Below are 224,398 nucleotides of genomic sequence, written 5' to 3'. Positions count from 1 at the left end.
CCCATCGGCAGCGCGGTCTTGGTCGAGATCAGCACGGCATCGCGGCGGCCTTTTATCGCTTCGCCAAGCACCTCTTCCGAGGCGCCGTTCGAATAGACGTCGGCAGTATCGAACAGATTGACGCCGGCCTCCAGGCAGATGTCGATCAGCCGCCGCGCTTCCCTGGCGTCGCTGTTGCCCCAGGCGCCGAACAGCGGGCCGGAACCGCCAAAGGTTCCCGCGCCAAATGAGAGTGCGGGCACTTTCAGGCCCGATGCACCGAGACGTCGGTAGTCCATCTTTTTGCTCCTGTGGAATGAAGGGTGTGGAAAGCGGGTTTGCAGAGGACGGTCACGACCGGATGGAGGCAGGCTCGCCGAGCGTGGCGGTGCGATCGAGACGCAGCGCCAGCCCCGCCACACCGAGTGCCGCGAGCGGCAGCAGGGCGGCGACCCAGGTGAGTGAGCCCAGGCCAAGGCCATGGGCAATCACCGCACCACCAAGCCAGGCACCTGCCGCATTGCCGAGATTGAAGGCGGCGATGTTGAAGGACGAGGCGAGGCTCTGGCCGGCACCTTGTGCCTTTTCCAGCACCCACATTTGCAGCGGCGCCACGGTGGCGAAGGCGGCGGCCCCGAGCAGACCGACATAGATGACGGCCATCACCTGGCTGTGGATGGCGAAGGTCATGGTGGCGAGCACCAGGGCCAGCACCACGAGACTGCCCAGCACGGCCGGCACCAGCCAGCGGTCGGCGACCTTGCCGCCAAGCAAGTTGCCGGCAATGAGGCCGCCACCGAAGACGAGCAGGATCGGCGACACGGCCGCTTCCTTGAAGCCGCTGATCTCGGTCAGCAGCGGCGCGATATAGGTGAAGACGGCGAAGACACCGGCATAGCCGAGCACGGTGGTGGCAAGACCGAGCAGGACAGGCGTGCGGCGCAAAACGGCGAGATCGGCGCGCAGATCGCTCTTTTCGGGCGCTGTTCGGCTGCGCGGCACCAGAGCCAGGATGACGGCGAAGGCCGCCAGACCGACCAGTGTCACCGCCCAGAAGGTCGCCCGCCAGCCGAAGGCCTGGCCGAGCCAGGTGCCGAAGGGTACGCCGAGGATGTTGGCGATGGTGAGCCCAGTGAACATCAGCGCGATCGCCGAGGCTTGTCTGTTGGGCGCGACCAGCCCGGTGGCGACGACAGAGCCGACGCCGAAGAAGGTGCCATGGGCGAAGGCGGTGATGATGCGGGCGCCCATCAGCGTCCAGTAGTCGGGCGCCAGTGCACAGGCGAGATTGCCAAGCGTGAAGATCGCCATCAGCGCCAGAAGCACGGTCTTGCGTGGCCAGTTGCCGGTGGCGATGGTCAGCAGGGGCGCGCCGATGACGACGCCGAGCGCATAGCCCGAAATGAGCTGGCCGGCGGCCGTGATCGAAACGCCGAGATCCTTGCTGACATCGAGCAGCAGACCCATGATGACAAATTCGGTGACGCCGATGCCGAAGGCACCGGCGGCAAGGGCGTAAAGAGCAAGAGGCATGGCGATTTCCACTTCGATGAGGAAGAGCGCCGTCCCGCGCCCCGACCCGTGAGATCGTGCTGCGACGCATTGTGAACCAGACTTGCCTTGGGCACATTTTCTGTGAAATAGATTCACAAATGGCCAGACCCGACATCAATCGCTCCGGTGAGATCGAAGTGTTCGTGCGCGTTGTCGAGGAAGGCAGTTTTTCCTCTGCCGCACGCGCCTTGCGCATGACGCCATCGGCGGTGAGCAAGCTGATCGCGCGGCTGGAGGCCCGGCTTGGCGCGCGGCTGGTCAGCCGTTCGACGCGAAAGCTGCAACTGACGCCGGAAGGCACAGCCTTCTACGACAGCGGCCTGCGCATCCTCGCCGACATGGCGGCGGCCGAGCAGGAGGCAGCGGCGGGTGCTTCACCGCGCGGACGTTTGCGCGTCAACAGCTACGTGCCCTTCGGAGTGCACCGGCTGATCCCGCTTCTGCCTCGGTTCCTCGAACGCTACCCCGAAATCTCAGTCGATCTGGTGCTGACCGACAGCGTCATCGACCTGATGGCGGAACGGGCCGATGTCGCCATCCGTGCCGGGCCGCTGAGTGAGTCACGGCTGGTGGCGCGCAAGCTCGGGCAAAGCCCGGTGGTCGTCGTTGCAGCACCTTCCTATCTGGAGGCGCACGGCACGCCGCTGACGCCAGCGGATCTCGACAGGCACAACCGCATGGGCTTCGGGTTCGTCAGGCATATCGATGGCTGGCCGTTCCTCGACGCGGACGGCCGCGCCATCATGGTTCCCATCACCGGCAACACGCTGGTCAGCGATGGCGAGGCGATGCGGCTGATGGCGCTGGCGGGCGCGGGCGTCGCCCGGCTGGCCCACTGGCATGTGGCGGCCGATATCGCCGCCGGTCGGCTGGTGTCGCTGCTGGAGGCATTCAATCCCGGTGACGAGGAGCCCACCCACGCCGTCTATGTCGGCCAGGGCCGGCATCTGCCGGCGCGGGTGCGTGCCTTTCTCGATTTTCTGGGTGAGAGCGTCCGGCTGACCTGACATCCCGGGAGCCACGGCTCCCGGGATGTCAGCGTGGGCTGTATTTATGCTTTCGGCGTGAACGGCGCCGGGCGGCGGCCCGCTGCCTGGCGCTCCAGCATCCAGCCGGGATATTCGGACGGCAGGGCGCTGACCTCGTCGAGACGAAACAGATCGTCGCTGTCGAGCTTCACTTCCGTCGCGGCAAGGTTCTGCTCCAGCTGCTCCATGCGGCTGGCGCCGATGATGACGCTCATCACGAAGGGCTTGGCCAGGACATAGCCGAGCGCCACCGTGGCGACGCTGACATCATGCTTTTTGGCGATTTCGCGCATGACGGTAACGGTCGCCCAGGCACGGTCCTCATTGACCGGCGGGAAGTTGAAGGACGCGCGGCGGCCTTCGCCATTGCCGGGCGCGCCGGGGCCGTACTTGCCGGAGAGCAGGCCACCGGCCATCGGCGACCACACCATCAGGCCGAGCTTCTCCTCGTTGAGCAGCGGCACGATCTCGCGCTCGAGGTCGCGGCCGGCGATCGAATAGTAGGACTGCACGGTCTCGAAACGGGCAAAGCCCTTGCGCTCGGCGATGCCGAGCGCCTTGGCGATGCGCCATGCCGCCCAGTTGGAGACGCCGACATAGCGAACCTTGCCGCTGGCAACGAGATCGTCGAGCGCCCGCAGCGTTTCGTCGATCGGCGTCACGGTGTCGGTGCCGTGCAGCTGGTAAAGATCGATATGGTCGAGTTGCAGCCGCTTCAGGCTGGCATCGACCGAATCCATGATGTGGCCGCGTGAAGAGCCGCGCTGGTTCGGACCGTCGCCCATGGCGCCGTGGGCTTTGGTGGCGATGACCACATTCTGCCTGTTCACGCCGAGATCCCTGAGCGACTGGCCGAGCAGCCGTTCGGATTCGCCAAAGGAGTAGACGTCGGCCGTATCGAAGAAATTGACGCCGGCGGCGAGCGAATGGGCAACGATCTCGTTGACGCCCCTCTGGTCGAGACTGGCGATCAGGCCCCATTGGGCATTTTCACCGGCAGCACCGAAGGTCATGGTGCCGAGGCAGATTTCGGAGACGAACATCCCCGTATTTCCAAGCTGATTGTAACGCATGGTGGCGGCTCCAGAGAGTTTATGATGACGCAAAGCAAATAGGAACGGTACGTTTCGTTTCCAATTGCTGGCTCAACGAGCCCGCCGAGTTGGCCTATAACCCCTCACCGCATCTAATGCCGCCATCAGAAAGCGCCCGCTGCATTCACCGAACGAGGTTCGCATGAGTATGCGGATTATAAGTCTATAACTCGGATCTTCGTCTTCGGGCGGCGATTGACCTCCTCGACGAAGTCGTCATCCCACACGGGACCTGAGAGAAGATATTCCGCAAGCGAAGGTGTTGCGCCGACCAGTCGGTCGTAGTTCTCGGGGGAGAGTACGACAGCAGTTGGCTTTCCGCGCACCGTGATGGTTTGTGGCCCTTGTTCCCGCGCCTGCCGTACGAATTTCGACAGATTGTTCTTCGCGTCCTTAAGATGCCAGTTCAAGGGCACTACTCGCTAGATGGCTTCGCTAGTCATATACCAGATGCCGTTGAAGCATGGCAGGGTTTCCGCTCGAACAGATGTGTTGCTAGTCCCTCGACATGGGTTGGAAGCTATTGGCAGCGAGAATCTATAAGCCTCTTTCGGCGGCAGATCGCAAACCTCGGGATAAACATCTCTCTCGTCGTCATCCACGGGCGGAGCAAGGAGCGCAGCGACGCAGCGCAGACCCGAGGATCCATCCCGCGACATCTGCCGAAGAATGCAGCGGAACAGAATTCTGCACCGCTGCATTTTCCTTGTCGTCACGGCATGGATCCTAGGGTCTGCGCTCCGCTTCGCGTCGCTCCGCCCTAGGATGACGAAGGTGTGGTGGCCTGCAGCCAATCGAATATGTTGGAATTTAGCGACTAGAGACCGGTCTGTGCATCGGAACTATCGGCTGCCGAAGATCGCCGAACCGACGCGGACGCTGGTGGCGCCGAAGGCGATCGCCGTCTCGTAGTCGCCAGACATGCCCATCGAGAGTTTGGCGACGCCGGCTTCCTTGCCGAGCTTTTCCAACAGCGCGAAGTGCGGGCCGGGGTTCTCATCGGCCGGCGGGATGCACATCAGGCCCTCGATGGCGAGGCCATGCACGTCGCGGCAGCGGGCGACAAAGGCCACGGCGTCGCGGGGCTCGATGCCTGCCTTCTGCGGCTCGGAGCCGGTGTTGACCTGGACGTAGAGCTTCGGTGCGCGGCCCTGCCTGGCGATCTCCTTGGCCAGTTCGGCGGCGATCTTCTCGCGATCGATCGTCTCGATGACGTCGAACAGCGCCACAGCCTCCTTGGCCTTGTTGGATTGCAGCGGGCCGATCAGATGCAGTTCGATGTCGGGAAATGCGTCCTTCAGATCAGGCCATTTGCCTTGCGCCTCCTGCACGCGGTTCTCGCCGAAGACGCGCTGGCCGGCCTCGATGACCGGGCCGATGTCGGCAGCGTCGAAGGTCTTTGAGACCGCGACCAGCGTCACGACGCCGGCTTCGCGGCCGGCCTCGCGCTCGGCGGCGGCGATCTTCGCCTTGACCGCGAAAAATTGCTGAACGGCGTCACCCATATGCAAATCCTGCTGTTTTGACCGGCGTTTTTGTCAGACGCGATACCCATATGGTTGACGGGTTTGCCAAACCATGGTGAACACCCGGACCACATTCCCTGAACTGCCGAGCCATCGCCCGCAGTTCGCGCCTGCTTTTAAGTGAAAAACGTCCCATGGCAACCGAACGATACAATCCGCGCGCGTCAGAGCCCAAATGGCAGAAGGCCTGGGACGCCAAGAAGCTGTTCGAAGCGCACAATGACGATCCGCGCCCGAAATACTATGTGCTGGAGATGTTCCCCTATCCGTCGGGGCGCATCCATATCGGTCATACCCGCAATTACACGATGGGCGACGTGGTGGCGCGCTACAAACGGGCCAAGGGCTTCAACGTGCTGCATCCGATGGGCTGGGACGCCTTCGGCATGCCGGCCGAAAACGCGGCGATGCAGAACAAGGTCCATCCCAAGGAGTGGACCTACCAGAACATCGCCACCATGCGCGAGCAGCTCAAGGTCATGGGCCTGTCGCTGGACTGGGCGCGCGAATTCGCCACCTGTGACGTCGACTATTACCACCGCCAGCAGATGCTGTTCCTCGATTTTGTCGAGAAGGGGCTGGTGACGCGCAAATCCTCCAAGGTCAACTGGGATCCGGAGGACATGACCGTGCTCGCCAACGAGCAGGTCATCGATGGACGCGGCTGGCGCTCGGGCGCGCTGGTCGAACAGCGCGAACTGACGCAGTGGTTCTTCAAGATCACCGACTTCGCCCAGGATCTGCTGGATTCGCTCGACGGCCTCGACGAATGGCCGGAAAAAGTGAAGCTGATGCAGCAGAACTGGATCGGCCGCTCGGAAGGCCTGCTGATCCGCTGGCCTCTGGCCGACGCCTCTGATGGCGAGCATGAGCTGGAAGTCTATACGACAAGGCCCGACACCATCTTCGGCGCTTCCTTCATGGCTGTCGCCGCCGATCATCCGTTGGCCAGGAAGGCCGCTGCGCACAATCCGGCGCTGGCGAAGTTCATCGAGGATATCGGCCATATGGGCACCTCGGTGGCGGCGCTGGAGACAGCTGAGAAGAAGGGTTTCGACACCGGCATCCGCGTCGTCCATCCGTTTGACGACAACTGGATGCTGCCTGTCTATGTCGCCAATTTCGTGCTGATGGAATACGGCACCGGCGCCATTTTCGGCTGTCCGTCCGGCGACCAGCGCGACCTCGACTTCGCCAACAAATACGGCCTGCCGGTGATTCCGGTGGTGATGCCGGAAGGCGAGAATCCGGCGACGTTCCAGATCATCGATGAAGCCTATGTCGATGACGGCGTGATGATCAATTCGCGCTTTCTCGACGGCATGAAGCCGGATCAGGCTTTCGACGAGGTCGCCAAACTGCTGGAGCAGAAGACGATCGGCAACCGGCCGATGGCCGAGCGCAAGGTGAATTTCCGCCTGCGTGACTGGGGCATTTCGCGCCAGCGCTACTGGGGATGCCCGATCCCGATGATTCATTGCGAGGCTTGCGGCGTGGTGCCGGTGCCGAAGGCGGACCTGCCGGTGAAGCTGCCCGACGATGTCGATTTCGATCGCCCGGGCAATCCGCTCGACCGGCATCCGACATGGCGCCATGTGAAATGTCCGCAATGCGGCAGGGATGCGCGGCGCGAAACCGACACGATGGACACGTTCGTCGATTCGTCGTGGTACTTCGCCCGCTTCACCGCGCCGTGGGCGCATGAACCGACCGATCCCAGGGCGGCCAACGAATGGCTGCCGGTCGACCAGTATATTGGCGGGATCGAGCACGCGATCCTGCATCTGCTCTATTCGCGCTTCTTCACCCGCGCCATGCGCGAGGCCGGCCAGGTCGATCTGGCCGAGCCGTTCAAGGGCCTGTTCACGCAAGGCATGGTGGTGCACGAAACCTATCGCGTCGGCTCGGCATCGAATGGCCGCTGGCTGGCGCCCACCGAAGTTCGGTTGGAGGATGTCGACGGCAAGCGCAGCGCCATCGACATCGCCACCGGCGAGGCCGTCACCATCGGTCCGCTGGAAAAGATGTCGAAATCGAAGAAGAACACGGTGAGCCCGGAAGACATCACCGATGGCTACGGCGCCGATACGGCGCGCTGGTTCATGCTGTCGGATTCTCCTCCCGAGCGCGATGTCGAGTGGACCGACGATGGCGCTGCCGGTGCGCATCGCTTCATCCAGCGCATCTGGCGACTGGTGTCGACGGCGGCCGAAACACTGGCCGGCATCAAGCCCGTGGCGGCCAGCAGCGGTGAGGCCGCGGTGGTTTCCAAGGCCGCGCACAAGATACTGAAGGCGGTCGGAGAGGATATCGAGAAGCTCGCCTTCAACCGCGCTATCGCCCGCATCTACGAACTGGCCAACGCGCTGACCACGCCGCTCAACGAGGTGGCCGAAGGCAAGGCCGATGCAGCGCTGAAAGGCGCCTGCCGGCAGGCGGTGGAGATTCTCGTGCATCTGATAGCGCCGGTCATGCCGCATCTGGCCGAGGAGTGCTGGGCAGCGCTTGGCGGCACCGATCTCGTTGCCGAACGGCCTTGGCCGGTCTTCGATCCGGCGCTGGTCGTCGACAACGAAGTCACCTATCCGGTACAGGTCAACGGCAAGAAGCGGGGGGATTTGACAATTGCCCGCGACGCGGACCAAGGTGCGGTCGAAAAAGCGGTATTGGCTCTCGACTTCGTGCAGAAAGCACTCGAAGGGAAGGCTCCGCGCAAGGTGATCATCGTGCCGCAGAGGATCGTCAATGTCGTTGCCTGATCGGGAAAAGACAGAGTTGAGCCATTTGCTGCGCCGCATAGCGCTTGCCGGCCTGATAGGTTCGCTCGCGCTTGTCTCGGCCTGCACGGTGCGGCCGCTCTATTCGAGCGCGCCACTGTCGGGTTCGCAGGCCAGTGCCAGTGCCGAACTGGCGTTGATCGGCATCAAGCCGGTCAATACGCGTTACGGCCAACAGGTGCGCAACAATCTGATTTTCGGGTTTGGACGAGGCGCCGGCGAGCCGGCCTCGCCGGCATATTCGCTCAATCTCGGCGTGACCGAAGCGGTCGAGTCCGCGGCACTCGTGCAGGTCGGAACGGATGAAGACGAACCGACCGCTGGTTCCGTGACGCTGACTGGCAGCTATACGCTGGCCGATGCGAAGACCGGCGTGGTGATCGCATCCGGCAAACGTTCGATCACCTCGTCCTTCGACAGGCCGCGTCAGGAATTCGCCGCATACCGGGCGCAGATCGACGCCGAGAATCGCGCTGCGCGAGAGTTGGCGGAAGCGCTGCAGCTGTCCATTGCCCAGGACCTTGTCCGGCACGGCAAGACCGGCTAGCGCACCTCATCGCTTCACGGAAACGGTCTGGCTCCAGGCACGATGGGGTGATCGTGGGATCATGACCAGATTCTCGAACAGAGATTGTCCGAAGACCCATCGAGCTGCTGCGGCACGGCGAGTAGATCGCGCCACCAGCGTGGATGCGGCGAGACGACGATCGTGCCGTGTCGCTCGCAGACCACCACGAAGATTTTGGTGCCCAGGATGGTCGGCGATCCATCCGGGAAGCAACTGTTAACCAATCGCTCCCTATTGCTCGGCAGACATTTCAAAGTGAGTCTTGAGAATGGAAGCCAAGCGTTTTTCCCGGGTCAATTTATCGACGGCTGCATTGCCTGATGGCCCCGAGGGGAAGCGCTTGGAGAGCATCGGCGACAGGGGTGGTCAGCGAAGTTCTTCCGCGGCAGGCGACCTTGATCGTCCGGCTCGCAAGGAGCCGGACGGCCGGCAGCCCACCACACGCCGGGCCGGCTATTCCGCACCGGTGGTCGATCTCGGCGGCAACAAGCGGCCCTATATGGAGCCGCGGGGTGGCTCGGACGATACGCCTTCGAAAATCGGCGATATCGAGAGCCCTGCCTGGCAGGAATATTTCTTCCTTGCACCCAACGTGCGTTTTACACGCACGCCGGACTATGAGGCCAGGAAGCATCGTCCGCCGCACGAGCGTGTTGTCGAACACGCCGCGACGCGCCCAGCAGAGCAAGCCGTTGCTCAATCCATGATCAACGGGGCGTCTTCCGCGCCTTCGCTACTGGCATTGCCGGCTTCGGTGAAAAGCCCTGCTTCCCAGCCGCTGGCCGGCCACGCCTCGCAAGGGTCATCACCGCCGGCTGCTGCTTTTGTTGCCCCGGGGCGCGCCAGGGAGAAGGTGCCAGCCGTTGCGCCGGTGCCGCCGAGGTCGGTCGCTACGGCACGGGCATCCGCGCGTGCGTCCGTTGCTCCGGGCGCCAAAACGACCACTTCCGAAAGGCTGCGCTGGCCATATCTTTCGGATCATGCCTTCTTCGAGGCCATGGCACCCTATCTGGTCGACGTTTCGTCGCCGGCCCGGCAGACCGGTCCAGCGTCGCCTGCACCGGTCGCCGTGGCGCCAGTGACCACTATGCCGATCGACATTCGCCCGACGACAGGGACCGATGCCACCGCATTGTTTCGTGTCATCGACTGCCTTCCGGGCCAGGTCTTGAAGCCGTTGCCGGATGTTTGGCCGGCCAATTCGAACCGGACCGTCGCCCAACCTGGCGTGCCGGCGAGCAATGCGCCGTCGCCGGTCCAGGCTGTCGCAATCCCAGCAGCCAAAAGCGATGCCGTTTCCGTGTCGGCCGCGCCAAGTGTGAACGTCCCTGCCAGGGCCGTTGGCGCCCGCTCCGCGCGCTTGCCTGGGGCTGGAAAGGTCGTGCTGTCAACCGCAGGCGATCCCTATGAGCTTCCCTCGGAAGAGCTGTTGCAGCAGCCACCGGAGGGACAAGGCTTCTACATGTCGCAGGAGCGGCTCGAGCAGAACGCCGATCTGCTGGAAAGCGTGCTCGAGGACTTCGGCGTGCGTGGCGAGATCATTCATGTTCGCCCAGGCCCGGTCGTCACGCTCTATGAGTTCGAGCCGGCGCCGGGCGTCAAATCTTCTCGCGTCATCGGGCTTGCAGACGATATCGCCCGCTCCATGTCGGCGATTTCGGCGCGCGTCGCCGTCGTGCCTGGCCGCAACGTCATCGGCATCGAGCTCCCGAACGAAACGCGCGAAACCGTCTATTTCCGGGAGTTGATCGAATCGGAAGGCTTTCGCAAGACCAGCTGCAAGCTGGCGCTTTGTCTCGGCAAGACGATCGGCGGCGAGCCGGTCATCGCCGAGCTGGCGAAGATGCCGCATTTGCTGGTGGCCGGAACCACCGGCTCCGGCAAGTCGGTTGCCATCAACACCATGATCCTGTCATTGCTCTACCGGCTGAAGCCGGAAGAATGCCGGCTGATCATGGTCGATCCCAAGATGCTTGAACTCTCCGTCTATGACGGCATCCCGCATCTGCTGACGCCCGTCGTCACGGATCCCAAGAAAGCCGTGACGGCGCTCAAATGGGCGGTGCGCGAGATGGAGGACCGGTATCGCAAGATGGCGCGGCTCGGTGTGCGCAACATCGACGGCTACAACGAGCGTGCCGCCGCTGCCCGCGACAAGGGCGAGACGGTCGTCATGACCGTGCAGACCGGCTTCGAAAAGGGCACCGGCGAACCGCTTTTCGAACAGCAGGAAATCGACCTTGCGCCGATGCCCTACATTGTCGTCATCGTCGACGAGATGGCCGACCTGATGATGGTCGCCGGCAAGGAGATCGAAGGCGCGATCCAGCGACTGGCGCAGATGGCGCGCGCTGCCGGCATTCACCTGATCATGGCAACGCAGCGCCCCTCGGTCGATGTCATCACGGGCACGATCAAGGCCAACTTTCCAACCCGGATTTCCTTCCAGGTGACATCGAAGATCGACAGCCGCACAATCCTGGGCGAGCAAGGCGCCGAACAATTGCTTGGCCAGGGCGACATGCTGCACATGATGGGCGGCGGGCGCATTTCCCGCGTGCATGGGCCGTTTGTTTCCGACGCGGAGGTCGAGCATGTCGTCGCGCATCTCAAGGCGCAAGGGCGCCCTGAATATCTGGAAACCGTGACGGCCGATGAGGACGAGGAAGAAATCGAAGACGATCAGGGCACGGTCTTCGACAAGGGATCCGTTGCAGCCGAAGACAGCGACGCGATCTACGACGAGGCGGTGAAGGTGGTGGTGCGCGACAAGAAATGCTCGACGTCCTACATCCAGCGGCGCCTCGGCATCGGCTACAACCGCGCTGCGTCCCTGGTCGAGCGTATGGAAAAGGAAGGCCTGGTCGGCACACCCAACCATGTCGGCAAGCGCGAAATCATCATGGGCCGGCGCCAGCCGGCGAGCGCGCCCGAGGGTGACGGCGCGGATTGAGCGGCAGTCTGCTTGGAGCGCACATGAAAAAGGCCGGTTGCCCGGCCTTTTCATCACAAGCGAATTGGCTTTAGCCGATCGCCATTCTCAGCCGATCTTCTGGCCGGTTTTTGCCCAGTCGGCAAGGAACTGTTCCAGGCCCTTGTCGGTCAGCGGGTGCTTGACCAGTGCCTTCAGGGTCGCCGGCGGCGCGGTCACGACATCGGCGCCGATGAGTGCCGCCTGCTTGACATGGTTCACGGTGCGCACCGAAGCGACCAGGATCTCGGTCTGGAAATCGTAATTGTCGTAGATCTGCCTGATCTCCTGGATCAGCTCCATGCCGTCGATGCCGATGTCGTCGACGCGGCCGACGAAGGGCGAGATGAACGAGGCACCGGCCTTGGCCGCCAGCAGCGCCTGGTTGGCCGAAAAGCACAGCGTGACGTTGACCAGGCGGTTCATCTCGGTGCGGATCGTCTTGCAGGCCTTGAGCCCGTCCAGCGTCAGCGGCACCTTGATGCAGACATTGTCGGCGATCTTGGCCAGAACCTTGGCCTGCTGCATCATCTCGGAATATTCGGTGGCGGTGACTTCAGCCGAGACCGGACCCTTGACGATGTCGCAAATCTCTTTGGTGACCTCGGCGATCTTGCCGCCGGATTTGAGGATCAGCGACGGATTGGTGGTGACGCCGTCGAGCAGCCCCAGATCGTTCAGCTCACGGATATCCTTGACGTCGGCGGTGTCGACAAAAAATTTCATGGCGGGTCTCCTGAAGATTTTCATGTGCATGTCATGCACATTCGGGGTCGGCCTTTGATCTAGACCAAAGTCAGGGCAAGGTCACGCCTCATGATCGAAGATTCGCCCTTTGTCGCAGCCGCACCGGTGCTGGTGCCGATGCCCGCCGAACGCCCCTACACCTATGCCGTGCCGGCCGGCATGCGCGTGGTGCCGGGCTCGATCGTGCGCGTGCCGCTCGGTCCGCGCCAGGTCGCCGGCATCGTCTGGGATGGCGCGGTCGAGAAGGTCGACGCGAAAAAGCTGCGCCCCATCGAACAGGTTTTCGACTGCCCGCCGATCGACCGCGCGATGCGCCGCTTCGTCGACTGGGTGGCGCAGTACACGCTGTCGCCGCCGGGCATGGTGGCGCGCATGCTGCTCAGGGCGCCGGAGGCTTTCGACCCCGAACCGTGGATCGAGGGATTGCAGCGCACGCTTCTCGCACCCGACCGGATGACGAGCGCCAGGCAGCGCGTGCTGGAGACGGCCGAAGGCGGCCTTGCCTGGACGCGCTCCGGCCTCGCTCACGCCGCCGGCGTGTCGTCGACGGTGATCGACGGCCTGAGGGCGCAAGGCGTGTTCGAGACCGTGATGATCCCGCCGCGCCCGGTGGTGGCCGCGCCCGATCCCGCCTACGCCACACCGGAACTGATGCCGGACCAGAGCGCCGCGGCGCAGATGCTGCGCGCCAATGTCGCAGCCGGCGTGTTCAACGTCGCGCTGCTCGACGGCGTCACCGGATCAGGTAAGACGGAGGTTTATTTCGAAGCGGTGGCGGCTGCGCTCGACCAGGGCAGGCAGGTGCTGATCCTGCTGCCGGAAATCGCGCTGACGCATGCCTTTCTCGAGCGCTTCCAGCAGCGCTTCGGCGCCAAGCCGGGTGAATGGCATTCCGACCTGCCGCCGCGGATGCGCGAGCGGGTTTGGCGGCAAGTGGCGGAAGGCGGCGTGCGGGTCGTCGCCGGTGCGCGTTCGGCGCTGTTCCTGCCGTTCAAGGAGCTTGGCCTGATCGTCGTCGACGAGGAGCACGACCCTGCCTACAAGCAGGAGGACCGCGTCTTCTACAATGCGCGCGATATGGCGGTGGTGCGCGGCCATATCGGCAGCTTTCCGGTCGTGCTGGCGTCGGCGACGCCATCGGTTGAAAGCCGGGTCAATGCCAGCCAAGGTAAATACAACAGAGCGGTGCTTTCCGCTCGCTTCGCCGAGGCGGCGCTTCCGCATCTGAAGGCGGTCGACATGCGGCGCGCGCCGCCGGCGCGTGGCGGTTTCCTGTCGCCGGTGCTGCTCGACCAGATGCGCCAGACGCTGGAGAGGCAGGAGCAGTCGCTGCTGTTCCTCAACCGGCGCGGCTATGCGCCGTTGACGCTGTGCCGGGTCTGCGGGCATCGCTTCGGCTGCCCGGTCTGCTCGGCCTGGCTGGTCGAGCATCGTTTTCGCGGCCAGCTGGTCTGCCATCATTGCGGGCACAATGAGCGCCGCCCCGAAGCCTGCCCGGAATGCGGCACGCTCGATCATCTGGTCGCCTGCGGGCCAGGTGTCGAGCGGATTGCCGAAGAGGTCGTTACGCATTTTCCCGACGCGCGCACCATCGTCTTGTCGTCGGACCTGATGGGCGGCGTAAGGCGTCTGCGGCTGGAGCTGGAGGCAATCGCCGATGGCGAGGCCGACATCGTCATCGGCACGCAGCTCGTCGCCAAGGGCCACAACTTTCCCAACATGACCCTGGTCGGCGTCGTCGATGCCGATCTTGGCCTTGCCAATGGCGATCCGCGCGCCGCCGAGCGCACATTTCAGCTGCTCAGCCAGGTCACCGGCCGCGCCGGCCGCACCGGCAAGAAGAGCCTTGGCCTGCTGCAGACTTTTCAGCCCGACCACCCGGTGATGCGGGCGATCGTCTCGGGCGACGCCGAGGCGTTTTACGAACGTGAGATCGCCGAGCGCGAACGGGCCGCACTGCCGCCCTTCGGCCGGCTCGCAGGCGTCATCGTTAGTGCGGTGACGCGGGCTGAAGCCGAAGGCCATGCACGTGGCCTGCGCCGCGCCGCGCCCGAGGCGACAGATTTGTTCGTGCTGGGACCGGCGGAGGCGCCGCTGTCCCTGCTCGGCGGCCGCCACCGCTTCCGCCTGCTGATCCAGGGCGAACGGCGCGCCGACATACAAGGTTTTATCAGGGCCATGCTGGCTAGCGGACCGAAGCAACGCGGTTCGGTTCGGGTGCAGGTCGACATCGACCCGCAGAGCTTTTTGTAAGGTCGCGCTTTCAGCGATAGGTTGCCGTAAGCCAGCGAGATGTGGAAACTCATATGAAAACCCTCGGCCTTCTGGGCGGCATGAGCTGGGAATCCACCGCCATCTACTATCGCCTGCTCAACGAGATCGTGCGCGAGCGGCTGGGTGGGCTGCATTCAGCGAAACTGCTTCTGTGGTCGTTCGACTTCGCCGAGATCGCCGAGCGGCAGCATCATGGCGACTGGGACGGCGCCGGCGTGCTTCTCGTCGAAGCGGCGCGCAAGCTCGAGGCCGGCGGCGCGGATGGCCTGTTGTTGTGCACCAACACCATGCACAAACTTGCCGGCCAGGTGCAGGCGTCGGTGTCGATTCCGCTGATCCACATCGCCGATGCCACCGCGGTGGCGGTCAAGCGCGCCGGCATGCAGCGCCCGGCGCTGCTGGCAACGCGCTTCACCATGGAGCAGGATTTCTACAAGGGCCGGCTTGCCGACAAATTTGGCTTGAGCCCTGTCGTGCCCGATGTCGCCGGGCGCGAGATGGTCCATCGCGTCATCTACGAGGAATTGTGCCGGGGCATCGTCACGGAAATCTCCAAGGCGGCTTATATAGCCGAGACAGAACGCCTGCGCCGCGAAGAGGCGGCCGACAGCGTCATCATGGGCTGCACCGAGATCACCATGCTCATCGGCCAGCAGGATTTCGACATCCCGGTCTTCGACACAACGCGCATTCATGCCGAGGCGGCGGTCGAATTCGCGCTGGGTTGATGCGTTTGTCCTAAACTGCCTGATGCCATCTGGCGCGGCGTTTTTCCTCCGCTAGAATGCCCGGAATTTCAAAACAGGCATTTCGAGGGGACAAGATGGATTTTGCGCTTCCATGGCCGACGAGCCAGGGCGAATGGCTGGCCTGGTCGAGCGCCGTCGTCACCGTGCTGCTCGGCCTTTTGTTTTTTCTGGCGCCTGGCCTCGCCTTCCGTGCCCTGCGCTTGCAGGTCAAGCCAGAGAAGGCTGCGGCGATCGCCGAGGGGCGCGGCAGGATGTCGGGCTTCTATCTCGGCGTCGGACTGTGCTGCATCCTGCTGGCGCAGCCGCTGATCTACATGGCGCTCGGCTTTTCCTGGTTGTTCACCGCCTTTGGCCGGCTGCTGTCGATGATGTCGGATGGCGCCAACACGCCTTTCAATTGGGTTTCCATTGTGGTGGAATTGATCCTGGCGGCGTTACCGCTCGCCTTTGCCTTCGGCTTTCTGCCTTGAATCGTTGGGTATTCCGCGATGGAAGACGGGTGACTTTCGCCGGATGCGACAATAGTGCCTGAAAACCATGCGGAACGACGCATTGCGGTCTTAAAATGCCTGTGCTAGACGGCAATCGACTTTCGGCCGGGGATAGCGGAAGCCGCGCCTCCGTGCTCGAAAAAATGCAGTAAGGTCAAAGATTTAGCCAGAGTTTTTGCTCGCGCCAACAATCTACGGCCTGTCAGACAAGAGAAAAGACGGTCCGTGGCTCAATCGTCATCGCCAATCTCAGGTGTCGCAGAACGCTATGCGGGTTCGCTGTTCGAACTCGCCCTGCAGGCAAATTCCGTGGCCAAGGTCGAAGCCGACCTCAACAGCTTCGAAGTCATGCTCGCGGGCAGCGCCGACCTTACCCGGCTGATCAACAGCCCGGTGTTCTCCAGCGAGGACCAGGCGAAGGCCATCGCGGCAATCGCCGACAAGGCCGGGATTGCCGGCCTCACTGGCAATTTCCTGCGCGTCGTCGCCCGCAACCGCCGGCTGTTCGCCATTCCCGGCATGATCAGGGCGTTCCGTCAGATATCAGCTGAACATCGTGGTGAGACCGCTGCTGAAGTCACGTCAGCGCATGAGCTGACGGCGGCCCAGCAGACCGAACTCAAGGTGGCGCTGAAGAGCGTTGCCGGCAAGGACGTGGCCATCTCCGTCACCGTCGATCCGTCGCTGCTCGGCGGGCTGGTGGTCAAGATGGGCTCGCGCCAGATCGATACGTCGCTCAAAACCAAACTCAATTCGCTCAAGCTTGCACTGAAAGAGGTCGGCTGATGGACATCCGCGCCGCGGAAATTTCCGCAATTCTGAAAGACCAGATCAAGAATTTCGGCAAGGAGGCCGAGGTCTCCGAAGTTGGACAGGTGCTGTCCGTCGGTGACGGTATCGCCCGCGTCTACGGCCTCGACAATGTCCAGGCCGGCGAAATGGTCGAGTTTCCCGGCGGCATCCGCGGCATGGCGCTCAACCTCGAAGCCGACAATGTCGGCGTCGTCATCTTCGGCGCTGACCGCGACATCAAGGAAGGCGACATCGTCAAGCGCACCGGCGCCATCGTCGACGTTCCCGTCGGCCCCGGCCTGCTCGGCCGCGTCGTCGACGCGCTCGGCAATCCGATCGACGGCAAGGGTCCGATCAAGGCAGTCGAGCGCAAGCGCGTCGACGTCAAGGCGCCCGGCATCATTCCGCGCAAATCGGTGAACGAGCCGATGTCGACGGGCCTCAAGGCCATCGATGCGCTGATCCCGGTTGGCCGCGGCCAGCGCGAGCTGGTCATCGGCGATCGCCAGACCGGCAAGACCGCCATCATCCTCGACACGATGCTCAACCAGAAATCGGTGCACGACAACGGCCCCGAGAAGGAAAAGCTCTACTGCGTCTACGTCGCCGTCGGCCAGAAGCGCTCGACCGTCGCGCAGTTCGTCAAGGTGCTGGAAGAGCGCGGCGCGCTCGAATACTCGATCATCGTCGCCGCCACCGCTTCCGATCCGGCACCGATGCAGTTCCTGGCGCCGTTCGCCGGCGCCACCATGGGCGAATACTTCCGCGACAATGGCATGCACGCGCTGATCAGCTATGACGATCTGTCGAAGCAGGCCGTCGCCTATCGCCAGATGTCGCTGCTGCTGCGCCGCCCGCCGGGCCGCGAAGCCTATCCGGGCGACGTCTTCTACCTGCACTCGCGCCTGCTCGAGCGCGCCGCCAAACTCAACGACGATCTGGGCGGTGGGTCGCTGACCGCGCTGCCGATCATCGAGACGCAGGCCAACGACGTGTCGGCCTACATCCCGACCAACGTGATCTCGATCACCGACGGCCAGATATTCCTCGAAACCAACCTGTTCTTCCAGGGCATCCGTCCTGCGGTGAACGTCGGCCTGTCGGTCAGCCGCGTCGGCTCGGCCGCGCAGATCAAGGCGATGAAGCAGGTTGCCGGCTCGATCAAGGGCGAGCTCGCGCAGTACCGCGAAATGGCGGCCTTCGCGCAGTTCGGCTCCGATCTCGACGCCGCCACGCAGCGCCTGCTCAACCGCGGATCGCGCCTGACCGAACTCCTGAAGCAGCCGCAGTTCTCGCCGCTGAAGACGGAAGAGCAGGTCGCGGTGATCTTCGCCGGCGTCAACGGCTATCTCGACAAGCTGCCGGTCAACCAGGTCGGCAAGTTCGAGCATGGCCTGCTCAGCCACATGCGTTCGGCAGGCAAGGACGTCCTCGATGCCATCCGCAAGGAAAAGGCGCTGTCGGACGATCTGCGCGCCAAGCTGAAGGCCGAGATCGACGCTTTCGCCAAGACCTTCGCCTGAGCGAATTGCAAGACGGGATCAGGTTTGAAGCATGCCTTCATTAAAAGACCTTCGTAACCGTATCGCCTCGGTCAAGGCGACGCAGAAGATCACCAAGGCGATGCAGATGGTCGCCGCGGCGAAGCTGCGCCGTGCGCAAGAGGCTGCGGAAGCGGCGCGCCCCTATTCGGAGCGCATGGGTTCCGTGCTGGCCAACATCACCCAGGCCATCGGCGGCGGCGGCGATGCCCCGGCGCTGATGACCGGCACCGGCAAGGATGACGTGCATCTGCTCGTCGTCTGCACCGCCGAGCGCGGCCTGTGCGGCGGCTTCAATTCGCAGATCGCCCGCCTTGCCCGCGACCATATCCGCAAGCTTTTGGCGGACGGCAAGCAGGTCAAGATCATCTGCGTCGGCAAGAAGGGTTTCGACATCCTGCGCCGCGACTATGCGTCGATGATCATCGACCGCGTCGATCTGCGCGAGGTCAAGACACTCGGCTTCGTCAATGCCGATGCGATCGCCAAGAAGGTCATCCACCTCTTCAATGAGGGCGGCTTCGACATCTGCACGCTGTTCTATTCGCAGTTCAAGTCGGTGATCAGCCAAATCCCGACCGCGCAGCAGATCATTCCGGCCGGCGTTGCTTCGGCTCCTGCCGAGGCGACGGATGGCGGCAACGCCGTCTACGAATATGAACCGGAGCCGGGCGAAATCCTCTCCGACCTCATTCCGCGCAACATCTCCGTGCAGGTTTTCCGGGCGCTGCTCGAAAATGTGGCCGGCGAAATGGGCGCCAAGATGAGCGCCATGGACAATGCGACGCGCAACGCCGGCGACATGATCAACAAGCTGTCGATCACCTATAACCGCCAGCGGCAGGCGCAGATCACCAAGGAACTGATCGAAATCATTTCGGGCGCCGAGGCGCTCTAGGCGCGGTTCGCGGGTCATCGACCCGCGATCGGACCGCGTGAGAAACAAAGGACGAAAAAGGGTAAAGACGATGGCGAAAGCAGCGACCCCCCAGAAGGCGACATCCAAGACGGCAGCCCCCAAGGCCGCAGCCGCGAAAACCGCAGCCCCCGTGAAGGCGGCAAAGGCTCCAGCAGCAGCCGCGAAGGCTGCCCCGGCCAAGGCAGCAGCGCCGGCGAAGGCGGCCGCTGCCAAGACATCGGCAGTGGCCAGCAAGGCAACCGGCGTTGCCGGCAAGGTCCGCCAGGTCATCGGCGCCGTTGTCGACGTGCAGTTCGGCGATCACCTGCCGGCGATCCTGAACGCGCTCGAGACGACCAATGTCGGTAACCGACTGGTGCTCGAAGTCGCCCAGCACCTGGGTGAAAACACCGTGCGCTGCATCGCCATGGACTCGACCGAAGGTCTGGTTCGCGGCCAGGAAGTGCGTGACACCGGCGCGCCGATCACCGTGCCGGTCGGCCCGGGCATGCTCGGCCGCATCATCAACGTCATCGGCGAGCCGGTCGACGAAGAAGGCCCGGTCGACGCGACCGAAATGCGCTCCATCCACCAGCCGGCTCCGACCTATGTCGAGCAGTCGACGGAAGCGCAGATCCTGATCACCGGCATTAAGGTGCTCGACCTGCTGGCGCCCTACGCCAAGGGCGGCAAGATCGGCCTGTTCGGCGGCGCCGGCGTCGGCAAGACCGTGCTGATCCAGGAACTGATCAACAACATCGCCAAGGCGCATGGCGGTTACTCGGTGTTCGCTGGCGTCGGCGAGCGCACCCGCGAAGGCAACGATCTCTATCACGAGTTCATCGAATCCGGCGTCAACAAGAAGGGCGGCGGCGAAGGCTCCAAGGCGGCACTCGTCTACGGCCAGATGAACGAGCCGCCGGGCGCGCGCGCCCGCGTCGGCCTGACCGGCCTGACGGTTGCGGAATATTTCCGCGACCAGGGCCAGGACGTGCTGTTCTTCGTCGACAACATCTTCCGCTTCACCCAGGCTGGCTCGGAAGTGTCGGCTCTGCTTGGCCGTATTCCTTCGGCCGTGGGCTATCAGCCGACGCTCGCCACCGACATGGGCGCGCTGCAGGAACGCATCACCACCACCACCAAGGGCTCGATCACGTCCGTGCAGGCCATCTACGTGCCCGCCGACGACTTGACCGATCCGGCGCCGGCGACCTCGTTCGCCCACCTTGACGCGACGACGACGCTCAACCGCGCCATCGCCGAAAAGGGCATCTATCCGGCCGTCGATCCGCTGGATTCGACCTCGCGCATGCTCGACCCGCTGGTCGTCGGCGACGAGCATTATGGCGTCGCGCGCCAGGTGCAGTCGATCCTCCAGCGCTACAAGTCGCTGCAGGACATCATCGCCATCCTGGGCATGGACGAGCTGTCGGAAGAGGACAAGCAAACCGTGGCCCGCGCCCGCAAGATCGAGCGCTTCCTGTCGCAGCCGTTCTTCGTCGCCGAAGTGTTCACCGGCGCGCCGGGCAAGCTGGTCGACCTCGCCGACACCATCAAGGGCTTCAAGGGCCTCTGCAACGGCGACTACGATCACCTTCCGGAAGCTGCCTTCTACATGGTCGGCGGCATCGAGGAAGCGGTCGAGAAGGCACAGCGCCTCGCGGCTGAAGCGGCTTAATTTAGGGAATAGGGAGTAGTCAGTAGTGAGTGGGGAATAGCAGCTGCGTAATGTGGACCGGTTAGGGCCACTTACTACTGCCTAGTTCCTATTCCCTACTCACTAAATTGATCATGGCTGAAGCTTTCAAGTTCGAACTGGTCTCGCCGGAGCGTCTGCTCGTTTCCGAGCAGGTCGAATCCGTCGTCATTCCCGGCGCCGAAGGCGAGATGACCGTCATGGCGCATCACGCTCCGGTCATGACCACGATCAAGCCGGGCGTCGTCACGGTGAAGACCGCGGCGGGCGGCGAAGAGCGCTATGTGGTGTTCGGCGGCTTCGCCGACATCGTTCCGGCCGGCTGCACGCTGCTGGCGGAATCGGCTGTCGCGGTGAAGGATGTCGACCGCGCCGATCTCGCGCGCCGCATCCAGGAAGCCAAGGAAGACGCCACTGATGCCAAGGACGACGAGGCTCGCAGCAAGGCGGAACAGTTCCTTAGCCAGCTCACCACGCTGGAAGGCGCCATCCTGCCGGCGTAAGGCCTGAGCGCAGACTCTGGAATTCATGCCATTGGTAGCGCGCAGGACGGGCGTTCTGTCGCGATCCTTCGCGCCTAGGGGCGCTGTCCCGCCGACATCATAACCGCGAGGCCGTAGCTCAGGTCTGCTCGCTCTGTATGCCCAAGGCGGCGAAGGCCAGAACCGGACCATCGCGCCGCAGGTGGACGAGATGTACGGCCACCAGTTCGATCAGCGTCTGCCGCTCGGCATGGTCCCCAGCGAAGCCGGCCAGGTCGAACACCGCGGTCACGGTTTCGTTGGCCGGCAGCTGCTCGCTCAAAAGTGCCGTCAGCGCCGCGTCGAGCGGATCGGTGAAATGCCCCGCCGGCAAGGTTTTTCCTCGCGCGGCGCAAGCGGCGATCCAGGCAGCCACCACCAGGGTTAGATGGACCAATTCAGTACCGGCTTCGAGGCATTCGATGGCGGAGGCGACGATGCGCTGCGGCAGTTTCTGGCTGCCGTCATTGGCGATCTGCGCCGTGCGATGGGCAAGTGCAGTGTTGGAAAAACGCTCCGCGAGCTCCGCAGTATAGGCGCTCGTGTCCAATCCGGCATCCTCGGGCAGGGTCGGGATGGCTTCGGCCCACAATGCATCAACGAATTGCCGGATCGCCGGGTCGGCGAAGGCGCGGTCGACGGTGGCATGACCGCTGAGCAGGCCAAGATAGGCGATGGCCGAATGCGAGCCGTTGAGCAGCCTGAGCTTCATGTCCTCGAACGGGCCGACATCGCGAACCATGGTGACGCCGAATTGTTCCCACGCGGGCCGGCCAGTCGGGAACTTATCTTCGACCACCCACTGACAAAACGGCTCGGTCATCACGGGCCAGGCATCCTCGACGCCGAGTTCTTCAGCGATCCGCACCCGATCGGCGTCAGTGGTTGCGGGCACGATGCGATCGACCATGCTGGAGGGAAACGCGACTTGTTGTGCGATGTGGTCGGCAATTCCGACATCGCTCGATTGCGCGAGCCCGGCATCTCGCAACTGGGCGAATTCGACCAACAGCCGGTGCAGCGTGGCGCCGTTGGCCGGCAAATTGTCGCAACACAGGACAGTGAAGGGCGGCGTGCCGGCGGCGCGTCGCCGGGCAAGCGCCTCGGTCAGAAAACCATGCGCTGTCTTCGGCATCCGGGGATTGGCCAGATCATGGGCGATATCGGGATGAGCGGTGTCCAGCCCGCCGCCTGCCGCCCTCAGATAGGCCTTTTCAGTGATCGTCAGCGTGACGATGCGGGTGCGCGGATCGGTCAGCGCGACTAGCACCGCCCTGGGATCCTCCGGCGCCACCAGCATCACACCGATCGAACCGATGACCTGAAGCCTTTCGGTTCCACTGCTTCTGATCGCCAGCGTGTAGAGCCCGTCCTGCGGCGTGAGAGCGTCGCGCGTGTCGGTGCTGCGCAGCGAAACGCCTGTTATGCCCCAATCCGCGTCGCCTGCCGCCAGGCAATCGTCGACATAGGCTGCCTGATGGGCGCGGTGGAAGGCGCCGACACCAAGGTGCACGATGCCCGGGACGACGCGGCTGCGATCATACGCAGGTGTCGCGATCGAAGCCGGCAACGCGCGCACCGTCTTCGTGGAAAGGCGTTCGGTCGTCGTGGTGCGACTGGTCTGGTCGGATGACATGAGTGGCCTCGGCAGGGATCGGCAAAGCGGCGTAACATTCGATTTCCTGCCACACAATGGGTCGAAAAGTCATCATACAACAATCGGATTTTTGTATGTTGACATTATTTCTTGCCGCCCCTACCGATAGTGGCCTTGGGAGGATGACCGTGACACTGACCCATGCGGATCTGCTGTTTCCCGCCGAGGCGCATTCGCGCGCGATTGCCCGTGATCTCTATGCCGGGATCAAGGACCTGCCCCTTGTCAGCCCGCATGGCCACACCGATCCGCGCTGGTATGCGCTGAACGAGCCATTCCCGGATCCGGCGCAACTGCTCATCGTCCCGGATCACTACATCTTCCGCATGCTGTTCAGCCAGGGCGTCCGCCTCGAGGATCTCGGCGTCGCGACGCTGGACGGCGCGCCTGTCGAAACCGACGGCCGGACGATCTGGCGGCGCTTTGCCGAGCACTATTATCTGTTTCGGGGCACACCGACCCGGCTGTGGTTCGACCAGGTACTTGCCGATCTGTTCGGCATCGACGAACCGCTGACCGCCGCGACGGCCGACCGCCACTACGACACGATTGCAACGCTGCTGCAGTGGGAGAATTTTCGCCCGCGCGCGCTGTTCGAGCGTTTCAACATCGAGGTCATCGCGACCACGGAAGGCGCGCTCGACGATCTCAAATGGCACCAGATGATCCGCGACAGCGGCTGGCAGGGCCGTGTGGTCACCGCCTACCGGCCGGATGCCGTCGTCGATCCTGATTTCGAGGGGTTTTCACCCAATCTCGATCGGCTCGGCGAGATCACCGGCTGCGACACCGGCAGCTGGGCCGGATATCTCGACGCGCATCGCCAGCGGCGCGCCTTCTTCAAAAGCTTCGGCGCGACTTCGTCAGATCATGGCCATCCGACGGCCGAGACCGCCAATCTTTCGGATGCGGCGGCGCAAGAGCTGTTCAATCGGGTTCGCCGTGGTTCCGACGATGAGCGCGAGCGAAAACTGTTCCGCGCCCAGATGCTGACCGAGATGGCCAAGATGAGCCTCGACGATGGGCTGGTCCTGCAGATCCATCCCGGCTCCTGGCGCAACCATTCGCCCGCAATCTTCCAAAAATTCGGCCGCGACAAGGGCTTCGATATCCCGACCCGGACCGACTATGTGACGGCGCTGAAGCCGCTGCTCGACTGCGTCGGGCTGGAGCGCGACCTCACCGTCATTCTCTTTACGCTCGACGAAACCAGCTATGCGCGCGAGCTGGCTCCGCTGGCCGGTGTCTACCCGGCGCTGAAGCTCGGGCCGGCCTGGTGGTTCCACGACAGCCCGGAAGGCATGCAGCGGTTCCGCGAGATGACCACCGAGACGGCCGGCTTCTACAACACCGTCGGCTTCAATGACGATACCCGCGCCTTTCCATCGATCCCGGCACGTCACGATGTGGCGCGGCGGGTCGACTGCGCGTTCCTGGCGCGTCTCGTCGCCGAGCACAGGCTGCGCGAGGACGAGGCGCATGAGCTGGCGCGGGAACTGACCTATACGCTGGCGAAAAAGGCGTATCGGCTCTGAAGGGGCAACTCGCCCGCAATGCAAAGGGAGGAAACCATGTTGCATTTTTCAAGACTGACGGGAGCTGCGCTGCTCGCCGCCGCACTGATGGCCGGAATGGCAAGCGCCCAGACGGTTCTGCGCTCGTCCGACACCCACCCGGACGGCTATCCGACGGTCGAGGCAGTCAAATATTTCGGCGAGCTTGTAAAGGAGCGTACGGCCGGCCGCTATGCGGTCGAGCTCTATCATTCCGCGCAGCTAGGCGAAGAAAAGGACACGATCGAGCAGGTTCGCACCGGCGTGATCGACCTCAACCGCATCTCGATGGCGCCGTTCAACGGGCTCATTCCCGAAACCACTGTGCCCTCGCTGCCCTACATCTTCCGCTCGGAAGACCATATGCACAAGGTCATGGACGGGGCGGTCGGCGACCAGATCGCGGCGGCGTTCGAACAGGTCGGGCTGGTGCTGCTCGCCTTTTATGACAGTGGCGCGCGCTCCTTCTACAATTCGAAGAAACCGATCAACTCATTAGCCGATCTGGCCGGCATGAAGTTCCGCGTCATTCAGTCCGACATCTTCGTCGACATGGTGGCGGCACTCGGCGCCAACGCGACGCCGATGCCGTATGGCGAGGTGTATTCGGCGATCGAGACCGGGGTCATTGACGGCGCGGAAAACAATTTTCCGAGCTACGACACCGCCAAGCATGCGGAAGTCGCCAAGTTCTATTCGCTCGACGAGCACACTATGGTGCCGGAAGCCTTCGTCATGGCGAAGTCGAGCTGGGACAAGCTGACGCCGGAGGATCAGGCGATCTTCAAGGCGGCCGCCAAGGAGAGCGCCGTCAGGCAGCGCGAGCTGTGGACCGCCAAGGTCAAGGAATCGCGCGCCAAAGTCGAAGCGGCCGGTTCGCAGATCACGACGCCGGACAAGCAGCCCTTCATCGACGCCATGGGTCCGGTCTACGAGAAGCACGTCAAGGACGACAAGCTGAAGGCCATGGTCGAAGCCATCAAGGCCGTGCAGTGATCAAGCGGCGGCGCGGGCATTCCGCGCCGCCATCCCCCTTGCGGAGAGAACCGGTGACCTCCAGCCCAGCACACAGACCGCCCCTGTCCGGCGTCGCCCGCATGATGTCGCGCGTCAGCACAGCGGCGCTATGGGTCGCAGGCATCGGGCTGGTGCTGATGACCGCCTTCGTCGCCTGGCAGGTGTTCGGTCGTTATGTCCTGAACCGCTCGCCAAGCTGGACCGAGCAGGGCTCGGTGATGCTGATGAGCTGGTTCATTTTCCTCGGCGCTGCCGTCGGGGTGCGCGAGAACTATCACCTCGGCTTCGACGTCCTGCTCTACGTGCTGCCCAAAGGCGGCAAGCGTTGGCTGCGGATGATCTCGGACCTCGTCGCGCTCGCCTTCGGCATCGGTATGATCTGGTATGGCAGCCAACTGGTCGCATTGACCTGGGGCGCTACCTTGCCGTCGCTCGGCATATCGGGGGGCTGGGACTACGTCCCGCTGGTCGCGGGAGGCGTGCTCGTCGCGCTCTTCACGCTGGAGCGCATCGTGCTTCGTCTCTCCGGTGCGCCGATCGACGATGTGCTCGATGAACTGCCGCCGGCGGAAGTCGCAACCGAACTCGACACGGCGAACGTGAAGGTCTGACGGCATGGAACTCTGGATACTCTTCGGCGTCTTCACCCTTCTGATGCTTATCGGCACGCCGATCGCTTTCTGCCTCGGCGTCGCAAGCTTTGCCACCGTCCTCTACATGGGCCTGCCGCCGCTCATCGTGTTCCAGCGCCTGAATTCCGGCATGAGCGTCTTTTCGCTGCTGGCCATTCCCTTCTTCATCTATGCCGGCGACTTGATGGTGCGCGGCGGCATCGCCAGCAAGATCGTTGCCTTCGCCGGCTCGCTCGTTGGCCATTTGCGCGGCGGCCTCGGGCAGGTCAACATTGCGACCGCTACACTGTTCGGCGGCATTTCGGGCTCCGCCGTGGCCGAGGCAGCGGCGGTCGGCGGCTTGATGATCCCGCAGATGAAGGCGCGTGGATATGGAGCGGATTACGCCGTCAACGTCACGTCGATGGCGGCGCTGATCGCGCTGCTCCTGCCGCCGTCGCACAACATGATCATCTACTCGATCTCGGCAGGTGGAAAGATCTCCATCGCCGACCTGTTCACGGCCGGCATCATTCCGGGCCTGCTGTTGGCCCTGTCGCTGATGATCACCGCCTATTTCGTGGCGCGCTCCCGCGGCTATCCGACCGAGCCGTTTCCGGGCTTAACCGCCGTCGCGCATCTCTTCGCTGTCGCGGTGCCCGGCCTGCTGCTGATCGCGATCATCTTCGGTGGCGTACGATCGGGCGTTTTCACGGCGACCGAGAGTTCCTGCGTCGCGGTCATCTATGCGTTGCTCGTTACTGTCTTCGTTTACCGGCAGATGACTTGGGAAGGTTTCGTTCATGCCACCCATGGTGCCGTGCGCACCACGGCCATGGTGCTGCTCATTATCGGCATGGCGGCGGCGTTCTCGTGGTTGATGGCCTTCCTGAAAGTGCCGGCAGCGCTCATAGCCTCCATGAACGCGATCTCGGACGATCCGCTGATCGTGCTTCTCCTGCTCAACGTCTTGATGCTGTTCCTCGGCACCTTCATGGACATGGGCCCGACGATCATCATCTGCACGCCGATCTTCCTGCCCGTGGCGCAAGCCTACGGCGTCGACCCGGTGCATTTTGGCGTTATCATGATCCTCAACTTCGGCATCGGGCTGAATACGCCGCCGGTGGGCGCTGTGCAGTTCGTGGCGTGCGCAGTGGGCAAGATATCCGTCTGGGAAGCGATGCGCTCGATCTGGCCGTTCTATGGGGCCGGGCTCGTGGTACTGGGGCTCGTCACTTACATTCCGGCCATTTCGCTCTGGCTACCGAGCGTCTTCAAATAGGGGCGACATGGCATCGGACACCGCAACCGACCTCAGGGTCGAGAGAAAACCCAAACTGTCGGAGACCGTGGTCGCGACGATCCGCAAGCAGTTGCAGGCGGGTGAGATCCTGCCCGGCCATAAATTACCGACCGAAGGCCAACTGACCGAAACCTTCGGCGTCAGCCGCACCGTCATCCGCGAGGCGCTGGCCAAGCTTGCCGCCGACGGGCTGGTCGAACCGCGCCAGGGCGCCGGCGTCTTCGTCACAGAGCACATCTCGACAATGTTCGGCGCGCTGGCCGCCGACATGGGCAGCAAGGATTCGATCGCACTCAACGTGCTCGAGGTGCGGCTGGCGATCGAGATCGAATCGGCCGGGCTCGCCGCCATCCGTCGCAACGCCGCGCAGGAGGCGGCGATCCAGGAAGCCTTCTTCGAATTCGAGCGGCTGCTGCTTGCCAGCGAGCCGACCGGTCCGGCCGACCTCGCCTTCCATCGCGCCATCGCCAGCGCAACCAGCAACCCCTTCTATGTCGAGATGCTCGACGTGCTCGGCCGGCGCGCCATCCCGTGCGACGTGACTTCGCCCTGGTCGACCGAACTGGCGCAATCCGACAGCTATCAGCGCGGGCTCCAGCGCGAGCATCTGGTGATCCTCAACGCCATTACCTCTGGCGATGCCGAGGCCGCGCGCGAGGCGATGCGCGCGCACCTCACCGCCAGCCAGCAGCGTTACCGCGAGCGGCTGCATGCACGTCAGGCTTTTTATTCCAGTTCGGTCAAGGCCGCCGCTGCCGGCGAATAATCATCTCAAGTCAAGACAACCCCATCTCAAGTCAGGATTGAAATGAGCCAGAGCCATATCGACTGTACATCACGCTTTGCCATCGACCCGGTCGCCGCCGCGGCGATGGGAACCGATGAGCTGCGTCACAATTTCCACATTGACGGCCTGTTCCAGCGCGGCCGCATCAGCCTGACCTACACCCATTACGACCGCATGATCGTTGGTGGCGCCGTGCCGACTGGCGCACCGCTGCCGCTGGAAGCGATCAAGCCGACCGGCACGAAGAACTTTCTCGACCGTCGCGAGCTGATCGCCGTCAACATCGGCGGCGCGGGCGTCATCACGGCCGGCGGCCAGTCCTTCGAATTGCAGGCGCGCGACATGCTCTATCTCGGCATGGGCACCACCGACGTGTCCTTCGCCTCGGTGGACAAGACCGCGCCGGCTAAATTCTATCTGCTCAGCGCGCCTGCGCATCAGGCCTGGCCCAGCCGGCTGATCCGCATCGGCGACGCCAAGCGCCTCGATCTCGGCAGCAAGGACACCTGCAACGAGCGTTCGATCTTCCAGTTCATCCATGCCGAGGGCGTGAAGACCTGCCAGCTGGTGGTCGGCATGACTCAGTTGGCTCCAGGATCGGTGTGGAACACCATGCCATGCCATGTGCATGACCGGCGCATGGAGGCCTATCTCTATTTCGACCTGGCCGAGACGGCGCGCGTCTTCCATTTCATGGGCGAGCCTGACGAGACGCGCCATATCGTCATGAGCAATGAGGAGGCGGTGCTGTCGCCGGGATGGTCGATCCACTCCGGTGCCGGCACCTCCAACTACGCTTTCATCTGGGCGATGGCCGGCGACAATGTCGACTATACCGATGTCGACGCGGTGGCGTTGGACGAATTGCGGTGAGCGATCTCTCCGCCTTCAGCCTGGCCGGAAAACGCATTCTCGTCACCGGCGCCAACACCGGCATCGGCCAGGGCATCACGGTGTCGATCGCACGCGCCGGGGGCGCGGTGATCGGCGTCGGCCGCTCGTCGATGGACGATACGGCAGGCAAGGTCGCCGCAATGGGCGGGCAATTCGAGGCGGTGAGCGCCGACCTTGCCGATACGGCTGCCGCCGGCCCGATGCTCGACCGGATCTGGGGCGAAAGCGGTCCGCTCGATGGGCTGGTCAACAATGCCGGCATCATCCGGCGCGCCGATGCCGTCGATCTCAGCGAGGCCGATTGGGACGACGTCATGGACATCAACCTGAAGACGGCTTTTTTGCTCTGCCAGTCCTTTGCCAGACGTGTCCTGGCCGGCGGGCGCCGGGGCAAGATCGTCAACATCGCCTCGGTACTGAGTTTCCAGGGCGGCATCCGCGTCGCGTCCTACACCGCATCGAAGCACGGCGTGCTCGGCATCACCCGGTTGCTCGCCTGCGAATGGGCGCAAAAGGGCATCAACGTCAACGCCATCGCGCCGGGCTATATCGAAACCAACAACACTGAAGCACTGAGGGCCGATCCCGATCGCAGCGCCGCCATTCTGGCGCGCATCCCGGCCGGCCGCTGGGGCGAAGCGGCAGACATTGGCGATGCCGCCGTGTTCCTGCTGGCGCCGGCGTCGAACTACATGCATGGAGCGGTGGTGCCGGTGGATGGCGGCTGGCTTGCGCGATGAGGAGACGACGATGACCACAAAGATTTTCGCGCATGCCGGCGAGGGCGCCTGGACGCCGACCCCGGACGGCAACAGGCGACGCGTTCTCCTGCATACCGACGAGTTGATGCTGGTCGAATTCGGCTTCGACAAGGGTGGCGTCGGCGCCCTGCATTCGCACCCACACGTCCAGGCTAGCTATGTCGCCGAGGGCCGCTTCGAGGTGACCATCGACGGTAGGACCGAAACCATCGAGACCGGCGGCAGCTTCATTGTGCCGTCCGGTCTGGTGCACGGCGTCAAGGCGCTGGAAGCAGGGCGGCTGGTCGACAGCTTCACGCCGCACCGGGCCGATTTCCTCGGCTAGCCAGGGAAGACCCGCACCTCAAAAGAGGCGCGGGTTGTTGCCTGGGCGCTTGTGGCGCCGCGGTACTCAAGACATGACCGCAGGATGCGAACCTGCCGCATGATGGTGAACATAGGCTTAACGCGCCGGGTGTTCGTGATGGCGGTGACTGCGTCGGTCAGGTGATATGCCGGAGCAGGCTGAAGAGCCGCTCGAACGTCTTGCCGTAGGGCGGGCGCAACAAGGCTCCCGCGCTCAGCCGGGACTGCAGGAAAACCGGCTTCTCCTTGCTGAAGGTGCGAAAGCCCCATTCGCCGTGATAGGCGCCCACGCCGCTGGCGCCGACGCCGCCGAAAGGCTGGTTCTCCTGCACCAGATGCAGCATGCAGTCGTTGATGGTGACGCCGCCGGCGACGGTCTCATGCAGGATGCGTTGACGGTTGCCGCTGTCGCGCCCGAACCAGTAGAGCGCCAGCGGCCGGTCCGCCCCGTTCACATGGGCTATCGCCTCGTCGATCCCGGCATATTCGACGATGGGCAGTACCGGCCCAAAAATCTCCTCGCGCATCAGCCGCAGGTTTGCGCCGGCGTTGCGGACCAGGGTCGGCGGCAATTTCCGGTTTGTCGCGCCGAATGCCTCGCCGGCCGGGTTGATTTCGGTGACATCGGCGCCGGCATTACGCGCCTCGGTGATCATGTCGCGCAGGCGCTGGTGGTGCCGCTCGCTGATGATGGCGGTATAATCGGGGTTGTCGCGCAGGGTTGGGTAGAGCTTCGTGATCGCCGTTGCGAGCTTGGCAGCGACCGTGCCTGCCTGTCCCTTCGGCACCAGCAGATAATCCGGCGCGATGCAGGTCTGCCCGGCATTCAACAGCTTGCCATAGGCAATGCTGGATACCGCCGCGTCGAGATCGCATGACGGATCGAAGATTGCCGGCGACTTGCCGCCGAGTTCGAGCGTGACCGGGGTCAGGTTGGCGGCCGCGGCGATCGCGACCTGGCGTCCGACCGCGGTCGAGCCGGTGAACAGCAAATGATCGAAAGGCATCGACACGAAGGCCTTTCCCATCTCCGCGTCGCCGCTGATGACGCTGAGCTCATCGGGTGCGAAATGCTCGGCAACGAGTTTGGCCAGCAGCGCTGAAAATGCCGGCGTCAATTCGGAAGGTTTTATAAGCACGCGATTGCCGGCCGCGAGTGCCGCCGTGACCGGCGCGACGGCGAGCTGGAAAGGATAATTCCAGGGCGACACGATGCCGACGACGCCGAGCGGCTGCGGGACGAGGCGATTTCGGCCGGGCAGGAACGGCATGGTGGTGACAACGCGGCGTTCGCGCATCCAGCCCCTGAGGTGCGACAGCGCGTGGCGGATACCGGCGCGCACGACGAACAGTTCCGCAAGACGCGTCTCATGCGCGGAACGGCCGCCAAAGTCGGTGTCGATGGCGGTGCAGATGTCGGCTTCATGCCGCTCGGTCAACGCCAACAGGCGTTTCAGGCGATCCTTGCGGATGCCAAAGTTGGGGAAAGGCTGCGCCTCGAAGGCAGCACGCTGCAACCGAAACCGCTCGCCGAGAGCATCCTGAATGGCCTGCAGCATCGCGCCCTCCCTGACTTGTCGGGCCGAGCTTACATCGTGGTGCGTGGCGGAATCCAGCGGGGGTGCAGGTCTCGCAAGGGAAGGTGCTGCGGCGAGCCTTGGATCAATCGGTCAGCTTCCGCGTTCGCGCCGCAGGCTTTCCTTGTGCCGGCTTGTTCTGGTTGTGGTCCGGTGTCAGCTGCGCTAAGGCAAGGTGCCCATGCGGAGAGTCGTTTTGACCGGTTTCCACATCCTCTCCAATCCACGAAATTGCAGCCCGGTGTCTGCCTGATGCAGGCATCGGCGATGAGTATCTTGGCCGTGGCCCGCAGGCGGCGCGTTTCGTCCCGGGTGGCCCTGATGCAAGATCGGGTTGCCGCATTGCGCCAGCGGAATTGCGGATGAAGGGCGCGCGCAGGCTTGAGGCTGCGTTTGGAGCGGCCGCGCGAAGGGTTATGCGGGAGTTTCTGCGATTCGTGCCGCTGTCTCTGAAACAGCGCATGCAAAGACGCACATACGCACGCGCAACGCCCGCCAACAGAATTTTCATTTCGGGCTGCGCGCGCAGCGGGACGACGCTGACACAGCGGCTGATGAGGTGTTTCGGGGATATTTTCGTCCATCCGCCCGAAGCGCGATACACAATGCTGGACATGCTGGATCGGCCGGAATCGAACCTCGTCGTCAAGCGCGATGCGCGCGGTTTTGCGCATCTGGCGAAGCTACCTCCCTCCATCGGCTTGATCTATTGTGTGCGCCATCCATTCGACACGCTGACAAGTTCGCATCCGCAAACACGCCACGAGCGTCGGTTCCACGTCACGCCGCATCGCTGGCTGGCCGAATACGACGCGCTGACCCGGCTGAAGAAGGCACAACCGCACCGGCAGATACTCTTTGTCCGCTACGAAGACATGATCGGCGCGCCCGATGCGCAGCAGGACAGAATCGCGCAGTCGTTCGGACTGACACCGCGCATTCGTTTCAGCGAGGATCCGGACAATCCGATCCGGGTGGCTTCGTTGAGAAAATGGGAACGGAATGAAGAATTCAGGACCTATCTCGACGGTCTGCCCCCGGCATTTCTCGTCGGCGTCCGGCGTTTCTGCGCCGAGTTCGGCTATGACATGCCAATAAGCACGCCGACCGTGGACGCGCGGTGATGCAGGCACCGGCGGCCGTCGCGACAGAAGAGCGAGATCCCAAGCGGCGCGTGCTGAAAGACGTGTTCGGCTTCGATGATTTTCGCCCCGGCCAGGCCGATGTCATGGACGCGCTGCTGGCTGGGCGTCATGTGCTGGCCGTCATGCCGACAGGTGCGGGCAAATCGCTCTGCTACCAAGTGCCGGCACTGGTCCTGGGTGGGCTCACCATTGTCGTTTCGCCGCTGGTGGCGCTGATGCAGGATCAGGTCGCCGCCTTGCGGCTTGCCGGCGTGGCGGCCGACACGATCAATTCCTCGATCGACCGCGATGCCAATATCGCCGCATGGCGTCGCGTCGCCTCAGGCCAGACGCGCCTGCTCTATCTCGCGCCGGAGCGGCTGATGACCGAGCGGATGCTCGAGGCGCTGGCCAGGCTCGATGTCAGCCTGATCGCCGTCGACGAGGCGCATTGCATTTCGCAATGGGGGCCGGCGTTCCGGCGCGAATACGAGGACCTGTCGCGTCTGCGCGGCATCTTTCCCAACGTGCCGATCATCGCGCTGACGGCAACGGCAGACGAAGGCACGCGCACCGACATCGAATCCCGGCTATTTGCCGAGCGCGTCGAGACCCTGGTGCTGGGCTTCGACCGGCCGAACATCAAGCTTGCCATCGAGGCCAAGCAGGACAGCAAGCGGCAATTGCTGCGCTTCGTCGCGCGCCATCCCGGCCGCAGCGGCATCGTCTACTGCCTGTCGCGCAAGAAGACGGAGGAGATGGCGGCCTTCCTCGAGAAGAACGGCGTGACCGCGCTCGCCTATCATGCCGGCATGAGCAAGGAGGCGCGAGACGCCAACCAGAACAGCTTCATGACCCTTTCAGGCGTCGTCATGGTGGCGACCATCGCTTTCGGCATGGGCATCGACAAGCCTGATGTCGCCTATGTCTTCCACACCGACATGCCGGGCAGCCTGGAGGCCTACTACCAGGAGATCGGCCGCGCCGGCCGCGATGGGCGGGACGCCGAGGCGCATATGCTGTTCGGCCTTGGCGATATCCGCATGCGCCGGATGTTCATCGACGACGAGGATGCGCCGCCCGAGCACAAGAGGCGCTCGCATGGCCGGCTCGACACGCTGATCGGCTATTGCGAGACGGCGCAGTGCCGCCGCCAGGTGCTGCTCGGCTATTTCGGCGAAGAAGCGCAGCCTTGCGGCAATTGCGACACCTGCCTCGACCAGGCGCCGCGCGCCGATGGCGGAGCGGAGGCGCGGATCATCCTGGCAGCCATCGCCCAGAGTGGCGAACGCTTCGGTGCCGGCCATGTCATCGACATTCTGCTCGGCCATGAAACCGAGAAGGTGCTGGCCAGGAACCACCAGAGGCTCGCCAGCTTCGGCAGCGGACTGGCGCACAAGAAGGACTCTTGGCTGTCGCTAATCCGGCAGCTCGTCGCCGGCGGGTTCCTGATGCCGGATCCGGCCGGCCATGGCGGGCTCGCCATCGCCGAAAAAGGCCATGCGCTTGGCCGTGGCGAGGTGCCGTTCCATTATCGCGTCGAGGTGCGCAGCCGCGCCTTGCGCGGCAAGACGCGCTCCGGGCAGGATTTCGGGCAATCGGATGTGGACACCGGGCTGCTGGCCGCGCTGAAGACCTTGCGACTGCGGCTCGCCAAGGAGCGCCAGGTGCCGGCCTATGTGGTGTTTTCCGATCGCACCCTGATCGACATGGCAGAGCGCCGCCCAAACGACCTCGACGCCTTCGCTGAAGTGAATGGGGTTGGGGCGGCAAAGCTGAAGGAGTTCGGCCAGGTTTTTCTGAGTACGATTGCCGAGCACCAATCCGATGGCTCGGCCTGAGGTCAGATCAGCGACTGGTCACGCGTCCTGAAGCATAGCGATCTTCGGAGAGGGCATCCGTTCCGAGACCTCCTGTTCCGTCGCCGCCCATTCCTCCACCGCCCATGCCCCCGCCGAGACCGATCAGTTCAATGTTCTCTGGCCGGCCCGCCGACAGATCAGGCCCAGACTGAGGCGTTCATCGACTTCATGGCTGAGCATCTTCAACCGCAATAGGTGCCGCTGTCCGCCTATCCACCGCAGCGTCGACCCGCGGGGCGTCAGTCGCGCGATATGGACAGTCCCGTGAAAAGCGGAGCGTAGGCGGCGAGCCTGCGGGATACGAACTCCGTGAAGAGCCGCACGCGCTTCGTCTTGCGTGTCTCCCCCTGTGTGAGAAGCCAGAGCGTTCCGTACATGTGCAGGTCGGTGCCCGGCACCCTCACCAGCAGGGGGTCGGCATCTCCGACGAAGCACGGCAGTGTCGTGATCCCGAGACCTTGCCGTACGGCAACGATCTGCGCCTCGGCGTCCGTGGTCCTGAATGGAACCCCCGCGGTGCGAACCTCACCCGCGCCGGCCCACTCTGGAATTCCATGAACGCTTATGACGATCCACCGGATGGGATCAGGCGCGCCCGCACGCCACGCGGCCAGGCGATCGCGGGACATGTAGACGCCGCCGAACACCTCCGGTCCCTTCAGGCCGTGAAGATTGAGCGGCAGGGTTTTGCGGTCGTAGACGACGCGGATCGCGACGTCGGCCTCTCGGCTGGTCAGATTTGCCAGCTCGCCGGACGACAGGATTTCCATCTCGATGTCCGGGTGCAGACGCGCGAAATCGGCGAAGTCCGGCATGAGCAGGTGTGTCGCGAGGGGAGGTGCCAGCGTCACCCGCAGAAGCCCGCGCACACCCTGGTCGCGCCCGAAGACGCGCGTCTCCAGCTGGTGCGACGACGCTTCCATCTGGTTCGCGAGATCGAGGACCTCCTCGCCCGCAGCCGTCAGGCGGTAGCCCGAAGGCAGCTTTTCGAACATGTGCGCTCCGAGGCGTTCCTCGAGCTGGGCGACGCGTCGCAGCACGGTCGAGTGATTCACCCCGAGCTGCGCGCCGGCAGCCCGCACCGAGCCTCCGCGCGCGACGGCAAGAAAGTAGCGAATGTCATCCCAGTCGATCATGGTGCAATCCGGCACCGCGCGGTGCGCCTTCCAAAGCCCGTATCTAACGCATGCTACAGCAGTACGGGCGGGACATCATAGCTTATGTCGACAGGGGCGGCGCAATTCCGAATGGCGGACACGGATCGTCACGGCTGGCGTCAGTTCCTGAAAGCGGATCGATTTTGCACCACCGATGTGCGCGCTTCCGCACTCACGGCGTGACTCTGACGGGCCCATCTAGAGGTTCTCGGGGCTTACCCGAACGACCAAAGACAGAGCCTGGAAGGATTGAGTTATGGGAAAACTAGACGGTAAGGTTGCGGTTATTACGGGTGGCGCCACCGGCATCGGCCGCGCCGCAGCGAAGCGCTTCATCGAGGAGGGCGCCTTCGTCTTCATCTTCGGCCGCCGGCAGGAAGCGCTAGATGCCGCCGTGGCCGACCTCGGGCCTAATGCCCGCGCGGTGAAAGGCTCGGTTTCCAACGAGGCCGACCTCGACCGGCTCTACGCAGCGGTGAAGGCCGAGCGCGGAACCCTCGACATCGTCTTCGCCAATGCCGGGGCGGGAGGCCTGCTTCCGCTCGGCGAGATCACCGCCGAGCACATTGACGAAACCTTCGACACCAATGTGAAGGGTACGATCTTCACGGTCCAGAAGGCGCTGCCGCTGATGGGCGAGGGCGGTTCGATCATCCTGACCGGATCGAGCGCCGGCACCACGGGCGCCCCCGCATTCAGCGTCTACAGCGCGAGCAAGGCGGCCGTGCGCAATCTTGCGCGGAGCTGGGCGGAGGACCTGAAGGGCACCGGCATCCGGGTAAACGTGCTGTCGCCCGGGCCGACAGCGACCGAACTCGCGAAGGCAGCGATAGGGGAGGAGGGCTTGAAGGCCTTTGCCTCGATGAACCCGCTCCAGCGCATGGCCGATCCGGCTGAGATTGGAGCGGCGGCTGCCTTTCTCGCGTCATCGGACAGCAGCTTCATGACCGCCAGTGAGGTAGCCGTCGACGGCGGCTTGGCGCAAATCTGACGCCCTGCGCCCGGCCGGTCACTCCATTCGATATTTTGAGCCCGCAGGGCGTGGTAAACTGAAGGAGAATATACATGAGCTATGCAATTATTGGCTTCGGCAAGATCGGCCACGCTCTTGCCAAGGCGTTTGCCCGCAACGGCATCGAAGTGTCCGTGGCAACCACGCGCGACCCGGAAAGCTTTGCAGCCGATGCGGCCGCGATCGGACCCACGATTATCCCGAAAACGCTGGCGGAAGCGATCAAGGCGGACATCGTCTTTCTGGCGGTTCGTTTCGAGTCGCACCCAGATGTTGCGAAGGCTCTGTCAAGCTGGGAAGGCAAGACGATCATCGACGCGACGAACGTGTTTCCAGTCCCTGAAGAGCTGGACGGTCTGCCGTCCTCCGCTTTCGTCGCAAAGGCGTTCACCGGCGCCAAGTTGGTTAAAGGCTTCAATCACCTGATCGCGGCGACTTTGGCTGCCGATCCGATCGTGGAGGGCGGGCACCGGGTCGTCTTCCTGTCGAGCGACGACGAGGACGCGATCGCTCCCGTGGCGGCCTTAGCCAAACAACTCGGGTTCGCACCGGTCAAGCTGGGGAAGCTCAACGAGGGTGGCGCACTGGTGCACGCACGCGGCCGCACTTGGGGCCAGCTGATCTTCCAGGACCTGTTCAAGAAGGAGCAGTAACGGATTTATCGTGCACCGACAGAGTGGCCGGTGTTGGACGCCGGCCACATCGTCAGCAACGAGCCGAGCCGCAAAGTGACATGCTTGAAAGCGGCTTACATTTGCCTGGGATCCTTCGGCCGACATGTGCCGGCCACCCATGAATCGTAATTGCAATAGCTGACGTCCCAGCCGGCATCGCGTCTTTTGGAAGTTACCTCACGACCGCCCGGGCGGATGGGTCCGAAGCCACCCCAACTGCCATCCGAGCCTTTGCAATTTCCCATGACGCGATAATTGCAGTTGTTTACGACGAAGTTGCCGTCCATCGACACGCATGCCGATGCGACAGTGGAAAGACTGAAGAAGGCCGTGCCGACGACTGTGACGGCGAGAGAGGCTTTGCGCATAGTGGTCTCCTAACTGGCTGGGCGAACCAACCATTACGAGATCTTGGGCCGGCCACTTCCCCCATTTGGGCCAAACCGGCTGGCAAATTCACAGCGACATGGCTGCGCTTGCGGACAGAAAACCATGTGCGGAGAGCCGAATGGGCCTGCCCATCGCCGAAGCTTTACGCCTCCGCAAAGGCCAGAGTGTCCCGGCTCGGGCGGCTTTGTCCTGTTGGCTGCGCGATATGCGCGCGATATGCGGCAGGCGGCTAGCAGCCCAGGAGATGTCAGGTTCTTGGGCTAAATGGCGGAGAGGGAGGGATTCGAACCCCCGATGGGCTTGCACCCATGCCGCATTTCGAGTGCGGTGCATTCGACCACTCTGCCACCTCTCCGCGGTCATGGTCGGCCGTTGCCGGCGCGGCGCACTAGATAACGGCTGAACGGGCAGGTTACAAGGCCAATCCGTCAGTTATTTGGCTTGCTTGGCAAGCGGCGGATTCACGGCTGGTGGGGTACAGCGAGACCCGAGGCAGATTGCCGACCAGTCACCCATCCTCAGCCCAGGCGGGGCAACGCCGTGGGCATGTCGGCACAGCCGGTCCGTGCCCGCCAATGACAATCTCGGAAACGGCGCGGCTGGTTTGCCTTGACTCGCCCCCAACCTTCGGTTAGGGACAGCGCGCAATCGGCGTGGAGGGTTCTTCCGCGCCGCTTGTTTTTTGAACCCGCAGACTGACAAAAAGACGGCTGAACTGCCAGAGGCGGTTCATCAAGGCCGACCGAACAGCGAAAGGCAAAAAATGTTCGCAGTCATTAAAACGGGTGGCAAGCAGTATCGCGTTGCCGCCAACGATCTCCTGAAGATCGAAAAAGTTGAAGCCAATGTCGGCGATATGGTCGAAATCGGCCACGTTCTGGCGCATGGCGAAGGCGAGAATGTCACGTTTGGCGCGCCGTTCGTCGACGGCGCGGTGGTCACCGCCGAAGTCGTCGAACAGGGCAAGAACCGCACCGTCATCGCCTTCAAGAAGCGCCGCCGGCAGAATTCGCGCCGCAAGATCGGCCATCGCCAGCTTTTGACCACCGTGCGGATCTCCGAGATCCTGCTGGGTGGCGCCAAGCCGACCAAGACGGCAGCGGCCAAGGCGCCGAAGAAGGTGAAGGCCGAGGCCGCCACCGAGGTGCAGGCGGAAGCCGCGCCGAAGAAGGAGCCCAAGGCCAAGGCAGCCGAGACAAAGGCAGCCGAGACCGCCGCAGCGCCACTGTTCAAGGCACCGAAGGGTGAGCCGGACGATCTGACCGTGATCAAGGGCATCGGCCCGGTCGCAGCCAAGGATCTTAACGAGCAGGGCATCATCACCTTCGCCCAGCTTGCCAAGCTGACCGAGAAGGATGTCGCCAAGATCGACGAGCACATGCCCTTCAGCGCCGACCAGATCAAGGACTGGCGCGAGCAGGCCAAGGAATTGGCTGCGAAGTAATTTTCTGGCGATTGGGTCGCCGGATCGGACTTGAAACGGAACGCGAACGCGTTCATAAGGCCTTTTAGGCGCCTTGCGGCGCAACGGAGTTAGTTAGATGGCACACAAGAAAGCTGGCGGCTCGTCGCGCAACGGTCGCGACTCGCATTCCAAGCGTCTGGGCGTGAAGAAGTTCGGCGGCGAAGCCGTCATCCCGGGCAACATCATCATTCGTCAACGCGGCACCACGTGGCATCCCGGCGTCAATGTCGGCATGGGCACGGATCATACGCTTTTTGCGCTCGAGACCGGCGCCGTGACGTTCAACAAAAAAGCCAACGGCCGAACCTACGTATCGGTCAACCCGATTGCCAAAGCCGCGGAGTAGCCGGTTCCGCACTAGAACACCGGCGCCCATCTCGGGAACCGGTGTCTGGCAAAGCCAGGAAAAGGATCAGGGGAGATGGGTTTCCATCTCCCCTTTTTCTTGTGCCTGGAGGACTTTCAAATGGTTGCCGAAGCGGAAGACTCAGAAGACGGAAGTTACGCGATAGACTGCCCGGTGCTGGTCACCGAGCGGCTGGTGATGCGGGCGCCCCATGAAGGCGATGTCGCGCAACTGGTCGAACTTGCCGACAACCGTCATGTCGCCGAAATGCTGGCACGCATGCCGCACCCCTATGGCGAGGCCGAGGCGCGCTCCTTCCTCGCCATGACCAGGTCGCGCCGGGCCGGCATCGCCTATGCCCTGACGCTGGCCGGAACCGACACGTTCGTCGGCTGTGCCGGTCTCAACACCACCGAACGCGGGCTGGAACTCGGCTACTGGATCGGCGAGCCTTACTGGAAGAAGGGCTATGCGACGGAAGCAGCCCATGCGCTGGTCGATCTCGCCTTCCAGAGGACGTCGATCCAGGTGCTGCAGGCCTCGACGCGGGTCATCAATCCGGCCTCGCGCCGCGTCATCCACAAATGCGGGTTCCAATATGCCGGCCAGGGCATGCTGAATTCGATCGTCGCCGGCCAGGTTCCCGTCGAGCGCTACCGGCTCGATCGCAAGACCTGGACCAGCCTGCGGAACTGGGTACATTTTTGATGTGTGACGACGGTCAAGCCAATGGTCGACAGCAGCGATATTGAAACGGTCGCGATCGCGCCGATGACGCCCGGGGATATCGAAAGCTTTCATCGCGCGCTCGATGTCGTAGCGCGTGAGCGAAAGTACCTGTCCTTCCTAGAGGCGCCACCGCTGGATCAAGTCAGAAGTTTCGCAATGGACCGTATCGGGAGAGGCGATCCGGGGTTCGTGGCCGTTGTTCGTGGCGAGGTCGTCGGCTGGTGCGACATCTCACGTCACGATCGGCTCATCCATGCGCATCGCGGCTCCCTCGGAATGGGGATCATTCCTTCCTATCGGGGGCGTGGCCTCGGACTGCGGCTCATCAATGCGACCTTGGCACAGGCGCGCAAGACCGGCTTTATCCGCGTCGAGCTTTCCGTGCATTCCGACAATGCTCGCGCCATCTCTCTTTACGACAAGGTCGGGTTTGTCAGGGAGGGCGTGCAGCGCGACGCCGTCCATATCGACGGGGAATACCGCGATACGATCATGATGGCGATCGTCGAACGTGAAAACACTGCCGGATGAAGGCCATCAGCCCAGTTCGACCCACACCGGCAGGTGGTCCGAACCGTCAGCTTTCCGGTCGACCCACAGGCGCTTCAGGGATTTGGCAAGCGAAGCGCTTGTGAAGATATAGTCGATGCGCTTGTGGCGGCTGGGGTCGGTGGGTTGTTTCGGGTCGACCCAGCTGATGAGATCGTCGCCGGTGGCGTTCAGGCGCAAGGCGGCATCGACGGCGAAGTCGGCGGTCAGCGGCATGCCGAATTCATGGTCCGGCCGGCCGGCGAGTTCGACATATTCGGGTGAACCGGCCAGCATGTTGAAATCGCCCATGCCGACAAAGGCTTCGGGATGCGGCAGTTCCGGCAGGCCGATCTCGGCGACGCCGGACAGCGCGCCGCCTTCGAGCGCGTAGTTCAGCATGCGTTGGCGCAAGAACTGGATCTGGCTGGCGCGTTCGACGGGGCTGCGGTGATCGAGATGGATGGAATAGAAGCGGATGAAACCAAGCGGCGTCTCGATCAGCGCTTCCAGCGCGCCACGCTGGAAGTTCATCATCTCGAAGCTGCGGCTGCGCGGCAAAAGCAGGTTGCGCGACAGATGAATAGGCGTTTTCGACAGCACCATGTTGCCGAGCTGGAAGGTTTTCGTGATGGCGCGGCCATTGTCGATGTGCGAACCGATATTGGCCTCGAAATTGCTGCCATAGACGGCGAAGTAGTCGGGCAGCGCCTCGCCGATCTCGGCGACCATGTCGCGGCCGCTATTCCTGGGATTGTTGCGGGTCACCTCCTGCAAAGCGATCACGTCGGCGCCGCGCACGGCATCAGCGATGCGCCCGACATCGTATTGCCCGTCGAGGCCGATGCCGTACTGGATGTTGTAAGTTACAAGCTTCATTCCGGCATCTCTCCGGCCGATCCCACGCGGCCATTGTCACAAAACGGCCTCGCCCTTCGCCGCGCCTTGGTTTAGAGCAAGGGCCAAGGTTTAGAGCAATGCCGCAAGGCCACTAGTAGAAACTGTACAATCCCATGAAATTTCTCGATCAAGCCAAGGTCTACATCCGCTCCGGCGACGGTGGCGCCGGTTCGGTGTCGTTCCGGCGCGAAAAGTTCATCGAGTTCGGCGGGCCGGATGGCGGTGATGGCGGCCGTGGCGGCGATGTCTGGCTGGAGGCGGTCGACGGGTTGAACACGCTCATAGACTACCGCTACCAGCAGCATTTCAAGGCCAAGACCGGCGTCCACGGCATGGGCCGCAACATGACCGGTGCCAAGGGCGCCGATGTCACGCTGAAGGTGCCGGCGGGAACGCAGGTGTTCGAAGAGGACAACGAGACGCTGATCTGCGATCTGACCGTGGTCGGCCAGCGCTTTCTGCTGGCCAAGGGCGGAAATGGCGGTTTCGGCAACCAACATTTCAAGACCTCGACCAACCAGGCGCCGCGCCGCGCCAATCCCGGCCTGCCGGGGCAGGAGCTCAACATCTGGCTGCGGCTGAAGCTGATCGCCGATGCCGGGCTGGTCGGGCTGCCCAATGCCGGCAAGTCGACATTCCTGGCGGCGGTCACCGCGGCCAAGCCGAAGATCGCCGACTATCCGTTCACGACGCTGCATCCCGGCCTCGGCGTCGCCCGGATCGACGCGCGCGAGTTCGTCATCGCCGACATTCCGGGTCTCATCGAAGGCGCGCATGAGGGCGTCGGCATTGGCGATCGCTTTCTTGGCCATGTCGAGCGCACGCGCGTGCTGCTGCATCTGGTTTCGGCGCAGGAGGAAAATCCGGGCAAAGCCTACAAGACCGTGCGCGCGGAACTTGAGGCCTATGGCAACGGCCTGACCGACAAGGTCGAGATTGTGGCACTTTCCCAGGTCGACACGCTCGACGCCGATGCGCGCAAGAAGAAAGTCGCCTCGCTGAAGCGTGCCGCCGGCCGAGCACCGATGCTGTTGTCGGCGGTCACCGGCGAAGGCGTCGAGGCGGTGCTGCGGGCGCTGATGTCGGTGGTGGGCGAGGCGCGTGCGCGGACGGCTACCCCGGTCGAGACGCGCTGGGACAAGTAGGCCATGCAGTCGCTGAAAAAATATCGGCGCATCACCGTCAAGATCGGCTCGGCGCTGCTCGTCGACCGAACGTCAGGCCTGAAGCGCGACTGGCTGGCCTCGCTTGCCGACGATATTGCGGTGCTTGCGCAGGGCGGCGCTGAAATCCTCGTCGTCTCCTCCGGCGCCATCGCGCTTGGCCGCACCATCCTTGGCCTCGGCAAGCGAGCCCTGAAACTGGAGGAGAGCCAGGCGGCGGCAGCCGTGGGACAGATCGCATTGGCCGGCGCCTGGTCGGACGCGCTCGGCAAGGGCAGCCTGAAATCGGGCCAGATCCTGCTGACGCTCGGCGACACCGAGGAGCGCCGCCGTTATCTCAATGCGCGGGCGACGATCTCGACACTCTTGAAGATGAAGGCAGTGCCGGTCATCAACGAGAACGACACGGTGGCGACTTCCGAAATCCGCTACGGCGACAATGACCGGCTGGCGGCTCGCGTCGCCACCATGATGGGCGCCGACCTCCTGGTGCTGCTCTCAGACATCGACGGGCTCTATACGGCGCCGCCGGCGCGTGACCCCCATGCCAAATTCATTCCGGTGGTCGACCGGATCACGCCCGATATCGAGGCGATGGCGGGTGCGGCCGCTTCCGAACTGTCGCGCGGCGGCATGCGCACGAAGCTCGATGCCGGCAAGATCGCCACCGCCGCCGGCACCGCGATGATCATCACGTCGGGCACGCGGCTGTCGCCGCTGATGGCGATCGAACGCGGCGAACGCGCCACCTTCTTCCGGCCGAGTTCCAATCCGGTCAAGGGTTACAAGACCTGGATCGCCGGCCAACTCGAACCGGCCGGCCGGCTGACAGTCGATGCCGGCGCCATCGGCGCGCTGCTGTCGGGCAAGTCGCTGCTGCCGGCCGGCGTCAAGCTGGTCAGCGGCAATTTCTCGCGCGGCGACACGGTGGCGATCCTGTCGCCCGAGGGCCGCGAGATCGCGCGCGGGCTGGTTGCCTACGATGCAGCCGATGCCGTAAGGATCGCGGGCCTGAAGACGGCCGAGATCGAAACCGTGCTCGGCTACGAGGCGCGTTCGGCGATGATCCACCGCGACGACCTTGTGGTGAGTCATTCTGGTGCCCAAGTAGGGGCTAGCGACCAAGTACTGGCCGGTGGCGCCATAAGCGGAGGATGAGCATGCTGAAGCAGCATGAAAAATCCGGAGAAGACACAGTGGCGCTGATGGCCGATATCGGCCGCCGCGCCCGCGCTGCCGCCCGACCGTTGGCCATTGCCACCACCGCCGCCAAGAATGCTGCACTTGCCGCCATGGCCGAGGCGATCGTCGCCAGGCAGCAAGACATTCTCGACGCCAACGCCATCGATGTCTCGAACGGCCAGGAATCCGGGCTTTCCGCCTCCTTCATGGACCGGCTGAAGCTCGATCCGGCGCGCATTCGCGCCATGGCCGACGGCATCAGGGAGATCGCCGAATTGCGCGACCCGGTTGGCGACGTGATCGCACAATGGGATCGGCCGAACGGTCTGCATATCGAGCGCGTGCGCACGCCGCTCGGCGTCGTCGGCGTCATCTATGAGAGCCGCCCGAACGTCACCGCCGATGCCGGCGCGCTGTGCCTCAAGGCCGGCAATCCGGTAATCCTGCGCGGCGGCTCGGATTCGCTCAATTCCTCGGCCGCCATCCACGCCTGCCTGGTCGAAGGGCTGAAGGAAGCCGGCCTGCCGGAGGACGCCATCCAACTGGTGCCGATCACCGACCGCGCCGCCGTCGGCGAGATGCTGAAAGGCTTGGGCGGTATGCTCGACGTCATCATTCCGCGCGGTGGCAAAAGCCTCGTCGGGCGGGTGCAGGCCGAGGCACGGGTGCCGGTCTTCGCGCATCTCGAAGGCATCTGCCATCTCTACATCGACCGTTCGGCCGAGCTCCAAATGGCGGTGCGGATCGCCGTTAACGCCAAGATGCGGCGCACCGGCGTCTGCGGTGCCGCAGAGACGCTGCTGGTCGACCGCGCGGTCGCCTCCACGCATCTGGTGCCGATCCTCAACGCACTGCGCGCGGCCGGCTGCGAGATCCATGCCGATGCCGAGGTGCTGAAAGTGTTTTTCGACGCCAGGCCGGCGACCGATGCCGACTGGGTGACTGAATATCTCGATGCCATCATCGCGGTGAAGCTGGTCGACGGTATCAAGGGTGCGATCGATCACATCGAGACGTTTTCCTCGCATCACACCGAGGCGATCGTCGCCGAGGATGCGCAAGCGGTCGAAAAATTCTTCAACGAGATCGATTCGGCGATCCTGCTGCACAACGCATCGACGCAGTTCGCCGACGGCGGCGAGTTCGGCATGGGCGCCGAGATCGGCATCGCCACCGGCAAGATGCATGCGCGCGGACCGGTGGGCGTCGAGCAACTGACGTCGTTCAAATACCGCGTGCGCGGGTCTGGACAGGTGAGGCCTTGACGTATTTCGCCCAAAGGGCCTGAAGCTTGCGCCCAGCCACCCCCCTCTGTCCTGCCGGACATCTCCCCCGCAAGGGGGGAGATTGGCTGGCATTTCGGGTTTCGCCGATCTCCAACGCGGCAAGATTTACGCCTTCGCCGAAACTGCTGATCTCCCCCCTTGCGGGGGAGATGGCCGGCAGGGCAGAGGGGGGTGCCTAGCGCGATGCTATCCCCTTCCCACCCCCCCGTTCCCTCCCATTATCTCAAAATGCCGCATGCCGAGAAAGGCCTCGCCGTCGGCCTGTTCGGCGGCTCGTTCAATCCGCCGCATGCCGGCCACGCGCTGGTCGCCGAGATTGCACTGCGGCGCCTGGCGCTCGACCAGCTGTGGTGGATGGTGACGCCGGGCAATCCGCTGAAGAACACCAGGGAGTTGGCGCCGCTGGGCGAGCGGCTGCAGCTGTCCGAGCAGATCGCCAAGAACCCGAAGATCAAGGTCACCGCCTTCGAGGCGGCGCATCACGTCCGCTACACCGCCGACACGCTGGCGCTGGTCAAGGCGCGCAATCCCGGTGTCGACTTCGTCTGGATCATGGGTGCGGATAGTTTGCGCGATTTTCACCGCTGGCAGCGCTGGCGCGAGATCGTCATGACCTTCCCGATCGCCGTCATCGACCGCCCTGGCGCGACGCTGTCGTTCCTGTCCTCGGTCGTCGCCAAGACCTTCGACTATGCCCGCATCGACGAGGGCGATGCGCCGCGGCTTGCCCGCATGAAGGCACCGGCCTGGACCTTCATCCACGGCCCGCGCTCGTCGCTGTCATCGAGCGCGATCCGCAAGCTGGCGAAGGGGTGAGCCCGACCGCCCGGCCATGTCGCTTTTATCGCTCCCTTTGCCCGTTTCATGGGCAATCCTGAGCAGGCATGTCGATTCCCAGGAAAACCCGCAGCGAAGCCGAGCAGGGCGCCGAGCCCACGCCGCTGATCGCGATTGCCAGCGTCATCGTGTCGATGGCACTGATTGCCGTCGGCAACGGGCTGATGTTTGCCTATATCCCGGTTCGGCTCGGCGCCGAGGGTTTCGATCCGACCTGGGCCGGGCTGATCATCACCGGACTTTCGGCCGGCGGGCTGGCGGGCTGCATCCTGACCGGACCGCTGGTGCGAAGGGTCGGCCATGCCCGTGCCTTCATGGTGTTGTCGGCGCTGATTGCGCTGGCCAACGCCGCGGTCGGCGCCGGGGTCCATCCGCTGCTGTGGATAGCCGCCCGCGCGCTCTACGGCTTTGCCATCTGCGGCCTGTTCATCGTCGCGCAGAGCTGGCTCAACGATGCCGTTGCCAACGCCATCCGCGGCCGGGTGATGGCTTTCTTCTACGTTGCCTATGTCGCCGGGCTCGGCGTCGGCTACGCGACGCTGGCGCTGGTCGATATCAGGACAGCGGATGCGCCGCTGATCGGCATCGTCTTCACCGCGCTATCGATCCTCCCTGTCGGGATGACCAAACTTGCCCAGCCGCCGGCACCGCAGGCGGCCTCGGTGGCGCTGCGCCGTGCCTGGCGGGTTTCACCGGTCGGCGTCGCCGGCATGCTTGCGGTCGGCGGCCTGTCGATGTCGATTGCGGGCTTCGCGCCGATCCACGCCACGGCCAAGGGCTACAGCCAGGCCGAGTGGCGCTGCTGCTTTCGGCCATGCCTCTCGGCACGCTGATCCTGCAGATCCCGCTTGGCTGGATTTCCGACCGAACCGACCGCCGCTATGTGCTGATCGCCGCATCCGCGCTCGCCATGGTTGCCGGCCTGTTTGCGCTCGGGTTCGATGGCGGCGCGTTGGCCGCGTTGGTTGTGATCTATATCGTGTGGGACGGCGCCTCGGAATCGATCTATTCGCTGGCCAGCGCACATGCCGCCGACCGCGCCGGCAAGGACGACATGGTGGCGCTGTCCAGTTCGCTTTTGTTTGCCTGGTCGCTGTCGGGTTTCGTCGTGCCCGGCATCGTGACGGCGCTTTCAGCCGTCTTCGGAACGCAGGCTTTCATCTATGTGGCTGTTCTCATCGCCGCAGCCTTCTGCCTGTTCGTGCTTTTGCGCGTGTTCACGACGCGTGCGGTCCCGGTCGGTGAAACCGGCAGCTTCGCACCGATGACGGCGCAGGCGCCGTTGCCGGTCGAACTTGCCTTCGCACCGGACGATGAGGGCCGGCACTGAGCCAACCGACTATTGTCGACGGGCTTCCGGTTGGGGCGCTTCCGGCGGCGGCAGCGGGATCGATATGCCTTCGCTATCGAACTCCTGTTTGGCGCGCTTGGTGAGATCGGTCTGGGTGGCGAAGAAGTCCGCCGACGATGTCCAATAGCGCAGGGCAATCGAAACAGTGCTGTCGCCCAATGTCGAGACGAAAGCGATCGGTGCCGGCTCACGTTTCACTCGCCGTTCGGCCGCGGCAATGGCAAGCAAGGCTTTCTGCGCCCTGTCGATGTCGTTCCAGGAGCCGATGCTGAGTATGATGTCGCTGCGGCGTACGCCGTTGCGCGAAAAGTTGCGCACCGGCTGGTTCCACAGCGTCGAGTTCGGCGCCAATATGTAGACCCCGTCGGCCGTCCTGAGCTTGGTCGCGAACAGGCCGATCTCCTCGATCGTACCGGCGATCGAACCGACCTCGACGGATTCGCCGATGCGGAACGGCCGCAGCGCCAGAAGCATGATGCCGGCGGCGATGTTTTGCAGCGTGCCCTGCAACGCCAGGCCGATGGCGAGGCCAATGGCACCGATCGCGGCAATGATCGAGGCCGTCTGCACGCCGAACTGGCCGAGCACCATGATGGTGACGAGGATCAGGATGGCGTAGCGGACGATCTTCGAGAAGAAATGCCGCAACGTCGCGTCGAAACCATGGATATGGCCGAGACCAGCGAAGATCGAACGTTCGGCAAGACCGGCGACGATGTAGCCGACAATCAAGAGGATGACGGCACCGATGGCCGAGAAGGAGTACGAAACAATCAGCGTGCTCAGTTGGGCGAGGCCAGCCTGGACGCTGAGAAAAGCGTTTTGCGGGTCGATCGGCATGGGGGAAATCCGGTTGGTCGGTGAGCCGATAACCCATGCGGGCGGTGAGGGTTCCGATCTTTTCCGGCGTGCGGCGGAACCACAAGAGCGACAATACGTTCGTGCGAGGCAGGGTCCCGTCTTGAAACTGTCAGGGAACTCTGCCTATCTAAGTGGTGTCACCTGCTTCAAGGGGTGATTTGGTTGTTCTTGCTGCGAAAGGAAATACACTGAGAACAGCACTGCGGAAGAAGGCCGATATCATGCCTTCGCCGGCCAGGATCAGCGTAGACGACGCCGTGTCCCGCGCCATCAAGACAGTCCTTGCCAGTCTGGAAGACTCCAAGGCCGAAAACATTGTCTCCATCGACATCCAGGGGAAATCGAGCCTCGGCGACTACATGGTCGTCGCTTCGGGCCGATCGCACCGTCATGTCGCGGCTGTCGCCGATCATCTTCTCAAAGCGATCAAGGATGCCGGTCTCGGCACCGCGCGCGTCGAGGGGCTATCCGGCGCCGACTGGGTCCTGATCGATTCTGGCGACATCATCGTCCATGTCTTCCGCCCCGAAGTCCGCGAATTCTACAATCTCGAAAAGATGTGGCAGGCGCCGGACCTCGAGGAAGAAACGCTCCACTAAGTCGTTCGCGCGGCTTACAAGGCGAGGATGAAGATATCAGTTCATGCCGTGGGCCGGATGAAAGCCGGCCCCGAAAAGCTGCTGGCCGACCGCTATTTCGAGCGTTTCGCCAAGAGCGGCCCGGTAGTGGGGCTTGAATTTGGCGGCATTGCCGAGATTGCCGAGGGGCGCGGCCAGACCGCCAACGAGCGGCGGCGTGAGGAAGGCCAGAAACTGCAGACGCAGTTGCAGCCCGGAACCGCTTTGATCCTCCTTGACGAACGCGGCAAAAGCTTTTCCTCGGAAGATTTCGCCGGGCGCCTCGGCCTGTTGCGTGACGGTGGCCGCAAGGCGTTGGTCATCGCCATCGGCGGCGCCGACGGCCACGATCAGTCGCTGCGCGACCAGGCCGAACTAGTGATGTCGTTCGGATTGCTGACATGGCCGCATCAACTGGTGCGCGTGATGCTGGGAGAGCAGCTTTATCGTGTGGCCACCATCCTTTCGGGACATCCCTACCATCGCTCGTAAACCGGTGAATTGGTGCGACACACCCGGATTTCCGCCCCAATGCCGAGGCAAGATTGCATCGAGTGGGCGGTTTCGAACATGGTTGATTGTTCGTTAACGACGCCACGCATAGAGTCGGGCTTCAATGTCTGAAGACAGCAAATCAAGAACGGGCTCCTGGCGCGCGCGCTGCGGCATCGCGGCGGCGGTACTTGTGCTGTCGCTGCATGCGGGGCGGGCGGAAAACACGCTCGACATGGCTCCCGATCCGGATCAGAGCCGGGCCGAATATGAACGGGTCTCGAAGGAGATCACGCTGTCGTCGGAACGATTGGCCAAACTCTCCGCCGATATCGCGACGATCAAGAGGGATCACGCCTCGATCACCGCCGCATTGATCCAGTCGGCGATGACCGAGCAGAAGCTCGGCCAGGACATCGAGGACATCGGCGCCCGGCTGGAAGGATTGAAGGGCCAGGAACAGAAGATCCGCGCCTCGCTGATGGCGCGGCGCGACGTTTTGGCCGAAGTGCTGGGCGCGTTGCAGCGCATGGGCCTCAACCCGCCGCCGGCGATCCTGGTTAAGCCTGAGGACGCGCTGTCGTCGGTGCGCAGCGCCATCCTCCTCGGCGCGGTGGTGCCCGAACTGCGCCAACAGACCGATAGCCTGCTTGCCGATCTCAAGGAACAAACCAGGATTACGGCGTCGATCGAGGCCGAACGGGCGCGGCTGACGGCGGCGGTCGGCGACCAGACGGCGGAAAAGAAGCGGCTCGGCATGCTGCTGGAGGCCAAGCAGAAGCTCGAAGCCGACACGCAAACGCAAATGGCCGCGGAAAAGCAGCGATCCGAAGCGCTGGCGGCCAAGGCCGGCAGCCTGAAAGAGTTGATCGCCTCGCTCGAAGCGCAGGCCGACAAGAGCCGCAAGGCCGCCGATTCGGCCAAGGCCGCCGAGCAGAAGACGGCGGATGGCGACAACGCATCTGCGCCGGCGGAATTGGCGTCGCTGCCGGTGCCGGAAGGCAACCAACTTGCCGCCGCGGCACCCTTTTCAGCCTTGCAAGGACAGATCGCGCTGCCGGTGACCGGCCGCATCAAACGGCGATACGGCGCCGATGACGGTAACGGCGCGGTGATGCTTGGCGACATGGTTGCGACACAATCGGGAGCCATCGTCACCGCGCCGGCGGATGGAAATGTGCTTTATGCGGGGCCGTTTCGGTCTTATGGTCAACTCTTGATCCTGAACGCAGGCGACGGCTATCATGTCGTTTTGGCGGGGATGAGCAGAATCAGCGTCGCGACCGGTCAATCAGTGCTTGCAGGAGAGCCGATCGGTGCGATGGGAGAGGCCCGGGTGGCGAGCACCTCGGTTTCGAAGAATGGAAATGCCACGCCGGAACTCTATGTCGAGTTCCGCAAGGATGGAAAACCCGTCGATCCGGCCCCATGGTGGGCGGACCGTTTTTCTGGAAGGACGTGAATAATGCGGAAACTGTCGCTTCTGTTTGCCGGTGCGCTGATGGGCGCGTCCGCCATGAGCCTGGTCTATGGCGCACCCGGCTCGGCGGCGAACGCTGCAGGGTCGGAGACCTACAAGCAACTGGCGATCTTCGGCGATATCTTCGAGCGGGTGCGGGCACAGTATGTGACACCGCCCGACGACAAGTCGCTGGTCGAGAACGCCATCAACGGCATGCTGGCCTCGCTTGACCCGCACTCCTCCTACATGAATGCCGAGCAGGCGCAGGATATGCGCGTCCAGACCAAGGGCGAGTTTGGCGGCCTCGGCATCGAAGTCACCATGGAGAATGATCTGGTCAAGGTGATCACGCCGATCGACGACACGCCGGCCGCCAAGGCAGGCGTGCTGGCCGGCGACTACATTGCCAAGATCGATGGCGAAGAGGTTCGCGGCCTGACCCTCAACGATGCGGTCGACAAGATGCGCGGCCTGGTCAACACGCCGATCAAGCTTACCATCCTGCGCCAGGGCGCCGACAAGCCGATTGAACTGACGGTCGTACGCGACATCATCAAGGTCAAGGCGGTCAAGTTCCGGGTCGAGAACGACATCGGCTACATGAAGATCACCTCCTTCACCGAAAAGACCTATGACGACCTCGAGAACGCCATCGACACCATCAAGAAGCAGATTCCCGACGACAAGCTGAAGGGCTACGTTCTGGATCTCCGCCTCAATCCGGGTGGCCTGCTCGACCAGGCGGTGAGCGTGTCCGATGCCTTCCTCAACCGCGGCGAGATCGTTTCGACGCGTGGCCGCGACCCCAAGGACGTCACCCGCTTCGACGCCAAGCCCAAGCAGGTCGACGACATCAACGGCAAGCCGATGATCGTCCTGGTCAATGGCGGTTCGGCCAGTGCATCGGAAATCGTCGCCGGCGCGCTGCAGGATCTGCGCCGCGTCACGGTGGTCGGCACGCAGTCCTTCGGCAAGGGTTCGGTGCAGACCATCATTCCGCTCGGCGAGAATGGTGCGCTCAGGCTGACGACAGCGCTCTATTACACGCCGTCCGGCAAGTCGATCCAGGGCAAGGGCATCACGCCCGACATCAAGGTCGACCAGCCGCTGCCGCCGGAACTGCAGGGCAGGGACCTGACGCGCGGCGAATCCGACCTCAAGGGCCATATCAAGGGCGCCGATGAGAGCACGACCGGTTCGGGCTCGGCAGCTTATGTGCCGCCGGATCCGAAAGACGATCTGCAGCTCATCTATGCCGAGCAGCTGCTGCGCGGCCAGAAGACCGATCCGGCCTTCCCGCCCAATCCGCAAAAGGCGGTTCTCAACCAGTAAGGATCTGGAGCGGCCACGCGCCGCTCCATCTTTCTGTTTGAGCCTGATGGAAGCAATGCGATGCTGCCGGGACCGAAAGGTTCCGGCAGTTTGATTCGGGGGGGCGAGGCAATGCTCCCGAGACACGGCGCGGGGTGCGCCGGGATTGATGAATTCGCGCATGTCTTTTCGAAGCGGCTTCGCCTTCGGAGCCATGCGCCCGGGGATTAGGCTTGGCTGACATCGGCAAGGACATCGAACGCCCGCTCGGACAGGCAGTCCGGCCGCCGCGCGCCGCCCGCAAGCTCAGCGGCGGTGCGATCATGGCGACCGTGGCCGTGCTGGCGGTGGCAGGCGTCTCCGGCGCGATCGCGCTCAGGGAAAAGCCGTTTCGAAAGCCGCAAGAGGTTGCAGTTTCAACGCCGAAAGTGACCGCGGCGGCCGAACCTGCCCCTGCGCCGCCTGCATTGGCCCCGGCGGCACCGAAGCCGGAGGCGCCGGTCAAATCAGGCGGGCCGCAGATCATCCATGTGCAGACGGAGGAGGGCGATGGGCCGCCCAAGGCAGCGATCGTCATTCGCGATCCGTCGACCATCGGCCAGAACCTGAAGATCGCGCATATTCCCGACAAGGCGCTGATCGAGACCAGCGAGACTGGGCCGTTGCCGGTGCGCGCCACCGATGGCAGACGGCCGTTCGACGTCTATGCGCGGCCCTGGTCGGGCGGGCGCGGCGCACGGGTGGCGATCGTCATCGGCGGGCTTTCGGTTTCGCAGACCGGCACCCAGGCGGCCATCGCCAAGCTGCCGGCGGAAGTGACGCTGGCCTTCGCGCCGCAAGGCAACAGCATCGGCCGGTGGATGCAGGCAGCCAGGCAGAGCGGCCACGAGATCGTCATGCAGGTGCCGCTCGAACCGTTCGACTATCCGAAGGTAAATCCGGGCCGCAACACGCTGACGGTGGCGGCGAGCGCGGATGAGAACCTGAAAAGCCTGCACTGGGCACTGTCGCGGACGACCAACTATACCGGCGTCATGAACTATATGGGCGCCCGTTTTTCCGCCGACGCGGCGGCGATGGAGCCGTTCATCGCCGAGCTCGGCAAACGCGGCCTTGCCTATATCGATGACGGCTCGTCGGCGCGCAGCCTGGCGCCGGACCTGGCGCTGAAGGACGGCGTGCCCTTCGTCGCCGGCGACATGGCGATCGATGCCGTGCAGGATCGCGGCGAAATCCTGAAGAAGCTCGACAGTCTGGAGGCGACCGCGCGGGCCAAAGGCACCGCCGTCGGCATCGGTTCGGCCTTCGACCTGACGGTCGATACGGTGTCGTCCTGGGTGGTCGAGGCCAAGAAGCGCGGCATCGAGATCGTGCCGATTTCAGCGGTGGCCATTGACCCGCAAAAAGGCTAACAGCCGTCTTGATAATTCTACTCCGGCGGGCATCTGTCGACGTTTTCTGCGCTTCCGGTGCTCACGTACTTTAGGTACGCTCCGCTCCGGTTCTCGAAAACGCTCGCCACCTGCCTCACCGGAGCGAATTCTCAAAACGGCTGGACCCCATCACGCATGGCTAAAAAGATTGATCGCGAAACGCTGCCTTATCGTCCCTGTGTCGGGCTGATGATCCTCAATGCCGAGGGCCTTGTCTGGGTCGGGCACCGGATTGCCGAACCGGACAGCGAATTTGCCGGCACGACGCAGCTCTGGCAGATGCCGCAAGGCGGTATCGACAAGGGCGAGGAGCCGCTGCAGGCGGCCGAGCGCGAACTCTATGAGGAGACCGGCATGCGAGGCGTCTCGCTGCTGGCCGAGGCGCCGGACTGGATCAACTATGATTTGCCGGACCATCTCGTCGGCATCGCCTTCAAGGGCCGGTATCGCGGCCAGACGCAGAAATGGTTCGCCTTTCGCTTCCACGGCGACACCAGCGAGATCCAGATCAACCCGCCGCCGGGCGGCCACACCGCAGAGTTCGACGAATGGGCATGGCGGCCTATGCAGGATTTGCCCGACCTGATCGTGCCGTTCAAGCGCCATGTCTATGAGGATGTGGTGGCGGCGTTCCGGCATCTGGTGCAATAGCCGCTATACAACAACCGCGGTTGCCGCGCCGGCCCGGCGGTCCTATTGATGTATCCACTCCACGCGAAGGGTCGCCATGAACGACGCCCCCCAAAAGCCGCCGCCAGAAGAGGTCACCGCCACAAGCGAAGTGGCGGCTGGGGCCATCCTCACCATCGATCTCGGTGCAATCCGTGAAAACTACCGGCGGCTGAAAGCGCGGTTGGGCGATGTTGCCTGCGCTGGTGTGCTCAAGGCGGACGGCTACGGCGTTGGCGCCGGCCAGGTCGGGGCGGCGCTGCTGCGCGAAGGCTGCGATGTCTTCTTCGTTGCGCTTCTGGGCGAAGGCGTCGCCCTGCGCCGCTCGCTTGGTCCGGGCCCTGCCATTTTCGTGTTGAACGGCGTTCCGTCCGGTGCCGAGACGGACGCCGTGGCAGCGGACGTTTGCGCTGTCATTAACAGCCCCGAGCAACTGGTGGCCTGGCGTGTGGCGGCTCGCCGCGCCGGCCGAAAACTGCCGGCCGCGATCCAGGTCGACAGCGGCATGTCGCGGCTCGGCATGGCGCCCCGGGATGTGGAGCGCGTTGCCGCCGATCCGCAGGCCTTCGACGGCATCGACATCCGGTTCGTGATGAGTCATCTGGCTTGCGCCGACGAGCCGGAGCATCCGGCCAATGAACGGCAGCGGCTGGCGTTCGAGCGGCTGCGCGCAATGCTGCCGGCGACGCCAGCCTCGCTCGCCAATTCGTCCGGCATCTTTCTCGGGCCATCCTTTCACTACGATCTCGCCCGCCCCGGTGCCGCCCTCTACGGCATCAATCCGACGCCGGCAAAGCCCAATCCGATGCTGCCGGTGGTGCGGCTGCAGGCAAAGGTGGCACAGACGCGCAGCGTCGAAAAGGGCGCGGGCGTCGGCTATGGCCATACCTATCAAGCGCAAGGCCCGCTCAGGCTGGCGACGATTTCGTTCGGCTACGCGGATGGCTGGCAGCGCCGCGCCGCGTCCGCCGCCTGGTTCGAGGGCGTGCGCCTGCCTTTCCTCGGGCGAGTGTCGATGGACTCGATCATTCTCGACATTTCCGCCCTGCCGGCCGGCAGGCTGCGCGAGGGTGATCTCGTCGAACTGCTCGGTCCCTCGCAAAGTGTCGACGACGCTGCCGGCCATGCCGGCACCATCGGCTACGAGATTCTGACCAGCCTCGGCTCGCGCTTCCATCGGCGCTATGTCGGCGGTTGAGCGGTTTGGCCACGCTTGACAAGCGGACGCCTGTCGGCAAGGCTCCTTGCATGAGCAACCCAGCTTATATCAGAACCTTGTTCAGGGTCTGCCCGATCGCGGGATCGTAGCCCCGGCGCGGCCGCCTTTTGGCGTCCGTCCGAACCGGGGCATTTCTACCTGATCATCATTCCCGAGCCAGACAGCTTCGCGGCTGCCGGCTTTTCATCAAGCCACCGTTTGTGCGGCGGCAGGCGCGCGTCTGTTCGATGCGCCAACTCATCGAGGTTTGCCATGCAACATGCAACAGGATTGCGTCCACCGAGCCGGCCTCTGGTCAGCGATGCCGACCACCACAGGCTGACCGGCCTGGCGCGGGCGTCGCTCGACCGCGTGCCCGAGACGGCCGAAGAACTGCTTTCGGAAATGGACCGCGCCATCGTCACGGCAGCGGCTTCCATGCCGGCCAACGTGGTGCGGATGGGTTCGACGGTGACAATCCGCAACGATGGCGGGGAGCGCATCACACTGGTCTATCCCGGCGATGCCGACATCAGTGAAAACAGGATCTCGGTGCTGACGCCGTTGGGGACGGCGCTCATCGGCGCCACCATCGGGCAGACAGTGCGCTGGAGCAGTCGTGGCGGCCGGGAACTGTCGGCGACCATCGAAGTGGTCGATGCGCCGGCCTGCGGGCGGGAAGGGTCCTGATCATGGAGACGGCGATGACAGGCGCGAATTTCCGGCTGACGACAAAGGACTTCGCCGTCCTCGAGATCATGTTGGAGCGTCGGCGGGCTTTCGCGGATCCGATTGTTCCAATGCTTGAAGACAAGCTTTCCAAAGCCGAGGTCGTCGCGATCGATTCGGTCGGATCCGATATCGTGACGCTGAACAGCAGGCTGGTGTTTCGTGTCGATGCCGGCCCTGCCCAGACCCGGACCCTGGTGCAGAACGAGGTGCGCGGTCCGGTCGGCTCCAGCCTGTCGATCATGACAAGGCGGGGGCTTTGCATGCTCGGCATGGCAGAGGGTCAGACTGCATGGATCGAACAGGCCGACGGCAGGCGGGAGTCGGTCCTGATCGCGACCGTGCTCTACCAGCCGGAGGCCGCGCGGCGTGCCGTCAGGGAGAAATCCCAGGCCGAGGCGCGACGGCCGCATGGGCTCACCCTCGTCTACAGCGCCGCAGCCGATTGGCGGCCCCTTGGCGAAAGGGCCGGAATGCGGCAGACAGGGGATGACGACCCCGGTCCCACGGCGGCGTGAACAGGCAACACTGCACGATCCCGAAAGTCAGCATCGATTTTCGCCGGGGATCGTGCGCAAATCGGAAATGCGGCCGCGTCCAGGCGTCCCCAAGGACGTGCTGCGCGCCGCAAGGAGTGAACGATGAAGATCATGGTGCTGGGCGGCGGCGTCATCGGAGTGACCACGGCGTACTTCCTTGCCGAGGCCGGCCACGAGGTGACGGTTCTCGACCGCCAGAAAGGCCCGGCGCTGGAAACCAGCTTCGCCAATGCCGGCGAGATTTCGCCCGGCTACGCCTCGCCCTGGGCCGGACCCGGCATTCCGCTGAAGGCGATCAAATGGCTGCTGATGAAGCATGGCCCGCTGGTGGTGCGGCCGGCCTTCGACCCGCATATGTGGACATGGCTGATCAAGATGCTGCGCAACTGCACGGCCGAGCGCTATGCGATCAACAAGGCGCGCATGGTGCCGCTCGCCGAATACAGCCGCGACACGCTGAAGGCGCTGCGCGAAGCGACCGGCATCGCCTATGACGAGCGTACCCAGGGCACGCTGCAGCTGTTCCGTACGCAAAAGCAGCTCGACGGCACCGGCGGCGATGTCGAGGTGCTGAAGAAGTATGGCGTGCCTTACGAGATCCTCGACCAGGACGGCTGCATCGCGGCTGAGCCTGGCCTTGCCGGGGTGCGCGAAAAGTTCGTCGGCGGCCTCAGGCTGCCGCACGACGAGACCGGCGACTGCAAGATGTTCACCGACAGGCTGGCCGAGCTTTGTGTGGCCCGCGGCGTCAAGTTCGAATACGACGTGACGATCTGGCGCGTCATCCGCAGCCGCAACCGCATCGCCAATCTCAGCACCAGCAAAGGCTGGAAGACCGCCGACGCCTATGTGATGGCGCTGGGCAGTTATTCGGCAGGTTTCATGCGCCGGGTGAAGCGGCCGATCCCGGTCTATCCGGTCAAGGGCTATTCGATCACCGTGCCGATCAAGGATGCCGCCGCGGCACCAGTGTCGACGGTGATGGACGAGACCTACAAGGTGGCGATCACCCGGCTCGGCGACCGCATCCGGGTTGGCGGTACGGCCGAGATTTCCGGCTTCGACCTCAGGCTGCACGAATCGCGGCGGCGCACGCTGGAACACTCGGTCGGCGATCTCTTTCCGGGCGCCGGCGCGATGCGGGACGCGACGTTCTGGTGCGGGCTGCGGCCGATGACGCCGGACGGTCCGCCGCTGATCGGCCGCACCGAGCTCTCCAATCTCTATCTCAACACCGGCCACGGCACGCTCGGCTGGACCATGGCTTGCGGCTCGGGCAAGGTTCTGGCCGACATCATCTCCAGCCGGGTGCCGGACATCGATGTCCGCGACCTCGCTCAGGAGCGCTATCTGCGGTAGAAGGTCAGAACGCCTGCCGGACCCAGTCCTCGTCGAAAAGCAGCCGGTAGGCCCACGGTATCGTCACATTGGTGGCGACCGGGTTCGAGTGGGCGACATAGTCGTCATAGATCGGCTTCATCCTGGTGTAGAAGGCCGGATCGAGCACCATCATGCCGTTCTCCGAGTCGTGAAAGAAGCTGCGGTTGTTGAGATTGACCGACGAGATGGCGACCAGCCTTTCGTCGATCATCATGATCTTGGAATGCAGCACCACGTCAGGCGACTTGAACTCGCGGATGTTGATGCGGTCGCCATATTTCTCGACGAACAGCTTGTTGAGCGCGGTGAGAAACTTGCCGCCGATATCGCCCTTGAGATCGATGCGGCCGACAATGTCGATCCTGACGCCGCGGGCGAGCGCCCGGTCAACAGCCTGGGCAAGCTTGGGCGTCAGGTTGAGGTAGGGGTTGACGATCTGGATATGGTGCCGGGCGGCGTCGACCAGCTCGACGAAATAGTCCTCCAGCGCATGACCATCCTCGTAAGGCACCGAAATGAAGTGTCGTGCCGTGCCTGACGGGCGGGCGCCGTCGGACCGGACCGGAATGGAGAAGGGGCGCGCCAGATTGGTGTCGGCGTCGCGCAGCCACATTGTCGAAAGATGCGCAGCCAGCGTTTCGATCGTGGCCGGATCGGCGAACTCGATGTCGAAGTCGCTCCAGTTCGAATAGTAGTTCAGCGAAAACCCGTCGGTCTTGTCGTATTGCTCAAGGTCTGGATAGCGCGACAGATCGATCGGCTGGTGGAACAGGAAGCCGTCATGGATGTTGCGGCCACCGATGATGGCGCGTGAGCGCCCGGGATCGTCGGCAAGCGTTGCCAGCATCTTGACGTGATGGACCTTGTGCAGTTGTGAGGTCTGCTCGTCGATCGGCGCGCCATGGTCCGCCCGCCAGCGATATTCCTGCAATTCGACATTGGGGAATTCGGCGGCCAGCCGGTGCAGCAGGGCGTCGTCCTTGTCGCGCTCCAGAACGTCGGTGACGATGATGCGGACCTTGGTGCCTAGTGCTGCATGATGGCGGATCAACCGCTCGATGATGCGACCGGAGAAGTCGGCCTTGAACTCCAGCGACGACAGATAGATCAGCTTCAGCCTTGGCGCCCTGGAGAAATCGAGCGGCAGTTCCGGATCGCCCTTGTCGATGGCGCTGTCGGACAGTGGTGCTCCCATCAGCGCCTCGACCTTGGCGTTGAAGCCGTCGCGCGATTTGCGCAGCAGGCGCGGCTTTCCGATCGGCAAGGCACAGGTCTGCGAGAGCCAGCGGCTGGCATAGAAGGCGCGGCTGAGCGGATCGAGGCCGGTTGGGTCTGGCGTCGGGCAACGCTCGTAGCGGCTGTCGAAGGCGGCGAGAGCCGGATCGGCGGTCTCTTCGCGCTGGATGGTGAGCGGCGCGCCGGCCGGGGCAAGGCTGGAGCGGATCCTTGCCGTGCAGCGGTTCAGGCCGTCACTCGGGAACAGGCTGACCGTGTCGTCCTCGCCGGACAGGCGAAAGCGGAATGCGGTGCCCGTGGCGATTGTGCGTGAACCGCCGCCGGCACGGATCGCCAGCGAGCCGTCGCAGGTGCCCTCGATGTCGGCCGGTTGCTTTCCAGCCTGGCGCAGCACGATCTCGACGCTGCGCGCCTGCAGACCGGAGAAATCGAAGATCCTGGGCGTCGAAGGCTGCGCTGCCGCATCGATGTAGAGCGTCTGCCGCGACACCCGCCAGCGTCCGTCGAAATGGCCGTCGCCGCTGCTGCCGCTGGCCGGCGGCAGATGCGTTTCGGCAACCGGCCCGGCCAGTTGCTGCAGTGTCCGGTAAGTCGCCTGGAAATCGCCATTGCGGATCTCATAGCGGTCGTGACCGAAAGGGCCGGTGCCGTTGGCGCGGTCCATCGCGCCGAGCTGGTGGTGGGCGAGCAGCGCCAGGAACCGCTTTTCGTAGTCGCTTGTGCTGGCGTCGCCGAAAAACTGCGCGGCGGCGATCTGCGGCCCGGGTGTCCTGGCCGATAGCGAGGGTCGAGCGCAGGCCGTCTGGCCTTGCAGGAGATCGCAGGCACTGCGACCAGCGCCGCCGGCACAGCCGCCAAGGGCGGCCAGCCCGAATAGAACGAGGGCGACAGATGCGCGGCCCTTCACCCGGCCGCTCCGGCATTCAGGACGCTCAGTTGCGCCGGGTCACGCGGCGGCATGAAGCCCTGCGGGAAGACCTTGCAGACGGGGATGGCGAAGGTGGCGATCAGCAGTTCGGCCTCGCCGCGCATTTTGCGTGGCGTTGTCTTGTCGTCGCGGATCGCTTTCGCCGAGGCGACCAGGGTGCCGTCGCAGTCGCAATGGTTGTGGCGGGCGATGTAGCAGGCATCATGCGCCTGGCAGGCCGCATCGAGCCGGCCGGCCGGCCGGACCGATAGATCGCCGGTGCGGGTGCCGGGGCCGCAATAATTGCCGAAGACGAAAGGCGAAGGCCGCGCCATGGCGTTGCGGATCGGTTTGGGCAGTTCGGCCTCCGGGACCTTCGTCCACGGATTGGCGCAAGCGGAAACGAAAAGCAGCGGCAGGATGGCAAGAACGGCTCGCATGTCTATCCGCGCCAGCTTTCTGAAAGATGTCCCTACGCGGCGACCGCGCGCCTGATGCCACACTCGCCGGTTTTGTGGCAAGGAAAAGGCGCACGGCTAAAGCGCAGCGCGTTTGAAAGGATTCATGCGATGCGCTTTAGCGTCTTTGTTTATGCATGTCGTTCTCCCAAAACCGAGATCACTTTTGGGCGACATGCATCAGACAAACAGGTTTCGCTCCCGCTCCACTGCCTTGGTGATGAAGCTGGCAACGATCTGGACGCGGCGCAGCGGCCTGACCGATTCGTGATAGACCAGCCAGTAGGCACGGCGGATGGGCGCGACAGCATCGACGGACACAAGTTCCGGCATCGAGCGGGCGACGAATGTGTGCAGGATGCCGATGCCGGCGCCCGAGCGCACCGCTTCGGCCTGGCCGAGCGCCGAGGAGATGGCGAAGCTGGTGCGCCAGTCGGCGCTGAATTCGGCCGCGTAGTCGAGCGAGGGACTGACGATGAGGTCCGGCACATAGCCGATCAATGTGTGCTGGCCAAGCTCGGCGGCGGTTTGGGGCAAACCATGCACGTCAGCATAGGCGCGGGAGGCAAACAGGCCGAGCGAGTAGTCGACCAGCTTTCCCGCCACCAGCCGACCCTCCGTCGGCCGCTCGACGGTGATGGCGATGTCGGCCTCGCGCCGCGACAGAGAGAAGGAGCGCGGCACCGGCACCAACTGGATCGTCAGCTCGCGGTGCAGGGCGGTCAGTTCGCCGAGGCGCTTGGCCAGGAAGGCGACACCAAACCCGTCCGGCGCGCCGATGCGCACCGTGCCGGAGACATCGTCGCCTTCGCCGGCAACGGTCGAACGTGCGGCGATCATGTCGCCTTCCATGCGCTCGGCAATGTCGAGAAAGCGCTCGCCGGCAGGCGTCAGCTCGCTGCCGGTGGTCAACCGGCGAAACAGCTTTGTCCGCAGCGCATCCTCGAGTGCGGCGATGCGGCGCGAGACAGTGGCGTGGTTGAGCTCCAGCCGTTTGGCCGCGCCAAGGATCTGGCCGGCGCGCGCCACGGCGAGGAAGATGCGGACGTCATCCCAGTTCATGGGCATGGTCCGATCTAATGACGAGCGTCGCGTTCCCGCCCACCCCCCTCTGTCCTGCCGGACATCTCCCCCGCAAGGGGGGAGATTGGCAGCTCCGCTGACAGAGCCTCTTTTGCGGAGCTGAAGATTTGCGAAAGCGACCGCTGCATCCGATCTCCCCCCTTGCGGGGGAGATGTCCGGCAGGACAGAGGGGGGTGTGACGAAGCTCAACCTTGAGAAATCCTGTAAAGACGGGCGCACCCTATCATTTGCGGCAATTGATGCACAGGTGCCTCTCGCTATCTACTTTTCGCACAACGGTTGCGTTCTCCGTCGCGTTGCCATCCGCCGGCCAAAGGCGGACAATACAGCATCACGAACAAGGGAGAGAAATCATGATCGATTATGGTCATTTCATCGGCGGCAAGCATGTCGCCGGGACCAGCGGCCGCAAGCAGGATGTCATGCAGCCGATGGACGGCTCCGTGCGCGGCACGGTGGCGCTGGCCTCGCAGCCGGAACTGCGCGCGGCGGTCGAGAATGCCAAGGCAGCGCAGCCGAAATGGGCCGCGACCAACCCGCAGCGCCGCGTGCGCGTGCTGATGAAGTTTCTCGAACTGGTCGCCCGCGACTATGACGAACTGGCCGACATCCTGGCGCGTGAGCATGGCAAGACGATCGCCGACGCCAAGGGCGACATCCAGCGCGGCCTCGAAGTGGTCGAAGTGTGCATCGGCGCGCCGCATATGATGAAGGGCGAATTCACCGACGGCGCCGGCCCCGGCATCGACGTCTATTCGATGCGCCAGCCGCTCGGCGTCGTCGCCGGCATCACGCCGTTCAACTTCCCGGCAATGATCCCGCTGTGGAAGATCGCGCCGGCCATCGCCTGCGGCAACGCCTTCATCCTGAAGCCTTCGGAGCGCGATCCCGGCGTGCCGATGCGTATCGCCGAACTTTTCCTCGAAGCCGGCCTGCCGGCAGGCATCCTCAACGTCGTCAACGGCGACAAGGACGTGGTCGACGCCATCCTCGACGATCCCGACATCAAGGCCATCGGCTTTGTCGGCTCGACGCCGATCGCCCATTACATCTATTCGCGCGGCACGGCCGCCGGCAAGCGCGTGCAGTGCTTCGGCGGCGCCAAGAACCACATGATCATCATGCCCGATGCCGACATGGACCAGACCGTCGATGCGTTGATCGGCGCCGGCTACGGCTCGGCCGGCGAGCGGTGCATGGCGATCTCGGTCGCCGTCCCGGTCGGCAACGATACCGCCAACCGGCTGATGGAAAAACTGATCCCGCGCGTTGAAAGCCTGAAGGTCGGTCCTTCGACGGACTCTTCCGCCGATTTCGGCCCGCTGGTGACGGCGCAGGCATTGGAACGCGTTAAGGGCTATGTCGACACCGGCGTCAAGGAAGGCGCCAAGCTGGTCGTCGACGGCCGCGGCTTCTCCATGCAGGGTTATGAAGACGGCTACTATATGGGTGGCTGCCTGTTCGACAACGTGACCGCCGATATGCGCATCTACAAGGAAGAGATCTTTGGGCCGGTGCTCTCTGTTGTGCGCGCGCCGACCTATGAGAGCGCGATCAAGCTCGCCAACGATCACGAGATGGGCAATGGCGTCGCCATCTTCACCCGTGACGGCGATGCCGCGCGCGACTTTGCAAGCCGTGTCCAGGTCGGCATGGTCGGCATCAACGTGCCGATCCCGGTGCCGATCGCCTACTACACCTTCGGCGGCTGGAAGGCATCTTCCTTCGGCGATCTCAACCAGCACGGCCCGGACGCGTTCCGCTTCTACACCAAGACCAAGACGGTGACCTCGCGCTGGCCGTCCGGCATCAAGGACGGTGCCGAATTCGTCATCCCGACGATGAACTGAGCCGGACGACTTCTTGGTTGCGCGTCCTCGCCTTCGGCTGCGGTCGCGCGGGCGGGCATCAAGGACGGTGCTGAATTCGTCATCCCGACGATGAACTGACCGGACAACAAATTGGTTTGGATTCAAGACCTGGGCGCTCGCGCCCGGGCGTTTTTTTGCAATCCGGTGGCGACCCTATCCGCTTGAACGCTAATGTGATGGAACCAAGTAGGCATCTGCCGTCTTGGTTTGCAGTGCTGCCGCAAGGAGGCACGGCAGATCAAGCAACGGCGCTGGCGACAGCTTCGGGGACATCGTCTGGCGCAAGGAGGTGTCAGATGACCCGTCTTGTGGCAACGCTATTTTTCGCGGCGGTTTCCGCGTTTCCGGCCGCCCCGGCGATGGCAGAGCAATGCGCGGCCCGTGCGGATATGATCAAAGCGCTCGGGGAAAAATTCCACGAAAGCGAAGCGGCGCGGGGCTTGGTCAACCCGAGCCTGATTCTTGAGATATTCGTCTCCGACCAGGGCACCTGGACAATTCTTGCCACCGACACGCATGGTCAGAGCTGCGTCATCACGGCAGGCGAAGGCTGGGACGGTCCGTTGATGGCGGCGGCTGCCTTGCCCGGGACTTAACCCGAGCTTCGAGGAAGCGCCAACGACGAGAGCGCACCGGATATAAAAGGACGTTCAGCGCGTGGCGGCCGTCTCGGCGTGGCCGCGCAACAGCGCCATCAGGCGTTTGGCGTCCTTGGCCGCAGCCTCTTCGTCGCCCGCAAGGATCGAGCGGATCAGCGCTACATGGTGCTCGGCGGATTCGGCAAGACCGGTTTCGGCCTTGTAGCGGAACCAGAAGCGGCGGCTGTGGGTCTGCAAGGGGGCGGCCAAACGGGCGGCGAAGGGATTGTCGGCAGCCAGCGCCAGCGCTTCGTCGAGAGCCTTGTCGGCCTGGATGAAGGCAAGCACATTGCCCGAGATCACCGCTTTCTGCATGGCGAGCGCTGCTTCGTGAAACAAGTCGGCGGCTTCGCGGGTGACGAAGCGGGCGGCCGAGCGGGCGAGCACCACCTCGACGCCGCGACGTGCATCGAGGACGCGCAGCCAGTCGCCGGCATGGAGCGGGGCGATGGCGATCCCGGCGCGCGGCCTGATGTCAAGCAGCCCTTCCCAGGCCAACCGCTGGATCGCCTCGCGCACCGGTGTCCTGCCAAGCCCGAGCCTGTCGATCAGAGCGCCCTCGGTGACGAAGCTTGCCGGGGCCAGTTCGAGCGTGACGATCATGTGCTCGAGCACATGGTAGGCCCTGGTCGCGGCTGGCTCCGTCGCGGTGCTTGCTGCCGTGGATATCAAATGCGCTCTCCTGATATATCTTCAATATATCATAACGGAATCCGCATTGACAGCGGGTTTGTTTATAGATATACCACTGATATATCAGATGGAGAGATGATCATGTGGACCGGAGTTTTTCCTGCCGTCACGACCAAATTCACCGCGGATGATCGTCTCGATCATGCCGAGATGGAGCGCTGCTTCAGCCTGCAGATGGAGGCCGGCTGCGACGGCATCATCGTCTGCGGATCGCTCGGCGAAGGGCCGATGCTGTCGCCCGACGAGAAGATCGAGGTGCTGAAGACCGCACAGAAGGTCGCCGGCAAGAAGCCGGTGCTGCTGACCGTCAACGAGGCCGGCACACGCGAGGCGGCCAGCATCGCCAAGCGCGCGAGCCGGGAAGGCGCCAATGGCCTCATGGTCGTGCCGAGCCCGATCTACCACACCAATGCGGAAGAGACCGTCGGGGCGCTGCGCGCGGTCGCGCAGGCGGGCGACCTGCCGGTCATGATCTACTCCAATCGGCTTGCCTACCGCGTCGACGTCACCGTCGACCAGATGGAGGAGCTGGCGTCGGACAAGCGCTTTGTCGCGATCAAGGAATCCTCCGACGACATCCGTCGTTCGACCGAGATCATCAATCGCCTGGGCACTCGCTACGACCTGTTCACTGGCGTCGACAATCTGGCCTTCGAGGCGCTGTCGGTCGGCGCCATCGGCTGGGTCGCGGGACTGGTCACAGCCTTCCCGCGCGAGACCGTCGCCATATTCCAGCTGATGAAGCAGGGCCGCCGCGAGGAGGCGCTCGCCATCTACCGCTGGTTCCGGCCGCTGCTCGATCTCGATGTCTCGACTTACCTGGTCCAAAACATCAAGCTTGCCGAAGTGTTCGCGATCAACACAAATGACCGCGTTCGCATGCCGCGCCAGCCGCTGTCTGGAGAGCGCCGCAAGGCTGTCGAGAAGATCGTCAAGGATGCGCTCGCCGTGCGGCCGACACTGCCGCAGTTCTGAGCTGGTATGAAGCGAGCGGGGCGGAGACTGGGACATGCATGCAGGGGTGACGTACAAAGATGAATAGCGATGTTCCAATCGACATCGCCATCATCGGTGGCGGCATCATCGGCATCTGTGCCGCTGCGTCTCTCGCCGAGGCCGGACGCAGGGCCACCGTCTTCGACCGCACCGGCATTTGCGAGGAGACGAGCTCCGGCAATGCCGCCGCCTTCGCCTTCTCCGACGTGCTGCCGCTGGCCCACAAGGGCATGATCCGGCAGCTGCCGAAATGGCTGGCCGATCCGCTTGGCCCGCTCAGCATTCCGCCCGCCCATCTGCCGAGGCTTCTGCCCTGGCTAATCCGCTTCTGGCGCGCCGGGGCGCCCGGGAAATACGAGGCGAGCCTTGCCGCTCAGGCGGGCATGATGAAGCTCGCCGAAGCGGAGTGGATGGGCCTGCTCGATCGCTCCGGCACGCGGTCGATGCTGCGCGAAGATGGCTCGCTCGAGCTCTATGAAAGCGAAGCCGAATTTCAGGCCGGGCTGCCCGGCTGGGCGGCGCGTGAGCGTTTCGGCATCGGTTTCCGCCATGTCGAGGGCGAGGAACTGGCCGCCTTGCAGCCGGGGCTGTCGCCGCGCTTCATCAAAGGCACGTTCGTGCCGGGATGGAAGACGGTCGCCGACCCGAAACTGCTGGGCAAGGCGGTGTGGGCCTATGCGCAGGCCAAGGGCGCCCGCTTTGAGCTGGCCCGAATCAGCCAAGTCGCGGTGGATCAGGATGGTGCGACGCTGACGTTGGCAGACGGCACCACAAGGCAGGCGCGACACCTCGTCGTCGCCGCCGGCGCATGGTCGCATCTGCTGGCGCGGCAGCTCGGCGATCGCATTCCGCTGGAGACCGAGCGCGGCTACAACACCACGTTGCCGACGAGTGCCTTCGACGTGACGCGGATGCTGATCTTCTCCGGCCATGGTTTCGTCGTCACGCCGCTCGAAACGGGCCTGCGTGTCGGTGGCGCCGTTGAACTCGGCGGCATCGAGCGGCCGCCCAATTATGCCAGGTCGAAAGCGCTGCTGCGGAAGGCACAGAAATTCTTGCCGGGGCTCGATCCCTCGGGTGGGCGCGAATGGATGGGGTTCCGCCCCTCGCTGCCGGATTCAGTGCCAGTCATCGGCGGCGCGCCGGGAAAGCGGTCGGTGGTCTATGCCTTCGGCCATGGCCATCTCGGCCTGACCCAGGCGGCGGCCACCGGACGGTTGATCAGGGATCTTGTCCTGGGGCAGACTCCACCGATCGATCTGGCCCCCTTCAGTCCGCAACGATTTTGATATTTTCGGGTTTTGATTTTCGAGGAGCGTCATGGCCAAGAAATCCTTCTTCTGCATAGACGGCCACACCTGCGGCAATCCGGTGCGGCTGGTCGCTGGCGGCGGCCCGCTGCTGCAGGGCGCGACGATGATGGAGCGGCGTGCGCATTTTCTGGCCGAGTATGACTGGATACGCACCGGGCTGATGTTCGAGCCGCGCGGCCATGACGTGATGTCCGGTTCGATTCTCTATCCGCCGACGCGCGAGGATTGCGACATCGCCATCCTGTTCATTGAAACCTCCGGCTGCCTGCCGATGTGCGGTCATGGCACCATCGGTACGGTGACGATGGCCATCGAGCACGGACTGATCAAGCCGAAGACGCCGGGCGTGCTTCGGCTCGACACGCCGGCCGGCCTTGTCATCGCCGAATACAAACAGGTCGGCGACTATGTCGAGGAGGTGCGCATCACCAATGTGCCGTCCTTCCTCCATGCCGAGGGGCTGACGGTCGAATGCCCTGGGCTCGGCGAAATCACCGTCGATGTCGCCTATGGCGGCAACTTCTACGCCATCGTCGAACCACAGAAGAACTATCGCGACACGGCCGATTATTCGGCGGGCGACTTCATCGCCTGGAGCCCGGTGGTGCGCCAGCGGCTCAACGAGAAATATTCCTTCGTCCATCCCGAGAGCCCTGGCATCAACCGGCTGTCGCACATGCTGTGGACCGGTGCGCCGACGGTGGATGGCGCGGATGCCCGCAATGCCGTGTTCTACGGCGACAAGGCGATCGACCGCTCGCCCTGCGGCACCGGCACCTCGGCGCGCATGGCGCAGCTTCATGCCAAGGGCAAACTCAAGGCCGGCGACAGCTTCGTCCATGAATCGATCATCGGTTCGCTGTTCAAGGGCAAGGTCGAAAAGGATGTCAGCGTGGCCGGCAAGCCGGCCATCATTCCCTCGATCGGCGGCTGGGCGCGGATGACCGGACTGAACACCATCTTCATCGACGACCGCGACCCTTTCGCGCACGGATTTGTTGTCAAGTGATGGGACTCCTGACCTTGCGGAAAGCAACGGCCTGAAAAATGGATCGTGCCAAAAACGCAAGGATTCCTTTCATCACCTAATTTTGACGGCGATTTCTTCGAAACGGAGCGCATGATGCGGTCGAATCGTCAAAGACATTGCGTTATGCCAATGGTAGGGTCCGCGATAGTCCAGGGGCTGGATGATGGAAAACGGGCAATCGGACAGCGTGCTTCGAAAACACGCATGACGATTGAAAAATGACGTTGCAATCCGGGCTCGAAACTTTACGACTAGGGGAAATACGAAAAGGAATGCGTCTGCATGGGCGACATTTCAGGGGAGCCATGTACACATGCAGTATTTTGTCCAGCAGCTTATCAACGGGCTGACGCTGGGATCGATCTATGGGCTGATCGCGATCGGCTACACGATGGTCTACGGCATCATCGGCATGATCAATTTCGCCCATGGCGACATCTTCATGGTGGGTGCCTTCACGGCACTGATCGTCTTCCTCGCCCTTGGCGCGCTGTTCTATTCGGTGCCGGTTGTGCTGGCGCTGCTGATCATGATGATCGTGGCGATGCTGCTCACCAGCCTCTATAACTGGACGATCGAAAAGGTCGCCTACCGGCCGTTGCGCGGTTCGTTCCGACTGGCCCCGCTGATCACTGCCATCGGCATGTCGATCGCGCTGTCGAACTTCGTCCAGGTGACGCAGGGTCCACGCAACAAGCCGATCCCGCCGATGGTCAGCCAGGTTTACAACATCAACGGCATCAGCGTGTCGCTGAAGCAGATCATCATCGTCGTCGTCACGGCGCTGCTGCTGGCGCTGTTCTGGTATCTGGTCAACAAGACCTCGCTCGGGCGAGCGCAACGGGCCTGTGAGCAGGACCGCAAGATGGCGGCGCTGCTCGGCATCGATGTCGACCGTACCATCTCGATCACCTTCATCATGGGTGCGGCCCTTGCCGCGGTCGCCGGCACTTTGTTCCTGATGTATTACGGCGTCATTGCCTTCTCGGATGGCTTCACGCCGGGCGTGAAGGCCTTCACGGCGGCGGTGCTGGGCGGCATTGGTTCGCTGCCTGGGGCGGTGGTCGGCGGGCTGATGATCGGCTTCATCGAGAGCATGTGGTCGGCCTATTTCTCGATCGACTACAAGGACGTCGCGGCGTTCTCGATCCTGGCCATCGTGCTGATCTTCCTGCCTTCCGGCATATTGGGCCGGCCAGAAGTCGAAAAGGTCTGAGACTATGGCCGTCACCGTATCTCCGGAGCGCGACACCGTCGCCACCCCCATGCAGCGCGCGTTGCGCGAGGCACTTTATGCCGCTGCCATATCGTTCGGCCTGTTCGTGCTGTTCATCGGCCTGAAGACCGGCCAGAACATTTCCAATGAACTGGTCCTGACGACACGCTGGGGCCTGCTTGCCGCCGTGGTGATCGCCACGGCTGTCGGGCGCTTCCTCTATGTCGCTTATGGCCAGCCCTTCCTCGCCAACCAGAAGATCACCGACGTCGCCACCGGCCTGCTGCCGGCCACCGTGGCGTCACGCTTCTTCCAGTTGCCGGCCTTCATCGTGGCCTTGGTCGCGGCGGTGGTGTTGTTTGCGGTCAACAGCTCTCTCGTCGGATGGGTGGGAGCCGAGCCGGCGGGCTATCTGCAGTTCCTGCGCGCCCTGGCAGTCATCTATGTGCTGGCCTGCGTGATCTATTATTTCCGGGGCTTCATTCATGCCAATTTCACCAAACTCGGCATTGCCGCGCTGATCCTCTATCCGATCCTGGTGGTGGCGATCCTGTCGCTGATGTCCTGGTCGTTCGTCGGCGGGCTGCAAGGCTCGCTGAAATGGGTCGACAATTTCGGCATCCAGATCCTGATCTATGTGATGCTGGCCTGGGGCCTGAACATCGTCGTCGGCCTCGCCGGCCTGCTCGATCTCGGTTATGTCGCCTTCTACGCAGTCGGCGCCTATGCCTATGCGCTGCTCGGCACGCAATACGGCCTGTCGTTCTGGATCCTTTTGCCGGCCGCCGGCGCCATGGCCGCCTTCTGGGGCGTGCTGCTCGGTTTTCCGGTGCTGCGCCTGCGCGGCGACTATCTGGCGATCGTCACCTTGGCTTTCGGTGAGATCATCCGCCTGGTGCTGATCAACTGGCGCGAGGTCACCAACGGTTCGGCCGGTATTTCCGGCATTCCGAAGGTCACCTTCTTCGGCTTGATGACCTTCAACGTGTCCGACCCCAATTACATCGCCAAGGTGCTGCACCTCGCCACCTCGAGCGCCTACTACAAGATCTTCCTTTATTACCTGATCCTGGCGCTGGCGCTGCTGACAGCCTTCGTCACTATCCGGCTGCGGCGCATGCCGGTCGGCCGTGCCTGGGAAGCGTTGCGGGAGGACGAGATCGCCTGCCGCTCGCTCGGCATCAACACCACCACCACGAAGCTTACAGCCTTCGCCACGGGTGCGATGTTCGGCGGCTTCGCCGGCGCGTTCTTCGCCGCACGGCAGGGCTTCGTCAGCCCGGAATCCTTCGTCTTCCTGGAATCGGCCATCATCCTGGCCATCGTCGTTCTCGGTGGCATGGGCTCGCTGGTGGGCATCGCGGTCGCCGCAATGGTGATGATCGGCGGCACCGAGGCGTTGCGCGAACTCGACTTCCTCAAGCAGGTCTTCGGACCGGACTTCACACCGGAACTCTACCGCATGCTTCTGTTCGGCATGGCCATGGTCATCGTCATGCTGTGGAAGCCGCGCGGCTTCGTCGGCAGTCGTGAACCAACCGCCTTCCTCAAGGAGCGAAAGGCTGTCTCAAGCTCCTTCACCAAGGAAGGACACGGCTGATGAATGCGAACCCTGTTCAGAAGGCCAATTCCGGCGTGAACGACGCTATCCTGCAGGTCGATCATCTGTCGATGAAGTTCGGCGGCCTGGTGGCCATCGGCGATCTGTCTTTCGCCGCCAAGCGCGGCGAGATCACCGCGCTGATCGGCCCCAACGGCGCCGGCAAAACCACGGTGTTCAACTGCATCACCGGCTTTTACAAGCCCTCGGAAGGCATGATCACGCTCAACCGGAACGATGGTTCGACCTTCCTGCTCGAGCGGCTGCCCAACCATGAGATCCCGGCGCGCGCCAAGGTGGCGCGCACCTTCCAGAACATCCGCCTGTTCTCCGGCATGACCCTGCTGGAGAACCTGCTGGTCGCCCAGCACAACAAACTGATGAAGGCATCGGGCTACACGGTCCTCGGCCTGTTCGGCTTCAGCGGCTATCGCAAGGCCTCGGCCGAGTCGGTGGAGCTCGCCAAGCATTGGCTGGAAAAGGCCGATCTTGTCGACCGTGCCGACGACCCGGCCGGCGACCTGCCCTATGGCGCGCAGCGCCGTCTCGAAATCGCTCGCGCCATGTGCACGGGACCCGAGCTTCTGTGCCTCGATGAGCCGGCGGCCGGCCTCAATCCGAAGGAATCGGCGGCGCTCAACGAGCTGCTGATCGACATCAAGAACACCTCCGGCACCTCGATCCTGTTGATCGAGCACGACATGTCGGTGGTCATGCAGATATCCGACCATGTCGTGGTTCTGGAGTATGGCCGGAAGATTTCCGACGGCAGTCCGCAGTCTGTGCGCACCGATCCGCGCGTCATCGCCGCCTATCTCGGCGTCGACGACGAAGAAGTCGAAGCCGTCCTTACCGAAGTCGGCGACGAAGATGTCATCGAACAGCTCGATACAGGGCCGGATGCCGCGCATGGTCCGGGAACATCGTCGTCCTATCTCGCCGGGCCGGTGACCGACACGGTCGGCCACAGTTCGGGCGAGCGGGTTACGGTGGCCAAGGGAGCGTCAAAGGCCGGTCAGGTCGACGCCAGGTCGCTCGCCGCGGCAAACAAGGCAGCCTCGCTGGCAGCCGTACCGGCGGCGAAGGCAAAGCCTACTCCGAAAGCGGCTTCAAAGGCGGCAACCGGCACGGCGGCGAAGTCGACCGCGTCGGCCAAGCCGGCAGTCAAGGCCACGGCGAAGGCTGGAGAGATCTCCAATCGGCTGGCGGCGCCTCGCGGCGGCAAGGCCGATAATTTGACCCGCATCAAGGGCATCGGTACGGTCAACGAGAAGAAGCTCAACGATCACGGCATCTTCCACTTCGACCAGATCGGCGCCTGGAAAAAGGCCGACGTCGAGGCCGCCGAAGCCTATCTCGCCTTTGACGGACGTATCGCGCGCGAGGAATGGGTCAAACAGGCCAGGCTGCTCGGCCAGGGCAAGGACACGGAATTCTCGCGCCGCGTCGACGCGGGCAAGGTGGCGACAAGCCATGCTTCCGCAAAGACTGCAAAGGCAGCCTCCGGAAAGACCGCGAGCAAGACCGCGGCGGGCAAGCGTGGAGGGGGCAAGTGATGGCCGCGACAACGCTGCTCGATATCAAGGGCGTGCAGACTTACTACGGCAACATCCGAGCCTTGAACGGCGTCGATGTCACTGTGAAGGAAGGTGAGATCGTGGCGCTGATCGGTGCCAATGGCGCCGGCAAGTCGACGCTGATGATGACCATTTTCGGCGCGCCGCGGGCTCGCGCCGGCACCATCACCTTTGCCGGCACCGACATAACCCAGATGCCGACGCACGAGATCGCGCGCATGCGCATTGCCCAGTCGCCCGAGGGCCGGCGGATCTTTCCGCGCATGACGGTGATGGAAAACCTGCAGATGGGCGCCAGCCTCGACAACCTCAAGCATTATGACGAGGACGTCGAGAAGGTGTTCACGCTGTTCCCGCGTTTGAAAGAGCGCATCACCCAGCGCGGCGGCACGCTGTCGGGCGGTGAGCAGCAGATGCTGTCGATCGGACGCGCGCTGATGGCACGACCGAAGCTGCTTTTGCTCGACGAGCCGTCGCTGGGTCTCGCGCCGCTGATCGTCAAGCAGATCTTCGACGCCATCCGCGAACTGAACCGCACCCAGGGGCTGACCGTGTTCCTGGTCGAGCAGAACGCCTTCGGCGCGCTCAAGCTCGCCACGCGCGGCTACGTCATGGTCAACGGCAATGTGACGATGAGCGGCACCGGCAAGGAGCTGCTCGCCAATCCGGAAGTGCGCGCCGCCTATCTCGAAGGCGGACACCACTGAGTTCGGAGCGGAATGCGTGCATTCGCCATTCCGCTCCAGATTGTTTGTTTGTCGCATGATCTTGTCCGGAAAGTCCGCAACTTTTCGGGATCATGCTAAGGAGACTTCACCATGCAGGGCATTCTTTACGAGGAACCCTCGATCTGGCAGTTCTTCTTCGTCACCTGTCTGCTCGGCGGCTGGGCGGCGTGGATGACGGGCAAGGCCAGTGCTCAGACGTGGCGCAGCTTCATCCAGCTGTTCGCCTATATGCTGGGCCTCGGCATCGCGATCCGCTTCATCCATCACGCGCTGTTCGGCGGCACCATGTTCTCGCTGCACTATTATGTCGTCGACACCATCGTGCTGATGATCCTCGGCTTCGTCGGCTATCAATACACGCGCACCAACCAGATGGTGACACAGTATAATTGGCTCTACGAAAGAGCTTCACTCTTGAGCTGGAAACCGAAAGGTTGACGTTCATCATTAACGCCGCCTCGAAATTGAATCGGCGTGACAAGTGCCTGAAAATCGGCAAACTATGCTTTCTGCGATAAGGGTGGGCATCGCATGAAAGCTTCATCCACGCCCACTCCGTTAATGGGAGCGTTTTAAATGAAAAAGTCACTTTTGTCCGCCGTCGCCCTGACCGCGCTGGTCGCGTTCGGCGGCAACGCGTGGGCTGACGTCATGTTCGGCGTCGCAGGTCCGATCACCGGTCCGAACGCCGCCTTCGGCGCGCAGCTTCAGAAGGGCGCGGAAGCGGCCGTCGCCGACATCAATGCCAAGGGCGGCATCAATGGCGAGCAGATCAAGCTTGAGGTCGGCGACGACGTTTCCGATCCGAAGCAGGGTATCTCGGTCGCCAACAAGTTCGTCGGCGACGGTGTCAAGTTCGTGGTCGGCCACTTCAACTCGGGCGTCTCGATCCCGGCATCGGAAGTCTATGCGGAAAACGGCATCGTCGAAGTGACGCCGGCCGCTACCAACCCGCAGTTTACCGAGCGCGGTCTGTGGAACGTGTTCCGCACCTGCGGACGCGATGACCAGCAGGGCAGCATTGCCGGCGCTTATCTCGCCGCGAACTTCAAGGACGCCAAGATCGCCGTCGTGCACGACAAGACCACCTACGGCCAGGGCCTTGCCGACGAAACCAAGAAGGCAATGAATGCCAAGGGCCTGACGGAAGTCATGTATGAAGGCATCAATGTCGGCGACAAGGACTTCTCGGCGCTGATCGCCAAGATGAAGGAAGCCGGCGTTTCGATCATCTATTGGGGCGGCCTGCACACCGAAGCCGGCCTGATCATCCGCCAGGCGGCCGACCAGGGCCTCAAGGCGACGCTGGTCTCCGGCGACGGCATCGTGTCGAACGAACTGGCTTCGATCGCGGGTGACGCGGTTGCGGGCACGCTCAACACGTTCGGCCCGGATCCGCGCCTGATCCCCGCCAACAAGGAACTCGTCGAGAAGTTCCGCGCGCAGGGTTTCGAACCTGAAGCCTACACGCTCTACTCCTACGCCGCCGTGCAGGCTATCGCCGAGGCAGCGACCGCTGCCAAGTCGAACGATCCGCAGGCAGTTGCCAAGGCGCTGCATGAAAACGGCCCGTTCAAGACCGTGCTCGGCGATCTGTCCTATGACGCCAAGGGCGACCCCACGCTGCCCGGCTACGTGATGTACGAATGGAAGAAGGGCGACGACGGCAAGTACACCTACATCCAGAAGATGTAAGACTCGTCAGTCTCCAGACCGTTTACGGATGCCCGGCGCCTCGCGCCGGGCATTTTCTTTTTGTCATCAGGGGCGGCCGATGGAGCCGGGTCCCTTAGCCGGGAATGATCGCGCGTCACGGCAGAGCCGGCGCTTTTTCTGGCTGTTTGGATGAATGCGAAGGCCTCTGGTGCAATGATTCCATTTCAATCGGTTTAAATGCGCGTCAAATTTGTTTGCACTGCAGCATTTTCACGCTAATCATTGCGCCGATTTCTCTTCCTTCCGTTGCTGGAGCCCAGTCCTTGGCCATCACGAAGATCCTCGTCGCCAACCGGTCCGAAATCGCCATTCGCGTCTTTCGCGCGGCCAACGAACTCGGCCTCAAAACCGTGGCGATCTGGGCCGAAGAAGACAAATACTCCCTGCATCGCTTCAAGGCCGACGAGAGCTACCAGGTCGGGCGCGGACCGCATCTGACCCGGGACATGGGGCCGATCGAAAGCTATCTGTCGATCGAGGAGGTGATCCGCGTCGCCAGGCTGTCGGGTGCCGATGCTATCCATCCCGGCTACGGATTGTTGTCGGAAAGTCCCGAATTCGCCGACGCCTGTGCCGAAGCCGGCATTACCTTCATCGGGCCGAAGCCGGACACAATGCGGCGGCTCGGCAACAAGGTCGCGGCGCGCAATCTCGCCATCGAGGTCGGGGTGCCGGTGATCCCCGCCACCGATCCGTTGCCGGATGACATGGAGGCGGTCAAGAAACTGGCCAAGGGAATCGGCTACCCCGTGATGCTGAAGGCATCATGGGGTGGCGGCGGCCGCGGCATGCGCGCCATCCGCGCCGAAGCCGACCTTGCTCGTGAAGTCACCGAAGGCAAGCGTGAGGCGAAAGCCGCCTTCGGCAAGGACGAGGTCTATCTCGAAAAGCTGATCGAACGCGCGCGCCATGTCGAGGTGCAGGTGCTGGGCGACACCCATGGCAATGCGGTGCACCTGTTCGAGCGCGACTGTTCGATCCAGCGCCGCAACCAGAAGGTCGTCGAGCGGGCGCCGGCGCCCTATCTCGAAATGTCGCAGCGCGAGGAGCTTTGCGGCCATGCGCTGAAGATCGCCCGCGAGACCAGTTATATCGGCGCCGGCACGGTCGAGTTCCTGCAGGATGCCGACACCGGCAAATTCTATTTCATCGAGGTCAACCCGCGCATCCAGGTCGAGCACACCGTCACCGAGCAGGTGACCGGCATCGATATCGTCAAGGCGCAGATCCATATCCTCGACGGCTTTGCCATCGGCACACCGGAATCAGGCGTGCCGGCGCAGAAGGACATAAGGCTGAACGGCCACGCGCTGCAGTGCCGCATCACCACGGAAGACCCCGAGCACAATTTCATCCCCGACTACGGACGCATCACCGCCTATCGCGGCGCAACAGGCTTCGGCATCCGCCTCGATGGCGGCACCGCCTATTCGGGCGCTGTCATCACCCGCTTCTACGATCCGCTGCTGGAGAAGGTGACGGCGTGGGCGCCGACGCCGGCCGAGACGATCGCCCGCATGAACCGGGCGCTGCGCGAGTTCCGCATCCGCGGCGTCGCCACCAATCTGACCTTCCTCGAAGCGATCATCAACCACCCGAGCTTCGCCGACAATTCCTACACGACCAAGTTCATCGACACGACGCCGGAACTGTTCCAGCAGGTCAAGCGTCAGGACCGCGCCACCAAGCTCATCAACTATCTCGCCGACGTCAGCGTCAACGGCCATCCCGAGACGCGCGGCCGGCCGCAGCCGAAGGCCGATGCGGCCGCACCCGTGGTGCCTTACCTCAACGGCAATGTGCCCGGCGGCAGCAAGCAGAAGCTGGATGTGCTCGGGCCGGAGAAGTTCGCCGCCTGGATGCGCGATCAGAGGCAAGTGCTGGTCACCGACACGACGATGCGCGATGGCCACCAGTCGTTGCTCGCCACCCGTGTGCGAACGCATGACATTGCCGGCATCGCCGGTACTTATGCGCGTGCCTTGCCGCAGCTTCTATCGCTGGAATGCTGGGGCGGCGCCACCTTCGATGTCGCCATGCGCTTCCTCACCGAGGATCCGTGGGAGCGGCTGTCGCTGGTGCGCGAGGCGGCGCCCAATCTGCTGTTGCAGATGCTGCTGCGCGGCGCCAATGGCGTCGGCTACACCAACTATCCCGACAATGTCGTGCAGCATTTCGTCAAGCAGGCAGCAAGCGGTGGCATCGACCTGTTCCGGGTCTTCGATTGCCTGAACTGGGTCGACAATATGCGCGTCGCCATGGATGCGGTCGGTGCCGAGGGTAAGCTGATCGAAGCGGCGATCTGCTACACCGGCGACATCCTCGATCCGGCGCGGGCGAAATACGACCTCAAATACTATGTCGGCCTGGCCAGGGAATTGCAGGCGGCCGGCGCCCACATCATTGCCGTCAAGGACATGGCCGGACTGCTAAAGCCGGCGGCGGCACGCGTGCTGTTCAAGGCGCTGCGCGAGGCGACCGACCTGCCGATCCATTTCCACACCCACGACACGTCGGGCCTGTCGGCGGCGACGGTGCTGGCGGCGGTGGAAAGCGGCGTCGACGCCATAGACGCGGCGATGGATGCTTTCTCCGGCAACACCTCGCAGCCATGCCTTGGCTCGCTCGTCGAGGCGCTGAAGGGCACCGAACGCGACCCCGGTCTCGACCCGCAATGGATCAGGAAAATCTCGTTCTACTGGGAAGCGGTGCGCAACCAGTACGCCGCCTTTGAAAGCGACCTCAAGGGGCCGGCTTCGGAAGTCTATCTGCACGAGATGCCGGGCGGGCAGTTCACCAATTTGAAGGAACAGGCGCGCTCGCTCGGACTGGAGACGCGCTGGCACGAGGTGGCGCAGACCTATCACGACGTCAATCTGATGTTCGGCGACATCGTCAAGGTGACGCCGTCCTCCAAGGTCGTCGGCGACATGGCATTGATGATGGTCAGCCAGGATCTCACCGTTGCCGATGTCGAAAACCCGGACAAGGATATCGCATTCCCGGATTCGGTGGTCTCGATGCTGCGCGGCGACCTTGGCCAGTCGCCAGGCGGGTGGCCGGCGGCGCTGCAGGGGAAGGCGCTGAAGGGCGACAAGCCGATCACGGTGCGGCCCGGCTCACTGCTCAAGCCAGCCGACCTAAAGGCCAACCGCAAGGAAATCGAGGAGAAGCTCGAGCGCAAGCTGTCGGAGTTCGAATTCGCCTCGTGGCTGATGTATCCAAAGGTGTTTACGGATTTCGCCGGAGCGCAGGAAACCTATGGGCCGGTCAGCGTCCTGCCGACGCCGACCTATTTCTACGGCATGAAGCCGGAAGACGAGATCTTCGTCGACATCGAGAAAGGCAAGACGCTGGTGGTCCGATGCCTTGCCATCGGCGATGTCGACGAAAAGGGCATGGTCACCGTGTTCTTCGAGCTCAACGGCCAGCCGCGTCGTGTCAAGGTGCCCGACCGGGCGCATGGCGCGTCCGCCGCCAAGGCCCGCCGCAAGGCCGAACCCGGCAACGAGGCGCATGTCGGCGCACCGATGCCGGGCGTCGTCTCGGCGCTTTCGGTGGCTGCCGGCCAAGCTGTGAAGGCCGGTGACGTGCTGCTTTCCATCGAAGCGATGAAGATGGAGACGGCGCTGCATGCCGAGCGCGACGGTACGGTCGCCGAGGTGCTGGTCAAGGCAGGCGACCAGATCGATGCCAAGGATCTGCTGATCGCTTTCAATTAGAGTTCGCAAAACGGACTGGTTGTCGGCTTCTGGCGGCAGCCCGCGTGGCTTGGTCGATAACGGCTTGACCCGTCGCCGCCGGTCGGGCATCGAACCGGCTCAAATTTTGCCGCAGTCGTCCGCGAGTCGCGGAGCCGATGCTTTTGGAGAAAAATATGGCCGACGATATCACCGATACCAGCCAGACTGTTGCCGCCGGCCAGCTGCGTGCCTTCATCGAGCGCATAGAGCGGCTCGAGGAAGAGAAGAAAACCATTTCCGACGATATCAAGGAAGTGTTCGCCGAGGCCAAGGGCACTGGGTTCGACACTAAGGCGATGCGCACGATCATCCGGCTGCGCAAGAAGGACCAGGCCGAGCGGCAGGAAGAGGAAACCATCCTCGATCTGTACAAGGCCGCGCTCGGCATGGTGTAAGATCAGCCGGCCCCGGCACCGACACGGTTGCCGGAGATACGGTTTAAGCCATGAGCGAATTCGACTTCGGCGCCCGCCGCGCCTCTGAATTCCGCCAGCGCGGCTTCTGGACGCTGTTCGCTGAGCGGCATCCGGAAGAAAGGGCTCTGATGGCGCGGCGCGGACCCTGGTTCTGGCAGCGCGGGCTGCCCGACTTCGCCTTGGTCCTTTCCATGTATGTCGCGCCGGCGCAGAACCAGGTCGGCGTCTTCTTCGGTCGCAACGAGAAGTTCGGCGCCACGCAAGCCTGGTCGCGGCTGAAGCCGTTTCAGCGTGAAATCGAAGACAGGCTGAAGCTCAGGCCGGAACAGAGTTGCGAGGGCCTCGGCATCAATTCGATGTGGCGGGTGAACTGCTATGCCGAGGACAACTGGCCAGCCATGGCCGACTGGCTGGTGACCGAATGTTCGCGCTTCGAGCGTGCGGTAACCGAAGTCCTGGGGCAGGGATAGATATCCGGTGTTGCCAGAAGGTATCGGCTCCTTTTTCCGCTCACGCTGGCAAGGCCAGGTGCCGCTCGACCGGCTGTTCTGGCGCGACCTTGTCCTCGTCGGCACCGCGGTCAGCATCGTCGCATCGGTGCTGGCGCTCGTCTTGCTCGGATTGAAGTTGCCGCTCGGGCTTGTGCTGGCAGTGCATTTCGCGTCGGTGCCCTACAGCCTGTTCCTGACCTTGGCGGTGTGGCGGACCACCGAAAAGATTCCCGGGGCCAAGGCCTGGATGATGACGCTGGGCGCCACGCTGTGGCTGGTGGCGATGATCGTGGTCTGATCGTCTGCCCAGAGGGGGGCGACGGATATTTAAACGAAAAGGGCGACAGATGCCGCCCTTTCATAGTGTCGAACCCGGATGGCTCAGGCCGAGGGCTCGAATTTCAGCGCCACGCCGTTGATGCAATAGCGCAGGCCGGTCGGCGGCGGGCCGTCCTCGAAGACATGGCCGAGATGGCTGCCGCAGCGGGCGCAATGGCATTCGGTGCGAACCATGCCGTAGCTGCGGTCGACGGTGTTTTCGACCGAGCCCGGCACCGGGTCGTTGAAGCTCGGCCAGCCGGTGCCGCTCTCGAACTTCAGCTTGGATTCGAACAAAGGCTGGTCGCAGCCGGCGCAGGAAAAGGTGCCGGCGCGCTTCTCGTAGAGCAAAGCGCAGCTTCCCGGCCGCTCGGTGCCGTGACCGCGCATGACGGCATACTGCTCCGGCGTCAGCCGGGCGCGCCATTCGGCGTCGGTGCGGGTTACAGGGTAGGTGTGGGTGTCCATGTGATCTCCTCAGCCTTGCCGGCTCGCTCCTACAGCGCCGCGCGTCCATCGGACGCGCAAGGGACGCTGTAGCACTTTGGTTTTGCGCATGATCCTTTCCGAACCGGAGGTTCGGGGTCATGCGCGGATTGCAACCTCATATTCGCACCAAGATAGGCATTTGTTACGGCATTTTCCCGCATTTTCGATTGGGTTCTCATGCGATCGCCGCCAGATAGCGATTGACCGAGCCAGCCAACGCCGCTTTTGCGCCCCCGATGATGTTCTGGTTCCACCACGCGCCGTAGATATGGTCGAACGCGAATGGCTCCAGCGCCGCCGCGATGCGGCGCACGGCCGCTGCATTGAGCGGAATGTAGTTCGGATAACTGTACATGAAGCTGACATGGCGGCGCGTCGGCGTCACCTGCAGGATATCGCCGGCCAGCAAGACGTCGCCGCCATCGCGTTTCCAGTGCAGCACCTGACCGCCGGCAAAGTGGCCACCGCAGCGGATGAGCGTCAGCGAAGGGTTTATGGCCAGCGTCTCGCCTTCCCAGCTGACGATCGCCTTGTGCGGCCGCATGATCCACTGGCGGTCATCGGCGTGGAGATAGATCGGCACGCCGCCAAACGCCTCGCTCCAACAGACCATCACCGAATAATAATGGCAGTGCGAGATGGCGATCGCCGCCAGGCCGCCGCGGCGGTTGATCTCGGCCACCGCCTCGTCGCTGACCATCGAAACGCAGTCCCACAGCACGTTGCCGTGTGGCGTCTGTGCCAGCAGCGCCCGCTGGCCGATGGCGAAGCGCGGCTCGATGCCGAAGGCGAGAACGCCGGCATCATCCTTCATCACAAGCCGATGCCCTTCAGCAAGTTCCTCCGGCGTGATCCACGCCTGCCCTTCCCAGCGCACATATTGGCGCTCGTCCTCGCAGATCGGGCAATGTCTTGGCGGCGTCTCTGTCGCCGCGAACTGGACGCCGCATTGCAGGCAGAGGAAGCAGATCATCGGATCTCCTGTCGGTCTTTCAGTGCTTTCTTGAAAGCTGCCTGGTCGCGCCTTCAAGCCCGGCCAAAGTCAGCGGGAACATGCGGCCGCCGAAGATGTCGCGGATCATCGCAATCGAATGGGTGTAGCCCCAGTTCTTGGGGTCTTCGGGGTTCAGCCATACCGCGTTCGGCCATTGCTGCAGCAGACGGCCGAGCCAGACGCTGCCTGCCTCCGGATTCCAGTGCTCGACCGAACCGCCGGGGTGAGCGATCTCGTAAGGGCTCATCGAGGCGTCACCGACGACGATCACCTTGTAGTCCGGGCCATATTTGTGGAGGAGGTCGAAGGTCGGAATCACCTCGGCATGCCTGCGGCGATTATCCTTCCACACACCCTCATAGAGGCAGTTGTGGAAGTAAAAATATTCGAGCTGGCGGAATTCGGCGCGGGCGGCCGAGAACAGCTCCTCGACGCTCTTGATGTGGTCGTCCATCGAGCCGCCGACATCGAAGAACATCAAAAGCTTCACCGCGTTGCGGCGTTCGGGCCGCGTCTGCACGTCGAGATAGCCATGTTCGGCGGTGGCGTGGATGGTGCCGGGCAGGTCGAATTCCTCCTCGGCGCCTTCGCGCACCCAGCGACGCAGCCGCTTCAGCGCGATCTTGATGTTGCGGGTGCCGAGTTCGACGGCATCATCGAAATTCCTGAACTCACGTCTGTCCCACACCTTCACCGCGCGGCGGTTGCGGCTTTCATGCTGGCCGATACGCACACCTTCGGGATTGTAGCCATAGGCACCGAAGGGCGAGGTGCCGCCGGTGCCGATCCATTTCGAGCCGCCCTGGTGGCGGCCTTTTTGCTCGTCCAGCCGCTGCTTCAAGGTCTCCATCAATTTCTCGAAACCGCCCAGCGCCTCGACCAGTTTTTTCTCTTCGTCGGTCAGGTGCTTTTCGGCGATGCGGCGCAACCATTCCTCGGGAATGTCAGCGACATCGACGGCATCCGGCCCGCCCAGCGCTTCGATGCCCTTGAAGACATGCGCAAACACCTGGTCGAAGCGGTCGATATGGCGCTCGTCCTTCACCAGCACCGCACGGGCGAGGTAATAAAAACCTTCGACGTCGTAGTCGACCAGCCCGGCTTCCAGTCCCTCCAGCAGCGACAGATATTCCCTGAGCGAAACGGGAACACGCGCGGCCTTCAGTTCGAGGAAGAAGGGGATGAACATTGTCTATCTACAGCAGATCATACTCGATGAAGCCGGTGCGGCGCGCGACATGGTCGTAGAGTTTGCGCGCGGTGGTGTTGGTTTCGTGCGTCATCCAGTAAACGTTCTTGACGCCGATTTTCGCGGCTTCTTGTCTTACTGCCTCGATTAGCGCCGCGCCTATGCCCTTGCCGCGCATGTCAGGGTCGGCGAACAGGTCCTGCAGATAGCAGTTGTTTTTTTCCGACCAGCCTGAGCGGTGGTAGAGATAGTGGGTGAGCCCTACCGCCTTGCCGTCCAGCGTGGCGATGAAGCCTTTCGGCTCGAACTCACCCTCGGTGAACAGCCGCTTCCAGGTGATGGCGTAGACCTCTTCCGGCAGCTTCGTCTCATAGAAGGTGAGGTAGTCGGTCCACAGCCGCCGCCAATCGGCGCGGTCGGACTGCGCGAGCGGGCGGACGATAATCTCAGACATGTCATCTCCTCTGAAGGTTTGGCCGAGGCTGCCTGCCTGTTCGGCTGCGGGCAACGGTCCACAGAAGGGAAAGCGCTGCTGCTGACCTATCGCTGCCTTCGTGCCATGAACGCCAGCCGCTCGAACAAATGCACGTCCTGCTCGTTCTTCAGCAATGCGCCATGCAACTTGGGCAGGGCGTTCTTCGGATCGGCGCGCAGATCTTCCGGCGCGATATCGTCGGCGACCAGCAGCCTTATCCAGTCGAGCGCTTCGGAGGTCGACGGCTTCTTCTTCAAGCCGGGCACGTCGCGGATTTCGTAGAACTGGGTCAGCGCCGCGCGCACCAGGTTCTGCTTGATGCCGGGATAGTGGACATCGACGATTCTGTGCAGCGTATCGACGTCGGGAAAGCGGATGTAGTGGAAGAAGCAGCGGCGCAGGAACGCGTCCGGCAACTCCTTCTCGTTGTTGGAGGTGATGATGACGATCGGCCTGACGGCGGCGCGGATGGTTTCGCCGGTCTCGTAGACGAAGAACTCCATCCGATCGAGTTCCTGCAGGAGGTCGTTGGGGAATTCGATGTCGGCCTTGTCGATCTCGTCGATCAAAAGCACGACCTTCCTGCCGGCGGCGAACGCCTCCCAGAGCTTGCCGCGCTTGATGTAGTTCCTGATGTCGTTGAAGCGCTCGTCACCAAGCTGGCTGTCGCGCAGGCGCGAGACGGCGTCATATTCGTAAAGGCCCTGCTGCGCCCTGGTGGTCGACTTGACGTGCCATTCGATGAGGTCGAGGCCAAGTGCTGACGCCACCTGGCGGGCCAGCTCCGTCTTGCCGGTGCCTGGCTCGCCCTTGACCAGCAAGGGCCGCTCCAGCGCGATCGCCGCGTTGACGGCCACCATCAGATCCTTGTCGGCGACATAGGCCGCCGTGCCTTCGAAACGCATTCTTGCTCCTCGGTTGATCATGGCAACCGTAAGGACGCGGCTCACCCTGTGCAAGGGTGCGCCGGCCGCGACGAATGGGCTTGAACCCTGATGGAAACATATGCCCGTCTCACTGGCGCTTAGCCGGCCGGCAGCCTATATTGGGCGGGACGGTCTGTGCTTCCCGGCAGGAGAACATTTTCCCCGGGGCCTTAACGATCCTTAGGGAGCTGTCCCTGGGAAGACCCGTGGGTTTTCTCACACGGCGCCCACCTACTTTGTAGGTTCCCGGGATCGCTCTCTCCACCGGTTGTGTGGATCGTCACTTATTGCCACGCGTCCCGCATTTCGGTGGATGATTGCGGTGGAAAACGTCGCTCCCAAAACTCCATCCAGATCTGACCTTTTCTAGCCTGGCTGAATGACCTCTCTCAAAGACCTGAAAAAGCAGCTTCGCCGTGAGGCCCTCGGACGCCGCGATGCGCTCGATGAATTCTGGCGGGTGGAGGTCGCGCTTGAAATGGCCGAGACGGCACGCGATCTCCTCCACGTCGAGCCGGGCCAGATCGTTTCCGGCTTCTGGCCGATGCGTTCCGAAGTCGACGTTCGGCCGTTGATGTTTGCCTTGCGTGAAAAGGGCGCGCGGCTTTGCCTGCCGGCCATTCTCGACAAGACCACCATCGTCTTTCGCGAACTGGTGCGCGGCGCGCCGATGGTCGAGATGGGTTTCGGCACGGTCGGCCCTCACGAGGAAGCCGAGGTGCTCGACCCCTCTGTGATGCTGGTGCCGCTCGCCGCTTTCGATGCGCGCGGCCATCGCATCGGCTATGGTGCCGGCTATTACGACCGCGCCATCGCCAAGCTGATCGACAAGGGACAGCCGCCGCGGCTGGTCGGCATCGCCTTCGACTGCCAGGAGGTGGCAATGGTGCCGGATGAGGAACATGACGTCGTCATTCCGGAAATACTGACCGAGAGCGGGTTGCGCCGCTTCGCGCCAAAATTGTAGATAAGTACAAGGGACGCATGATCTTCACTGGCGTCATGCAGCTTTCGCTGACCTTCGGTGCGGGATCATATGAGACTTCTCTTCCTCGGTGACATGGTTGGAAAGACAGGACGGACGGCGGTGTGGGAACAACTGCCCGGCCTGATCTCCGACTTCAAACTCGATTTCGTCATCGTCAATGGCGAGAACGCCGCGGGCGGCTTCGGCATCACCGAAGATATCTTTCGCGAGACGATCGCCGCTGGTGCTGATGTCGTCACCACCGGCAACCATGTCTGGGACCAACGCGACGCGCTCGCCTTCGCGCCGCGCGAAGAGCGCTTCCTGCGTCCCTCCAACTTTCCCAAGGGCACGCCCGGGCGCGGCTCCGGTGTCTATATCGCCAGGAGCGGCGCGCGCGTGCTGGTCGCCAACATCATGGGCCGGGTGTTCATGCATCCCGAGCTCGACGATCCGTTCCAGGCCGGCGAACGCGAGCTTGCCGCCTGTCCGCTCGGCGAGCAGGCGGATGCCGTGATTATCGACTTCCACGCCGAGGCGACCTCGGAAAAGATGTGCTTCGCGCATTTCGTCGACGGCCGCGCCAGCCTCGTCGTCGGCACCCACACCCACCAGCCGACCGGCGATCACCAGGTCCTCAACGGCGGCACCGGTTATATGTCCGACGCCGGCATGTGCGGGGACTACGATTCCTCGCTCGGCATGGACAAGGAGGAGCCGCTCAACCGGTTCCTGTCGAAGGTGCCGAAAGGCCGCTTCGAGGCGGCGACCGGACCGGCGACCTTGTGCGGCGTTGGCGTCGATATTTCCGACCGCACAGGGCTGACCGAGCGGATCGCGCCGTTTCGTCGCGGGCCACGGCTGGAAGAAACCGCACCGTCCTTCTGGTCCTGACATTGATATAGGCACGCTTAGTACCTAACTGCCGGCGACACTGCTCTAGATCGTTAAAAGAGGGGACGACCTCCATGCAGCTCATCGAATTCCTGGCGCCGCATTTCCAATTCGTGTCCGACCCGACCGCCTGGGTCGCGCTGCTGACGCTGATTGTGCTCGAGGTCGTGCTCGGCATCGACAACCTGATCTTCATCTCGATCCTGACCAACAAGCTGCCGGAAGCACAACGGGCCCGTGCCCGCCGGCTCGGCATCTCGGCGGCGCTGATCATGCGGCTGGTGCTGCTGGCCACCATTTCGATCATCGTCCAGCTGACCACGCCGGTGTTCACGGCCTTCGGCCACGGTTTTTCCTGGCGCGACCTGATCCTGATTGCCGGCGGCCTGTTCCTGGTCTGGAAGGCGACCAAGGAGATCCATCACACGGTCGATCCCGACGACCACAAGGATACGATGATGGGCGAGACGCTGCAGATCAGCCTTGCCGGCGCGATCTTCCAGATCCTGCTGCTCGACCTGGTCTTCTCGATCGATTCGATCATCACCGCCGTCGGCATGACCGACGAGATCGCCATCATGTACATCGCCGTGATCGTGGCGGTGAGCGTGATGATGCTGGCGGCCGGGCCGCTGGCCAACTTCATCGCCAAGAACCCGAGCATTGTCATGCTGGCGCTGGGCTTCCTTCTGATGATCGGCATGACACTGATCGCAGACGGCATGGGCTACCATGTGCCCAAGGGCTACATCTATGCGGCGATGGGCTTTTCGGCATTGGTCGAGGGACTCAACATGCTGGCGCGGCGACGTAGGAAGGCGAAATCGGGTGGCGGGCACTGAGCTTGGGCTTGGGCGCATGCCGCGTTTGGATTGACTTTTACGGATTTGTACATACAATACTGTAGTCGATGGTGCTACTTTGCAGTTTGAATGGGATCCTGAAAAAGCGAGGCGCAATCTTGCCAAGCACGGCATCGCCTTTGATCTTGCACGAAAGGTGTTCGATGATCCGCTCCATCTCATCGTGCCTGACCGGTTTGAAGATGGTGAGCAACGATGGCACGCGATCGGGATGATTGAGGCTGTCGCGGTATTGCTGGTTGTGCATACCTACCCCGGTCGCGAAGATGAAGAACGGGTTCGGATCGTTGGTGCTCGGAAAGCGACAACGCATGAAAGGAAGCGCTATGAACAGGAAGGACCTTAGCCAGGATCTGCGCAATCAACTTGCCAAGCTGGCCGATTTGCCCGACAGCGAGATTGATACCTCGGACATTCCAGAAGCTCCGGCCGAGAACTGGATTCATGCTCGCCGTGGACATCTTTACCGACCACTCAAGCAGCCGGTCACCATTAGGCTCGATGCCGATGTGCTATCCTGGTTTAAGGAACATGTCGGAGGCGGTGGCTATCAAACCGAAATCAATCGCGTACTTCGCCATCATGTGACCGAACAGGAAAAGCGGCGAGGTTGATCCGATTTAGTTAGCCGGCACGCCCTTCGGGTGGCGGTCGCCGATCAGGCCGAGCGTCAGGCCCTGCTCAAGCCAGACCTTGGCGCCGGCCAGCACGAGCGTGAAGCCGCCGGTTGAGTCGATGGCTTCTTTTACCTGCTCGTCGCCATTGCCGGCAAAGCCGAAGTTGCGAACCTCGAGAAAGGTCGTACCGCCTGGCATTTCGGTGAAGCTCCAGACCACGGTGGTTGGCGGATCGCTCCATTGCATGACGATCTTTTCATTCGCGACGATCTCGCTGACGTCGATGGTCGTCGAGACACCGTACATGCGCCACTCCCAGAGGACTTGCTTGCCGCTGTCCAGCCGGCCGCTGCCATGGGTGAACCAGAATTTCGTGGTTGTGGCCGGATCGACGATGGCCTCGAATACATCGGCGACAGGCCGCCGGATCAGCATGCCGGCCGCGGCGGTTGGCTTTTCGCGGATGTCCATCGGATGCTCCTTTCGAGGCTTGGCGTTCACCAGGCGTCCGGTTCGCGCAGCATGTGGATGATGTTGGCGGGGTTGGTGATCCAGCCGCCGCGGAAGCCCTCGCCCAGTGGCTCGATGGCATCGCAACGCACAACGCCAGCCTTGGCTAAATGATCCGCAGCCATGGGGAAATCCTTGGTGAACAGCTCCAGCCACACTTCGGCGTGGCTCATCATCGGCGCCTTATCGATCCACAGGCGGTTGGGGCCAAGCTCGAAGCCGATGGCCGGTGCCTTGTCTGTAAAGGGCTTCAGGCCGACGACGTCGCGGTAGAAGGCGATCGTCGCCTCATACTGGTGCGGCGGCACCTTCATGGCGATGTTGATGCCGCCGGTGATTGTCGCGGTCATTGCTGGCTCCCTTGTCGTGTTCAGCTGTTGTTGGTCGCCCTTGCCCAGGCTGGTTATGCGAGATTGACCTGCCAGGAGACCCCGAACCTGTCGTTGAGCCATGCGAAACGGAAGCTGAAGCCGTAATTTTCGGGCGGCATCAGAAATCCACCGTCCTTGGCCAGTGTCTCGACAATCCGGTCCAGTTCGTCCTCGGCGGAACAGTCCACATACAGCGAGACCGACGGCGTGAAGGTGAAAGCGTGGTTGACGGGGGTATTGAAGATCATGACTTCCAGGCCGGCGATCGACACGCGCGCAAGCTTGACCGTGCCGTCCGGGCCGTCTTCGCCGGGGCCGTAGCGTGTGACGTCAAGGACGCTGCTGCCGGGAATGGTCTCGCAATAGAGGGTCATTGCCTCTTCGGCCTTGCCCTCGAACATCAGGAATGGCGTTACTTTCTTCATCGTTGACCTCCGTCTTGCTCCCTGGCGCTCAGATATGGGGGCCGCTCAGATATTGGTCTCGTTGGCGGGTTCGCCCTTCATCTCGCTGCGGTAGTAGCCGTCGCGCAAATTGATGCCGTACTCGACATAGGCCTTCATGCAGGCCAGCATCTGCGACCAGCCCTCGCAATTGAGGTAGGACTTCTTCAGGCCGACCGCGCCTTCCTGCCAACCGCTCTCGGCGATGGTGACGAAGGTGCCGCCATCGTCCAGCGGCTCGAAATTCATCTCGATGCGGGTCTTGTAGGCGGGTTTGCCGTCGGCGTCGGTGGCATCCCAGCGCAGCACGATGCGGCGGTCCTTGACCACTTCGTCGACCTCGACCGGCACCTTACCCCACCAGACAACGCCGGCGCCTGCCACCAGAGGCGCACTGGCGCCGCCGATCATGGTGAAATAGCCGCTCAGTTTCTTCGGATTGACGACCGCGTCGAATACGTCGGCGACCGGTTTGCCGATGCGTCCGGAAACACTGAATCCAAGTGACATATCCACAACTCCTTCCCTTGATCGGTTCGACAATATGTTATATAAACATAACATGTCAAGCCGATCGCAAGACGACAATGTTTTCAAGGCGCTGGCGCACCCGCGCCGGCGTGAAATACTGGACCAGCTGAAGGACGCGCCGAAGACGACCGGCATGCTGTGCGAGGCCTTTCCCGATATAGATCGCTGCACCGTCATGCTGCATCTCAAGGTGCTGGAGGAGGCCGACCTGATCGTTGCGCGGCGCGACGGCCGCGAGCGCTGGAACCATCTCAACGCGCTGCCGATCAAGCAGATCCACGACCGCTGGATCAGCCAGTATGCCGGGCATGCCCTCAGCATCATCGAGCGGCTGAAATCCGATCTGGAGGCGTGAACGCTTGCAGCAGCCCATGTCGCGCGTCCTGTGCACGGTGCGGCTGGACGAATTGTGCCGATTTATCTATAAGCCGGCCATTCCGACAGAGAACGCCGTGCTTCCACGGGGTGCACCTGGGACGCTCTGAAATTTTGAATTCGGGCATTGCGCAAGACGAGGTGAGATCACTTCGCTTCGGGATGCTCTAGCCGAGAAGACGACACCATGGCTGGCCATTCACAGTTCAAGAACATCATGCACCGCAAGGGCCGCCAGGATGCGGTGCGGTCTAAAATGTTTTCCAAGCTGGCGCGCGAAATCACCGTCGCCGCCAAAAGCGGGACGCCCGATCCGTCGATGAACCCGCGCTTGCGGCTGGCGATCCAGAACGCCAAGGCGGTGTCGATGCCGAAGGACAACATCCAACGCGCCGTCAACAAGGCCTCGATGGGCGATGCCGAGAACTACGAAGCCGTGCGCTATGAGGGCTATGGCCCGGGCGGCGTCGCCGTCATTGTCGAGGCGCTGACCGACAACCGCAACCGTTCGGCGTCCAATGTGCGCGCCGCCTTCACCAAGGCCGGCGGCGCGATGGGCGAAACGGGCTCGGTTTCCTTCATGTGGGATCGTGCCGGCGAGATCTATTATCCGGCATCGGCCGGCAGCGCCGACAAGATCATGGATGCGGCGATCGAAGCCGGTGCCGACGATGTCGAGTCCGACGAGGAAGGCCACACCATCTATTGCGGCTTCGAGAACATGGGCGAAGTGTCGAAGGCGCTGGAAGGCGCGCTCGGCGAGGCTGAATCGGTGAAGCCGATCTGGCGGCCGCAAAACAACGTTCCGGTCGACGAGGAGCGGGCACAGTCGCTGATGAAGCTGGTCGCCACGCTTGAGGACGACGACGACGTGCAGAGCGTCTACGCCAACTTCGAAGTCGACGACGAGACCATGGCCAAGCTCAGCGCGGCATGAGACTGCAAGGTGGTGGCCAACGGCGCTACAGGCGGGTAGCATGGCCTCGCTGCTTGAGACTTCCGCCAAAGGTGTAGCGCAGTCAGTTGTCGGCGAGAGGGAAGATGACTGACGAAGGCGTTGAACTTGCAGTGACCTGGCCTCGTCCAGGCGGCCTTTGGCGACGGCTTTTCGCTTCGCTTATCGACTACCTTGTCATCTTCGTCGCTCTTTATGCACTGGTTGCGGCCTTGTTTCTGATGACCAACGGCGGAGTGAAGGGCAGCTTCTGGCTGAACTGGAAAACCTGCCAGTCCGCCAGTCTGAAAGGAACAGACGATCCTATACTTTCCCGCTACGATTGGCAGGTTTGTGCAACATCCTTCTTCGGTTTTCCGGTGGCCAGATGGGCAGCCGGTACGAGCACGGACGCTCAATCGAAGGCAGTATCGACCCTTTCGATAGACCTAGATTCAAACGGAAATTTTCGAACTGCGGCACTGGATCTAGGCTTCCTCCAGGTGCTGGTCCTGGCGACCTATCTTCTTGTGATGGAGGGGGCCTTCAGCCGGTCGCTTGGCAAAGGGGTCTTGGCCCTCTTCGTCCATGACGAGCTGAATTGGCATAGGGAAGGCCTCGCTTTGCAAAAAACTGTTTGTCGGCAGGTGGTAAAATTCCTGGGCTATCTGCCCGCCACGCTGGTCGGAGCTTTCTTTGCTTTCCAGACCTGGAAAACCGTTCCGGCGCCCGTGCTGAACTATTCCCGACTGGAAATCGTAATCGCCTTTACGGCGTCTGCCCTAGCTTTTCTCTGGCCATGTTGGATCGCGCTGACCGTCGCACTCGGCAACGAGCCAATACATGACCGAGTTGCAGGCACGACCGTGCGCGTTCTGGAGGCGGACCAATGAACGCGTCAGGGAAGCATTGCGTCGTCATCACCTACTGCACGCAGTGCCAGTGGCTGCTGCGTGCCGGCTGGATGGCGCAGGAACTGCTGTCGACCTTCGGCACCGATCTGGGCGAGGTGACGCTGGTGCCCGGCACCGGCGGCATCTTCACCATTTCCTGCAATGATGTGCTTGTCTGGGATCGCAAGCGCGACGGCGGTTTTCCAGACGCGGCCAAACTGAAGCAACTCGTCCGTGATGTCATCGACCCGGACCGCGATCTCGGCCATTCCGATCGGAAGACAAAGGCGTAGAGGCCGCCGGCGCTGCCGTCACTTGCGTCGCCACGCTCCGAAGGCGGCGCCAATCGCAATACCCACGGCGACGCCCATCGGAAGGTCATCCAGAGCGGTGCCGATCGCGGCACCGACACCAACTCCGATGGCCATGCCGAAGGCCATATTTGCGTATTGATCCTTCATCGGTCGCTCCATCCATCGTCGTCAACGCGTGGCGAACCAGAAGGATGCCAGCGCGGCTATGCCGCTGATGGTGCGGACATGGTTCCACATCACCCATTCATGGAGGTAGCGTGGCCACAGGCCTGCGCCATTGCTGCTGGCCAGATCGACGGCGGCGAGCGCATCGTTGAGCGGGACGTTGAAGATCATCGTGACCACCACGATGCCGATGAGATAGAGCAGGCTGCCGGCAATCAGCCAGAGCGAACCCGGCTGGCTCCAGCCAATCACCGCACCGATGGCGACAAGGACGCAGACGAGCGCCGTGCCGAACAGCGCTGTCATGAACAGCGGGGTCACAGCTGTGACATTGATCGAATTCATCGCGGCAATGCCGCTTGTGGCTGGCATGCGGGCGAGGCCCGGCATGACGAAGCTGGAGAAAGCAAAGAAGACGCCGCCGACGACGCCTGAGCCGAGTGCGGCAATGAAGATGAGGGTGGGAAGAAGTTTCGCGATCATGTCATTTGCTCCATATGCCCGTTGTGTTTTCCTTTGCGTCAAAATATGAACAATCCTCACATTTGCAAAACGTGATAAACCCTCGTATTTTGCGAGTCAAGCGATTTTGATTGCATTTGGAGTCAGTCATTGGAAGACACGGCAGCCCCCGTTTCCGCACAGGAGCAGGTTGCTTCACCGCGCCGGGCGCCGAGCCAGCAGCGTAGCCGCGAGCGGGTCGAGCGCATGCTGGCCGCTGCCTCGGCGCTGATCGCCGAGCAAGGCAGCGATGCCATGCGCATGGGAGAAGTGGCGGAACGGGCCGGTGTGTCGATCGGCTCGCTCTACCAGTTCTTTCCCGACAAGCGGGCGATCGTCTGGGCGCTGGCCGAGCGCTACACCGCCGAAAGCCAAGCCTGCATCTCGGCGGCACTCGCCGGCGTCAGCGACGCCGAAGGCCTGCAGTCCGCGTTTTCAGAGTTAGTCGACATCTATTACCGGCTGTTCCTGGCCGAGCCGGTGATGCGCGACATCTGGTCGGGCACGCAGGCCGACAAGGCGCTGCGCCAACTCGAACTCGCCGACAGCCGCGCCAACGCCGAATTCCTCACCGCGGTGCTGAAACGGCTGCGGCCGGCGGTCGATCCGGCGACACTGGAAACCACGGCGTTTCTGGTCTGGCAGATGGGCGAGGCCGCCATGCGGCTGGCGATCTCGGTTGAGCGCCAGGAGGGCGACAGGCTGGTCGCCGCCTACAAGCGCATGGCGCTAAGGGAATTGCTGGCCGAGTAGCGCCGCGCCGCAACAAAAAACCCGCCACGGAGGCGGGTTTTTTGTTCCGTGAAAGCTCGTTGAGCTTAGATGCCGAAACCTTCGAAACGCTTCTTGAACTTCGACAGGCGGCCGCCGCGGTCGAGCAGGGTCTGCTGGCCGCCGGTCCAGGCCGGGTGGGTGGTCGGGTCGATATCGAGGTTCATCGTATCGCCTTCCTTGCCCCAGGTCGAACGGGTCGTGTATTCGGTGCCATCGGTCATGACGACCTTGATGGTGTGGTAGTCGGGATGAATAGCGCTCTTCATGGCTCGGTTCCTGGCTTGCCGGCGCTGCCGACGGGCATAAGCCTGCGTCGATGCGCCTCTTTTTAAAACTCGAAGCCGCAGCTATTGAGGAGCCACGGCTTCTAAAACGGTCGGCGAGCCTATACATCAGCCGGAATTGAATCACAAGGCCGCGGCAAGCGCATATTGAGGCGTAGACCCCAAGGGCGGCTGGAGGAAACATCGGGATGGCGCAAATCACCAGCGCAGACGAGCGCCGGCGTTCGCTCAAGCCGCTCCGGCGCCTGTTCCCGTACATCACGCACTATCGCACACTGGTCGTCGGCGCCATTATCTCGCTGGTCATCGCGGCGGCAACCACGCTGGCGCTGCCGCTGGCGGTGCGACGCATGATCGATCATGGCTTCTCGTCGGCCAGCACCACCTTCATCGCCGAATATTTCGCCGCTCTGGTGGCGATGGCCGCCGTGTTGGCGGCAGCATCGGCCGGCCGCTACTATTTCGTCATCACGCTGGGCGAGCGCGTCGTCGCCGATATCCGGCGCGATGTGTTTGCCCATGTGACGACGCTGTCGCCTGCCTTCTTCGACACCGCCCAGTCGGGCGAGATCGTGTCGCGGCTTGCCGCCGACACGACGCAGGTCAAGTCGGCGGTCGGAGCGACGGCCTCGGTGGCGCTGCGCAACGTAATCCTCGGTCTTGGCGCGGTGGGGATGATGGTCATCACCAGTCCGAAACTATCAGGCCTCGTCATATCAGCCATTCCTGTCATCGTGCTGCCGCTGGTCGCTTTCGGCCGTTCGGTGCGGCGCAAATCACGCCAGGCGCAAGATACGCTTGCCGATGCCACCGCCTATGCCAGCGAACAGATCGGCGCGGTGCGCACGCTGCAGGCCTTCACCAATGAAAAGCTGGTCACCGGGCATTTCTCGGCCGCGGTGGAAGCTGCTTTCGAGGCGGCACGCTCCTCGATCTTCGCGCGCTCCTTCCTTACCTTCTTCGCCATTTTCACCATCTTCTCGTCCGTCGTGGCGGTGCTGTGGTTCGGCTCGCGCGACGTGCTCGAAGGCTCGATATCGCCGGGTACGCTCGGTCAGTTCCTGCTCTATTCGGTGTTCGCCGCCGGCGCGCTGGGCGCGTTGTCGGAAGTCTGGGGCGAGCTTGCGCAAGCGGCGGGTGCCGCCGAACGGCTGACCGAGATCCTGGCCGAGAAGCCGGCGATCCAGGCTCCCGCCGATCCGAAGCCGCTGCCGGCCGTCGCCAAGGGCGCGATCGCCTTCGACAATGTCTCCTTCTCCTACCCGGCAAGGCCCGACCGCGCCGCCGTGCACGGCTTGAGCTTTCAGGTCATGCCGGGCGAGACGGTGGCGATCGTCGGGCCGTCAGGGGCCGGCAAGAGCACGGTGTTTTCACTGATCCTGCGCTTCTACGATCCCGAAACAGGCAAGATCCTGATCGACGGTGTCGACGTGCGCGAGGCCGATCCCGTTTCGGTCCGCCAGCGCATCGCAATCGTGCCGCAGGACGTCACCATTTTCGCGGCAAGCGCGCGTGACAATATCGGTTTCGGCCGGCCGGGAGCCAGCAAGGCCGAAATCGAGACGGCGGCGAAGGATGCACTTGCCGATGAATTCATCCTCAAGCTGGAAAAAGGCTATGACAGCCAGGTCGGTGAGCGCGGCGTGACGCTGTCAGGCGGCCAGCGCCAGCGGGTTGCGATCGCCCGCGCCATCCTGCGTGACGCCCCGATCCTGCTGCTCGACGAGGCCACCTCCGCCCTCGACGCCGAAAGCGAGACGCTGGTGCAGACGGCGCTGGAACGGCTGATGCAGGGCCGCACCACGATCGTCATCGCCCACCGCTTGGCAACGGTGCTGAAGGCCGACAGGATCCTGGTCATGGATGGCGGCTCGATCGTCGAGGAAGGCACGCATCAAAGCCTTGTCGCCAAGGGCGGCATCTATGCGCGGCTGGCCAAGCTGCAGTTCGAAACCGGCGCCAGTGCTTTCAGGGGCGCGGCGGAGTAGGCAGAACCAACTACGTTCCTGATGTGCCGCTCTACGCGGTTCCGTAGCGCTGCTTCAGATGGTTCACGAAATAGGTGGCGTTGAGCTTTTCGCCGGTGGCGCGTTCGAGCAGATCCGGCGTCGACCAGCGTGATCCCTGCGACCAGATTTTTTTGCGGCGCCACTCGTTGATCGCCTCGAAATTGCCTTTGGCGAGATCGTCATCGGCGGCAGGATGATCCCGCGTCAGCGCCGCCCATTGCTGCGCCGCCATCATCGCGCCCAGCGTATAGGAGGGGAAATAGCCGAAGGCGGCCCCTGGCCAATGCACGTCCTGCATCGGTCCGTCGGCCGGATTGTCGATGGTGGAAAGACCGAGGTAATCGCGCATCTTGGCGTCCCAGGCTTCGGGCAGGTCGGCGACCTCCAGCCGGCCCGCGACGAGCTCCTGCTCCAGTTCGTAGCGCAGGATGACATGCAGGGGGTAGGTCACCTCGTCGGCATCGACACGGATCAGGCCGCGCTCGACGCGATGCACATGCGGCAGGATATCGTCGAGCGACCAGGCTTCGCCGAGATGCTTTTCGACCACCGGCAGGGCCCAGCGCCAGAAGGCCGGGTTGCGGCCTAACTGCTTCTCGACGAACAGGCTCTGGCTTTCATGCACGGCCATGCCGCGCGCTTTGCCGAGCGGCCAGTGCGACCATGCCTTGGGCAGGTTCTGTTCGTAGAGCGCATGGCCGGTCTCGTGCAGCACGCCCATCAGCGCCGACAGGAAGTCGGACGTCTTGTAGCGGGTGGTAATGCGCACGTCGCTCGGCACGCCGCCGCAGAAAGGATGGTGCGACACCGACAGCGACCCGTGCGTCAGGTCGAAGCCGACCGCCGCCATCATCGCAAGGCCGAGCTCGCGCTGCCGGTCGATCGCATAGGTGCCTGAGAGCGGCTTCAGCGGGCGCTTGCGCAGCCGCGCGTCCTGGACCGCCAGCGCCTCCGGCACGAAGCTTTTCAGGAAAGCCTTCAGGTCGGTGAAGACTGGCGTGATGTCGGCGGTGCGGTTGCCGGGGTCGTATTGCTCCATCAGCGCGTCATAGGGGGCTAGGTCGAGCACATCGGCACGCAGCGCCGCTTCCTCGCGCACCAGCGCCACGACGCCCTCCAGCGCCGGCTGGAAGCCCGCCCAGTCGTTCTTGGCGCGCAGGCCGCGCCACAGCTGCTCGCAACGCATGCGCGCGGTCGTCTGGCGTTCGACGAAATCGACCGGCAGGCAGGTCAGGTTGGTGTATTGCCGCCGCAGTTCCGCGACAGCAGCCCGCTGCTCTTCACCAAGCGCCTCGCCTTCGGCCGCGGCGATCCAGTCCGCTATCTCCGGCGCTGTTGCCCTGGTGTGATACATGCCGGCCAGTGCCGCCATCGCCTCGGCACGCTTCTCGCCGCCGCCGACGGCCATGTGGGTGGCTTCGTCGGCACCGAGGATGGCCAGCGCATGCTCGAGCGCTTCGAGCTTGTGACCGAGGTCATCGAGTTTCTGAAAGGACATGGCGGCTTCCGTGATTGGGGACGGCGCGAAAAGACACCAACGCAAATGCGTTGGCAACCCTCAGGCACCGCGCAACGGACGCATCTTGCGTGGGGGCGGTCATGCGTGAAATGCTGCCGGCAACAATTGGGGGAAACAACATGATCGGCAACATCCTGGTCGGGCTGGTGGCCTTGATCCATGCCTACATCGTCTATCTGGAGATGGTGTTGTGGGACACGCCGCGTGGGCACAAGGTATTCAATCTGACGCCCGAATTCGCCAGTGCCTCGAAGGTGCTCGCCGCCAATCAGGGGCTCTACAACGGGTTCCTCGCCGCCGGCCTGATCTGGGGGCTTTACCTCGGTGCGGCCGGTTTTCAGGTCAAATTGTTCTTCCTGTCGTGCGTGGCCATTGCCGGCCTCTATGGCGCGGCAACGGTTGGCCGCAAGATCCTGTTCATCCAGACCGTGCCGGCGGCGGTTGCCCTGATTGCGGTGTGGCTCGGCTGGTAAAAAGGACGCCCGCGGGAGCCCCCCGAAGGCGTCAGGCGGTCCCTTCCTCTTGGACCGTTTCAGCCGTCCTCTTGGACCGTTTAGCCGTTCGGGTAATTGCCGCCGTCGGCGCCGTCGCCTATCAAAAAACCACTGCCGGTATCGACCATCAACCGCTGGTCGATATTGTCGAGACGACGCAACAGGTCATGGTATTGCGCGGCCGGTATCCTGCCATGATAGGACGCGGCGACTTTCTCGGCCGTTTGACCGATGTAGGCCGTGCGCATTTCCAGGCGTTCCGCCACGGCTGGGGTGATGTTGTTGGCCTGTCTCGCGTCCACGATGCCCTGATGCACGCCCTGCACCTGTTGGATGAGCGCCTCGACACGCGGGCCAGTCATGTCGGTCGGATCGGTCGCGTCGAGAGCGCCTTTGTGATGGCCCGCGGCATAGGCGCCGGCAAGCGGAACGGCGATGAGGAACGCCGTGAGTGTCGCAGTTCTAAGCGAGGTCTTGAAAGAGCGCATCACGCGTCTCCTCTTGTAGAGGAAAGCGGCGGTTGTCCGCCCGCCTTCCGGCCTTGGGCCCTCCGGTTCCGTCGCGTCGCGATGAGCGGGGATTCATCGCCGGCGGTTCTCGGCCCAGGCGGCAAGCTAGGACCGCCCCGCGACAATGTGTAATTAAAAAAAGATAATCTTTTCAGGCCTTGCCGGCCTCGATATGCGCCCTAGAGTTGAGCCGACGAACAAGTTCGCGTGAGTTCGCGTGATGATGGATCAACGTTCGGTGAGCTTCAGTTCAATACGGCGGTTCTTGTTGCGCGCCTCTTCGGTGTCGGCGGGATCGAGCGGCTGGAACTCACCGAAACCGGCGGCGACGAGCCGGTTGGCAGGCACGCCGTTTTCGATCAGGAATTTCACCACCGAGGTCGAACGGGCCGTCGACAGTTCCCAATTGTCACGGTAGCGGCCGGCGCCGGAGAGCGGCTTGTTGTCGGTGTGGCCGTCGACGCGCAGCACCCAGTTGATCTCGGGCGGGATTTCCTTCTGCAACTCGATGATGGCGTCGGCGAGCTTCTTCATCTCGACCTTGCCGGCATCGTTGATCACCTCGGAGCCGGTCGGGAACAGCACTTCCGACTGGAAGACGAAGCGGTCGCCGACGATGCGGATGTTCTCGCGGTCGGCGAGGATTTCGCGCAAGCGGCCGAAGAAGTCGGAGCGGTAGCGGTTCAATTCCTGCACGCGCTGCGCCAGTGCGACGTTGAGGCGACGGCCGAGGTCGGCGATCTTGGTGTTTGAATCGCGGTCGCGGATTTCGGAGACGTTGAGCGCATCCTCGAGCGCGCCGATCTGCTTGCGCAGTGCCGCGATCTGCTGGTTGAGGATCTCGACCTGGCTCAGTGCCTGCTGGCTGATCTGGCGCTGGCTGTCGAGTTCGCCGCCGAGCGCCGCGGCGCGCTGGTTGGCGGCGTCGCCGGCGCCCGCACCTTGCGCCAGCAATTGCTGGAGCCGGCTCCTTTCCGCTTCCGCCGCCGACAGCGATGCCTGCAGATTGGCCAGCGAGTCATCCTTGTCCTGCGCCGTCGAGCGCTCCAGCGCCAGCAGCTGCGTCAGTTCGTTGATCTGGGAGTTGAGGCGCGAGAGTGCCGTATCCTTGCCGGAGATTTCGCGTCCCAGCAGGAACTGCGCCAGCACGAAGACCGTGAGCAGGAACATGATGGCCAGCAGCAGCGTCGACAGCGCGTCGACGAAGCCCGGCCAGTAGTCGATGCGGCGATCGGTGCGCCGGCCCCTGGCGAGTGCCACTTCAGTGCACTCCGGGCTTCTTCAGGGCATCGGCGATCTTTTCCAGCGTGTTGCGCATCGCCTTCTGCTCGTCGGACTGGGCCTCGACCCAGTCGCGCATGATCTGCTGTTCCGAGCGCATGTTCTTGACCAGGCCGGAAATGCCGTCGGCGAGATTGGCCATGGCGGTGGCGACGCGCGGGTTGGAGCCGCCGCCATTCTCCTGCATGCTGCGCAGCCGTTCCGACAGCACCCGGATCTCGTCGGAGGATTCGGTCTTGGCTGGGTCGGCGACGACGATGTCCGACGACAGGTCGGTCACCGAGGAAAGCCAGTTTTCCAGTTCGGTGTAGAAGCGCGTCTGGGCGCGGCCGGCCTGTAGGTCGAGGAAGCCGAGCACCAGCGAGCCGGAGAGGCCGAACAGCGAGGACGAGAAGGCCGTGCCCATGCCGGCCAGCGGCGCGGAAAGCCCCTGCTTCAGGGAATCGAGCACCGCGGCGGCGTCACCGGTGCCGGGATCGAGCGATTCGATGGTCTCGCGGATCGAGCCGATGGTGTTCAACAGGCCCCAGAAGGTGCCGAGCAGGCCGAGGAACACCAGCAGGCCGACGAGATAGCGCGAGGTGTCGCGGCTTTCGTCGAGGCGGGTGGCGATGGAATCGAGCATGGTGCGCATCGAACTGGTCGAGAAGGCCATCGCCGAGGAACGGCCGATCATCGCCTTCATCGGCGCCAGCAGCACCGGTTCGGTCGTCTCCGAGCCGGCACGGAAGGAGTTGACCCAGCGCACTTCGCGAAACAGTCGTCCGACCTGGGCGAAGGCCAAAAGGATGCCGACCACCAGCACGCCGACGATCAGGCCATTGAGGCCGGGATTGCTGCCAAAGGCGGTCGAGATTTGTCGGGTCAGAATGGCGGCGATGAAGGCGACGATGACCAGGAAGATCACCATGGTCAGCAAAAAGACCTGCGGGCTCGATAGTTTATGCGGGTCGTAGATCAGGACATCAGAACGTCTGCCCATGCCGAAGGATCTGAGAAAAGCCATCCGTGCCCCGTTTCCGATGCCGCCGCCGATCACGTAAACCGCGACTCTAAACGGAATTGTGACTAAATTGAATGGCGCTTGGCAATATTGCCGCGTCGATAGTGTCAGAGGCGATTGATGACCAGACAGTCGACCATGGCGGCCAGATGCAGGCCGGCGCCGGTGATGACGAAACCGTGCCACAGCGCGTTGTGGAAGCGCAGCCCCTTCCAGGCGAAGAAGATGACGCCGCAGGAATAGACAATGCCGCCGGCGACGATCAGCGCTATCGATGTCGTCGGCAGCGTCTGGACAAGCGGCTTGACCAGGATGATGCCGCTCCAGCCGATGGCAAGATAGAAGCCGATCGCCAGCCGGTCGAAACGGCCGGGAAAGAACACCTTGATGGCAATGCCCAGCACTGCCGCGGTCCAGACCAGCACGATCATCCAGCGCGCCAGCGGCGAGCCTTCGAGCTGCGCCAGAAAAGGCGTATAGGTCGCGGCGATCAGCAGATAGATCGCGGCGTGGTCGAAACGCCGCAACACCCATTTTGCCGGAGACGACACCGGCCACAGATTGTAGGTCATCGACACCGAGAGCACGGTGAGCAGCGAAACCACGTAGAAGGCGGCGGCGATATATTCGCCCGGTCCGACACGAAACGCCGCCAGCGCCAGCAGTGCCGAACCGGCCGATATCGCCAGCACGATGCCGACCGCGTGGACGATACCGTCTGCGATCATCTCGGCACGCGAATAGTGCCAGCGTCCGATGAACGGGATATCGGGGTAGGGTTCGTTGTCTCTCACTAAGCCGGGTTCCTGCACCGCGCCCTCCAATTTGGGCGCATGCCGGTCAGTATTTCAAGCTTTCGTTGCGGTTTTGCGACTGCGGCGCATCAGCGCGGCGTGCCTGTCAGCGGGAGGAGAGCGGCTTCTTGACGACCTTCAGCAAAGCGCGCTGGATGACCTCGTTGCCGGCGACGACCGAACCGTTGTCGAGCATGTCCTGGCCGCCGTCCATGTCGGAGACGAAGCCGCCTGCCTCGCGGATCAAAAGCAGCCCGGCGGCGATGTCCCAGGCCGACAGGCCGGTTTCCCAGAAGCCATCCATGCGGCCGGCGGCGACATAGGCGAGATCGAGCGAGGCGGAGCCGAGGCGGCGGACGCCGGAAACCTCGGCCATGACGTTGCGCAGTTCGACCAGGAAATTGCCGTGGTGGCCGCGGCCGAGATGCGGCATGCCGCAGCCGATCACGGTGTCGACCAGCTTGATGCGGCCAGCGACGCGCAAGCGGCGGTCGTTCATGAAGGCGCCGCCGCCGCGTTCGCAGGTGTAGAGTTCGTCCATCGCCGGATTGTAGATGACGCCGGCGACGATCTGGCCCTGGCGCTCCAGCGCGATCGAAACGGCAAAGAGCGGAATGCCGTGCAGGAAATTGGTGGTGCCGTCGAGCGGGTCGACGATCCAGCGATGCTGGCCGTCGTCGCCTTCGACCACGCCGCGCTCTTCCATCAGGAAGGAATAGCCGGGCCGAGCCTTGGACAGTTCGGCAAAGACGATGTCCTCTGCCTTGCGGTCGGCCTGGCTGACATAGTCGCCGGGGCCTTTCATCGAGACCTGCAGGTTCTGCACCTCGCCGAAGTCGCGCGACAGCGAGCGGCCGGCCTTCATTGCGGCCTGGACCATGACGTTGAGAAGGGCTGAGCGTGCCATAGTGCTTTTTCCCGGTGCTGCGCTTTAAACTCCGCCTCGATGCATGTCGGTGACCCAGAACCGAGGCCACTTTTGGGCGACATGCGTCAGTCGGCGCGGCGCACGTAAGTGATTTCGTTGGTGTCGACGATGATGCGCTCGCCGGCGCCGATGAAGGGCGGCACCAGGACGCGGATGCCGTTCTCCAGGATCGCCGGCTTGTAGGACGATGCCGCCGTCTGGCCCTTCACCACCGGGTCGGCCTCGGTGATGGTCAGCGTCACATAGTCGGGCAGCGAAATGCCGATCGGCCGCTCTTCGTAAAGCTGGACCGTCACCATCATGCCGTCCTGCAGGAAGGCGGCGCGATCGCCGACGAAGTCCTTGTTCAATTCGAGCTGCTCGTAGCTCTGGGTGTCCATGAACACCAGTGCGTCTTCCTGCGCGTAGAGGAAGGAAAAATCCTTCAGGTCGAGCCGGATCTGTTCGACGGTCTCGGCCGAGCGGAAGCGCTCGTTGAGCTTGGTGCCGTTGATGAGGTTCTTCAGTTCGACCTGATTGTAGGCGCCGCCCTTGCCGGGCTTGACGGTGTTGGTCCTGACCGCCACCCAAAGGCCGCCATCATGCTCGATGACATAGCCGGGACGGATTTCGTTGCCATTGATCTTGGCCATGATGAGATGATCCGGAATGATGCCAACGGCCACGCCGTTGGTATGGGATGTTCGCTGGGAAAGCGATTTCGGGCTCCCAAGACCACAAATCGCCAGAAGAGGCAAGGGAGCGGGCAGGTCGGTGCCAGGCGAGGGGAGCCGAGGTTACACTTGCAATGACCGCGAGAACCGCCGTCAAGGCAGCCGGTTGGCCTTCTGCAGCGCCTGCTTGGTCTGGTCGTCGTCCAGCCCCTGCAGGAAGTCGTCCATCTGGGGGTCGATGAGGCCGGCACGACGGGCGACGACGTACCAGGCGCCGGCAAGCACAAGGTCCGGATCGGTGCCGATGCCTTGCATGTAGAGCTTGGCCAAGCGGTTCTGGGCGGCGACATTGCCGCCTTCCGCCGCCTGCTTCATCCAGCCGAAGGCGGATTTCAGGTCGCGCGCACCGCCGCGGCCTTCGATCATCCAGGCGGCGAGATCGATCTGCGCGGTGTCGTAGTTCTGCCTGGCTGCCTGCGCCAGCAGGCGCCTTGCCTGGGCGTCGTCGCGTGGCTTGCCGCCGACGCCATTGGCGTAGATCTGCGACATCGCATATTGCGCGTCCGCGAGGCCGGTCGCGGCGGCGCGCTCATAGTAGGAGACCGCCTTGGCCATGCCGGCATCGCCGGGGTCCTGCTGGACCAGCATCTGCGCGAAATTGAATTGCGCCAGCCGGTTGCCGGCTTCGGCGGCGGCCTGCATCAGGGCATAGGCTTCTTTTCCATCCTTTTTGACATAGCGGCCGTCGAGCAGCATCAGCGCATACTGGAACTGCGATTCCGGCACACCCTGTTCGGCGGCCAGCGCGTACCATTTCGCCGCCTGCGCCGAATTGACCGGTACACCGAGCCCCCGCGACAGGATCTCGGCCACCAAGGTCTGCGCCGCCGGATCGCCGTTTTGCGCCCGGACCAATGCCAGATTGTAAGCTGTCTTGTAGAGACCGCGCTGGAAAGCGCCATAGGCCGCGTCGGCGGGTTTTGCACCGAAGCGGTCGGGATTGACCGTGTCGGCCGACGGCAGCGGCGCCGGTTCTGCCGTGGTGGCGGGCTGCAGCAGCGGCTTGTCGATCGGCTTGTCGGTGTGCACGCCGATTTCCGGCTTGGGCTGCGGCAGCGGGATGGTCTCCGCGGCCGCTGCCTGGACCATCAGCATCGCAAGCAGGGCCTGGAGGGGAAGCCTCGCCGAGGGCACGTCAGTCCTCGAAGCGTGGCGCGGTTTCGTCGAGCAGCGCGTTGGCGCTGGCGACCGCTGTCCTAGGATCGGTGCCGTCGGCGAACACGGCGCTCGACAGCGCCACGAATTCGGCACCGGTGGCGCCCACGGCTTCGACCGAGGCGATGTCGGATCCGGCCATGACGATGCACGGGATTTGGATCATATCCGCCCACCATCTGCCGAGCGACAGGTTGCGCGGGTGTGGTTCGGGCTTGTTGTCGTAGCCGAAGCGGCCGAAGAAGATGTAGTCGGGCCGTGTCTCGCCAAGCTCGAGCGCGTCGTCACGCGTCTTGGCGCCGCCGGTGCCGACCATCATCTTTGCCTGGAAGTGTTCGATCGTCTCGGCCAGCTCGGCCTTGGAGACCTCGACATGGATGCCGTCGGCCTGGACGCGGCCGGCTATGCGGGTGTCGCCGGCGATAATAACGGCCGCACCGGCGGCTTGCGCTGCCGGCACGATCTGTTCGGCGAAAGCCTGGAAGGAGGCCTCATCCATGCCGTTCTCGGGCAGGATCAGCGAAGCGACGTCGCCGCCTTCGAATGCCGCGGCGATTCGGGCCGCCGGCACGCCGGGCGGCGCGATCAGCACAATGCGACAGCGGTTGGGGGGCGTTGCGTCATTCATGGTTCTTCGGGTCCCGCGTTTCGCCTATGCCGGGCGAAGATGGTTGGATTGCGGCATAGAGCAAAGTGCCCGCTTTGAACAGGCGGGCAGCCGGGATCGCGATGTTGGCCCGCCAGACGCCGGCGGACCGCTTTACTTGATCGGGTGCGGGCTTGCGATGGGCGGTTTGCCCTTCCACAGCGTCCAGCCGAGATTCATGCCGGCGGCGGCGATCAGGATGGCGGTGGCGCCGACGATCTGGCTCAGATGCAGCCGATGGCCGAACGCGACGACATCGACCAGGACGGCGACGACGGGGTAGATGAAGGACAGCGACCCCTGCAGATGCGTCGGCAGCTTCTGGATGGCGCCGTACATCAATATGTACATGAGGCCGGTGTGGACGATGCCGAGCGTCGCCAGCATGGTCCAGCTCCACGCATCGGCCGGAAGCTGGGAAAAATTGGCGAACGGCGCCAGCATGACCACGCCGACGCAGACCTGGATCAGCGCGATCAGGTGCGGCGGCGTGCCCTTGAGCTTCTTGGTGACGATAGCGGCGACGGCCCAGAAGAAAGCCGCGCCTAATGCCATGACGATGCCGGTAAAGTAATCCGTCCCGACATCACCGGCGTCGGGAGCGGCCTCAACGATCAGCACCATGCCGGCGAAGGCGATGGCCAGCCAGGTCAGCTTGGTCAAGGTCAGCCGCTCGGCGAAGAAGAGCGCGCCGAAGCCGACCAGCATGAAGGGCTGCGTGTTGTAGACGGCGGTGGCGATCGAGATCGACGCGCGGGAGAAGGCGCTGAACAGCAAAAGCCAGTTGACGACGATGGCGACGCCACCGAGCGCGGCGATGCCGATGATGCGCAACGACAGTCGGTTGCGCAGCAGCCCCAGGGCGGTGCCGATGATGAGCAGCGTCAGCGCGCCGAACGCGCAGCGCCAGAACACCACATCCATGATCGGCTGGCCGGACAGGACGACGAACCATCCGATCGTTCCCAGGATCGCCATTGCGGCGGACATTTCGACCGTGCCACGCACTGTATCGTTCACAACAAACCTCCGTATCAGTTGAACCGTCATAATCTCATGCGGAAACGCGGCTTTCCATCCGATCAGAAAGGATGTATGAATAAGTTACCTAATTATATTAGGCGGTGGTTCCAAATCAGCGAGAAATGTAAAATGCTTGATGATCTCGACCGAAATCTCCTTGAAATCCTGGTCAAGGATGCGCGGACCTCGCTGAAGGAGCTGGCCAGCCAGGTCGGGCTGTCGTCGCCAAGCGTTTCGGAGCGGCTTCGACGGCTCGAGGAGCGCGGCGTCATCCGGGCGTTCACTGTCGAGATCGATCCGCTGGCGCTCGGCTATACCTTGCAGGCGATCGTGCGCATCCGGCCTCTGCCGGGCAAGCTGCACATCGTCCAGAAGCTGATCGAGGAAATCCCCGAATTCGGCGAATGCGACAAGGTGACGGGCGATGACTGTTTCGTCGCCCGGCTGTTCGTGCGCTCGATCGGTGATCTCGACGGGATTCTCGACCGCATCGCCGACAAGGCCGAGACCAGCACCGCCATCATCAAGGCGCAGCCGATCCGGCGGCGGCCGCCGCCGCTCGATGCAACCGCGCCTCGTGACAGGGTAAAGGCCTTGCAGGCTTCCTGAGCCAGGCTGGGCTCGGCCATGTTTTCAGAGGGCCGATCGAAGCCGGGTGGAAAGCCGGGCCGGTTGGTTAGGGTGCCGGCCAAACGAATCGAGACCGTCATGGCGCAGAATATATACGACCGGGAGGATTTCTTCGCAGGCTACAGCCAGCTCGGCCGTTCCGTCGAAGGTCTGGATGGCGCCGCCGAGTGGCCGGCGCTGCGCGCGATGCTGCCTGATGTCAGCGGCTCGAGAGTCGCCGATCTCGGCTGCGGATTCGGCTGGTTCTGCCGCTGGGCGCACGAGCACGGGGCGGTGCATGTGCTTGGCCTGGACCTGTCGGAAAAGATGCTTGCCCGGGCGAGAGCGGCCGGCCCGGACGCCGGCATCACCTATGAGACGGCCGACCTCGATCAGCTCAGCCTGCGGCAAGCCAGCTTCGATTTCGTCTACAGTTCGCTCGCCTTGCACTATGTCGAGGACGTGATGCGTCTGTTCAGGACCGTGCATCAGGCGCTGGCGCCCGGCGGGCATTTCGTCTTCTCGACCGAGCATCCGATTTTCATGGCGCCGACCAATCCCGGCTGGGCAATCGATGCCGAGGGCCGCAAGACATGGCCTGTCGACCAGTACCTGGTTGAAGGACCGCGCCGGACGGACTGGCTGGCCAAGGGTGTGGTGAAACATCACCGCACGATCGGCACCACGCTCAACGCTCTGATCCGGTCCGGCTTCACCATCGACCATGTCGAGGAATTCCGCCCGACCGACGCACAGATTGCGGCCAAACCCGAACTGGCTGAGGAGCTAGAGCGGCCGATGTTCCTGCTGGTCTCGGCCCGCCGATAGGCAAAGGCGCCGACAGCCAAGGGATGGGGCGGCCCTGCCGATATTTGTTGTCGCCCCGCTCGGGATTCTGGGCTATTCAAGCGTCGATACGCTTTCCCTCCAGACCAGTCCCCCTCCCATGTCCGGCCTGCTTCTCGATCCGTGGTTCTACGCGGCTGCCCTTCCGGCGGTCATTCTGGTCGGCCTGTCCAAGGGCGGCTTCGGCGGCGCCGTCGGTTTCGTCGGCGTGCCGCTGATGGCGCTGACCATGCCACCGGTGCAGGCAGCCGCCATCCTGTTGCCGATCCTGTGCTTGATGGACATCGTCTCGGTGTGGACATGGTGGGGGGTCTATGACCGCAAGATGCTGATCGACATGATGCCGGGCGCCGTCATCGGCATCGGCCTTGGCTGGCTGACGGCGGCACTGGTCACCGAAGAAGCGGTGCGGCTGATCGTCGGCGCCGTCGCCATCATTTTCGTCCTGCGCTGGCTCTATCTGCAGTTTCGCCATGGCGCCAACCACGCGGCCAAGCCCAACCGTGTCGCCGCCGCCGTCTGGGGCACGGTCGCGGGTTTCACCAGCTTCGTCGCCCATGTCGGCGGGCCGCCCTTCCAGGTCTATGCCTTGCCGATCCGGCTCGATCCGAAGGTTCTGTCGGGCACCGCCGCGATCTTCTTTGCCGCCACCAATGCGCTGAAGCTTGTGCCTTATTTCGCGCTCGGCCAGTTCGACACCGCCAATCTGACGGCATCGGCGGTGCTGATGCCGCTCGCGCCGCTGTCGACCATTGCCGGGGCCTGGCTGGTGCGCCGGATGCGGCCGGAAACCTTCTATCCCTTCACCTACGCAACCGTCGCGGTCGTGGCGCTGAAGCTGCTGTGGGATGGCATCGCAGGTCTTATGTAGATAGGCGGCTGCGCCGCCGCCCGTCATCAGGGGTCAGGCAGCGCTCGGAACCAGGCGATGGTTGCCGCCAAAGGCCAGTGTGGCGCCGATCAAGACGACCAGCACCATGCCGGCGAGGATACCGATGTCATGCACGGTCGGCTTGAGCACCATGTCGGCAATGATGACCAGCATCACCGCATAGTCGAAGCGCGCCGCGCTCATCATACGCTGGCCGATGGCAAGAACCTCTGGTGTGACGCCCTCCTTGGCGATCATTGCGCCCATGCGCTCGCCGGTCGGCTTGAAGATGAACATGCCGATCGAAAAGGTCGTGGCGTAGCCGGCCAGGCCGATGAGGATCCATAGGTCGGAGAAGCCGACCCAGAACCAGCACATGATGAGGCCGAAAATCAGCGTCAGCATCGACATCGGCGCAAAGAACCTGCCGCCCAGCTGACCGCTGGCGCGCATTGCCTGCAGTTTTTCCTCTATGTTGCCCGCCCGCTCGGCAAGCATGCCCAGCAGGAACAGCACGAAGCCGCCACCGACCCACAGAATGGCGGTAGTGACGTGGAGGAATTTGACGATCGAGTACCAGTCCATGGGTTGCTCCTGCAGTGTCTGGTCAGGTTTGCGGCAGCGCTGATTTGCGCCGGCCGTCAGAGGAGCGGGCGTTTAGCGTGGCGCCTGTTTCGGAACGATGTCGCGAAAAATCCGGCTCTGTTTCAGCCTTCCCTCAACGTACGAAGTCGCCGAGATTGTGAATGCACTATCTGATTTTCTGCTAATATACGGATGTCGGGAGGGGTTGGCGCGACATCGTCCGGATACGCTGCCGATGCTAGTGCGCCAGTGCCGGGAGCCCGGTGGCGACAACAATCGCCTGACGATCAACCCATTCCCGCAAACGGGAAAAGGCAATTCGGGGGACCATTATGCAAGGGATAGCACGGAATTTCTTCACGCTGGCCATCATCTATTCGCTGTGCGGCATGGCGCTCGGCCTGTACATGGCGATCAGCCAGGATCACGGACAGATGCCGACCCACGCCCACACGATGGTGGCCGGATGGCTGATGTCGGCGGTCTTCGCCTTCTTCTACCATTTGTTTCCGGCAATCGGGCAGAAGACGCTCGCTACCGTTCATTTCTGGCTGACCGCAATCAGCGGTATCGGCCTGCTGATCGGCCTCTATTTCCTGCTTGCCGGCAATGCCGCGATCGAACCGCTGGTGGCGGCCTCCTCGATGGGCTTCTACGCGGCCATGCTGTTGTTTGCCTTCATCGCCTTGCCCGCCGTCTGGAGGACAGCCTGAGCTAGCCTGACGTAGGAGATGCTGTGCTGTTACGGCACAGTATGGCGGCGTTCGGTCAAAAAACATCCGCGCCGTTAAGGCTTCATTAAGCTTTACAGGTGTTTACTATGTTCATCCAGTGATCTGGATTCTTACCGAGTGGTTGGAGCCACTTTGTTTGACGCCTCCCTGTTAAACTCCTGAGAGCCGCCTTATCCGCGGCTCTTTTTTTGTCTTCATTTCCCTTTTTGTCCGCATCTCGAAGGGGGCCGCCCAATGGCGGCTCGCCGTTAACCTTCTGTTAAACATGTGCTTGCCTTCGCCAGTGACGAAGCGCATTTTCAAGCTTCAGTCAGATAGGGTTCCGGGTGTATCGGCAGGGAGCCGAATCGGCCGGTTGCAAGTGCAGGGGCGTATCAATGAACGAGCCTTCGAAGGGCAGTGCGAAAACCGTCAAGCTGGCGGAGCGCCGGGTTTTCTCGCAATCCTTCAAGCCGCTTTACCAGGAAGGCATGGGCCTGGTCGAACAGGCCGCCGAATATCTCGACGGCAAGGGCCGGGCCGAGGCAAAGAAACTGTCGCGGCTGGGCGCCACGCTCTATGCGGCCGAATCGATGCGGCTGACCACCAGGCTGATGCAGGTTGCGTCCTGGCTGCTTTTGCAGCGCGCCGCCAATTCCGGCGAGATGACCCGCGACCAGGTCGCGTCGGAAAAGTCCAAGGTGCGCCTCGACACCGCTTCCGCCCATGACGAAGCCACCGGCTGGGCCGAGCTGCCCGAGGATTTCCTCGACCTCGTCACCCGCTCGCTGCGCCTGCAAGCACTGGTGCGCCGCATGGACGAGGAGATCTATGGCTCGGGCGCCTTGGTCGACATGCAACCGATGGCGCGCCGCCTCAATCCGGTTTCCGACCAGATCAGCCTGCTCAACACGGCTTTCGCTCGGGGTTAGACCTCGGTCTGTCTTTCTGTTTCCGGTTTGTTCACATTTCGCTGGCATCGCTGTGGGCCGGAGGTAAAGTCGGCAAATGGCGGAAGCGATTCGCATCATCGGTATCGATCCGGGGCTTCGGCGCACCGGCTGGGGCATCGTCGAAAGCCTCGGCAATTCGCTGCGCTTTATTGCTTCAGGCACTGTGAAGTCCGACGACAAGGCGGCGCTGGCAACGCGGCTGTGCCAGCTGCATGACGGGCTGGCGGATATCCTGCACAGCGCGATGCCGCACGAGGCGGCGGTCGAACAGACCTTCGTCAACAAGGACGCCGTGGCGACGCTGAAGCTCGGCCAGGCACGTGGCATCGCCATGCTGGTGCCGGCGCGTGCCGGTCTCGTCGTTGCCGAATATGCGCCCAACGCCGTCAAGAAGGCGGTGATCGGCGTCGGTCATGGCGACAAGAAGCAGATCCACATGATGGTGAAGGTGCTGTTGCCAAAAGCCGTCTTCGATACCGAACATGCCGCCGACGCGCTGGCCATCGCCATCTGCCACGCGCATCATCGGCAAAGCGTGGCCTACAGGATGGCGCTGGCCGGCTAGCTATGTTCTTGACTTGTTCACGTTGCAGGGATAAGTAATACCGCAGAGGTATTACCATGCGCGTGACCACCAAGGGGCAAGTTACAATCCCCAAGCCGATAAGGGACCGTCTGGGCATCGCCCCGGGCTCCGAGGTGGAGTTCGTGGCCACCGACGAGGGCGTTCGGCTGGTTGCCGTCAACGAGAACCTCTCCCAGGAAGACAAATTGCGCAGGTTCAGCGATGTCCTCGACCGGATGGAGGGGACGTTGGATCTGGGAGGCATGACCACCGATCAGTACATGGAGTGGTTGAGGGGGCCGCGTGAAGATCTCGACGTTGATTGACACAAATGTCCTGATCGACGTTTGGGGTCCAGCCGGACCGCTGAAAGGATGGTCGGCGTCGGCGATTGCTTCCTGCCGCCGTGATGGAGCCTTGGTGGTCAACACCATCATTTGGTCCGAACTCGCGCCACTGATAGCGACGGAAACGGCGCTTCGAAAAGCAGTCGACATGCTTGAGATGGATCGCGAACTTGTACCTTGGGACGCGGCATTCCTTGCGGGCGTCACGCATTCCCGCTATCGCCGGGCCGGGGGCAACAGGGAAAGAACCTTGCCCGATTTCTTTATCGGCGCTCACGCGACCGTCGCTGGACATCGTCTTTTGACCCGCGACGCCGCGCGTTACCGCAGTTACTTCCCGGAGCTCGACATCATCTCTCCTGAGACGCACCCATGAGAGCCCATCTTCCATGAAAGGTCTGGCATGATCGGCAAGCTCAAGGGTACGCTCGACGAGGTCGACGAGGACCATTGTCTCGTCGATATCCATGGCGTCGGCTATGTCGCCTATTGCTCGGCGCGCACGCTGGCCGCGCTGCCTTCGCCCGGCGAAGCGGTGGTGCTGTTCATCGAGACCTATGTGCGCGAGGACATGCTGCGCCTCTACGGCTTCCAGTCGCAGCTCGAGCGCGAGTGGTTCCGGTTGCTGATGAACAATGTGCCGGGCGTCGGCGCCAAGGTGGCGCTGGCCATCCTGTCGACGTTGGCGCCGGCGGATCTCGCCAACGCCATTGCGTTGCGCGACATCGCCATGGTTTCGCGCGCGCCCGGCGTCGGCAAGAAAGTGGCCGAGCGCATCGTCACCGAATTGAAGAACAAGGCGCCGGCCTATGCCGGCACCGCCTCGGGCACCATCGGCCTGAAACAAGAGCTCGGCGACGGCGTGGCATCCGCGCCGATAACCGACGCGGTCTCGGCGCTGGTCAATCTTGGCTATTCGCGCGACACCGCCGCCAATGCTGTGGCGGCGGCGCTGAAGACGGCGGGCGAGGATGCCGATGCGCCGAAGCTGATCCGCTTCGGGCTGAAGGAACTGGCGCAGTGATATGGTTGTTGGAAAAGAAAATTCCAACTATCATATGATTGGTAGGAAATTTCTTAGAAAGTAAGAAAATGGGTGCTTACGCCAGTCTGACCTCGAAGGGTCAGCTTACAATTCCAAAAGATGTCCGGGATGCGCTGTCACTCAAAACGGGTGACATGATCGCCTGGACGGTCATGGATGGCTACCTGATTGGAACACCGCGCAATCTCGACTTTGCGGACCTCGCCGGATTTCTGGGCGATCCGCCCGGCGGTCCGGCGTCACTGGAGGAAATCGACCTCGCGGTGCGGGATGCAGTTGGTAGGCATGTTGTCGGAGACGGATCGCAAGGCGGACGAGAGGGCGACGAGTGACGTCGATCGGCATTGATACGAACGTTCTGCTTCGAATGGTGCTGAACGACGATGCAGAGCAACGGGCGAAAGCCCTCGCATTCGGCGAAGGCCTCAGCGACGATGCTCCCGGCTTCGTCAGCTTGATCGTGCTGGTGGAATTCAGCTGGTCGTTGATTTCGCGCTACAGACTACCGAAAGAGCAGATGCAGGCGGCAATCCAGAGACTGTTGAAGGTCAAGACACTGTTGTTCGAAGATTTCGATGCCATCGTGATTGCGCTCGAAAGATCAAATTTGCCGCAGGTAGATTTTGCCGATGCGCTGATCGCCGAGCACAATCGAAATCTGGGTTGCTCGCATACAGTCACGTTCGATCAGCGGGCCGCCAAGTCCATTGCCAGTATGGAACTGCTCGCATGAGCCTGTCGCCCCGCCTGATTGCGCCGGAAAAACGCGGCGAGGATGCCGAGCAGACCTTGCGGCCGCAGACGCTTGACGATTTCGTCGGCCAGGCGGCGGTGCGGGCCAATCTCAAAGTGTTCATCGAGGCCGCCAAGGGCCGCAACGAGGCGCTCGACCATGTGCTGTTCGTCGGGCCGCCGGGCCTCGGCAAGACGACGCTTGCGCAGATCATGGCGCGTGAGCTCGGCGTCAATTTCCGCTCGACCTCCGGCCCGGTCATCGCCAAGGCCGGCGATCTTGCCGCGCTGCTGACCAATCTCGAGGAAGGCGATGTGCTGTTCATCGACGAGATCCATCGGCTGAGCCCGGCGGTGGAGGAGATACTCTATCCGGCGATGGAGGATTTCCAGCTCGACCTGATCATCGGCGAGGGACCGGCCGCACGCTCGGTCAAGATCGACCTCGCCCGCTTCACCCTGGTCGCCGCCACCACGCGGCTCGGCCTGCTGACCAACCCGCTGCGCGACCGTTTCGGCATTCCGGTGCGGCTCAATTTCTACACGGTCGAGGAGTTGGAGCAGATCGTGCGGCGCGGTGCTCGCATCCTGCAGATGCCGCTCGGCGATGACGGTGCGCTGGAAATCGCGCGGCGCGCCCGCGGAACGCCACGCATCGCCGGCCGGCTCTTACGCCGTGTGCGCGATTTCGCCTCGGTGGCCGGCGACGGCCATGTCGACCGCAAGATCGCCGACGAGGCGCTCACTCGGCTGGAGGTCGATGCGCTCGGCCTCGACGCGCTCGACCGCCGTTACCTGTCGATGATCGCGCGCAATTTCGGCGGCGGGCCGGTCGGCATCGAGACGATCGCCGCCGGTCTGTCCGAGCCGCGCGACGCCATCGAAGACATCATCGAGCCTTATCTGATCCAGCAGGGCTTCATCCAGCGCACGCCGCGCGGCCGCATGCTGACGGCCAATGCCTGGCGCCATCTCGGCCTCGACGCGCCGAAGGATCTGGCGCAGCAGCAGATCAACCTGTTCCAGGAAGAGTAATTTTCCGGCGCGCCGTCCGTGAGCGATCAACGCAGCCCACGGATCACGTCCATTACATCCGGCTCGGCCTTGTCGCCGTTGAAGGCGTCGACGATGCCGAAGGCGCCGCCATAGCTCCACACCGACCATGAGAAGCCATGTGCTTCGGCACGCCCGATCATGTCCCCGACATAGGCGGCCCGGTATTCGGCGGGCATCACATAGGAATTGCCATATTCCTGGCGGATCATGCCGAACTCGCCCAGCGTGATGTTTTCCGGCTTGACGCGGTTGGCCTTCGCCCATGCCTCGACCTTTTTGAACGGCGCATCCATCAAGCCGAGCAGTTTGTCGGGGCTGTCCATGCTGGCGACCTGTTCGTCGAGATAGGCAAGCAGGCCGCTCTGCCGCGTCCATGGCGCCTCGGCCTTGATCCTGGCGCGGATGGTGTCGAGCGTCACGTCGAGCTGTGCCTTGGGCACCGCGCTCAGCGGATAGGGCAGGCCAGTCACATAGGGGATGAAGTCGCCGGCCCAGGTTGCGCCCTGATGGGTGAGCAGGAACGGATCGTAGGAATGGAAGGTCCAGATGACGTTGTCGTCCGGTATTGTTTTCGGGTCGATCTTTTCCAGCGAGTTCGCAGCGGAATAGCAGGCACCAGTCAGGATCAAGGTTAGCTTGGTGGCCGAGGATCGCGCTGCCGCGAACAGTTTGCGCTGGCGGTCCGGCCACAGGCTGGTGCCGTCGCTGTCGCAGTCGACGATCGGTTCGTTCATCGGCTCGAGAGCCACTTGTCTGGGATCTTCGCCGGCCAGCGTGCGGGCCATCTTGCGCACCATCTCGAGATAGGCGTCGAAGGTCCGCGGGTCTTCCATCACTTGCGCCATGCCGATCTTGCGGCTGCCGCCGGCCGGGATCAGGTGCATGTCGACGACGACTTTCAGTCCGGCGCGGTTGATCATGCGCACGGAGTCCAGCACGCTGGCATAGAGGTCGTCACGCAAGGCCACGGTCTGGTCGGACAGGAAAGGCGAAGGGTCGACCGGCATGCGCAGGAAATCGAGGCCGGCATCCTTCAGTGCCTTGAGATCGTTCTCCCCAAGGAATTTGCGCCACTCCGGATAGGGCAGGATGGCCTTGGCGTCGCCCCATTGGTCTTCGCCGGGCCATGTGACCCATTGGTCGAGATTGAGGCCGCGCTTCATCGAAAAGCTCGCCGCCTGGCTGGGCCACGCCAAGGCCGCGAGCACAAGCAGCGCCGCCATCAAGGTCTTGATCATCGCCGTCAACAGTGCCATCCGATGCTGTGCCACGCGGGAAACAGGTGCCTCGTCGGGGCTGAAAAAGGAAGCGCAATGGGCGATCATGGTGAATCGGCGACGCTGCTGGCTGGGCTTTCCGGTGCGCTGACGGCGTTCGGCCACCGGCTGATGGCGCGGGTCTATTATGCCGACACGGATTTCTCCGGCGTCGTCTACCATGCGCGCTATCTCGAATTCTTCGAACGCGGCCGCTCCGACTATCTCCGGCTGACCGGCGTGCACCACACCGAGCTTGCCGACGGCAAGCATGGCGAAAGAATAGTCTGGGTGGTGCGCCGCATGGAGATCGACTTTCGCGGCCCCGCCCGCATTGACGACATCCTGACGGTCGACACCCGCACCGAGGAGATTTCCGGCGCGCGCATCTTCATGGCGCAGCAGCTCAAGCGCAGCGACGAGGTGCTGGTCGAGGCCAAGGTCGAGGCGGCGATCATCGGCGAGAATGGCCGCCCAAGGCGTTTTCCCAAGGAATGGGTGGCGGCGTTCATGCCGAGGGTGCGCTGATATTCAGGTGATGCCGGCCTGCAAACAGCAGCTTCCTGCGCTTCCGGTGCTCGCGTACGAAAAGTACGCTCCGCTCCGGTTCTCGGAATCTACCGTTTTCGGCTCGGCCTGACCTGAATCTCAGCACACCCTAGGCGCAGCCATTGAATTGATGGCCTTGCCGCGGGGCGTGGCAATGCGCCGCGCCTTATATACTAACCCATCCTTAACCATAACGGTTCATGAAGAGATTGGCGAAGATTGGCGTTATCGAACGCCTTCCTTTCACCAATATTTGCCCCGAAAAGGCCGATAACGGCACAGTTTGGGGTTGTTCCGGTAGCTTCGTGCGAACCGACCACAAGGGATGCCAGGGGCCAGCCGCCAGCTTCGCCCGGAAAATCTTAAGGACGTAACGATGGAAAATATCGCACTCGCCGATCCGGGCGCGCAATTGTCGGTTTGGTCGCTGTTCGTTTCGGCCAGTTGGGTGGTCAAGCTGGTCATGATCGGCCTGCTCTGCGCCTCGGTCTGGACCTGGGCGATCATCGTCGACAAGCTGGTTTCCTATGCCCGCATGCGGCTGGCGCTCAACCGGTTCGAACAGGTGTTCTGGTCGGGGCAGTCGCTGGAGGAGCTTTACCGCACGCTCGCCGACCGCAAGACCACCGGCATGGGCGCCATTTTCGTTGCCGCCATGCGCGAGTGGAAGAAGAGTTTCGAGAAGGGCGCCAAGTCGCCGCTCGGCCTGCAGACCCGCATCGACAAGGCAATGGACCTGGCGCTGACCCGCGAGATGGAAAAGCTGGAAGGGCGCCTCGGTTTCCTTGCCACCACCGGCTCGGCGGCACCCTTTATCGGCCTGTTCGGCACCGTCATCGGCATCATGACCTCGTTCCAGGCGATCGCCGGCTCCAAGAACACCAGTCTCGCGGTGGTTGCGCCCGGCATTGCCGAAGCGTTGCTGGCGACGGCCATCGGCCTGCTCGCCGCCATTCCGGCCGTCATCGCCTACAACAAGCTGTCGTCCGACGCGAGCAAGATAGCCGTGCGCATGGAAGGGTTCTCCGACGAGTTCTCCGCCATACTCTCGCGCCAAATCGATGAAAAAGTGGCCCCTAAGGCCTGAGGAGTAGCAGATGGGTATGTCCATGGGCATGGGAGGACGCGGCGGGCGCGGCCACAGGCGGCGCGGCCGTCACCATGCACTGATGTCCGAGATCAACGTCACGCCGATGGTCGACGTGATGCTGGTGCTGCTGATCATCTTCATGGTCGCCGCACCAATGCTGACGGTCGGCGTGCCGGTCGACCTGCCGGAGACGCAGGCCAAGGCGATGAATGCCGATACCCAGCCAATCATGGTTACGATCGACGCCACGGGCAAGATTTTCCTGCAGGAGACCGAAATCCCGCAGGAAGAGTTGGTGGCCAAGCTGCAGGCGATTTCCAAGACCGGCTATGACGAGCGCATCTTCATCCGCGGCGACAAGTTAACCAACTACGGCACCGCGATGAAGGTGATGGCCCTCATCCAGGCCGCTGGCTACAAGAATATGGGCCTGATTTCATTGCAGGAACAGGATCAGTAGACAGACGATGAAGACCGGCCTCACCACATCGGTGATCTTGCATGCGGCGGCGCTGACCTTCGGCTTGTTCACGCTGACGGCGCCGGCCGCGCTTCCGTCCTCCGACGTCGAGTCGGTCGCGGTCGATATCGTGCCGATGGAAGCCATTGCGCAGACGTTGCAGGGCGACAAGAAGGCCGTGATGCACGAAAAGCCGGCACCCGTGCCGACGCAGCGCCCGGACATCGTTCCGGATGCGCAGAAGGTCGGCGAGAACAGCGTCGACACCGACAAGCCGATAACGCCGGAAGCCAAGCCGAAGCCCGTCGACATGACCTCGGCTCCGCCGCCCGCGCCGACCCCGATCGAAAAGCCGAAGCCCGAGGACGTGCCGAAGCCGCAGGAAAAGCCCAAGCCCACCCCGGCAACGGAAGTGGCGCCGGCGCCAACGCCCAAGGAAGAGGTCAAGCCCGAGCCGGTCAAGCAGGCCGACCCCAAGCCGACACCGGCCAAGCCGGCGCCAACTCCGCCGCCGCAGGACAAGACCGCTGCCATCGATCCAACGCCCGAGGTCAAACCCGACGCCGTCGCTGAAGCCATAGCGCAGGAGCCGCCCGCCGAGGCGACGCAGCTGCCCGACTCGGCGCCCGCGCCGGAAGCGCGGCCGAAGCCGCAGCCTGCGCAGGCCGAAAGCGCCAAGGCGCCGGAGCGGAAGAACGCCGACAAGCCGGTTAAGGAAGCCTCGTCGAAGCCGAAGTCCGATGACAAGCAGTTCAACGCCGACGAGATCTCCGCGCTGCTCGACAAGCAGAAACCATCCGGCGGCGGCGCCAAGCGCTCGACCCAGCAGGCGTCGCTTGGCGGCGACAAGGATCAGGGCCAGAAGCTTTCCAGGTCCGAAATGGGCGCCCTGGAAAGCCAGCTTGGTGGCTGCTGGACTCTTCCCGCGGGCCTTGAAGGTTCCGAGAACTTCGTCGTCGTGGTGCGGTTCAACCTGGATGCCTCCGGCAAGCTGGACGGACGCCCGGCGGTCGAAACGTCGAGCGGAAACCGCCAGTTCGACGAAAGTGCCGTTCGTGCGGTGCAAAAATGCGATGTCACCGGCCTGCAGGTTCCCGCCGGCAAGCAGGATATCTGGGCCGACGTCCGCGTCACCTTCGATCCAAGGGAGATGCTGGGCCTCTAAGGCGGCCCGCGTATCCGAAAATCAGTACGAGAAGCGAGAAGACATGAAATCAATCCTCAAGCCGCTCCTGATGGTCTCAGCAATGGCGATGGGCATGACCACTGCCAGCACGTTGCCGGCGCTGGCGCTGGTCGAGCTCAACGTCAACAAGGGCAACGTCGAGCCGCTGCCGATCGCCATCACAGATTTCCAGGGCGGCGACGCGCTTGGGGCTCAGATTTCGCAGATCGTCACCGCCGATTTGAAGCGTTCGGGTCTGTTCGCTCCGATCGACAAGAGCGCCTTTATCGAGAAGATCACCAACCCCGATGCAGCGCCGCGCTTCGACGACTGGAAGGTGATCAACGCGCAGGCGCTGGTCACCGGCAGCGTCAGCAAAGAAGCCGACGGCCGCATCCGCGCCCAGTACCGGTTGTGGGATACCTTTGCCGGCCAGCAGATGGCCGGCGAGCAGTTCTTCGCCAACGACGCCAATCAGCGGCGTGTCGCCCACATCATCGCCGACGCCATCTATGAGCGGCTGACCGGCGAAAAAGGCTATTTCGACACCCGCGTCGTCTTCATCGACGAATCCGGCGCCAAGAATGCGCGCAAGAAGCGCCTCGCGATCATGGACCAGGACGGCGCCAATGTGCGCTATCTCTCGGACGGCAGGTCGATCGTGCTGACGCCGCGTTTCTCGCCGAACCGGCAGGAAATCACCTACATGTCGTATGAGAGCGGCCAGCCGCGGGTCTACCTGCTGCAGATCGAAACGGGGCAGCGCGAACTGGTCGGCAATTTCCCCGGCATGACCTTTGCGCCGCGCTTTTCGCCCGACGGCCAGAAGGTGATCATGAGCTTGCTGCGCGACGACGGCAATTCCAACATCTTCGCTATGGACCTGCGCAGCCGTTCGACGACGCGGCTGACCAATTCGACCGCCATCGACACCTCGCCGTCCTATTCGCCCGACGGCAGCAAGGTGGTGTTCACCTCCGACCGTGGCGGCCGCGCACAGATCTACGTGATGGGCGCCGACGGCTCTGGTCAGACCCGCATCTCCTTTGGCGACGGCGTCTATTCGACACCGGTATGGTCGCCGCGCGGCGACCTCATCGCCTTCACCAAGCAGACCGGCGGCGAATTCCAGATCGGCGTCATGAAGACCGACGGCTCGGGAGAGCGCATCCTGTCCTCCGGCTTCCAGCAGGAGGGACCGACCTGGGCGCCGAACGGCCGCGTGCTGATGTTCTTCCGCGATTCCGCCGGTGGCCCCAAACTGGTTTCGGTCGATCTGACCGGACGCAACGAGCAATCGATCCCAACGGCGAACTTCGCTTCGGACCCGGCCTGGTCGCCGCTGCTCGAATAGGTTCGGCTGAATTGCCACACATGCTGAGAAGGGGCCGTTTCGGCCCCTTTTCCATGCCTTGGCCGCCTTTTGGCCGTATTTACGCCTAGGGTCCGCGTGAACTGTGGCTTCAGGCCGAAACGGCTGCGGACGGGCAGCTTAAACCAAAATTTAACCGTGTTTCTTGAATGCCGGTTAACCCAAACGTGGTTACTGGGTGATCAACGAAATCACTCAAAGTAGATCACTCGAAATACGAAGGAGAGGCGGCATGGGCCGTATCGCAGCACTTACCAGAAACCCGGTCATGATCGCGCTGGTGGCGATGCTCGCCATCGCCGGTTGCGCCTCGAAGAAGACGCCGAACAACGCGGCCGATCTTGGCCTCAACGGCGCCGGCGCGGCGACGCCCGGCTCGGCGCAGGACTTCACCGTCAACATTGGCGACCGCATCTTCTTCGATACGGACTCGACCTCGATCCGTGCCGACGCGCAGACGACGCTCTCGCGCCAGGCGCAGTGGCTGAATCAGTACAAGCAGTATGCCATCGTCGTCGAAGGCCATGCCGACGAACGCGGAACGCGCGAATACAATCTGGCGCTCGGCGCCCGCCGCGCCGCCGCCACCCGTGACTTCCTTGTCGCCAAGGGCGTCTCGGCCAGCCGTCTCAAGACCATTTCCTACGGCAAGGAACGTCCGGTCGCGGTTTGCGACGACATCTCCTGCTGGTCGCAGAATCGCCGCGCGGTCACCACGCTCAGCGGTGCTGGCTCCTGAGGCATCACGCAGCCGACCGGCGCGTCAAAGAACGCGCGGCCGTCTAGCGGTAAAAATGCAACATACCTGCGCGAAAGGCGGCCCTGGGGCCGCCTTTTTCATATCCGGATGCTCGAAACAAAATTTGGCCGAAGTCTCGGCTCCTGCTATGAGCCGAGGGCGCTTGGCTGGTCCCATTCTGATTGGAAGGCGCGAACAAGCTAACGAAATCACTGCGAGAGGCACATGCATTTGAGATCGGTTCTGAGCGGCACGCTTGCGCTGCTGCTCCTATCAGGCGTCACCGCCTTGGCTAGTGGCACAGGGCAATCAACCGACAGCGGCTTTACCTTCCATCTTCCCAGTATCGAATTGCCGGGGTTTTTTGGTCAAAAGAAGAAACCGGACCAGGTTCAGCTGGTGCAGTCCGATCCTGCCGCTGTCACCAGCCTGGAAGAGCAACTGCGGCAGATGAACGGCAAGATCGAGGAACTCAATTTCCAGGTCCTGCAGATGCAGGAGCAGATTCGCAAGCAGCAGGAAGATAATGAATTCCGCTTCCAGCAGCTGGAAGGTGGCGGCACGCAAGGCGGGCAGCCGCCGGCGCAGAAGAAATCGGACGCCACCACCGGCCCCGACAACGACGTGGCGGCGGCCCCGGCAATACGGGCGCCGGCCGATGCCGGCGCCGCGCCCGCCAACGACCAGTCGGCAGGCGGCAAGACGGTCGAGGACGTCATCGTCGAATCTCCCGATGGCGACCCCGGCAAGGTCATTCCCGGTACGGGAGCGCCGGAAAAGAATTTCGGCACCATCACCGTCGACAAGAATGGCAATGTCATCGATGCCGGCGGCAACACACAATCGACCGCGCCGGCGCAGGACACCGCGCCAGTCGCCGGGGCGGCGCCCAAGGCCGGCAAGTCCGACACGGTAGTCGCGGCGTTGCCCGCCACCAACAACCCGGAGGAGCTTTACCGCAACTCATACCAGTTCATCCTCTCGGGCGACTACGGCACCGCCGAGCAGGGTTTTCGCGACCACATCGCCCGCTTCCCCAGGGATGCGAAGGCGGCGGACGCGCATTACTGGCTGGGCGAGTCATTGCTCGGCCAGCAGAAATACCGCGATGCGGCCGAGACTTTCCTTGCCGCCAGCAAGGACTACCCCAAGGCCAAGAAAGCTCCCGACATGTTGCTGAAGCTCGGCGTGTCGCTGGTCGGCCTCAAGCAGCATGATGTTGCCTGTGCCACCTTCAGCGAGGTCGGCAAGCGCTACCCTGATATTTCCAGTGCGCTCAAGGAACGCGTCAAGCAAGAGAAGGCTCTGGCTGCCTGCTGATCCTTGTCCTACATGTCGTTGTCCTGAAACCGGGATCACTTTTGGGCGACATGCATTATGCTCGACACCGAGCCGGACCTTTCGTCTAACCCTTTTTCGCATATCGATTTTACCAGCGGCGCTGTTGCGGCCGTGTCCGGCGGCAGCGACTCGACCGCCCTGCTCCTTCTTCTCAGACACCATCTCGACCGTACGGCGCCGGCAACCAAGCTGCTGGCGGTGACGATCGACCACGGTTTGCGGTCCGGTTCGGCTGCGGAAGCGCAAGCAGTGGCGAAGCTGTGCGCCAGACTCGGAATTTCACACCGCATCCTGACATGGTCGGGCCTCAAGCCATCGACCGGCCTGCCCGCCGCCGCTCGCGAGGCGCGCTACCGGCTGTTGTCCGAAGCGGCACAAGCCGAAGGCGTCGGCATGATCCTCACCGGCCATACCGCCGATGACCAGGCGGAGACGGTGTTGATGCGGCAAGCGCGCGCAGAAGGATTGGCGCGGGACGAGGGCCAAGGCCATGCCGAAATGGCAGGCCGGGGACTTGCCGGCATGGCGCCGGCCACCCTGTATGACTCTCGCGCGTGGATCGTGCGGCCGCTTCTCGGGTTGCGGCGCGCGGCGCTGCGAGATGTCCTGCGGCGTGAGAATGTCGGCTGGGCCGACGACCCGACCAATGCCGACGAGGCTTTCGAGCGGCCGCGCATGCGGGCAGCCCTTGCCGACGGCAACGGTGCACAGCGCATCGGCGATGCACTGGCGTTGGCCGCGCATGAGGGCCGCGCGCGCAGTCAACTCGGCCTCGCCGCCGCTAGTTTGATCGGCGATTTCGCGACCCGGCTGTCCTGCGGGCTCATTCGTCTTGATCCGCTTTTGCTGAACACAGGTGACGAGCGAGCGGCCGTCTATGCGTTGCGTATCCTGCTGGCCATGGCCGGCGGAATTGCCTTCCTGCCGGATCAGGCCCGCAGCGAGACTCTGTTCGGTCGGCTGAGGGCTGGATTTCTTTGCGCCACATTGTCGCGGACGGTTGTGGATTCCCGGCGCTCCGGCATCTTCCTGCGCCGCGAGGCGCGCGGCCTGCCCTCCGCCGCTGCCATCACGGACGGCACCGTCTGGGATGGCCGCCGGCGCATCACATTGAACGACAGCAGCAGCGCATTGTTGATTGCCCCGTTCGGCGCAGCAGCGGCGAAGCGGCTGGCGAAGGGCGATGGAAAAACCCCGCCGAGCCTGATGCGCGCCGCGCTCGCCGCCGAGCCGGCGTTGTGGCAGGCCGGTGAATGCCTTGATTTGTCGGGGGATAGCCGGGCGCCAATGGCGGTTGAAGTGCGGCCGGTCGTTGCGCCCTTTGCCCGCTTCCTGCCGTCCTTCGACCTGGCGCCGGCGCGGGCCGTGGCCGGGCTGATTGGCGCGGCCCCGGTGCCGCCCTTGCCTTTCAGCGGCCACAGTGCCGGCTGATGGTTGCGCGAAAGCTTAACCCAGACGTGCTGTTCTGCTTGGCAAGGGGGGACGCTCTCCCTATGTTAGGCGCAAGTTTCCTCTCATGACGCGTGTCCGCCCCGCGGACGCCAACGGGACAATTGATGAATCCGAACTATCGCAACCTCGCGCTCTGGGCGATCATAGCGGTCCTGCTCATAGCCCTGTTCAATCTGTTTCAGACGCCGCAGACGCGAGGGGCCTCCAGCGATGTGCCTTATTCGCAGTTCCTGCAGGATGTCGCGGCGGGCCGGGTCAAGACGGTGACCATCGCGGGCGCCCGTATCAGCGGCACCTACACCGACAATGCCAGCGGCTTCCAGACCTATTCGCCCGGCGATCCTTCGCTGGTCTCGCGGCTGCAGGACAAGAACGTCACCATCAATGCGCGGCCTGAAACAGACGGTTCCAATTCGCTGTTCGGCTATCTGATCTCGTGGCTGCCGATGATCCTCATCCTCGGCGTCTGGATATTCTTCATGCGCCAGATGCAGTCCGGCTCCGGTCGCGCCATGGGCTTCGGCAAGTCGAAGGCCAAGCTGCTCACCGAAGCGCATGGCCGCGTCACCTTCCAGGACGTTGCCGGCGTCGACGAAGCCAAGGAAGATCTGGAAGAGATCGTCGAGTTCCTGCGCGATCCGCAGAAATTCCAGCGGCTCGGCGGCAAGATTCCGCGCGGCGTGCTGCTTGTCGGCCCTCCGGGAACCGGCAAGACGCTGCTCGCCCGCTCGGTTGCCGGCGAAGCCAATGTGCCGTTCTTCACCATTTCCGGTTCTGACTTCGTCGAGATGTTCGTCGGCGTCGGTGCAAGCCGCGTCCGCGACATGTTCGACCAGGCCAAGAAGAACGCGCCCTGCATCATCTTCATCGACGAAATCGACGCTGTCGGCCGTCATCGCGGCGCCGGCCTCGGCGGCGGCAATGACGAACGCGAGCAGACGCTGAACCAGCTCCTGGTCGAGATGGACGGCTTCGAGTCCAACGAAAGCATCATCCTGATCGCTGCCACCAACCGGCCCGACGTGCTCGATCCGGCACTGCTCAGGCCAGGCCGCTTCGACCGCCAGGTCGTGGTGCCGAACCCCGACATCGTCGGCCGCGAGAAGATCCTCAAGGTGCATGTGCGCAACGTGCCGCTGGCGCCCAATGTCGACCTCAAGGTGATCGCGCGCGGTACGCCGGGCTTTTCCGGCGCTGACCTGATGAACCTCGTCAACGAATCCGCGCTGATGGCGGCACGGCGCAACAAGCGCCTCGTCACCATGGCCGAATTCGAGGACGCCAAGGACAAGATCATGATGGGCGCCGAGCGCCGCTCGTCGGCCATGACGCAGGCCGAGAAGGAGCTGACCGCCTACCACGAGGCAGGCCACGCCATTCTCGCGCTGAACGTGCCGTCGGCCGATCCGCTGCACAAGGCCACGATCATCCCACGCGGTCGCGCGCTCGGCATGGTCATGCAGTTGCCCGAAGGCGACCGTTATTCGATGAGCTACAAATACATGATCTCGCGGCTCGCCATCATGATGGGCGGCCGTGTCGCCGAGGAGTTCAAGTTCGGCAAGGAAAACATCACCTCGGGTGCCTCTTCGGATATCGAGCAGGCGACCAAACTGGCGCGCGCCATGGTCACACGCTGGGGCTTTTCCGACAAGCTCGGCCATGTCGCTTATGGCGACAACCAGGAAGAAGTGTTCCTCGGCCACTCGGTGGCGCGCACGCAGAACGTGTCGGAAGAAACGGCGCAGATCATCGACGCCGAAGTGCGCCGCCTGATCGACGAGGCCTACTCATCGGCGAAGTCCATCCTGACCAAGAAGAAGAAGGAATGGATCGCGCTGGCGCAGGGCCTGCTGGAATACGAGACGCTGTCCGGCGAGGAGATCAAGCAGTTGATCGCCGGCCATAAGCCAGCGCGCGACCTTGGCGACGACACGCCGCCGAGCCGTGGCTCTGCCGTGCCGAAGTCCGGCGGCCGGCGCAAGAAGGGGCCGGAGCCCGAAGGCGGCATGGAACCGCAGCCATCGAGCTGAGCTTGACCACTGATTTCATCGAACGCCGCGGCTTGCTCCGCGGCGTTTTTTGTTTTTGGCGTTGGGGAGGAGTTGTCCGCGACCTCGCATCTGCGACGATGACGATTGGCGAAAGCCTAGGTGATAGCCAATCTCCCCCCTTGCGGGGGAGATTGGCAACGTCGCCGCGGGCGTGCCCTCGAAGGCAACAAAGAAGGCCCGCGAACCCTGCGGTTCGCAGGCCTTCTCTTCTTCAGATGTCTTGTCGCTCAGCTCTTCAGCTTGGCATTGCACAGGCTGTAATAACCGCCGCCCTTCTGGATCCAGCGAAGGCCGTTCAACGTGCCCGCGTCCTTGTTGCCATGGTAGCCCTGGAGACAGGTCTTCATGCGCGCCTTCGCGGGCTTTTCGGTCTTGAACTCGGCGGCCAGCGTGGTTGGGAATGTCACGCCCGCGGGCGCTACAGTGGGGGCGACCGCCGCGCTGGTTTCCTTTTTCGTCTGCGGCTCGGTTTTGACCGTATCCTCGCTGACACTGTCCGCTGCTGATGTCGCGCACTTCTCCTTGCGAAAAGCCGTCCAGTCCATGCCGTTCAGAGTGCCGCCTTCCTTGGCTGTTCGATAGGTCTCGCCGCATTCCTTCATCGTCAGTGCGCTTGCGGGGGCGACGCTCCAAGCGACAAATGCGGTCGCAGCCAATACCGCCAATTTCAAACTGTGCATAAGACCCTCCTGGTTGATAATAAGTTTGACGTCTTTTTGTATATGGTTTGTTCTTTATATGTTCAACAGAATCTTTTCGGACTACCGATGAGCTTGGCGGTGGGCAGTGTAGGCGAATTGATGATGCCGGCAGCCCGGCGACATGCAGATGCGAGCAAGGCAGTGTGCGTCTTCGCGCAACAAAAAAGGCCCGCGCATCTTGCGATGCGCGGGCCTTTGTTTGGAGACTATGGCTAAGCGATCAGCTCTTGAGCTTGGCGTTGCACAGGCTGTAGAAGCCGCCGCCCTTCTGGATCCACTTCAGGCCGCCAAGCGCATTGGCGTCCTTGAGGGCATAGTACTGGTCGAGGCAAGTGTGCATGCGGCCTTTTCCGGGGGTCTCGCTGGCATATTTCGCCGAGATCGCGGACGGGAAAGCGACGCCCTTGGGCGCAGCCGTCGTCGGCTTCGCCGGCTCCTTGGTGTAGCTCGCCTCGTCGGCGGCCGGCACGCTGTCGTCATCCGAGGCGCCGGTACCGCATTCGGCCTTGCGGAAGTCGTTCCACTTCATGCCTTTCAGCGTGTTGGCCGTCTTGGCAGCCTGGTACTTGGTGCTGCATTCGGCCATGCTCAGACCCTTGCCGTCGGCGGGAGCCGCGGCAGCCTTGGTGGTTGCCGGCTTGGCGGCGGCAGCGGCGGATGCACCGGCGACGCATTCGGACTTGCGGAAGTCGTTCCACTTCATGCCGTTCAGCGTGCCGGCAGCCTTCGCCGCCTGGTATTTCGTGCTGCATTCCTTCGCCGTCAGGCCCTTGGCTGTGCTGTCGTCCGTCGCGGCGGCAGCCTTGGCAGCCTTGGCCGGCTTCGTTTCCGCGGCCTTCTTGGTATCGGCCGGCTTGGCGTCGGTGGTTGCCGCGGCATCGGTGCCGCATTGAGCCTTGCGGAACTGATTCCAGGTCGCTCCGGCGAGTGTCCCCGCATCCTTGGCGGCGTTATACTTCGTGCTGCACTCGGCCATCGTCAGTGCGTTGGCTGGCGCGGCCAGGAACAAGGTCGCGACGGCGAGGCCGGTCAAAGTGGCAAGTCGGTGGATGAGCATAGCGTTTCTCCGTTGCAGCAGCCCATGATACGTCCCTGCAAATCAATAACGCTCAACGGCCGGTTGCGCCAGATGCTAAGTGGCGTATATATCGACGAAAACCGGCTTCTCCCGATAAGGTGATGAAATCGTTGTCCGTTGCCTGGTTGAGAGCAAGATTTCCTGATGCATCCGCGCTGAAAGGCTCGAATGACTTGTATATTGCAGCATGGCAGTCTGGGCATGTCAGGTTGCAGCCACGTTGTGTGCAGTGCACAACAATGGTTTTCTAAGAATTGGTAACGTATAATCACACAATGTGATCATAGCGCGCCGGCCAATTGTGGCATGACGTGCCGGGGAAGAAACTTCGAGGAAGCTGACTAGCATGGCAGGGAATTATTTCGGCACGGACGGCATTCGCGGACGCGCCAACAAGTTTCCGATGACCGCTGAAATCGCGATGCGGGTCGGCATGGCCGCCGGCCTTTCCTTCCAGCGCGGCAGCCATCGTCATCGTGTCGTGCTCGGCAAGGACACCAGGCTTTCCGGCTATATGATCGAGAATGCCATGGTTGCCGGTCTTTGTGCCGCCGGTATGGACGTGTTCCTGCTCGGCCCGATCCCGACGCCGGCTGTCGCCATGCTGGTGCGTTCGCTGCGCGCCGATATCGGCGTCATGATCTCGGCCTCGCACAACCCCTATTACGACAACGGCATCAAGCTGTTCGGACCCGACGGCTACAAGCTCTCCGACGAAATCGAGGAGCGCATCGAGAGCATGCTCGACAAGGATATCGAACTGGCGCTCGCCGATTCCGACGGGCTTGGCCGCGCCAAGCGCGTCGACGGCGTGCATGACCGCTACATCGAATTCGCCAAGCGCACCTTGCCGCGCTCGATGTCGCTCGCGGGCTTGAGGATCGTCGTCGATTGCGCCAATGGCGCGGCCTACAAGGTGGCGCCCGAGGCGCTGTGGGAACTGGGCGCCGAAGTCGTCGCCATCAATGTCGAGCCCAACGGCTTCAACATCAACAAGGAATGCGGCTCGACCCATCCGGCCGGCCTGCAAAAGAAGGTGCACGAAGTGCGCGCCGACATCGGCATCGCGCTCGACGGCGACGCCGATCGCGTCGTCATCGTCGATGAAAACGGCGCGATCGTCGATGGCGACCAGATCATGGCGCTGATCGCCGAATCCTGGCACCAGAGCGGGCGGCTTGCGGGCGGCGGCGTCGTTTCGACGGTGATGTCCAATCTCGGCCTCGAGCGCTTCCTCGGCGGCATGAAGCTGCAATTGCACCGCACCAAGGTTGGCGACCGTTATGTCGTCGAGCATATGCGCGCGCATGGCTTGAATGTCGGCGGCGAACAGTCAGGTCATATCGTGCTGTCCGACTTTTCGACGACCGGCGACGGCCTGGTCTCGGCGCTGCAGGTGCTGGCCTGCATCAAGCGGCAGGGGCGGCCGGTCAGCGAACTGTCGAAAAAGTTCGAACCGGTGCCGCAGCTTCTGAAGAACGTCCATATTTCCGGCGGCAAGCCGCTCGAGGAGGCGCCGGTCAAGGCCGCCATCGAAGACGCCCGTAACCGCCTCGGCAAGACCGGACGGCTGGTTATCCGGCCATCAGGGACAGAACCGCTGATCCGCGTGATGGCCGAAGGCGACGACCCGCAACTGGTCGAGTCCGTCGTCAACGGCATCGTTGAAGTCATCTCGGAAACGCGCAGCGCCGCCTGACCCCAGCGCGTCCAGCAGGACGTGGATCGGACAACCAGGCGCGCCGCGCTCCCTTAACCGGTCCAAGGCCCGCCCCTCGGCGGGCTTTTTCTTGTCAGCCGCCACTTTTTTCGGTGCCCGTAAATCTCGCGCCAATCCCTAGAGTTTCGAGATTCGTGGTTAAGCAACAGGGTTAAACGCCTTTTAACCTTTGCAATTCATTATCCACGACTGAAAGCCAATCGCATTTCGGACGGATTCGCCGTTCCGAGCTTCTCAGGGGTGACAAGCATGTTCAAGACAGCAAGAAAGGTCCTGCTCGCCTTCCTGTTCGCAGGCCTGGCAGGACCGCTGTTCGCAGCCGACCTGCCGGAACCGATGGTCGAAGAGGCTCCGCCTCAGGCTGTCTACGAGCAGCCGGTCGAGGTCGGCGGCTGGTACATCCGCGGCGACATCGACTATCACAAGTCGACCGTGCGCGGCATCGACTATATGACCTACACCGTCGATCCCTGTAACTGTACGGTTACGCCCGGCACCAGAAGCTTCGATTTCGGCAAACTCAAGGGCGGTTTCTCGCTCGGCGCCGGCGTCGGCTACAAGATCAACGATCACTTCCGGACCGATTTGACCGCCGACTACTGGTTCAAGTCGAACTTCAACGGGGGCACCTCGGACATCAACGGTACTTCGACCGAAGTATCGAAGATGAGCGCCCTGTTGCTGCTGGCGAATGCCTATGTCGATCTCGGCACCTACCATGGCATCACGCCTTACGTTGGCGCCGGCATCGGCGGCGCCCGCGTCAAGTGGGATGATGTCTACGACCCGAACACCACCGAGTTCAATCCCGGCAGATCAAGCTGGCGTTTCGCCTACGGTCTGATGGCCGGCGCTTCGTACTGCCTGACCGACAAGATCATTCTCGATGCCGGCTACCGCTTCTCCCATATTCAGGGCGGCCGCATGTTCGACTGGAACATCACCAGCTCCGGTCCCGGCTTCGACCGTGGCATCAACACGCACGAAGTGCGCGGTGGCCTGCGCTACCAGTTCGGTGGCAGCAATGGTTGCGCCGCGCCGGTCGTGGCCTACCAGCCCGAACCCGAGCCGATCTACACCAAGTAACGCCATCTACATCACTTGAATTCTTCGAAAACCGTCCGGCCTCAAGCCGGGCGGTTTTTCGTTTGGGCCGCCTGGAATCGACAGCGGAAATGAATTCGCTAACGCTCTGTTAGCCTTAACCGGCACTTAACCACTATGGTTAACAATGCTCCTTGAAACGATGGCTGCCGCTGCGATTGCGGGCTGCGCCAAATTCGGGAGTCGGGGACCATGAAACTTACATCGCGTATGGCGCTGGCGCTCGGTGCACTAGCCCTCCTGCCGCTGACGCCGGTGCACGCGGCCGATTATGACCCGCCGATCTATGTCGACCAGGCGCCCGACTATGTCCCGGTCGAGGTCGGTTCCGGCTGGTACCTGCGCGGCGACGTCTCCTATCTGGCGCAGAAGAGCTTCAAAAATGAGGATTTCGCCTTCACACCTTCGCCACCTGCAAGCTTCAGCGACAAAGAAGATCCGATCTTTGCCAGCATCGGCTTCGGCTACCATTTCAACGACTATCTGCGCGCCGACCTCAATCTCGGCTATCTGCCTGGCAACGAGATCGGCGTCGGCTATGACGATTCAGCGACTGCGGCAGAGCCGACCGTGGCGTCGGCATCCCTGAAGAACTACGCCTTGTCGGGCATACTCAACGGCTATGTCGATCTTGGCACCTATGTCGGCATCACACCCTATCTCGGCGCCGGTATCGGGGTCGTCCGCAGCAAGCGCAGCCTGTCGGCAAGCTATTTCACCGACAATGGCGACGACACGGACGATTTCGCCGTAAGTGACAGCAAGACCCAGTACTCGCTGGCCTACACGCTGAATGCGGGCCTCGCCTATCAGGTATCGAAGAACGTTTCCGTCGACCTGGGCTATCAGTATTTCTCCGCTCCGGACGCTGAATATGTGACGGCTGAGAGCCTGACCTCCTATCCGGTCAAAAAAGGTATCAGCAACCATCAGGTCAAGCTCGGGCTGCGCTACGATCTCTGGTAGGCGCGGCGAGCACGAGGTTCAGGACGGCGGATCTTCGGGGTCCGCCGTTTGCGTTTGAAGTCACGACATCCCGATCAGGGATCGCCGGTATCCCGGCAGCGACAAAAACTTTCCTCTTGACGCCCGAAGCCTGAACGCATATCGCCGTCCGTGGGCCACCCCTCCCCAACGAGGGGCCACTATCTGGAAGGATAGACCACGATGACGACGCATACGAAGCCCGGACTCCGTCCGGCAAACCCCAATTTTTCCTCAGGTCCCTGTGCAAAACGTCCCGGCTGGTCGGTCGAGGCGCTGAACAATGCCGCGCTCGGCCGTTCCCACCGCGCCAAGATCGGCAAGACCAAGCTCGAACAGGCGATCGAGCTGACGCGGGAGATTCTCCAGGTCCCGGCGGGTTATCGCATCGGCATTGTGCCGGCGTCGGACACCGGTGCGGTCGAGATGGCGCTGTGGTCGCTGCTCGGCGAGCGCGGCGTCGACATGGTCGCCTGGGAGAGCTTTGGCTCCGGCTGGGTCACCGACGTGATCAAGCAATTGAAGCTCGCCGATGTGCGCAAGATCGAAGCCGGCTACGGCGAACTGCCTGATCTTACCAGGATCGATTTCGACCGCGATGTGGTCTTCACCTGGAACGGCACCACGTCGGGCGTGCGCGTGCCGAACGGCGATTTCATTCCCGCGGACCGCAAGGGCCTGACCGTCTGCGATGCGACTTCCGCCGCATTCGCGCAGAGGCTCGACTTCGAAAAGCTCGATGTCGTCACGTTCTCCTGGCAGAAGGTGCTGGGCGGCGAGGGCGCTCACGGCATGCTGATCCTGTCGCCTCGTGCCGTCGAGCGGCTGGAGACCTACAAGCCTTCATGGCCGCTGCCGAAAATCTTCCGCCTGACTTCGGGCGGCAAGCTGATCGAAGGCATCTTCAAGGGCGAGACCATCAACACCCCCTCGATGCTGTGCGTCGAGGATTACCTCGATGCGCTCAACTGGGCGAAGTCGACCGGCGGCCTCGACGCGCTGATCGCCAGGGCGGATGCCAATGCGGCCGTCCTCGATCGCTTTGTCGGCAAATCCTCCTGGCTCGGTCATCTCGCCGTCCAGCCGGCGACACGGTCGAACACGTCCGTCTGCCTGTCCTTCACCGATCCGGACGTGTCCGAGCTCGACGCCGACGGGCAGGCGGCTTTCGCCAAGGGGCTGGTGTCGGTGCTCGACAAGGAAGGCGTCGCCTACGATATCGGTGCCTATCGCGACGCACCGCCCGGCCTGCGCATCTGGTGCGGCGCGACGGTCGAGACGTCGGATCTGGAAGCGCTGCTGCCCTGGCTCGACTGGGCCTTCGCCGCACAGAAGGCGTCGCTCAAAGCGGCGGCCTGAGATCATTCGCGGCGGCCTCCGGGCCGCCCATTCCCATCAGGATCAAATCCATTTCAAGGAGGTCGCCATGGCGCCCCGCGTTCTCGTCTCAGACAAACTCTCCCCCACCGCCGTGCAGATATTCAAGGATCGTGGCGTCGAGGTCGACTATCTGCCCGATCTCGGCAAGGACAAGGAAAAGCTCGCCGAAGTGATCGGCCAGTATGATGGCCTCGCCATCCGCTCGGCGACCAAGGTCACCGAAAAGCTGATCAACGCCGCTACCAATCTCAAAGTCATCGGCCGCGCCGGCATCGGCGTCGACAATGTCGATATCCCGGCGGCAAGCCGCAAGGGCATCATCGTGATGAACACGCCCTTCGGCAACTCGATCACCACAGCCGAACATGCGGTGGCGATGATCTTTGCGCTGGCGCGCCAGATCCCTGAAGCCAACGCCTCGACCCATGCCGGCAAATGGGAAAAGAACCGCTTCATGGGCGTTGAGATCACCGGCAAGACGCTGGGCGTCATCGGCTGCGGCAACATCGGTTCGATCGTCGCGACACGCGGCGTTGGCCTCAAGATGCACGTCATCGCCTTCGATCCGTTCCTGTCGGACAGCCGTGCCGAGGAGCTTGGCGTCGACAAGGTCGAACTCGACGAACTGTTCGCCCGCGCCGATTTCATCACCCTGCACACGCCGCTGACCGACAAGACGCGCAACATCATCGATGCCGCGGCGATCGCCAAGATGAAGAAGGGCGTGCGCATCATCAATTGCGCACGCGGCGGTCTGATCGTCGAGGCCGACCTGATCGCGGCGCTGAAGAGCGGCAAGGTGGCCGGCGCCGGCGTCGACGTCTTCGAGGTCGAACCCGCCGAGAACAACGAACTGTTCGGCATGGAGAATGTGGTGGCGACGCCGCATCTCGGCGCCTCGACGACGGAGGCCCAGGAGAATGTCGCGTTGCAGGTTGCCGAACAGATGGCCGACTATCTGATCAAGGGCGCCGTCTCCAACGCCATCAACATGCCGTCGATCACCGCCGAGGAGGCGCCGCGGCTGAAGCCGTTCGTCAAGCTTGCCGAGGTGCTCGGCGCCTTCGTCGGCCAGGTCACCGAGGATCCGATCAAGGAGGTCGAGATCCTGTTCGACGGCTCCACCGCGACGATGAACACGCGCGCGCTGATCAGCGCCGCACTTGCCGGGCTGATCCGGCCTCAGGTCTCGGACGTCAACATGGTGTCGGCGCCGATCATGGTGAAGGAGCGCGGCATCATTGTCGCCGAGGTCAAGCGCGACAAATCGGGCGTGTTCGACGGCTATATCAAGCTGACCGTGAAGACCGAGCACATGACGCGCTCGATCGCCGGCACATGCTTCTCGGATGGCAAGCCACGCTTCATCCAGATCAAGGGCATCAACCTCGATGCCGAGGTCGGCCAGCACATGCTCTACACCACCAATGCCGACGCGCCGGGCATTATCGGGCTGCTCGGCACTGTCTGCGGCGAGAATGGCGTCAACATCGCCAACTTCCAGCTCGGCCGCAACCGGCCGGGCGGCGATGCCATAGCGCTGCTCTATCTCGACGCGCCGTTCCCGGAAGCCGTGCTGGAAAAGGTCAAAGCGCATAAGTCGATCGACTCGGCCAAGCGGCTGCAGTTCGACGTCAACGCGATGTGATCGAGGACAGGGGTCGCCCTCGTTGATGCCGGCCGCCGCGGCGGCCGGTTCAGGTCAACTCGTCCGAGCCATCGGAGACAGCCACCCGATGTCGGTAGACCAGTTCCCAACCCTTCCAGCCCGTAAACAGCAGGATGAGAACCACGATCAGCGATAGGACGAAGCCGGTTGGCATCACGGCCGCCGCTCCGCCGGTATACCGCAAGTACCAGTTGTAAAGCTCGATCAACACGACGAGTACATTGCCGCCGGCATGGAGCCATGCCGTCGTGAGATTGCGGATCTGAACATCGCCGAGAACATCCGTCAGGCCAGCAAGCGCAGCCAGGGCAGCCATGATCAGGCCGGCGCCGAGAAGCCAGAGCGATCCGGTGACCCATCCGGGATCGGCTGTTCGCCAGAAGATAAGATCGCAAACGAAGGTGCCGACGAAAAAAGCAATCGGAAACGGAATCAGCATGGGATGGATAGGGTGACCAGCGATGCTTGCCGTGCTGCGAGGGTTCTGGCTCATCATGTCGCCTCCCTGCCGTTCAAACTCCGCTGGAGGTGAAATGTTCCAAGTGGGGACGCGGCAGGGTTTATGCCGCCGTTCCGCGGCCATTGGCGAAGTCCAGGCCGTTCGCGTGAATTGCCGCGACGGCGGAGGGCGTCAGCCGCCACATGTCATCCGCGGTGGTCCGCCAACGCCATCTTGCGCCCGCTGTATTCGGCAAGCCCGATGCCGCCCAGCACGAGCACCAAAGCCAGTGCCTGATAGAGGTGGAACGTCTCGCCGACGATCAGCACCGACAGCAGCGTGCCGAAGATCGGCACCAGATTGATGAACAGGCCGGCGCGGTTGGCGCCGATCAGTTCGTTGCCTCTGATGTAGAAGATCTGCGAAACGACGGAGGCGCCGATCGCCGTATAGACGATGACGGTCCAGCCGCGCGCGTCGGGCATGATGACCTTGCCGGCGACGACCTCCCACAGGAAGAACGGCAGCGAAGTGACGAGTGCCGCAACCGACAGGGCCAGCATCAGGCTTTGCCAATGCATCACCGGTTTCAACCGCAGTCCGACCGAATAGCCGCTGTAGAGAAACACGGCGACCAGCATGATGGCATCGCCGAAATTGAGTTCCAGCGTCAACAGCCGGCGCGGATCGCCATGGCAGGCGGTGAGGATCACGCCGGCGATGGTCAGCACGACGCCGACAATCTGCGCCCAGTTCACGCGCAGGCGGAAGAAGACGAAATTGGCAGTCATGATCAGGATCGGCATCGCCGCCTGTTCGATCGAGACATTGATCGCTGTCGTGTAGTTGAGCGCCGTGTAGAAGATGGTGTTGAACAGGGTGAAGCCGCTGGCGCCGAGGGCGACCAGCACGAACCAGTGCTTGCGGACGACCGGCCAGTCCTTCTGGATGGTCTTCCAGCCGATGGGCAGCATGATCGCCACGGCCAGAACCCAGCGCAGGAAGACCAGCGTCATCGGCGAGACGTGATCGACCGCCAGCTTACCGGCCACCGAATTTCCGCCCCAGAGCAAGGTGGTGAGCAGCAGGAATATGTAGGCGCTTCGATGCATCGCGGGATTCCAGTCGCCGGAGCTGCGGTGTTTGCCGGCCTATTGCCCTCGCTCGCCCAAGTAAATGATGTCAAAGCCGAAAATTGTTGTGCCTCAGGGCATTTTCGACGGCAAAGAAAGGTCGCGCTCGCGAGGTCTTGACGTTATAGAGGCCTGTCGTTTCGAACCATATTCAAGCCGCTTGGCGGCGTCTCAAGGGAAAAGAAACATGGCCAATGTGGTGGTCGTCGGCTCGCAGTGGGGTGACGAAGGCAAGGGCAAGATCGTCGACTGGCTGTCGGAGCGCGCCGATGTCGTGGTGCGTTTCCAGGGCGGCCACAATGCCGGCCATACGTTGGTCGTCGACGGCAAGGTCTACAAGCTGTCGTTGCTTCCGTCGGGCGTCGTGCGCCAGGGCAAGCTGTCCATCATCGGCAATGGCGTCGTGTTCGACCCGCACGCTTTCGTCGCCGAGGTGGCCAAGCTCAAGGCGCAAGGTGTCGAAGTGGCGCCGGATCGCCTGAAAATAGCCGAAAACACAGCGCTTATCCTGTCCCTGCATCGGGAGCTGGACGGATTCCGTGAGGACGCCGCATCCAATTCCGGGACGAAGATTGGCACGACCCGTCGTGGCATCGGCCCCGCCTACGAGGACAAGGTGGGCCGGCGCGCGGTCAGGGTGATGGACTTGGCGGATTTGGAAACACTGCCCGTGAAGGTTGACAGGCTGCTGACGCACCACAATGCGCTGCGTCGGGGGCTTGGCCATGCGGAAGTCACGCATGACGCGATCATGCAGGAATTGACCTCGGTCGCCGACGACATCCTGCCCTATATGGACCGGGTCTGGAAAATCCTCGACGACAAGCGCCGGGCTGGCGAGCGTATCCTGTTCGAGGGCGCGCAGGGCACGCTGCTTGACATAGACCACGGCACCTATCCATTCGTGACCTCGTCGAACACGGTTGCAGGACAGGCTGCCGCCGGCTCCGGCGTCGGCCCAGGCGCCATCGGCTATGTGCTCGGCATCACCAAAGCCTATACGACACGCGTCGGCGAGGGTCCGTTCCCGACCGAGCAGAAGAACGAGGTCGGCGAATTCCTCGGCACGCGCGGCCATGAATTCGGCGTCGTCACCGGCCGCAAGCGCCGCTGCGGCTGGTTCGACGCGGTGCTGGTACGCCAGGCCGTCGCTGTCAACGGCATCAAGGGCATCGCGCTGACCAAGCTCGACGTGCTTGACGGGCTGGACGAGATCAAGGTCTGCACAGGTTATCATCTCGACGGCGAGATGATCGATTATCTGCCGGCAAGCCAAGGTGCGCAGGCGCGTGTCGAACCGGTCTACGAGACGCTCGAGGGCTGGAAAGGCACCACTGCCGGCGCGCGCAGCTGGAACGATCTGCCGGCCCAGGCCGTCAAATACGTCCGCTACATCGAAGAGCTGATCGGCGCCCCGGTCGCACTCCTTTCCACCAGCCCGGAACGGGACGACACGATACTTGTGACCGATCCGTTTCAAGACTAGTTTCTGAAGCCTTTCCGGGCATCGCGGCCGATTTGCGGGGGCCGGCGCGGAAACAAAATACAGGTCGACTGAAGCATGGCAGATTACGTTGCTATTCTGAAAAAGGCGCTCGGCAAGCATGGCGACGAGACGCCGGAAAAGCGTACGCGCATCTATGCCAGCGTTCGGACCATGCTGGCGAAGAAGCTTGAGGAATATTCGCCGCCGCCGGCCGCCGAAGCCATAGCCACGCAGATGCGTTCGCTGGAAGACGCGATCGCGAGTGTCGAGCGGGACTATGCCAAGAGCCTGCCGGAGACCGATCCGCTGGCGGAGCTGGAACACATCTTTTCGTCGATCGATCGCAACAAGAATCAGCCGAGCCATACACGGCAGCCGGCCAAGGCCGAATCGGCCTGGCCGGCACCGCCCGCTGCAAAGCCTGAATCTTATCAGCCCGCGCCACCACCTGCCGCCAAGGTCGAGCCGAGCTGGCAAAGGGCGACGCCGGCGCCTTCCCAGCTGGCTCGCGCCGACACGCCTCTTCCAGGTATGGATGCCGACGGGGAGGAGGACGAGGCCGATGTCTTTTCCAGCGACGGAGAGCCGGTGTCGGACACCTTCCAGCGCCTGCGTCCCGCCGAGCGCAAGCGCAGCTATGGTGGGCTGATCACGGCCGTCGTCGCTCTTCTGGTCGTAGCCGGCGGCGGCTACGGAATCTGGCTGAACAAGGATGCCTTCGGCAAAATGCTTGGGCTTGGCGGCAATCAGGTCGCCAAGACCGAGCCGGTGAAACCAGCGCCTGCCAAGCCGGCAACCGATGCCGCGGCAGCGCCTCCGGCGCCCGCGGCTGGCGGCACGGAAGCCGAAAGCACGAAATTCACGCAGCGGCTGACGCCGCAGGGCAGTGAAGTCGACCCGGGTCCGGCCGGTGGCCAAAGCGGCATCGGCGAAGGCGAATCGGTCGCCGCGCTGACCACGCCGCCCTCGGCGACGAACCCACCGGCGATTTCCGCTCCGGCCGCAGGCACACCTGCCGCGGCAGCGCCCCCCGCTACAGGTGCCGCCCCCGCAACACCGCCTGCCAACGGAGCTGCCCCGGCAGCGCCAGCCGATGCTGCCGGCACGCCGACCGCACCGGCCGGCGCCGCGCCGCCCGCCACGGCAGCTGCGCCTGCGGAAGCCGCTCTGCCTGTCGGCCAGAAGGCGATCTTCTATGAGGAGCGTACCAGCACTGCCCAGGGTTCCGCCGAGCCCGGCAACATCGTCTGGTCGCTGGTGCAGGAATCGCCCGGTGGCGACCTGCCGCCGGAGCCGGCGATCCGCGCCGAGGCCACCATTCCCGGCAAGGACATCCAGTTGCGCATGACCATCCGCCGCAACACCGACCAGACACTGCCGGCCAGCCATATCATCGAGATGATCTTCCTGACGCCCGACGGTTTCGAGGGCGGCGGTGTCGACAACATCCTGCGCGTCGCCATGAAGGGTTCGGAACAGGATGCCGGCAGCCCGTTGATCGGCATTCCGGCCAAGATCGCCGACGGCTTCTTCCTCGTCGCGCTCAACGATACCAAGGCCGACGAAGACGCCAACATGACCCTGCTTCGCGGCCAGGACTGGATCGACGTACCTGTCGTCTACAAGACCGGACGGCGGGCACTGCTGACCATGGAAAAGGGCATTCCCGGCGAGAAGGTGTTCGACGAGGCAATCAAGGCCTGGCAGGCGAAGACGGCGGGCTGAGAAGGAAGCCGGCCCGAAGCCTCGTTGACTCAGAAGCCCTGGAAAAACATATCGAGCGCGGCGACGATGTCGTCGTGGTGCCGGGAGAGATTTCCCTCGGCATCCGGCAATTCAGAGGCCATCAAGGCTGACATGAACTGCGTGACCATTACATGATCTTTGCCATCGATAGCGAAGGTCGGATTTAGTCGGCGGCCCGGAACCGGGGCTATGTTGGGCGGCATCAACGGAATGACGACCCTCGTGCTCAGTCCTTCAAGAAGGTCGGACTGAACATCGAGAAAATAGCCGCCGCCTTCAGCATTCCGATAAAGATCGTAACGTGCCATCAAAACAGCCGGTATTTGGCCAATGGCAGTCCGTTGCGCCTGACATATTCATTGGAGCTTTCAATGGCTTCTTTGTTTTCCTCTTGCCATCGACGCGTCTTTTCCGCCGCAATCGCTTTCGCGATCCCCGCCTCGGCGGCGCGGGAAATGTTGATGCCCAACGCTTTGGCGTCATTGATCAATTGAGAATCAATGGACGTGTTGACGGATTGCCGTTGAGGTTTTGGTGTCGATTGAAGCATGGAATCGCTCTCTTTTATGCGCATAATATAGGCGCATAAAAGTTCACACACAATCCCTTACCCTTCCATCTCCTCGCGCAGCATCTCCAGTTCCAGCCACTCTTCCTCCAGCGCCGCCAGCGTAGCGCGCTCCTTGTCGAGGGCGGCGATGGTTTTCTGGAAGGAGGCCGGGTCGCGCTCGTAATAGGCCGGATCGGCGATGTTGTTCTCCAGCCTTGAAATCGAAGCCGTCACAGCCTCGATTTTCTTGGGCAGCGATTCCAGCGCGAATTTCTGTTTGAACGATAGTTTCTTCGCCGGCCCCTTTGGCGCGGCCGCTTCACTTCTGGTCGTCACTGGCGCTTCGCCGTTTTCGGCCTTCGCGCGCGCCTTGCGGTCGTCCAGCCTGGTGCCGCCGCGCTGCGCCAGCATGTCGGAGTAGCCGCCGGCATATTCGATCCAGCGGCCTTCACCATCCGGCGCGATCAGGCTGGTCACGGTGCGGTCGAGGAAATCGCGGTCGTGGCTGACCAGGATGACGGTGCCGGCAAAGCCGGCGACCAGTTCCTGCAGCAGTTCCAGCGTTTCCATATCGAGATCGTTGGTCGGCTCGTCGAGCACCAGAAGGTTTGCCGGCCGCGCTAGCACCCGCGCCAGCAAGAGCCGTGCCCGTTCTCCGCCGGACAACTCGCGCACCGGCGTGCGTGCCTGCTCCGGCTTGAACAGGAAATCCTTCATGTAGGAGACGACGTGGCGCTGCTCGCCATTGATGACGAGGTTCTCGCCGCGCCCGTCGGTGAGATATTGCGCCAGCGTCTCCTGCGGGTCGACCGCCTCGCGCTTCTGGTCGAGCGTGGCGATCTCCAGATTGGTGCCGAGCCGCACCGAACCGGCGTCCGGCTTCATCTCGCCGGTCAGCATCTTCAAGAGCGTCGTCTTGCCGGCGCCGTTCGGCCCGACCAGGCCGACGCGATCGCCGCGCTGGATGCGGGTCGAAAACCCCTTGACCACGGTGAGATCGCCAAAGCTCTTCTCGATGTTCTTCGCCTCGATCACCAGCTTGCCGGACTCGGCGGCGTCGCTCGCCACCATGGTCGCCGACCCTTCGGCACCGCGATGGCCGCGAAAACGCTGGCGCATGGTCTGCAACTCGCCGAGCCGGCGCATGTTTCGCTTGCGCCGCGCCGTCACGCCGTAGCGCAGCCAATGCTCTTCGCGAACGATCTGGCGGCCGAGTTTATGCTGCTCGCGCTCTTCTTCCTCCAGGACCAGGTCGCGCCATTCCTCGAAATGGCCAAAGCCCTTGTCCAGCCTGCGGGTCTGGCCGCGATCGAGCCAGATGGTGGCGCGCGACACACGTTCGAGAAAGCGGCGGTCGTGCGAGATGACGATCAGTGCCGAGGAGGTGCGGATGAGTTCTTCTTCCAGCCATTCGATGACCGAGAGGTCGAGATGGTTGGTCGGCTCATCGAGCAGCAGGATGTCTGGCTCCGGCGCCATGACGCGGGCAAGGGCAGCACGCCTCGCCTCGCCGCCCGACAGATCGTTCGGACGTTCCTCACCCGACAGTCCGAGATGCTCCATCAGATAGCTGGCGCGGTAGGGATCGTCGGCAGGGCCAAGCCCGGCCTCGACATAGGCGCGGACAGTGGCAAAGCCCTCCATGTCGGGCATCTGCGGCAAATAGCGGATAGTTGCCGAAGGCTGGCGGAACACCTCGCCGTCCTGCGGCTCGATCAGGCCAGCGGCGATCTTCAGCAGGGTCGACTTGCCCGACCCGTTGCGGCCGACCAGTGCGATCTTGTCGCCGGCCGAAGCCGTCAAGGCGGCGCCGTCGAGCAGCGGCGTGCCGCCGAAGGTCAGTTTTATCCCGTCGAGGTTGAGAAGAGGCGGGGCCATGTCAGCTTTCAGGTAAGGGATAGGGATGAGCGAGCAGCATCGCGCGGCCATGGTCCAGTGCGATTTCGAGGCGGCCCTTGACCTCGTTGGAAATGGTCAGCGACGAACCGAAGGCCACCTTGACGTGGTTCAGCGGCCATTTGGCGCCGGTGACGGTCAGGCCGGCGAGCTCGGAAAAGCCGAGCACCGAAAACAGCGTGCCATCGGCATAGTCGAAGCCGGCCGTTCCGCGCAGCAGGGGAATGCCTTCCTGCGCGCCGCTGGTCAGGAGTACATCAGTCCCGGCCTCGGCCAGCCGCAGGGCAAGCGCCAGATGCAGGAAAGCGTGGTCGGCGCGCTTGCCGCCGAAAGCACCTGCGAGCACCAGGTGGGTCGCGCCGCGCTCGAGTGCGGCGGCAATGGCCAGTTCGCCATCGGTCTGGTCCTTTTCCGCCGGGAAGGTCCGGCGCGGCACGGAAGCGAGATCGTCAGGCAGCTTGGCTGGCACGGAATCGAAATCGCCCACCCACAGTTCGGGCACGAGACCCAGCAGCCGCGCATGCCCGATGCCGGCGTCGGCGGCGATGACGCGGGACCCTTCGGCCTGGCGGTCGAGCCGTGGCGTGCGGATGAGATCGCCGCCAAGCAGGATGGTGAATGTGCTCATATCGTGTGGCCCTTACCAGCCCGGCACGGGAAACGGAAGGCGGCAAACTCCCACTTGCATGGGGGATCGGCCCGGCCTATGTGTCGAAACGCTCTAACGGGGTGCCGGACGCGATTTTCGCGGACCGGCTGAGAGGCAGTCTCGCCAACCCGCTGAACCTGATCCGGTTTGTACCGGCGGAGGGATTAGACGTTTCGGACAGTCCGACGCCTCAATTCCTTTCAATACGAACGAAGGAGGCGCCGATGCGCACGCTTTTATACGCTCTTGTTTCAGCAACGGTCGTGGCCTTGTCCGGGCCGGCCTTGGCCAAGGACAAGCTCACCGTCTACACCTATGATAGCTTCACCGCCGACTGGGGTCCGGGTCCCGTGGTGAAGAAGGAGTTCGAGGCCGAATGCGGCTGCGATGTCGAGTTCGTCTCGGTCGCCGACGGCGTCGCGCTGCTCAACCGCGTCAGATTGGAAGGCGCATCGACCAAGGCCGATATCGTGCTTGGCCTCGACACCAATCTCACCACCGATGCCAAGGCGTCAGGCTTGTTCGCGCCGCATGGCGGCGTAACTGATGTCAACGTGCCGGGTGGCTGGAGCGACGATACTTTTGTCCCCTTTGACTACGGATATTTCGCCGTCGTCTACGACACCGAGAAGCTGAAGAACCCGCCGAAAAGCCTGAAAGAGCTGGTCGAGGGCAGTGCCGATGACAAGATCGTCATCCAGGATCCGCGCACCTCCACGCCGGGCCTCGGTCTGCTTCTGTGGGTCAAGTCGGTCTATGGCGACAAGGCGCCAGAGGCCTGGGCCAAGCTCAAGGCGAAAGTGCTGACCGTGACGCCGGGCTGGAGCGAGGCCTATGGGCTGTTCACCAAGGGCGAGGCGCCGATGGTGCTGTCCTACACGACGTCGCCAGCCTACCACATGATCGCCGAGAAGACAGAGCGCTATCAGGCAGCGTCGTTCGAGGAGGGCGAGTATTTGCAGATAGAAGTCGCGGGTATCACCACGGCGGGGGCCAAGAACCCGCTGGCGGCCAAGTTCATCGCCTTCATGACCGGGCCGAAATTCCAGGATGCCATCCCCGAGACCAACTGGATGTTCCCGGCCGGCAAGACCGACAAGCCGCTCAATCCGGCCTTCGACAAACTGGTCAAGCCGACCAAGACCTTGCTGTTCAGCCCGCAAGAGGTCGCTGCCAACCGCAAGGCTTGGGTCGATGAATGGCTGGCGGTGATGAGCAAGTAGGCTTGCGAGTTCTTTTGATGTTCGCGCCACTCCACCCCCCTCTGGCCTGCCGGCAATCTCCCCCTCAAGGGGGGAGATTGGCAGCGTCGTTGCTGGTTATAGTCCGGCAACGTTGGAGACTAGCGGAAGCATGGGTGACGGCCGATCTCCTCCCTGGAGGGGGAGATGTCCGGCAGGACAGAGGGGGGCGCCAAGGAACGCAATCCTTTGTAATTGCCGCGATGGAAAGAATGGTGGTCCAGCGTGCAACGCGCGTCTGACCCCCGCATCACCGCTGGCACCCTCGCGCTCGCTGCAATCGCGCTGCTGATCGGCGGCGCGTTTGCTGGCCTGCTTTTCGAGGGCGCCCATGATTTCTCGGGCGCCTGGGCAACCTTCGATCCCTATCTGCTTCGCGTCATTCGCTTCACGCTCTGGCAAGCGGCGCTCTCGACGCTGCTTTCGGTCATCCCGGCGCTGTTCGTGGCGCGCGCTCTGTCGCGGCACCCACGTTTCTTCGCTCGCGCCTTCATCCTGCAGATCTTCGCCGTGCCGTTGGCGCTGCCGGCTATTGTCGCAGCACTCGGCATCCTGGCGCTTTATGGCCGTGCCGGCTATTTCGCCGGCGTGCTTGCCGTGATCGGCGGGGGAAGCTGGCCGGGCATCTATGGCCTGTCCGGCATCCTCGTCGCCCATGTCTTCTTCAACCTGCCGCTGGCGACGCGGCTGTTCCTCGAGGCGCTGCAGACCATACCGGCCGACCAATGGCGGTTGGCGAGCCAGCTCGGCATGGCGGCGCGGCCGGCGTTCCGGCTGATCGAATGGCCAACGCTGCGCGCCGCACTGCCCGGCGTCGCCGGGCTGGTGTTCATGCTCTGCATCACATCCTTCACCATCGTGCTGACGCTCGGCGGCGGGCCGGCCGCGACGACGCTTGAGGTCGGCATCTACCAGGCGCTGCGCTTCGATTTCGATCCCGCGCGGGCCGTTACACTGACGCTGTTGCAGATCGCCTTGACCTTTATCGTTGTGCTGGCCCTGACGCGCCTAGGCGCCAATGTGGTCGGCGACACCAATTTGCCGGTCGCGCAACGCCGCTATCTCTCGGTCAATCGGAGCGAGACCTGGTTGAACGCGCTAGTCATCATCCTGGCGCTGCTGTTCGTCGTTGGGCCGATGGCGGCAACCGTGGTGGCCGGGTTGGGTGCGGACCTCGGCCGTTTGGCCAGCGAGGCCACCGTCCGGCAGGCAACGCTGACCAGCGCAGCGCTCGCCTTCCTGTCGGCGCTGCTTTCGGTGATGCTGTCGCTGGCGCTGACCATGGCGCGGCGGGCACTGGCGCTGAACCGCCGTGCCGGCGCAAAGGCACTGCTCGAACGCGCCACCGATACAGGCGCCGGTTTTGTCCTTGTCGTGCCGCCGATCGTCGTCGGCGCTGGCTGGTTCCTGTTGCTGCGCCATGTCGGCGATGCCTTCGCCATCGCCCCGGTCATGGTCGTCACCGTCAATGCGGTGATGGCGATGCCGTTCGCCCTACGCGCCGTGCGTCCCGCCTATGATGCGGCGAGCGAGCGTCACGAACGGCTCTGCGCACAGCTCGGCATTGCGGGCTGGAACCGGCTGATGCTGGTCGACTGGCCGTCGCTGCGGCGACCGCTCGCCACGGCCTTCGCTTTCGCCATGGCGCTGTCGCTCGGCGATCTCGGTGTCATTGCCCTGTTCGGCAGTGATTCCGTGCAGACATTGCCCTACCTTCTTCTGGCACGGATGGGCAGCTACCGCACCGAGGATGCCGCCGGCCTGGCACTGCTGCTCGGCTTCGTCTGTCTCGCGTTGATCGTGGCGGCGCACTGGCTGGGAAGGGAGAAGGTCCGCGATGCGTGAGAGGGCGGCCAACAGGCTCGAAAAGGGCGCGCCGGTGCGGCTGGACAATGTGTCGTTCAGTTATGGCAGCTATGGCGATGCGCCACTTGTCTTCGACGTCGAGTTCGCCACGGCGAAGATCACCGCCATCATGGGTCCGAGCGGTTCGGGCAAGTCGACGCTGCTCAATCTGGTCGCCGGCTTCGAGACCCCACAATCGGGCCGCGTGCTGATCGGCGGGGCCGATGTCAGCGCCGAGCCGGCCTCGGCGCGGCCGGTGTCGATGGTGTTCCAGGAGAACAATCTCTTCGCGCATCTTTCCGTCGAGCAGAATGTCGGGCTCGGCCGCTCGCCCTCCCTGGGACTGACCGAGGCGGACCGCGTCGCGGTCGCCGAGGCGCTTGCGCGCACCGGTCTCGCGGGCAAGGAGAAACGCCTGCCGCGCGAGCTCTCCGGGGGCGAACGCCAGCGCGTCGCACTGGCCCGCGTGCTGGTGCGCGACCGACCGGTGTTGCTGCTCGACGAGCCCTTCGCTTCGCTCGGACCCGCTTTGCGCGACGAGATGCTGGATCTGGTTGCTGCCGTTCATGCCGAACGCGCCATGACGGTGCTATTTGTCACCCACCAGCCCGAGGATGCACGCCGCATCGGCGAGCACATGGTGTTTGTCGACAATGGGTTGGTGGCCGCAACCGGCAAGGCTGATGATTTCTTTACCGGGGCTGGGCCGGAGGCGTTCCGGCGCTATATCGGCGCGGGTGCTGGATATTCCACATCACGCGATGTTGCCCGGAAGCGGACATAATTTACGGTCAAACCGGCTCCAGGCGATGTGGCGTTTGCTTGCCATGACCGGGGGAGTGTGGCTAGGTCGCCCTACCGGTCCGGCACAGGCCGTGATTTGCCTGCAGTATCCGCCGCCCGCCCTAAGGGACGGGCACGGATGCTGCAGCAGTTTGAGATGGCGCATGACACGTTCCGAAGATCGCCCCCGATTTTCGTGGTCATGCGCCGGGACCCGAAAGGAAGCCGTTCTGGCGATCGGCGCTAACACATTGGGAATGAAACCGCTGGCGCGTTTTCTCGCGCTGGCCGGTTTTGCCGTGGCGTTGGCAAGCTGCCAGATGTTCACGCCGCCGGAAGTTCAGGAATCCGGCTTCCAGCCTTCCGACAAGCCGATCACGGTGGACAATGTCGGCGCCAACAACAAGCTCGCCGAATTGGCCAAGGCGCAGCACCCGCGCATCCTGGCGACTTATGGCGGTGAATATTCCGACCCCAAGCTCGAACGCATGGTCGCCAAGGTGGTCGGTAGTTTGACGGTGGTGTCCGCCAACCCGACACAGACCTATCGCATCACCATTTTAAATTCGCCCAACGTCAACGCCTTCGCGCTGCCGGGCGGCTATCTCTACATCACCCGCGGCCTCCTGGCGCTGGCCAATGATTCGGCCGAGCTTGCCGCCGTCATCGCGCATGAGATGGGCCACGTCACCGCCAATCACGGCCTGCAGCGCCAGCAACTGGAGGCCGAGGAAGGCCTGGCCACCAAGGTGGTTTCGGACGTGCTCGGCGACAGCCCGACCGCCAAGGCGGCGTTGATCCGCGGCAAGCTGAGGCTGGCGCAATTTTCGCGCAACCAGGAGCTGGAAGCCGACGCCATCGGCATCAAATCGATCGGCGAGGCCGGCTACGATCCTTTCGCCGCAGGCCGCTTCCTTCAATCGATGTCGGCCTATACCGATTTCCGCTCGATCAGCGGCGCCACCGATGCCAGCCTGGACTTCCTGGCCACGCACCCCAACACGCCGCAGCGCATCGATCTGGCGCAGCGCCATGCCCGCCAGTTCGGCGCGCCGGGCGTCGGCACGCGCGACCGCGATTCCTTCCTCGCCGGCATAGACGGCCTGCTCTATGGCGACACACCCGAGGAAGGCTATGTGCGCGGCGAAACCTTCCTGCACCCGGGCCTTGGCGTGTCGTTCACGGTGCCGGACGGCTTCATCATCGACAATTCGGCGGCAGCGGTGACGGCCACCGGCCCCGGCGACATAGCGATCCGTTTCGATGGCGTTTCCATCGACAAGAACCGGGCGCTGACGGACTATATCCGCAGCGGCTGGGTGGCTGGTCTCGTCGACAGCAGCGTCAAGCAGGAAACCATCAACGGCAATGAGGCGGCGACCGCGCATGCCGGCGCCGAAGGCTGGCAGTTCGACATTGCGGTGATCCGCGCCGGCGGCCAGGTCTACCGGCTGCTGACCGCGGCCCCTTCCGCCAGCACGTCGCTGGACACGATCGCCCGCTCGGTCAGCGGCTCGTTCCGGATTTTGAGCGCTGCCGAAAAGGCGGCGCTGAAGCCGCTGCACATCCGCGTCGTCACCGTCCAGTCTGGGCAGACGATGGGTTCGCTTTCGGCGCAGATGGTCGGCGTCGACCGCAAGCTCGACCTGTTCCGCGTGCTCAATGCGCTGTCGCCGGGTGCCGCCGTTTCGGCCGGCGACAAGGTCAAGATCGTCACCGACAAGTAGGCGCCGCTGGACGCCTGCCGCCGTTCAGGCGGCAGTCGCCATGAACTCCGGATTCTGCTTCACCAATGCGACCTTGAGCTTTTCCATGGCGCGGGCCTCGATCTGGCGGACGCGTTCCTTGGAGATGCCGAGCGTTTCGCCGAGCGCTTCGAGTGTGGCGCCCTCGTCGTTCAGCCGCCGTTCCTCGATGATCCTCAGTTCCCGTGCGTTGAGCGCGCGAAGCGCCTCCCTCAGCCAGAGCGAGCGGCGCGCGACATCGATCTTGTCGCCGACGATCTCGTCGGGCAGCGGATCGTCCGAAATCAGGAAATCCATGCGCTCGGTCGAACCCGCATCGTCGGCAATAGGCATGTTGAGCGAGGAGTCGGGCGCCGAGAGCCGCGAATCCATCATCGCCACATCGGCTTCGGAGACGCCAAGCGCCTCCGAGACCTCGCGATAGAGCGTGGCGTTGGAGAGCGGCTCCGTGCCATTCGCCAACCGCGCGCGCAGGCGTCGCAAATTGAAGAACAGCGCCTTCTGGGCCGAGCTGGTGCCACCACGCACGATAGACCAGTTGCGCAGGATATAGTCCTGCATCGAGGCGCGAATCCACCATGTCGCATAGGTCGAGAACCGCACCTCGCGCTCCGGCTCGAAGCGGGCGGCGGCCTCGAGCAGTCCGACATGACCCTCCTGAACCAGGTCGCCGAGCGGCAGGCCGTAATGGCGGAATTTGGAGGCCATGGAAATGACCAGCCGCATATGGGCGACGGTGATGCTGTGCAGCGCGTTCTGGTCGTTGTCCTCTTTCCAGAGCAATGCAAGCCGATGCTCTTCGTCACGCTCGAGGTAGGGAGCCTTCATTGCCGCGCGGACCATGATCCGTCCTGCCGTGTCTTCCATCATGAGGCGCTCCCTGGGTGGTGCGGATGACTTTGCAAACTTGGCTGGCGCCCGGGTTGAAATGGCGGCGTCGTGCCCTACAACAGCCAGAACTGCCATGCGCGGGAAAGGTTCCGCGACCGTGGCGGCGGGATTGTGTTGCCTGAAGGATTCCCAGGACGGTTCGTGATGGCTGCGATGACGAGCAGAAAGTTCCAGTTGGAGAACTGGGTTTCATAAATCGGTTGTTTTTGAAATTCTGTTCCTTATTTTTTCGGCTTGCATCTGTCAGTTTCCAGCGCTCACAAATATGCCGGCCAGCCGGCCAAGGACGGGATCACAGAAAAATGAAATGGCTCAAATCGCTCATTATCGCCGGAACGCTGCAGGCCCTGGCTGTCACTGCAGGCCATGCCGGCCCCAATCTCGACCAGATCAAGCACGCCGGTGTCATCAAGGTCGGCACGGAAGGCACCTATGCGCCGTTCACCTACCATGACACGTCCGGTGCACTGGTCGGCTTCGACGTCGAAATCGCCAAGGCGATCGCCGACAAGCTTGGCGTCAAGGCCGAGTTCCTCGAAGGCAAGTGGGATGGACTGATCGCCGGCCTCGACGCCAATCGCTACGATGCCGTTATCAATCAGGTCGGCATCACCGACGCCCGCAAGGCAAAGTACGACTTCTCCGATCCCTACATCGCCTCTAAGGCGGTGCTGATCGTGCGCGGCGACAACACCGACATCAAGAGCTTCGCCGATCTCAAGGGCAAGAAGTCGGCGCAGTCGCTGACCTCGAATTTCGGCAAGCTGGCCGAAACGAACGGCGCCGAACTGGTCGGCACCGATGGCTTCGACCAGTCGATCCAGCTGCTTCTGACCGGCCGCGCCGACGCCACGATCAATGACAGTCTGTCGTTCCTCGACTTCAAGAAGCACAAGCCCGACGCCAATGTGAGGATCGCCGCGCAAGAGGAAAACGCCGACTATTCCGGCGTCATCGTGCGCAAGGGCGACCCGGAGCTGGTCGCCGCGATCAACAAGGCGCTGGCCGATATCAAGGCCGACGGCACCTACAAGAAGATCTCCGACACCTATTTCGGCCAGGACGTTTCGAAGTAATCCGGGAGGCGGGCCGGTCCGCCGCCCATGAGACTATCGAGCGGCGAGCCGTCTTTGACGGCCCGCCGCTTTTGTCGTGATATGGCCGACGCATTCTTGCTTTGACCAAGCTGCTTCGACCAATCTGGAGGGTCTTACGTGCCGCACTGGCTGCAACTGATGCTGGAGTCGCTGCCTTCGCTCCTGTGGGCGGCGCTGATCTTCACCGTGCCGCTGACGCTATTGTCCTTTGCTCTCGGCTTGACGGTCGGCCTGGGTGCTGCACTCGCCCGGCTGTTCGGCCCCAAGCCGCTGGTCGCGCTGGTGCGCTTCTATGTCTGGATCTTCCGCGGTACGCCGCTCCTGGTGCAGCTGTTCCTCATCTTCTACGGCCTGCCGTCGGTCGGGATCCTGCTCGACGCCTTCACGGCGGCGCTGATCGGCTTTACCTTGAACATCGGCGCCTACACGTCGGAAATCATTCGCGCGGCAATAGGCTCGGTGCCGAAAGGCCAGTGGGAAGCCGCCTATTCGATCGGCATGACCTGGGGCCAGGCGATGCGGCGCACCATTCTGCCGCAAGCCGGCCGGGTCGCGGTGCCGCCGCTCTCCAACACCTTCATCTCGCTGGTCAAGGACACGTCGCTGGCCGCCGCCATCACCGTGCCGGAGATGTTCCAGGCGGCGCAGCGCATCGTCGCCACCACCTATGAGCCGCTGATCCTCTATGTCGAGGCGGCGATCCTTTATCTGGCGCTGAGTTCGGTGCTGTCGGCCTTGCAGACGCGGCTGGAGATCCGGCTCAACCGCTATGGCGGCTTCCTGGAGGCACGCTCATGATCGGCCTCAGCAACATCGAAAAGCGCTTCGGCGACAATCTCGTGTTGAAGGGGGTGACGGTCACCATTGCCGAAGGCAGCGTCACGGCGCTGGTCGGACCTTCGGGCGGGGGGAAGAGCACCCTGCTGCGCTGCATCAACCTCCTGGAGATTCCGACTTCGGGCACGGTTCGGATCGGCGACGAGACGCTCGAATTCCACCCCGGCGGCAGGGTTCCGGCCAGGGATATCCAGCGCCTGCGGCTGCAGACCGGCATGGTGTTTCAGAATTTTCAACTGTTTCCGCATCGCACCGCGATCGAGAATGTCATGGAAGGGCTGGTGACGGTGCTGAGATGGCCGCCTGAGAGGGCACGCGAGCGGGCGCTGGCTTTGCTGGAGAAGGTGGGGATGGCGCACAAGGCCGACGCTTGGCCAGCGACCTTGTCCGGCGGCCAGCAGCAGCGCGTGGCGATCGCCCGCGCGTTGGCGCCGTCACCGAAAGTGCTGCTCTGCGACGAGCCGACTTCGGCGCTCGACCCGGAGCTGGCGCAAGAGGTAGTCGACGTGCTCGGCAAGCTCGCCAGCGAAGGCACGACCATGGTGATGGCGACGCATGATCTGCGCCTCGCCTCCAAGATCTCCCAGGAAGTGGTGTTCCTCGATGCCGGTGTCGTCGTCGAGAAGGGACCGGCCGCGGTGCTGTTCAACAATCCGGAGCAGCAGCGGACCAAGCGCTTCATTGCGACGCTGAAGCAGGAGGCTGAGAAGGAAGGCGGCGGCGCGTAAGCGCGCGGCCCAGAGTGTGTTGAATTCGGGTGATGGCCCCTGAAGGGGCGCCGGTTTCCGGGATATGTTGCCGGATGCGCGAGCAGGCCGTCAGCCGCCCTCCGGCATACTGCCCTTGCTGTCGGCAGCCGCTAAAATTTCACAGTCGGCTCTCCCCTGAAGCCGCGGCTTTTCATTTGCAGGTTCAGATATGATGGCTGACGAGCGCCACGCCAAGTCCGATGAGGATCGAACCGCATGTCTTGGGGATCACCCGTCCGGCGCCGCCGCCAGTGAACCGGCCAACGGCGAGCGAGGCGATGCCGACCGCCGCCAGGTCGGCCATCGAGAAGATGAGATTGACGACGATGCCGAGGATGAGGAATTGCAACCCTACGGCAAGGGCGGCTGACGGATCCACGAACTGCGGCAGGAAGGTCAGGAAGAACAGTGCCGTCTTGGGATTGAGGATCTCGACGACCATGCTGTCGCGAAATGTGTTCGGGGCCGGCCTGGCACCGTCCTCGCCCATCCGGTTCCAGCCCAGGAACATGGCAAGGCCCAGCGAAATGAGATATGTGGCGCCCGCCAATCGGATCATCGAGAAAGCGACCGGCGCGTGTTCCATCAGTGCGGCGAGTCCGACCGCCGCGGCCAGGATGTGCACGTAACAGCCGAGATGAACACCCAGTGCCGCCATCAATCCCGCCTGACGGCCATGGGCTAGCGTTTGCGCGGTCATGTAGAGAATCGCCGGCCCTGGCATGCAGGCGAAGGCGAGCGTTGCGAGGGCGAACGGAATCCAAAGATCCAGCGACGGCATGACGGCTCCTCCCATGTGATCAAGCCGTGGGAGGAGTAGGCTGGGGGTCAGGCCGAAAACATACGGCAGATGCCGTATTTGGATCGTGATCGGGCTTGGCTAATCTGCCGATGGTTAAGGGGACGTTGCGGGGTTGCCCATCGTCGCGGCTGCGATGTCAGCCGGCGGGCAATCCCAGACGAACCGCGTAGGCGGTCAGTTCGGCGGTGTTGTGGAGATTGAGCTTGCCCATCAGGTTTTCGCGATGCTTGCGAGCGGTCGGCAGGCTGATCCCCAACCGTTCGGCGATGTCGCGGGTGATCATGCCTTGCGCCACCAGTTGAAGGATCTGCCGTTCGCGCCGCATCAGCGGCACCGGGGAGAGGATTTCCTGTGCGGCTATCGGCTCGCTGCCCCTGCCCATATCGCTGACGGCGAAGCGAACGGTTTTCGCCAGATAGGTGCCTCCGTTCTTGACCGCTTCGATGGCGACGCCAAGTTCCTCGGGATCGCCGTCCTTGGTCAGGTAGGCGTTGGCGCCGGCACTGAGCGCGGCGCGCACCGTCCTCGGCTCGATATTGGCCGTCAGCACCACGATCCGCAGGCGTGGCGCCAAGGTCCTGATGGTGGCGATGAACTGCATCCCGGCGACACCTGGCATGCCGAGGTCGAGGATCAAAAGGTCGGCGCGCGTGCTTCGCAGCTGGCCAAGCAGCGCCTCGCCATCCGCAGCCTCGGCGACGACCGAGACATTGTCCATTGCCGAGATGAGCAGCTTCAGCCCCTCGCGCACGATGGCATGGTCGTCGGCGAGTATGGCGGTGAGCGGGCGATTCATCAGGGCACCATCCAGGACTGCAGCGGCGTATATGGATCAATCGCCAATCTATGCGAAACAGGTTGCCGGTAGATCAACGGTACCGGGGAAGACCGCCCGGAGAATACTTGGGGCAATTGGAGGGCTTCGATGCAGGAAGACAAGATACGCCAGGCCCTGATCGAACTCCTGTATCGCAATTCCTACGGCGTGGTCATCTCCAACATCGTGATCTCGATGGCGGCGGTCTATGTGCTGAGAACGGCCGTTTCCACCAATTGGCTGATCGGCTGGCTAGCGGCGCTGTATCTGCTGACGGCTATCCGGGTGCTGGCGTCGCGCCGTTTTTTCAGCCGCGCCCGGGATCGCCACTCGATCTTGCGCTGGGCATGGCTGGCTACGGCGTTTTCCTGCATGTCGGGCCTTCTGTGGGGTGTGCTTGGCTGGGTCGGCTTCATGCCCGAGGCGCCGATCGTGCTGTCCTTCACGGTCATTGTCCTGACTGGTCTCGTCTGCGGCACGGTGCCGTCTCTGTCGGCCTTTCCACCGGCGCTGGTTGGTTCCATCCTGGCAACGGTGGTGCCGGTCGCTCTTCGCTGCCTGACCACCCAAAGCGATATTTCCGGCGCCTTCCTGTTCCTGCTCGCATCGCTGGTGGCGATCAATTTCTACTACTGCCGTATCACCTACCGCATGCTGCGCGAAACCGTCAGCCTGCGATTGGAGAACGAAACGCTGGTCGAGCATCTGCAAGAGGAACGCGACAGGGCGCAAACCGCCGACCGTGCCAAGACGCGTTTTCTGGCGGCGGCGAGTCACGATCTGCGCCAACCGATCCATGCCCTGAGCCTGCTGGTCTCGACGCTTGCCGTTTTGGGGCAGCGCGGCGACGTACCCTCCGGCGAGGCGCGCGACCTGGCCAGCCGAGCGAAATCGGTTGTCAGCAACTTCAGTGGGCTGCTCAACGCTTTGCTCGATATCTCCCGGCTCGATGCGGGCATCGTCACGGTCGCGAGCGAGGCGGTGCCGCTGCGCGACCTCTTTGGTGATCTTCGCAATGAATTCGCCGCCGAGGCGAAACAGCGCGGACTTAGGTGGCGCGTGGTCGACAGCGGCCTCTACGTCGACAGCGACCCGATGATGCTGAAGCGCATTCTCAACAACCTGGTGTCGAATGCCTTTCGCTACACCAAGCAAGGTGGTGTCCTGCTGGGCTGTCGCCGGCGCGGCGCATGTGTGGAGATACAGGTCCTGGACAGCGGCCCCGGCATCCCCGCCGATCAGCAGGGGATGGTCTTCGAGGAGTTCGTGCAGTTGCAGAACCCGGCGCGGGACCGCACGCAAGGCCTGGGACTCGGGCTCGCCATCGTTCGCCGCACCGCCGAACTGTTGGGGCACCCCCTGAAATTGGCTTCGACATCCGGACGCGGTTCCCTGTTTTCCATCACCGTCGCGAAGGCCGGCGCGGTGCAAGCTCGCTTAGCGGTCGACACGACATCGCCGGTCAGCAGTGCCGCGGGCATCATCGTGGTCGAGGACGAGGGCGATGTTCTCGATGCCATGGTGCGCTTGCTCAGCCTGGAGGGACATCGTGTCTATCCCGGCCGCTCCGCCGGAGAGGCGCGGAAGGCCCATGCGGCGGCGCTGGCTGCCGGCGATGCGCCGGTCGACCTGATCATCGCAGACTACCGTCTCGAGAATGATACCACCGGCACCGACGCGATCCGTGCGCTTCACGCCCATATCGGCCGCGTTGTCCCGACCATCATCATCACCGGCGATACCTCGCCTTCGCGCCTCAAGGAGATCAGCGCCAGCGGCAGCCGCATCCTGCACAAGCCGATCGCCGACGAGGAATTGCGCGAAACCATTGCTGCGGTCTGCTTTGCTGGCAAGGCGACAAGTGGGGACAAACGTTAACCGAAAACGCGCGCTGGACGGCCCGGAGCGCGCCAGCAAGCCGCGATGCAGCACGCTGGTGCGCAGTACGTCATCAACATCGAAGCCGCCGCCCGAAAGCAAAAGAGGCCCCAGTCAAACCGGAGCCTCCAATCGTTTCAGGCAGGATCTCTCGAATCAAAGGCGAGAAGGATCAGGCAGCTTCTTCCTGCTCGGCCTCTTCATTGTCGGCCTTGGCGCCACGCTTAGGGCCCTTGTTGAGGTTGACCTCGATCAAGCGCACGGCTTCGGTTTCCGACATGCGGTTGACGGCCGCGATCTCGCGGGCCATGCGGTCGAGCGCCGCCTCATAGAGCTGGCGCTCGGAATAGGACTGCTCCGGCTGGTTGTCGGCACGGTAGAGGTCGCGCACGACTTCCGAGATCGAGATCAGGTCGCCCGAATTGATCTTCGCATCATATTCCTGGGCACGGCGCGACCACATGGTGCGCTTGACGCGGGCGCGGCCCTGCACGACCTTCAGCGCGCGCTCGACATAATCCTCTTCCGACAGCTTGCGCATGCCGATGGAGGTCGCCTTGGCGACCGGCACCTTCAGGCGCATCTTGTCCTTCGAGAAGTCGATGACGAACAATTCCAGCTTGTGTCCAGCAACTTCCTGCTCGTCGATCGAGACGATCTGGCCGACGCCGTGCGCCGGGTAGACGATGTACTCGCCGGTCTTGAAACCGTGACGCGCAGCGGTGGACTTCTTCTGCGGGGTGATCGTTGCCATTACGCCCTGAACTCCTTGTTGTGGCACCGGCGTCCTGCCGGTCCGAACTCGCGCGATCGGGGAAGCCGATCGTTAGCCGCACAACAGATGAACCCATCGGAAAAGCCGGACCGGCAAACGCGACATTGCGACCGCCTGGCCCAGATCGCTCTGGTCCGAATGGGATTTTCACCTTTCAGTGATTTGGGGCGTCTGCGCCATAAATCGACGTTGTGTCACCGGCATGTTTCGCTGATGTAACACAAAAAGTCGGAAGAATCAAGGTTTTGCTGCACAAGCGAAGGCCACAGGCCAGCGCCGCCTGTCAAGCCGGTTAATGCGACGTGCCTCTTACCCAGCGTAATACCGGCCTTTGCGGCCGTGTTGTCAATCGCCTTCGCCGGGCTCTGCCGAGAAGTATTTCTCGAACTTGCCGGCCTCGCCGTCGAAGGATTTGGCGTCGGCCGGCGGTTCCTTCTTGGCGGTGATGTTGGGCCATTTGTCGGCGTATTCGGTGTTGACCTGCAGCCATTTGTCGAGGCCGGGTTCGGTGTCGGGCTTGATCGCGTCGGCCGGGCATTCCGGCTCGCAAACGCCGCAGTCGATGCACTCGTCGGGATGGATAACGAGCATGTTCTCGCCTTCGTAGAAACAGTCGACCGGACAGACTTCGATGCAGTCCATGTATTTGCATTTGATGCAATTGTCGGTCACGACATAGGTCATCGGTCGGCTCCGGGACGTCCCATTTTGTTGGGCTTTTTCCGTCAGGTAACGCCTTTGTCGACCGCTTGCAAGGGTGGCCATTGCGGACGGTGCCGGTGTTTCCGGAATGGAATTCCAGACTGCAGGCCCGGCGGAAGTCAGTCATGTCCCGCAGAGCGTCTGTTTGCCGGGCTCAGTTCTCGCCTCAGGCGTGCCGTTGTCCTAGAACCACTGCGTGTTTTTGGACGCCAGGCCATCAGTCTTCGCCGAGCAATCGGTCGGTCTGGCGACGTTCCTTCTTGGTCGGGCGGCCGCTGCCGGCCTCGCGCAGCCCCGGAATTGCATCGGGAGGGGCTTCGCCCTTCGGTGCCGGCGGTGGCGACATGTCCTCGTAAAGCGTACGGGCTTCCTCGGCCGGGCCGCGCCGCGCACCGGCGCCGAGCACCTTCCAGATGAAGATACGGCGCTCGAGCGTGATGGTCAGGACGTCGCCTGGCTTGACCTGATCGGAGGCCTGCGCTGCTTTGTCGCGATTGATGCGAACGCGGCCGGCGACGACCAGTTTTGCCGCCAGCGAGCGCGATTTCACGGCGCGTGAGAAGAACAGCCATTTGTCGATGCGCTGGCGGCCTTCGGCAACCATCGAAGCGAGCCGGGTTCTACTTCTTCAACTGGTCGCGCAATGCGGCGAGCTTGGCGAAGGGCGAATCCGGATCGAAACGCACCGGGCGCTCCTCGCGCGGCTTGGGCTGGAAGGCAGGCTTGCCGCCCCCAGGGCTTCGATCGGGACCACCTTTGGCATCCGGCCTGCCACCCTTCCAGTCGGGACGACCCTCGCGGCGGTCGGGACGCTCGCCCTGCGGCCTGCCGTCACGCCGCTGTTCGCCTTCGGCCTGCGGCTTGGGTTTGAATTTCGAGCGGTCGAAGCGCGGCTTGCCGGCACCATCGCGCCGTCCTTCATGGGCCGGACGTTCTCCGGGTGCAGCTACGGCCGGTGCGCCGGCGGTATCCACGGGTGCATCGCTTCGGCCGCGCGCTTGTCCGTTGCGTGGGCGATTGTTCCTGCGGCTGTCGTCGCGGTTGCGCGGGCGCTGTTCGAAGCGGCCCTGACGCCACAACAGGATGGGTTTTGGCGCTTCGGCTTCTGGAGCGGGTTCGCCGGCGGCAGCTTCAATCACCGCTGCAGGTTCGTCCGGCGCGGCGTCCGTTGCGGGCGCGGCATCTGACACCAGCTCGGCCGTTGCGGCTTCTTCTGCCGCTGCAACTTCGATCTCGGCAGTCTCAGTCTCTGCCTGCGGTTCAACCGGCGCCGGTTCGGCGACGTCGGGCGCAGCCTCGGCTACAGGCGCTTCGTCTTGCACGGTTTCGACAGGAGCGTCCGCCTGTTCTTCCACGGCAGGCGCAGCAGGTTCAGCCGCGGCGTCGGGGGTGATTTCGGCGGGAATTTCGGCCGCCGTTTCCGAAACGGCCACTGCGTCCGATGCCGGCTCCGATCCTTCGATTGCTGCCTCTGCTGCGGCATCCGTTGCCGCGGCTTCGGCCGCTTCGGCCTGCTCGGCTCGTGCAGCCTCTTCCGTCGCAAGCTTCGCCACCGCCGCTTCGCGCGCGGCATTGTCCTGTGCTTCGAGCCGCGCCTTGACCTCGACGGCCGGCTTCGGCTCGGCACGATAGCCGAGACCCTTGAGGATTTCTTCCATGTCGTCGGCGGTGGCGCCGAGGATCGACATCATCGGCGGCGTCACCATGAAGGACTGGCCGTCATAGGCGCCGTCCGGGCGCTGGCCGAGGCCGGGCTTCCAGTTGGTCGCCGGACGGATCAGATCCGCCAGCCGTTCCAGTATGTCGATGCGCACGGCGCGGCGGCCGAGATTGCGGTAGCCGGCAAGCTTGTAGAACGTCTTGTCGAAAGCAGGGTCGATCACCACCGAGGTGCGACCCGAGGCGAGCGCATGGACCACGTCGCCAAAGCCCGGCTTGTCCTTGCCGTCGTTCTTCAGCGCCCACAGCAATGTCACCAGCCCGGCAGGCGCCGGCTTGATCAGCGCCGGCACGAAGACATGGTAGGCGCCGAAGCGCACGCCAAGCCGGCGAAGGGCGGCGCGGCCTTCCTGGTCGAGCGACTTCATCTCCTCGGCGATGTCGCGGCGGTTGATGAGGCCGAAATTCTCGACCAGCTGGAAGGCGATGCCGCGGCCGATGCCGGAAATCTGGTCGGCGTTCCTGAGATCGACCAGCGGCTTCAGCAGCGACTCGATCTGGAAATTGACGAATCGCTCTGCACGCGCGGCGACCTTGTCGCGCGCCGGGCCGGTCAGCTGTTCGTCGGCCAGCAGCACCAGCCGCGGCTTCAGCGCGTCTTCGCCTGATACCAGCGTGCCGATCGGCGCGCCGATCCAGCGCAGCGTGCCGTCCGAGCCAAGCGCAATGTCGCCATTGGCCGAGGCGCCAAAGCGTTCGGCGCGAGCCTCGAACTCGGCGGCCAGCGCCTTCTGGGCGGCGGTGCGCACCGCCTTGGCGTCTTCACCGCCGGCGGTCTGGTCCGCGGTGAAGCGGAACCCTTGCAGCTCGCCGACATGATGGCCTTCGACAAGGACGGTTCCGGTAGGACTAATTTCGGCTTCAGGCATGGTATTTTCTCTAAGGCGCCGCATGAGGACGGAAGTCCTGCGGTCTACGAAGCGTTTCGTCAACCGCTCATGCAGCGCATCCGACAATCTGTCTTCGATTTCGCGCGTCTTTTCCTGCCAGTGTGCCTGATCGGCCAGCCAGCCGGGCCGGTTCGACACGAATGTCCAGGTGCGGATCTGGGCAATGCGATGCGACAGCGTGTCGATATCGCCCTCGGTGGTATCGGCGCGGCGCACCTGCTCGGCCATGTAATTCTCGTCGACATGGCCGTGGCGTGCCAGGTCCGTGTAAATGGAAGCGATGAGGTCGGCATGCTGCGCCGGCGCGATCCTGCGGTAGTCGGGCAGCGCGCAGGCTTCCCACAGCAGCGCCACGCGCTTGGCATTGGTGGTGAGTGCGCGAATGTCCTCGTCGCGCGACAGATGCTCGAGCGCCTGTGCGTCGACGGCAGGCAATGCCCGCGTCAGTCCCTCGACGGGGGCGTTGGTCTCGATCGAGCGCTTCAGCGCGTCGAGGCTGGCAAAGTCGAAATGCGCGGTGCGCCACTGCAGCACCTTCACCGGATCGAAATCGTGGCCTTCGATCTTCTTGATCAGCTCTTCGTCCAGCGGGTCGACCTGGCCGGTGACGCCGAACGTACCGTCACGCAGATGCCGGCCGGCGCGGCCGGCGATCTGGCCGAGCTCGGCCGCGGTCAGGTTGCGATACTGGAAGCCGTCGAACTTGCGGTTCTGGGCGAAGGCGACGTGGTCGAGATCGAGGTTGAGACCCATGCCGATGGCATCGGTGGCGATGAGGTAGTCGACATCGCCGGACTGGAACAGCGCCACCTGGGCGTTGCGGGTGCGCGGCGAGAGCGCGCCGAGCACGACGGCGGCACCGCCCTGCTGGCGGCGGATCAGCTCGGCGATGGCGTAGACCTCGTCGGCGGAAAAGGCGACGATCGCCGTGCGCCGCGGCAGGCGGGTCAGCTTCTTGGAGCCGGCATAGGCAAGATGCGACAGCCTCGGCCGCGTCACCACCGAGACACCCCTCAGCAGGCGCTGCAGAATGCCATGCATGGTGGCTGCACCGAGCAGCAGCGTTTCCTGGCGGCCGCGCAGATGCAGGATGCGGTCGGTGAAGATGTGGCCACGCTCGAGGTCGCCGGCGAGCTGCACTTCGTCGATGGCGACGAAGGCGGCGTCGGTCTCGCGCGGCATGGCCTCGACAGTGCAGACCGAATATCTGGCGCCCGGCGGCTGGATCTTTTCCTCGCCGGTGATCAGCGCCACTTTGTGGGCGCCGACCTTTTCGCAGACACGGGCGTAGACCTCGCGCGCCAGCAGCCTGAGCGGCAGGCCGATGATACCACTCTCATGCGCCACCATGCGCTCGATGGCGAGATGGGTCTTGCCGGTGTTGGTCGGCCCGAGCACGGCGGTCACGTCGCGGCCCGACAGGATCAGCGGCTCTGTGTGTTTGGGCTGGATGTTCATCAACCTAGAATAAGGCTTCCGGGACCTGGAGATAAGGCTTCTGGCCTCTGGTTGTCGGGAGCGTGCCTCAAATGGCGCGTATGACAGGCGACACATAGGGATTTCGGGCGCGAAGCGAAAGCGGAATGTTCCGTCGGCGGCGAGAAGGTGGTTTTGTCAAGCTTTCAATCGGCTGCGGATTAACGGATAGAACGAGTCTGGAACGAATCGGCGACGAATCAGTGACTCCTGCAGATTCAGCTTTTGTTCACGGCTACATGTGGATTTCGCGACCGCGAGTCGCACCACATGCTGAATCGCTGAACTGGCCCGTTTGATGCTAAGAGGGCGTTGCCGTTAACCTTTGCCTGGAAACAATCACGGTGGCTTGGCGCGCCTCGACCAACATTATGAAATTGTTGATCTTTCTTAACCTGCGTTAAGCAGTTGGGCAGGCGATTCCGGCTGTCGTCGTTAACGTTCAGCTCATAGCCGGAACGAATCGGCGACGAATCGGCGATGGCGTAATTTTCCCGATTTGTTCACCTCAATATCTTGTGTTGTGAACAGTTTATCCACCGAGAATCCACAGGTTGCCAGGGAGCTTTTGCACAGGGCTGCTGCCGGCTGTTAACCTTCGCGTGCCGAATTGGGTCAGCTACGGTCGCGAGCACGTCAAAGGGACCGTGCCGGAAACGGGCCGGTGTGCCGGCCCGTCGATCTCCTACATCGCCACGTCGTCAGGCGAAGTATTGGCCACCGTTGGCCGTGATGGTCGAGCCGGTGATGAAGCCGGCATCTTCGGATGCGAGGAAGACTACGCAGCGCGCGATCTCTTCCGGTTCGCCGAGGCGACCGACGGGGATTTGCGGGATGATGCGGTCGTTGAGCACCCTCTCGTCGATCGCCTTGACCATCTCGGTGGCGATGTAGCCAGGGCAGATGACGTTGACGGTGATGCCCGCGCGGGCTCCCTCTTGAGCGAGGGCTTTGCTGAAACCGATGTCGCCAGCCTTCGCGGCGGAATAGTTGACCTGGCCGGCCTGGCCTTTCTGGCCGTTGATCGACGAGATGGTGATGACGCGGCCGAACTTGCGGTCGCGCATGCCGCTCCACAGCGGATGCGTCATGTTGAAGACGCCGGACAGGTTGGTGTCGATGACCTCTTTCCACTGCTCGCGCGTGATCTTGTGGAACATGGCGTCGCGGGTGATGCCGGCATTGTTGACCAGCACCGAGACCGGGCCGAGATCGGCCTCGACCTGCTTGATGCCGGCCGCGCAGGAATCATAGTCGGCGACCGACCATTTGTAGACCGGAATGCCGGTCTCGGCCTTGAATTTCGCCGCTGCGGCGTCATTGCCGGCGTAGTTCGCGGCAACCGAATAGCCGACGGTCTTCAATGCGATCGAGATCGCCGCCCCGATGCCGCGCGATCCGCCTGTGACGATTGCTACCTTGGTCATGCATTTCCCCTTTTTTTGATACCGCCCTGTTGTCGGGCTTGGCAGGCACTGGATACAGAACGGGCGGCTCGCGCCGCCCGGTTAGTGAGTTCTTCAGAGTGCTTCGATACACATGGCGACGCCCATGCCGCCGCCGATGCACAGGGTAGCGAGACCCTTCTTGGCGCCGCGCCGGCGCATCTCGAAGACCAGCGTGTTGAAGACACGGGCGCCGGAAGCACCGATCGGGTGGCCGATGGCGATGGCGCCGCCATTGACGTTGACGATCGAGGGGTCCCAGCCCATGTCCTTGTTGACGGCGCAGGCCTGCGCGGCAAAGGCCTCGTTGGCCTCGACCAGGTCGAGATCGCCGACCGACCAGCCGGCCTTTTCCAAGGCCTTGCGCGATGCTGGGATCGGGCCGGTGCCCATGATCTGCGGATCGACGCCGGCGGTTGCCCAGGACACGATGCGTGCCAGCGGGGTGATGCCGCGCCTCACCGCTTCCGCCTCGCTCATCAGCAGCGCGCCGGCGGCACCGTCATTGATGCCGGAGGCGTTGGCGGCGGTCACCGTGCCGTCCTTGTCAAAGGCCGGCTTCAGCTTGGTCATGGCGTCGAGCGTGGCGCCATGGCGGATGTATTCGTCCTGGTCGACAATGGTGTCGCCCTTCTTGCCCTTGAGTGTGACGGCGACGATCTCGTCCTTGAACTTGCCGGCCTTTTGCGCGGCCTCGGCCTTGTTCTGCGAAGCCAGCGCAAACTGATCCTGGTCTTCGCGGGTGATCTGGAACTGACGTGCCACGTTTTCGGCGGTGTTGCCCATGTGATAACCGTTGAAGGCATCCCACAGCCCGTCCTTGATCATGGTGTCGATCAACTTGAAGTCGCCCATCTTGACGCCGGCGCGCAGGTGCTGGGCATGGGTCGAAAGCGACATCGATTCCTGGCCGCCGGCGACGATGACCTTGGCATCGCCGGTGGCGATCTGCTGCATGCCGAGCGCAATGGCACGCAGGCCCGAGCCGCAAACCTGATTGAGGCCCCAGGCTGTGGTTTCCTTGGGCAAGCCAGCATTGATCGATGCCTGGCGGGCCGGGTTCTGGCCTTGCGCGGCGGTCAGCACCTGGCCGAGGATGACCTCGTCGACCTCGCCTGGTTCGACACCGGCACGTGACAGCAATTCCCTGATGACAACGGCACCGAGCTCATGCGCCGGGGTGGCGGCAAAGGCGCCGTTGAAGGAGCCGACCGGCGTGCGCGCCGCGCTGGCAATGACGATGGAAGCGGACATTTTCTTCTCCAGACTTCAAGGGTGTCGTTCTGTCGTTAGGGACTTTTCTTGCCCTTTCCCAACCCCAAGTCAAACCGGAAATAGGCAGGGCGCCCATGCGCCGCAAGCAGGTCGTGCCTTGCCATGGCGGCCATTCGTCCATTGCTGCGCAGCATATTTTGCCTGCTATGCAGCATTTAGTGATCCCGCACTGCACAAACTGCTTGGAATTGTGAAGCTTTTGCGCATATCCTCAAAAAAAAGGCACAATCGTTATCGGCGGCTTGCTCAGAGGCGCGCCGGTGTCCCCGGGAGGATGTAGATGGCCGCTAAAGACGATCCGATCATCATCAAGAAATACGCCAATCGCCGCCTCTACAACACCGGCACCAGCACCTATGTGACGCTCGAGGACCTCGCCGAGATGGTCAAGAAGGGCGAGGAGTTCACCGTCCAGGACGCCAAGACCGGCGACGACATCACGCATCCGGTGCTGACCCAGATCATCTTCGAACTGGAGAACAAGGACGGGCAAAACATGCTGCCGATCCCGTTCCTGCGCCAGCTCATCGCTTATTACGGCGACCAGATGCAGATGATCGTGCCGAGCTTCCTCGAACAGTCGATGCTCGCCTTTTCCAAGGAGCAGGAGCGCTTTCGCGAGCAGATGAAGGGGGCGATCGGCAAGTCGCCGCTCGACATGATGAAGATCACTACGCCGATCAAGGCGCTGGAGGAACAGACACGCCGCAACATGGAAATGTTCCAGAATGCGATGCGGCTGTTCACGCCGTTCCCGCCCGCTGGCTCTACGCCGGCGGCTGCGCCAACGCCCGAGCCGGCCAGGAAGGAAACGGCTGACAAGCCCGACGACCTTCAGGAGCTGAAGGACCAGATCGCGGCCATGCAGCGCAAACTCGACACGATGTCGTGAGCGCCTGGCGCTCTCGCGATCTTACGGCAGTATTCCCTCGTAGCGGCCGCGCGGCCGGATAAGGCCTCCGCCTGTTATCTGTTCGACCGTGTGCGCTGCCCAGCCGACGCTGCGTGCGAGCGCAAACAGGCGGAACGGCGTATCGCGCGGCAAGCCAAGACTGCGCGTCAGCGCGGCCAGCCCAAAGTCGATGTTGGGAAGCGCGCCGGTCGCCGCAAAGGCAGCGTCGCGCAGCGACGATAGTGTGCCGTCAACCTCGATCACCGACAGAAGCGCTGCCCCTCGGGGGTCGCCGTCGGGATAGAGCTGATGACCGAACCCCGGCAGCGGCCGGTCATGGCTGAGCCAGCGCCGAATCGCCGCATCGGCGCCATGCCGCGCAGCATCCTCGGCCAGTTGCATCACCGCCTCGCCGGCGCCGCCATGGCGAGGGCCTGACAGCGTCGCGAGCCCCGCCAGCAGGCAAGCGGCCAGCGGCGCGCCGGTGGAGGCTGCGACGCGCGCGGCGAAGGTCGATGCATTCAGCTCATGATCGGCAAGCAGGACAAGCGCGCGGCGGATCGCATCTGCGCCGCCGGCATCCACCGACCAGTCCTGCGCAAGCCGCTGATGGACCGGATCCGGCCCCGCCGGTGCGCCCAGCGCGGCGGCCAGCACGCCGACCGCGTGCGCGGCGTCGGCATGCAGCGAGGCGGCGCTGCGCCCAAGCGATGGGCGCCCCTGGCCGGCAAGCACGGCAAGTCGCGCAAAGGCCGCAGCCCGGCCAGCTTGATGGGGTGCGTCCGGCAATGGTGCTTCGAAAGCCACCGGTTCCGGCAGAGCCCAGAGAACGGCGGCGGCTTCTTCCAGTGTGGCGTGCCCGGAGAGCACCGCGGCGTCCTGCCCGCGATAGATGAGCCGACCGTGCGAGACGGTCGAGATCGCCGTTGCGATCGAGGGCTCGCCCCAGGCAATGGCGCTTTCAGCGATGGCTGATGGGCTCCGTCCGCGCGCCCTCCGCGTTGCCAGCGCTTCTATATCGTCGGCACGATACTGGCTGCGGCGCGGATCGGCGCGGTCGGGCCGCATGCCGATGCGCCCACGGCTGACATAGGCGTACAGCGTCTGCGCCCGCACCTTGAGCCTCTCCAGCGCTTCTTCTCTGGACAACCACTCCGACATATCGAACCCCAATATTGATTCTATTGATCAAGATTGATGGAAACGTTGCCCATCTCTATCTCCGATCTGGAAATGCTTCAAGGAGACAGGCTATGGCGAATGGGCTCGATGACGTGGTGGCGGCGGAAACCGTGCTTTCCGATGTGGATGGTCTTGGCGGCCGGCTGACGATCCGAGGTCATTCGCTGCCCGAGCTGGCCGGCCGCTGGGACTATGCTCAGGTGATGCGCCTGCTGCTCGACGGCTTCTTCGACGACCTTCCCGCCGACGCGAAGCTGACGGGTGAGCTGGGCCAGGCACGTGCTGAGGTGTTCGAACGGCTTTTACCCTCGTTGCCCCGGCTGGCGTCGCTCGATGTCTACAGCGCCATGCGCGCCGGCATGGCGCTGCTGCCGGACGGCGACACATCGACGAACGCCTTGCTGCTCATCGCAGCGCCCGCCGTGCTGACGCCGGCCCTGCTGCGCCTGCAGCGCGGCGAGGAGCCGATCGCGCCGGACAGCCGGGCCGATCATGCCGCCGACATGTTGAGGATGCTGAACGGCAGCGTCGCCTCGCCGGCGCTGGCGAAGGCGCTCGACACCTATCTGGTGACCGTCTGCGACCACGGCCTCAACGCATCGACCTTTGCGACGCGCGTGGTGGCCTCGACGCAGGCCGGCCTGACATCCTCCGTGCTGGCCGGGCTCGGCGCACTCAAGGGGCCGCTGCATGGCGGGGCGCCCGGTCCGGTGATCGAGATGCTGGATGCGATCCAGGCGCATGGCGATGCCGCCGGCTGGCTTCGCGACGAGATCGCGCACGGCAGGCGCATCATGGGCTTCGGCCACCGCATCTACCGCGTGCGCGATCCGCGCGCCGATGTGCTGAAGTCCGTCGTGCGGCAACTCGGCGGCGAGGGCGAAACCGGCCGCCGGCTGGCATTCGCGGAGACAGTGGAACAGGTAGCGCTCGACGTGCTGCGGATCGCCAAGCCGTCGCGCTCGCTGCAGACCAATGTCGAGTTCTACACCGCGCTGCTGCTGGAGGCGGCGGGCTTTCCGCCACAAGCTTTCAGCAATGTCTTTGCCACCGGGCGCGTCGCCGGCTGGATCGCGCATGCGCGCGAGCAGCAGACGATCGGGCGGCTGATCCGCCCGCAGTCGCGCTATGTCGGGCCTGTGCCGGAGCTGGCTGCCTGAGGCTTATCGGCGCCTGGCGAGCGACCGGCGATCCAAACGATATCCTCCTGGTGAGCGGCCGTGTGGCCGCTTATGACGAAAATTTCATCTCGCCCACAAATCTGGCCGCTGTTATTGCGTCGTATTGAGCATATATGCTGCACTGCAACATAGATGCATTCTTGCCGTAACCAGAGGATTCCGCCCTTGGCCGCCAGAAAAACCGCAGTCATCACCGGCTCCACATCGGGCATTGGCCTGGCCATCGCCCAGGCGCTGGCGGCCGAAGGCCGCAACGTCGTCGTCAACTCTTTCTCCGACACGACCGCCGACCACGCCATGGCCGACGCGATTGCCAAACAGTATGGAGTGAAGACCGCCTACATCAAGGCCGATATGTCGAAACCGGCGGAATGCCGGGCGCTTGTCGCCAAGGCGGCCGAAACATTCGGTTCGGTCGATATCCTGGTCAACAATGCCGGCATCCAGCATGTCGCGCCGGTGGAAGAGTTCCCGATCGAGAAATGGGACGCCATCATCGCCATCAACCTGTCGTCGGCATTCCACACCATTGCAGCCGCCATTCCGCTGATGAAAAATGCCGGCGGCGGGCGGATCGTCAACATCGCCTCGGCACACGGCCTGGTCGCGTCGCCGTTCAAGTCGGCCTATGTCTCGGCCAAGCACGGCATCATGGGATTGACGAAGACCGTCGCGCTCGAACTGGCGCGCGAAAAAATCACCTGCAATGCCATCTGCCCGGGCTATGTGCTGACGCCGCTGGTCGAGGCGCAGATCCCCGATCAGATGAAAGCCCATCAGATGGACCGCGAGACCGTCATCCGTGAGGTCATGCTGGACAAGCAGCCGACCAAGGAATTCGTCACGGTAGAGCAGATCGCGGCAGCGGCGGTGTTCCTGTGCTCGGACGCGGCAGCGCAGATCAACGGCACGCATCTCTCGGTAGATGGCGGCTGGACCGCCGCGTGAGGCGCGAAATCTTCTCATCTACCCAAAACGCACCAAGGACGACGCCATGACCAAAAACGGCAAGGCGGAGGAGACGAAGAAGACGATCAACATCGCGCTTCAGGGCGGCGGCTCGCACGGGGCCTTTTCCTGGGGTGTGCTCGACCGCCTGCTGGAGGACGGACGGCTGGAGATATCAGCAGTGTCCGGCACCAGCGCCGGCGCCATGAACGCGGTGGCGCTGGCCGACGGATATGTGCGCGGCGGTGTCGAGGGAGCGCGGCAAAAACTTGAGGATTTCTGGCGCGCGGTGGCGGCCAAGGGCCGGTTCAGCCCAGTGCAGCGCATGCCGTGGGATGTCGCCTGGGGCAACTGGTCGATCGAGAATACGCCTGGCTATGTCTTCTTCGACACCATGTCGCGGGTGTTCTCGCCCTACGTCGCCAATCCGCTCGGCCTTAACCCGCTGCGCGACGTGGTGGAGCAGGAGATCGATTTCGACAATGTCCGCGCCTGCAAGTCGATGGAACTGTTCATCTCGGCGACCAATGTCGAGACCGGACAGTTGCGCGTTTTTTCCGACGGCGAGATCGACCTCGACGTGGTGATGGCTTCGGCCTGTCTGCCGCAATTGTTCCGCGCCGTCGAGATCAAGGGCGTGCCCTACTGGGACGGCGGCTATGGCGGCAACCCGGCGCTCTATCCGTTCTTCAAGACCGCGGCGACCGAGGATGTGCTCCTGGTGCAGATCAATCCGGTGGTGCGGGAGGGAACGCCAAGGAGCGCCAACGAGATCCAGAACCGCATCGACGAGATCACCTTCAACGCCGGGCTGCTGCGAGAATTCCGCTCGATCGCCTTCGTCAAGGAACTGATCGCCGCCGGCCGTCTGCCGCATGGCGAATATCGCGACATCCGCATGCACCGCATCGATGCCGACGAGGCGTTCAAGGACCTGTCGGCGTCATCAAAGGTCAATGCCGAATGGGCGTTCCTGACGTATCTCAGAGACCTCGGCCGCACAGCCGCCAGCGACTGGCTGGAAGAGAATTACGACGCCGTCGGCAAGCGACCGACGCTCGATCTCTCCGGCGAACTCGATGACGGCTTCAAGCCGGTGCGCGGTCCGGCACCCGGCCGGCGGGTCAAGGAATTCCTCGCTGTGCGCAAAAATCCGGAGGTGGTTCGCCGTCGGGCCTGAACTGAAACCCGATACAGCTGGTTTCATCGAGCTTTCAAGGCGAGGTCGATCACCCTGATCAGGGCAGCGGCCGCCTGCCGCTGTCCCTCCGGATCTCTGATCCGCGCCTTCATGCCTTCCAGCCCGTCGAGCAGCATGTCGGTGAGCAGTTGCGCCGACAGGCCCCTGGCCGCCAGGTCGACGCCGTTCCTGGCTGCCTCCCCCTGGATCGCGGCGCCGATGTGTTGGCCAAGCCCGCCGCGCCAGCAGCCTACCAGATCGCCAAGGCTCGATTTCATATCCAGCAATTCGGCGCCGTGCGGCGAGGCAACGACCGCGCCCATCATCGAGATGAATGCCTCATCGATGGCCCGCATCATGCGCTCGGTGAAAGGGCCATCGCCGGATAGGGCAATCTTTGCCGCCTCGACCGAGCGCGACAGGATCATCATGGCGATGGCGCGGAAAATGTCGGTCTTGTTCTTGAACAAGAGATAGAGCGCCGGGCGCGACATGTCTGCGGCGCGGGCGATGTCGTCCATGGTGGTGCGGGTGAAGCCATAGGCCAAAAACACCTTCATCGCGCCATCCAGGATACGGACGCGTTTGGGATCTGTGGCGGCGATGTCTTCGATCTGGTTCATGGAGCAATTCTATCCTGCAAAATCCTATTTGACAAAATGACGAAATTTGTCAATCTGTATTGGGCGAAACGGTCGAGAGGACGCTTCGCCCTTGGCAGTGGACGACAACAAAGGGTATCCCCATGCGCCTTACCGTCGACGGTCAGTCTTTCGATATCGATGCCGATCCTGACATGCCGCTGCTGTGGGCGCTGCGCGATCTCATTGGCAAGACCGGGCCGAAATTCGGCTGCGGCATCGCCGCCTGCGGCGCCTGCACGGTTCATGTCGACGGTCAGCCGGTGCGTTCCTGCTCACTCCCGGTTGGCCAGGTCAGCGGCGCTGTCACGACCATCGAAGGCATCGGCACAGCAGGCGGACTGCATCCGGTGCAGCAGGCATGGCTGGAGGAACAGGTCGCGCAATGCGGCTACTGCCAGGCCGGCCAGATCATGAGCGCGGTGGCGCTGCTCGACGAAGTCGCCAGCCCAAGCGACGCCGACATCGACAACGCCATGGGCGGCAATCTCTGCCGCTGCGGCACCTATCCCAAAATCCGCTCGGCCATCAAGAAGGCCGCGGCGCTCAAGACGGCGGGGCTCTGACCATGGCCAGTGTCGGAAAGATCGCCCGCCGCACGTTTCTGATCGGCGCTGCCGCCGTCGCGGGCGGCGTTGCCGTCGGCTACTACTATTATCGCAAGCCTTTTCCGAACCCGCTCGAGGCCGAGCTCGGCAAGGGCGAGGCGACCTTCAACCCCTATGTGAAGATCGGCGCCGACAACACCATCACCATCGTCGCGCCGCGGGCCGAGATGGGGCAAGGCATTTCGACGACGCTCGCCGTCATGGTCGCCGAAGAACTCAATGTGAGCCTCGACCGGGTCAAGGTCGAGCACGGCCCCGCCTCCCATGCCTATTACAACGCCGCGATCCTCGAAGAGGGCGGTCCGTTCGCCTTCTTCGACGAGAGCATGACCGCGCAGGCGGTGCGCTCGGGTCTCGGTGTGGTCGGCAAGTTCCTTGCCCTGCAGGGCACCGGTGATTCGGCTTCGACACGCGACGGTTTTGACAAGATGCGGCAAGCGGGTGCAGTCGCCCGGCAGATGCTGATCGCGGCTGCGGCGCAAAAACTCGGTGTCGCCGCCGCCGATCTGGAAACGGCCGACGGTTCGATCCTGCACAAAGCGTCCGGCAAGTCGCTGACCTATGGCGCGGTCGCCGCGGCCGCCGCCGCGATGGCGCCGCCGGCCGAAGTCAGGCTCAAGGACCGGGCCGACTGGAAACTGCTGGGAAAGCCGCAAAAGCGCATCGACATGCTGGCCAAGGTGACCGGGGCGCCGATCTTCGGCATCGATGTCAGGCTGCCGGACATGGTCTACGGCACGGTCAAGATGAGCCCGCGCTTCTGGTCGGCGCCGATCAAGGCGGACCTCTCGAAAGCCGAGAAAATGCCCGGTGTGATCAAGATCGTGCCGCTGGAGACGAATTACGGCCATGGCTTCGGCATCATCGCCGACAACACATGGGCGGCATTCAAGGCGGCCGAGGCGATCGATGCCCAGTGGTCCGATCCCGAATACCCGCTCAGCAGCGCCGCTATTTCAGATGTCCTGAAGCAGGCGCTCGGCACCAAGGGGTCGGTGATGCGCGACAATGGCGACGTCGACACCGCCTTTGCCGACGCGCCGCGTGAAAGGATCGTCGAGGCCGACTATGCGGTGCCCTATCTGGCGCATGTGACGATGGAGCCGATGAACGCCACGGCGCAGCTCAGGGACGGCGCGCTCGACATCTGGTGCGGCAACCAGGCGCCGACCCTGGTGCGGCAGCTTTGCGCCAACGCGGTCGGCATCGAGCAGGACAAGATCACTGTGCACACCACCTTCATGGGCGGCGGTTTCGGCCGGCGCGTCGAGGTTGACTACGCGCTGTGCGCCGCGCTGATGGCGAAGGAGACGGGCGGGCGCCCGATCAAGGTGACCTGGACGCGTGAAGAAGACATGCGCCACGACGCCTACCGGCCGGCCGCTATCGGCAAGTTCCAGGCGCGGCTCGGCGACGATGGCATGCCGGTCGCCGTCGACATGAGGATGGCCTCGCCATCGGTGATTGCCGGCATGCTGCGCCGGCTGTTTCCTTCGATATCGCCGCTCGGTCCCGACAAGAGCATCGTCGACGGTGCCTATGACCAGCCCTACACCATTCCGAACTACCGGGTCAGCGGTATCGCGGCGCCGGTCTCCATCCCTGTCGGCTCCTGGCGCTCGGTCGGCAGTTCGGTCAACGGCTTCTTCCATGAGGGTTTCATGGACGAGATCGCCATTGCCGGAAAAATCGATCCGGTCGAGATGCGCAAGAGACTGATGGCCGCTTATCCCTCGGCGGTGAAGGTGGTGGAGAAAGTCGCCGCGATGGCGAAATGGGGCGAGGCGCTGCCCGCCGGCAAGGCCAGGGGTATCGCCTTCACGCTGTCCTTCGGCAGTTGGGTCGGCGAGATCGTCCAGGTGGCGGACACGCCGGCCGGCATCCGCATCGAGAAGGTGTGGATCGCCGCCGATGTCGGCACCGCGCTCGATCCCGGCATCATCGAGGCGCAGCTGATTTCGGCCGCCATCTACGGACTCTCCGCAGCTATGGGTCAGGAAATCACCTTCGCCGACGGCATGGTCGAACAGTCGAACTTCCACGATTTCGACGCCATGCGGATCTTCCAGTGCCCGGTCTTCGAAGTCGCCATCCTGGAAAACTTCCACAAGATGGGCGGCGTCGGCGAGGTCGGCACACCGCCGGCGGCTCCGGCGCTCGCCAACGCCATCTTCGCGCTCACCGGAAAGCGCGTCCGCACGCTGCCGCTGTCGAAAACGGTGGCCTTCGCATGAAGAAGCTCCTCATCATGCTGACGCCTGCTGCCATGCTCGTGCTCGCAGCGCCGTTTGCGATCGCGCAAGAGAGCCAGATGCCGGCGCCGGCGACCGTCGACGCGGCGAAAGGCCTGTCCGAATGGGACAAGGTCTATGCGGTGTTCTCGCATCCGCGCTGCGCCGACTGTCATGTCGCGGACGAGCGGCCGCGCTGGTCGGGTGCGCATTACGGCGGTACGCGCGTTCACGCCTTCAATGTCCAGCGGGGTGCTGACGGGTCGGGCTTCGGCAATCCGGGCCTGCGCTGCACGACTTGCCATTTCGCCAGCAATTCCAAGGCATTGCACGGTCCGCCCGGGGCCGAGAACTGGCATCTGGCGCCAGCCGAGATGGCCTGGTTCGGCAAATCCTCGGCCGAAATCTGCGCCCAGATCAAGGATCCCCTGCGCAACGGCAACCGTAGCTTGAAAGATATCGCGCTGCATGTTCGCGACGACAGATTGGTCGCCTGGGGCTGGGCGCCAGGATCGGGTCGTGAACCAGCCCCGGGCTCCGCCGAAGCAACCTATCAAGCGATCGAAAACTGGGCAGCGGCCGGCGCATCTTGTCCGCCGGCGCAATGATCTTGCAACTTTCAGACTATATTGCGGTGCAACTTTGATGTAGAAGCGCGCTTCGCCGATCACGGCAAATTGAACACGGCTCGGCGCGCACCCATATCGGCGACGCGCCCGCGTTATGAGGACGCTGGCCGAACCCGCAGTGGAAAAAACGACGATGAGAATCAGGTTTCACAAGCTTGCAGCCGTTGTTGTGCTCATTGGTTTCGCGGCGTGGATGGCGACAGGCGAGTTTTCGTCGGTCGGCAGCGTAGCCGCCAACAAAGCCAAAGCAGCCGAAGCCGAACAGGCCAAGGCGCCGGACGCGAGCAAGCCGAAGACGGCGGAAGCCGAGCCGAAGGCACCGCTGCGCACGGTCGCGGTGGTGACACCGCCTCGCAAGACCTATGCACGCGCCATCCGCATTTCCGGGCTGACCGAAGCCGACAAGCGGGCGGTGCTGGCGACGCGCGTCGCCGGTGTCATCGACAAGCTACCTGTCAAGCAAGGCGATCACGTCAAGACGGGGGATCTGGTGCTGATGCTTGCGGCGGAAGAAAAGATCTCGATGGTCGACAACGCCAAGCAGTTGGTGGTGCAGCGCCAGGCCGAGCTGGACGCAGCCTTGCGGCTGATGAAGACCGGCAATCTGCCGAAGCTGCAGCTCGACACCGCGCGCTCGAACCTGACCTCGGCGCAGTCGCTGCTGGAAACGGCACAGGCCGAACTCGACCGCAACGAGGTGAAGGCGCCTTTCGACGGCGTTATCGACCGGGTGCCGGTGGAACTTGGCAGTTCCGTCATGCAAGGCGGCGAGGTGGCAACCATCCTCAAGCTCGATCCGGTGATTGCCCGTGGCGAAGTCAGCGAGCGCGATCTCGGCTATCTCAAGCTCGGCGACAAGGCCACCATACGGCTGGTCAGCGGCCAGACGGTCGAAGGCACCGTGCGCTACATCAGCCGCGACGCCTCGTCGGCGACCCGCACCTTCCGCGTCGAGGTTGCCGTCCCCAATGCCGACGGCTCCGTGCCGGCCGGCATGACGGCGGAAATCGCGCTCAACGCACAGCCGACCGACGCGGTGCTGCTGCCGCGCTCGGTTGTGACGCTCGGCGACAAGGGCGACCTCGGCATCCGTGCCGTCGGCAAGGACAACAAGGTGGCGTTCTTCCCGATCGACCTCGTTGACGACACGCCGACCGGCCTCGTCCTCGGCGGCATACCGGCCGACGCCCGCATCATCGTCGCCGGCCAGGAACTGGTGAAGGAAGGCGATCTGGTCAATCCGGTCGAGGCCGACCAGGCGATCATCAAGAAGCTGCTCGGCGAGGCGACGACCGGCACCCAGTAGCGTAGCACAAGTCGCGACGGACTAGCCCTGGGCGGGGACAATCGGCTGCGACGCAGCTCGTGGAAATTCAAGAACAGGCGTTAGCCATGGATATCGTCAGACTCGCAATCAACAATGCCCGCCTGACCATTTCGGTCCTCGTCTTCCTTCTGCTGGCGGGCTGGGTCGCCTATCAGGCGACGCCAAAGGAAGCGGAGCCCGACGTTCCGATTCCGATGATGTATGTCAGCCTGATCTATCAGGGCATTTCGCCCGAGGATTCGGAGCGGCTTCTGCTGCGGCCGATGGAAAGCAAGCTGAAAAGCCTGAAGGGCCTCAAGGAGATGCGTTCGGCCGCCTTCCAGGGCGGCGGCTACGTGCTGGTCGAGTTCCAGCCGCAGACCAATCTGGCCACCGCGCTGCAGGACACGCGCAGCAAAGTGCAGGACGCCAAGGCCGACCTGCCGCAGGCGGCGGAAGAACCCGTCGTCACCGAAGTCAACATTTCCGAATTTCCCGTGCTCGTCGTCACGCTCTCGGGAAATCTGCCCGAACGCGTGCTGACCGCCGCCGCGCGTGAACTGCGCGACCGCATCGAGGAGGTTCCCGGTGTTCTCGAGGGCTCGCTGCAGGGTGCGCGCGATGATCTCGTCGAGGTCGTCATCGATCCGATGAAGCTGTCTTCCTATGGATTGCAGCTCGATCAGTTGATCGGTGCGGTCGGCAACTCCAACAGCCTGGTCGCCGCCGGCAACATCGAAGGCTCGGAGGGCAAATACGCCGTCAAGGTGCCGTCGCTGATCGAAACGCCGGAGGATGTCGCCGCACTGCCTGTGGTCGCCGGCCCCAATGCCGTGGTGCAGGCCAAGGACATCGCGACGATCCGTTCGACCTTCAAGGATGCCGAGACGGTGACCCGTCTCAACGGCAAGCCGGCCATCGCCATCGAAGTCAAGAAGCGCATCGGCTCCAACCTGATCGACACCGTCGCCAAGGTGCGAACGGTGTCCGACGAGTTCGTCAAGTCGATGCCCGAGGGCATGAACGTCACCTACACGCAGGACAAGTCGGTCTTCGTCAACCAGCTGCTCGGCGACCTGCAGAACCATGTGATGATCGCCGTCATCCTGGTGTTCATCGTCATCCTCTACGCGCTGTCCGGCCGCGCCTCGCTGCTCATCGGGCTTGCGATTCCGTCGTCGTTCCTGATCGGCATCCTGCTGCTGGCGATGATGGGCTACACGATCAACATGATCGTGCTGTTCAGCCTGATCCTGGCCGTCGGCATGCTGGTCGACGACGCCATCATCGTCACCGAGTTCGCCGAACGGCGGATGAGCAAAGGCATGCCGAAGGAGGAAGCCTTCGCGCTCGCAGCCAAGCGCATGGCCGGTCCGGTCATCGCCGCGACGATGACGCGCATCGCCGCCTTCTCACCGCTGCTGTTCTGGCCGGGCATCATCGGCGACTTCATGAAGTACATGCCGATCACGCTGATCGTCACGCTGTCGGCCTCGATGCTCTATGCGCTTGTCTTCGCGCCGACGCTGGGTGCGATCTTCGCCAAGGCGCCGCCGCATCATGAGGATGACAATCGCGACGGCTGGTACATGGCGATCGTCAAGCAGGCGGTGCGCTTCCCCATCACCGTGCTGGTGCTGACCGTCGCGCTCTTGTTCGGCGTCGGCTTTGCCTATTCGAAATACGGCGCCGGCGTCGAGTTCTTCCCGAATGTCGAACCGGATTACGGCCTGCTCTACGTGCATGCGCGCGGCAATCTTTCGCTGGCCGAAATGGATACCGCGACCAAGATCGCGGAAGACAGGCTGCTCGGCTGGCCGGGCGTGAAGTCGGTCTACACCCGCGTCGGCAAGACGCAAGGCGGCGGCCAGGATATCCCCGAAGACGTCGTCGGCGTCATCCAGTACGAATTCATCGACTGGCGCGAGCGCAAGGCGGCGAACCACATCCTGGACGATCTGCGCGGCGTCATGGCCGGCATTCCCGGCGTCGATGTCGAGGTGCGCGTGCCGGAAGCCGGTCCGCCGACCGGCAAGCCGATCCAGATCAGGCTTTCGGCCGTCGACCCCAAGGGGCTCGACGACAAGGCCCGTGAGGTTGCGGCGCGCATCGGCAAGGTGCCCGGCGTCATTGATATTTCCGACGGCCTGCCGCCGCCCGGTGTCGACTGGGCGCTCGAGGTCGACCGTGCCAAGGCGGCGCAGTACGGCATCAGCCCAACCTCGGTCGGGACGGTGGTGCAACTGGTGACCAACGGGCTGAAGCTCTCGGAATACCGGCCTGCCGGAGCCGACGACGCGGTCGACATAAGGCTGCGGCTGCCCGAAGACCGGCGCACGCTGTCGACGCTCGACGAACTCAGGGTGCAGACCTCACAAGGCTCGGTGCCGATCTCGAACTTCGTCGTGCGCAAGCCCGAGCCGACGGTCGGCATCCTCAACCGCATCGACGGCGCGCGTACGGTGGTCGTCCAGGCCAACGTCGCCGCCGGCGCTCAGGTCGCGGCTGTGCAGGAGCAGGTCACCAAAGCCGTCTCCGACATGGATCTCGGCAGCGGCATCCGCTGGAAGCTGGCCGGCTCGAACGAGGACAGCGCCGAAGCCAGCGCCTTTCTTAGCAAGGCCTTCGGGGCGGCGATCTTCCTGATCTTCCTGGTGCTCTTGGCGCAGTTCAACAAGTTCACCAGCGTCTGGCTGGTGCTGTCCTGCGTGGTCATGGCGACGATCGGCGTGTTCCTCGGCCTGCTGATAACAGGCGAGACGTTCGGCATCGTCATGTCGGGCATCGGCGTCATCGCTCTGGCCGGCGTGGTGGTGAACAACAACATCGTGCTGATCGACACCTATGACCGGCTGCGTGAAGAAGGCTGGGACAAGGTCGAGGCGGTGCTGCAGACTTGCCGCGAGCGCGCCCGTCCGGTGGTGCTGACGGCTGTTTCGGCCATTCTCGGCGTGCTGCCGATCGCCTTCGGCCTCGGGTTGGAAATCTTCCATCACGAGACGACGATCAACGCGCCGTCGACGCAATGGTGGATTTCGCTGTCCTCGGCGATCGTCTTCGGCCTGTCCTTCGCCACCGTGCTGACGCTGGTGGTGACGCCGTCGATGCTGATCGTGTTCACCCGCGCCAAGGTCAAGCCGGGCGCACGGCGCGGTTGGTTCAGCCGGCTGTTCCGGCGTGGCAAGGGCGAGATTTCCTCGACCGATGCGCAGGGGCAGGATACCGGAGCCGAGCCGGATATCGCCTTTCCGAAAGCCGCCGAATAGACCAATGCCGATTTGACCGCAAAAGGCCGCCCGGAACAACCGGGCGGCCTTTTGCATTGTTCTTGGGCGAAACGTCGAATTGCGGGGTTCTCATGCCGATCACCACCATCGTCATCATCGTCCTGGTCCTTATCCTCATCGGCGCGGTGCCGGCCTGGCCACATTCGCGCTCCTGGGGCTATGGGCCCTCGGGTATTGTCGGCGTGGTGCTGGTGGTGCTTATGGTGCTGCTGTTGATGGGACGGCTCTGAGGCGCCCTCTCAGTCCGCGGAGATTGTCAATGTGCGGAGGAGCATCGCCCGCCATCGCGGACGTCAGGCAGCTTTCGCAACGCCGGTCACGGTGGCAATGCCGATATCCCCGAGAGCTTCAGTGACGGCCTGATCCAGCGGCGTGTGCGGGATCGCGCCGATGATGCCTTCCAGCCTTGCCGACGCCAGTTGGTGCGGTTCGAAGCGCAGATAGGACATCGACACGATCTCACGCCACATCGCCACGAACGGGCTACCGGCGCGCAGCACCCACCAGGCCATCGAGGTCATCTTGAGCGGACGCCCAAGCGCCTTCTCTGCGGCTGCCTTGATCTCCAGGTCGGTGACGGGATGGCCGGGGAAGTTGAAGGCTTCATAAGCGCCGAGCTTGTCCAGGTTCTGCGCCAGTCCGACGAAAGCCCTGGCCAGATCCGGTAGGTAGGCCCATTCATGTACGAGGTCGACCGGGCCGGGCGCCGTATAGATACCCTTGTTGATCTTGGCAGCGACGACCAAGTCGAACCACGAGCCGCTGCCGGTGCCGCCGAAGAAGTCGCCGGCCCGCAAAATGATGGTGCGGACGCGGCGTGCTTCGGCCTCGCGGTGAAACAGGTCCTCCATGGCGACGCGGATGCGCCCCTTGTCGGTCGTCGGGCGGAACGGCGTGTCTTCCGTGATCACCTCCGGCATCGGCGATCCGTAATTGTATACGGTCCCGGGAAAGAGATGCAGTGCGTTGTTGGCATGGCAAGCGGTCATGACATTCTCGGCGATCGGCAGGCACTTGACCCATTCGGTGTAGATCGGGTTGAGGCCGTTGAAGATGATGTCGACACCTTCCGTGGCGCGGATCAGCGCTTCCCGGTCGAGCGCGTCACCGGCAACGGCCGTAGCGCCTTCAAGTTCAGTTGGCAGTTTGCCGTTGCGGGTGACGGCGCGGACCTCGTAGCCCGCGTCGATGAAGGCCTTGGCGACCACGCGGCCGAGCCGGCCATTGGCACCGAGAATTGCGATACTGGTCATTGGAAGCACTCCTGGGTTGGGATTTGCGTGGTCGGTCTGGACGCGCGATCGGGATCAGCGACAAGCGCGATCGAGATCAGCGGTTGCCGAAGAGGTCGCGGTTGCTGCCTTGCGTGACCGGCTGCCGGACGGCCGCATCCGGGTTGTGGATCGAAGCGGTGGTCGTGTTGTCGGTGCTGGTGACAGCCGGCTGGCTGGCGTCGTTCGAGCCAAACTTGTCGCTGCCGGCAAAGGCGGCGCTGACGGAAATGAGGATGGCGGCGGTGGTGAGAGTGATCTTGGTCATCTGAGTTCTCCTGGTTGGTGTTTGCAGTCCGTGTTGGTGTCTGCAGCCGGAATATGGTCGCTCCGAACGCGAATGGAAATTGACTACAGATGGCGATCTGATATTCATAAATGAATGGCTGAAATCGACTGGAACCTGATCAAGAGCTTTGTCGCCGTGGCGGAATCCGGCAGCCTGTCGGCCGCCGCGCGAAAGCTTTCGGCCAGCCAGCCGACGCTTGGCCGTCACATCGGCGAGTTGGAACAGGCGCTGGGCGTCACACTGTTCCGTCGAGGACGGCACGGCTACGAACTGACGGAGGCCGGCAGCACGCTGTTCGAACGCGGCAAGGCGGTCAGTGAGCAGGCAAGCGCCTTCTCATTGCTGGCGCTGGGTTCGGTAGAGGCCATAGAAGGCACGGTGCGCATCGCCGCCAGCGAGGTGGTGGCGGCCTATGTCCTGCCTGAAATGACGATGCGGCTGGGGATCGAGGAGCCCGGCATCGAGGTCGAGATCGTCGCCTCCAACCAGGTCGAAAACCTGCTGCGTCGAGATGCCGACATCGCCATCCGCATGGTCAAGCCGGCGCAGAACGAGCTGATGGCACGCAAGGTCTGCGATATCGCGCTCTGCGCCTGCGCCGCCAAATCCTATCTCGACAGGCGCGGCCCTCCGCTGAAGCCCGCCGACCTTGTCGACCACGACCTGGTCGGCTTCGACCGCGGTGACGAGATCATCAGGGGCTTTACCCAGCATGGTATCCCCGTCACCCGGAGCAGCTTCCGCTTCAGGGCCGACAACCAGATCGTTTTGTGGGAAGCGGTGCGGGCGGGAAACGGCATCGGCCTCGGTCAGGAGCCGCTGGCCGACAGGGATCCTTTGATAGAGAAGGTGCTGCCTGACCTGCCGCTGCCAGTTCTGCCGGTGTGGCTGGCGATGCATCGCGATGTGCGTACCAGCGTGCGCATCCGCCGGGTGGTGGATTTTCTGCATGAGGAGCTGAAACGCTATTCGGCGGGTGCTGGCGCGAATTCGGCGCGGTGAGCGAGCCCGGCCATCAGCAACACGATGATCAGCAGTCCCGACATGGTGATGAAGATCGGGCCGAAGCTGGAATGCTCGGCAACGAAGCCGATCGCCGACGGCGCCACCAGTATGCCGCAGTATCCGATAGTGGTGACCACGCTCATGCCGGTGCCGGAAGACATGCCTTCCTGGTTGCCGCCGGCCGAAAAGATGATTGGCACCATATTGGCGATGCCGAAGCCGCAAAAGGCAAAGGCTGCAATAGCGAGCCAGGGCGAGGGCGCCAGGCCAGCCACCAGCATGCCGACCGCGGCTACGAGGGCCGACACGCGCAGCGTCGTCACCGCGCCGAAGCGATTGCGTATGCCGTCGCCGAAGAACCGCGTAACCGCCATGACGCCCGAAAATCCGGCGTAGGCGAGGCCGGCAACGGCGAGATCGGCGCCGAGCTCCTGGCGCAGATACAGGGCTGCCCAGTCGAGCACCGCGCCTTCGGAGATCATCGCCAGCAGCGCCATCAGTCCGATCAGATAAACCAGCGGGTTTGCCGGCAGTGCGAATTTGTGGTGCTCGGCTGCCTGCGGGCCGTCTTCGGTGAGGAGATGGCGAACGGCCACCGCGATCACCGCGAAGGCAAACACCGTTACCGCCGCCGCGTGGGCGAGGTGGCCGTAGTGCTGGATGGCAAAGCCGCCGAGGCCGCCGCCGGCGAAGCCGCCGAGACTCCAGAAGCCGTGCGAGGACGACATGACGGCGCGGGAGAGCCGCCGTTCGACCACCACGGCATTGGCATTCATGGCAACGTCCATGCCACCGATCGAGCCGCCGAAGATGATCATGGCCCCGGCCGCCAGCGGTACGTTGGGTGCCAGCGCCACGACCATCAGACCGAGGCTGCCGCACAGGGCGAACCAGCGCAGTACGGTGCGCGAGCCATGTCTGGAGATCAAATGGCCGCACCAGGTCATCGCGACGACGGCACCGACGCCGAATAAGAGTATCAGCAGACCGAGCGTGAACTTCGAAATCTCCAGCCGGGTCAGGAACACAGGAATCTGCGGCGCCCAACTGCCCGTCAGGAAGCCGTTGGCGAGGAAAATGGCCGCGAGCGCCCATCGTCCGCGAATGGCAGTCAGCTTGGCAGTTGACGCGTTCATGAGGCGAATCCCGCTGAAAATGGCTTCGCGCGGCAAATTAGATCGATTCAATTTTCAGTCAAGGCTCTTTCGGGAAGCGTTTTGGGCCAAACACAGCCTTAAGCGATCGCTGGGGCGACGGCGTCAATGGTCGTGGGGGCGCCTTGCCTCGAATTCGGCCTTCTTGGCGTCGGAGGCCTCGGTCTGGTTGAACGCCTGCCACTCCCCATAAGGCATGCCGTAGACGATCTCGCGCGACTGATCCTTGCTGAGTTCGACGCCCTCGGCATTGGCTGCCTCGCGATACCAGTTCGACAGGCAGTTGCGGCAGAAGCCGGCGAGGTTCATCAGGTCGATGTTCTGCACATCGTTGCGCTCGCGCAGATGCTCGACCAGCCGGCGGAAGGCGGCCGCCTCGAAATCGCGTTGCTGCTCGTCGCTGAGTTCGTTCATCGAAACCTCCGTCATAGCGGCCCGGTGCGCGAGCCGAACATCTTCACCACATGTATATCGGGACGGCGGTCTATCGCGTCAACGATCGGCGCCAGCCGTTCGGCCCAGGCGAGCGCGCCCTTCTGGTCCGATATCAGATCCTGTCTGATCTCGATCAGCGCATGGGCGAAGCCGTTGACGATGGCGTGCTTGTACATGGTGTCGCCGCGCAGCGCGCCGTCATAGGGTTCGTTGTCGCCGACGACGAGGTTCTTGTCCTGCGCCAGCATGTCTATCAACGGCCGCGCCACGCGGTCGTCGAGGTCCCACAGGATGCCGACGTGCCAAGGACGCTGGATTCCTTGCATGGCAGGGGTGAAGGAATGCACCGAAAAGATGAAGGGCGCCTGGGCGGAAGCCTGTGCGACCGAGGCGATCATGGCGCCGACGGCGTCGTGATAGGGTCGGTAGAACCCGTCGAGTCGCCTCTCGCGCTCCTCGGCAGCGATGGGGTAGTTCCCAGGTACGACAGTGCCGTCATAAAGCTGGCGAATGAGCGTTGGGTCGTCTTCGCCGCGGTTGGGATCGATCAGCAGCCGCGAAAAATTGGCAAGCACCGCCGGCACGCCGAGCAGGGCAGCCAGTTCGCGCGTCACCGCCTCGACGCCGATGTCATAGGCGATGTGGCGGTCGAACTCGGCTGAGGGCAGGCCGAGGCTGCCGTAGTCGTCGGGCAGGTCGCGACGGGCATGATCGCCCAACAGCACGATGCCTCGCCTGCGATCGCCCTCGATGATGTCGAAAGGCGCGAAAACTGTGGATCGGGTCATTGGCGGGAAATGGTCTGTTCGCTGGCTTCCGGGGAGGGTGCTATCGTCATTCCACGAAGACGACGCTTGCGCAATGCCGTTGTTTGGCCAAGGTTTCCCCGGAAATCTGGCACAAGTCGGCGAATTGTGCGCCGGAGCCTTTCTAAATCGATTGGAATTGGACAAAACGGTGCGTTGACATGCGCCCGGACTTTTCCGAAAAGGGGCGCAGAGAGATGCTGATGTGGTTTTTGAGGGGTTTTCGGATGAGTTCCGCCGGCGGGCAGCGCATGCGCTCTGCCTTTGCCATGCCGCTCCTCACTCTTGCCATAGGCCTGTCGGCGATGGTCGTGGCTTCGCCGGCGCGTGCCGATTTCCGCGTCTGCAACGCCACGCAGAACCTGGTCGGTGTCGGCATCGGCTATCGCGCCAAGGCCGGCTGGATCACCGAAGGCTGGTGGCACATCGAGGGATCGAGTTGCAAGACGCTGATCGAAGGGCCGCTGTCATCAAGGTTTTACTATCTTTATGCAGAAGACGCCGAACGCGGTGGACGCTGGGACGGCCCGATCAACATGTGCGTGGCTGAAAAAGAGTTCAAGATCGCCGGCGTGACCGACTGCGTCGCCCGGGGCTTCCAGCGCGCCGGATTCCAGGAATATGACACGGGCGAACAGGCAAGCTGGATGGTCCAGCTGACCGATGAGTCCACAACGGGAGGCGCTCCAGCCGCCCCGGGAACAAACAGTCAATGAGACGTAGCCGCAAGGTCAAGATCCTAGCCACCATCGGTCCGGCCTCCTCGTCGGAGGAGATGCTGAAGAAACTGTTCGAAGCTGGCGCCGATGTGTTCCGCATCAATATGAGCCATACCGACCATGAACTGATGCGCACGCTGGTCGGACGCATCCGCGCTGTCGAGGAAGCGGTTGGCCGGCCGATCGGCATCCTGGCCGATCTGCAAGGGCCAAAGTTGCGCGTCGGCAAATTCGCCAACGGCAAGGAAGTGCTGACGCAAGGCCAGACCTTCACCCTCGACGACAATCCAGAGCCTGGCACCTCGACCAGGGTCTATCTGCCGCATCCGGAAATTCTGAGCTCGGTCGAAGCCGGCCATCGCCTGCTGATCGACGATGGCAAGCTCGAGCTGAAGGCGGTGAAGAGCGACGGCAAGTCGATCGTCTGCACCGTCGTCGCCGGCACCACCATTTCCGACAAGAAGGGCGTCAGCCTGCCCGACACCGACCTCCCGGTCGGCGCGCTGACCGAGAAGGATCGCAAGGACCTCGATGCCGTGCTGGCCACGGGCGTCGACTGGGTGGCGCTGTCCTTCGTGCAGCGGCCGGAGGATCTGGCCGAAGCGCGCAAGATCGCACGCGGCCGGGCGCTGATCATGGCCAAGATCGAAAAGCCGCAGGCCGTCGCCCGGCTGGCCGAGATCATCGAATTGTCCGACGCGCTGATGGTCGCCCGCGGCGATCTCGGCGTCGAGATGCCGCTCGAGGCGGTGCCCGGCATCCAGAAGCAGATCACGCGCGCCGCACGCCGAGCCGGCAAGCCGGTGGTGGTTGCAACGCAGATGCTGGAATCGATGATCACGGCACCGGTGCCGACCCGCGCCGAGGTGTCCGATGTTTCGATCGCCGTCTTCGAAGGTGCCGATGCCATCATGCTGTCGGCGGAATCGGCGGCGGGTGCCTACCCCGTCGAGGCCGTGGCAATGATGAACCGTATCGCCACCAAGGTCGAAACCGATCCGACCTATGCCGGCATCATCAACGCCCAGCGCTCCGAGCCGGAGGCGACTGGCGCCGATGCCATTTCGCTGGCCGCGCGCGAGATCGCCGAAACGCTGAAGCTGGCGGCGATCATCACCTACACCGCATCAGGCACCACAGGCCTGCGCGCCGCCCGCGAGCGGCCGCAAGTGCCTGTTATCGCGCTGTCGCCGATCCTCAATACGGCGCGGCGGCTGTCGCTTTTGTGGGGCACGCATTGCGTCGTCTCACCCGACGCCGTCGACCTCGACGACATGGTCAATCGCGCCTGCCGCATCGCCTTCGACGAAGGCTTCGGCAAGCCGGGCGACCGCGTCATCATCACCGCGGGCGTACCGTTGCGGACACCGGGTTCGACCAACATGCTGCGCATCGCCTATATCGGATCGGACACACAAGTCAGCCGCTAGATTCCTAAAGCGTGTCGCCTCTGAACGGATTCAGGCGATCCGCTTTAGGTCGGCGCGAGTTCGGCCTGCGGTACCTTGATATCGGCGCATCTGCCGGCGCCGTAGGCGTCGCCAGCGATGCGCGCCTCCACTGCCGTTGCCATCGCCTGCAGGTCTATACTCTTCCCGGCGACCTTCTCGATGGCGCCGACGGTCAGGTCGGGCGCGATCCAGTCTGGCTTGTGACCGAGATTGTGCACCCAGACGAGTTCGGCACCGGCAATGTCGCGCGCCAGGCCGACCGAATGGATATGTGCATAGACCACCTTGTCGCGATCGCCTGAAATGACCACGGTTGGCGCCTTGATCTCGTTGTAGCGCGGTGCGGCGCCGAGGGCATAGCGATAGAGCCCGGCGACATCGGTGGCGTTGGCACGAAAGGCTGTTGGTCGCAGCACCAGCGGGATAGAGGCCATTCTGAGATAATTGTCGGGCACCTTGTTGGGCGAGAAAACGCAGGTGGTGGCGTCCGCCATCTGCAGTGTACCGGCCGGATAGGTCAGCATCTCGGAAAACGACCAACCGAGCACCGGCATGGTGGTCAGATTGTAGTACCAGGCGGTTGCGCCGCCCGGCCATGGGTGGGTCGCCGGTGCGAGGAAGACCAGCCCGAGCGTCTTGTCGGGATGCTCCCGGCCAAAGGCCGATGTCACCACGCCGCCGAAGGAATGGCCGACGATGACAGCCTTCTTGATGCCGAGATGGTCCATCAGTGCGGCAATGGTGTCGGCCTGCGCCGACGGGTTCTCGTTGTTGGTGCCGCGACCCGACCAGCCGTGGCCTGGCCGGTCGAAGAACAGCATTTCGGCGCGGCCTTCGAGCAAGGGGCGCAGCGGCAGCATCTGGTCCCTGAGGTTGGCGCTGGCGCCGTGGATGAAGACGATCGGCGGCAGCTCGGCATTGGCGGGTGCCGAGACATGGACATAATGGATGCGGGCGCCGTCGATTTCGGCGAACTCGCCGATCGGCGGATTGCGGCGCTCGATCAGCCATGATCCGACGCGGGTGACGCCGACAAAGCCGAAGACAAGCGCCATCAGGAAGGCAAGGGCGGCGTAGATCAGGTTCATGGGGGGAGATACGGAGGTGGAGGGGGATAAGTTGTAGGGGAGTAGGGGAGTAGGGGAGTAGGGGAGTAGGGGAGTAGGGGAGTAGGGGAGTAGGGGAGTAGGGGAGTAGGGGAGTAGGGGAGTAGGGGAGTAGGGTGTGTGTTCCACAGGTACAATCTGCCCCTACTGCCTTATTCCCCTACTCCCCTAGAGCAATCAAATGCCTTCACCGGCAAGTTCCTCCGAAATCGTGCCGACCTGGTCCTGGGCGCTGCGCATCATCGGATAGATGGCCAGCACCTTTTGCCAGGCCTCGAGCGCCGATTGCTTGTGGCCGGTCAACGCCATGATCTGCGCCAGGCCGGACAGCGCACCGAAATGGCGCGGCTCGAGCTGCAGCGTATGGTCGATGTCGGACATCGACTTGCCGTAGTTCTTCATCATGAAATGCACGGTGGCACGCCGGTTCCAGCCTTCGGCATAGGTCGGCTGCAAAGTCACCACTTGGTCGAGGAAATCGAGCGCGACGTCGAATTTCTGGCTTTCGACGGCTTTTTGCGACCATTGCATCATCAGGTCGATCGAGGCGCTGCCGGATTGCGACCACTCGCCCCAGATGTTGCCGGCGATGCGCTCCGCCGCCTTTTCGTTGCGCTCGCGTTTCAGATCGCTGAACAACTGGTCGAGGCGGGCTCGTTTCGTCGTTGCGGCGGGCGGGGCGTCCTGAGTGGCCGGCGGCGCGACAGCATCATCCGCCCATGCCGGGCCATAAATGGCGCCGGAAACAAGCAGAGATGTCAAAAATGCAAAAAGAATCCGCATCGCCGGACTCTAGTCCCAGGCGACGGAACGTCAAACTGAATTTGGCGTGAAAGGCCGGCAGGCGGCAACAAGCATCAAATGGGCGGAGGCAACAGCCTCCTGCCCGAAAGCTCAGCCCTGGCGTGCCTTGTAGCGCGGGGCGGTCTTGTTGATGATGTAGACGCGGCCCTTGCGGCGAACCAGCTGGTTGTCGCGGTGACGCGCCTTCAGCGCCTTGAGCGAATTCTTGATCTTCATGGTCTTGCCTGTCGGTGTGGACCCGGTCCGGGTCGAAATTTTAAGGCGCGCCAGAAGACGCGCCTTTGAACTGTGGGGTGGCTCATAAACGAGGAGCCTTGTCCCTGTCAACCGCAAGCGTGCTCCATTGCGGCTGTGAATCATCCCTGTCATCAATTATCCGCCATATCGGCCTGGCGCATTGCGCGGCCCTGGGCCGGCTGGGATGATGCGGTCGCCGTGAAGTGATTTGGAGAGAACCATGCGCCGAATGTTCCTGTCCGCCTGCCTTGTCCTGCTGGCGGCAGCTTCGGTTGCGCGCGCGCAGGAATGCGACCGCAGCGACGATAGCCAGCAGATGATGAACATCTGTGCCGGCGAAGACTATCAGGCCGCCGACGCTAGGCTCAACAAGGCCTATCAAAACCTCACCAGCTCGGATGATGCCGGCGGCAAGAGATTGCTGCAGGTGGCGCAACGCGCCTGGATCGCTTTTCGCGATGCCGAGTGCGCGCATTCCACTGCCGCCAGCGACGGCGGATCGATCCATTCGATGGAAGTCTCGCAATGCCTGACCAGATTGACCAATGATCGCGTCAAGCAGCTCGCTGCCGCGGCCAATTGCGAGGAAGGCGATGTGAGTTGCGCCAATCCTGGCGAGGACGAGAGCGACGACGTGCAGTAGGCAACCTTATGAGGCGCGACGGCTGATCCGAGTGAAATGGCCCATCTTGCGGCCGGGCCGCGCTTCGGCCTTGCCGTAGAGATGCAGCATCAGATCGGGCTCGGCGAGAAGCTCAGGGACGCGCAGCACATCGTCGCCGATCAGGTTCTCCATCACGCAGTCGGAGTGGCGGTCCGGGCTGCCGAGCGGCAGGCCGGCGATGGCGCGGATATGCTGCTCGAACTGCGAAACGATACAGGCGGCTTCCGTCCAATGGCCGGAATTGTGCACGCGCGGCGCGATCTCGTTGGCCAGCAGCGAGCCGTCCGCCAGCACGAAGAACTCGACGCCGATGACACCGACATAGTTCAGCGCCGACAATATCGTCGATGCCGCCATTCGGGCTGCTGTCGCGGTTTCGGGCCTTACGCCGGCCGGCAAGGTCGACGTATGGAGAATGCCATTGCGGTGGACATTCTCGGCCGGATCGTAGGCGACGACCGCACCGTCCAGCCCACGCGCCGCGATCACCGAGATCTCGCGCTCGAACGGCACGAAGGACTCCAGGATCAGCGGCACATTGCCCATCGCCTCGCAGGTGCCGGCAAGACCGCCGGCTTCCATGTTGCTGAAGACGCGCTGGCCCTTGCCGTCATAGCCCATGCGCCGAGTCTTCAGGATGCCGCTGCCGTCGAACGCTTTCAGCGCCGCCGTCAGCTCGTCATCATTGTCGACGGCGTGGAAATCGGCGGTGGCAATGCCGATGCCGTTGAGGAATGTTTTTTCGTCCACCCGGTCCTGCGCCACTTCCAGCGCGCGCGCCGGCGGATAGACCGGAACCTTGGCGGCCAGCGCGCTGGCGGCCGCGACCGGAACGTTCTCGAACTCGTAGGTGACGACGGAACTCGACGCTGCCAGTTCGGCAAGGGCAGCCTTGTCGTCATAGGCGGCTGTTATCTGACGGTTGGCGACCTGCGCGGCGGGGCAGTCCGCTTGCGGCTCCAGCACCACGGTGCGGTAGCCGAGGCGGGCGGCTGATATCGCCAGCATGCGGCCGAGCTGGCCGCCGCCAATGATGCCGATCGTCGATCCGGCGGGCAGGCTCACGGCGTATCCGTCGGTTCGGCAGCGACCTTGGCGGTCTGCGCGGCGCGCCAGGCATCGAGACGGACGGCAAGGCTGTCATCGTTCAGCGCCAGCACGGCAGCGGCCAGAAGGGCTGCGTTGGCGGCGCCGGCCTTGCCGATGGCTAGCGTTCCCACCGGAATGCCGGCCGGCATCTGGACAATGGACAGCAGCGAATCCTGCCCGGAAAGCGCTTTCGATTCCACCGGCACGCCGAACACCGGCAGCGGCGTCATCGCCGCCGTCATGCCGGGCAGGTGCGCCGCACCGCCGGCGCCGGCGATGATCACCTTGTAGCCGGCCGCCTTGGCGCCCTTGGCGAAATCATAGAGCCGGTCCGGCGTGCGATGCGCGGAGATGATCAGCCGCTTGTGCGGGATGCCGAGTGCTTCCAGAGTTTCGGCCGCATGGCACATCGTCGCCCAGTCGGACTGGCTGCCCATGATGATGGCGACGTCGGCGCGTTGATCGTCCAAGTCCGTGTTCCCCGGCGACAAAGGCGCGCCTTAGCGGAATTCGCGCGAGGCCGCAAGGATAGGCGGCGGCCGCGGCTCTTTGGCAAAGTTGAATCAGGCCATCAGATGCCGTTGCGCTCGGCCTCCGGCGTAGAGACAAGCAAGGCCGAAGCCGCGTTGGCGGCGGTGATGGCCGCCCGCATGGTCTGCCCACGGGCAAGTCCCGCGGCCAGCGCGCCAACGAATTCATCGCCGGCGCCATGCGTGCTGGCGACCTTGACCGGGACGGCCAGCAGCGCAAAGGCCTCGCCGGTCTGGTCGCAGCAGGCGACGCCCTCGCCGCCCGCCGTGACAATCGCCAACGGATAGAGATCGGCCAATAGCCGCGCGGCTTGCGCGGCCCCGTCGAGTGTCTCGACCACCGCCACGCCGGCCAGGAATTCCGCCTCGATCGCGTTGACCACCAATATGTCGACCAGGGCGATCAACTCCTCGGAGAGTTTGCGCGCGGGGGCCGCGTTGAGCACGACGCGGCCGCACCGTGCCTTGACTGCGCGTGCAGCGGCAATGTTGGCGGCTTCCGGCACTTCGTTCTGCAGCAGGAGCACCGCCGTCTGTCCCACCACATCGGAAGCAGAGGCAATGTCGGCATGGCCCAGTGTCAGATTGCTGCCCGAGACGATCACCGCGCCATAGTCGCCGCCTGCGTCGAAGATCGCCACGCTCATGCCGGAGCCGGCACCAGCGGCCACCCGCACGAAGCGGCGGTCGACCTTGGCGCGATCGAGATTGGCCAGCAACGCCCGCCCGAAGTCATCGCCGCCGACGGCGCCGATCATCGCCGCGCGCACACCGGCCCGCGCCGCCGAGACAGCCTGGTTGCCGCCCTTGCCGCCGCATTTCGGGTGCCAGGCATGGCCGGTCACCGTCTCGCCCTTGCGTGGGCGGTCGGGCGCGTCGACCATGATGTCGTAGTGCAAGCTGCCGAACACGGTGACCAGCGGCGATGTCGTCATGAGCCCCGGTCTTTTCGTTTCGATGTCACCGCCGACATGGTGCGGCCGAGGTTGCGCTCCGCCGCCTGATAATCGCGCTGCGCCACCGCCACGAACAGCGCGTCGAGGATGTTGAGCTGGGCGATGCGCGCCGCTGCGTTCTCGCCCATCAGCGGCGACCCTTGCGCGGTCGAGCAAAGCACGATGTCGGCGACCGCAGCCAGCGGCGAGTTGTCGTAGTTGGTGATGGCCAGCGTGCGGGCACCGTTCTTGCGGGCCAGCTGGATGGCGTCGATGACGGCCGACGTGTTGCCCGAATGCGAGAAGCCGACGGCGATGTCGTCGCCGCCGAGCAGCGAGGCCGACATCAGCATCATATGCGAATCGTCATAGACCGATGCGCGGATGCCGATGCGCAGAAACTTGTGCGAGACATCGCGGGCGATCTGCGCCGAGCCGCCGACGCCATAGAAATCCCGGTTCTTGGCACGGAAGAGCAGCTCGGCGGCGCGGTCGAAATCCTCGATGTCGAGGATTGCCAGCGTTTCCTCCAGCGCCTGGATGGAGGTGCGGAACACCTTCTGCACGATCTCGGCCGAACTGTCGTCGGACGACAGTTCCTGGTGCATCTCGGCGGTCGGCAGGCGACTGTATTCATAGACGGCGGTGCGGAAGTCGCGATAGCCGGAAAAGCCGAGCTTCTTGGCGATCTTGACCACCATCGCCTCGGACACGCCGGACTCTTCGGCGATCTGCTTCAGCGGAATGCTCTCATCGAAGCCGCGCCGGCCGAAGACGGTTTCCACCACCTTCGCCTCCAACGGGGTGAGATGCGGCATCATCATGCGGATGCGCGGTCCTACCGCTTTCAGGTCCAGCCCGCTCAAGGTCATCCACGCCCCCTCGTCACGCGATCGATAAGCATCGCGGCGAGGATTATAAGACCAGTTGCCAGAAGCTGATAGAAGGACTGGACGTTCATCAGCGTCAAACCGTTGCGCATGGCGCCGAGGATGATAGCGCCCAGGATGGTGCCGACGATGCTGCCCTTGCCGCCCATCAGCGAGGCGCCGCCGATGGCGGCAGCCGCGATGGCGTCGAGTTCCCAGAGATTGCCGAGGATGGGCTCGGCGGCGCCGAGCCGGCCGATCAGGATCTGCGCGGCAAGCGCCGCCAGCAGGCCCGAGATCATGTAGGCGGCGATCTTGGTGCGGGCAATCGGCACGCCGGCGATGTAGGCCGCCTCCTCGTTGCCGCCGACGGCAAGCAGATATTCGCCGAAGGGCGTCTTCTTCAAAACGACCCAGGCGACGACAGCCACGCAGGCGACGATGACGACCGCCAGAGGCAGTCCAAACAGCGATCCGTTGAAGATGGCGCGGAACCCCGCGGGCAGGCCCAGAACCGGATTGCCGCCGGTGTAGATCAGTGCCAGCGCCCGGTAGGTGCTGAGCGTCCCCAATGTGACGATGAAGGGCTGCAGCCCGACATAGGCGACGAGCACGCCGTTGACGAGGCCGCAGGCAAGGCCAATGGCGAAGCCGGCGGCGATGGCCAGCGGAAACGGCACGCCGGCGACCATCATAGAGGCCGAGATGACGGCCGAGAGTGCCGCCGTCGGCCCGACCGACAGGTCGATGCCACCGGAGATGATGACCAGCGTCATGCCCAGCGCCAGACAGGCATTGATGCTCGACTGCTGCAGGATGTTGATCAGGTTGCGCTCGGCGAAGAAGCCAGGCACCAGCGCGCCGAATACTGCCAGGATCACGACAAGGCCGATTAGCGTGCCGGCGTCGCGCATGGAAACGCCGCGCAGGAATTCGGCGCGTGGCCGCACCAGAGTGGTATCCGACATATCCGTCACCTCTGCCTTGCCTGTTACGCGGCCGGCGTTTGCGTTTGCGGGATGGCGTGCGCCGCGATCGCCTGTTCGCTGATATCGTCTCTGTGGAGTTCGGCCGCGATCGTGCCGTCGCGCATGACCAGCACGCGGTCGGCAAGCCGGATCACTTCGGGGAGCTCGGAGGAGACGACGATCACGGCATGGCCCTCGGCGGCGAGTTCCTCGATCAGATGATAGATCTCCGCCTTGGCGCCGACATCGATGCCGCGCGTCGGTTCGTCGAACAAGAGGATGCGGGTTCCCGCCGCCAGCCAGCGGCTGATGATCGCCTTCTGCTGGTTGCCGCCGCTGAACAGGCGAATCGGCCGGTCGAGCAGAAACGGCCGCAGGTTGACACGGCTCATCTTCTCGACGGCCACGTGTTTCAACCTGGCGTGATCGATGAGACCGCGCGGCGCGAACACGGCCATCGAGGCGAGCGCCATATTGCAGGTGATCGAGCGCAGCGGCACGATGCCTTCGCGTTTGCGCTCCTCCGGCACCAGTCCGACGCCGGCGGCAATCGCATCGCGCGGGCTGGCGAAGCGCGCCGCCTTGCCGTCGATTGCAATCGTCCCGGCCGTGGCGCGATCGGCGCCGGCCAAGAGCCGCAAAAGTTCAGTGCGGCCGGAACCGACCAGGCCGGCAATGCCCAGCACCTCGCCGCAATGCAGATTGAACGACACGTTGCGCACCTTCGTCGCCGAAGAGAGGCCACGCGCGCTCAGCATGACCTTGTTCGTGGCATGGGAATTATGGTGTTCCTGCGCCAGTTCGCGGCCGACCATCATCGCCACGACCGCTTTCTCCGACAGGTCTTTCAGATCGACGGAATCGACGACGACGCCATCGCGCATGATGGTGGCGCGCCGGCAGATGCCGAACACCTCATCCAGCTTGTGCGAGACATAGACGACGGCGACGCCATCGCGCGCCAAACCTGTAATGACTTCGGCGAGCCGTTCGAATTCGCTCGGCGTCAGGCTCGATGTCGGCTCGTCCATGGCGACGATGCGGGCGCGATCGAGCAGCGCGCGAGCGATCTCGACGATCTGCCGCTGCGCCACCTTCAGGGTACCAAGGGGTGCCGCCGGATCGATGGAGGGATCAATGGCCGCAAGAGCATCCGCAGCACGGCGCTCTTGCTCGCGCCGGGCGACGAAGATACCGCCGCGCGTCAGCGGATGGCCGAGGAACATGTTCTGGGCGACGCTGAGGCGCGGTACCTGCTGCAATTCCTGATGGATCATGGCGACGCCCGCAGCGCGTGCGGCGACCGGGTTGGCGAGTGTAACCGGCTTGCCGTCGATGAGGATGCTTCCCGCTGTCGGCCTGTAGACCCCAGACAGGACGCGCAGCAGCGTCGACTTGCCGGCGCCGTTTTCGCCGAGCAGGCCGTGGATTTCACCGGCCCCGACCGAGAGTGACACCTCGTGGAGCGCCCGTACGGCCGGAAACAGCTTGGAAATGCCCTTGAATTGCAGCCGGGGTGACATCGGGTTCTATCTCCGGGCAAGAGTGCCGGCCGGCAGCGAATTGCTCTGGCCGGCACCCGCCGATTAGCCTTATTGGCCCGCTGCCGCGTCCTCGAGCAGGGCCTTGCGCGCGCCGGTGCCGGAATAGCGGTCGGCATTGTCCTTGGTGATCAGCGCCTGCGGCGTGGCGACAACGCGCGGCAGCTTCTGTCCCGCGACGAGACGCAGAGCTGTTTCCAACGCCACTTCGCCGGTCAGCACCGGGAAGCTGTCGACCGTGCCGGTCAGTTCGCCGGCCCGTATGGAGGCGTAGGCATCGGAAATGCCGTCGGTGCCGAAGACCGCAACCTTGTCCTGCAGGCCGGCGGCCTTGACAGCCTCGACGATGCCGAGCGCCATGCCGTCATTGTTGGCATAGAAGCCGATCAGGTCGGGGTGCTGCTGCAGGATGTTGGTGGCCGCGTCATAGGAGGTTTGGCGGTCCCAGTTGCCGGGAACGCTGGCGACAACCTCGAATTTGCCCCCCTCGGTGATGGTCGACTTGAAGCCGTCGGTGCGCTGCACGGCGGCATAGACGCCAGCCTGACCTTCGACGATGGCGACCTTGCCGCCATTCGGACGGTTCTTGATGAACCATTTGGCGACGCGCACACCATTGTCGCGTTGGACATTGCCGACATAATGCTCGGCCTGCGGGATAACGGCGTCATTGACGTTGACCACCGGCACGTTGGCGGCCTTGGCCTGCTCCATGATCGGCTGCAGATTGGCATCCGTCTGCGGCGAGACGAGCAGCACGTTGTAGCCCTGCGTCACCAAGCCTTCGGCGATGGTGAGCTGGCCGAGCTGGTCGCCCTCGCTCTGCGCTGCCTGATAGACGACGGGAACGCCGACCTTGGCGCCGAATGCCGTGTAGCCCTCGCCCAGCGAGCGCCAGTATTCATTGGTCAGCGTCTTGGAGACCGCGCCTGCCTTGGTGCCTTCGGGCAGCTTGGGGAACGCGCCGAATTTAGCCTCGACCTGCGACCAGTCGATGCGGTCCTTTTCCGTGTCGGAATTGAGCGGCGCGAGGTCGGCGGCAAAGGCAGAGCCGATCGAGAGCGCCATCAGTGCGGCGGTAGCGGTGGCAAGCAGAAGTTTCATTGTATTCCTCCCTGGTTGAAAACGGTGATGGCGCGGATGCCTCAGCTATCCGGCCCGAGCATGATTTCCTGGATGATGGCCTGCGACGTCACCGCGTCCTGGCTGTCCATGGCGGCGGACAGGCGATTGTCCTGCTCCAGCCGGTCGACGACGCGCAGCATGCGCTTGACGGTGGCGATGTTGACTTCGCACTCGCGCACCGGATCGAGCCCGGTCATATCGGGGAACGTGTCGAAATAGATGGCGCCGGCGTAACCGTCGCGGCGAATCTGCCTGAGCAGCTCGATGGTCTGCAGCGTGTGCACCGCGCCGACCATCAGGCCGTCGTCGCGCTTGGCGTAGCCGTCGTTCAGGTGCACGCCGAGCAGCTTGCTGTGACGCGCCACCAGGGCCGCGGCAAAGGCCGGCTGTTCGTCGGCGTAGAGCACATGAGCGAAATCGAGCGTGACGCCGAGATTGGGCAGGCCCACATCGCGGATCGCCAGCAAGGTCGTCGCCGCATCCGGCATCAGGCTGTAAGAGCGTGGTTCGTTCGGTTTGTATTCAAGGCTGATCTGACAGTCGGGATCATGTGTCGCAACTTCACGAATCCCATCAATTTCGTGTTGCCAAAGCGTTGAATAGTCGGCCTGGAAGGCGTAGTCGAAGCCATCTTGGCCGAGCCACAGCGTCATCAGGCTGGCGCCGGCCTCACGCACGGCATCGATGCCGGCCTTGGTCAGGTCGATGGCCTCGCGGCGCACCGCCGGATCCGGATTGGTGAAGGCGCCGAGCTTGAAGGCGGGGTTGGAGTAGTAGCGCATGGCAAAGCCATTGATGGAAAGCCCGAGATCGCCCAGTTTCAGGGTGATTTCCGTGGGCTTTTCACCGACGTGGTCAGGAAAGTTGAGGTCGAGATCGGTAAGCCCCTCGACCTTGGCGGCGCGCGCCGCCATCTGCAGCAGCGACGGCTTGCCGGTAAGATCGGGCCACTCGGCCTGCGGTCGCGAGGCAAAGGAATTCAGGCGCGTGGCGAAACGGTTGGCTGTCATGAGCGATCCTTCATCGTCATAACTTTACATAAATATAGATATTTGTAAAGTTATTGTTGAAAAGTTGTGAAGCAGCCGCCAAGCTGGAACCGCCAAGGCGCGCAGAGGGAGCCGGCAGTTTCCTGGCCGGTGCCCTGGAGAGCCCGTCAGGGCAGGAGGCGCATGATGGCGCGTGCCGGTTACGGCCGACGCATTTCAGGTAGCGATTCGCCGGGTGTTCAATCTGGCCAGCGTAAGACGCCGGACGAATCCTTGCGGGCGACTTTCATCGCATCGGCCGGGCGGTCCTTGGCGGTCAATATGGCGCGCAGCCGTTCGGCGACGATCTCGGCCTCGCCGGGATGAAGATTGCAGGGGTCGAGGAAGAAATGGCCGCGCTCCACCTCGTGGTTGCGCACGATAATCGGCGGCGAGCCCGTCGCCAATGCCGAGGTGAGACCGGCCGCCGTGAACCGGCTTTCGGGCAGTACAAAAATCTGAAGCCGATCCAGAGGGTTGGCGGTCGGATCCGGGATGATCTGCGCGATGACGCCCGGCAGCCCGTGCAACGTGTCCTTCCACAGGTTGAGCGCGGCGTCTTCGCGGCGGCGGATGCCGGCATGGTCGCGCTTTTCCCAGGCTTCCAGTGCGGCCATGGTGCCGGCGATGCTTTCCTTGCCGACCTTCATGGCGCGGGCGACGCCGCGGTTCTGCAGATAAGCGGCGCGAACCAGATCCTTGCGGCCGGTGACGATGCCGCTGGTCGGCCCGCTCAGGAATTTGTGGCCGCTGTAGATGACAATGTCGGCGCCGCGCGCCAGGAAGTCGCGCAGATCATACTCTGAAGCCGCATCCACGATCACCGGGACACCCCTGGCGTGGCAGATCTCGCAGAATTCCTCCAGCGACAGCATGCCATACTGCACGGTGTGGTGCGCAACGACATAGAGGCCCGCCGCCGTGCGGTCGTTGATCGCGTCGCGCACATGATAGTCCTGCGTCACGCTGACCGTGCCGGCCGGCACGACCCTGGCGCCCGCCAGCCGGACCGACTGGTCGATCGGCGCACCATAGTTGACGATGTGGCCGAGCTGGACGATGACCTCCGACTTGAGACCTTCCGTGTTATCAGGCAGCCGCTCGATGGCGAGCAGATTGGTCCCCGTCATCGCACCGGCGATCGCCATGGTGATGCCGCTGGCGCAGCAGGCAGTGATGAAACCGGTTTCGCCGCCGGTCAGGCGCGCGACGATCGTGCTTGCGGCGCGTTGCAGGTCATCCATTTCCACCCATTGCGAGGCCATTTCCGCCATGGCGCTGATCGCTTCGGGGACAATGATCGACGCGCCGAGCGCGGTCATCGTGCCGGAGACATTGATGATCGGGCGAAGGCCGAGCCGTTCGCGGATGGTGGTGTTGGAGCCGTCGGTGGAAGTGGTTTTCATCTCTCGGATTCCATTCTTCTAAAGGTCAGGCGGCGATCTCGACAACCGCCTCGATTTCAACGGTGATGTTTCCAGGCAAGGAGCCGACGCCGATCGCCGAGCGGGCATGGCCGCCGATATTGTCGAACACATCGGCAAACAGGTCGGAACAGCCATTGACCACTTTCGGGTGGTCGCTGAAGGTCGGTATGGCGTTGACGAAGCCGAGCAGCTTGACGACGCGCACGATCCGGCCAAGGTCGCCGGTGGCTGCGTGCATGACGGCAAGCAGATTGAGGCCGGTGAGGCGGGCATGGCCATAAGCCTGCTCGACGGTGACATCGTCTCCTACCTTGCCGGTGAACAGTTTGCCATCGGTGCGCAGCGGTCCCTGGCCGGACAGGAAGATCAGCCGGCCGCTTTCGGCATGGGTGACGAAGTTGGCGATCGGGGTCGGCGGCTCGGGCAGCGTCAGGCCCAACGCGGCGAGCCGGATATAAGGCGTCATGAAAGAAGGCTCCTTACGACAGCGTTCGCTGTCCCGTTCTAGAAATGCGAGGCGCGGAAGCGTGCCAGGAAGGTGCGCAGGCGCTCATTGTCGGTGTCGGCTGCCAGGATTTCGGCGGGTGGACCCGCCGCGCTGACGCCGCCATCGGCCATGAAGATGATGCGGCTCGAGGCATCTCGGGCAAAGGCCATTTCGTGCGTGACCATCACCATCGTCATGCCGTCCTCGGCCAGGCTGCGCACGACCTCAAGCACCTCGCCGACCAGTTCCGGGTCGAGCGCGGATGTTATCTCGTCGAGAAGCAGGATCTTCGGCCCCATGGCCACGGCGCGGGCAATGCCGACGCGCTGCTGCTGGCCGCCGGACAGTTCGGCGGGCAGGCTGTCGGCCTTGTGGGCTAGACCGACCCGGCCGAGCCAGTGTTCGGCGATGGTGCGCGCTTCGGCGTTGCTCTTGCCGCGCACCTTGGTGAGGCCAAGCATGATGTTGCCGGCGGCTGTCAGGTGCGGAAAGAGGTTGAAGCTCTGGAACACCATGCCGGTCTCGGCGCGCATCGCGGCGAGATCGCGTTCGCTGCGACGCTGGCGGGTTCCGGCTTCGCGAAAGCCGACCTCCTTGTCGTCGATGCGAATCGAACCGCTGTCATAGCTTTCGAGAAAGTTGACGCAACGCAGCAGCGTGGTTTTGCCGCTGCCGGAGGGGCCGATGACCGTCACCACCTCCCCCTTCGCCACCTGCAGGCTGACCGAACGCAGGACCTGGACGGTCCCAAAGGCTTTGGAAACGTCCAGGACGTCGAGAAGGGCCGGGGTGTTTTTCGGACTTGTGGACATTGCTATTCCCGGATGAAGGAGAAACGCCGCTCGAGCCGCCGGCTGGCGAGCGAAAGGGCATAGTTGACCGCGAAGTAGATGAGCGCGCCGAGAATATAGAGCGGCATGGCCTCGTAGGTGCGGCCGATGACCTGGTTGATGGCCTGCATCAGGTCGGTGATGCCGAGCAGCGATACCAGCGCGCTGCCCTTGACCGCATCGGTGACGCCGTTGATCCAGGGCGGCAGGAAGCGCCTGAACGCCTGTGGGAAAATGACGTAGGCGAGCCGCTGGCGAAAGGTGAGTCCGATCGCCATCGCCGCCTCGGACTGCCCTTTCGGAATGGAGCCGACAGCACCTCTGAAATATTCGACGACCTGGGCTGTCTTGAACAGGGTCAGCGCCAGCACGGCGGCCCAGAACGACGGCAGATGAAGCCCGACGGCCGGCAGTCCGTAATAGACAAAGAAGATGAGCACCAGGATCGGGATGCCGCGGATGGTGTCGCTGAAGATGCGCACGGCCCATTGCAACGGCACCGGGCCATAGACCAGACCGACGCCCATGATCACGCCGGCAATCAGCGAAAACACCACGACCAGCAGGGATACCCACAGTGTCAGCGCAAAGCCCTGGGCGAGGAAAGGCAAGGCATAGGCGATCTGGGTCAGCATGTCAGCGCGCCGCCCTGAACCGGCGCTCGACAAGCCGAAGCGCAAAAAGCAAGATGTAGCCGGTCACCAGATACATCGCCGTGACCACGAGATAGACCTCGACGATGCGGAAGGTGTTGAAGTTGATCCACTGGGCGCCATAGGTCAGCTCCGGCACCGAAATGACCGAGGCGACGGAGGTGTCCTTGAACAGCGATATGAAGGTGTTGGACAATGCCGGCAAGGTGATGCGCAGCATGGTCGGCAGGCGCACGTTGAGCAGCCTTTGCCAGGGCGTCAGGCCGATTGCCTTGCCGGCGTCCAGCTGTCCGCGCGGAACGGCTTCGAGCCCGGAGCGAAACACCTCGACCAGATAGGCGCCGCTATAGAGCGACAGCGTGACGACGAACGAGGTCGGCGCGCTGTAGGCGATGTCGACCACTGTCGGCAGGCCGTAGAAGACGAGGTAGACGAGCAGGATCAGCGGCACGTTGCGGATGAATTCGACGTAGGCGGCGATGATGGTGCGCACGATGCGTCCGGCAGACACGTACCAGACCGCCAGAACCAGGCCGATGACGGTGCCGATGGCGATCGATATGACGGCGAGCTCGAGACTGAGCAGCAGTCCTCCCCACAGCTTGTCGAAGTGCCGCCAGATCAGGTTGAAATTAAGGGCATAGCCCATGCGTCCGCCTCAGTGCCGCAGGCTTAGAGCAGTTCACCGTTTCACGGAAACGGCGACCCGCTCTAACTCTTTGTTTTGACGCAATTCCGGGCGGAAAACCGTTTCACACTTTTCCTGGAATTGCTCTAGGGAGGCGGGAGGGGGCGGGTTACGCCCTTCCGCCCCGCAGGGGAGATGGCGGGGGAGCCGGGATGGCGCGCCGGCGGCTCCTGTCCGAAAAAGTCCTTGAAGGCGGCATCGTAGAGTGCGTTTTCGTGGCCGAACATGGCGATGGTGAAGGTCGAGTTGACGAAGGTCAGCCAGTCAAGGTCGCCTTGCCGGAGTGCCGCGCCATAAAGCATGCTCAGCCAGCTCTTGCCGGCGTCGAAATATCTGTCCGGATTGCGCGAGGCGAGCCAGCGCACCGTGGACAGATCGACGGCAGCGGCGTCGACGCGTTTCGATTCCAGTGCCTGCAGCACGTTGGCCTGGGTATCGATCTGCATAACCTGGCACTCGGGCAGCACCGAATGCACCTGCGCCTCGGCATCGACATTCTGCAGGATGGAGACGCGTGTCGCCGAGCCGCCGGCAAGCAGCTTGTCGAAGGTCTTGTTCTCGGCGGTCGGAAGGCTCAGCAGGGCGACGCCCTCGACGTAGTAAGGCCGGGAAAAATTGACCAGCTGCGAGCGCTGGGCGCTCATCGTCATGAACTGAATGGTGATGTCGACCTTGTTGGTGGTGACGTTGGGGATGCGCTGTGCCGGATCCTGCATCACGAACTCGACCTTGGTCGGATCGTCGAAAAGGCCCTTGGCAAGAATGCGCCCCATGGTGATGTCCATGCCGACGAGTTCGCCGGCATCGTTCTCGAAGTGCCACGGCGCATTGGTGCTGCCGGTGCCGACGATCAGCTTGCCGCGATCGAGCACGGTGCGCAGCAGGCTGTCGGGTGCTGCCTGGGCAGCGGCCTTTTGGGCATCGACGGTTACCGCCGCACCCACGACGCCGGCCGCGGCCAGTCCCGCCATTCCCAATTTCAGAAAATCACGTCTTCCGGATGTGTCGTTCACGGCGACCTCCTTTCGTTTGTGTTCCCCTTGCACAGGCAATACACGCGTCAGTGACGTCGAAGCGATTGTCTCTTACAAGAGACGCATGTATCCTGTACAGGACAGATACTAACACCGGGAATCAACAATGCAAGATGGCAATACCTCGGCACTTTCAGCCGGCGAGAAGATTTCGGGCTCCCGTGAAAAGGGGCTCAACCGGGTGCTCGAGATTCTGGAGTTTCTTCACACGACCCAGCGCGCGATCGGCATTGGCGACCTTGCCAAGGGCGTGAACGCGCCCCGCTCGACGACCTATACGCTGGTGCGGTCGCTGGTCGATGCGGGACTGCTGGAAATGGAAGGCGACGGCAATCGCGTCTATTTCGGCAAGAAGCTCTATCTCTACGGAATGGACTATGTGCGGGGCAACGACCTGTTGAGGCGGGGGCGCCAGGAGGTCGACAATCTGTCGCGCGAGACCGGCGAGACTTCCGAACTGTGCATGCTGCAGAGCGGCCGCTATACGATCGTCCATGCGAGTCCCGGCACCAGACCGTTCCGCATCAGTTCCGCCACCGGCTTGCAGATACCGCTGCCCTGGACAGCCTCGGGGCGGCTGCTTCTGGCGGGGCTGGAGAAGGCTGAGATCGAAGACATGGTGTCAAACGACGATCTCGTGCTGCCCGACGGGCGCAAACTGCGGCTTGACGATTTCGTCGCCGACATCGCAAAAGCGCAGGTCACCGGCCATTGCGTCACTTCGGGCCTTGTCGATGCCTATACGAAGTGCCTTGCCGCACCGGTGTTTTCAGCGCCGGGCAAGGTCGAGGCGACGATGTGCCTGGTGGTCCCCATCGATACGTCCGAGGAGCGGACCGGCGAACTCATCGGCCTGCTGCGTGATCGTGCCGCAAAGCTTTCGATCGCCGGGTAGCGCGCGGGCGAGCGAATGCCAACTCACGCAATGATGTCGGGAATGATCTTGTCTTCCAGTGCCATCAGCCGATCCTTGAGGAACAGCTTCTTCTTCTTCATGCGCTGGATCTGCAGCGGATCGCAGGCCATGGCGATCATCGCGTTGATGGCGGCATCGAAATCGGCGTGTTCCTGCTTCAGGCGGGAAAATTCGAGGCGAATATCGGCCTGTTCCTGATCGGACATTCTCTACCGTCTGCACGTCTGCGGCGCCCAAAGCTGGGCCTGATTGGGCGGGGCCGGGTGTTTTGTCACCGGCGTGCAGCCCATATCACATTTCACAGTGTCGTGGAATGCTACCACGGATCATTCGACATCGCCCGCGGAAGGTGACACACTGTCACCGTGCCGTCACAGAAGCGAACCTGCGGTGGACGCGCCGTGACGGTTGCAATCGAGGAAAACCATGAAAGGGAGAACCAATCATGTCTCTTGCATCCCATCTTGATGAGTTGCAGCGGAAACACGGCGACATCGAACGTGAAATCGATGACGCGATGAATCATCCATCGGTCGACGACCTCGAAATCGTGAATCTCAAGCGACGCAAGCTGGCACTCAAGGACGAGATTGAAAAACTAAGAGGCAAACCGACCACGCATTGATACCCTCCTGACATAGCCGCCCAATATCCGCGGCCTCTTTTCCCGGCGGCACCACGCCGCCGGTGTGGAGGGTTTTGATTTCCAGCACCGGTCTGTCAGCCGAAGCTGGACTTGCACAGGCTCAATTTCCGCTTCGGCCGTCGCCCGTTTCGCCAGATCATCGATTGTTTCCTGGCCTCTGGTGGCGGACCGATTCCGGCCAGTGGCGACCTGTCGCCATTGACAAGCCATCTTTGCTCCTCCACCTCATGCCCGGACCTCAGCGCATCGGCCCGGGGCGTCGTTGTGCGTCCATGCAGGACACAAGATGCTCCAGAGACAAAAGGCTGCCGGCATGACCGGATATTTTTCCTCTCCTTTTCCCCGCCGTACGTCGGTCGGCGTCGATGTCGGCGGCGTGATCGTCGGCGGCGGCGCGCCTGTCGTCGTCCAATCGATGACCAACACCGACACGGCCGATATCGACCAGACCGTTGCGCAGGTCGCAGCCCTGCACCGGGCCGGGTCGGAGATCGTGCGCATCACCGTCGATCGCGACGAGAGCGCCGCCGCCGTGCCGCGCATTCATGAGCGGCTTCAGCGGCTGGGTATCCACGTGCCGCTGGTCGGCGATTTCCACTATATCGGCCACAAGCTTTTGGCCGATCATCCGGCCTGCGCCGAGGCGCTGGCCAAATACCGCATCAATCCGGGCAATGTCGGCTTCAAGGACAAGAAGGACCGCCAGTTCGCCGATATCGTCGAGATGGCGATCAAGCATGACAAGCCGGTACGCATCGGTGTCAACTGGGGCTCGCTCGACCAGGAGCTTTTGACCCGGCTGATGGACGACAACCAGGACAAGGGTTTCCCGCTGACGGCCCAGGAGGTGATGCGCGAGGCGATCGTGCAGTCGGCGATCCTGTCGGCCGAGATGGCGGAAGAGATCGGCCTTGGCCGCGAGAAAATCATCCTGTCGGCCAAGGTCAGCGGCGTGCAGGACCTGATCGCCGTCTATACCGAGCTCGCCACCCGCTCCAACCACGCGCTGCATCTCGGCCTGACCGAAGCCGGCATGGGCTCGAAGGGCATCGTCGCTTCGTCGGCCGCCATGGGCATCCTGCTCCAGCAAGGCATCGGCGACACCATCCGCATCTCGCTGACACCGGAGCCGAATGGCGACCGCACGCGCGAGGTGCAGGTGTCGCAGGAATTGCTGCAGACCATGGGGTTCAGGCAGTTCGTGCCGATCGTCGCCGCTTGCCCCGGCTGCGGCCGCACGACCTCGACCGTGTTCCAGGAACTTGCCCAGAACATCCAGGCGGATCTCAGGAAGAATATGCCGGTGTGGCGCGACAAATATCCCGGCGTCGAGAACCTCAAGGTCGCGGTGATGGGTTGCATCGTCAACGGCCCGGGCGAGTCCAAGCATGCCGACATCGGCATTTCGCTGCCCGGCACCGGCGAGACGCCGACCGCGCCTGTCTTCGTCGACGGCAAGAAGGCGGCGACGCTGCGCGGGCCGTCGATCGCCGCGGATTTCGAGAAAATGGTCGCCGACTATATCGAACAGCGGTTCGGTCGCGGCGGCAAGGCCGCGGCAGAGTAAGTCAAATGCAGCGTTTCCTATGGGCGACGCTGATCCTGCTGTACGGGCTGACCTGGTCGGCCCTTGTGCAGGCCGATCCGCCGCAATCCGCTAAGCAGCGGCTGATCGACAAAGTCTGCAATCTGATCCAGGCGCATGCCGACCAGAACGGCCTGTCCAGGGATTTCTTCGCCCGGCTGATCTGGAAGGAAAGCCGTTTCGATCCCAACGCCGTCAGTCCGGTCGGCGCCGAAGGCATTGCCCAGTTCATGCCGGGCACCGCCAAGATGCGCGGGCTTGCCAATTCCTTCGACATCAACCAGGCGATTCCGGCTTCGGCTAGATATCTCGCCGAAATGAAAACCGGCTACGGCAATCTCGGCCTGGCCGCCGCCGCCTACAATGCCGGCGAGAGCCGGGTGTCGCGCTGGCTCAGCTCCGGGGGGTTCCTGCCAATGGAGACCGAAAGCTATGTCTTAGACATCATGGGCGAACCAGCCGACAAGTTCACGGACCGGGCCTATGCTGGAAAAGTCGAGCCGCTCGACGCAAAGACGGATTTTGCCGTCGCTTGCCGAAAACTGCCGGTGATCATGTCGCGGACGGTGGCCATGGCTTCGATCAACATAAAGCCATGGGGCATCCAGGTGGCCGGCAATTTTCGCCGCAGTGCCGCGATCAACCAGTGGCTCAGGGTAAGGAGCCGGTTCCCGGCCCTGCTCAACGGGCATGATCCGGTGGTCAGCCGGGTGCGCACGCCGATCGGCCGGCGCGGCATCTACGCGGTCAGGATCGGTGTCGACCGCCGCGCCGATGCCAACGTTATTTGCCAGAAATTGCAAAGTGTCGGTGGGGCGTGCGTGGTGGTGCGCAACCGGTAATTTGGCCGCTGCCGGCGCGATGTTCTGTCTGAGAAAGGCATTTATAAGCGACAGCCGGAACGTCGCATCCAGCAAAGATTTCAGCTATAGCGGCCGCCATCTTTACTGGGCGGCGGCCCTGTCTTTGACGAGCAGCATGGGTCTCAACATGTTCGATGGATACATTATCTGCGGCACGCCGAGGACCGGAAGCACGCTGCTGTGCAAGCTTCTGGCATCCACGAAGACGACTGGCGATCCGCACTCATTCTATCGGCGGCAGGATGTGCTGGAGTGGGCTGAAGAGTGGAAGCTGCCCGATCGCGACACGATGAGTGAGCTCGACTTCAATGTCGCCTATCTCAACGCGGCGATCGCTGCGGGCAAGGGTGGAACCGGCCTCTTCGGCCTTCGCTTGATGCGCGAAAATCTGGATGAGCTTTCGACGATCCTCGACCGGATTTTCCCGAAACTGCCGTCGGACAGAGCGCGGTTCGAAAGAGCATTCGGCAATGTTCTCTACATACACCTCTCGCGGGAGGACAAGCTCGCGCAGGCTGTCTCCCTGATCAAGGCAGAGCAGACCGGTCTTTGGCATATCGCTCCCGACGGCACCGAGATCGAAAGGGTCGCGCCGCCGAAAGAGCCTCAATATGATTTCGAGCGGATCAAACGAGAGGTCACGGAACTCGAGACCTATGACGCGGCCTGGAACATTTGGTTCGCAGAGCAAGGCATATCCCCGCTGCGTGTCGGCTATGAGCGCCTTTCAGGCAATCCGGCCGCGACATTGCTAGGCATCTGCGAAGCCCTGAGGGTCCGAGCGCCTGACGAGGAGGATGTAAGCCCCGGCGTTGCAAAGCTTGCTGACGCGACAAGCCTCGACTGGATGCGCCGCTATCGTCTGGAGGCAGCAGCCGTCTGACGCATCCCATGGATGCAGCCTAGGCGGTCTTCGCCACCACCGTTTCGCTGAGCCAGGTGCCGATCTTGGTGCCCAGGCGGTCGGGCGAAACTGGCTTCGGCAGATAGTCGTCCATGCCTGATTCGATGCACTTGTCGCGATCACCCTTCAGCGCGTGCGCGGTGACGCCGATGATCGGGATGTGGGCGCCCGTCGAGACCTCCATCGCCCGGATGGCGCGGGTCGCCTCATAGCCGTTCATTTCGGGCATCGAGACATCCATCAGGATCAGCTTGGGGCGCAGCGCCCGGTACATCTCGACCGCCGTGCGGCCATTGCCGGCGATGCGGTAGCTCAAGCCCAACCCGTTGAGGATTTGGCCGAACACCAGCTGGTTCACGTCATTGTCCTCGGCAATGAGGATGTCGATCGGTCCGTTCGGCGCGGTTGTCGATTCCGGCGCTGCCGCGACCGGCATTGCCGGGCCGCGGATGACGGTGAAGGCGGGCGGCGCCGCCGGGGGAGCCTGCACGATCGGTTCGCGGACGAACCGCGCCTTGCCGACCTGCGAGCGGGCCTTCTGGATCACCGAGATGACCGTGCCGAGCAGCACCGCGGAGCGCGCCGGCTTGGTCAGGTGTGCTGCAATGCCGTAGTCGATGATCATCTTGCCGAAATCGACCTGGTCGACCGAGGTCAGCAACACCACCGGGATGGAGGACAGCCGGCTGTCGGAAGCAATGGCTCTGGCGACGTCGGCGCCGTTCATGCCCGGCATTTGGTAGTCGAGGATGATGCAGTCGACGGCGGCGCCCAATTGAAAGGCGCGGTCGAGGAAAGCAAGCCCAACCGCGCCGCTTTCGGCGGCGGCGCAATCGAAGCTCCAGCTTCTGAGCTGCTCGAGCAGGATTTCGCGGTTGACCGGATTGTCGTCGATGACCAGCACGCGCGCGCCGGTGACGTCGACCGGCACGATCTCGTCGCGCGCCGCCGCCTGATGCGCGGCCAGCGGCACCGCGAACCAGAACACCGAGCCGCGGCCGATCTCGCTCTCGACACCGATCTTGCCTGCCATCAGGTCGACGAGGCGGGCGGCGATGGCGAGGCCCAGCCCCGTGCCCTCATGACGGCGGGTGGACGAGCCGTCCACCTGCGCGAATTTCTCGAATACATTCTGCAGTTTCTCGGCCGGTATGCCGATGCCGGTGTCTTCGACGCGGACCTTGAGCTGGACCACGTCGTTGACGATTTCGCCGCCGACATCGATCAGCACATGACCCTTTTCGGTGAACTTCACGGCATTGCCAAGCAGGTTGGTGATGATCTGCCGGAACCGGCCGGCGTCGCCGACGACATGGGCCGGCAGGCGCGGGTCGACACGCACGATCAGTTCGAGGTTCTTTTCGGCGACGCGCGCCGAGACCAGCGTCGCCACATCCTCGACCGCCTCGGAAAGGCGAAAGGGAGCAGGGTCGAGGGTGAGCTGGCCGGCATTGATCTTGGAGAAATCGAGGATGTCGTTGATGATGGTGAGCAACGCGTTGCCGGATTTGACGATGACGTCCGTGAAGGTCTTTTGGCGCGGGGTCAGATCGGTCTTCGCCAGCAGTTCGGCCATGCCGAGCACGCCGTTCATCGGCGTGCGGATTTCGTGGCTCATATTGGCCAGGAATTCCGATTTGGCGCGGTCGGCGGCCTCGGCCTTGAACAGGGATTCGGCGGATTCGGCAAAGGCGCGGCGGATTGCCACTTCCATCGGGCGGAAGATCCAGAAGGCGACGATGGCAAGTGCCGCGAACAGGATGCCGCTCGCCCACAGCAGCAGTCTGTCGCTTGAGGCATCGGCCAGGTGGCGCTCATCATCCATGGCGGTGCGGACGCGAACCAGCATAGGCTGGGCAAACAGGTCGTTCTGGTTGCGGATTTCGCGATAGCTCCACTCGTCGACCTTCTGCGCCACCGACATCAGGTTAAAATTGCGCACCATGTCGCGCGGCGACCAGAACAGATCGCCGTTGACGGAAGCGGACTGGAGTTCGTTGACGGTCTTGATCGACAGCCGCGGCTTGATCGCCGCAAGCTGGGCGGTCAGCGTCTCGATCTCGCCGGTCAGACGCTCCGAATGGCCGCGCGCCGATGTGGTCAGGGCATCGCGTGTCTCCGCCCGCCAGGCTGTGCCGGTCGTCTCGGCAAAGCTGGTCGCGTTGCGCAGGTCGCGGGTGAAGATGACGAGATTGCTGCTCAGCGCATCGATGTCGCGGCGAAAGGAATTGACGCGGTCAAGCGCAATCACGATGCCGGCGGAAGCCAGCGCGAAGATCAGCAACCCTGAAATATAGCGGATCCGGACCGACCGGATGAAGGACGAATATTCAGGCATGCGCAACCCCAACACATACGCACCATTTTAATGGCCGGGATTACGCTTCATTTACATTAAAATTTCGTTCGTGCGGGTAGGCAGGCCGTGCGAGCCGCCGGATGGACAGCACGCCTAGGCCGCTTCCACGACGAGGGCGCGGATGCGGCCACTCACCGGACCTTCCCCGAACCGTTTCCCAAGGGCATTCGCCACGTATCGCGTCGCCTCCTCCAGCGAGCCACCGCGCGCCTCGATCTCGGCCCGCAGGGGCGTGCCCTGGCAATAGGCCGCGGCCGCCTCATATGGCGAGGAAGCGGCGCTGACGGCATCCAGCGGCTCTATGGTGATGTCACGGAAGCCGGCGGCATGAAGGTCGGCGCGGATGACGTCCGCATCGTGATAGCCATGCGGCGTCCTTGCCATGAAGCGAGGCGGATCGGCCGGAAAGAAATGGCCGAGTGCCCGCGTCACTTCCTCGGCGAACTCGTTGTCTTCGATGGCACCCCAGACGTTGAACAGGAAATGCCCGCCCGGCCGCATCATCCGCCGCGCTTGCCCGTAGGCGCCCACCCGATCGGGGAAGAACATCGCGCCAAATTGGCAGACCACGGCGTCGAACCGGGCGTCCTCGAAGGGCAGTGCCTGGGCGTCGGCCTGCTGCCAGATGATACGAGGATCGTCCGACATCCGCGTGCGCGCGTGGTCGAGCATCGGCTGGTTAAGGTCGGTGGCCACGATGCGTGTTTGCGCCGGCAATCTTGCTGCCAGCGCACGCGTCACCACACCGGTGCCCGCCGCCACTTCGAGCACCGATTGCGGCCCGAGCTTCGACACTCTCTCCGCCAGATCCTGCGCATAGGGCTCGAAGATCAGCGGCACCATCGCCCGGTCCTAGACTTCGGGAATGGAACCGGTGAACAGCTTGTCGGTGGTCGACATGGCATCCCTCCAACTCTATCCGCACCGCGTGCTTGCCGTGCGGTGGCAAAGCGATGTCGATCCTCTGCCTCGGCAGGCTTCCGCTCAAGCTCTATTTCAGAACCGGCCGGCGGGGACGTGCGTGCGTCGATCAGCTCGATGTTCCGGCTGGCACAACCTCAGCTGTTACGCGCCGCCACGAACGTCGCCGCTTCCTTCAGCAATTGGGCATCGTCGCCATAGGGCTCAAGCAGTGCATGGGCCTGTTCGACGAGGCCGTGAAGCTGGCCGCGTGCCCAATTCGCACCATGCAAGGCCACCAGCGTCGCCTTGCCGGCGGCGGCGTCCTTGCCGGTCGCCTTGCCCATCTGGCTGGCATCGGCGGTCAAATCGAGCAGGTCGTCGGCAAGCTGGAAGGCAAGACCGATCGCCGAGCCGAATTCGGCCAGCCGCTCGCGGTCATCGGCTGGTGCACCGGCAATGAGTGCGCCTGCCTCGCAAGCGAAACGGATCAGCGCGCCGGTCTTCATCGCCTGCAGCCGGATGATGCCGGTCTCGTCCGGCGGCGCCTGTTCGGCTTCGAGGTCGAGCTTCTGGCCGCCGACCATGCCACCGGCTCCGGCCGCACGGGCAAGCGCCAGCACCAGGGCTACCCGCCGTTCCGCCGGCAGGGCGGTCGCCTCGCCAGCAATGATGTCGAAGGCCAGCGTCAGCAAGGCGTCGCCGGCCAGGATAGCGGTCGCTTCGTCGAAGGCTCTGTGCACGGTCGGCTGGCCACGGCGCAGATCGTCGTCGTCCATGGCGGGCAGATCGTCGTGTATCAGCGAATAGCAATGCACGCATTCAAGGGCTGCGGCGACGCGCAATGCCGCCTCGCCATCGGCGGAAAAAAGGGCGGCACTTTCCATGACCAGGAAAGGGCGCAGGCGCTTGCCGCCGTTCAGCACGCCGTGCCGCATCGCCGCCATCAAACGCTCAGGCCGCGCGATCTCGCCCGAAAGCGCACGGTCGTCGAGCAGCCGCCGCAGCAGCACCTCGACGGCGGCTGCCCGTCTGATCAGCGCCATTTCGAACGCCATTTGGTCGTCATTCGTCATGGCCCGGACCGGTAGCCGACACTCAGACGTTGCGCAAGAAGCCAAGCGCCATTATGCCGGGGCAGGGAGAAGCACGGGTTGGGCGGCTTGGCGGAACCGATCGTCGATCATGAAACCGAAAGACTGGACATGGCGACGAGATCGCGGGGCGTAAACCGCCGTGGTCTCAAGCGCTGGGTCCGGCGCGGCATCGTCGTGGCCGCGGTGCTGGCTTTGATTCCGGTCGTGCTGACGTTTCTGTACCTGCCATTCTTCGTGCATCCTGTCTCGACGCTGATGCTGAAGGACCTGGCGACGTTCTCCGGTTACGACCGCCGCTGGGTGTCGATCGACGACGTGTCGCCGGTGCTGGCCAATTCCGTCATCATGTCGGAGGACGGGCAGTTCTGCTTTCATCGTGGCGTCGATCTCGGCGAATTGCGGGGCGTCGTCGACGATGCGCTGGCCGGCGAAGCAACGCGCGGCGCCTCGACCATCACCATGCAGACGGTCAAGAACCTGTTTCTCTGGTCGCGGCCGCTGGGCTCGGTGCGCAAGGTGGTCGAATTGCCGCTGGCCGTCTATTTCGATGCGGTGATGTCGAAACGGCGCATTATGGAAATCTACCTCAACATCGCCGAGTGGGGGCCGGGCATCTACGGCATCGAGGCTGCGGCACAGCACCATTTCGGCGTTTCGGCAAAACAGCTGTCGCGACGGCAGGCCGCCTTGCTTGCGGTCTCCTTGCCAAATCCGATTGCCCGCAATCCGGCCAAACCCGGGCCTGGCTTGAGGCGGCTCGCCAATCTGATCGAGCGGCGCGCCGGCCGCTCCGGCGCCTATGTCGGTTGCCTCCGCTAGCCGATCCAAAAAAATTCGCGCCAGTGCTGGCCAAAACGGCACAGGGCGTGTATAGGCACCCGACTTTCTCAGATTCCGGCCCCGACATGGCCCTTTCACGAGGGCGGGCGGGGCTTTTTGACCATGTAGTGGAGCATATCCATGGCCGTTCCGAAACGAAAAACCTCTCCGTCCAAGCGCGGCATGCGCCGCTCGGCCGACGCCCTCAAGGCCCCGACCTATGTCGAGGACAAGAATTCCGGCGAAATGCGCCGTCCGCACCATATCGACCTGAAGACCGGCATGTATCGCGGTCGCCAGGTGTTGACCCCCAAGGAAAGTTGAGACCAGCTTTTTCAAAGGTTTGAATTTCCAAAAGGACCGGCCGGTGGCTGGTCCTTTTGCGTTTGGGCGGGCCGGCAGCGCAGGCGTGCACCGCCGACGTTGCAAATCCTTCGGCCGGCAATCGGCTGACATGGTTGTTGCGTGCGGTCTTCGACCGTGTTCAGCGCCGATGGCGAAACATCTTGACGACGTGGCTATGGCGCATTCTACAAAGGATCGCCCCCACATGGAGACGCCAGATGTTCGGTGCCATTCCGCTGCTGATCGTGCCTTTCGTGCTCTACAACCTCGGACTGCTGGGAATTTTCGGCAGCGGTGACGATCCGTGGGCGAGCGAGGTCTTCTCCTTCAGCATGATGTCGGGCGGCGTGTTCTCGATGACGCTGGGCGACCTGATGATACTGATCGGGCTGGTCTTCCTGTTCCTCGAAATGGCGAAGTCGGTGCGCACGACCAACGCCTCGATCATGGACCATCTTCTGTCGACGCTGGTGTTCGTGGCCTTCCTGGTCGAGTTCCTGCTGGTGAAGGGCGCCGCCCATTCCGTCTTCTTCACGCTGATGGTCATCGCGCTGTTCGATGTGCTGGCCGGATTCGCGGTGTCGATGCGATCGGCCAGCCGAGACATCAATCTGAATTAGTTCCTCAGCGAAGCGATTGGCAGAAACGCGCATCGCTTCGTCATCCCAGGGCCTCCGCGACGGAGCTTCGCTCCTACTTCGCCAAGCGATGACCAAAGTGGAGAGGATTCAGCCCGGATCGGCGGTGAAGCCGGCGGCCTCGATGCCGGCGATGGCCGCGGCTTCGTCATTGTCCGACGTGTCGCCTGAGATGCCGACGGCGCCGATGATGGCTCCGGCCTTGTCGCGGATCAGCACGCCGCCGACCACCGGCAGCACGCGTCCGCCCGAGACGTCCGAGATGCCGGCGACGAGATGCGGACGCTCCTTGGCGAAGGCCTCGACTTTGCGTGAGCCCATGCCGATGGCGAGCGCACCGTAGGCCTTGCCGGCCGACATTTGCGGGCGCAGGAACGAGGCGCCGTCCTGGCGCTGGAAGGCGACCAGATGCCCGCCGGCATCAAGCACCGAAACGCCGAGCGGCTTGAGCTTGAGATCGGCGCCCTTGGCAAAGGCGGCATCGATGATTTGCCTGGCTTTTTCGAGCGGCAGTGCGGTCATGGCAGTCTCCTGTTTGAAAACGCGTCGATCATCGACCGTCGACGGGCGAGATAACATCCCCGTTTCGGTTGAAATTGCTTCGCGTGAAGGGGCGGGATGGAAGCAGCTTTCACCGATACCATCAGGACAGGCATTAGCGCTTATGGCTCAAGGGGTGGCTGCTATTTTTTCTTGGCGCGGGCCGGCTTCTTGGCGGGTGCCGCCGGCGCATTGGCTAGGTCTTCGGCTTCCTTGGCGAGACGCAGCGCCCGCAGCTTGTTGGTCTTGGCCTGGCGGGCGTCGCTCTCGGCGACGTATTCGGCCATCGCCTTCTGGCGGACGGTTGCCGCCTCTTCCTGCTTCTTGAAACGCAGGTCGGCGCGCGCGCGGGCAGCATCCCGAGAGTTTTCAACCAAGACCTTATCCAATCCCGTAAATTGTGATTTTCCGCCTCTTCTAGCAGAGTCGGCCCCAAAACGGGAAAATAAGTTAATTACGCGGCTGTGCTGGCGGCGGGGGCCTTGCTGGCAACCACGGCCTCATAGGCGGCCTGCAAGGTCGCGCGGACAGAAGGACCCGCTGCAGTATCGAGCGGCATGCCGAGATGTTCATGGCGCAACTCGTCCATGAATTTGTCCCACATCGGCTGTCCGCCCTTTTCCAGAAGTTCGGCGCGGATCGACAGTTCTTCGCTGACCGGCAGCCAGACGCGGCCCCAGGCGCCGAGATGGGCCAGGATCGGCACCAGCGTGATCGCCATTTCGGTCAGGCTGTAGATCGCCTTCTGCTTGTGCGAGGGGTCGTCGGCTTTGGTCAGCATGCCCAGCTCCATCAGCCGCTTCAGCCGGTCGGCGAGGATGTTGGAGGCGATGCCTTCCATCGATCCGTTGAGCAGCTCGCGAAAATGACGCCTGCCGCCGAAGATCATGTCGCGAAGGATGATCAGGCTCCAGCGATCGCCGAAGACTTCCAGCGACAGGTTGATCGGACACCCGGACCGGCGATCCATGCTCATGAGATTTTTCTCCAAAACCGGTTGCATTATCGTATCGGTTTTATTATCGTGCAACCGATTGCAGAATGCAATCGGTATTGCAGGAGAGGAGGCCGCACCGTGACGACGACCGAACGCCCCGAAATCATATCCGAAACCTTTGGCGATCCGGCGAACCCGCCGCTGTTGCTGATCATGGGAGCGATGGCTTCGATGCTGTGGTGGCCGGAGGCGTTCTGCCGGAAACTGGCCGGTGCCGACCTGTTCGTGATCCGCTATGACAATCGCGACACCGGCCGTTCGACCAAATACAAGCCGGGAGAGCCGCCCTACATGTTCGATGATATGGCCGACGATGCAATGCGCGTTCTCGACGACCACGGCATCGGCAAGGCGAATGTCGTCGGCATGTCGATGGGCGGCATGATCGCGCAGCTTGTGGCGTTGAAACACCCGTCCCGTGTCGCATCGCTGACCGTCATCAGCAGCTCGCCCGTGGGAACCGACACTTCGCACCTTCCGCAGACGAGCGATGCCTATATCGAGCATTCGGCCGAGGGCGCCAAAGTCGATTGGTCGGACCGTGGCCAGGTGATCGATTTCACCGTCAGGGATGCGCGGGCGATCGCCAGCATCGCACATCCATTCGACGAGGCCCGGATGCGTGCCTTTGTCGAGCAGGATCACGACCGCTCCGGCGGCTTCCTGAGCGCGACCAACCATTTCATGCTCAAGGGCGGCGACGCCTGGAAGGGCCGCCTGCACGAGATCGCGGCGCCGCTGCTGGTCATCCATGGCACGGCTGATCCGAACTTTCCGGTGGAACATGGCGAGGCGCTGGCCGAGGCGGTCACCGGCGCGAAAATTCTCCGGTTCGGAGGCGGCGGCCACGAGCTGCACCCGGACGACTGGGAGGTGATTGTCGCAGGCATCGTCGCCCAGGCCCATGTCGCTTGAAGCGGCAAGCGGGCCTTGACGGGCCATGCTTGCCGCAGTGTCTGACCCTTGATGAGCAGCACGGCACCGGCCATCGATGAACCACGAAACAGATAAGCAAAAAATGTCCCTGACGCTTCATTTCCATCCGTTGGCCTCTTTCTGCTGGAAGCCGTTGATCGCGCTGTATGAGAACGTGACGCCGTTCACGCCAGTCATCGTCGATCTTGGCGATGCTGAATCGCGCGGGGCCTTCCTGAAGATTTCGCCGGCCGGCAAGATGCCGGCGCTGCGCGACGATGCGCGCGACCGCACGGTGCTGGAATCGACCATCGTTGTCGAATATCTGGCCGCGCATTATCCGGGGCCGATCGACCTCGTTCCCGCCGACATCGACTTGGCGCTGGCCGTCCGCCAGGCCGATCGCTTCTATGATTTTTATGTGCAGGAGCCGATGCAGAAGATCGTCGGCGACCGGTTGCGGCCACAGGACAAGACCGACCCGTTCGGCGTCGAGCAGGCCCGCGACCAGTTGCGCAATTCCTACGCCATCATCGAACAAGACATGCAGTCGAAGATCTGGGCGATGGGCGACACCTTCACCATGGCCGATTGCGCGGCGTCCCCGGCGCTGTTCTATGCCAACAAGGTCGAGCCGTTCGGCGACAAATACCCGGCCGTGAAGCGCTATCACGACCGGCTGGTGCACCGGCCGGCTTTCGCCCGGGTGATCGAGGAGGCGCAGCCCTACTTCAAGTTCTTCCCCTACAATAATGGCTGATCGGGATGCTGCACGATCTCGCCCCAGACGCTCGCCGATACGGTCGGTCAACTGACCGAGCCGCTGGCAATGACACTGAGAAGCTCAGGCTTCCCAGAACTGATCGAGCCAGATGTTGAGTTTGAGGAAGCCGGTGCCGCTCACCGTATAGACGCGCCTTGTTCCTTCCGGCTTGGCGTGGACCAGGCCGGCATCGAGCAGCACTTTCAGATGCTGCGAAACGGCTGGGCGCGACACCGGCAAGCCGGCGGCCAGTTCGGTGACGGTTTTCGGGCCGCGGCGAAGTTCTTCCAGAAGATGGCGCCGGTTGGGATCGGCAATCGCCATGAAGGCGTCGGAAAACATCATGCCTGTATTAGTGCGGCAAAGCCTTTCGAATCTCAACCGTCTGCTTCTGCTTTTCTTCTGGGATCAAGCCGCAATGCTTCCGGTGTCACCGAACGGTCGGCCGGCTGCGTCTTGAAGGCGTCACGATCGCCGATCGGCACCGGAGCGCGGCGGCTGATGCGCAGCAGCGTATAGCCCGCCAGGCAAAGATGCGCGAAGGCGGTCGCCAGGAACAGGCCTTCCGGGCGCATCCAGCCCATCAGGGCGGCGGCCAGCAAGGGTCCGATCATCGTGCCGAAGCCGTAGAGCAGCAGCAGGCCGCCCGACACCTTGACGAAATCCTCCGAGCGCGCGTGGTCGTTGGCATGCGCCACGGCGATCGAATAGAGCGTGTAGGCGAAGGCGCCATAGGCTGCGGTGAAGACGATGACGAAGACGCCGGAGCGTGGCTCGAACAGGAAGATCAGGAGCGCGAACAAGGCCGCGCCGAAAGCAGCGCCCGCCAGCACGAAACGCCGGTCGGTCTTGTCGGACATGCGCCCGGCGGGAAGCTGCATGGCGGCACCGGCAACGACCACAAGGCTCATCATCAGGGCGATCTCGGCCGTGGAGATGCCGATACGGGCGCCGTAGACCGCGCCAAGCGTGCCCCAGGCCCCGTTGGCGATGCCGATCAACACGCAGGCGACCGCCGAAACCGGCGAATTGGCATAAAGGCCTTTGACGTCGAGCGAGACATCCTGCAGCGGCTTGGGGTGGGAGGCGCTCGAGACCGCGGTCGGAATGAGCGACAGGCAAAACAGGATGCCGGTGATCATGAACAGCGACGCCGATTTCACGTCGCCGCCGGCGACGATCATCTGCCCGCCCATGATCGAGGCATAAGTGACCATCATGTAGAGGCCGAAGACGGTCCCGCGGTTCTCGTTGGTGGCCTTCTCGTTCAGCCAGCTTTCGATGACCATGAAGGCACCGGCCATGGTGAAGCCTGTGAAGGCGCGCAGCAGGATCCAGACATATTCGTCGATGATCAACCCGGTGAGCAGCGCCACGATGGCGCCGGATGCGGCAAAGGCGCCAAATGCGCGCACGTGGCCTGCGCGGCGCACGATGCGCGGTGCGAAGAAGCAGCCAGTGACGAAGCCGCCGGCCCACGCCGTGCCCATCAGGCCGAGCGATGCGGTCGAGAAACCTTCCAGTTGACCGCGCAGGGGCAAGAGCAGCCCATGCAATCCAGATGCCGCCAGCAGGAAAGCGGTGCCGCGAAGCAGCGAGAGGATCGGTCTGTAGGTTGCGAACATTGTTTGATCCGGCTCAGGTTTGGCGGGGACGCTGGGTCTGAAGACAGTCGCATTCGGGCTTTTCGGCGGCGGGCTTTGCGCCCGCGCGGCTATCCGCGGCGGAACAGTGCTTCGGCCGCGGATTTGGTGGTGTCCTTGGCCTTGAGTTCGGCTTCCAGGCGGGCGATTTCGTCGCGCAGGATGCCGATCCGCTCGGTCAAGTCGCTGACGGAAAGCAGTGACAGGTCCTGCCCGATCTCGTGCGGGCGCGCCTTCTTCTTGGGTTCGTCGTCGAAGATCGCCATCGTCGCTCCTCCTCCGCCAAGACCAGATTGGCCATTTGCCTGATTTGGCAATCAGCATACATAGGGCAGGGGCGTCGATGCAAACAGCCGATCGGATAACGGCGAGGAAAGACGGGAAATCTCATGGCGAGCGGACAGAAAATTCCGGCAAGGATGACGGCCATCGCGATCTCGGAGCCGGGTGGCCCTCGGGTGCTGAAGCCGGAAACACGCGACGTGCCGCAGCCCGGGCCCGGCGAGATCCTGATCAAGGTGCATGCCGCCGGCGTCAACCGGCCCGACGTCCAGCAGCGCAAAGGCGCCTATCCGCCACCACCCGGCGCATCCGACCTGCCGGGCCTCGAGGCGTCGGGTGAAGTGGCGGCCCTTGGCGACGACATATCACGCTGGCGCATTGGCGACCGCGTCTGTGCACTGACGCCCGGCGGCGGCTATGCCGAATATGTCAAGGTCCATGCCGGCAGCGTGCTGCCGTTGCCCGCCGGCTTCACCCATACCGAAGCCGCGGCAGTGCCGGAGAATTACTTCACCGTCTGGCACAATGTGTTCGAGCGTGGCGCCCTCAAGAAAGGCGAGACGCTGCTCGTCCATGGCGGCTCGTCCGGCATCGGCACGACAGCAATCCAGCTTGCCTCGGCCTTTGGCGCCTATGTCATCACCACCGCGGGCAGCAAGGAGAAATGCGACGCCTGCCTGAAGCTCGGCGCAGACCGGGCGATCAACTATCGCGAGGAGGATTTCGTCGCCGCAGTCAAGGAGGCGACGGGGGGCAAGGGCGCCAATGTCATCCTCGACATGGTCGGCGGCGACTATGTGGGGCGCAACTACGAGGCTGCTGCGGTTGAGGGCCGGATCGTCCAGATCGCCGTGCAGGCCGGTGCTGTCGCAAGCGCGGATTTTTCGAAGATCATGGTCAAGCGGCTTACCCACACCGGGTCGACGCTGAGGCCACGCACCGTCGAGTTCAAGGCGGCGATCGCGGCGGCGCTGGAAGCGCAGGTGTGGCCGTTGCTCGGCACGCGCAAGGTTGCTCCTGTCATGGACATGATCTTCCCGCTCAGCGAAGCATGGCGGGCGCATGAGCGGATGGAAGACGGCGAACATATCGGCAAGATCGTGCTCGACGTCGGCTAGGCCGTATCGATACTCGGCCGGCCTGCAGGCCGGCCGAGCGAGGTCCGCGCCCGTGGCTGCCTACAAGATGAACAGAAGCTTAATGCTGCAATGCAGCATTTGCATCATTGCTATGCAAAATCAGCCATTCAAGTCCTCATCGATGACGCCTATTTGAGCACCATCGAAACGAACATCATTTTGGAGGACTACCATGAACCCGATCCGCGCTTTCCGTAACTGGCGTATGTACACCGAGACCGTCCGCGAACTGAACCGTCTCAACGCACGTCAACTCAGCGATCTCGGCATCAACCGCGCCGACATCGAAAAGATCGCCCGCAGGGCCATCTGAATTCGAGCATGGTTCGCTGTAGGGTGGCTCACCGTTTCACGGAAACGCTGAACCGCTCTAGCTCCTGCCGATGCGACTCCGGACGGAAAACCGTTTCACGCTTTTCCCGGAATTGCTCTAAGGAGCGGACCTTGCCGTAGAAGCAAGAGCCGGAGCTGACGGTTTTGCCGTCGCCGGTTCCGAGCCCGCTGGACCCCGTCCGGCGGGTTTTGTCTTTTTGGGGCCATCAACCGCATGCGCTCGACAGCAATCTGAGGTTGACCTTCAACGGCCGCCCTTGCGCAAGGGAGGCCGCCAGCCGCGCCTCTGCGGGGTCGATCGAGAAACCTACTTCGACAAGTGGTTCAACTACAATGGACGGTGGACGCTCACCCAACTCTACGATCATGCCGTGACCGATCCGGTACCGCTCTCAATGGATTTCGTCAGTGCCAACAATCTGGACCCATACGATTCTGATGGCCTGCGCGCCACGAGCGAGACCGGCATCTGGTTCACCTATGTGCCGGACATGGACGGCTACGTAACGGTTTTCTGGCTATCGGACCGCGTAACCTATCGCCTGTTCAGACAATACCATCCGCGCGATGCGGACGGCTGGGCGAATGGTTGGCTCTCGGTGGAAGGGGTTGTCGGCATCTGGACGAACAATTCATTCGCAGGTCGCGACTACGTCGAAATTTCGAGCAGCAACGGCAATGCGCACGACACGCTACAAGCGAGCGGGGTCCTTTTCATTCACAACAGTACATACCCCGTCCAGGCAGGAAAACCGGTCCATGTGCTGATCGGAACGCGGTCGAAAATCTTTAGTGTTTGCGACGGAACGGGCATCAACTTGGGGGCCGGCGTTGTCGCGCGAATTGATCACCCCATTTCCATCTTCACGCGAGCGGGGCTGGAGCCATATTCGCCGTTCTACTGAACCTGGATGACAACTGGGCCGCTACCGTTTCGAGGCATTCGACCTCGGGTAAGGTGGAGCTGTCGGGCCGATACCGACAGGCCGGAAAGCCGACGCGCGATTTTTTGCGCCATCCGTCGAACAAGGGACGGCCGCGCTCCGGGCGATCTGACGGTCTTGGGAGCGCGCAGCGCACGCGGTGCGGTCTTGGCTCCAAAAACGTTGCGAAACGACCCGAGAGCGGTTATACAGACCGCGAATTTCCCATTTTGGTGGCTCTAAACCACCGCCCGCGCGGGAACGCGGGCGAACGAGAAGGATTTGTAAAATGGCCAATACGCTGCTGATGCCCAAGGCGACCGCTGTCTGGCTGGTCGACAATACCGCACTTTCCTTCGAGCAGATCGCGCAGTTCTGCGGGCTGCACCCGCTCGAGGTCAAGGCAATCGCCGACGGTGAATCGGCGCAAGGCATCAAGGGCATGGACCCGATCATGACCGGACAGCTGACCCGCGACGAGATCGCCCGTGCCGAGAAGGACCCGAACCAGCGCCTGAAGCTTTCGGACCCCAAGGTCCGGGTGCCCGAATCCAAGCGCAAGGGGCCGCGCTACACGCCGCTGTCGAAGCGCCAGGACCGGCCGAACGCGATTCTGTGGCTGGTGCGCAACCATCCCGAGCTCAAGGACGCGCAGATCTCGCGCCTCGTCGGCACCACCAAGTCGACGATCGAACAGATCCGTGAGCGCAAGCACTGGAATTCGGCCAATCTGCAGCCGATGGATCCTGTCACGTTGGGCCTCGCCTCGCAGATCGACCTCGACATGGAAGTCAATCGCGCCTCGCGCGGCCGCGAACAGGCGCAGCCGGTCGGCGACACGCTGCTGCCGGCGGCCTTGACCGAGCGGCTGGTGCCGGCTCCCGAGAAGCCCAAGGACGAGGATGCCGAACTCGACGCCAACGCCGTGTTCGCCAAGCTTTCGGCCTTGAAGTCGAAGAACACGGACAATGACGACGACGAGTGAGGTTGTCTGACATTCTAATAAAAGCCCGCTTCGAGCGGGCTTTTTATTGGGTCAACAACTCAGCTGCGCGCCGCGCGATCCGGCGCCATGCCATAATCTTCGCTGCGCTCCACCGCGCGGTAGAAGTCGGCAAGCTGCTTGCCGCGCTCGGGCTTGAAGATGCGGCCAGCGATGACCACGGAGGCGATGCGATCGATGCGGAAGGCGCGAAAATCGTCGCGCATCTCGCACCAGGCGACCAGCGTCCACACCTTGCCCCAAAACCACAGGCCGAGCGGGCGGATATCGCGGGCGGTGCCGCGGCCGGCCTCGTCGGAATAGTCGATGGTCAGCACCTGCCGTTTTTCGACCGCGCGCTCGATCAGGTCAATCGCCTCGCGAGCAGCGTCGCTGACCACCCACATCGGTGTGTGGATCTCAGTGCGGGCGATGCGGTCTTTCTCGGCATCGGGCAATACGGCGCCGATCTTGACCAGCGCCTCGTCGGCGGCCCTCGCCATGGCGGCACCGCCAAAGGCGCGCACCATGCGGGCGCCGGCGACCAGCGCGACGATCTCGTCACGCGTGAACATCAGCGGCGGAAGGTCGAAACCCTCCCTCATCATATAGCCAACGCCGGCCTCGCCGTCGATCGGCACTCCGGTCGACTGCAAATCGGCAATGTCGCGATAGATGGTTCGCTCGGAAACTTCGAGCCACGTGCCGAGCTTCTGGGCAGTGACCAGTCGGCCACCGCGCAGATGCTGCACGATCTGGAAGAGCCTGTCGGCGCGGCGCATCGTATGGTCCCTCGGCGTTGTCTCTATGCATGTCGCCCGAAACCGGTCCACCTCTGGGTGGCATGCATCGTGTTTTCGCGCATGCCGCTATCCCAAAACCGCAGAACACTTTTGGGCGGCATGTATCATGGCTTCAGCCCTTCGCGCTTGCGCTGCGCGGCGACGAACTCCGCGCCGAAGGACAGTTTCTTCGTCGTCGGTGTTTTCGCATCGAGCACGCGCCAGAATGGTGCCACGCCACTCAGCGTCATACCGCGCTGGAGGTCCTCGTTGGCGGCTTCGGCAACAGTGCGCAGATGATAGCCTATGGTGACCGGGCATGTCACTTCGGCGCCATGCTCTATGGCAAGTGCTGTACGCAGCGCACGCATATCCATCTCGACGCCTTCGGGAATCGAGCGGATGAAATCATCGACCTGGCGCGCCGTCGGCACCAGCATAGGCTGGCCTTCGACGACATCGGCCATCGTGCGCGGCGTCGGCCTCACGCCGTTGATGCCTGGTGTGCTCAGTCTGTCGTTCCAACTCTTCATCGATCGTCCTTTAACGCCAATGCGCAGTGTCCGAAGCTGGCACCATTGCACGCCCCTCCTGACAGCATACTGTCAGGAGGCTTCAGCGTACTCCTTGGCGAACAGCGTCCGCATCTGTGCGAGATCGCTGCCTCTTTCGGGGTAGAGCGCCTTCAGAAAGGCGAGTGCGAAGGTGCCTGGTGCCGAGCCCGGTGCGGAAACGATGTTGCCGTCGGCTACGGCATGCGGCACATCCTCGTAGTTCTCGGCACCGGCATAACCGGCTTCATGACCCTTGATCCACTCGCGGCCATTGCTGGTATGCCTGGCCTTCTCGAAAAGGCCGGCTCGGGCCAGCGCCAGCGTGCCGGCGCAGATGCCGCCGACCACGCCGCCGCGCGATGCAATGGCGGCAAGCAGGTCGCCTACATCAGGCGGTGCCTTGCCCGTCCACCGGTCGGAACCAATGACGGCAATGGCATAGAGATCGGCATTCTCGCCGGCGCCTGTTGCGCGATCGGGGATCAGCCGAAAGCCGCTAATGCCCGTCACCTGCTTGCCATCAGGCGTCAGCGACACGGCACGGGCGCCGAACCATTCGACCGCCGAGGCCGCCAGCAGCCCATACTCCCAGTCAGCGAAGCCTTCGATGAAAAGGAAACCGATTGTCTTTTGTTCGGGCATAAGCGCGCTCCGCGTGTCGACCTGTTACCCTGCTTGTTATCTGGGCGTTGACGCGCCCACATCCAATCGCCGGGTCGAAAAATTGGCTTCAATTGCCGCGAGAGCCACGGTCGGCGTACATGTCGGGCCAGCCGATATCCTTGCGAATGTCCGCCGGCAGCGAGTTCATGAACCGCTGGGTGCGGATCTCGTTGCGCATCGTCCGGATCTTGCCGACATAGTGCTGCATGCCGCGCAGAATGGTGTAACCGTTCATGGCTAAGTCTCCTCTCTCTGTGTAGAGGCACTATCGCATACCCCTCCTGACAGCAGTCTGTCAGGAGGATGTCAGGGCGCGAGACAATAGTTGCGGCCGGTGCGCGCGCCGCAGGCAAGGCATCGCTTCTCGCCGCATCGAGCGGTGCCTCAAGGCAGGTTTGCGACGTCCGATTGTTCATGGCGACGACGTTGTTTTCGGCGCCGCTGTTCAGCGTCCGGCGACGGACTGTCGGAATACGAGGCCTTCAGCGAGGTGACCGCAGGTCTGATATGAAGGGAGAAAATTCTTCCCCAACAGCAGGGAGACGACGATGAGCTTGCAACTGACAGGTATCCACCATCTGACCGCCATCACCGCCAATGCGCCTGGCAATCTTCATTTCTACACCAAGGTGCTGGGTCTGCGGCTGGTCAAGAAGACCGTAAACCAGGACGACACCTCGGCCTACCACCTCTTCTATGCCGACGGCGAAGCGACGCCGGGCACCGACCTTACCTTCTTCGACTGGCCGGTCGGCCGCGAGCGGCGCGGCACGCACAGCATCGTGCGGACCAGCCTCAGGGTCGGCAGCCGGGAGAGCCTTGCCTGGTGGAAGCAACACTTGACCGATGAAGGCCTGGCAACAGGAGAGGTCGCCGACATCGGCGGTTATGCGTCGTTGGACTTCGAAGATCCCGAGGGCCAGCGTCTGCGCCTGGTCCGCGATGGCGGCAAGGGCGGCAGCCATCCCTGGGCGCAAAGCCCGGTACCGGTCGAGCACCAGATACGCGGGCTCGGGCCGATCGTCATCAGCGTTCCCGACATCACCAACACCGAAGCGGTGGTGACCAAAGTGATGAACATGCGCAAGGCGCGCGACTATGTCTCGCCGGAGGGGCAGGTTCACGTCTTCGAAATGGGAGAGGGCGGGCCGGCGGCGGAGTTGCATGTCCTGGTGCAGCCGGGACTGGCGCCGGCGCGGCAAGGCGCGGGTGCGGTTCACCATGTCGCCTTCAGGGCGCCGGACCAGGAGACGCTGCATCAATGGACGGCGCGGCTGGCCGAGTTCCGGCTGCCGTCGAGCGGCGAGGTCGAGCGCTATTATTTCCGTTCGCTCTACTTCCGCGAGCCGAATGGCATCCTGTTCGAGATCGCAACCGACGGGCCGGGGTTCACCGCCGACGAGCCGCTGGAAACACTGGGGGAAAGCCTCGCCTTGCCGCCATTCCTCGAACCGAAGCGGGCTTCGATCGAGGCTGGCCTCAAGCCGCTGAAGTAGATCGTTTTCCCAGTCGCAGACGGGCGCCGCGTTCCGACCTAGGATCGCGGCGTCGTTCTTTCTCAGGCAATGAACGACGTGCTTTGACAGCCGGGCGCGTTGCTGGTCAAAGGCGGCATGACGAAATTCCTCGCCCTTGTCATCGTCGGTTTCATGGTCATTCAACTGATCAAGCCGCTCGGCTGGCCAGGCCTCAAGCGACGCGGCGATTTCTGGAAGCTGGCACTGCTCGCCATGGCCGCGATTTCACTGGCGGCCGTGCTCGGGCATTTGACGTAGGACGGCACTTGTCGTCGGTGCCCAATTGCCAAGCACCGGGCCAACCAGATGCTCGGCCCAAGCCCGGTAGCCTGCTTCCGAGGCGTGAAAGCCGTCCGAGGCAAAGCCGGCTTCCGGATTGGTGATCGGCAGGCGCGGCGCCGGCACCGCGCCGCGCTCCAGGCAAAGGCGTTCGCCCATCCGGTTCATGTCGGTGGCGCGAATCTCAAGAATTTTTCCGAGCAGCGGCGGCATGGCCGGCGCCCGCGTGAACTCCAGCACCGGCGACCACACCACGCGTGCTTCCGGCCACTTGGCACGCATCGCGTAGAGCAGGCCGCCGAACTCCTTCTTGAAGCGCGGCACGGAGTGAAAATTCTTGGTGTCGTTGGTGCCGATGGCCAGCACGATATGCGTCCATGGATCGGCCGACAGATTGGGCAGGACATGGTCACGGATCTGGCCAGACGTTGCCGAATTGAAGCCGGCAGCGCGCCAG

The 224,398-nt window shown here is 63.3% G+C and carries 230 protein-coding genes, 1 tRNA gene, 1 other RNA gene, 1 pseudogene and 1 riboswitch (2 of these 234 only partly in view); of the genes and pseudogenes, 137 read left to right on the top strand and 96 right to left on the bottom strand.

Translation table 11 applies throughout. The features are described from left to right. Both NKI66_RS01700 and NKI66_RS01695 read right to left on the bottom strand, forming a co-directional pair. Positions 1–278, bottom strand: partial view of an aldo/keto reductase gene (locus NKI66_RS01700; RefSeq protein ID WP_128304069.1) — the beginning only. The gene continues 757 nt to the left of window position 1, outside the view; the window shows 278 of its 1,035 coding nt (coding positions 1–278); the start codon lies at positions 276–278; its stop codon lies off the left edge, out of view. 52 nt (positions 279–330) lie between these two features. Continuing rightward, complete coding sequence (locus tag NKI66_RS01695) at positions 331–1,512, bottom strand: MFS transporter (RefSeq protein WP_128304068.1); 1,182 nt, start codon at positions 1,510–1,512, stop codon at positions 331–333. 119 nt (positions 1,513–1,631) lie between these two features. Here NKI66_RS01695 and NKI66_RS01690 point away from each other — a divergent pair, with 119 nt between their 5' ends. Next, positions 1,632–2,540, top strand: coding sequence for a LysR family transcriptional regulator (locus NKI66_RS01690; protein WP_023811745.1), 909 nt, complete (start codon positions 1,632–1,634; stop codon positions 2,538–2,540). 44 nt (positions 2,541–2,584) lie between these two features. On the opposite strand, the gene NKI66_RS01685 is transcribed toward NKI66_RS01690, so the two are convergent. The 3 genes from NKI66_RS01685 to NKI66_RS01675 all read right to left on the bottom strand — a co-directional run bounded on the left by NKI66_RS01685 (position 2,585) and on the right by NKI66_RS01675 (position 5,160). Further along, positions 2,585–3,634 (bottom strand): aldo/keto reductase, encoded by a 1,050-nt coding sequence (locus tag NKI66_RS01685; RefSeq protein ID WP_352554305.1) that lies wholly within the window; start codon positions 3,632–3,634, stop codon positions 2,585–2,587. A gap of 176 nt (positions 3,635–3,810) precedes the next feature. After that, entirely contained in the window at positions 3,811–4,065 is a 255-nt protein-coding gene (locus tag NKI66_RS01680) for a type II toxin-antitoxin system Phd/YefM family antitoxin (protein ID WP_023811747.1), read from the bottom strand. Between the two features lie 432 nt (positions 4,066–4,497). Further along, positions 4,498–5,160 (bottom strand): YggS family pyridoxal phosphate-dependent enzyme, encoded by a 663-nt coding sequence (locus NKI66_RS01675; protein WP_128304066.1) that lies wholly within the window; start codon positions 5,158–5,160, stop codon positions 4,498–4,500. Between the two features lie 155 nt (positions 5,161–5,315). Here NKI66_RS01675 and leuS point away from each other — a divergent pair, with 155 nt between their 5' ends. The 3 genes from leuS to NKI66_RS01660 all read left to right on the top strand — a co-directional run bounded on the left by leuS (position 5,316) and on the right by NKI66_RS01660 (position 11,479). After that, positions 5,316–7,940: a leucine--tRNA ligase gene (gene leuS / locus NKI66_RS01670; protein WP_023811748.1), complete on the top strand. Its 2,625-nt coding sequence runs from the start codon at positions 5,316–5,318 to the stop codon at positions 7,938–7,940. Beyond that, on the top strand, positions 7,927–8,505 hold the full coding sequence (gene lptE, locus NKI66_RS01665) for an LPS assembly lipoprotein LptE (protein WP_023811749.1): 579 nt from the start codon (positions 7,927–7,929) through the stop codon (positions 8,503–8,505). Before leuS ends, lptE begins: the two co-directional genes overlap by 14 nt. Before the next feature lie 289 nt (positions 8,506–8,794). Continuing rightward, entirely contained in the window at positions 8,795–11,479 is a 2,685-nt protein-coding gene (locus tag NKI66_RS01660) for a DNA translocase FtsK (protein WP_023811750.1), read from the top strand. 87 nt (positions 11,480–11,566) lie between these two features. Here NKI66_RS01660 and fsa read toward each other — a convergent pair whose 3' ends face one another. Beyond that, on the bottom strand, positions 11,567–12,223 hold the full coding sequence (gene fsa / locus NKI66_RS01655; protein ID WP_023811751.1) for a fructose-6-phosphate aldolase: 657 nt from the start codon (positions 12,221–12,223) through the stop codon (positions 11,567–11,569). A 90-nt stretch (positions 12,224–12,313) separates the two neighbouring features. Between fsa and NKI66_RS01650 the strand changes: the two genes are divergently transcribed. From NKI66_RS01650 to NKI66_RS01615, 8 genes are all read left to right on the top strand, one after another. Further along, entirely contained in the window at positions 12,314–14,497 is a 2,184-nt protein-coding gene (locus NKI66_RS01650; RefSeq protein ID WP_352750626.1) for a primosomal protein N', read from the top strand. A 53-nt stretch (positions 14,498–14,550) separates the two neighbouring features. Continuing rightward, the gene (locus NKI66_RS01645; protein WP_352750624.1) at positions 14,551–15,246 is read left to right on the top strand and encodes an aspartate/glutamate racemase family protein; all 696 of its coding nucleotides are present in this window, start codon (positions 14,551–14,553) and stop codon (positions 15,244–15,246) included. A 95-nt stretch (positions 15,247–15,341) separates the two neighbouring features. Next, positions 15,342–15,737 carry an AGROH133_08824 family phage infection protein gene (locus tag NKI66_RS01640; RefSeq protein ID WP_352750622.1) on the top strand — a complete coding sequence of 132 codons (396 nt, stop codon included), beginning with the start codon at positions 15,342–15,344 and terminating at the stop codon, positions 15,735–15,737. 246 nt (positions 15,738–15,983) lie between these two features. After that, positions 15,984–16,544 carry a F0F1 ATP synthase subunit delta gene (locus tag NKI66_RS01635; protein ID WP_352750620.1) on the top strand — a complete coding sequence of 187 codons (561 nt, stop codon included), beginning with the start codon at positions 15,984–15,986 and terminating at the stop codon, positions 16,542–16,544. Further along, positions 16,544–18,073: a F0F1 ATP synthase subunit alpha gene (gene atpA, locus NKI66_RS01630; protein WP_023811756.1), complete on the top strand. Its 1,530-nt coding sequence runs from the start codon at positions 16,544–16,546 to the stop codon at positions 18,071–18,073. The genes NKI66_RS01635 and atpA overlap by 1 nt, the downstream gene beginning before the upstream one ends. A 31-nt stretch (positions 18,074–18,104) precedes the next feature. Further along, positions 18,105–18,989, top strand: coding sequence for a F0F1 ATP synthase subunit gamma (locus NKI66_RS01625; protein WP_023811757.1), 885 nt, complete (start codon positions 18,105–18,107; stop codon positions 18,987–18,989). Between the two features lie 70 nt (positions 18,990–19,059). Next, the gene (gene atpD, locus NKI66_RS01620; protein ID WP_023811758.1) at positions 19,060–20,667 is read left to right on the top strand and encodes a F0F1 ATP synthase subunit beta; all 1,608 of its coding nucleotides are present in this window, start codon (positions 19,060–19,062) and stop codon (positions 20,665–20,667) included. A 113-nt stretch (positions 20,668–20,780) separates the two neighbouring features. Beyond that, a complete protein-coding gene (locus NKI66_RS01615; RefSeq protein WP_013529039.1) occupies positions 20,781–21,188 on the top strand; it encodes a F0F1 ATP synthase subunit epsilon in 408 nt (135 codons plus the stop codon). Between the two features lie 118 nt (positions 21,189–21,306). On the opposite strand, the gene NKI66_RS01610 is transcribed toward NKI66_RS01615, so the two are convergent. Then, positions 21,307–22,842: a mannitol dehydrogenase family protein gene (locus NKI66_RS01610; protein ID WP_352750617.1), complete on the bottom strand. Its 1,536-nt coding sequence runs from the start codon at positions 22,840–22,842 to the stop codon at positions 21,307–21,309. 143 nt (positions 22,843–22,985) lie between these two features. Here NKI66_RS01610 and uxaC point away from each other — a divergent pair, with 143 nt between their 5' ends. From uxaC to NKI66_RS01570, 8 genes are all read left to right on the top strand, one after another. Beyond that, on the top strand, positions 22,986–24,398 hold the full coding sequence (gene uxaC / locus NKI66_RS01605) for a glucuronate isomerase (protein ID WP_352750615.1): 1,413 nt from the start codon (positions 22,986–22,988) through the stop codon (positions 24,396–24,398). A 36-nt stretch (positions 24,399–24,434) separates the two neighbouring features. Beyond that, the gene (locus tag NKI66_RS01600; protein WP_352750612.1) at positions 24,435–25,412 is read left to right on the top strand and encodes a TRAP transporter substrate-binding protein; all 978 of its coding nucleotides are present in this window, start codon (positions 24,435–24,437) and stop codon (positions 25,410–25,412) included. 101 nt (positions 25,413–25,513) lie between these two features. Next, positions 25,514–26,044: a TRAP transporter small permease gene (locus NKI66_RS01595; protein WP_031213442.1), complete on the top strand. Its 531-nt coding sequence runs from the start codon at positions 25,514–25,516 to the stop codon at positions 26,042–26,044. A gap of 4 nt (positions 26,045–26,048) precedes the next feature. Further along, the gene (locus NKI66_RS01590; protein WP_352750610.1) at positions 26,049–27,329 is read left to right on the top strand and encodes a TRAP transporter large permease; all 1,281 of its coding nucleotides are present in this window, start codon (positions 26,049–26,051) and stop codon (positions 27,327–27,329) included. Between the two features lie 7 nt (positions 27,330–27,336). Then, positions 27,337–28,116, top strand: a complete 780-nt coding sequence (locus NKI66_RS01585) for a FadR/GntR family transcriptional regulator (protein ID WP_352750608.1) — start codon at positions 27,337–27,339, stop codon at positions 28,114–28,116. Between the two features lie 42 nt (positions 28,117–28,158). Continuing rightward, the gene (gene kduI, locus NKI66_RS01580) at positions 28,159–29,010 is read left to right on the top strand and encodes a 5-dehydro-4-deoxy-D-glucuronate isomerase (protein WP_352750606.1); all 852 of its coding nucleotides are present in this window, start codon (positions 28,159–28,161) and stop codon (positions 29,008–29,010) included. Continuing rightward, positions 29,007–29,771 carry a 2-dehydro-3-deoxy-D-gluconate 5-dehydrogenase KduD gene (kduD, locus tag NKI66_RS01575; RefSeq protein WP_352750604.1) on the top strand — a complete coding sequence of 255 codons (765 nt, stop codon included), beginning with the start codon at positions 29,007–29,009 and terminating at the stop codon, positions 29,769–29,771. Before kduI ends, kduD begins: the two co-directional genes overlap by 4 nt. 10 nt (positions 29,772–29,781) lie before the next feature. Beyond that, positions 29,782–30,117, top strand: coding sequence for a cupin domain-containing protein (locus tag NKI66_RS01570; protein WP_023811768.1), 336 nt, complete (start codon positions 29,782–29,784; stop codon positions 30,115–30,117). Positions 30,118–30,274: 157 nt separating this feature from the next. Here the strand turns inward: NKI66_RS01570 and NKI66_RS01565 are convergent, their stop codons facing one another. Continuing rightward, complete coding sequence (locus NKI66_RS01565) at positions 30,275–31,696, bottom strand: coniferyl aldehyde dehydrogenase (RefSeq protein ID WP_352441007.1); 1,422 nt, start codon at positions 31,694–31,696, stop codon at positions 30,275–30,277. A 380-nt stretch (positions 31,697–32,076) separates the two neighbouring features. Between NKI66_RS01565 and NKI66_RS01560 the strand changes: the two genes are divergently transcribed. Beyond that, positions 32,077–32,838 carry a sulfotransferase family protein gene (locus NKI66_RS01560; RefSeq protein WP_128304054.1) on the top strand — a complete coding sequence of 254 codons (762 nt, stop codon included), beginning with the start codon at positions 32,077–32,079 and terminating at the stop codon, positions 32,836–32,838. Then, on the top strand, positions 32,838–34,679 hold the full coding sequence (recQ, locus tag NKI66_RS01555; protein WP_352750602.1) for a DNA helicase RecQ: 1,842 nt from the start codon (positions 32,838–32,840) through the stop codon (positions 34,677–34,679). The genes NKI66_RS01560 and recQ overlap by 1 nt, the downstream gene beginning before the upstream one ends. Positions 34,680–34,939: 260 nt before the next feature. On the opposite strand, the gene NKI66_RS01550 is transcribed toward recQ, so the two are convergent. Further along, entirely contained in the window at positions 34,940–35,836 is an 897-nt protein-coding gene (locus NKI66_RS01550; RefSeq protein WP_128304052.1) for a LysR family transcriptional regulator, read from the bottom strand. A 277-nt stretch (positions 35,837–36,113) separates the two neighbouring features. Here NKI66_RS01550 and NKI66_RS01545 point away from each other — a divergent pair, with 277 nt between their 5' ends. Both NKI66_RS01545 and NKI66_RS01540 read left to right on the top strand, forming a co-directional pair. Next, entirely contained in the window at positions 36,114–36,848 is a 735-nt protein-coding gene (locus NKI66_RS01545) for an SDR family NAD(P)-dependent oxidoreductase (protein ID WP_128304051.1), read from the top strand. A 74-nt stretch (positions 36,849–36,922) separates the two neighbouring features. Beyond that, positions 36,923–37,522, top strand: a complete 600-nt coding sequence (locus NKI66_RS01540) for an NADPH-dependent F420 reductase (RefSeq protein WP_128304050.1) — start codon at positions 36,923–36,925, stop codon at positions 37,520–37,522. 676 nt (positions 37,523–38,198) lie between these two features. Here NKI66_RS01540 and NKI66_RS01535 read toward each other — a convergent pair. Beyond that, positions 38,199–38,288, bottom strand: a tRNA-Ser gene (locus NKI66_RS01535). A 408-nt stretch (positions 38,289–38,696) separates the two neighbouring features. On the opposite strand from NKI66_RS01535, the gene NKI66_RS01530 reads away from it, so the two are divergent. The 4 genes from NKI66_RS01530 (at position 38,697) to NKI66_RS01515 (ending at position 41,004) form a co-directional block, all read left to right on the top strand. Further along, entirely contained in the window at positions 38,697–39,377 is a 681-nt protein-coding gene (locus tag NKI66_RS01530) for a 50S ribosomal protein L21 (protein ID WP_352441000.1), read from the top strand. Between the two features lie 97 nt (positions 39,378–39,474). Continuing rightward, a complete protein-coding gene (rpmA, locus tag NKI66_RS01525; RefSeq protein WP_013529063.1) occupies positions 39,475–39,744 on the top strand; it encodes a 50S ribosomal protein L27 in 270 nt (89 codons plus the stop codon). A 120-nt stretch (positions 39,745–39,864) separates the two neighbouring features. Continuing rightward, a complete protein-coding gene (locus tag NKI66_RS01520) occupies positions 39,865–40,452 on the top strand; it encodes a GNAT family N-acetyltransferase (protein WP_023811776.1) in 588 nt (195 codons plus the stop codon). Positions 40,453–40,473: 21 nt separating this feature from the next. Next, positions 40,474–41,004 carry a GNAT family N-acetyltransferase gene (locus NKI66_RS01515; RefSeq protein WP_352750600.1) on the top strand — a complete coding sequence of 177 codons (531 nt, stop codon included), beginning with the start codon at positions 40,474–40,476 and terminating at the stop codon, positions 41,002–41,004. 6 nt (positions 41,005–41,010) lie between these two features. Here the strand turns inward: NKI66_RS01515 and NKI66_RS01510 are convergent, their stop codons facing one another. Further along, positions 41,011–41,880 carry an endonuclease/exonuclease/phosphatase family protein gene (locus NKI66_RS01510; RefSeq protein ID WP_128304967.1) on the bottom strand — a complete coding sequence of 290 codons (870 nt, stop codon included), beginning with the start codon at positions 41,878–41,880 and terminating at the stop codon, positions 41,011–41,013. A 134-nt stretch (positions 41,881–42,014) separates the two neighbouring features. On the opposite strand from NKI66_RS01510, the gene obgE reads away from it, so the two are divergent. From obgE to NKI66_RS01485, 5 genes and pseudogenes are all read left to right on the top strand, one after another. Further along, positions 42,015–43,046, top strand: coding sequence for a GTPase ObgE (gene obgE, locus NKI66_RS01505; protein WP_352611367.1), 1,032 nt, complete (start codon positions 42,015–42,017; stop codon positions 43,044–43,046). Positions 43,047–43,049: 3 nt separating this feature from the next. Beyond that, on the top strand, positions 43,050–44,222 hold the full coding sequence (gene proB, locus NKI66_RS01500) for a glutamate 5-kinase (RefSeq protein WP_023811780.1): 1,173 nt from the start codon (positions 43,050–43,052) through the stop codon (positions 44,220–44,222). Between the two features lie 2 nt (positions 44,223–44,224). Further along, on the top strand, positions 44,225–45,511 hold the full coding sequence (locus NKI66_RS01495) for a glutamate-5-semialdehyde dehydrogenase (protein ID WP_352440998.1): 1,287 nt from the start codon (positions 44,225–44,227) through the stop codon (positions 45,509–45,511). A 204-nt stretch (positions 45,512–45,715) separates the two neighbouring features. Continuing rightward, complete coding sequence (locus NKI66_RS01490) at positions 45,716–46,348, top strand: nicotinate-nucleotide adenylyltransferase (RefSeq protein WP_352440997.1); 633 nt, start codon at positions 45,716–45,718, stop codon at positions 46,346–46,348. Between the two features lie 68 nt (positions 46,349–46,416). Further along, positions 46,417–47,699: pseudogene (locus NKI66_RS01485) on the top strand (MFS transporter). Positions 47,700–47,708: 9 nt separating this feature from the next. On the opposite strand, the gene NKI66_RS01480 reads toward NKI66_RS01485, so the two are convergent. Further along, positions 47,709–48,560, bottom strand: coding sequence for a mechanosensitive ion channel family protein (locus NKI66_RS01480; RefSeq protein ID WP_352440995.1), 852 nt, complete (start codon positions 48,558–48,560; stop codon positions 47,709–47,711). Between the two features lie 242 nt (positions 48,561–48,802). Here NKI66_RS01480 and rsfS point away from each other — a divergent pair, with 242 nt between their 5' ends. The 10 genes from rsfS (at position 48,803) to NKI66_RS01430 (ending at position 58,390) form a co-directional block, all read left to right on the top strand. Continuing rightward, positions 48,803–49,180, top strand: a complete 378-nt coding sequence (rsfS, locus tag NKI66_RS01475) for a ribosome silencing factor (RefSeq protein WP_013529073.1) — start codon at positions 48,803–48,805, stop codon at positions 49,178–49,180. Positions 49,181–49,207: 27 nt separating this feature from the next. After that, positions 49,208–49,690, top strand: a complete 483-nt coding sequence (rlmH, locus tag NKI66_RS01470) for a 23S rRNA (pseudouridine(1915)-N(3))-methyltransferase RlmH (RefSeq protein WP_023811784.1) — start codon at positions 49,208–49,210, stop codon at positions 49,688–49,690. Positions 49,691–49,814: 124 nt separating this feature from the next. Continuing rightward, positions 49,815–51,152 (top strand): murein hydrolase activator EnvC family protein, encoded by a 1,338-nt coding sequence (locus NKI66_RS01465; protein ID WP_023811785.1) that lies wholly within the window; start codon positions 49,815–49,817, stop codon positions 51,150–51,152. Continuing rightward, a complete protein-coding gene (locus NKI66_RS01460) occupies positions 51,153–52,484 on the top strand; it encodes a S41 family peptidase (protein WP_023811786.1) in 1,332 nt (443 codons plus the stop codon). Between the two features lie 212 nt (positions 52,485–52,696). Continuing rightward, a complete protein-coding gene (locus NKI66_RS01455) occupies positions 52,697–53,875 on the top strand; it encodes a divergent polysaccharide deacetylase family protein (protein WP_023811787.1) in 1,179 nt (392 codons plus the stop codon). A gap of 156 nt (positions 53,876–54,031) precedes the next feature. Beyond that, a complete protein-coding gene (locus tag NKI66_RS01450) occupies positions 54,032–54,547 on the top strand; it encodes an RNA pyrophosphohydrolase (protein ID WP_023811788.1) in 516 nt (171 codons plus the stop codon). A 76-nt stretch (positions 54,548–54,623) separates the two neighbouring features. After that, a complete protein-coding gene (gene alr / locus NKI66_RS01445; protein ID WP_352722968.1) occupies positions 54,624–55,763 on the top strand; it encodes an alanine racemase in 1,140 nt (379 codons plus the stop codon). Positions 55,764–56,036: 273 nt separating this feature from the next. Continuing rightward, positions 56,037–56,453: a nucleoside diphosphate kinase regulator gene (gene rnk / locus NKI66_RS01440; protein ID WP_023811790.1), complete on the top strand. Its 417-nt coding sequence runs from the start codon at positions 56,037–56,039 to the stop codon at positions 56,451–56,453. A gap of 2 nt (positions 56,454–56,455) precedes the next feature. Beyond that, positions 56,456–57,010 (top strand): GreA/GreB family elongation factor, encoded by a 555-nt coding sequence (locus NKI66_RS01435; RefSeq protein ID WP_081734873.1) that lies wholly within the window; start codon positions 56,456–56,458, stop codon positions 57,008–57,010. Between the two features lie 123 nt (positions 57,011–57,133). Then, positions 57,134–58,390, top strand: coding sequence for a D-amino acid dehydrogenase (locus NKI66_RS01430; protein ID WP_024502886.1), 1,257 nt, complete (start codon positions 57,134–57,136; stop codon positions 58,388–58,390). 4 nt (positions 58,391–58,394) lie between these two features. Here NKI66_RS01430 and NKI66_RS01425 read toward each other — a convergent pair whose 3' ends face one another. The 3 genes from NKI66_RS01425 to NKI66_RS01415 all read right to left on the bottom strand — a co-directional run bounded on the left by NKI66_RS01425 (position 58,395) and on the right by NKI66_RS01415 (position 62,074). Further along, entirely contained in the window at positions 58,395–60,554 is a 2,160-nt protein-coding gene (locus NKI66_RS01425) for a phospholipase D-like domain-containing protein (protein ID WP_352750597.1), read from the bottom strand. Continuing rightward, positions 60,551–60,994 (bottom strand): phospholipase A2 family protein, encoded by a 444-nt coding sequence (locus NKI66_RS01420; RefSeq protein ID WP_352750595.1) that lies wholly within the window; start codon positions 60,992–60,994, stop codon positions 60,551–60,553. Before NKI66_RS01420 ends, NKI66_RS01425 begins: the two co-directional genes overlap by 4 nt. A 198-nt stretch (positions 60,995–61,192) precedes the next feature. Continuing rightward, the gene (locus tag NKI66_RS01415; protein WP_352750594.1) at positions 61,193–62,074 is read right to left on the bottom strand and encodes a LysR family transcriptional regulator; all 882 of its coding nucleotides are present in this window, start codon (positions 62,072–62,074) and stop codon (positions 61,193–61,195) included. A gap of 375 nt (positions 62,075–62,449) precedes the next feature. On the opposite strand from NKI66_RS01415, the gene NKI66_RS01410 reads away from it, so the two are divergent. Together NKI66_RS01410 and NKI66_RS01405 are read left to right on the top strand one after the other, a co-directional pair. Then, entirely contained in the window at positions 62,450–63,946 is a 1,497-nt protein-coding gene (locus NKI66_RS01410) for a CoA-acylating methylmalonate-semialdehyde dehydrogenase (RefSeq protein WP_352750592.1), read from the top strand. A gap of 317 nt (positions 63,947–64,263) precedes the next feature. Continuing rightward, positions 64,264–64,563, top strand: a complete 300-nt coding sequence (locus NKI66_RS01405; RefSeq protein ID WP_023811797.1) for a hypothetical protein — start codon at positions 64,264–64,266, stop codon at positions 64,561–64,563. A gap of 54 nt (positions 64,564–64,617) precedes the next feature. Here NKI66_RS01405 and NKI66_RS01400 read toward each other — a convergent pair whose 3' ends face one another. After that, a complete protein-coding gene (locus NKI66_RS01400) occupies positions 64,618–65,277 on the bottom strand; it encodes a GntR family transcriptional regulator (protein WP_023811798.1) in 660 nt (219 codons plus the stop codon). A gap of 102 nt (positions 65,278–65,379) precedes the next feature. On the opposite strand from NKI66_RS01400, the gene NKI66_RS01395 reads away from it, so the two are divergent. The 13 genes from NKI66_RS01395 (at position 65,380) to NKI66_RS01335 (ending at position 80,422) form a co-directional block, all read left to right on the top strand. Further along, a complete protein-coding gene (locus NKI66_RS01395) occupies positions 65,380–66,273 on the top strand; it encodes a dihydrodipicolinate synthase family protein (RefSeq protein WP_352440986.1) in 894 nt (297 codons plus the stop codon). A 59-nt stretch (positions 66,274–66,332) separates the two neighbouring features. Beyond that, on the top strand, positions 66,333–67,583 hold the full coding sequence (locus NKI66_RS01390; protein WP_352750589.1) for an NAD(P)/FAD-dependent oxidoreductase: 1,251 nt from the start codon (positions 66,333–66,335) through the stop codon (positions 67,581–67,583). A gap of 31 nt (positions 67,584–67,614) precedes the next feature. Then, positions 67,615–68,616, top strand: coding sequence for a 4-hydroxyproline epimerase (locus NKI66_RS01385; protein ID WP_352750587.1), 1,002 nt, complete (start codon positions 67,615–67,617; stop codon positions 68,614–68,616). Between the two features lie 334 nt (positions 68,617–68,950). Then, positions 68,951–69,853: a branched-chain amino acid ABC transporter permease gene (locus NKI66_RS01380; protein WP_013529092.1), complete on the top strand. Its 903-nt coding sequence runs from the start codon at positions 68,951–68,953 to the stop codon at positions 69,851–69,853. A 4-nt stretch (positions 69,854–69,857) separates the two neighbouring features. Continuing rightward, on the top strand, positions 69,858–71,453 hold the full coding sequence (gene livM / locus NKI66_RS01375; RefSeq protein WP_352750585.1) for a high-affinity branched-chain amino acid ABC transporter permease LivM: 1,596 nt from the start codon (positions 69,858–69,860) through the stop codon (positions 71,451–71,453). After that, positions 71,453–73,009, top strand: coding sequence for an ATP-binding cassette domain-containing protein (locus tag NKI66_RS01370; protein ID WP_352750583.1), 1,557 nt, complete (start codon positions 71,453–71,455; stop codon positions 73,007–73,009). Before livM ends, NKI66_RS01370 begins: the two co-directional genes overlap by 1 nt. Continuing rightward, positions 73,009–73,737, top strand: coding sequence for an ABC transporter ATP-binding protein (locus tag NKI66_RS01365; RefSeq protein ID WP_127296224.1), 729 nt, complete (start codon positions 73,009–73,011; stop codon positions 73,735–73,737). Before NKI66_RS01370 ends, NKI66_RS01365 begins: the two co-directional genes overlap by 1 nt. 111 nt (positions 73,738–73,848) lie before the next feature. Further along, the gene (locus tag NKI66_RS01360) at positions 73,849–74,196 is read left to right on the top strand and encodes a DUF6867 family protein (RefSeq protein ID WP_023811804.1); all 348 of its coding nucleotides are present in this window, start codon (positions 73,849–73,851) and stop codon (positions 74,194–74,196) included. Positions 74,197–74,334: 138 nt separating this feature from the next. After that, the gene (locus tag NKI66_RS01355) at positions 74,335–75,453 is read left to right on the top strand and encodes a branched-chain amino acid ABC transporter substrate-binding protein (protein WP_127296222.1); all 1,119 of its coding nucleotides are present in this window, start codon (positions 74,335–74,337) and stop codon (positions 75,451–75,453) included. Between the two features lie 284 nt (positions 75,454–75,737). Further along, the gene (gene pyc, locus NKI66_RS01350; RefSeq protein WP_352611380.1) at positions 75,738–79,196 is read left to right on the top strand and encodes a pyruvate carboxylase; all 3,459 of its coding nucleotides are present in this window, start codon (positions 75,738–75,740) and stop codon (positions 79,194–79,196) included. A gap of 155 nt (positions 79,197–79,351) precedes the next feature. Beyond that, positions 79,352–79,612, top strand: a complete 261-nt coding sequence (locus NKI66_RS01345; protein WP_013529099.1) for a DUF2312 domain-containing protein — start codon at positions 79,352–79,354, stop codon at positions 79,610–79,612. Positions 79,613–79,662: 50 nt separating this feature from the next. Then, the gene (locus tag NKI66_RS01340) at positions 79,663–80,103 is read left to right on the top strand and encodes a hypothetical protein (protein WP_127296220.1); all 441 of its coding nucleotides are present in this window, start codon (positions 79,663–79,665) and stop codon (positions 80,101–80,103) included. A gap of 7 nt (positions 80,104–80,110) precedes the next feature. Continuing rightward, positions 80,111–80,422: a hypothetical protein gene (locus NKI66_RS01335; RefSeq protein WP_127296219.1), complete on the top strand. Its 312-nt coding sequence runs from the start codon at positions 80,111–80,113 to the stop codon at positions 80,420–80,422. Between the two features lie 83 nt (positions 80,423–80,505). On the opposite strand, the gene msrB is transcribed toward NKI66_RS01335, so the two are convergent. The 5 genes from msrB to NKI66_RS01310 all read right to left on the bottom strand — a co-directional run bounded on the left by msrB (position 80,506) and on the right by NKI66_RS01310 (position 84,494). Next, complete coding sequence (msrB, locus tag NKI66_RS01330; protein ID WP_127270383.1) at positions 80,506–80,910, bottom strand: peptide-methionine (R)-S-oxide reductase MsrB; 405 nt, start codon at positions 80,908–80,910, stop codon at positions 80,506–80,508. A gap of 196 nt (positions 80,911–81,106) precedes the next feature. Continuing rightward, the gene (locus NKI66_RS01325; protein WP_352750581.1) at positions 81,107–81,904 is read right to left on the bottom strand and encodes an MBL fold metallo-hydrolase; all 798 of its coding nucleotides are present in this window, start codon (positions 81,902–81,904) and stop codon (positions 81,107–81,109) included. A 19-nt stretch (positions 81,905–81,923) separates the two neighbouring features. Continuing rightward, entirely contained in the window at positions 81,924–83,114 is a 1,191-nt protein-coding gene (locus tag NKI66_RS01320) for a vWA domain-containing protein (RefSeq protein ID WP_128305326.1), read from the bottom strand. A gap of 7 nt (positions 83,115–83,121) precedes the next feature. Continuing rightward, on the bottom strand, positions 83,122–83,568 hold the full coding sequence (locus NKI66_RS01315; RefSeq protein WP_023811812.1) for a GNAT family N-acetyltransferase: 447 nt from the start codon (positions 83,566–83,568) through the stop codon (positions 83,122–83,124). 86 nt (positions 83,569–83,654) lie between these two features. Further along, the gene (locus NKI66_RS01310) at positions 83,655–84,494 is read right to left on the bottom strand and encodes an AAA family ATPase (RefSeq protein WP_352750578.1); all 840 of its coding nucleotides are present in this window, start codon (positions 84,492–84,494) and stop codon (positions 83,655–83,657) included. 148 nt (positions 84,495–84,642) lie between these two features. On the opposite strand from NKI66_RS01310, the gene ssrS reads away from it, so the two are divergent. From ssrS to NKI66_RS01280, 6 genes are all read left to right on the top strand, one after another. Further along, positions 84,643–84,798, top strand: a non-coding RNA gene (ssrS, locus tag NKI66_RS01305) — 6S RNA. Between the two features lie 96 nt (positions 84,799–84,894). After that, a complete protein-coding gene (locus NKI66_RS01300) occupies positions 84,895–85,482 on the top strand; it encodes a 5-formyltetrahydrofolate cyclo-ligase (RefSeq protein WP_023811814.1) in 588 nt (195 codons plus the stop codon). A 69-nt stretch (positions 85,483–85,551) separates the two neighbouring features. Then, a complete protein-coding gene (locus tag NKI66_RS01295; RefSeq protein WP_023811815.1) occupies positions 85,552–86,376 on the top strand; it encodes a TIGR00282 family metallophosphoesterase in 825 nt (274 codons plus the stop codon). Positions 86,377–86,450: 74 nt separating this feature from the next. Beyond that, complete coding sequence (locus NKI66_RS01290) at positions 86,451–87,218, top strand: TerC family protein (protein ID WP_031213449.1); 768 nt, start codon at positions 86,451–86,453, stop codon at positions 87,216–87,218. Positions 87,219–87,297: 79 nt separating this feature from the next. Next, a complete protein-coding gene (locus NKI66_RS01285) occupies positions 87,298–87,585 on the top strand; it encodes a BrnT family toxin (protein WP_081734874.1) in 288 nt (95 codons plus the stop codon). Next, complete coding sequence (locus NKI66_RS01280; protein ID WP_023811818.1) at positions 87,566–87,853, top strand: BrnA antitoxin family protein; 288 nt, start codon at positions 87,566–87,568, stop codon at positions 87,851–87,853. Before NKI66_RS01285 ends, NKI66_RS01280 begins: the two co-directional genes overlap by 20 nt. Positions 87,854–87,859: 6 nt before the next feature. On the opposite strand, the gene NKI66_RS01275 is transcribed toward NKI66_RS01280, so the two are convergent. Genes NKI66_RS01275 through NKI66_RS01260 form a run of 4 tightly spaced genes read right to left on the bottom strand, consistent with a single transcriptional unit; the run spans position 87,860 to position 89,690 of the window. Next, positions 87,860–88,327, bottom strand: coding sequence for an SRPBCC family protein (locus NKI66_RS01275; protein WP_023811819.1), 468 nt, complete (start codon positions 88,325–88,327; stop codon positions 87,860–87,862). A 26-nt stretch (positions 88,328–88,353) separates the two neighbouring features. Then, on the bottom strand, positions 88,354–88,716 hold the full coding sequence (locus NKI66_RS01270) for a glyoxalase/bleomycin resistance/dioxygenase family protein (RefSeq protein WP_023811820.1): 363 nt from the start codon (positions 88,714–88,716) through the stop codon (positions 88,354–88,356). Positions 88,717–88,769: 53 nt separating this feature from the next. After that, positions 88,770–89,162 (bottom strand): VOC family protein, encoded by a 393-nt coding sequence (locus NKI66_RS01265; RefSeq protein WP_352750576.1) that lies wholly within the window; start codon positions 89,160–89,162, stop codon positions 88,770–88,772. A 45-nt stretch (positions 89,163–89,207) separates the two neighbouring features. Continuing rightward, positions 89,208–89,690: an SRPBCC domain-containing protein gene (locus NKI66_RS01260; RefSeq protein WP_023811822.1), complete on the bottom strand. Its 483-nt coding sequence runs from the start codon at positions 89,688–89,690 to the stop codon at positions 89,208–89,210. 52 nt (positions 89,691–89,742) lie between these two features. On the opposite strand from NKI66_RS01260, the gene NKI66_RS01255 reads away from it, so the two are divergent. The 4 genes from NKI66_RS01255 to NKI66_RS01240 all read left to right on the top strand — a co-directional run bounded on the left by NKI66_RS01255 (position 89,743) and on the right by NKI66_RS01240 (position 92,206). Continuing rightward, positions 89,743–90,066 carry an ArsR/SmtB family transcription factor gene (locus NKI66_RS01255; RefSeq protein ID WP_023811823.1) on the top strand — a complete coding sequence of 108 codons (324 nt, stop codon included), beginning with the start codon at positions 89,743–89,745 and terminating at the stop codon, positions 90,064–90,066. 207 nt (positions 90,067–90,273) lie between these two features. Continuing rightward, positions 90,274–91,023, top strand: coding sequence for a YebC/PmpR family DNA-binding transcriptional regulator (locus NKI66_RS01250; protein ID WP_023811824.1), 750 nt, complete (start codon positions 90,274–90,276; stop codon positions 91,021–91,023). 104 nt (positions 91,024–91,127) lie between these two features. Beyond that, positions 91,128–91,913, top strand: coding sequence for an RDD family protein (locus NKI66_RS01245; protein WP_031213452.1), 786 nt, complete (start codon positions 91,128–91,130; stop codon positions 91,911–91,913). After that, on the top strand, positions 91,910–92,206 hold the full coding sequence (locus tag NKI66_RS01240; RefSeq protein ID WP_023811826.1) for an Rdx family protein: 297 nt from the start codon (positions 91,910–91,912) through the stop codon (positions 92,204–92,206). The genes NKI66_RS01245 and NKI66_RS01240 overlap by 4 nt, the downstream gene beginning before the upstream one ends. 18 nt (positions 92,207–92,224) lie before the next feature. On the opposite strand, the gene NKI66_RS01235 is transcribed toward NKI66_RS01240, so the two are convergent. Next, positions 92,225–92,374, bottom strand: coding sequence for a glycine zipper domain-containing protein (locus NKI66_RS01235; RefSeq protein ID WP_023811827.1), 150 nt, complete (start codon positions 92,372–92,374; stop codon positions 92,225–92,227). A 21-nt stretch (positions 92,375–92,395) separates the two neighbouring features. Continuing rightward, positions 92,396–92,875 (bottom strand): anthrone oxygenase family protein, encoded by a 480-nt coding sequence (locus NKI66_RS01230; RefSeq protein WP_023811828.1) that lies wholly within the window; start codon positions 92,873–92,875, stop codon positions 92,396–92,398. A 129-nt stretch (positions 92,876–93,004) separates the two neighbouring features. On the opposite strand from NKI66_RS01230, the gene NKI66_RS01225 reads away from it, so the two are divergent. Then, complete coding sequence (locus NKI66_RS01225; protein WP_023811829.1) at positions 93,005–93,646, top strand: TetR/AcrR family transcriptional regulator; 642 nt, start codon at positions 93,005–93,007, stop codon at positions 93,644–93,646. Between the two features lie 65 nt (positions 93,647–93,711). Here NKI66_RS01225 and rpmE read toward each other — a convergent pair whose 3' ends face one another. Beyond that, a complete protein-coding gene (gene rpmE, locus NKI66_RS01220; protein ID WP_023811830.1) occupies positions 93,712–93,933 on the bottom strand; it encodes a 50S ribosomal protein L31 in 222 nt (73 codons plus the stop codon). Positions 93,934–94,139: 206 nt separating this feature from the next. Between rpmE and NKI66_RS01215 the strand changes: the two genes are divergently transcribed. Beyond that, positions 94,140–95,939: an ABC transporter transmembrane domain-containing protein gene (locus tag NKI66_RS01215; protein ID WP_023811831.1), complete on the top strand. Its 1,800-nt coding sequence runs from the start codon at positions 94,140–94,142 to the stop codon at positions 95,937–95,939. A 31-nt stretch (positions 95,940–95,970) separates the two neighbouring features. Here the strand turns inward: NKI66_RS01215 and NKI66_RS01210 are convergent, their stop codons facing one another. After that, positions 95,971–97,458, bottom strand: coding sequence for a carboxypeptidase M32 (locus NKI66_RS01210; RefSeq protein ID WP_352750573.1), 1,488 nt, complete (start codon positions 97,456–97,458; stop codon positions 95,971–95,973). Positions 97,459–97,598: 140 nt separating this feature from the next. On the opposite strand from NKI66_RS01210, the gene NKI66_RS01205 reads away from it, so the two are divergent. Continuing rightward, the gene (locus NKI66_RS01205) at positions 97,599–97,952 is read left to right on the top strand and encodes a DUF1304 domain-containing protein (protein ID WP_023811832.1); all 354 of its coding nucleotides are present in this window, start codon (positions 97,599–97,601) and stop codon (positions 97,950–97,952) included. Positions 97,953–98,032: 80 nt separating this feature from the next. Here the strand turns inward: NKI66_RS01205 and NKI66_RS01200 are convergent, their stop codons facing one another. The 9 genes from NKI66_RS01200 to NKI66_RS01160 all read right to left on the bottom strand — a co-directional run bounded on the left by NKI66_RS01200 (position 98,033) and on the right by NKI66_RS01160 (position 106,022). Next, the gene (locus tag NKI66_RS01200; RefSeq protein ID WP_023811833.1) at positions 98,033–98,461 is read right to left on the bottom strand and encodes a hypothetical protein; all 429 of its coding nucleotides are present in this window, start codon (positions 98,459–98,461) and stop codon (positions 98,033–98,035) included. Positions 98,462–98,710: 249 nt separating this feature from the next. Further along, the gene (locus NKI66_RS01195) at positions 98,711–99,742 is read right to left on the bottom strand and encodes a peptidoglycan -binding protein (protein ID WP_023811834.1); all 1,032 of its coding nucleotides are present in this window, start codon (positions 99,740–99,742) and stop codon (positions 98,711–98,713) included. Position 99,743: 1 nt separating this feature from the next. Beyond that, positions 99,744–100,769 carry a MotA/TolQ/ExbB proton channel family protein gene (locus tag NKI66_RS01190; RefSeq protein WP_013529124.1) on the bottom strand — a complete coding sequence of 342 codons (1,026 nt, stop codon included), beginning with the start codon at positions 100,767–100,769 and terminating at the stop codon, positions 99,744–99,746. A 104-nt stretch (positions 100,770–100,873) separates the two neighbouring features. After that, positions 100,874–101,560 (bottom strand): PAQR family membrane homeostasis protein TrhA, encoded by a 687-nt coding sequence (gene trhA, locus NKI66_RS01185; RefSeq protein ID WP_031213453.1) that lies wholly within the window; start codon positions 101,558–101,560, stop codon positions 100,874–100,876. 106 nt (positions 101,561–101,666) lie between these two features. Further along, entirely contained in the window at positions 101,667–102,467 is an 801-nt protein-coding gene (locus NKI66_RS01180) for an inositol monophosphatase family protein (protein ID WP_023811836.1), read from the bottom strand. 86 nt (positions 102,468–102,553) lie between these two features. After that, positions 102,554–103,120, bottom strand: a complete 567-nt coding sequence (gene efp / locus NKI66_RS01175) for an elongation factor P (RefSeq protein ID WP_013529127.1) — start codon at positions 103,118–103,120, stop codon at positions 102,554–102,556. A gap of 174 nt (positions 103,121–103,294) precedes the next feature. Continuing rightward, positions 103,295–104,335 carry a tetratricopeptide repeat protein gene (locus NKI66_RS01170; RefSeq protein ID WP_023811837.1) on the bottom strand — a complete coding sequence of 347 codons (1,041 nt, stop codon included), beginning with the start codon at positions 104,333–104,335 and terminating at the stop codon, positions 103,295–103,297. Between the two features lies 1 nt (position 104,336). Then, a complete protein-coding gene (locus NKI66_RS01165; protein WP_023811838.1) occupies positions 104,337–104,984 on the bottom strand; it encodes a thiamine phosphate synthase in 648 nt (215 codons plus the stop codon). 132 nt (positions 104,985–105,116) lie between these two features. After that, the gene (locus NKI66_RS01160; RefSeq protein ID WP_352750571.1) at positions 105,117–106,022 is read right to left on the bottom strand and encodes a DMT family transporter; all 906 of its coding nucleotides are present in this window, start codon (positions 106,020–106,022) and stop codon (positions 105,117–105,119) included. A 132-nt stretch (positions 106,023–106,154) separates the two neighbouring features. On the opposite strand from NKI66_RS01160, the gene NKI66_RS01155 reads away from it, so the two are divergent. From NKI66_RS01155 to NKI66_RS01145, 3 genes are all read left to right on the top strand, one after another. Further along, positions 106,155–106,634, top strand: coding sequence for an Lrp/AsnC family transcriptional regulator (locus NKI66_RS01155; RefSeq protein WP_023811840.1), 480 nt, complete (start codon positions 106,155–106,157; stop codon positions 106,632–106,634). Positions 106,635–106,733: 99 nt separating this feature from the next. After that, a complete protein-coding gene (locus NKI66_RS01150; protein WP_128305340.1) occupies positions 106,734–107,462 on the top strand; it encodes a class I SAM-dependent methyltransferase in 729 nt (242 codons plus the stop codon). Between the two features lie 118 nt (positions 107,463–107,580). Then, a complete protein-coding gene (locus tag NKI66_RS01145; RefSeq protein ID WP_023811841.1) occupies positions 107,581–108,351 on the top strand; it encodes a sulfite exporter TauE/SafE family protein in 771 nt (256 codons plus the stop codon). Between the two features lie 33 nt (positions 108,352–108,384). Here the strand turns inward: NKI66_RS01145 and NKI66_RS01140 are convergent, their stop codons facing one another. Continuing rightward, positions 108,385–108,936, bottom strand: coding sequence for a DUF2269 family protein (locus NKI66_RS01140; protein WP_023811842.1), 552 nt, complete (start codon positions 108,934–108,936; stop codon positions 108,385–108,387). Between the two features lie 332 nt (positions 108,937–109,268). On the opposite strand from NKI66_RS01140, the gene NKI66_RS01135 reads away from it, so the two are divergent. The 9 genes from NKI66_RS01135 to ruvB all read left to right on the top strand — a co-directional run bounded on the left by NKI66_RS01135 (position 109,269) and on the right by ruvB (position 114,326). After that, positions 109,269–109,649: a hypothetical protein gene (locus tag NKI66_RS01135; RefSeq protein ID WP_023811843.1), complete on the top strand. Its 381-nt coding sequence runs from the start codon at positions 109,269–109,271 to the stop codon at positions 109,647–109,649. 398 nt (positions 109,650–110,047) lie between these two features. Further along, on the top strand, positions 110,048–110,581 hold the full coding sequence (gene rcdA, locus NKI66_RS01130) for a protease adaptor protein RcdA (RefSeq protein WP_023811844.1): 534 nt from the start codon (positions 110,048–110,050) through the stop codon (positions 110,579–110,581). A 76-nt stretch (positions 110,582–110,657) separates the two neighbouring features. Further along, complete coding sequence (gene ruvC / locus NKI66_RS01125; protein ID WP_127296188.1) at positions 110,658–111,167, top strand: crossover junction endodeoxyribonuclease RuvC; 510 nt, start codon at positions 110,658–110,660, stop codon at positions 111,165–111,167. 56 nt (positions 111,168–111,223) lie between these two features. Beyond that, entirely contained in the window at positions 111,224–111,493 is a 270-nt protein-coding gene (locus NKI66_RS01120) for an AbrB/MazE/SpoVT family DNA-binding domain-containing protein (protein ID WP_023811846.1), read from the top strand. Further along, a complete protein-coding gene (locus NKI66_RS01115; protein ID WP_352440965.1) occupies positions 111,471–111,890 on the top strand; it encodes a type II toxin-antitoxin system VapC family toxin in 420 nt (139 codons plus the stop codon). The genes NKI66_RS01120 and NKI66_RS01115 overlap by 23 nt, the downstream gene beginning before the upstream one ends. A 27-nt stretch (positions 111,891–111,917) precedes the next feature. Continuing rightward, positions 111,918–112,538, top strand: a complete 621-nt coding sequence (gene ruvA / locus NKI66_RS01110; protein WP_023811848.1) for a Holliday junction branch migration protein RuvA — start codon at positions 111,918–111,920, stop codon at positions 112,536–112,538. A 68-nt stretch (positions 112,539–112,606) separates the two neighbouring features. Further along, a complete protein-coding gene (locus tag NKI66_RS01105; protein ID WP_023811849.1) occupies positions 112,607–112,891 on the top strand; it encodes an AbrB/MazE/SpoVT family DNA-binding domain-containing protein in 285 nt (94 codons plus the stop codon). Beyond that, positions 112,888–113,292, top strand: a complete 405-nt coding sequence (locus NKI66_RS01100; protein ID WP_127296186.1) for a type II toxin-antitoxin system VapC family toxin — start codon at positions 112,888–112,890, stop codon at positions 113,290–113,292. The genes NKI66_RS01105 and NKI66_RS01100 overlap by 4 nt, the downstream gene beginning before the upstream one ends. Next, entirely contained in the window at positions 113,289–114,326 is a 1,038-nt protein-coding gene (ruvB, locus tag NKI66_RS01095; protein ID WP_023811851.1) for a Holliday junction branch migration DNA helicase RuvB, read from the top strand. Before NKI66_RS01100 ends, ruvB begins: the two co-directional genes overlap by 4 nt. 26 nt (positions 114,327–114,352) lie before the next feature. On the opposite strand, the gene NKI66_RS01090 is transcribed toward ruvB, so the two are convergent. Continuing rightward, on the bottom strand, positions 114,353–115,603 hold the full coding sequence (locus NKI66_RS01090; RefSeq protein ID WP_352440962.1) for a glycoside hydrolase family 5 protein: 1,251 nt from the start codon (positions 115,601–115,603) through the stop codon (positions 114,353–114,355). A 57-nt stretch (positions 115,604–115,660) separates the two neighbouring features. Between NKI66_RS01090 and ybgC the strand changes: the two genes are divergently transcribed. The 9 genes from ybgC to ftsH all read left to right on the top strand — a co-directional run bounded on the left by ybgC (position 115,661) and on the right by ftsH (position 125,804). Next, positions 115,661–116,131 (top strand): tol-pal system-associated acyl-CoA thioesterase, encoded by a 471-nt coding sequence (ybgC, locus tag NKI66_RS01085; protein WP_352440961.1) that lies wholly within the window; start codon positions 115,661–115,663, stop codon positions 116,129–116,131. A 397-nt stretch (positions 116,132–116,528) separates the two neighbouring features. Beyond that, the gene (gene tolQ / locus NKI66_RS01080; RefSeq protein WP_013529145.1) at positions 116,529–117,239 is read left to right on the top strand and encodes a protein TolQ; all 711 of its coding nucleotides are present in this window, start codon (positions 116,529–116,531) and stop codon (positions 117,237–117,239) included. A 10-nt stretch (positions 117,240–117,249) separates the two neighbouring features. Then, positions 117,250–117,702: a protein TolR gene (gene tolR, locus NKI66_RS01075; RefSeq protein ID WP_352750569.1), complete on the top strand. Its 453-nt coding sequence runs from the start codon at positions 117,250–117,252 to the stop codon at positions 117,700–117,702. A 7-nt stretch (positions 117,703–117,709) separates the two neighbouring features. Further along, positions 117,710–118,867 (top strand): cell envelope integrity protein TolA, encoded by a 1,158-nt coding sequence (tolA, locus tag NKI66_RS01070; protein WP_352750567.1) that lies wholly within the window; start codon positions 117,710–117,712, stop codon positions 118,865–118,867. 70 nt (positions 118,868–118,937) lie between these two features. Further along, positions 118,938–120,221 carry a Tol-Pal system beta propeller repeat protein TolB gene (gene tolB, locus NKI66_RS01065; protein ID WP_502895187.1) on the top strand — a complete coding sequence of 428 codons (1,284 nt, stop codon included), beginning with the start codon at positions 118,938–118,940 and terminating at the stop codon, positions 120,219–120,221. Between the two features lie 250 nt (positions 120,222–120,471). Beyond that, positions 120,472–120,978 (top strand): peptidoglycan-associated lipoprotein Pal, encoded by a 507-nt coding sequence (pal, locus tag NKI66_RS01060; RefSeq protein WP_013529149.1) that lies wholly within the window; start codon positions 120,472–120,474, stop codon positions 120,976–120,978. 225 nt (positions 120,979–121,203) lie between these two features. Continuing rightward, the gene (ybgF, locus tag NKI66_RS01055) at positions 121,204–122,298 is read left to right on the top strand and encodes a tol-pal system protein YbgF (RefSeq protein ID WP_128305347.1); all 1,095 of its coding nucleotides are present in this window, start codon (positions 121,204–121,206) and stop codon (positions 122,296–122,298) included. Between the two features lie 57 nt (positions 122,299–122,355). Beyond that, positions 122,356–123,750 (top strand): tRNA lysidine(34) synthetase TilS, encoded by a 1,395-nt coding sequence (tilS, locus tag NKI66_RS01050; RefSeq protein ID WP_128305348.1) that lies wholly within the window; start codon positions 122,356–122,358, stop codon positions 123,748–123,750. Between the two features lie 125 nt (positions 123,751–123,875). Further along, entirely contained in the window at positions 123,876–125,804 is a 1,929-nt protein-coding gene (gene ftsH / locus NKI66_RS01045) for an ATP-dependent zinc metalloprotease FtsH (RefSeq protein WP_023811859.1), read from the top strand. A 248-nt stretch (positions 125,805–126,052) separates the two neighbouring features. On the opposite strand, the gene NKI66_RS01040 is transcribed toward ftsH, so the two are convergent. After that, positions 126,053–126,505, bottom strand: a complete 453-nt coding sequence (locus tag NKI66_RS01040) for a hypothetical protein (RefSeq protein ID WP_023811860.1) — start codon at positions 126,503–126,505, stop codon at positions 126,053–126,055. A 241-nt stretch (positions 126,506–126,746) separates the two neighbouring features. Next, on the bottom strand, positions 126,747–127,583 hold the full coding sequence (locus NKI66_RS01035; protein WP_023811862.1) for a hypothetical protein: 837 nt from the start codon (positions 127,581–127,583) through the stop codon (positions 126,747–126,749). A gap of 367 nt (positions 127,584–127,950) precedes the next feature. Between NKI66_RS01035 and glmM the strand changes: the two genes are divergently transcribed. From glmM to serA, 5 genes are all read left to right on the top strand, one after another. Continuing rightward, positions 127,951–129,303 carry a phosphoglucosamine mutase gene (glmM, locus tag NKI66_RS01030; protein WP_023811863.1) on the top strand — a complete coding sequence of 451 codons (1,353 nt, stop codon included), beginning with the start codon at positions 127,951–127,953 and terminating at the stop codon, positions 129,301–129,303. 270 nt (positions 129,304–129,573) lie between these two features. Then, on the top strand, positions 129,574–130,410 hold the full coding sequence (locus tag NKI66_RS01025) for an outer membrane protein (RefSeq protein ID WP_023811864.1): 837 nt from the start codon (positions 129,574–129,576) through the stop codon (positions 130,408–130,410). A gap of 210 nt (positions 130,411–130,620) precedes the next feature. Beyond that, complete coding sequence (locus NKI66_RS01020) at positions 130,621–131,394, top strand: outer membrane protein (protein WP_023811865.1); 774 nt, start codon at positions 130,621–130,623, stop codon at positions 131,392–131,394. A gap of 201 nt (positions 131,395–131,595) precedes the next feature. Beyond that, entirely contained in the window at positions 131,596–132,771 is a 1,176-nt protein-coding gene (locus NKI66_RS01015; RefSeq protein WP_023811866.1) for a phosphoserine transaminase, read from the top strand. A 67-nt stretch (positions 132,772–132,838) separates the two neighbouring features. Next, entirely contained in the window at positions 132,839–134,440 is a 1,602-nt protein-coding gene (gene serA / locus NKI66_RS01010) for a phosphoglycerate dehydrogenase (RefSeq protein ID WP_023811867.1), read from the top strand. Positions 134,441–134,489: 49 nt separating this feature from the next. On the opposite strand, the gene NKI66_RS01005 is transcribed toward serA, so the two are convergent. Next, positions 134,490–134,954 (bottom strand): DUF2231 domain-containing protein, encoded by a 465-nt coding sequence (locus NKI66_RS01005; protein ID WP_023811868.1) that lies wholly within the window; start codon positions 134,952–134,954, stop codon positions 134,490–134,492. A gap of 152 nt (positions 134,955–135,106) precedes the next feature. Then, entirely contained in the window at positions 135,107–136,012 is a 906-nt protein-coding gene (locus NKI66_RS01000) for a DMT family transporter (RefSeq protein WP_023811869.1), read from the bottom strand. Positions 136,013–136,220: 208 nt separating this feature from the next. Here NKI66_RS01000 and NKI66_RS00995 point away from each other — a divergent pair, with 208 nt between their 5' ends. Both NKI66_RS00995 and NKI66_RS00990 read left to right on the top strand, forming a co-directional pair. Then, positions 136,221–137,519 carry an adenylosuccinate synthase gene (locus NKI66_RS00995; RefSeq protein ID WP_023811870.1) on the top strand — a complete coding sequence of 433 codons (1,299 nt, stop codon included), beginning with the start codon at positions 136,221–136,223 and terminating at the stop codon, positions 137,517–137,519. 75 nt (positions 137,520–137,594) lie between these two features. Beyond that, positions 137,595–139,244 (top strand): hypothetical protein, encoded by a 1,650-nt coding sequence (locus NKI66_RS00990; RefSeq protein ID WP_352750563.1) that lies wholly within the window; start codon positions 137,595–137,597, stop codon positions 139,242–139,244. Positions 139,245–139,273: 29 nt separating this feature from the next. Here NKI66_RS00990 and NKI66_RS00985 read toward each other — a convergent pair whose 3' ends face one another. Genes NKI66_RS00985 through NKI66_RS00970 form a run of 4 tightly spaced genes read right to left on the bottom strand, consistent with a single transcriptional unit; the run spans position 139,274 to position 142,339 of the window. Then, positions 139,274–139,573 carry a CcdB family protein gene (locus tag NKI66_RS00985; protein ID WP_023814293.1) on the bottom strand — a complete coding sequence of 100 codons (300 nt, stop codon included), beginning with the start codon at positions 139,571–139,573 and terminating at the stop codon, positions 139,274–139,276. Then, a complete protein-coding gene (locus NKI66_RS00980; RefSeq protein ID WP_031213967.1) occupies positions 139,573–139,815 on the bottom strand; it encodes a type II toxin-antitoxin system CcdA family antitoxin in 243 nt (80 codons plus the stop codon). Before NKI66_RS00980 ends, NKI66_RS00985 begins: the two co-directional genes overlap by 1 nt. A 57-nt stretch (positions 139,816–139,872) precedes the next feature. Beyond that, positions 139,873–141,693: an ABC-F family ATP-binding cassette domain-containing protein gene (locus NKI66_RS00975; protein WP_023814295.1), complete on the bottom strand. Its 1,821-nt coding sequence runs from the start codon at positions 141,691–141,693 to the stop codon at positions 139,873–139,875. Between the two features lies 1 nt (position 141,694). Further along, on the bottom strand, positions 141,695–142,339 hold the full coding sequence (locus tag NKI66_RS00970; protein WP_023814296.1) for a thiamine diphosphokinase: 645 nt from the start codon (positions 142,337–142,339) through the stop codon (positions 141,695–141,697). A gap of 87 nt (positions 142,340–142,426) precedes the next feature. After that, positions 142,427–142,541: riboswitch (TPP riboswitch) on the top strand. Between the two features lie 43 nt (positions 142,542–142,584). Between NKI66_RS00970 and thiB the strand changes: the two genes are divergently transcribed. The 4 genes from thiB to NKI66_RS00950 all read left to right on the top strand — a co-directional run bounded on the left by thiB (position 142,585) and on the right by NKI66_RS00950 (position 147,956). Further along, the gene (gene thiB, locus NKI66_RS00965) at positions 142,585–143,583 is read left to right on the top strand and encodes a thiamine ABC transporter substrate binding subunit (protein ID WP_023814297.1); all 999 of its coding nucleotides are present in this window, start codon (positions 142,585–142,587) and stop codon (positions 143,581–143,583) included. A gap of 243 nt (positions 143,584–143,826) precedes the next feature. Beyond that, the gene (gene thiP, locus NKI66_RS00960; protein ID WP_023814298.1) at positions 143,827–145,446 is read left to right on the top strand and encodes a thiamine/thiamine pyrophosphate ABC transporter permease; all 1,620 of its coding nucleotides are present in this window, start codon (positions 143,827–143,829) and stop codon (positions 145,444–145,446) included. Beyond that, complete coding sequence (gene thiQ / locus NKI66_RS00955) at positions 145,439–146,230, top strand: thiamine ABC transporter ATP-binding protein (RefSeq protein WP_023814299.1); 792 nt, start codon at positions 145,439–145,441, stop codon at positions 146,228–146,230. Before thiP ends, thiQ begins: the two co-directional genes overlap by 8 nt. Before the next feature lie 256 nt (positions 146,231–146,486). Beyond that, on the top strand, positions 146,487–147,956 hold the full coding sequence (locus tag NKI66_RS00950; protein WP_023814300.1) for a M48 family metalloprotease: 1,470 nt from the start codon (positions 146,487–146,489) through the stop codon (positions 147,954–147,956). A gap of 24 nt (positions 147,957–147,980) precedes the next feature. Here NKI66_RS00950 and NKI66_RS00945 read toward each other — a convergent pair whose 3' ends face one another. Next, entirely contained in the window at positions 147,981–148,844 is an 864-nt protein-coding gene (locus NKI66_RS00945) for an RNA polymerase factor sigma-32 (RefSeq protein WP_023814301.1), read from the bottom strand. A gap of 323 nt (positions 148,845–149,167) precedes the next feature. Between NKI66_RS00945 and NKI66_RS00940 the strand changes: the two genes are divergently transcribed. The 3 genes from NKI66_RS00940 (at position 149,168) to NKI66_RS00930 (ending at position 151,527) form a co-directional block, all read left to right on the top strand. Further along, positions 149,168–149,941, top strand: coding sequence for an amino acid ABC transporter substrate-binding protein (locus tag NKI66_RS00940; RefSeq protein ID WP_023814302.1), 774 nt, complete (start codon positions 149,168–149,170; stop codon positions 149,939–149,941). Between the two features lie 138 nt (positions 149,942–150,079). After that, positions 150,080–150,760, top strand: coding sequence for an amino acid ABC transporter permease (locus NKI66_RS00935; protein WP_031213968.1), 681 nt, complete (start codon positions 150,080–150,082; stop codon positions 150,758–150,760). After that, on the top strand, positions 150,757–151,527 hold the full coding sequence (locus tag NKI66_RS00930) for an amino acid ABC transporter ATP-binding protein (protein WP_352750560.1): 771 nt from the start codon (positions 150,757–150,759) through the stop codon (positions 151,525–151,527). The genes NKI66_RS00935 and NKI66_RS00930 overlap by 4 nt, the downstream gene beginning before the upstream one ends. A gap of 184 nt (positions 151,528–151,711) precedes the next feature. On the opposite strand, the gene NKI66_RS00925 is transcribed toward NKI66_RS00930, so the two are convergent. Both NKI66_RS00925 and NKI66_RS00920 read right to left on the bottom strand, forming a co-directional pair. Further along, positions 151,712–152,329, bottom strand: coding sequence for a LysE family translocator (locus NKI66_RS00925; RefSeq protein WP_023814305.1), 618 nt, complete (start codon positions 152,327–152,329; stop codon positions 151,712–151,714). 157 nt (positions 152,330–152,486) lie between these two features. Further along, positions 152,487–153,146, bottom strand: coding sequence for a response regulator (locus tag NKI66_RS00920; RefSeq protein WP_352750559.1), 660 nt, complete (start codon positions 153,144–153,146; stop codon positions 152,487–152,489). Between the two features lie 129 nt (positions 153,147–153,275). On the opposite strand from NKI66_RS00920, the gene NKI66_RS00915 reads away from it, so the two are divergent. Then, entirely contained in the window at positions 153,276–155,045 is a 1,770-nt protein-coding gene (locus NKI66_RS00915) for a hybrid sensor histidine kinase/response regulator (RefSeq protein WP_023814307.1), read from the top strand. A 172-nt stretch (positions 155,046–155,217) separates the two neighbouring features. Here NKI66_RS00915 and NKI66_RS00910 read toward each other — a convergent pair whose 3' ends face one another. The 6 genes from NKI66_RS00910 to NKI66_RS00885 form a co-directional block, all read right to left on the bottom strand. Further along, the gene (locus NKI66_RS00910) at positions 155,218–155,799 is read right to left on the bottom strand and encodes a CarD family transcriptional regulator (protein WP_013529179.1); all 582 of its coding nucleotides are present in this window, start codon (positions 155,797–155,799) and stop codon (positions 155,218–155,220) included. A gap of 366 nt (positions 155,800–156,165) precedes the next feature. Next, positions 156,166–156,504, bottom strand: a complete 339-nt coding sequence (gene fdxA, locus NKI66_RS00905; protein ID WP_023699302.1) for a ferredoxin FdxA — start codon at positions 156,502–156,504, stop codon at positions 156,166–156,168. Positions 156,505–156,739: 235 nt separating this feature from the next. After that, a complete protein-coding gene (locus tag NKI66_RS00900) occupies positions 156,740–157,126 on the bottom strand; it encodes an RNA-binding S4 domain-containing protein (RefSeq protein WP_023814308.1) in 387 nt (128 codons plus the stop codon). A gap of 16 nt (positions 157,127–157,142) precedes the next feature. Then, positions 157,143–160,589: a helicase-related protein gene (locus NKI66_RS00895; protein WP_352750557.1), complete on the bottom strand. Its 3,447-nt coding sequence runs from the start codon at positions 160,587–160,589 to the stop codon at positions 157,143–157,145. Between the two features lie 719 nt (positions 160,590–161,308). Then, complete coding sequence (gene phbB / locus NKI66_RS00890; protein ID WP_023814310.1) at positions 161,309–162,034, bottom strand: acetoacetyl-CoA reductase; 726 nt, start codon at positions 162,032–162,034, stop codon at positions 161,309–161,311. A gap of 93 nt (positions 162,035–162,127) precedes the next feature. Continuing rightward, complete coding sequence (locus tag NKI66_RS00885) at positions 162,128–163,306, bottom strand: acetyl-CoA C-acetyltransferase (RefSeq protein ID WP_128305521.1); 1,179 nt, start codon at positions 163,304–163,306, stop codon at positions 162,128–162,130. Between the two features lie 301 nt (positions 163,307–163,607). Here NKI66_RS00885 and phaR point away from each other — a divergent pair, with 301 nt between their 5' ends. Next, a complete protein-coding gene (gene phaR / locus NKI66_RS00880) occupies positions 163,608–164,219 on the top strand; it encodes a polyhydroxyalkanoate synthesis repressor PhaR (protein ID WP_128305522.1) in 612 nt (203 codons plus the stop codon). A gap of 21 nt (positions 164,220–164,240) precedes the next feature. Here phaR and NKI66_RS00875 read toward each other — a convergent pair whose 3' ends face one another. Beyond that, positions 164,241–165,380 carry a citrate/2-methylcitrate synthase gene (locus NKI66_RS00875; protein WP_352750555.1) on the bottom strand — a complete coding sequence of 380 codons (1,140 nt, stop codon included), beginning with the start codon at positions 165,378–165,380 and terminating at the stop codon, positions 164,241–164,243. Positions 165,381–165,472: 92 nt separating this feature from the next. Between NKI66_RS00875 and NKI66_RS00870 the strand changes: the two genes are divergently transcribed. The 3 genes from NKI66_RS00870 (at position 165,473) to NKI66_RS00860 (ending at position 168,710) form a co-directional block, all read left to right on the top strand. Further along, positions 165,473–166,561 (top strand): citrate synthase/methylcitrate synthase, encoded by a 1,089-nt coding sequence (locus NKI66_RS00870; protein ID WP_352611414.1) that lies wholly within the window; start codon positions 165,473–165,475, stop codon positions 166,559–166,561. Positions 166,562–166,714: 153 nt separating this feature from the next. Further along, positions 166,715–167,530, top strand: coding sequence for a 3-hydroxybutyrate dehydrogenase (locus tag NKI66_RS00865; RefSeq protein WP_031213135.1), 816 nt, complete (start codon positions 166,715–166,717; stop codon positions 167,528–167,530). A gap of 46 nt (positions 167,531–167,576) precedes the next feature. Beyond that, entirely contained in the window at positions 167,577–168,710 is a 1,134-nt protein-coding gene (locus tag NKI66_RS00860; protein ID WP_031213140.1) for a patatin-like phospholipase family protein, read from the top strand. A gap of 23 nt (positions 168,711–168,733) precedes the next feature. Here NKI66_RS00860 and NKI66_RS00855 read toward each other — a convergent pair whose 3' ends face one another. Next, positions 168,734–169,333 (bottom strand): TetR/AcrR family transcriptional regulator, encoded by a 600-nt coding sequence (locus tag NKI66_RS00855; protein WP_352750553.1) that lies wholly within the window; start codon positions 169,331–169,333, stop codon positions 168,734–168,736. Positions 169,334–169,455: 122 nt separating this feature from the next. On the opposite strand from NKI66_RS00855, the gene NKI66_RS00850 reads away from it, so the two are divergent. From NKI66_RS00850 to NKI66_RS00825, 6 genes are all read left to right on the top strand, one after another. Continuing rightward, positions 169,456–169,917, top strand: a complete 462-nt coding sequence (locus NKI66_RS00850; RefSeq protein WP_023810909.1) for a (2Fe-2S)-binding protein — start codon at positions 169,456–169,458, stop codon at positions 169,915–169,917. Positions 169,918–169,919: 2 nt separating this feature from the next. Beyond that, entirely contained in the window at positions 169,920–172,193 is a 2,274-nt protein-coding gene (locus tag NKI66_RS00845; RefSeq protein ID WP_352750550.1) for a xanthine dehydrogenase family protein molybdopterin-binding subunit, read from the top strand. Next, positions 172,190–172,798 carry a hypothetical protein gene (locus NKI66_RS00840; RefSeq protein ID WP_128305530.1) on the top strand — a complete coding sequence of 203 codons (609 nt, stop codon included), beginning with the start codon at positions 172,190–172,192 and terminating at the stop codon, positions 172,796–172,798. The genes NKI66_RS00845 and NKI66_RS00840 overlap by 4 nt, the downstream gene beginning before the upstream one ends. A gap of 154 nt (positions 172,799–172,952) precedes the next feature. Further along, positions 172,953–174,125 (top strand): efflux RND transporter periplasmic adaptor subunit, encoded by a 1,173-nt coding sequence (locus NKI66_RS00835; RefSeq protein ID WP_031213157.1) that lies wholly within the window; start codon positions 172,953–172,955, stop codon positions 174,123–174,125. A gap of 86 nt (positions 174,126–174,211) precedes the next feature. Next, positions 174,212–177,391 carry an efflux RND transporter permease subunit gene (locus NKI66_RS00830; protein ID WP_023810913.1) on the top strand — a complete coding sequence of 1,060 codons (3,180 nt, stop codon included), beginning with the start codon at positions 174,212–174,214 and terminating at the stop codon, positions 177,389–177,391. Positions 177,392–177,483: 92 nt separating this feature from the next. Continuing rightward, on the top strand, positions 177,484–177,642 hold the full coding sequence (locus NKI66_RS00825) for a DUF3309 family protein (protein WP_023810914.1): 159 nt from the start codon (positions 177,484–177,486) through the stop codon (positions 177,640–177,642). 63 nt (positions 177,643–177,705) lie between these two features. Here NKI66_RS00825 and NKI66_RS00820 read toward each other — a convergent pair whose 3' ends face one another. Both NKI66_RS00820 and NKI66_RS00815 read right to left on the bottom strand, forming a co-directional pair. After that, positions 177,706–178,665: an SDR family oxidoreductase gene (locus NKI66_RS00820; protein WP_128305532.1), complete on the bottom strand. Its 960-nt coding sequence runs from the start codon at positions 178,663–178,665 to the stop codon at positions 177,706–177,708. A gap of 76 nt (positions 178,666–178,741) precedes the next feature. After that, a complete protein-coding gene (locus NKI66_RS00815; protein ID WP_352750548.1) occupies positions 178,742–178,951 on the bottom strand; it encodes a DUF680 domain-containing protein in 210 nt (69 codons plus the stop codon). A 114-nt stretch (positions 178,952–179,065) separates the two neighbouring features. Here NKI66_RS00815 and NKI66_RS00810 point away from each other — a divergent pair, with 114 nt between their 5' ends. Next, complete coding sequence (locus NKI66_RS00810) at positions 179,066–179,974, top strand: LysR family transcriptional regulator (RefSeq protein ID WP_352750546.1); 909 nt, start codon at positions 179,066–179,068, stop codon at positions 179,972–179,974. On the opposite strand, the gene NKI66_RS00805 is transcribed toward NKI66_RS00810, so the two are convergent. From NKI66_RS00805 to NKI66_RS00795, 3 genes are all read right to left on the bottom strand, one after another. Beyond that, positions 179,938–181,113 carry an MFS transporter gene (locus tag NKI66_RS00805; RefSeq protein ID WP_352750544.1) on the bottom strand — a complete coding sequence of 392 codons (1,176 nt, stop codon included), beginning with the start codon at positions 181,111–181,113 and terminating at the stop codon, positions 179,938–179,940. The genes NKI66_RS00810 and NKI66_RS00805 overlap by 37 nt on opposite strands. A 123-nt stretch (positions 181,114–181,236) precedes the next feature. After that, entirely contained in the window at positions 181,237–181,545 is a 309-nt protein-coding gene (locus tag NKI66_RS00800; RefSeq protein ID WP_352750542.1) for a DUF1244 domain-containing protein, read from the bottom strand. 11 nt (positions 181,546–181,556) lie between these two features. Beyond that, complete coding sequence (locus tag NKI66_RS00795) at positions 181,557–182,354, bottom strand: N-formylglutamate amidohydrolase (RefSeq protein WP_352440938.1); 798 nt, start codon at positions 182,352–182,354, stop codon at positions 181,557–181,559. A 245-nt stretch (positions 182,355–182,599) separates the two neighbouring features. On the opposite strand from NKI66_RS00795, the gene NKI66_RS00790 reads away from it, so the two are divergent. Together NKI66_RS00790 and pyk are read left to right on the top strand one after the other, a co-directional pair. Continuing rightward, complete coding sequence (locus tag NKI66_RS00790) at positions 182,600–183,088, top strand: DUF1036 domain-containing protein (protein WP_127260459.1); 489 nt, start codon at positions 182,600–182,602, stop codon at positions 183,086–183,088. Further along, positions 183,085–184,521: a pyruvate kinase gene (gene pyk, locus NKI66_RS00785; RefSeq protein WP_023810921.1), complete on the top strand. Its 1,437-nt coding sequence runs from the start codon at positions 183,085–183,087 to the stop codon at positions 184,519–184,521. Before NKI66_RS00790 ends, pyk begins: the two co-directional genes overlap by 4 nt. 44 nt (positions 184,522–184,565) lie before the next feature. Here pyk and NKI66_RS00780 read toward each other — a convergent pair whose 3' ends face one another. The 3 genes from NKI66_RS00780 to ykgO all read right to left on the bottom strand — a co-directional run bounded on the left by NKI66_RS00780 (position 184,566) and on the right by ykgO (position 186,668). Next, positions 184,566–185,630, bottom strand: coding sequence for an alpha/beta fold hydrolase (locus NKI66_RS00780; protein ID WP_352750540.1), 1,065 nt, complete (start codon positions 185,628–185,630; stop codon positions 184,566–184,568). Positions 185,631–185,825: 195 nt separating this feature from the next. After that, entirely contained in the window at positions 185,826–186,431 is a 606-nt protein-coding gene (locus NKI66_RS00775; RefSeq protein ID WP_352750538.1) for a tetratricopeptide repeat protein, read from the bottom strand. Between the two features lie 111 nt (positions 186,432–186,542). Next, on the bottom strand, positions 186,543–186,668 hold the full coding sequence (ykgO, locus tag NKI66_RS00770) for a type B 50S ribosomal protein L36 (RefSeq protein WP_006327841.1): 126 nt from the start codon (positions 186,666–186,668) through the stop codon (positions 186,543–186,545). 241 nt (positions 186,669–186,909) lie between these two features. On the opposite strand from ykgO, the gene NKI66_RS00765 reads away from it, so the two are divergent. After that, positions 186,910–187,332 carry a lysozyme inhibitor LprI family protein gene (locus NKI66_RS00765; RefSeq protein ID WP_352750537.1) on the top strand — a complete coding sequence of 141 codons (423 nt, stop codon included), beginning with the start codon at positions 186,910–186,912 and terminating at the stop codon, positions 187,330–187,332. Between the two features lie 6 nt (positions 187,333–187,338). Here the strand turns inward: NKI66_RS00765 and NKI66_RS00760 are convergent, their stop codons facing one another. The 14 genes from NKI66_RS00760 to NKI66_RS00695 form a co-directional block, all read right to left on the bottom strand. Further along, positions 187,339–188,418: a 5-(carboxyamino)imidazole ribonucleotide synthase gene (locus NKI66_RS00760; RefSeq protein ID WP_352750536.1), complete on the bottom strand. Its 1,080-nt coding sequence runs from the start codon at positions 188,416–188,418 to the stop codon at positions 187,339–187,341. After that, positions 188,415–188,912: a 5-(carboxyamino)imidazole ribonucleotide mutase gene (gene purE / locus NKI66_RS00755; protein WP_128305976.1), complete on the bottom strand. Its 498-nt coding sequence runs from the start codon at positions 188,910–188,912 to the stop codon at positions 188,415–188,417. Before purE ends, NKI66_RS00760 begins: the two co-directional genes overlap by 4 nt. A 101-nt stretch (positions 188,913–189,013) precedes the next feature. Continuing rightward, the gene (locus NKI66_RS00750; RefSeq protein WP_352750534.1) at positions 189,014–189,907 is read right to left on the bottom strand and encodes a ribokinase; all 894 of its coding nucleotides are present in this window, start codon (positions 189,905–189,907) and stop codon (positions 189,014–189,016) included. Beyond that, positions 189,904–190,779, bottom strand: a complete 876-nt coding sequence (locus NKI66_RS00745; protein WP_013529211.1) for a MurR/RpiR family transcriptional regulator — start codon at positions 190,777–190,779, stop codon at positions 189,904–189,906. Before NKI66_RS00745 ends, NKI66_RS00750 begins: the two co-directional genes overlap by 4 nt. After that, on the bottom strand, positions 190,776–191,744 hold the full coding sequence (locus tag NKI66_RS00740) for an ABC transporter permease (protein ID WP_128305974.1): 969 nt from the start codon (positions 191,742–191,744) through the stop codon (positions 190,776–190,778). Before NKI66_RS00740 ends, NKI66_RS00745 begins: the two co-directional genes overlap by 4 nt. A gap of 23 nt (positions 191,745–191,767) precedes the next feature. Next, on the bottom strand, positions 191,768–193,267 hold the full coding sequence (locus tag NKI66_RS00735) for a sugar ABC transporter ATP-binding protein (RefSeq protein WP_128305973.1): 1,500 nt from the start codon (positions 193,265–193,267) through the stop codon (positions 191,768–191,770). Between the two features lie 69 nt (positions 193,268–193,336). Next, positions 193,337–194,389 carry a sugar ABC transporter substrate-binding protein gene (locus tag NKI66_RS00730; RefSeq protein WP_352750533.1) on the bottom strand — a complete coding sequence of 351 codons (1,053 nt, stop codon included), beginning with the start codon at positions 194,387–194,389 and terminating at the stop codon, positions 193,337–193,339. 41 nt (positions 194,390–194,430) lie between these two features. Further along, positions 194,431–195,420: a TIM barrel protein gene (locus NKI66_RS00725; protein WP_352442014.1), complete on the bottom strand. Its 990-nt coding sequence runs from the start codon at positions 195,418–195,420 to the stop codon at positions 194,431–194,433. A 218-nt stretch (positions 195,421–195,638) separates the two neighbouring features. Then, positions 195,639–196,844 (bottom strand): aminotransferase class V-fold PLP-dependent enzyme, encoded by a 1,206-nt coding sequence (locus tag NKI66_RS00720; protein WP_128305970.1) that lies wholly within the window; start codon positions 196,842–196,844, stop codon positions 195,639–195,641. A 25-nt stretch (positions 196,845–196,869) separates the two neighbouring features. Next, on the bottom strand, positions 196,870–197,331 hold the full coding sequence (locus tag NKI66_RS00715) for a RidA family protein (protein WP_128305969.1): 462 nt from the start codon (positions 197,329–197,331) through the stop codon (positions 196,870–196,872). A gap of 38 nt (positions 197,332–197,369) precedes the next feature. Further along, complete coding sequence (locus tag NKI66_RS00710; protein WP_128305968.1) at positions 197,370–198,164, bottom strand: amino acid ABC transporter ATP-binding protein; 795 nt, start codon at positions 198,162–198,164, stop codon at positions 197,370–197,372. Between the two features lie 2 nt (positions 198,165–198,166). After that, entirely contained in the window at positions 198,167–198,817 is a 651-nt protein-coding gene (locus NKI66_RS00705; RefSeq protein ID WP_023810936.1) for an amino acid ABC transporter permease, read from the bottom strand. A gap of 1 nt (position 198,818) precedes the next feature. Next, positions 198,819–199,484 carry an amino acid ABC transporter permease gene (locus NKI66_RS00700; RefSeq protein WP_023810937.1) on the bottom strand — a complete coding sequence of 222 codons (666 nt, stop codon included), beginning with the start codon at positions 199,482–199,484 and terminating at the stop codon, positions 198,819–198,821. Positions 199,485–199,609: 125 nt separating this feature from the next. Beyond that, the gene (locus NKI66_RS00695) at positions 199,610–200,494 is read right to left on the bottom strand and encodes a transporter substrate-binding protein (protein WP_502900911.1); all 885 of its coding nucleotides are present in this window, start codon (positions 200,492–200,494) and stop codon (positions 199,610–199,612) included. A 169-nt stretch (positions 200,495–200,663) separates the two neighbouring features. On the opposite strand from NKI66_RS00695, the gene NKI66_RS00690 reads away from it, so the two are divergent. Beyond that, positions 200,664–201,452, top strand: a complete 789-nt coding sequence (locus NKI66_RS00690) for an IclR family transcriptional regulator (RefSeq protein ID WP_352442017.1) — start codon at positions 200,664–200,666, stop codon at positions 201,450–201,452. Between the two features lie 23 nt (positions 201,453–201,475). Here the strand turns inward: NKI66_RS00690 and NKI66_RS00685 are convergent, their stop codons facing one another. Continuing rightward, on the bottom strand, positions 201,476–201,679 hold the full coding sequence (locus NKI66_RS00685; protein WP_013529216.1) for a YdcH family protein: 204 nt from the start codon (positions 201,677–201,679) through the stop codon (positions 201,476–201,478). Between the two features lie 239 nt (positions 201,680–201,918). Between NKI66_RS00685 and NKI66_RS00680 the strand changes: the two genes are divergently transcribed. The 4 genes from NKI66_RS00680 to NKI66_RS00665 all read left to right on the top strand — a co-directional run bounded on the left by NKI66_RS00680 (position 201,919) and on the right by NKI66_RS00665 (position 205,450). Beyond that, positions 201,919–202,098, top strand: coding sequence for a YdcH family protein (locus NKI66_RS00680; protein WP_013529217.1), 180 nt, complete (start codon positions 201,919–201,921; stop codon positions 202,096–202,098). Between the two features lie 334 nt (positions 202,099–202,432). Then, positions 202,433–203,686, top strand: coding sequence for a flavodoxin-dependent (E)-4-hydroxy-3-methylbut-2-enyl-diphosphate synthase (ispG, locus tag NKI66_RS00675; protein WP_023810940.1), 1,254 nt, complete (start codon positions 202,433–202,435; stop codon positions 203,684–203,686). A 5-nt stretch (positions 203,687–203,691) separates the two neighbouring features. Continuing rightward, positions 203,692–204,546 (top strand): lytic transglycosylase domain-containing protein, encoded by an 855-nt coding sequence (locus tag NKI66_RS00670; protein WP_023810941.1) that lies wholly within the window; start codon positions 203,692–203,694, stop codon positions 204,544–204,546. Position 204,547: 1 nt separating this feature from the next. Beyond that, positions 204,548–205,450 (top strand): Stf0 family sulfotransferase, encoded by a 903-nt coding sequence (locus NKI66_RS00665; protein ID WP_245273206.1) that lies wholly within the window; start codon positions 204,548–204,550, stop codon positions 205,448–205,450. Between the two features lie 19 nt (positions 205,451–205,469). Here NKI66_RS00665 and NKI66_RS00660 read toward each other — a convergent pair whose 3' ends face one another. The 3 genes from NKI66_RS00660 to NKI66_RS00650 form a co-directional block, all read right to left on the bottom strand. Further along, complete coding sequence (locus tag NKI66_RS00660; protein ID WP_352442019.1) at positions 205,470–207,809, bottom strand: response regulator; 2,340 nt, start codon at positions 207,807–207,809, stop codon at positions 205,470–205,472. 114 nt (positions 207,810–207,923) lie between these two features. Then, on the bottom strand, positions 207,924–208,673 hold the full coding sequence (locus NKI66_RS00655) for a class I SAM-dependent methyltransferase (RefSeq protein ID WP_352750528.1): 750 nt from the start codon (positions 208,671–208,673) through the stop codon (positions 207,924–207,926). A 215-nt stretch (positions 208,674–208,888) separates the two neighbouring features. Next, positions 208,889–209,806, bottom strand: a complete 918-nt coding sequence (locus NKI66_RS00650; RefSeq protein ID WP_352442020.1) for a polyprenyl synthetase family protein — start codon at positions 209,804–209,806, stop codon at positions 208,889–208,891. Positions 209,807–209,884: 78 nt separating this feature from the next. Here NKI66_RS00650 and NKI66_RS00645 point away from each other — a divergent pair, with 78 nt between their 5' ends. From NKI66_RS00645 to NKI66_RS00635, 3 genes are all read left to right on the top strand, one after another. Continuing rightward, entirely contained in the window at positions 209,885–210,646 is a 762-nt protein-coding gene (locus tag NKI66_RS00645; protein WP_031213164.1) for a transglycosylase domain-containing protein, read from the top strand. Positions 210,647–210,787: 141 nt separating this feature from the next. After that, positions 210,788–210,970 carry a 50S ribosomal protein L32 gene (gene rpmF, locus NKI66_RS00640; RefSeq protein ID WP_008834724.1) on the top strand — a complete coding sequence of 61 codons (183 nt, stop codon included), beginning with the start codon at positions 210,788–210,790 and terminating at the stop codon, positions 210,968–210,970. Positions 210,971–211,209: 239 nt separating this feature from the next. Then, on the top strand, positions 211,210–211,611 hold the full coding sequence (locus NKI66_RS00635) for a hypothetical protein (protein WP_023810946.1): 402 nt from the start codon (positions 211,210–211,212) through the stop codon (positions 211,609–211,611). 108 nt (positions 211,612–211,719) lie between these two features. Here the strand turns inward: NKI66_RS00635 and NKI66_RS00630 are convergent, their stop codons facing one another. From NKI66_RS00630 to NKI66_RS00620, 3 genes are all read right to left on the bottom strand, one after another. Further along, a complete protein-coding gene (locus tag NKI66_RS00630; protein WP_023810947.1) occupies positions 211,720–212,151 on the bottom strand; it encodes a GlcG/HbpS family heme-binding protein in 432 nt (143 codons plus the stop codon). A gap of 161 nt (positions 212,152–212,312) precedes the next feature. After that, positions 212,313–212,546, bottom strand: coding sequence for a hypothetical protein (locus tag NKI66_RS00625; RefSeq protein ID WP_023810948.1), 234 nt, complete (start codon positions 212,544–212,546; stop codon positions 212,313–212,315). Between the two features lie 77 nt (positions 212,547–212,623). Continuing rightward, complete coding sequence (locus NKI66_RS00620) at positions 212,624–213,145, bottom strand: winged helix-turn-helix transcriptional regulator (RefSeq protein WP_023810949.1); 522 nt, start codon at positions 213,143–213,145, stop codon at positions 212,624–212,626. A gap of 99 nt (positions 213,146–213,244) precedes the next feature. On the opposite strand from NKI66_RS00620, the gene NKI66_RS00615 reads away from it, so the two are divergent. Then, positions 213,245–214,081 (top strand): alpha/beta fold hydrolase, encoded by an 837-nt coding sequence (locus tag NKI66_RS00615; protein WP_352750525.1) that lies wholly within the window; start codon positions 213,245–213,247, stop codon positions 214,079–214,081. 103 nt (positions 214,082–214,184) lie between these two features. Beyond that, positions 214,185–214,841 carry a glutathione S-transferase family protein gene (locus NKI66_RS00610; protein WP_023810951.1) on the top strand — a complete coding sequence of 219 codons (657 nt, stop codon included), beginning with the start codon at positions 214,185–214,187 and terminating at the stop codon, positions 214,839–214,841. An 84-nt stretch (positions 214,842–214,925) separates the two neighbouring features. On the opposite strand, the gene NKI66_RS00605 is transcribed toward NKI66_RS00610, so the two are convergent. From NKI66_RS00605 to NKI66_RS00595, 3 genes are read right to left on the bottom strand one after another with little or no spacing between them, the layout of a single operon-like run. After that, positions 214,926–215,189: an ArsR/SmtB family transcription factor gene (locus tag NKI66_RS00605; protein ID WP_013529232.1), complete on the bottom strand. Its 264-nt coding sequence runs from the start codon at positions 215,187–215,189 to the stop codon at positions 214,926–214,928. A 32-nt stretch (positions 215,190–215,221) separates the two neighbouring features. Beyond that, positions 215,222–216,562, bottom strand: coding sequence for an MFS transporter (locus NKI66_RS00600; protein WP_348629860.1), 1,341 nt, complete (start codon positions 216,560–216,562; stop codon positions 215,222–215,224). After that, entirely contained in the window at positions 216,559–216,753 is a 195-nt protein-coding gene (locus NKI66_RS00595; protein ID WP_023810953.1) for a DUF1192 domain-containing protein, read from the bottom strand. Before NKI66_RS00595 ends, NKI66_RS00600 begins: the two co-directional genes overlap by 4 nt. 123 nt (positions 216,754–216,876) lie before the next feature. On the opposite strand from NKI66_RS00595, the gene NKI66_RS00590 reads away from it, so the two are divergent. The 4 genes from NKI66_RS00590 (at position 216,877) to NKI66_RS00575 (ending at position 220,149) form a co-directional block, all read left to right on the top strand. Then, positions 216,877–217,887, top strand: a complete 1,011-nt coding sequence (locus NKI66_RS00590) for an NAD(P)H-quinone oxidoreductase (protein WP_032909131.1) — start codon at positions 216,877–216,879, stop codon at positions 217,885–217,887. Between the two features lie 193 nt (positions 217,888–218,080). Beyond that, positions 218,081–218,221, top strand: a complete 141-nt coding sequence (locus tag NKI66_RS00585; RefSeq protein WP_013529236.1) for a DUF1127 domain-containing protein — start codon at positions 218,081–218,083, stop codon at positions 218,219–218,221. Between the two features lie 277 nt (positions 218,222–218,498). Further along, a complete protein-coding gene (locus NKI66_RS00580) occupies positions 218,499–219,146 on the top strand; it encodes a hypothetical protein (protein WP_023810956.1) in 648 nt (215 codons plus the stop codon). A gap of 307 nt (positions 219,147–219,453) precedes the next feature. Next, the gene (locus NKI66_RS00575) at positions 219,454–220,149 is read left to right on the top strand and encodes a DUF1013 domain-containing protein (RefSeq protein ID WP_023810957.1); all 696 of its coding nucleotides are present in this window, start codon (positions 219,454–219,456) and stop codon (positions 220,147–220,149) included. Between the two features lie 59 nt (positions 220,150–220,208). Here the strand turns inward: NKI66_RS00575 and NKI66_RS00570 are convergent, their stop codons facing one another. The 4 genes from NKI66_RS00570 to NKI66_RS00555 form a co-directional block, all read right to left on the bottom strand. Further along, positions 220,209–220,928, bottom strand: a complete 720-nt coding sequence (locus NKI66_RS00570) for a helix-turn-helix transcriptional regulator (RefSeq protein WP_013529238.1) — start codon at positions 220,926–220,928, stop codon at positions 220,209–220,211. A 125-nt stretch (positions 220,929–221,053) separates the two neighbouring features. Then, positions 221,054–221,461, bottom strand: a complete 408-nt coding sequence (locus NKI66_RS00565; RefSeq protein ID WP_023810958.1) for a hypothetical protein — start codon at positions 221,459–221,461, stop codon at positions 221,054–221,056. Between the two features lie 72 nt (positions 221,462–221,533). Next, positions 221,534–222,124, bottom strand: coding sequence for a DJ-1/PfpI family protein (locus NKI66_RS00560; RefSeq protein ID WP_023810959.1), 591 nt, complete (start codon positions 222,122–222,124; stop codon positions 221,534–221,536). Positions 222,125–222,212: 88 nt separating this feature from the next. Further along, on the bottom strand, positions 222,213–222,380 hold the full coding sequence (locus NKI66_RS00555) for a hypothetical protein (protein ID WP_023810960.1): 168 nt from the start codon (positions 222,378–222,380) through the stop codon (positions 222,213–222,215). A 313-nt stretch (positions 222,381–222,693) separates the two neighbouring features. Here NKI66_RS00555 and NKI66_RS00550 point away from each other — a divergent pair, with 313 nt between their 5' ends. Both NKI66_RS00550 and NKI66_RS00545 read left to right on the top strand, forming a co-directional pair. Continuing rightward, complete coding sequence (locus NKI66_RS00550; RefSeq protein WP_352442021.1) at positions 222,694–223,641, top strand: ring-cleaving dioxygenase; 948 nt, start codon at positions 222,694–222,696, stop codon at positions 223,639–223,641. A gap of 117 nt (positions 223,642–223,758) precedes the next feature. Beyond that, a complete protein-coding gene (locus NKI66_RS00545; protein WP_023810961.1) occupies positions 223,759–223,920 on the top strand; it encodes a hypothetical protein in 162 nt (53 codons plus the stop codon). Here the strand turns inward: NKI66_RS00545 and NKI66_RS00540 are convergent. Beyond that, positions 223,888–224,398: the 3' portion of an SGNH/GDSL hydrolase family protein gene (locus NKI66_RS00540; RefSeq protein ID WP_023810962.1), read on the bottom strand. 257 nt of this gene lie beyond the right edge of the window; the window shows 511 of its 768 coding nt (coding positions 258–768); the start codon falls outside the window, past its right edge; it ends in the stop codon at positions 223,888–223,890. The genes NKI66_RS00545 and NKI66_RS00540 overlap by 33 nt on opposite strands.

Source organism: Mesorhizobium sp. M0518, assembly GCF_040321125.1.
Lineage (GTDB): Bacteria > Pseudomonadota > Alphaproteobacteria > Rhizobiales > Rhizobiaceae > Mesorhizobium.
Note: the sequence above shows the minus strand (reverse complement) of the source record. Positions and strands in the feature narration are given on the sequence as shown.

Coding starts and splice junctions, on each gene's coding strand:
- NKI66_RS01695 (WP_128304068.1), bottom strand. CDS start 1,512: ATGCCTCTTGCTCTTTACGCCCTTGCCGCCGGTGCCTTCGGCATCGGC.
- NKI66_RS01690 (WP_023811745.1), top strand. CDS start 1,632: ATGGCCAGACCCGACATCAATCGCTCCGGTGAGATCGAAGTGTTCGTG.
- NKI66_RS01685 (WP_352554305.1), bottom strand. CDS start 3,634: ATGCGTTACAATCAGCTTGGAAATACGGGGATGTTCGTCTCCGAAATC.
- NKI66_RS01675 (WP_128304066.1), bottom strand. CDS start 5,160: ATGGGTGACGCCGTTCAGCAATTTTTCGCGGTCAAGGCGAAGATCGCC.
- leuS (WP_023811748.1), top strand. CDS start 5,316: ATGGCAACCGAACGATACAATCCGCGCGCGTCAGAGCCCAAATGGCAG.
- lptE (WP_023811749.1), top strand. CDS start 7,927: ATGTCGTTGCCTGATCGGGAAAAGACAGAGTTGAGCCATTTGCTGCGC.
- NKI66_RS01660 (WP_023811750.1), top strand. CDS start 8,795: ATGGAAGCCAAGCGTTTTTCCCGGGTCAATTTATCGACGGCTGCATTG.
- fsa (WP_023811751.1), bottom strand. CDS start 12,223: ATGAAATTTTTTGTCGACACCGCCGACGTCAAGGATATCCGTGAGCTG.
- NKI66_RS01650 (WP_352750626.1), top strand. CDS start 12,314: ATGATCGAAGATTCGCCCTTTGTCGCAGCCGCACCGGTGCTGGTGCCG.
- NKI66_RS01645 (WP_352750624.1), top strand. CDS start 14,551: ATGAAAACCCTCGGCCTTCTGGGCGGCATGAGCTGGGAATCCACCGCC.
- NKI66_RS01640 (WP_352750622.1), top strand. CDS start 15,342: ATGGATTTTGCGCTTCCATGGCCGACGAGCCAGGGCGAATGGCTGGCC.
- atpA (WP_023811756.1), top strand. CDS start 16,544: ATGGACATCCGCGCCGCGGAAATTTCCGCAATTCTGAAAGACCAGATC.
- NKI66_RS01625 (WP_023811757.1), top strand. CDS start 18,105: ATGCCTTCATTAAAAGACCTTCGTAACCGTATCGCCTCGGTCAAGGCG.
- atpD (WP_023811758.1), top strand. CDS start 19,060: ATGGCGAAAGCAGCGACCCCCCAGAAGGCGACATCCAAGACGGCAGCC.
- NKI66_RS01615 (WP_013529039.1), top strand. CDS start 20,781: ATGGCTGAAGCTTTCAAGTTCGAACTGGTCTCGCCGGAGCGTCTGCTC.
- NKI66_RS01610 (WP_352750617.1), bottom strand. CDS start 22,842: ATGTCATCCGACCAGACCAGTCGCACCACGACGACCGAACGCCTTTCC.
- uxaC (WP_352750615.1), top strand. CDS start 22,986: ATGACCGTGACACTGACCCATGCGGATCTGCTGTTTCCCGCCGAGGCG.
- NKI66_RS01600 (WP_352750612.1), top strand. CDS start 24,435: ATGTTGCATTTTTCAAGACTGACGGGAGCTGCGCTGCTCGCCGCCGCA.
- NKI66_RS01595 (WP_031213442.1), top strand. CDS start 25,514: ATGATGTCGCGCGTCAGCACAGCGGCGCTATGGGTCGCAGGCATCGGG.
- NKI66_RS01590 (WP_352750610.1), top strand. CDS start 26,049: ATGGAACTCTGGATACTCTTCGGCGTCTTCACCCTTCTGATGCTTATC.
- NKI66_RS01585 (WP_352750608.1), top strand. CDS start 27,337: ATGGCATCGGACACCGCAACCGACCTCAGGGTCGAGAGAAAACCCAAA.
- kduI (WP_352750606.1), top strand. CDS start 28,159: ATGAGCCAGAGCCATATCGACTGTACATCACGCTTTGCCATCGACCCG.
- NKI66_RS01570 (WP_023811768.1), top strand. CDS start 29,782: ATGACCACAAAGATTTTCGCGCATGCCGGCGAGGGCGCCTGGACGCCG.
- NKI66_RS01565 (WP_352441007.1), bottom strand. CDS start 31,696: ATGCTGCAGGCCATTCAGGATGCTCTCGGCGAGCGGTTTCGGTTGCAG.
- NKI66_RS01560 (WP_128304054.1), top strand. CDS start 32,077: ATGAAGGGCGCGCGCAGGCTTGAGGCTGCGTTTGGAGCGGCCGCGCGA.
- recQ (WP_352750602.1), top strand. CDS start 32,838: ATGCAGGCACCGGCGGCCGTCGCGACAGAAGAGCGAGATCCCAAGCGG.
- NKI66_RS01550 (WP_128304052.1), bottom strand. CDS start 35,836: ATGATCGACTGGGATGACATTCGCTACTTTCTTGCCGTCGCGCGCGGA.
- NKI66_RS01545 (WP_128304051.1), top strand. CDS start 36,114: ATGGGAAAACTAGACGGTAAGGTTGCGGTTATTACGGGTGGCGCCACC.
- NKI66_RS01540 (WP_128304050.1), top strand. CDS start 36,923: ATGAGCTATGCAATTATTGGCTTCGGCAAGATCGGCCACGCTCTTGCC.
- NKI66_RS01530 (WP_352441000.1), top strand. CDS start 38,697: ATGTTCGCAGTCATTAAAACGGGTGGCAAGCAGTATCGCGTTGCCGCC.
- rpmA (WP_013529063.1), top strand. CDS start 39,475: ATGGCACACAAGAAAGCTGGCGGCTCGTCGCGCAACGGTCGCGACTCG.
- NKI66_RS01520 (WP_023811776.1), top strand. CDS start 39,865: ATGGTTGCCGAAGCGGAAGACTCAGAAGACGGAAGTTACGCGATAGAC.
- NKI66_RS01515 (WP_352750600.1), top strand. CDS start 40,474: ATGGTCGACAGCAGCGATATTGAAACGGTCGCGATCGCGCCGATGACG.
- NKI66_RS01510 (WP_128304967.1), bottom strand. CDS start 41,880: ATGAAGCTTGTAACTTACAACATCCAGTACGGCATCGGCCTCGACGGG.
- obgE (WP_352611367.1), top strand. CDS start 42,015: ATGAAATTTCTCGATCAAGCCAAGGTCTACATCCGCTCCGGCGACGGT.
- proB (WP_023811780.1), top strand. CDS start 43,050: ATGCAGTCGCTGAAAAAATATCGGCGCATCACCGTCAAGATCGGCTCG.
- NKI66_RS01495 (WP_352440998.1), top strand. CDS start 44,225: ATGCTGAAGCAGCATGAAAAATCCGGAGAAGACACAGTGGCGCTGATG.
- NKI66_RS01490 (WP_352440997.1), top strand. CDS start 45,716: ATGCTATCCCCTTCCCACCCCCCCGTTCCCTCCCATTATCTCAAAATG.
- NKI66_RS01480 (WP_352440995.1), bottom strand. CDS start 48,560: ATGCCGATCGACCCGCAAAACGCTTTTCTCAGCGTCCAGGCTGGCCTC.
- rsfS (WP_013529073.1), top strand. CDS start 48,803: ATGCCTTCGCCGGCCAGGATCAGCGTAGACGACGCCGTGTCCCGCGCC.
- rlmH (WP_023811784.1), top strand. CDS start 49,208: ATGAAGATATCAGTTCATGCCGTGGGCCGGATGAAAGCCGGCCCCGAA.
- NKI66_RS01465 (WP_023811785.1), top strand. CDS start 49,815: ATGTCTGAAGACAGCAAATCAAGAACGGGCTCCTGGCGCGCGCGCTGC.
- NKI66_RS01450 (WP_023811788.1), top strand. CDS start 54,032: ATGGCTAAAAAGATTGATCGCGAAACGCTGCCTTATCGTCCCTGTGTC.
- alr (WP_352722968.1), top strand. CDS start 54,624: ATGAACGACGCCCCCCAAAAGCCGCCGCCAGAAGAGGTCACCGCCACA.
- rnk (WP_023811790.1), top strand. CDS start 56,037: ATGCAACATGCAACAGGATTGCGTCCACCGAGCCGGCCTCTGGTCAGC.
- NKI66_RS01435 (WP_081734873.1), top strand. CDS start 56,456: ATGGAGACGGCGATGACAGGCGCGAATTTCCGGCTGACGACAAAGGAC.
- NKI66_RS01430 (WP_024502886.1), top strand. CDS start 57,134: ATGAAGATCATGGTGCTGGGCGGCGGCGTCATCGGAGTGACCACGGCG.
- NKI66_RS01420 (WP_352750595.1), bottom strand. CDS start 60,994: ATGCGAGCCGTTCTTGCCATCCTGCCGCTGCTTTTCGTTTCCGCTTGC.
- NKI66_RS01415 (WP_352750594.1), bottom strand. CDS start 62,074: ATGAACTGGGATGACGTCCGCATCTTCCTCGCCGTGGCGCGCGCCGGC.
- NKI66_RS01410 (WP_352750592.1), top strand. CDS start 62,450: ATGATCGATTATGGTCATTTCATCGGCGGCAAGCATGTCGCCGGGACC.
- NKI66_RS01405 (WP_023811797.1), top strand. CDS start 64,264: ATGACCCGTCTTGTGGCAACGCTATTTTTCGCGGCGGTTTCCGCGTTT.
- NKI66_RS01395 (WP_352440986.1), top strand. CDS start 65,380: ATGTGGACCGGAGTTTTTCCTGCCGTCACGACCAAATTCACCGCGGAT.
- NKI66_RS01390 (WP_352750589.1), top strand. CDS start 66,333: ATGAATAGCGATGTTCCAATCGACATCGCCATCATCGGTGGCGGCATC.
- NKI66_RS01385 (WP_352750587.1), top strand. CDS start 67,615: ATGGCCAAGAAATCCTTCTTCTGCATAGACGGCCACACCTGCGGCAAT.
- NKI66_RS01380 (WP_013529092.1), top strand. CDS start 68,951: ATGCAGTATTTTGTCCAGCAGCTTATCAACGGGCTGACGCTGGGATCG.
- livM (WP_352750585.1), top strand. CDS start 69,858: ATGGCCGTCACCGTATCTCCGGAGCGCGACACCGTCGCCACCCCCATG.
- NKI66_RS01370 (WP_352750583.1), top strand. CDS start 71,453: ATGAATGCGAACCCTGTTCAGAAGGCCAATTCCGGCGTGAACGACGCT.
- NKI66_RS01365 (WP_127296224.1), top strand. CDS start 73,009: ATGGCCGCGACAACGCTGCTCGATATCAAGGGCGTGCAGACTTACTAC.
- NKI66_RS01360 (WP_023811804.1), top strand. CDS start 73,849: ATGCAGGGCATTCTTTACGAGGAACCCTCGATCTGGCAGTTCTTCTTC.
- NKI66_RS01355 (WP_127296222.1), top strand. CDS start 74,335: ATGAAAAAGTCACTTTTGTCCGCCGTCGCCCTGACCGCGCTGGTCGCG.
- NKI66_RS01345 (WP_013529099.1), top strand. CDS start 79,352: ATGGCCGACGATATCACCGATACCAGCCAGACTGTTGCCGCCGGCCAG.
- NKI66_RS01340 (WP_127296220.1), top strand. CDS start 79,663: ATGAGCGAATTCGACTTCGGCGCCCGCCGCGCCTCTGAATTCCGCCAG.
- msrB (WP_127270383.1), bottom strand. CDS start 80,910: ATGGACACCCACACCTACCCTGTAACCCGCACCGACGCCGAATGGCGC.
- NKI66_RS01325 (WP_352750581.1), bottom strand. CDS start 81,904: ATGATCTGCTTCCTCTGCCTGCAATGCGGCGTCCAGTTCGCGGCGACA.
- NKI66_RS01320 (WP_128305326.1), bottom strand. CDS start 83,114: ATGTTCATCCCCTTCTTCCTCGAACTGAAGGCCGCGCGTGTTCCCGTT.
- NKI66_RS01315 (WP_023811812.1), bottom strand. CDS start 83,568: ATGTCTGAGATTATCGTCCGCCCGCTCGCGCAGTCCGACCGCGCCGAT.
- NKI66_RS01310 (WP_352750578.1), bottom strand. CDS start 84,494: ATGCGTTTCGAAGGCACGGCGGCCTATGTCGCCGACAAGGATCTGATG.
- NKI66_RS01300 (WP_023811814.1), top strand. CDS start 84,895: ATGACCTCTCTCAAAGACCTGAAAAAGCAGCTTCGCCGTGAGGCCCTC.
- NKI66_RS01295 (WP_023811815.1), top strand. CDS start 85,552: ATGAGACTTCTCTTCCTCGGTGACATGGTTGGAAAGACAGGACGGACG.
- NKI66_RS01290 (WP_031213449.1), top strand. CDS start 86,451: ATGCAGCTCATCGAATTCCTGGCGCCGCATTTCCAATTCGTGTCCGAC.
- NKI66_RS01280 (WP_023811818.1), top strand. CDS start 87,566: ATGAACAGGAAGGACCTTAGCCAGGATCTGCGCAATCAACTTGCCAAG.
- NKI66_RS01275 (WP_023811819.1), bottom strand. CDS start 88,327: ATGGACATCCGCGAAAAGCCAACCGCCGCGGCCGGCATGCTGATCCGG.
- NKI66_RS01270 (WP_023811820.1), bottom strand. CDS start 88,716: ATGACCGCGACAATCACCGGCGGCATCAACATCGCCATGAAGGTGCCG.
- NKI66_RS01265 (WP_352750576.1), bottom strand. CDS start 89,162: ATGAAGAAAGTAACGCCATTCCTGATGTTCGAGGGCAAGGCCGAAGAG.
- NKI66_RS01260 (WP_023811822.1), bottom strand. CDS start 89,690: ATGTCACTTGGATTCAGTGTTTCCGGACGCATCGGCAAACCGGTCGCC.
- NKI66_RS01255 (WP_023811823.1), top strand. CDS start 89,743: ATGTCAAGCCGATCGCAAGACGACAATGTTTTCAAGGCGCTGGCGCAC.
- NKI66_RS01250 (WP_023811824.1), top strand. CDS start 90,274: ATGGCTGGCCATTCACAGTTCAAGAACATCATGCACCGCAAGGGCCGC.
- NKI66_RS01245 (WP_031213452.1), top strand. CDS start 91,128: ATGACTGACGAAGGCGTTGAACTTGCAGTGACCTGGCCTCGTCCAGGC.
- NKI66_RS01240 (WP_023811826.1), top strand. CDS start 91,910: ATGAACGCGTCAGGGAAGCATTGCGTCGTCATCACCTACTGCACGCAG.
- NKI66_RS01235 (WP_023811827.1), bottom strand. CDS start 92,374: ATGAAGGATCAATACGCAAATATGGCCTTCGGCATGGCCATCGGAGTT.
- NKI66_RS01230 (WP_023811828.1), bottom strand. CDS start 92,875: ATGATCGCGAAACTTCTTCCCACCCTCATCTTCATTGCCGCACTCGGC.
- rpmE (WP_023811830.1), bottom strand. CDS start 93,933: ATGAAGAGCGCTATTCATCCCGACTACCACACCATCAAGGTCGTCATG.
- NKI66_RS01215 (WP_023811831.1), top strand. CDS start 94,140: ATGGCGCAAATCACCAGCGCAGACGAGCGCCGGCGTTCGCTCAAGCCG.
- NKI66_RS01210 (WP_352750573.1), bottom strand. CDS start 97,458: ATGTCCTTTCAGAAACTCGATGACCTCGGTCACAAGCTCGAAGCGCTC.
- NKI66_RS01205 (WP_023811832.1), top strand. CDS start 97,599: ATGATCGGCAACATCCTGGTCGGGCTGGTGGCCTTGATCCATGCCTAC.
- NKI66_RS01200 (WP_023811833.1), bottom strand. CDS start 98,461: ATGCGCTCTTTCAAGACCTCGCTTAGAACTGCGACACTCACGGCGTTC.
- NKI66_RS01190 (WP_013529124.1), bottom strand. CDS start 100,769: ATGGCTTTTCTCAGATCCTTCGGCATGGGCAGACGTTCTGATGTCCTG.
- NKI66_RS01180 (WP_023811836.1), bottom strand. CDS start 102,467: ATGGCACGCTCAGCCCTTCTCAACGTCATGGTCCAGGCCGCAATGAAG.
- efp (WP_013529127.1), bottom strand. CDS start 103,120: ATGGCCAAGATCAATGGCAACGAAATCCGTCCCGGCTATGTCATCGAG.
- NKI66_RS01165 (WP_023811838.1), bottom strand. CDS start 104,984: ATGAATGACGCAACGCCCCCCAACCGCTGTCGCATTGTGCTGATCGCG.
- NKI66_RS01155 (WP_023811840.1), top strand. CDS start 106,155: ATGCTTGATGATCTCGACCGAAATCTCCTTGAAATCCTGGTCAAGGAT.
- NKI66_RS01150 (WP_128305340.1), top strand. CDS start 106,734: ATGGCGCAGAATATATACGACCGGGAGGATTTCTTCGCAGGCTACAGC.
- NKI66_RS01145 (WP_023811841.1), top strand. CDS start 107,581: ATGTCCGGCCTGCTTCTCGATCCGTGGTTCTACGCGGCTGCCCTTCCG.
- NKI66_RS01140 (WP_023811842.1), bottom strand. CDS start 108,936: ATGGACTGGTACTCGATCGTCAAATTCCTCCACGTCACTACCGCCATT.
- NKI66_RS01135 (WP_023811843.1), top strand. CDS start 109,269: ATGCAAGGGATAGCACGGAATTTCTTCACGCTGGCCATCATCTATTCG.
- rcdA (WP_023811844.1), top strand. CDS start 110,048: ATGAACGAGCCTTCGAAGGGCAGTGCGAAAACCGTCAAGCTGGCGGAG.
- ruvC (WP_127296188.1), top strand. CDS start 110,658: ATGGCGGAAGCGATTCGCATCATCGGTATCGATCCGGGGCTTCGGCGC.
- NKI66_RS01120 (WP_023811846.1), top strand. CDS start 111,224: ATGCGCGTGACCACCAAGGGGCAAGTTACAATCCCCAAGCCGATAAGG.
- ruvA (WP_023811848.1), top strand. CDS start 111,918: ATGATCGGCAAGCTCAAGGGTACGCTCGACGAGGTCGACGAGGACCAT.
- NKI66_RS01105 (WP_023811849.1), top strand. CDS start 112,607: ATGGGTGCTTACGCCAGTCTGACCTCGAAGGGTCAGCTTACAATTCCA.
- ruvB (WP_023811851.1), top strand. CDS start 113,289: ATGAGCCTGTCGCCCCGCCTGATTGCGCCGGAAAAACGCGGCGAGGAT.
- NKI66_RS01090 (WP_352440962.1), bottom strand. CDS start 115,603: ATGGCACTGTTGACGGCGATGATCAAGACCTTGATGGCGGCGCTGCTT.
- ybgC (WP_352440961.1), top strand. CDS start 115,661: ATGGGCGATCATGGTGAATCGGCGACGCTGCTGGCTGGGCTTTCCGGT.
- tolQ (WP_013529145.1), top strand. CDS start 116,529: ATGGAAAATATCGCACTCGCCGATCCGGGCGCGCAATTGTCGGTTTGG.
- tolR (WP_352750569.1), top strand. CDS start 117,250: ATGGGTATGTCCATGGGCATGGGAGGACGCGGCGGGCGCGGCCACAGG.
- tolA (WP_352750567.1), top strand. CDS start 117,710: ATGAAGACCGGCCTCACCACATCGGTGATCTTGCATGCGGCGGCGCTG.
- tolB (WP_502895187.1), top strand. CDS start 118,938: ATGGTCTCAGCAATGGCGATGGGCATGACCACTGCCAGCACGTTGCCG.
- pal (WP_013529149.1), top strand. CDS start 120,472: ATGGGCCGTATCGCAGCACTTACCAGAAACCCGGTCATGATCGCGCTG.
- ybgF (WP_128305347.1), top strand. CDS start 121,204: ATGCATTTGAGATCGGTTCTGAGCGGCACGCTTGCGCTGCTGCTCCTA.
- tilS (WP_128305348.1), top strand. CDS start 122,356: ATGCTCGACACCGAGCCGGACCTTTCGTCTAACCCTTTTTCGCATATC.
- ftsH (WP_023811859.1), top strand. CDS start 123,876: ATGAATCCGAACTATCGCAACCTCGCGCTCTGGGCGATCATAGCGGTC.
- NKI66_RS01040 (WP_023811860.1), bottom strand. CDS start 126,505: ATGCACAGTTTGAAATTGGCGGTATTGGCTGCGACCGCATTTGTCGCT.
- NKI66_RS01035 (WP_023811862.1), bottom strand. CDS start 127,583: ATGCTCATCCACCGACTTGCCACTTTGACCGGCCTCGCCGTCGCGACC.
- glmM (WP_023811863.1), top strand. CDS start 127,951: ATGGCAGGGAATTATTTCGGCACGGACGGCATTCGCGGACGCGCCAAC.
- NKI66_RS01025 (WP_023811864.1), top strand. CDS start 129,574: ATGTTCAAGACAGCAAGAAAGGTCCTGCTCGCCTTCCTGTTCGCAGGC.
- NKI66_RS01020 (WP_023811865.1), top strand. CDS start 130,621: ATGAAACTTACATCGCGTATGGCGCTGGCGCTCGGTGCACTAGCCCTC.
- NKI66_RS01015 (WP_023811866.1), top strand. CDS start 131,596: ATGACGACGCATACGAAGCCCGGACTCCGTCCGGCAAACCCCAATTTT.
- serA (WP_023811867.1), top strand. CDS start 132,839: ATGGCGCCCCGCGTTCTCGTCTCAGACAAACTCTCCCCCACCGCCGTG.
- NKI66_RS01005 (WP_023811868.1), bottom strand. CDS start 134,954: ATGAGCCAGAACCCTCGCAGCACGGCAAGCATCGCTGGTCACCCTATC.
- NKI66_RS01000 (WP_023811869.1), bottom strand. CDS start 136,012: ATGCATCGAAGCGCCTACATATTCCTGCTGCTCACCACCTTGCTCTGG.
- NKI66_RS00995 (WP_023811870.1), top strand. CDS start 136,221: ATGGCCAATGTGGTGGTCGTCGGCTCGCAGTGGGGTGACGAAGGCAAG.
- NKI66_RS00990 (WP_352750563.1), top strand. CDS start 137,595: ATGGCAGATTACGTTGCTATTCTGAAAAAGGCGCTCGGCAAGCATGGC.
- NKI66_RS00985 (WP_023814293.1), bottom strand. CDS start 139,573: ATGGCACGTTACGATCTTTATCGGAATGCTGAAGGCGGCGGCTATTTT.
- NKI66_RS00980 (WP_031213967.1), bottom strand. CDS start 139,815: ATGCTTCAATCGACACCAAAACCTCAACGGCAATCCGTCAACACGTCC.
- NKI66_RS00975 (WP_023814295.1), bottom strand. CDS start 141,693: ATGGCCCCGCCTCTTCTCAACCTCGACGGGATAAAACTGACCTTCGGC.
- NKI66_RS00970 (WP_023814296.1), bottom strand. CDS start 142,339: ATGAGCACATTCACCATCCTGCTTGGCGGCGATCTCATCCGCACGCCA.
- thiB (WP_023814297.1), top strand. CDS start 142,585: ATGCGCACGCTTTTATACGCTCTTGTTTCAGCAACGGTCGTGGCCTTG.
- thiQ (WP_023814299.1), top strand. CDS start 145,439: ATGCGTGAGAGGGCGGCCAACAGGCTCGAAAAGGGCGCGCCGGTGCGG.
- NKI66_RS00950 (WP_023814300.1), top strand. CDS start 146,487: ATGAAACCGCTGGCGCGTTTTCTCGCGCTGGCCGGTTTTGCCGTGGCG.
- NKI66_RS00945 (WP_023814301.1), bottom strand. CDS start 148,844: ATGATGGAAGACACGGCAGGACGGATCATGGTCCGCGCGGCAATGAAG.
- NKI66_RS00940 (WP_023814302.1), top strand. CDS start 149,168: ATGAAATGGCTCAAATCGCTCATTATCGCCGGAACGCTGCAGGCCCTG.
- NKI66_RS00930 (WP_352750560.1), top strand. CDS start 150,757: ATGATCGGCCTCAGCAACATCGAAAAGCGCTTCGGCGACAATCTCGTG.
- NKI66_RS00925 (WP_023814305.1), bottom strand. CDS start 152,329: ATGCCGTCGCTGGATCTTTGGATTCCGTTCGCCCTCGCAACGCTCGCC.
- NKI66_RS00920 (WP_352750559.1), bottom strand. CDS start 153,146: ATGAATCGCCCGCTCACCGCCATACTCGCCGACGACCATGCCATCGTG.
- NKI66_RS00915 (WP_023814307.1), top strand. CDS start 153,276: ATGCAGGAAGACAAGATACGCCAGGCCCTGATCGAACTCCTGTATCGC.
- NKI66_RS00910 (WP_013529179.1), bottom strand. CDS start 155,799: ATGGCAACGATCACCCCGCAGAAGAAGTCCACCGCTGCGCGTCACGGT.
- fdxA (WP_023699302.1), bottom strand. CDS start 156,504: ATGACCTATGTCGTGACCGACAATTGCATCAAATGCAAATACATGGAC.
- NKI66_RS00900 (WP_023814308.1), bottom strand. CDS start 157,126: ATGGTTGCCGAAGGCCGCCAGCGCATCGACAAATGGCTGTTCTTCTCA.
- NKI66_RS00895 (WP_352750557.1), bottom strand. CDS start 160,589: ATGAACATCCAGCCCAAACACACAGAGCCGCTGATCCTGTCGGGCCGC.
- phbB (WP_023814310.1), bottom strand. CDS start 162,034: ATGACCAAGGTAGCAATCGTCACAGGCGGATCGCGCGGCATCGGGGCG.
- NKI66_RS00885 (WP_128305521.1), bottom strand. CDS start 163,306: ATGTCCGCTTCCATCGTCATTGCCAGCGCGGCGCGCACGCCGGTCGGC.
- phaR (WP_128305522.1), top strand. CDS start 163,608: ATGGCCGCTAAAGACGATCCGATCATCATCAAGAAATACGCCAATCGC.
- NKI66_RS00875 (WP_352750555.1), bottom strand. CDS start 165,380: ATGTCGGAGTGGTTGTCCAGAGAAGAAGCGCTGGAGAGGCTCAAGGTG.
- NKI66_RS00870 (WP_352611414.1), top strand. CDS start 165,473: ATGGCGAATGGGCTCGATGACGTGGTGGCGGCGGAAACCGTGCTTTCC.
- NKI66_RS00865 (WP_031213135.1), top strand. CDS start 166,715: ATGCATTCTTGCCGTAACCAGAGGATTCCGCCCTTGGCCGCCAGAAAA.
- NKI66_RS00860 (WP_031213140.1), top strand. CDS start 167,577: ATGACCAAAAACGGCAAGGCGGAGGAGACGAAGAAGACGATCAACATC.
- NKI66_RS00855 (WP_352750553.1), bottom strand. CDS start 169,333: ATGAACCAGATCGAAGACATCGCCGCCACAGATCCCAAACGCGTCCGT.
- NKI66_RS00850 (WP_023810909.1), top strand. CDS start 169,456: ATGCGCCTTACCGTCGACGGTCAGTCTTTCGATATCGATGCCGATCCT.
- NKI66_RS00845 (WP_352750550.1), top strand. CDS start 169,920: ATGGCCAGTGTCGGAAAGATCGCCCGCCGCACGTTTCTGATCGGCGCT.
- NKI66_RS00840 (WP_128305530.1), top strand. CDS start 172,190: ATGAAGAAGCTCCTCATCATGCTGACGCCTGCTGCCATGCTCGTGCTC.
- NKI66_RS00835 (WP_031213157.1), top strand. CDS start 172,953: ATGAGAATCAGGTTTCACAAGCTTGCAGCCGTTGTTGTGCTCATTGGT.
- NKI66_RS00830 (WP_023810913.1), top strand. CDS start 174,212: ATGGATATCGTCAGACTCGCAATCAACAATGCCCGCCTGACCATTTCG.
- NKI66_RS00825 (WP_023810914.1), top strand. CDS start 177,484: ATGCCGATCACCACCATCGTCATCATCGTCCTGGTCCTTATCCTCATC.
- NKI66_RS00820 (WP_128305532.1), bottom strand. CDS start 178,665: ATGACCAGTATCGCAATTCTCGGTGCCAATGGCCGGCTCGGCCGCGTG.
- NKI66_RS00815 (WP_352750548.1), bottom strand. CDS start 178,951: ATGACCAAGATCACTCTCACCACCGCCGCCATCCTCATTTCCGTCAGC.
- NKI66_RS00810 (WP_352750546.1), top strand. CDS start 179,066: ATGGCTGAAATCGACTGGAACCTGATCAAGAGCTTTGTCGCCGTGGCG.
- NKI66_RS00805 (WP_352750544.1), bottom strand. CDS start 181,113: ATGAACGCGTCAACTGCCAAGCTGACTGCCATTCGCGGACGATGGGCG.
- NKI66_RS00800 (WP_352750542.1), bottom strand. CDS start 181,545: ATGAACGAACTCAGCGACGAGCAGCAACGCGATTTCGAGGCGGCCGCC.
- NKI66_RS00795 (WP_352440938.1), bottom strand. CDS start 182,354: ATGACCCGATCCACAGTTTTCGCGCCTTTCGACATCATCGAGGGCGAT.
- NKI66_RS00790 (WP_127260459.1), top strand. CDS start 182,600: ATGAGTTCCGCCGGCGGGCAGCGCATGCGCTCTGCCTTTGCCATGCCG.
- pyk (WP_023810921.1), top strand. CDS start 183,085: ATGAGACGTAGCCGCAAGGTCAAGATCCTAGCCACCATCGGTCCGGCC.
- NKI66_RS00780 (WP_352750540.1), bottom strand. CDS start 185,630: ATGAACCTGATCTACGCCGCCCTTGCCTTCCTGATGGCGCTTGTCTTC.
- NKI66_RS00775 (WP_352750538.1), bottom strand. CDS start 186,431: ATGCGGATTCTTTTTGCATTTTTGACATCTCTGCTTGTTTCCGGCGCC.
- ykgO (WP_006327841.1), bottom strand. CDS start 186,668: ATGAAGATCAAGAATTCGCTCAAGGCGCTGAAGGCGCGTCACCGCGAC.
- NKI66_RS00765 (WP_352750537.1), top strand. CDS start 186,910: ATGCGCCGAATGTTCCTGTCCGCCTGCCTTGTCCTGCTGGCGGCAGCT.
- NKI66_RS00750 (WP_352750534.1), bottom strand. CDS start 189,907: ATGACGACATCGCCGCTGGTCACCGTGTTCGGCAGCTTGCACTACGAC.
- NKI66_RS00745 (WP_013529211.1), bottom strand. CDS start 190,779: ATGACCTTGAGCGGGCTGGACCTGAAAGCGGTAGGACCGCGCATCCGC.
- NKI66_RS00740 (WP_128305974.1), bottom strand. CDS start 191,744: ATGTCGGATACCACTCTGGTGCGGCCACGCGCCGAATTCCTGCGCGGC.
- NKI66_RS00735 (WP_128305973.1), bottom strand. CDS start 193,267: ATGTCACCCCGGCTGCAATTCAAGGGCATTTCCAAGCTGTTTCCGGCC.
- NKI66_RS00730 (WP_352750533.1), bottom strand. CDS start 194,389: ATGAAACTTCTGCTTGCCACCGCTACCGCCGCACTGATGGCGCTCTCG.
- NKI66_RS00725 (WP_352442014.1), bottom strand. CDS start 195,420: ATGACAGCCAACCGTTTCGCCACGCGCCTGAATTCCTTTGCCTCGCGA.
- NKI66_RS00720 (WP_128305970.1), bottom strand. CDS start 196,844: ATGAAAACCACTTCCACCGACGGCTCCAACACCACCATCCGCGAACGG.
- NKI66_RS00715 (WP_128305969.1), bottom strand. CDS start 197,331: ATGACGCCTTATATCCGGCTCGCCGCGTTGGGCCTGACGCTGCCCGAG.
- NKI66_RS00710 (WP_128305968.1), bottom strand. CDS start 198,164: ATGTCCACAAGTCCGAAAAACACCCCGGCCCTTCTCGACGTCCTGGAC.
- NKI66_RS00705 (WP_023810936.1), bottom strand. CDS start 198,817: ATGCTGACCCAGATCGCCTATGCCTTGCCTTTCCTCGCCCAGGGCTTT.
- NKI66_RS00700 (WP_023810937.1), bottom strand. CDS start 199,484: ATGGGCTATGCCCTTAATTTCAACCTGATCTGGCGGCACTTCGACAAG.
- NKI66_RS00695 (WP_502900911.1), bottom strand. CDS start 200,494: ATGGCGGGACTGGCCGCGGCCGGCGTCGTGGGTGCGGCGGTAACCGTC.
- NKI66_RS00690 (WP_352442017.1), top strand. CDS start 200,664: ATGCAAGATGGCAATACCTCGGCACTTTCAGCCGGCGAGAAGATTTCG.
- NKI66_RS00685 (WP_013529216.1), bottom strand. CDS start 201,679: ATGTCCGATCAGGAACAGGCCGATATTCGCCTCGAATTTTCCCGCCTG.
- NKI66_RS00680 (WP_013529217.1), top strand. CDS start 201,919: ATGTCTCTTGCATCCCATCTTGATGAGTTGCAGCGGAAACACGGCGAC.
- ispG (WP_023810940.1), top strand. CDS start 202,433: ATGACCGGATATTTTTCCTCTCCTTTTCCCCGCCGTACGTCGGTCGGC.
- NKI66_RS00670 (WP_023810941.1), top strand. CDS start 203,692: ATGCAGCGTTTCCTATGGGCGACGCTGATCCTGCTGTACGGGCTGACC.
- NKI66_RS00660 (WP_352442019.1), bottom strand. CDS start 207,809: ATGCCTGAATATTCGTCCTTCATCCGGTCGGTCCGGATCCGCTATATT.
- NKI66_RS00655 (WP_352750528.1), bottom strand. CDS start 208,673: ATGGTGCCGCTGATCTTCGAGCCCTATGCGCAGGATCTGGCGGAGAGA.
- NKI66_RS00650 (WP_352442020.1), bottom strand. CDS start 209,806: ATGACGAATGACGACCAAATGGCGTTCGAAATGGCGCTGATCAGACGG.
- rpmF (WP_008834724.1), top strand. CDS start 210,788: ATGGCCGTTCCGAAACGAAAAACCTCTCCGTCCAAGCGCGGCATGCGC.
- NKI66_RS00635 (WP_023810946.1), top strand. CDS start 211,210: ATGTTCGGTGCCATTCCGCTGCTGATCGTGCCTTTCGTGCTCTACAAC.
- NKI66_RS00630 (WP_023810947.1), bottom strand. CDS start 212,151: ATGACCGCACTGCCGCTCGAAAAAGCCAGGCAAATCATCGATGCCGCC.
- NKI66_RS00620 (WP_023810949.1), bottom strand. CDS start 213,145: ATGAGCATGGATCGCCGGTCCGGGTGTCCGATCAACCTGTCGCTGGAA.
- NKI66_RS00610 (WP_023810951.1), top strand. CDS start 214,185: ATGTCCCTGACGCTTCATTTCCATCCGTTGGCCTCTTTCTGCTGGAAG.
- NKI66_RS00605 (WP_013529232.1), bottom strand. CDS start 215,189: ATGATGTTTTCCGACGCCTTCATGGCGATTGCCGATCCCAACCGGCGC.
- NKI66_RS00595 (WP_023810953.1), bottom strand. CDS start 216,753: ATGGCGATCTTCGACGACGAACCCAAGAAGAAGGCGCGCCCGCACGAG.
- NKI66_RS00590 (WP_032909131.1), top strand. CDS start 216,877: ATGGCGAGCGGACAGAAAATTCCGGCAAGGATGACGGCCATCGCGATC.
- NKI66_RS00585 (WP_013529236.1), top strand. CDS start 218,081: ATGAACCCGATCCGCGCTTTCCGTAACTGGCGTATGTACACCGAGACC.
- NKI66_RS00575 (WP_023810957.1), top strand. CDS start 219,454: ATGGCCAATACGCTGCTGATGCCCAAGGCGACCGCTGTCTGGCTGGTC.
- NKI66_RS00570 (WP_013529238.1), bottom strand. CDS start 220,928: ATGCGCCGCGCCGACAGGCTCTTCCAGATCGTGCAGCATCTGCGCGGT.
- NKI66_RS00565 (WP_023810958.1), bottom strand. CDS start 221,461: ATGAAGAGTTGGAACGACAGACTGAGCACACCAGGCATCAACGGCGTG.
- NKI66_RS00560 (WP_023810959.1), bottom strand. CDS start 222,124: ATGCCCGAACAAAAGACAATCGGTTTCCTTTTCATCGAAGGCTTCGCT.
- NKI66_RS00555 (WP_023810960.1), bottom strand. CDS start 222,380: ATGAACGGTTACACCATTCTGCGCGGCATGCAGCACTATGTCGGCAAG.
- NKI66_RS00550 (WP_352442021.1), top strand. CDS start 222,694: ATGAGCTTGCAACTGACAGGTATCCACCATCTGACCGCCATCACCGCC.
- NKI66_RS00545 (WP_023810961.1), top strand. CDS start 223,759: ATGACGAAATTCCTCGCCCTTGTCATCGTCGGTTTCATGGTCATTCAA.